This is a genomic window from Pectobacterium aroidearum (assembly GCF_041228105.1).
GTDB classification, from domain to species: domain Bacteria; phylum Pseudomonadota; class Gammaproteobacteria; order Enterobacterales; family Enterobacteriaceae; genus Pectobacterium; species Pectobacterium aroidearum.
This window is the reverse complement of the sequence record NZ_CP166097.1, coordinates 3,458,112-3,688,797: the sequence shown is the minus strand read 5'-3', so window position 1 is coordinate 3,688,797 and position 230,686 is coordinate 3,458,112. Positions and strand designations below refer to the sequence as shown.

At 51.1% G+C, this 230,686-nt stretch carries 196 protein-coding genes, 10 tRNA genes, 1 other RNA gene, 2 pseudogenes and 1 riboswitch (2 of these 210 only partly in view); of the genes and pseudogenes, 109 read left to right on the top strand and 100 right to left on the bottom strand.

Annotated features, from left to right (window positions below):
* Positions 1-84 carry the 5' portion of a fluoride efflux transporter CrcB gene (crcB, locus tag AB8809_RS16790; RefSeq protein WP_349855025.1) on the bottom strand. It extends 300 nt beyond the left edge of the window, so 84 of the gene's 384 nt are visible here — the first part of the coding sequence; the start codon lies at positions 82-84; its stop codon lies beyond the left edge, outside the window.
* Positions 85-184: 100 nt separating this feature from the next.
* Positions 185-288, bottom strand: a riboswitch (Fluoride riboswitch).
* A gap of 257 nt (positions 289-545) precedes the next feature.
* On the opposite strand from crcB, the gene tatA reads away from it, so the two are divergent.
* Positions 546-743 carry a Sec-independent protein translocase subunit TatA gene (tatA, locus tag AB8809_RS16785; RefSeq protein ID WP_349855023.1) on the top strand — a complete coding sequence of 66 codons (198 nt, stop codon included), beginning with the start codon at positions 546-548 and terminating at the stop codon, positions 741-743.
* A gap of 82 nt (positions 744-825) precedes the next feature.
* Here the strand turns inward: tatA and lipA are convergent, their stop codons facing one another.
* The 13 genes from lipA to leuS form a co-directional block, all read right to left on the bottom strand.
* Positions 826-1,791, bottom strand: a complete 966-nt coding sequence (gene lipA / locus AB8809_RS16780) for a lipoyl synthase (protein ID WP_180778351.1) — start codon at positions 1,789-1,791, stop codon at positions 826-828.
* Positions 1,792-2,018: 227 nt separating this feature from the next.
* Entirely contained in the window at positions 2,019-2,702 is a 684-nt protein-coding gene (gene lipB, locus AB8809_RS16775; protein ID WP_342411420.1) for a lipoyl(octanoyl) transferase LipB, read from the bottom strand.
* A 157-nt stretch (positions 2,703-2,859) separates the two neighbouring features.
* Entirely contained in the window at positions 2,860-3,123 is a 264-nt protein-coding gene (gene ybeD, locus AB8809_RS16770) for a DUF493 family protein YbeD (RefSeq protein WP_005976281.1), read from the bottom strand.
* 150 nt (positions 3,124-3,273) lie between these two features.
* A complete protein-coding gene (dacA, locus tag AB8809_RS16765) occupies positions 3,274-4,485 on the bottom strand; it encodes a D-alanyl-D-alanine carboxypeptidase DacA (RefSeq protein ID WP_014700744.1) in 1,212 nt (403 codons plus the stop codon).
* A gap of 166 nt (positions 4,486-4,651) precedes the next feature.
* Positions 4,652-5,779 (bottom strand): endolytic peptidoglycan transglycosylase RlpA, encoded by a 1,128-nt coding sequence (gene rlpA, locus AB8809_RS16760; RefSeq protein WP_349855020.1) that lies wholly within the window; start codon positions 5,777-5,779, stop codon positions 4,652-4,654.
* A 13-nt stretch (positions 5,780-5,792) separates the two neighbouring features.
* Positions 5,793-6,905, bottom strand: coding sequence for a peptidoglycan glycosyltransferase MrdB (gene mrdB, locus AB8809_RS16755; RefSeq protein WP_015839464.1), 1,113 nt, complete (start codon positions 6,903-6,905; stop codon positions 5,793-5,795).
* 9 nt (positions 6,906-6,914) lie between these two features.
* The gene (gene mrdA / locus AB8809_RS16750; RefSeq protein WP_015839465.1) at positions 6,915-8,819 is read right to left on the bottom strand and encodes a peptidoglycan DD-transpeptidase MrdA; all 1,905 of its coding nucleotides are present in this window, start codon (positions 8,817-8,819) and stop codon (positions 6,915-6,917) included.
* 33 nt (positions 8,820-8,852) lie between these two features.
* Complete coding sequence (gene rlmH / locus AB8809_RS16745) at positions 8,853-9,323, bottom strand: 23S rRNA (pseudouridine(1915)-N(3))-methyltransferase RlmH (protein WP_015730925.1); 471 nt, start codon at positions 9,321-9,323, stop codon at positions 8,853-8,855.
* 1 nt (position 9,324) lies between these two features.
* Positions 9,325-9,642, bottom strand: a complete 318-nt coding sequence (rsfS, locus tag AB8809_RS16740; RefSeq protein WP_010284049.1) for a ribosome silencing factor — start codon at positions 9,640-9,642, stop codon at positions 9,325-9,327.
* A gap of 194 nt (positions 9,643-9,836) precedes the next feature.
* Positions 9,837-10,526, bottom strand: a complete 690-nt coding sequence (nadD, locus tag AB8809_RS16735) for a nicotinate-nucleotide adenylyltransferase (protein WP_349855016.1) — start codon at positions 10,524-10,526, stop codon at positions 9,837-9,839.
* On the bottom strand, positions 10,493-11,518 hold the full coding sequence (gene holA, locus AB8809_RS16730) for a DNA polymerase III subunit delta (RefSeq protein WP_349855014.1): 1,026 nt from the start codon (positions 11,516-11,518) through the stop codon (positions 10,493-10,495). The genes nadD and holA overlap by 34 nt, the downstream gene beginning before the upstream one ends.
* Positions 11,515-12,069, bottom strand: a complete 555-nt coding sequence (gene lptE, locus AB8809_RS16725) for an LPS assembly lipoprotein LptE (protein ID WP_015839468.1) — start codon at positions 12,067-12,069, stop codon at positions 11,515-11,517. Before lptE ends, holA begins: the two co-directional genes overlap by 4 nt.
* A 14-nt stretch (positions 12,070-12,083) precedes the next feature.
* A complete protein-coding gene (gene leuS, locus AB8809_RS16720) occupies positions 12,084-14,666 on the bottom strand; it encodes a leucine--tRNA ligase (protein ID WP_349855012.1) in 2,583 nt (860 codons plus the stop codon).
* A 310-nt stretch (positions 14,667-14,976) separates the two neighbouring features.
* On the opposite strand from leuS, the gene AB8809_RS16715 reads away from it, so the two are divergent.
* Positions 14,977-15,459, top strand: a complete 483-nt coding sequence (locus AB8809_RS16715; RefSeq protein ID WP_015839470.1) for a zinc ribbon-containing protein — start codon at positions 14,977-14,979, stop codon at positions 15,457-15,459.
* A gap of 49 nt (positions 15,460-15,508) precedes the next feature.
* Here AB8809_RS16715 and AB8809_RS16710 read toward each other — a convergent pair whose 3' ends face one another.
* The 9 genes from AB8809_RS16710 to miaB all read right to left on the bottom strand — a co-directional run bounded on the left by AB8809_RS16710 (position 15,509) and on the right by miaB (position 25,118).
* Positions 15,509-16,234, bottom strand: coding sequence for an amino acid ABC transporter ATP-binding protein (locus AB8809_RS16710; RefSeq protein WP_005976306.1), 726 nt, complete (start codon positions 16,232-16,234; stop codon positions 15,509-15,511).
* The gene (gltK, locus tag AB8809_RS16705; protein WP_015839471.1) at positions 16,234-16,908 is read right to left on the bottom strand and encodes a glutamate/aspartate ABC transporter permease GltK; all 675 of its coding nucleotides are present in this window, start codon (positions 16,906-16,908) and stop codon (positions 16,234-16,236) included. The genes AB8809_RS16710 and gltK overlap by 1 nt, the downstream gene beginning before the upstream one ends.
* Before the next feature lie 3 nt (positions 16,909-16,911).
* Positions 16,912-17,652, bottom strand: coding sequence for an amino acid ABC transporter permease (locus tag AB8809_RS16700; protein ID WP_180778358.1), 741 nt, complete (start codon positions 17,650-17,652; stop codon positions 16,912-16,914).
* 219 nt (positions 17,653-17,871) lie between these two features.
* A complete protein-coding gene (locus tag AB8809_RS16695; RefSeq protein ID WP_015839473.1) occupies positions 17,872-18,768 on the bottom strand; it encodes an amino acid ABC transporter substrate-binding protein in 897 nt (298 codons plus the stop codon).
* Between the two features lie 434 nt (positions 18,769-19,202).
* A complete protein-coding gene (gene lnt / locus AB8809_RS16690) occupies positions 19,203-20,732 on the bottom strand; it encodes an apolipoprotein N-acyltransferase (protein WP_349855011.1) in 1,530 nt (509 codons plus the stop codon).
* A 7-nt stretch (positions 20,733-20,739) separates the two neighbouring features.
* A complete protein-coding gene (gene corC, locus AB8809_RS16685) occupies positions 20,740-21,618 on the bottom strand; it encodes a CNNM family magnesium/cobalt transport protein CorC (RefSeq protein WP_015839475.1) in 879 nt (292 codons plus the stop codon).
* A 251-nt stretch (positions 21,619-21,869) separates the two neighbouring features.
* Positions 21,870-22,349 (bottom strand): rRNA maturation RNase YbeY, encoded by a 480-nt coding sequence (gene ybeY, locus AB8809_RS16680; protein WP_349855010.1) that lies wholly within the window; start codon positions 22,347-22,349, stop codon positions 21,870-21,872.
* Positions 22,346-23,404 carry a PhoH family protein gene (locus tag AB8809_RS16675; RefSeq protein WP_014914633.1) on the bottom strand — a complete coding sequence of 353 codons (1,059 nt, stop codon included), beginning with the start codon at positions 23,402-23,404 and terminating at the stop codon, positions 22,346-22,348. Before AB8809_RS16675 ends, ybeY begins: the two co-directional genes overlap by 4 nt.
* Positions 23,405-23,693: 289 nt before the next feature.
* Positions 23,694-25,118, bottom strand: coding sequence for a tRNA (N6-isopentenyl adenosine(37)-C2)-methylthiotransferase MiaB (miaB, locus tag AB8809_RS16670; protein WP_349855009.1), 1,425 nt, complete (start codon positions 25,116-25,118; stop codon positions 23,694-23,696).
* Positions 25,119-25,344: 226 nt separating this feature from the next.
* Here miaB and ubiF point away from each other — a divergent pair, with 226 nt between their 5' ends.
* On the top strand, positions 25,345-26,511 hold the full coding sequence (gene ubiF, locus AB8809_RS16665) for a 3-demethoxyubiquinol 3-hydroxylase (protein ID WP_349855008.1): 1,167 nt from the start codon (positions 25,345-25,347) through the stop codon (positions 26,509-26,511).
* A gap of 22 nt (positions 26,512-26,533) precedes the next feature.
* On the opposite strand, the gene AB8809_RS16660 is transcribed toward ubiF, so the two are convergent.
* The 11 genes from AB8809_RS16660 to nagB all read right to left on the bottom strand — a co-directional run bounded on the left by AB8809_RS16660 (position 26,534) and on the right by nagB (position 33,303).
* On the bottom strand, positions 26,534-27,148 hold the full coding sequence (locus tag AB8809_RS16660; protein WP_349855007.1) for a hypothetical protein: 615 nt from the start codon (positions 27,146-27,148) through the stop codon (positions 26,534-26,536).
* Between the two features lie 132 nt (positions 27,149-27,280).
* Positions 27,281-27,355: transfer RNA gene (locus tag AB8809_RS16655), tRNA-Gln, on the bottom strand.
* Between the two features lie 6 nt (positions 27,356-27,361).
* Positions 27,362-27,438: transfer RNA gene (locus AB8809_RS16650), tRNA-Met, on the bottom strand.
* A 53-nt stretch (positions 27,439-27,491) separates the two neighbouring features.
* Positions 27,492-27,566, bottom strand: a tRNA-Gln gene (locus AB8809_RS16645).
* Positions 27,567-27,602: 36 nt separating this feature from the next.
* Positions 27,603-27,677 (bottom strand) — tRNA-Gln (locus AB8809_RS16640).
* Between the two features lie 54 nt (positions 27,678-27,731).
* Positions 27,732-27,816 (bottom strand) — tRNA-Leu (locus tag AB8809_RS16635).
* An 8-nt stretch (positions 27,817-27,824) separates the two neighbouring features.
* Positions 27,825-27,901 (bottom strand) — tRNA-Met (locus AB8809_RS16630).
* Positions 27,902-28,120: 219 nt separating this feature from the next.
* Positions 28,121-29,785 (bottom strand): asparagine synthase B, encoded by a 1,665-nt coding sequence (gene asnB / locus AB8809_RS16625; protein ID WP_180778362.1) that lies wholly within the window; start codon positions 29,783-29,785, stop codon positions 28,121-28,123.
* 203 nt (positions 29,786-29,988) lie between these two features.
* Entirely contained in the window at positions 29,989-31,212 is a 1,224-nt protein-coding gene (locus tag AB8809_RS16620) for an ROK family protein (RefSeq protein WP_180778363.1), read from the bottom strand.
* Positions 31,213-31,337: 125 nt separating this feature from the next.
* Positions 31,338-32,483, bottom strand: coding sequence for an N-acetylglucosamine-6-phosphate deacetylase (gene nagA, locus AB8809_RS16615; RefSeq protein WP_349855483.1), 1,146 nt, complete (start codon positions 32,481-32,483; stop codon positions 31,338-31,340).
* A gap of 19 nt (positions 32,484-32,502) precedes the next feature.
* Positions 32,503-33,303, bottom strand: coding sequence for a glucosamine-6-phosphate deaminase (gene nagB, locus AB8809_RS16610; protein WP_349855006.1), 801 nt, complete (start codon positions 33,301-33,303; stop codon positions 32,503-32,505).
* Positions 33,304-33,655: 352 nt separating this feature from the next.
* Here nagB and nagE point away from each other — a divergent pair, with 352 nt between their 5' ends.
* Together nagE and glnS are read left to right on the top strand one after the other, a co-directional pair.
* Positions 33,656-35,152: an N-acetylglucosamine-specific PTS transporter subunit IIBC gene (nagE, locus tag AB8809_RS16605; RefSeq protein ID WP_349855005.1), complete on the top strand. Its 1,497-nt coding sequence runs from the start codon at positions 33,656-33,658 to the stop codon at positions 35,150-35,152.
* Between the two features lie 175 nt (positions 35,153-35,327).
* Positions 35,328-36,986 carry a glutamine--tRNA ligase gene (gene glnS / locus AB8809_RS16600; protein WP_349855004.1) on the top strand — a complete coding sequence of 553 codons (1,659 nt, stop codon included), beginning with the start codon at positions 35,328-35,330 and terminating at the stop codon, positions 36,984-36,986.
* A gap of 64 nt (positions 36,987-37,050) precedes the next feature.
* On the opposite strand, the gene fur is transcribed toward glnS, so the two are convergent.
* Together fur and fldA are read right to left on the bottom strand one after the other, a co-directional pair.
* A complete protein-coding gene (fur, locus tag AB8809_RS16595) occupies positions 37,051-37,500 on the bottom strand; it encodes a ferric iron uptake transcriptional regulator (RefSeq protein ID WP_015839486.1) in 450 nt (149 codons plus the stop codon).
* A gap of 329 nt (positions 37,501-37,829) precedes the next feature.
* Positions 37,830-38,357: a flavodoxin FldA gene (gene fldA / locus AB8809_RS16590; RefSeq protein ID WP_010285453.1), complete on the bottom strand. Its 528-nt coding sequence runs from the start codon at positions 38,355-38,357 to the stop codon at positions 37,830-37,832.
* 877 nt (positions 38,358-39,234) lie between these two features.
* Here fldA and AB8809_RS16585 point away from each other — a divergent pair.
* Positions 39,235-40,902 (top strand): methyl-accepting chemotaxis protein, encoded by a 1,668-nt coding sequence (locus AB8809_RS16585; protein ID WP_349855003.1) that lies wholly within the window; start codon positions 39,235-39,237, stop codon positions 40,900-40,902.
* A 141-nt stretch (positions 40,903-41,043) separates the two neighbouring features.
* Here AB8809_RS16585 and ybfE read toward each other — a convergent pair whose 3' ends face one another.
* Both ybfE and ybfF read right to left on the bottom strand, forming a co-directional pair.
* Complete coding sequence (gene ybfE, locus AB8809_RS16580; protein ID WP_015839489.1) at positions 41,044-41,325, bottom strand: LexA regulated protein; 282 nt, start codon at positions 41,323-41,325, stop codon at positions 41,044-41,046.
* 306 nt (positions 41,326-41,631) lie between these two features.
* A complete protein-coding gene (gene ybfF / locus AB8809_RS16575) occupies positions 41,632-42,399 on the bottom strand; it encodes an esterase (RefSeq protein ID WP_043881730.1) in 768 nt (255 codons plus the stop codon).
* Positions 42,400-42,797: 398 nt separating this feature from the next.
* On the opposite strand from ybfF, the gene seqA reads away from it, so the two are divergent.
* The gene (seqA, locus tag AB8809_RS16570) at positions 42,798-43,334 is read left to right on the top strand and encodes a replication initiation negative regulator SeqA (protein ID WP_015839491.1); all 537 of its coding nucleotides are present in this window, start codon (positions 42,798-42,800) and stop codon (positions 43,332-43,334) included.
* 47 nt (positions 43,335-43,381) lie between these two features.
* On the top strand, positions 43,382-45,025 hold the full coding sequence (pgm, locus tag AB8809_RS16565; protein ID WP_349855002.1) for a phosphoglucomutase (alpha-D-glucose-1,6-bisphosphate-dependent): 1,644 nt from the start codon (positions 43,382-43,384) through the stop codon (positions 45,023-45,025).
* 63 nt (positions 45,026-45,088) lie between these two features.
* Here pgm and AB8809_RS16560 read toward each other — a convergent pair whose 3' ends face one another.
* The 7 genes from AB8809_RS16560 to kdpF form a co-directional block, all read right to left on the bottom strand.
* Entirely contained in the window at positions 45,089-45,517 is a 429-nt protein-coding gene (locus tag AB8809_RS16560) for an EamA family transporter (protein WP_015839493.1), read from the bottom strand.
* Between the two features lie 82 nt (positions 45,518-45,599).
* Complete coding sequence (gene kdpE / locus AB8809_RS16555; protein ID WP_181844523.1) at positions 45,600-46,280, bottom strand: two-component system response regulator KdpE; 681 nt, start codon at positions 46,278-46,280, stop codon at positions 45,600-45,602.
* A 5-nt stretch (positions 46,281-46,285) separates the two neighbouring features.
* A complete protein-coding gene (gene kdpD / locus AB8809_RS16550; protein ID WP_349855001.1) occupies positions 46,286-49,033 on the bottom strand; it encodes a two-component system sensor histidine kinase KdpD in 2,748 nt (915 codons plus the stop codon).
* Positions 49,034-49,258: 225 nt separating this feature from the next.
* The gene (gene kdpC, locus AB8809_RS16545) at positions 49,259-49,834 is read right to left on the bottom strand and encodes a potassium-transporting ATPase subunit KdpC (RefSeq protein WP_336710023.1); all 576 of its coding nucleotides are present in this window, start codon (positions 49,832-49,834) and stop codon (positions 49,259-49,261) included.
* A 19-nt stretch (positions 49,835-49,853) separates the two neighbouring features.
* A complete protein-coding gene (kdpB, locus tag AB8809_RS16540) occupies positions 49,854-51,998 on the bottom strand; it encodes a potassium-transporting ATPase subunit KdpB (protein ID WP_349854999.1) in 2,145 nt (714 codons plus the stop codon).
* A gap of 15 nt (positions 51,999-52,013) precedes the next feature.
* On the bottom strand, positions 52,014-53,702 hold the full coding sequence (kdpA, locus tag AB8809_RS16535; protein ID WP_349854998.1) for a potassium-transporting ATPase subunit KdpA: 1,689 nt from the start codon (positions 53,700-53,702) through the stop codon (positions 52,014-52,016).
* The gene (gene kdpF, locus AB8809_RS16530; RefSeq protein WP_039290783.1) at positions 53,702-53,791 is read right to left on the bottom strand and encodes a K(+)-transporting ATPase subunit F; all 90 of its coding nucleotides are present in this window, start codon (positions 53,789-53,791) and stop codon (positions 53,702-53,704) included. The genes kdpA and kdpF overlap by 1 nt, the downstream gene beginning before the upstream one ends.
* A gap of 422 nt (positions 53,792-54,213) precedes the next feature.
* Between kdpF and AB8809_RS16525 the strand changes: the two genes are divergently transcribed.
* Entirely contained in the window at positions 54,214-54,420 is a 207-nt protein-coding gene (locus AB8809_RS16525) for a YbfA family protein (protein WP_015839499.1), read from the top strand.
* 141 nt (positions 54,421-54,561) lie between these two features.
* Here AB8809_RS16525 and AB8809_RS16520 read toward each other — a convergent pair whose 3' ends face one another.
* The 3 genes from AB8809_RS16520 to AB8809_RS16510 all read right to left on the bottom strand — a co-directional run bounded on the left by AB8809_RS16520 (position 54,562) and on the right by AB8809_RS16510 (position 58,107).
* Positions 54,562-56,217, bottom strand: a complete 1,656-nt coding sequence (locus AB8809_RS16520) for an iron ABC transporter permease (protein WP_349854997.1) — start codon at positions 56,215-56,217, stop codon at positions 54,562-54,564.
* A 199-nt stretch (positions 56,218-56,416) separates the two neighbouring features.
* The gene (locus AB8809_RS16515) at positions 56,417-57,397 is read right to left on the bottom strand and encodes an ABC transporter substrate-binding protein (RefSeq protein ID WP_015839501.1); all 981 of its coding nucleotides are present in this window, start codon (positions 57,395-57,397) and stop codon (positions 56,417-56,419) included.
* A gap of 17 nt (positions 57,398-57,414) precedes the next feature.
* A complete protein-coding gene (locus AB8809_RS16510; protein ID WP_300998027.1) occupies positions 57,415-58,107 on the bottom strand; it encodes an ABC transporter ATP-binding protein in 693 nt (230 codons plus the stop codon).
* 409 nt (positions 58,108-58,516) lie between these two features.
* On the opposite strand from AB8809_RS16510, the gene AB8809_RS16505 reads away from it, so the two are divergent.
* The 8 genes from AB8809_RS16505 (at position 58,517) to nei (ending at position 65,725) form a co-directional block, all read left to right on the top strand.
* The gene (locus AB8809_RS16505) at positions 58,517-59,476 is read left to right on the top strand and encodes a 2-thiouracil desulfurase family protein (protein WP_015839503.1); all 960 of its coding nucleotides are present in this window, start codon (positions 58,517-58,519) and stop codon (positions 59,474-59,476) included.
* A 21-nt stretch (positions 59,477-59,497) separates the two neighbouring features.
* Positions 59,498-60,991, top strand: coding sequence for a deoxyribodipyrimidine photo-lyase (gene phrB / locus AB8809_RS16500; protein WP_349854996.1), 1,494 nt, complete (start codon positions 59,498-59,500; stop codon positions 60,989-60,991).
* Positions 60,984-61,727, top strand: a complete 744-nt coding sequence (locus AB8809_RS16495; RefSeq protein ID WP_015839505.1) for a type 2 GTP cyclohydrolase I — start codon at positions 60,984-60,986, stop codon at positions 61,725-61,727. The genes phrB and AB8809_RS16495 overlap by 8 nt, the downstream gene beginning before the upstream one ends.
* A 156-nt stretch (positions 61,728-61,883) precedes the next feature.
* A complete protein-coding gene (gene pxpB / locus AB8809_RS16490; protein ID WP_180778375.1) occupies positions 61,884-62,540 on the top strand; it encodes a 5-oxoprolinase subunit PxpB in 657 nt (218 codons plus the stop codon).
* Positions 62,534-63,478, top strand: coding sequence for a 5-oxoprolinase subunit PxpC (pxpC, locus tag AB8809_RS16485; protein WP_205946896.1), 945 nt, complete (start codon positions 62,534-62,536; stop codon positions 63,476-63,478). Before pxpB ends, pxpC begins: the two co-directional genes overlap by 7 nt.
* A complete protein-coding gene (pxpA, locus tag AB8809_RS16480) occupies positions 63,468-64,205 on the top strand; it encodes a 5-oxoprolinase subunit PxpA (RefSeq protein WP_015839508.1) in 738 nt (245 codons plus the stop codon). Before pxpC ends, pxpA begins: the two co-directional genes overlap by 11 nt.
* Positions 64,206-64,235: 30 nt before the next feature.
* The gene (gene pcp / locus AB8809_RS16475) at positions 64,236-64,883 is read left to right on the top strand and encodes a pyroglutamyl-peptidase I (RefSeq protein ID WP_015839509.1); all 648 of its coding nucleotides are present in this window, start codon (positions 64,236-64,238) and stop codon (positions 64,881-64,883) included.
* 50 nt (positions 64,884-64,933) lie between these two features.
* Positions 64,934-65,725, top strand: coding sequence for an endonuclease VIII (gene nei, locus AB8809_RS16470; protein WP_349854995.1), 792 nt, complete (start codon positions 64,934-64,936; stop codon positions 65,723-65,725).
* A 174-nt stretch (positions 65,726-65,899) separates the two neighbouring features.
* On the opposite strand, the gene AB8809_RS16465 is transcribed toward nei, so the two are convergent.
* Complete coding sequence (locus AB8809_RS16465; protein ID WP_181829396.1) at positions 65,900-67,186, bottom strand: citrate synthase; 1,287 nt, start codon at positions 67,184-67,186, stop codon at positions 65,900-65,902.
* A 653-nt stretch (positions 67,187-67,839) separates the two neighbouring features.
* On the opposite strand from AB8809_RS16465, the gene sdhC reads away from it, so the two are divergent.
* The 24 genes from sdhC to AB8809_RS16345 all read left to right on the top strand — a co-directional run bounded on the left by sdhC (position 67,840) and on the right by AB8809_RS16345 (position 90,214).
* Complete coding sequence (gene sdhC, locus AB8809_RS16460; protein ID WP_015839512.1) at positions 67,840-68,229, top strand: succinate dehydrogenase cytochrome b556 subunit; 390 nt, start codon at positions 67,840-67,842, stop codon at positions 68,227-68,229.
* The gene (sdhD, locus tag AB8809_RS16455; protein WP_015839513.1) at positions 68,223-68,570 is read left to right on the top strand and encodes a succinate dehydrogenase membrane anchor subunit; all 348 of its coding nucleotides are present in this window, start codon (positions 68,223-68,225) and stop codon (positions 68,568-68,570) included. Before sdhC ends, sdhD begins: the two co-directional genes overlap by 7 nt.
* Entirely contained in the window at positions 68,570-70,336 is a 1,767-nt protein-coding gene (sdhA, locus tag AB8809_RS16450) for a succinate dehydrogenase flavoprotein subunit (protein WP_015839514.1), read from the top strand. Before sdhD ends, sdhA begins: the two co-directional genes overlap by 1 nt.
* Positions 70,337-70,352: 16 nt before the next feature.
* Entirely contained in the window at positions 70,353-71,069 is a 717-nt protein-coding gene (locus AB8809_RS16445) for a succinate dehydrogenase iron-sulfur subunit (protein WP_015839515.1), read from the top strand.
* Between the two features lie 258 nt (positions 71,070-71,327).
* Positions 71,328-74,135: a 2-oxoglutarate dehydrogenase E1 component gene (sucA, locus tag AB8809_RS16440; protein ID WP_015839516.1), complete on the top strand. Its 2,808-nt coding sequence runs from the start codon at positions 71,328-71,330 to the stop codon at positions 74,133-74,135.
* A gap of 15 nt (positions 74,136-74,150) precedes the next feature.
* Positions 74,151-75,377 carry a 2-oxoglutarate dehydrogenase complex dihydrolipoyllysine-residue succinyltransferase gene (gene odhB, locus AB8809_RS16435; protein WP_181844510.1) on the top strand — a complete coding sequence of 409 codons (1,227 nt, stop codon included), beginning with the start codon at positions 74,151-74,153 and terminating at the stop codon, positions 75,375-75,377.
* 198 nt (positions 75,378-75,575) lie between these two features.
* Entirely contained in the window at positions 75,576-76,742 is a 1,167-nt protein-coding gene (gene sucC, locus AB8809_RS16430; RefSeq protein WP_015839518.1) for an ADP-forming succinate--CoA ligase subunit beta, read from the top strand.
* The gene (gene sucD, locus AB8809_RS16425; protein ID WP_014914674.1) at positions 76,742-77,614 is read left to right on the top strand and encodes a succinate--CoA ligase subunit alpha; all 873 of its coding nucleotides are present in this window, start codon (positions 76,742-76,744) and stop codon (positions 77,612-77,614) included. The genes sucC and sucD overlap by 1 nt, the downstream gene beginning before the upstream one ends.
* Positions 77,615-77,842: 228 nt before the next feature.
* Positions 77,843-79,012 carry a tetratricopeptide repeat protein gene (locus AB8809_RS16420; protein ID WP_369986530.1) on the top strand — a complete coding sequence of 390 codons (1,170 nt, stop codon included), beginning with the start codon at positions 77,843-77,845 and terminating at the stop codon, positions 79,010-79,012.
* Between the two features lie 724 nt (positions 79,013-79,736).
* Entirely contained in the window at positions 79,737-81,305 is a 1,569-nt protein-coding gene (cydA, locus tag AB8809_RS16415) for a cytochrome ubiquinol oxidase subunit I (RefSeq protein ID WP_015839520.1), read from the top strand.
* Between the two features lie 13 nt (positions 81,306-81,318).
* On the top strand, positions 81,319-82,458 hold the full coding sequence (gene cydB, locus AB8809_RS16410; RefSeq protein ID WP_015839521.1) for a cytochrome d ubiquinol oxidase subunit II: 1,140 nt from the start codon (positions 81,319-81,321) through the stop codon (positions 82,456-82,458).
* 16 nt (positions 82,459-82,474) lie between these two features.
* Positions 82,475-82,591: a cytochrome bd-I oxidase subunit CydX gene (gene cydX / locus AB8809_RS16405; protein ID WP_015839522.1), complete on the top strand. Its 117-nt coding sequence runs from the start codon at positions 82,475-82,477 to the stop codon at positions 82,589-82,591.
* Positions 82,588-82,881, top strand: a complete 294-nt coding sequence (gene ybgE, locus AB8809_RS16400; RefSeq protein ID WP_039302106.1) for a cyd operon protein YbgE — start codon at positions 82,588-82,590, stop codon at positions 82,879-82,881. The genes cydX and ybgE overlap by 4 nt, the downstream gene beginning before the upstream one ends.
* Before the next feature lie 133 nt (positions 82,882-83,014).
* Positions 83,015-83,419, top strand: coding sequence for a tol-pal system-associated acyl-CoA thioesterase (gene ybgC / locus AB8809_RS16395; protein ID WP_039348462.1), 405 nt, complete (start codon positions 83,015-83,017; stop codon positions 83,417-83,419).
* Positions 83,416-84,102, top strand: a complete 687-nt coding sequence (gene tolQ / locus AB8809_RS16390) for a Tol-Pal system protein TolQ (protein WP_015839525.1) — start codon at positions 83,416-83,418, stop codon at positions 84,100-84,102. The genes ybgC and tolQ overlap by 4 nt, the downstream gene beginning before the upstream one ends.
* Positions 84,103-84,114: 12 nt before the next feature.
* Positions 84,115-84,540 carry a colicin uptake protein TolR gene (gene tolR, locus AB8809_RS16385; protein ID WP_005973933.1) on the top strand — a complete coding sequence of 142 codons (426 nt, stop codon included), beginning with the start codon at positions 84,115-84,117 and terminating at the stop codon, positions 84,538-84,540.
* A gap of 64 nt (positions 84,541-84,604) precedes the next feature.
* Positions 84,605-85,792 carry a cell envelope integrity protein TolA gene (gene tolA, locus AB8809_RS16380; RefSeq protein WP_349854993.1) on the top strand — a complete coding sequence of 396 codons (1,188 nt, stop codon included), beginning with the start codon at positions 84,605-84,607 and terminating at the stop codon, positions 85,790-85,792.
* Positions 85,793-85,930: 138 nt separating this feature from the next.
* Positions 85,931-87,223, top strand: a complete 1,293-nt coding sequence (gene tolB, locus AB8809_RS16375; RefSeq protein WP_015839527.1) for a Tol-Pal system beta propeller repeat protein TolB — start codon at positions 85,931-85,933, stop codon at positions 87,221-87,223.
* A 40-nt stretch (positions 87,224-87,263) separates the two neighbouring features.
* Positions 87,264-87,773 (top strand): peptidoglycan-associated lipoprotein Pal, encoded by a 510-nt coding sequence (gene pal, locus AB8809_RS16370; RefSeq protein WP_010299226.1) that lies wholly within the window; start codon positions 87,264-87,266, stop codon positions 87,771-87,773.
* A 9-nt stretch (positions 87,774-87,782) separates the two neighbouring features.
* Positions 87,783-88,559: a cell division protein CpoB gene (cpoB, locus tag AB8809_RS16365; RefSeq protein WP_015839528.1), complete on the top strand. Its 777-nt coding sequence runs from the start codon at positions 87,783-87,785 to the stop codon at positions 88,557-88,559.
* Positions 88,560-88,734: 175 nt separating this feature from the next.
* Positions 88,735-88,810: transfer RNA gene (locus AB8809_RS16360), tRNA-Lys, on the top strand.
* A 37-nt stretch (positions 88,811-88,847) separates the two neighbouring features.
* Positions 88,848-88,923, top strand: a tRNA-Lys gene (locus tag AB8809_RS16355).
* 46 nt (positions 88,924-88,969) lie between these two features.
* Positions 88,970-89,097, top strand: a non-coding RNA gene (locus AB8809_RS16350) — RtT sRNA.
* Positions 89,098-89,497: 400 nt separating this feature from the next.
* A complete protein-coding gene (locus AB8809_RS16345) occupies positions 89,498-90,214 on the top strand; it encodes a DUF554 domain-containing protein (RefSeq protein WP_015839529.1) in 717 nt (238 codons plus the stop codon).
* A gap of 14 nt (positions 90,215-90,228) precedes the next feature.
* Here AB8809_RS16345 and AB8809_RS16340 read toward each other — a convergent pair whose 3' ends face one another.
* Positions 90,229-90,627 (bottom strand): YjaA family stress response protein, encoded by a 399-nt coding sequence (locus tag AB8809_RS16340; protein WP_349854991.1) that lies wholly within the window; start codon positions 90,625-90,627, stop codon positions 90,229-90,231.
* A 240-nt stretch (positions 90,628-90,867) separates the two neighbouring features.
* Between AB8809_RS16340 and nadA the strand changes: the two genes are divergently transcribed.
* The gene (gene nadA / locus AB8809_RS16335) at positions 90,868-91,929 is read left to right on the top strand and encodes a quinolinate synthase NadA (RefSeq protein ID WP_180778383.1); all 1,062 of its coding nucleotides are present in this window, start codon (positions 90,868-90,870) and stop codon (positions 91,927-91,929) included.
* Between the two features lie 58 nt (positions 91,930-91,987).
* Complete coding sequence (gene pnuC / locus AB8809_RS16330; protein WP_015839532.1) at positions 91,988-92,713, top strand: nicotinamide riboside transporter PnuC; 726 nt, start codon at positions 91,988-91,990, stop codon at positions 92,711-92,713.
* 7 nt (positions 92,714-92,720) lie between these two features.
* Here the strand turns inward: pnuC and zitB are convergent, their stop codons facing one another.
* Entirely contained in the window at positions 92,721-93,686 is a 966-nt protein-coding gene (gene zitB, locus AB8809_RS16325; protein WP_181844507.1) for a CDF family zinc transporter ZitB, read from the bottom strand.
* A gap of 295 nt (positions 93,687-93,981) precedes the next feature.
* On the opposite strand from zitB, the gene aroG reads away from it, so the two are divergent.
* Positions 93,982-95,037 carry a 3-deoxy-7-phosphoheptulonate synthase AroG gene (gene aroG, locus AB8809_RS16320; RefSeq protein ID WP_349854990.1) on the top strand — a complete coding sequence of 352 codons (1,056 nt, stop codon included), beginning with the start codon at positions 93,982-93,984 and terminating at the stop codon, positions 95,035-95,037.
* Between the two features lie 84 nt (positions 95,038-95,121).
* On the opposite strand, the gene gpmA is transcribed toward aroG, so the two are convergent.
* The 10 genes from gpmA to modE all read right to left on the bottom strand — a co-directional run bounded on the left by gpmA (position 95,122) and on the right by modE (position 107,696).
* Positions 95,122-95,874 carry a 2,3-diphosphoglycerate-dependent phosphoglycerate mutase gene (gpmA, locus tag AB8809_RS16315; protein WP_015839535.1) on the bottom strand — a complete coding sequence of 251 codons (753 nt, stop codon included), beginning with the start codon at positions 95,872-95,874 and terminating at the stop codon, positions 95,122-95,124.
* Positions 95,875-96,011: 137 nt separating this feature from the next.
* The gene (locus tag AB8809_RS16310; RefSeq protein WP_349854988.1) at positions 96,012-99,149 is read right to left on the bottom strand and encodes an efflux RND transporter permease subunit; all 3,138 of its coding nucleotides are present in this window, start codon (positions 99,147-99,149) and stop codon (positions 96,012-96,014) included.
* On the bottom strand, positions 99,146-100,639 hold the full coding sequence (locus AB8809_RS16305; protein WP_349854986.1) for an efflux RND transporter periplasmic adaptor subunit: 1,494 nt from the start codon (positions 100,637-100,639) through the stop codon (positions 99,146-99,148). Before AB8809_RS16305 ends, AB8809_RS16310 begins: the two co-directional genes overlap by 4 nt.
* Positions 100,636-101,895 (bottom strand): TolC family protein, encoded by a 1,260-nt coding sequence (locus tag AB8809_RS16300; RefSeq protein ID WP_182099392.1) that lies wholly within the window; start codon positions 101,893-101,895, stop codon positions 100,636-100,638. Before AB8809_RS16300 ends, AB8809_RS16305 begins: the two co-directional genes overlap by 4 nt.
* Before the next feature lie 12 nt (positions 101,896-101,907).
* Positions 101,908-102,258 carry a copper-binding protein gene (locus AB8809_RS16295; protein WP_349854985.1) on the bottom strand — a complete coding sequence of 117 codons (351 nt, stop codon included), beginning with the start codon at positions 102,256-102,258 and terminating at the stop codon, positions 101,908-101,910.
* Between the two features lie 74 nt (positions 102,259-102,332).
* Positions 102,333-102,785, bottom strand: a complete 453-nt coding sequence (locus tag AB8809_RS16290; RefSeq protein WP_336710071.1) for a hypothetical protein — start codon at positions 102,783-102,785, stop codon at positions 102,333-102,335.
* A 151-nt stretch (positions 102,786-102,936) separates the two neighbouring features.
* On the bottom strand, positions 102,937-103,983 hold the full coding sequence (gene galM / locus AB8809_RS16285; protein ID WP_349854984.1) for a galactose-1-epimerase: 1,047 nt from the start codon (positions 103,981-103,983) through the stop codon (positions 102,937-102,939).
* Positions 103,984-104,167: 184 nt separating this feature from the next.
* A complete protein-coding gene (gene galE, locus AB8809_RS16280; RefSeq protein ID WP_349854983.1) occupies positions 104,168-105,187 on the bottom strand; it encodes a UDP-glucose 4-epimerase GalE in 1,020 nt (339 codons plus the stop codon).
* Between the two features lie 198 nt (positions 105,188-105,385).
* Positions 105,386-106,861, bottom strand: a complete 1,476-nt coding sequence (gene modF, locus AB8809_RS16275) for a molybdate ABC transporter ATP-binding protein ModF (protein WP_349854982.1) — start codon at positions 106,859-106,861, stop codon at positions 105,386-105,388.
* A gap of 43 nt (positions 106,862-106,904) precedes the next feature.
* A complete protein-coding gene (gene modE, locus AB8809_RS16270) occupies positions 106,905-107,696 on the bottom strand; it encodes a molybdenum-dependent transcriptional regulator (RefSeq protein ID WP_182099397.1) in 792 nt (263 codons plus the stop codon).
* A 196-nt stretch (positions 107,697-107,892) separates the two neighbouring features.
* On the opposite strand from modE, the gene AB8809_RS16265 reads away from it, so the two are divergent.
* The 5 genes from AB8809_RS16265 to AB8809_RS16245 all read left to right on the top strand — a co-directional run bounded on the left by AB8809_RS16265 (position 107,893) and on the right by AB8809_RS16245 (position 111,810).
* A complete protein-coding gene (locus tag AB8809_RS16265) occupies positions 107,893-108,048 on the top strand; it encodes an AcrZ family multidrug efflux pump-associated protein (RefSeq protein WP_010285329.1) in 156 nt (51 codons plus the stop codon).
* A gap of 146 nt (positions 108,049-108,194) precedes the next feature.
* A complete protein-coding gene (gene modA / locus AB8809_RS16260; protein ID WP_015839545.1) occupies positions 108,195-108,965 on the top strand; it encodes a molybdate ABC transporter substrate-binding protein in 771 nt (256 codons plus the stop codon).
* A complete protein-coding gene (gene modB, locus AB8809_RS16255; RefSeq protein WP_015839546.1) occupies positions 108,965-109,654 on the top strand; it encodes a molybdate ABC transporter permease subunit in 690 nt (229 codons plus the stop codon). The genes modA and modB overlap by 1 nt, the downstream gene beginning before the upstream one ends.
* Entirely contained in the window at positions 109,654-110,712 is a 1,059-nt protein-coding gene (gene modC, locus AB8809_RS16250) for a molybdenum ABC transporter ATP-binding protein ModC (RefSeq protein WP_349855482.1), read from the top strand. Before modB ends, modC begins: the two co-directional genes overlap by 1 nt.
* Positions 110,713-110,946: 234 nt before the next feature.
* Positions 110,947-111,810, top strand: coding sequence for a sugar phosphate isomerase/epimerase (locus tag AB8809_RS16245; protein ID WP_349854979.1), 864 nt, complete (start codon positions 110,947-110,949; stop codon positions 111,808-111,810).
* Positions 111,811-111,886: 76 nt separating this feature from the next.
* Here AB8809_RS16245 and AB8809_RS16240 read toward each other — a convergent pair whose 3' ends face one another.
* The 4 genes from AB8809_RS16240 to AB8809_RS16225 all read right to left on the bottom strand — a co-directional run bounded on the left by AB8809_RS16240 (position 111,887) and on the right by AB8809_RS16225 (position 116,593).
* Positions 111,887-112,867 (bottom strand): LacI family DNA-binding transcriptional regulator, encoded by a 981-nt coding sequence (locus tag AB8809_RS16240; RefSeq protein ID WP_015839549.1) that lies wholly within the window; start codon positions 112,865-112,867, stop codon positions 111,887-111,889.
* A gap of 124 nt (positions 112,868-112,991) precedes the next feature.
* The gene (locus AB8809_RS16235) at positions 112,992-114,143 is read right to left on the bottom strand and encodes a Gfo/Idh/MocA family oxidoreductase (protein WP_349854977.1); all 1,152 of its coding nucleotides are present in this window, start codon (positions 114,141-114,143) and stop codon (positions 112,992-112,994) included.
* Positions 114,140-115,210: a sugar phosphate isomerase/epimerase gene (locus AB8809_RS16230; RefSeq protein ID WP_349854976.1), complete on the bottom strand. Its 1,071-nt coding sequence runs from the start codon at positions 115,208-115,210 to the stop codon at positions 114,140-114,142. Before AB8809_RS16230 ends, AB8809_RS16235 begins: the two co-directional genes overlap by 4 nt.
* 138 nt (positions 115,211-115,348) lie before the next feature.
* Positions 115,349-116,593 carry an MFS transporter gene (locus AB8809_RS16225; protein ID WP_369986529.1) on the bottom strand — a complete coding sequence of 415 codons (1,245 nt, stop codon included), beginning with the start codon at positions 116,591-116,593 and terminating at the stop codon, positions 115,349-115,351.
* 187 nt (positions 116,594-116,780) lie between these two features.
* Here AB8809_RS16225 and glk point away from each other — a divergent pair, with 187 nt between their 5' ends.
* A complete protein-coding gene (glk, locus tag AB8809_RS16220; RefSeq protein ID WP_349854975.1) occupies positions 116,781-117,746 on the top strand; it encodes a glucokinase in 966 nt (321 codons plus the stop codon).
* 71 nt (positions 117,747-117,817) lie between these two features.
* Here the strand turns inward: glk and AB8809_RS16215 are convergent, their stop codons facing one another.
* On the bottom strand, positions 117,818-118,639 hold the full coding sequence (locus AB8809_RS16215; RefSeq protein WP_349854973.1) for a pyridoxal phosphatase: 822 nt from the start codon (positions 118,637-118,639) through the stop codon (positions 117,818-117,820).
* A gap of 270 nt (positions 118,640-118,909) precedes the next feature.
* Between AB8809_RS16215 and AB8809_RS16210 the strand changes: the two genes are divergently transcribed.
* The 3 genes from AB8809_RS16210 to pgl all read left to right on the top strand — a co-directional run bounded on the left by AB8809_RS16210 (position 118,910) and on the right by pgl (position 122,348).
* Positions 118,910-118,997, top strand: a tRNA-Ser gene (locus AB8809_RS16210).
* A gap of 398 nt (positions 118,998-119,395) precedes the next feature.
* Complete coding sequence (locus tag AB8809_RS16205) at positions 119,396-121,102, top strand: hypothetical protein (RefSeq protein ID WP_349854971.1); 1,707 nt, start codon at positions 119,396-119,398, stop codon at positions 121,100-121,102.
* A 247-nt stretch (positions 121,103-121,349) separates the two neighbouring features.
* On the top strand, positions 121,350-122,348 hold the full coding sequence (gene pgl / locus AB8809_RS16200; protein WP_349854969.1) for a 6-phosphogluconolactonase: 999 nt from the start codon (positions 121,350-121,352) through the stop codon (positions 122,346-122,348).
* Positions 122,349-122,384: 36 nt separating this feature from the next.
* Here pgl and AB8809_RS16195 read toward each other — a convergent pair.
* The 7 genes and pseudogenes from AB8809_RS16195 to metG form a co-directional block, all read right to left on the bottom strand.
* A pseudogene (locus AB8809_RS16195) lies at positions 122,385-123,650 on the bottom strand (esterase-like activity of phytase family protein); the annotation flags it as partial.
* A gap of 242 nt (positions 123,651-123,892) precedes the next feature.
* Entirely contained in the window at positions 123,893-125,143 is a 1,251-nt protein-coding gene (locus AB8809_RS16190) for an LVIVD repeat-containing protein (protein ID WP_015839557.1), read from the bottom strand.
* Positions 125,144-125,158: 15 nt separating this feature from the next.
* Entirely contained in the window at positions 125,159-126,235 is a 1,077-nt protein-coding gene (locus tag AB8809_RS16185) for a sugar ABC transporter substrate-binding protein (RefSeq protein ID WP_349854965.1), read from the bottom strand.
* Positions 126,236-126,519: 284 nt separating this feature from the next.
* Positions 126,520-127,155 carry a formate dehydrogenase-N subunit gamma gene (gene fdnI, locus AB8809_RS16180; RefSeq protein WP_015839559.1) on the bottom strand — a complete coding sequence of 212 codons (636 nt, stop codon included), beginning with the start codon at positions 127,153-127,155 and terminating at the stop codon, positions 126,520-126,522.
* A complete protein-coding gene (gene fdxH, locus AB8809_RS16175; protein ID WP_180778402.1) occupies positions 127,148-128,056 on the bottom strand; it encodes a formate dehydrogenase subunit beta in 909 nt (302 codons plus the stop codon). Before fdxH ends, fdnI begins: the two co-directional genes overlap by 8 nt.
* Before the next feature lie 12 nt (positions 128,057-128,068).
* Complete coding sequence (gene fdnG / locus AB8809_RS16170) at positions 128,069-131,116, bottom strand: formate dehydrogenase-N subunit alpha (RefSeq protein ID WP_225181259.1); 3,048 nt, start codon at positions 131,114-131,116, stop codon at positions 128,069-128,071.
* Between the two features lie 280 nt (positions 131,117-131,396).
* Positions 131,397-133,427: a methionine--tRNA ligase gene (gene metG, locus AB8809_RS16165; RefSeq protein ID WP_349854962.1), complete on the bottom strand. Its 2,031-nt coding sequence runs from the start codon at positions 133,425-133,427 to the stop codon at positions 131,397-131,399.
* 222 nt (positions 133,428-133,649) lie between these two features.
* On the opposite strand from metG, the gene apbC reads away from it, so the two are divergent.
* The 5 genes from apbC (at position 133,650) to dcuC (ending at position 139,921) form a co-directional block, all read left to right on the top strand.
* Positions 133,650-134,759 (top strand): iron-sulfur cluster carrier protein ApbC, encoded by a 1,110-nt coding sequence (gene apbC / locus AB8809_RS16160; RefSeq protein ID WP_015839563.1) that lies wholly within the window; start codon positions 133,650-133,652, stop codon positions 134,757-134,759.
* Between the two features lie 175 nt (positions 134,760-134,934).
* A complete protein-coding gene (gene udk, locus AB8809_RS16155; protein WP_015839564.1) occupies positions 134,935-135,576 on the top strand; it encodes a uridine kinase in 642 nt (213 codons plus the stop codon).
* Between the two features lie 248 nt (positions 135,577-135,824).
* Complete coding sequence (gene dcd, locus AB8809_RS16150) at positions 135,825-136,406, top strand: dCTP deaminase (RefSeq protein WP_015839565.1); 582 nt, start codon at positions 135,825-135,827, stop codon at positions 136,404-136,406.
* A 63-nt stretch (positions 136,407-136,469) separates the two neighbouring features.
* The gene (asmA, locus tag AB8809_RS16145) at positions 136,470-138,305 is read left to right on the top strand and encodes an outer membrane assembly protein AsmA (protein ID WP_349854959.1); all 1,836 of its coding nucleotides are present in this window, start codon (positions 136,470-136,472) and stop codon (positions 138,303-138,305) included.
* 263 nt (positions 138,306-138,568) lie between these two features.
* Positions 138,569-139,921 carry an anaerobic C4-dicarboxylate transporter DcuC gene (gene dcuC / locus AB8809_RS16140; RefSeq protein ID WP_015839567.1) on the top strand — a complete coding sequence of 451 codons (1,353 nt, stop codon included), beginning with the start codon at positions 138,569-138,571 and terminating at the stop codon, positions 139,919-139,921.
* A gap of 76 nt (positions 139,922-139,997) precedes the next feature.
* Here the strand turns inward: dcuC and AB8809_RS16135 are convergent, their stop codons facing one another.
* Positions 139,998-141,584, bottom strand: a complete 1,587-nt coding sequence (locus AB8809_RS16135; protein WP_300997574.1) for a TerC family protein — start codon at positions 141,582-141,584, stop codon at positions 139,998-140,000.
* A gap of 744 nt (positions 141,585-142,328) precedes the next feature.
* Between AB8809_RS16135 and wecA the strand changes: the two genes are divergently transcribed.
* The 33 genes from wecA (at position 142,329) to AB8809_RS15970 (ending at position 178,931) form a co-directional block, all read left to right on the top strand.
* Positions 142,329-143,408: a UDP-N-acetylglucosamine--undecaprenyl-phosphate N-acetylglucosaminephosphotransferase gene (wecA, locus tag AB8809_RS16130; RefSeq protein ID WP_320703312.1), complete on the top strand. Its 1,080-nt coding sequence runs from the start codon at positions 142,329-142,331 to the stop codon at positions 143,406-143,408.
* Positions 143,409-143,533: 125 nt separating this feature from the next.
* Entirely contained in the window at positions 143,534-144,670 is a 1,137-nt protein-coding gene (locus tag AB8809_RS16125; protein ID WP_320703313.1) for a polysaccharide export protein, read from the top strand.
* Positions 144,671-144,678: 8 nt separating this feature from the next.
* Positions 144,679-145,113 (top strand): protein tyrosine phosphatase, encoded by a 435-nt coding sequence (locus AB8809_RS16120; RefSeq protein WP_320703314.1) that lies wholly within the window; start codon positions 144,679-144,681, stop codon positions 145,111-145,113.
* Positions 145,114-145,129: 16 nt separating this feature from the next.
* Positions 145,130-147,304 carry a tyrosine-protein kinase Wzc gene (gene wzc, locus AB8809_RS16115; protein ID WP_320703315.1) on the top strand — a complete coding sequence of 725 codons (2,175 nt, stop codon included), beginning with the start codon at positions 145,130-145,132 and terminating at the stop codon, positions 147,302-147,304.
* 139 nt (positions 147,305-147,443) lie between these two features.
* Positions 147,444-148,319, top strand: coding sequence for a glucose-1-phosphate thymidylyltransferase RfbA (gene rfbA, locus AB8809_RS16110; protein ID WP_320703316.1), 876 nt, complete (start codon positions 147,444-147,446; stop codon positions 148,317-148,319).
* Positions 148,320-148,323: 4 nt separating this feature from the next.
* Positions 148,324-148,716 carry an FdtA/QdtA family cupin domain-containing protein gene (locus AB8809_RS16105; protein WP_320703317.1) on the top strand — a complete coding sequence of 131 codons (393 nt, stop codon included), beginning with the start codon at positions 148,324-148,326 and terminating at the stop codon, positions 148,714-148,716.
* 2 nt (positions 148,717-148,718) lie between these two features.
* On the top strand, positions 148,719-149,912 hold the full coding sequence (locus AB8809_RS16100) for a formyltransferase family protein (RefSeq protein WP_349854953.1): 1,194 nt from the start codon (positions 148,719-148,721) through the stop codon (positions 149,910-149,912).
* Positions 149,909-151,021, top strand: coding sequence for a DegT/DnrJ/EryC1/StrS family aminotransferase (locus tag AB8809_RS16095; protein WP_320703319.1), 1,113 nt, complete (start codon positions 149,909-149,911; stop codon positions 151,019-151,021). Before AB8809_RS16100 ends, AB8809_RS16095 begins: the two co-directional genes overlap by 4 nt.
* On the top strand, positions 151,018-152,283 hold the full coding sequence (locus AB8809_RS16090; protein ID WP_349854951.1) for an O-antigen translocase: 1,266 nt from the start codon (positions 151,018-151,020) through the stop codon (positions 152,281-152,283). Before AB8809_RS16095 ends, AB8809_RS16090 begins: the two co-directional genes overlap by 4 nt.
* Positions 152,284-152,331: 48 nt before the next feature.
* Positions 152,332-153,192 (top strand): glycosyltransferase, encoded by an 861-nt coding sequence (locus AB8809_RS16085; RefSeq protein WP_349854949.1) that lies wholly within the window; start codon positions 152,332-152,334, stop codon positions 153,190-153,192.
* A 1-nt stretch (position 153,193) separates the two neighbouring features.
* Complete coding sequence (locus tag AB8809_RS16080; protein WP_320703322.1) at positions 153,194-154,399, top strand: hypothetical protein; 1,206 nt, start codon at positions 153,194-153,196, stop codon at positions 154,397-154,399.
* A gap of 64 nt (positions 154,400-154,463) precedes the next feature.
* Positions 154,464-154,955 carry a DapH/DapD/GlmU-related protein gene (locus AB8809_RS16075; RefSeq protein WP_349854947.1) on the top strand — a complete coding sequence of 164 codons (492 nt, stop codon included), beginning with the start codon at positions 154,464-154,466 and terminating at the stop codon, positions 154,953-154,955.
* Positions 154,952-156,139, top strand: a complete 1,188-nt coding sequence (locus AB8809_RS16070) for a glycosyltransferase (RefSeq protein WP_349854945.1) — start codon at positions 154,952-154,954, stop codon at positions 156,137-156,139. The genes AB8809_RS16075 and AB8809_RS16070 overlap by 4 nt, the downstream gene beginning before the upstream one ends.
* 23 nt (positions 156,140-156,162) lie before the next feature.
* Positions 156,163-157,191, top strand: a complete 1,029-nt coding sequence (locus tag AB8809_RS16065) for a glycosyltransferase (RefSeq protein ID WP_349854943.1) — start codon at positions 156,163-156,165, stop codon at positions 157,189-157,191.
* Complete coding sequence (locus tag AB8809_RS16060) at positions 157,191-158,471, top strand: glycosyltransferase (protein WP_015839586.1); 1,281 nt, start codon at positions 157,191-157,193, stop codon at positions 158,469-158,471. The genes AB8809_RS16065 and AB8809_RS16060 overlap by 1 nt, the downstream gene beginning before the upstream one ends.
* 19 nt (positions 158,472-158,490) lie before the next feature.
* Entirely contained in the window at positions 158,491-159,600 is a 1,110-nt protein-coding gene (gene gmd / locus AB8809_RS16055; RefSeq protein ID WP_015839587.1) for a GDP-mannose 4,6-dehydratase, read from the top strand.
* Between the two features lie 2 nt (positions 159,601-159,602).
* Positions 159,603-160,565, top strand: a complete 963-nt coding sequence (locus tag AB8809_RS16050; RefSeq protein WP_015839588.1) for a GDP-L-fucose synthase — start codon at positions 159,603-159,605, stop codon at positions 160,563-160,565.
* A gap of 1 nt (position 160,566) precedes the next feature.
* Positions 160,567-161,025 carry a GDP-mannose mannosyl hydrolase gene (locus AB8809_RS16045; RefSeq protein ID WP_320703328.1) on the top strand — a complete coding sequence of 153 codons (459 nt, stop codon included), beginning with the start codon at positions 160,567-160,569 and terminating at the stop codon, positions 161,023-161,025.
* 9 nt (positions 161,026-161,034) lie between these two features.
* On the top strand, positions 161,035-162,438 hold the full coding sequence (locus AB8809_RS16040; RefSeq protein WP_015839590.1) for a mannose-1-phosphate guanylyltransferase/mannose-6-phosphate isomerase: 1,404 nt from the start codon (positions 161,035-161,037) through the stop codon (positions 162,436-162,438).
* A 1-nt stretch (position 162,439) separates the two neighbouring features.
* Complete coding sequence (locus AB8809_RS16035) at positions 162,440-163,186, top strand: glycosyltransferase family 2 protein (RefSeq protein WP_015839591.1); 747 nt, start codon at positions 162,440-162,442, stop codon at positions 163,184-163,186.
* Between the two features lie 6 nt (positions 163,187-163,192).
* Positions 163,193-164,566: a phosphomannomutase CpsG gene (cpsG, locus tag AB8809_RS16030; protein WP_349854939.1), complete on the top strand. Its 1,374-nt coding sequence runs from the start codon at positions 163,193-163,195 to the stop codon at positions 164,564-164,566.
* Between the two features lie 302 nt (positions 164,567-164,868).
* Positions 164,869-165,765 (top strand): sugar phosphate nucleotidyltransferase, encoded by an 897-nt coding sequence (locus AB8809_RS16025; protein ID WP_015839594.1) that lies wholly within the window; start codon positions 164,869-164,871, stop codon positions 165,763-165,765.
* Between the two features lie 230 nt (positions 165,766-165,995).
* Positions 165,996-167,402, top strand: coding sequence for an NADP-dependent phosphogluconate dehydrogenase (gndA, locus tag AB8809_RS16020; RefSeq protein ID WP_010281382.1), 1,407 nt, complete (start codon positions 165,996-165,998; stop codon positions 167,400-167,402).
* Between the two features lie 428 nt (positions 167,403-167,830).
* On the top strand, positions 167,831-168,124 hold the full coding sequence (locus tag AB8809_RS16015; RefSeq protein ID WP_320703331.1) for a hypothetical protein: 294 nt from the start codon (positions 167,831-167,833) through the stop codon (positions 168,122-168,124).
* Positions 168,125-168,199: 75 nt separating this feature from the next.
* Positions 168,200-168,877, top strand: a complete 678-nt coding sequence (locus tag AB8809_RS16010) for a YjbF family lipoprotein (RefSeq protein ID WP_320703332.1) — start codon at positions 168,200-168,202, stop codon at positions 168,875-168,877.
* A gap of 9 nt (positions 168,878-168,886) precedes the next feature.
* Positions 168,887-169,669: a capsule biosynthesis GfcC D2 domain-containing protein gene (locus AB8809_RS16005; RefSeq protein ID WP_320703333.1), complete on the top strand. Its 783-nt coding sequence runs from the start codon at positions 168,887-168,889 to the stop codon at positions 169,667-169,669.
* The gene (locus AB8809_RS16000) at positions 169,666-171,807 is read left to right on the top strand and encodes a YjbH domain-containing protein (protein ID WP_349854936.1); all 2,142 of its coding nucleotides are present in this window, start codon (positions 169,666-169,668) and stop codon (positions 171,805-171,807) included. Before AB8809_RS16005 ends, AB8809_RS16000 begins: the two co-directional genes overlap by 4 nt.
* A gap of 389 nt (positions 171,808-172,196) precedes the next feature.
* Entirely contained in the window at positions 172,197-172,754 is a 558-nt protein-coding gene (locus tag AB8809_RS15995) for a chorismate mutase (RefSeq protein ID WP_015839599.1), read from the top strand.
* 19 nt (positions 172,755-172,773) lie between these two features.
* On the top strand, positions 172,774-174,396 hold the full coding sequence (locus AB8809_RS15990; protein ID WP_349854934.1) for a S53 family peptidase: 1,623 nt from the start codon (positions 172,774-172,776) through the stop codon (positions 174,394-174,396).
* 295 nt (positions 174,397-174,691) lie between these two features.
* On the top strand, positions 174,692-176,116 hold the full coding sequence (locus AB8809_RS15985; protein WP_349854931.1) for a glycoside hydrolase family 1 protein: 1,425 nt from the start codon (positions 174,692-174,694) through the stop codon (positions 176,114-176,116).
* Positions 176,117-176,210: 94 nt separating this feature from the next.
* Positions 176,211-177,047, top strand: coding sequence for a BglG family transcription antiterminator LicT (gene licT, locus AB8809_RS15980; protein WP_342412708.1), 837 nt, complete (start codon positions 176,211-176,213; stop codon positions 177,045-177,047).
* A 231-nt stretch (positions 177,048-177,278) separates the two neighbouring features.
* Complete coding sequence (gene adrA, locus AB8809_RS15975; RefSeq protein ID WP_181829432.1) at positions 177,279-178,340, top strand: diguanylate cyclase AdrA; 1,062 nt, start codon at positions 177,279-177,281, stop codon at positions 178,338-178,340.
* A gap of 138 nt (positions 178,341-178,478) precedes the next feature.
* On the top strand, positions 178,479-178,931 hold the full coding sequence (locus AB8809_RS15970) for a hypothetical protein (protein WP_015839604.1): 453 nt from the start codon (positions 178,479-178,481) through the stop codon (positions 178,929-178,931).
* Between the two features lie 115 nt (positions 178,932-179,046).
* On the opposite strand, the gene AB8809_RS15965 is transcribed toward AB8809_RS15970, so the two are convergent.
* The 3 genes from AB8809_RS15965 to AB8809_RS15955 all read right to left on the bottom strand — a co-directional run bounded on the left by AB8809_RS15965 (position 179,047) and on the right by AB8809_RS15955 (position 181,694).
* On the bottom strand, positions 179,047-180,150 hold the full coding sequence (locus AB8809_RS15965) for an ABC transporter substrate-binding protein (protein ID WP_180777284.1): 1,104 nt from the start codon (positions 180,148-180,150) through the stop codon (positions 179,047-179,049).
* A 326-nt stretch (positions 180,151-180,476) separates the two neighbouring features.
* A complete protein-coding gene (locus AB8809_RS15960) occupies positions 180,477-180,782 on the bottom strand; it encodes a putative quinol monooxygenase (RefSeq protein WP_349854928.1) in 306 nt (101 codons plus the stop codon).
* A gap of 54 nt (positions 180,783-180,836) precedes the next feature.
* On the bottom strand, positions 180,837-181,694 hold the full coding sequence (locus tag AB8809_RS15955; protein WP_015839607.1) for a MurR/RpiR family transcriptional regulator: 858 nt from the start codon (positions 181,692-181,694) through the stop codon (positions 180,837-180,839).
* Positions 181,695-182,021: 327 nt separating this feature from the next.
* Here AB8809_RS15955 and AB8809_RS15950 point away from each other — a divergent pair, with 327 nt between their 5' ends.
* From AB8809_RS15950 to iolB, 10 genes are all read left to right on the top strand, one after another.
* Complete coding sequence (locus AB8809_RS15950; RefSeq protein WP_180777277.1) at positions 182,022-183,533, top strand: CoA-acylating methylmalonate-semialdehyde dehydrogenase; 1,512 nt, start codon at positions 182,022-182,024, stop codon at positions 183,531-183,533.
* Between the two features lie 429 nt (positions 183,534-183,962).
* The gene (gene iolD / locus AB8809_RS15945) at positions 183,963-185,894 is read left to right on the top strand and encodes a 3D-(3,5/4)-trihydroxycyclohexane-1,2-dione acylhydrolase (decyclizing) (RefSeq protein WP_349854925.1); all 1,932 of its coding nucleotides are present in this window, start codon (positions 183,963-183,965) and stop codon (positions 185,892-185,894) included.
* A 757-nt stretch (positions 185,895-186,651) separates the two neighbouring features.
* Complete coding sequence (gene iolG, locus AB8809_RS15940; protein ID WP_015839610.1) at positions 186,652-187,638, top strand: inositol 2-dehydrogenase; 987 nt, start codon at positions 186,652-186,654, stop codon at positions 187,636-187,638.
* Positions 187,639-187,717: 79 nt separating this feature from the next.
* Positions 187,718-188,656 carry a substrate-binding domain-containing protein gene (locus AB8809_RS15935; RefSeq protein ID WP_015839611.1) on the top strand — a complete coding sequence of 313 codons (939 nt, stop codon included), beginning with the start codon at positions 187,718-187,720 and terminating at the stop codon, positions 188,654-188,656.
* A 66-nt stretch (positions 188,657-188,722) separates the two neighbouring features.
* Positions 188,723-190,270, top strand: coding sequence for a sugar ABC transporter ATP-binding protein (locus AB8809_RS15930; protein ID WP_181848284.1), 1,548 nt, complete (start codon positions 188,723-188,725; stop codon positions 190,268-190,270).
* 12 nt (positions 190,271-190,282) lie between these two features.
* Entirely contained in the window at positions 190,283-191,314 is a 1,032-nt protein-coding gene (locus tag AB8809_RS15925; RefSeq protein WP_015839613.1) for an ABC transporter permease, read from the top strand.
* 40 nt (positions 191,315-191,354) lie between these two features.
* Positions 191,355-192,488, top strand: coding sequence for a Gfo/Idh/MocA family protein (locus AB8809_RS15920; protein ID WP_300997587.1), 1,134 nt, complete (start codon positions 191,355-191,357; stop codon positions 192,486-192,488).
* Between the two features lie 46 nt (positions 192,489-192,534).
* Complete coding sequence (iolC, locus tag AB8809_RS15915) at positions 192,535-194,439, top strand: 5-dehydro-2-deoxygluconokinase (protein ID WP_349854921.1); 1,905 nt, start codon at positions 192,535-192,537, stop codon at positions 194,437-194,439.
* A 34-nt stretch (positions 194,440-194,473) separates the two neighbouring features.
* Positions 194,474-195,364, top strand: coding sequence for a myo-inosose-2 dehydratase (gene iolE, locus AB8809_RS15910; RefSeq protein ID WP_015839616.1), 891 nt, complete (start codon positions 194,474-194,476; stop codon positions 195,362-195,364).
* A gap of 87 nt (positions 195,365-195,451) precedes the next feature.
* A complete protein-coding gene (gene iolB / locus AB8809_RS15905; protein WP_349854919.1) occupies positions 195,452-196,288 on the top strand; it encodes a 5-deoxy-glucuronate isomerase in 837 nt (278 codons plus the stop codon).
* Positions 196,289-196,404: 116 nt separating this feature from the next.
* On the opposite strand, the gene AB8809_RS15900 is transcribed toward iolB, so the two are convergent.
* The 8 genes from AB8809_RS15900 to AB8809_RS15865 form a co-directional block, all read right to left on the bottom strand.
* Complete coding sequence (locus tag AB8809_RS15900) at positions 196,405-196,725, bottom strand: type II toxin-antitoxin system RelE/ParE family toxin (protein ID WP_349854917.1); 321 nt, start codon at positions 196,723-196,725, stop codon at positions 196,405-196,407.
* Entirely contained in the window at positions 196,725-197,003 is a 279-nt protein-coding gene (locus tag AB8809_RS15895) for a type II toxin-antitoxin system ParD family antitoxin (RefSeq protein WP_181829439.1), read from the bottom strand. The genes AB8809_RS15900 and AB8809_RS15895 overlap by 1 nt, the downstream gene beginning before the upstream one ends.
* A gap of 76 nt (positions 197,004-197,079) precedes the next feature.
* Complete coding sequence (locus AB8809_RS15890) at positions 197,080-197,769, bottom strand: ABC transporter ATP-binding protein (protein ID WP_205946851.1); 690 nt, start codon at positions 197,767-197,769, stop codon at positions 197,080-197,082.
* A gap of 21 nt (positions 197,770-197,790) precedes the next feature.
* The gene (locus AB8809_RS15885; RefSeq protein WP_349854915.1) at positions 197,791-199,488 is read right to left on the bottom strand and encodes an iron ABC transporter permease; all 1,698 of its coding nucleotides are present in this window, start codon (positions 199,486-199,488) and stop codon (positions 197,791-197,793) included.
* Entirely contained in the window at positions 199,472-200,521 is a 1,050-nt protein-coding gene (locus AB8809_RS15880) for a Fe(3+) ABC transporter substrate-binding protein (protein ID WP_256599710.1), read from the bottom strand. The genes AB8809_RS15885 and AB8809_RS15880 overlap by 17 nt, the downstream gene beginning before the upstream one ends.
* A 233-nt stretch (positions 200,522-200,754) precedes the next feature.
* Positions 200,755-201,594, bottom strand: coding sequence for a PRD domain-containing protein (locus AB8809_RS15875; protein WP_349854913.1), 840 nt, complete (start codon positions 201,592-201,594; stop codon positions 200,755-200,757).
* Between the two features lie 69 nt (positions 201,595-201,663).
* Positions 201,664-203,127, bottom strand: coding sequence for a family 1 glycosylhydrolase (locus AB8809_RS15870; RefSeq protein WP_349854911.1), 1,464 nt, complete (start codon positions 203,125-203,127; stop codon positions 201,664-201,666).
* Positions 203,127-204,998, bottom strand: coding sequence for a beta-glucoside-specific PTS transporter subunit IIABC (locus tag AB8809_RS15865; RefSeq protein ID WP_349854909.1), 1,872 nt, complete (start codon positions 204,996-204,998; stop codon positions 203,127-203,129). Before AB8809_RS15865 ends, AB8809_RS15870 begins: the two co-directional genes overlap by 1 nt.
* 439 nt (positions 204,999-205,437) lie before the next feature.
* Here AB8809_RS15865 and AB8809_RS15860 point away from each other — a divergent pair, with 439 nt between their 5' ends.
* A complete protein-coding gene (locus AB8809_RS15860; RefSeq protein WP_349854907.1) occupies positions 205,438-206,484 on the top strand; it encodes a sensor domain-containing diguanylate cyclase in 1,047 nt (348 codons plus the stop codon).
* Positions 206,485-206,513: 29 nt separating this feature from the next.
* Here AB8809_RS15860 and AB8809_RS15855 read toward each other — a convergent pair whose 3' ends face one another.
* The 4 genes from AB8809_RS15855 to AB8809_RS15840 form a co-directional block, all read right to left on the bottom strand.
* Positions 206,514-207,320, bottom strand: a complete 807-nt coding sequence (locus tag AB8809_RS15855) for a hypothetical protein (protein WP_349854905.1) — start codon at positions 207,318-207,320, stop codon at positions 206,514-206,516.
* A gap of 107 nt (positions 207,321-207,427) precedes the next feature.
* Positions 207,428-207,880 carry a hypothetical protein gene (locus AB8809_RS15850; RefSeq protein ID WP_181829447.1) on the bottom strand — a complete coding sequence of 151 codons (453 nt, stop codon included), beginning with the start codon at positions 207,878-207,880 and terminating at the stop codon, positions 207,428-207,430.
* Between the two features lie 587 nt (positions 207,881-208,467).
* Positions 208,468-208,806, bottom strand: a complete 339-nt coding sequence (locus tag AB8809_RS15845) for a DUF1869 domain-containing protein (RefSeq protein WP_015839627.1) — start codon at positions 208,804-208,806, stop codon at positions 208,468-208,470.
* Positions 208,807-208,816: 10 nt separating this feature from the next.
* The gene (locus AB8809_RS15840) at positions 208,817-209,149 is read right to left on the bottom strand and encodes a DUF1971 domain-containing protein (RefSeq protein ID WP_015839628.1); all 333 of its coding nucleotides are present in this window, start codon (positions 209,147-209,149) and stop codon (positions 208,817-208,819) included.
* Between the two features lie 380 nt (positions 209,150-209,529).
* On the opposite strand from AB8809_RS15840, the gene AB8809_RS15835 reads away from it, so the two are divergent.
* The gene (locus AB8809_RS15835; protein WP_015839629.1) at positions 209,530-210,120 is read left to right on the top strand and encodes a flavin reductase family protein; all 591 of its coding nucleotides are present in this window, start codon (positions 209,530-209,532) and stop codon (positions 210,118-210,120) included.
* Positions 210,121-210,122: 2 nt separating this feature from the next.
* On the opposite strand, the gene AB8809_RS15830 is transcribed toward AB8809_RS15835, so the two are convergent.
* Positions 210,123-211,067, bottom strand: coding sequence for a LysR family transcriptional regulator (locus tag AB8809_RS15830; protein ID WP_349854902.1), 945 nt, complete (start codon positions 211,065-211,067; stop codon positions 210,123-210,125).
* Between the two features lie 141 nt (positions 211,068-211,208).
* On the opposite strand from AB8809_RS15830, the gene AB8809_RS15825 reads away from it, so the two are divergent.
* The 3 genes and pseudogenes from AB8809_RS15825 to AB8809_RS15815 form a co-directional block, all read left to right on the top strand.
* The gene (locus AB8809_RS15825; protein ID WP_180777250.1) at positions 211,209-211,598 is read left to right on the top strand and encodes a RidA family protein; all 390 of its coding nucleotides are present in this window, start codon (positions 211,209-211,211) and stop codon (positions 211,596-211,598) included.
* Between the two features lie 150 nt (positions 211,599-211,748).
* The gene (locus tag AB8809_RS15820) at positions 211,749-212,708 is read left to right on the top strand and encodes a zinc-binding alcohol dehydrogenase family protein (RefSeq protein ID WP_349854900.1); all 960 of its coding nucleotides are present in this window, start codon (positions 211,749-211,751) and stop codon (positions 212,706-212,708) included.
* A gap of 286 nt (positions 212,709-212,994) precedes the next feature.
* Positions 212,995-213,255: pseudogene (locus AB8809_RS15815) on the top strand (transposase); the annotation flags it as partial.
* A gap of 192 nt (positions 213,256-213,447) precedes the next feature.
* On the opposite strand, the gene AB8809_RS15810 reads toward AB8809_RS15815, so the two are convergent.
* From AB8809_RS15810 to AB8809_RS15765, 10 genes are all read right to left on the bottom strand, one after another.
* A tRNA-Asn gene (locus tag AB8809_RS15810) sits at positions 213,448-213,523 on the bottom strand.
* Between the two features lie 142 nt (positions 213,524-213,665).
* Positions 213,666-214,928 (bottom strand): MFS transporter, encoded by a 1,263-nt coding sequence (locus AB8809_RS15805; protein WP_015839634.1) that lies wholly within the window; start codon positions 214,926-214,928, stop codon positions 213,666-213,668.
* A gap of 174 nt (positions 214,929-215,102) precedes the next feature.
* Complete coding sequence (locus tag AB8809_RS15800; protein WP_349854898.1) at positions 215,103-218,234, bottom strand: beta-galactosidase; 3,132 nt, start codon at positions 218,232-218,234, stop codon at positions 215,103-215,105.
* A gap of 312 nt (positions 218,235-218,546) precedes the next feature.
* Positions 218,547-219,623 carry a LacI family DNA-binding transcriptional regulator gene (locus tag AB8809_RS15795; RefSeq protein WP_349854896.1) on the bottom strand — a complete coding sequence of 359 codons (1,077 nt, stop codon included), beginning with the start codon at positions 219,621-219,623 and terminating at the stop codon, positions 218,547-218,549.
* A gap of 263 nt (positions 219,624-219,886) precedes the next feature.
* The gene (gene fbpC, locus AB8809_RS15790) at positions 219,887-220,945 is read right to left on the bottom strand and encodes a ferric ABC transporter ATP-binding protein (RefSeq protein ID WP_181829482.1); all 1,059 of its coding nucleotides are present in this window, start codon (positions 220,943-220,945) and stop codon (positions 219,887-219,889) included.
* A 5-nt stretch (positions 220,946-220,950) separates the two neighbouring features.
* Positions 220,951-223,029: an iron ABC transporter permease gene (locus AB8809_RS15785; protein WP_349854894.1), complete on the bottom strand. Its 2,079-nt coding sequence runs from the start codon at positions 223,027-223,029 to the stop codon at positions 220,951-220,953.
* Between the two features lie 176 nt (positions 223,030-223,205).
* Positions 223,206-224,240: an ABC transporter substrate-binding protein gene (locus tag AB8809_RS15780; RefSeq protein ID WP_180777217.1), complete on the bottom strand. Its 1,035-nt coding sequence runs from the start codon at positions 224,238-224,240 to the stop codon at positions 223,206-223,208.
* Between the two features lie 34 nt (positions 224,241-224,274).
* On the bottom strand, positions 224,275-225,615 hold the full coding sequence (gene uhpC / locus AB8809_RS15775; protein WP_015839640.1) for an MFS transporter family glucose-6-phosphate receptor UhpC: 1,341 nt from the start codon (positions 225,613-225,615) through the stop codon (positions 224,275-224,277).
* Positions 225,616-225,704: 89 nt separating this feature from the next.
* Positions 225,705-227,282, bottom strand: coding sequence for an MASE1 domain-containing protein (locus AB8809_RS15770; RefSeq protein ID WP_181829483.1), 1,578 nt, complete (start codon positions 227,280-227,282; stop codon positions 225,705-225,707).
* 3 nt (positions 227,283-227,285) lie between these two features.
* Complete coding sequence (locus AB8809_RS15765; RefSeq protein ID WP_043881903.1) at positions 227,286-227,915, bottom strand: response regulator transcription factor; 630 nt, start codon at positions 227,913-227,915, stop codon at positions 227,286-227,288.
* Between the two features lie 371 nt (positions 227,916-228,286).
* Between AB8809_RS15765 and nlpA the strand changes: the two genes are divergently transcribed.
* The 3 genes from nlpA to AB8809_RS15750 form a co-directional block, all read left to right on the top strand.
* Positions 228,287-229,102: a lipoprotein NlpA gene (gene nlpA, locus AB8809_RS15760; RefSeq protein WP_181829484.1), complete on the top strand. Its 816-nt coding sequence runs from the start codon at positions 228,287-228,289 to the stop codon at positions 229,100-229,102.
* A gap of 224 nt (positions 229,103-229,326) precedes the next feature.
* Positions 229,327-230,271 (top strand): pectate lyase, encoded by a 945-nt coding sequence (locus AB8809_RS15755; protein WP_015839644.1) that lies wholly within the window; start codon positions 229,327-229,329, stop codon positions 230,269-230,271.
* Positions 230,272-230,639: 368 nt separating this feature from the next.
* Positions 230,640-230,686: the start of an AraC family transcriptional regulator ligand-binding domain-containing protein gene (locus AB8809_RS15750; protein WP_181829485.1), read on the top strand. Its footprint extends 979 nt past the window's final position; 47 of the gene's 1,026 nt are visible here — the first part of the coding sequence; the start codon lies at positions 230,640-230,642; its stop codon lies off the right edge, out of view.

Sequence of the window (230,686 nt, the reverse complement as noted above, 5' to 3'; positions counted from 1 at the left end):
ATTATTAAACTTCACGCCGAGCTGCCAGCGCGCGACGCTACCCACTCCGCCGCCAATAAATACCGCGAGTAATGTACTAAACATAGAAACCTTTCCTGGCCTGTTTTGTTTGGATGCTTTTTACATCGCTTGTTTTTCACGATCTCGGAGAGTATTGGGCAGGACGCTACGCCCTCTCTGCGAGGTGGACGTAGACATCATTAGCCGAGTGGCGGTTGTACCCTGTCTTGCGGCGGTCAGCGTTTTGGCTGCACCAGGGTAGGGAGGAATGTCATCTCCGCGTAGTATGGAAGTTTACGCCTCTAGACGGTTTTTTTGTAGTGAGGCTGAGAGGGAAAGTTGTAAAGCAATCTGAATGCGTGCGAAAACGTTCGTATTGCGTCTTACTTTGTTACAGATGGTGATTGTGTCGTGCAGCGTAAGGTTTTACATAGAGGACATAGGATAAAAGAATTTTTCGACAACGATTGTTCGACAATCCTTGTTCGAAAGTACGTGTTCTCGCTCGCTGGCGTCTCCAGCATCTGTAAATCAGGTAGGTCTGTATGGAAGGTATTAGTATTGCCAAGCTGTTGGTGATTGGCGCATTAATCATTCTGCTGTTCGGTACGAATAAACTTCGTAGCTTAGGCGGTGATTTAGGCGCGGCGATTAAAGGTTTCAAGAAGGCGATGAATGACGATCAGACGGCAAAGACGGATGATACCGCAGCGCTGAATGATTCGTCGCGCAAAGAATCCTGAGCACGCCTCACACAGCAAAACGGACGGCGATTGCCGTCCGTTTTTTATTCCACACAAAAAATGTGTAAAAAACTATGAGCGCTTATTTTACTTCGATGCCTTTGGCTTGCAGGTCGGCATGGTAAGACGAGCGTACAAATGGGCCACATGCCGCGTGGGTGAAGCCCATCGCCATCGCTTCGGCTTTCATCTCGTCAAATTCATCTGGGCTGACGTAGCGCTGTACCGGCAGGTGATGGCGGCTCGGCTGTAAATATTGTCCCAGCGTCAGCATCGTCACGCCGTGGCGGCGCAGGTCTCGCATCACGTCCACGATTTCAGCATTGGTTTCCCCCAATCCAACCATCAGGCCAGATTTGGTCGGGATATCTGGGTGCGCGTTTTTGAAGTTTTCCAGCAGCTTCAGTGACCACTCATAGTTTGCGCCAGGGCGAACCTGACGATAAACACGCGGTACGTTTTCCAGGTTGTGGTTGAACACATCCGGTGGTGTGGCGGTCAGAATTTCTAACGCGCGATCCATACGGCCACGGAAGTCTGGCACCAGCGTTTCGATGCGGATATTCGGGTTTTTGCGGCGAATCGCGCTAATGCAGTCTGCAAAGTGCTGTGCGCCACCGTCACGCAGGTCATCACGGTCAACCGAGGTGATAACGACATAGCGCAGGCCCATGTCATGGATGGTCTGTGCCAGTTTCTCTGGCTCGTTGGCATCCGGCGTAAGCGGGCGGCCGTGGGCAACGTCACAGAATGGGCAGCGACGCGTACAAATGGCGCCCAGAATCATGAAGGTGGCGGTGCCGTGGTTGAAACACTCCGCCAGATTCGGACAGGACGCTTCTTCGCAAACTGAGTGCAGCCCGTTTTTGCGCATGGCCGCTTTGATTCCCTGAATACGGCTCGAATCCGCCGGAAGTTTAATCTTCATCCATTCAGGTTTGCGCAGAATCTCTTGGCGTTCGGTGACGACGGTACGTACCGGGATTAGCGCCATCTTATCGGCATCGCGGTATTTGACGCCGCGTTCGATCTGAATCGGTTTACTCATGTTTGCGTAAGTTCCAGTTCTGAATCGTTTCTTTAAATTTGCTATTCAAATTCAAAGGATTATGTTTTTGGTTAAACTTTTTTTTAAAAAACTATAAAAATTATATCATCTTGCCTAACCACAATCAGCCTTTGCGCGATCAAAATGAAGAAATTATGTGAATAAAATGTAATTTATCAAAAAACGATCGCCTAACTCGCTGATTTTTATTGACAGGATGAAACACGTCAACCAGAAAGCGGCTCACCCTGAACGTCCAGATTCCACAGAATAAACTCGGGCGCGGAATAGCCAACTAACTGCAAAAAGGTGTTCACCAGCACGGGAGCGGTGTCATCTAACGTGATGCCCGGCACCAGATCGCTGATTTGCGTCATCTCCATACCGGCATAACCACACGGGTTGATACGCAAGAAAGGGGAGAGATCCATAGCAATATTGAGCGCCAACCCGTGGAAAGAGCAGCCTTTGCGAATACGCAGTCCCAGCGAGCAAATTTTACGTTCACCCACATAAACACCGGGCGCATCAGGACGAGCATGGGCGTCAATATGGAAGTGCGCCAGTGTGCCAATCACGGTATTTTCAATGGCGGTGACGAGCTGACGAACGCCAAGCTTACGGCGCTTCAGGTCAATCAACACGTACATGACCTGCTGGCCGGGGCCGTGGTAGGTCACCTGACCGCCTCTGTCGCTCTGAATGACCGGGATGTCGCCGGGCATGAGGACATGTTCGGCTTTTCCCGCCTGACCTTGTGTGAATACGCGGGGATGCTGCACCAGCCAGATTTCATCTGGAGTTTTATCATCGCGTCGGTCGGTGAAATTATGCATCGCCAGAGAGACGGGTTCATACGGCTGTACGTCAAATTGGCGTACGATGATCTTATCCTGTAGCAAGTGTGTCATCTTCAGGTTAAGGAAAGGTGGGAGGATTATAACGGCGGGAGACTTCAGCGAACAGCACTATCACTATGCATTATAAAACCATGCATCGCAGAAACATGCCGTGCTCGCTAATTTTCCCGCCCGTTTTTATTACAACACTATCTTCACAGAATCGTCTTTACAGAACCATGCGCACGATATCGATGTTGCCCAGTTCTTCGTACAGCGTTTCTACCTGCTCAATATGTGTTGCAGTGATGGTGATGGAAACGGAGTGGTAATTCCCCTTGCTGCTGGGTTTGATCTGCGGCGTGTAGTCGCCTGGCGCATGACGTTGTACCACTTCAACGACCAGATCGACCAGCTCTGGTTTTGCCTCACCCATGACTTTGTAGGTAAAAACGCAGGGGAATTCAAGCAGTTCGTTTAATTTGGTTTTCATTTGCGCTCCAGAGAGGGTAATACGTCGGTATTATTCCAACGGTATTAGCACTGACATATGTACATCATACTAAAAAAATATAACTCCCGCGTCTGCGGGAGTTATGGATGCTATCTATATGGGGGCGTTTTCGCCCCACACAAGGGGGGCTTAACCGAACCAGTGATGGAACATCAATTTGATGTAGTCGATCATGCGGCCAAAGATCCCGCCTTCTTTCACTTCGTTCATCACGACCAGCGGGCGCTGATCGATGGTTTTGCCATCTAGCTGGAAGTTGATAGAACCCACAACCTGGTTTTTGGCTAACGGCGCATGCAATTCCGTGTTGTCCAGAACATAGCTGGCTTTCAGATCTTTCATACGGCCACGTGGAATGGTCAGGTAGGCATCTTTCTCAACACCCAGCGCAACGCGGTCGCTGTCGCCAAACCAGACGGGCTCGGAAGCGAACTCTTTGCCTGCTTTCAACGGTGCGACGGTTTCAAAGAAGCGGAAGCCCCAGGTCAGCAGTTTTTTACTTTCTGATTCGCGTCCTTTGGCATTACGTCCACCCAGTACGGCAGAAATCAGGCGCATCTGACCTTCTGTGGCTGAAGCGACCAAATTAAAGCCGGCTGATGACGTGTGGCCTGTTTTGATGCCGTCAACATTCAGGCTGGAATCCCACAGTAAACCGTTACGGTTAGGCTGGCGGATGTTGTTGAATGTGAACTCTTTCTCTTTGTAGGTTGCATACTCTTCTGGAACATCGCGAATCAGCGCCTGACCGATCAGGGCCATATCACGCGCCGAGCTGAACTGGCCGGGGGCGTCCAGACCGTGTACGGTTTCAAAATTGGTATTCTGCAGCCCCAGTGCTTTCACGTAACCGTTCATCAGGTTAACGAAGGCGTCCTGACTTCCCGCAACGTAGTCGGCCATCGCGACACAGGCATCGTTACCGGATTGCAGGATAATGCCGCGGTTTAATTGGGAGACGGGAACACGGTCGCCCGGCTTCAGGAACATCAGGGAAGAGCCCTGGAAGGTTGGGTTACCGGTTGCCCAGGCATCTTTACCGACGGTAACGATGTCGTTAGGGCTGATTTTTCCTGATTTAATCGCCTGACCAATCACGTAGCTGGTCATCATTTTCGTTAAGCTGGCCGGATCGCGGCGCGTGTCAGCGTTCATTTCCGCCAACACTTTTCCAGAGTTGTAATCAATCAGGATGTAGGATTCAGCATCGATTTGCGGAACGCCGGGGATCATCGTTTTAAGATTGATATCTTCGGCATAGGCAAAGGAAGAGGCGCTAATGACGAGCAGTGCGCCAAGCGCAGTACGCTTAGTAAAACGAGACGTGTTTACAGTATTCATGATTGGAACAACAACATCCGTGGGTATGAGTTAAAAAACGAGCCACACTATAGCAGATGGGGAATAGGCAGGCATCAGGCATTACGTTACGTGATTTTGCAAAAGGGCGGTATGTTCAATGTCATAGCCGCCGCTTTCGCATGGTAAGCCTGCCGATTATCCGTGACTAGAGGGTGCCGGGTGCGGCGGTAATAAACGACTGCTGCTGAGCTTCGACTGACAAACGTTGTTGAAGTTCAGCGGCTTGCTGACGATTCTGGAATGGCCCTAGCTGGATACGGTACAGTCCACCGCTCGCCGTGACTTTACCGGCTACGCGGAAGCGTTCGCTCAGGCTGCGCTGCCAGGTTTGCGCGCGTTGCTGATCGCTCAGCGCCCCGACCTGTACCACATAGCGACCCGTGGCGGAGGAGGATACCGCCGAGGGAGCGGCAACCGCTGCAGCTGACGCGGCTGGTGCGACGTTCAGTGGTGCGGCAGATGGGGACGATGTTGCCGTTGGCGCCACGTTGGACTCAACTACGCCAGCGCGCAGGGCAGAAGGGGCTCCCAGAAAACCACCGCTGTGCGATGGTGCGCTGCTCTGCGGTTGCGTGCTTTCTGTAGGGGCACTCAGGCTGCTATTGCTGATTGGGCGAACGGCGCTGTTGGGCGTTGGTGATGTGCTTTCCATCATTGGCGTCCCCAGCCCGCTGGCACCGAAGCTCGGGCGTTCTGGCAAAGCGAAACTTTGCTTGGCGACGGTGGTGCCCACGGTTCCAGGACCGGAGAGCGTGCCATCTGGCGCGACGTTGATGAAGTCCACTTTTACTTTGGTATTGTTTGAGATATTCAGCCGATCGCCTGCAGCCTTCGACAGATCGATAATTCTGCCCGGCGTATACGGCCCGCGGTCATTCACGCGCACAACCAGACGGCGACCGTTACTCAGGTTGGTGACGCGGACATAGCTTGGCAGTGGCAGCGTTGGATGGGCGGCGGTGATCGCGTTAGGATCAAACGTTTCGCCGATTGACGTGCGATTACCGCTGGCTTCTTCGCCGTACCAGGCGGCTAAGCCAGTCTCACTAAAGTTTTGTGGATCTTTGACAATTTTATAGCTCTTGCCTTTGATGCTGTAGTCCTGCAGCGTCCCCTGATTGTAGGGTTCGTAACGCGGTTCCGCACCGCCGATTTCCTCGACGGGGCCGCTATAAACCTGAGTTACTGGTGGAGCAGGCTGCCGCTGTTCCGTGGTGGTACAGGCAGCAAGCGCCAGAGTTGCTACGCCGATACAAAGCCAATCCTTACGCATTGCTCACCTCATGTTATAAATTTTTGGATAGCAGTTTGCGGTGAGTATGTATCGACATGACGATACCGAACCCCGCCATTAAGACGACCAGCGCCGAGCCGCCATAGCTGATTAGCGGCAGCGGCACGCCAACGACGGGAAGTATACCGCTGACCATCCCGATATTGACGAAAACATAGAAAAACAGAATCAGCATCAGCCCGCCGACCATCACTCGACCGAACGAGGTTTGCGCATTAGCAGCAATGACCAGACCGCGCATGATCATGAACAGATACATGGCGAGCAGAATCAAGACGCCGATTAAGCCGAGCTCTTCTGACAGTACGGCAAAGATAAAGTCGGTGTGGCGTTCTGGCAGAAACTCTAATTGAGACTGTGTGCCGTGCAGCCAACCTTTTCCAGACAGGCCACCAGAGCCTATCGCAATTTTCGACTGAATAATATGGTATCCGGCGCCAAGCGGGTCGCTTTCTGGATCGAGCAGCATCATGACCCTGGCGCGCTGATAATCATGCATCAGGAAAAACCAGAGTATAGGAATAAAAGCGGCGAGTAGCAGGACGGCGATACCAATCAAGCGCCAGCTCATGCCCGCGAGGAAAAGCACAAACAGCCCTGAGAGCGCGACCAGAATCGAGGTGCCTAAATCCGGCTGGGCGGCAACCAGCAGCGTAGGGACAAAAATCAGTACCAGTGCGATTGCCGTATTTTTTAGCGATGGCGGGCACATATCACGGTTGATAAAACGCGCGACCATTAGCGGTACGGCGATCTTGGCAATTTCCGACGGTTGGAAACGGATAAAGCCCAGATCCAGCCAGCGCTGCGCGCCTTTACTAATCTGTCCGAAAATATCCACGATGAGCAGCAAAATTACGCAGAATACGTAGAGGTAGGGAGCCCAGCCCTCATACACGCGGGGAGGGATTTGCGCCATCACGATCATCACCGTAAACCCCAGTACGATTTGAACGACTTTTCGTTCCATCATACCGACGTCTTGCCCGCTGGCGCTCCATAAGACAAATAGGCTATAGCCCAGCAGTGCCAGGATGCAGAGAAGAAACGGGAGGTCGATGTGGATTTTCGCCCAGAACGATCCCTTTTGTTGGCTATCGGTCATGACTGTCTGTTACTCACTCTCGCTACCCGGTGGCGCAGGGGGCGCACTGGGTAAATCAGTATTGTTATCACCCAGCAGGATATGATCAAGGATCTGGCGAGTGATGGTGCCAACGGTCGGGCCAGCCCCACCGTTTTCCAGAATGACCGATACCGCTACTTTAGGATTTTTGTACGGGGCAAAGGCAACCATTAATTTATGGTCACGCAAATGTTCTGCGATCTTGTGCGCATTATAGGTTTCGTTTTCTTTCAGGCCGAAGACCTGCGCCGTACCGGATTTTGCCGCAATCTTATAGGGTGCATCCTCGAAGCTTTTGTGCGCGGTGCCGTTAGGTCGATTCGCCACGCCATACATACCATCTTTTGCCACTTCCCAATAGCCAGAGTGGATATCGCCGATTTGCTGATTCTCGGCCTGTCGGTAAGGCACAATCGCCCCATTTTCTCGCGAGCTATACAGCAGATGTGGCGTTTTGACCTGCCCGTCATTGATCAGTGTAACCAACGCCTTATTCATCTGAATGGGCGTTGCCGTCCAGTAGCCCTGTCCGATCCCGACGGGAATGGTGTCGCCCTGATACCAGGGTTTTTTGAATCGTCCTAATTTCCACTCGCGCGTTGGCATATTGCCTTTGCTTTCTTCTGAAATATCGATACCGGTTTTCTCGCCGTAACCAAATTTGGTCATCCATTCGGACAGACGATCAATACCCATGTCATAAGCGACCTGATAGAAGAAGGTGTCCGCAGACTCTTCCAGCGATTTGGTGAGATTCAGGCGACCATGTCCCCATTTTTTCCAGTCGCGAAAGCGTTTTTCTGAACCAGGTAATTGCCACCAGCCGGGATCAAACAGGCTGGTGTTAGTCGTAATCACACCCGTAGTCAGAGCGGAAACCGCGATATAGGGTTTCACGGTGGAGGCGGGCGGGTATACCCCTTGCGTTGTGCGATTGATTAACGGGCGATTAGGATCGTTTTGTAGTTTGTTATAGTTTTTGGTGGAAATCCCGTCGACAAAGAGGTTGGGGTCGTAACTGGGTGTAGAAACCATCGCCAGAATACCGCCATCGCGCGGGTCAGTGACGATGACAGCGGCACGGCTACCTTCGAGTAATTTTTCGATGTAGATTTGCAGACTCAGGTCCAACGTCAGATAAATATCGCGTCCGGCCTGCGGTGGCTGCTCGTGGAGCTGACGGATTACGCGGCCGCGGTTGTTGACTTCAACTTCCTCATAGCCGGGTTTGCCGTGCAGTAAATCTTCGTAATGACGCTCGATGCCCAGCTTACCGATGTCATGCGTGGCGGCGTAATCGGCGATTTTTTCTTCTTTGGTCAGCCGTTCTACGTCTTTATCGTTGATTTTGGAGACATAGCCCGTGACGTGCGTCAGCGCAGAACCATAAGGATAATAGCGGCGCTGGTAGCCTTTAATTTCAACGCCGGGGAAGCGATATTGATTGACGGCAAAGCGGGCAACCTGAATCTCATTGAGCCCGGTTTTCACCGGAATAGAGGTAAAGCGACGTGAGCGCTTACGCTCTTTTTCAAAACTTTCCAGATCGTCATCGGTCAGATCGACGACGGGCCGCAGCGCTTCCAGCGTCTCTTTAAGGTTGTCGACTTTGTCGGGCACCAGCTCTAACTGGTAGATGGTGCGGTTTAACGCCAGCGGTGTGCCGTTACGGTCATAGATGATGCCACGGCTGGGTGCGATAGGAACCAGCTTAATGCGGTTCTCATTAGAACGTGTGCGGTAGTCATCAACACGCACAATCTGCAGATGATAAAGGTTAGCGACTAATACACCGGAAAGCAGCAAAATGCCCAGAAAGGCGACCAAAGCACGGCGCACAAACAGGGCAGACTCAGCCGTATAATCACGAAAGGGTTTACGTTCTACTTTCATCCAGCGTTATTTCACAGGTTTCATCGTATCGCCTTACTCCCGATGGTAAGGGTGATTAGTCGTAATGCTCCATGCACGATACAGGCTCTCTGCCACCAGTACACGGACGAGCGGGTGCGGTAGCGTTAATGGCGAGAGTGACCAGCTTTGTTCCGCTGCGGCTTTGCACTCTGGCGCAAGTCCTTCAGGGCCGCCAATCAGCAGGCTGACGTCGCGTCCGTCCTGTTTCCAACGCTCCAGCTGTTGCGCCAACTGTGGCGTCTCCCAGCGAGTCCCTGGAATATCGAGCGTAACAATGCGGTTGCCTTTACCCACCGCAGCCAGCATCTGTTCGCCTTCGCGCTCCAGGATGCGTTTGATGTCCGCATTTTTACCCCGTTTCCCCGCTGGAATTTCGAGTAATTCGAAAGGCATGTCTTTGGGAAAACGGCGCAGATAATCGGTGAAACCAGTCTGCACCCAGTCGGGCATTTTGGTGCCAACGGCGACCAGTTGCAGTTTCATACTAGCCCCACAGTTTTTCCAATTCGTACAACTGGCGGCTTTCTTCTTGCATGACATGAACCATCACATCACCCAAATCGACAACAACCCAGTCAGCGGCGCTTTCGCCTTCGACACCGAGTGGGATCAGTCCCGCGGCGCGTGAAGATTGCACGACGTGATCGGCAATAGAAGCGACGTGGCGCGTAGAGGTTCCCGTACAGATAACCATGTAATCGGTAATGCTGGATTTACCCTGCACATTGAGTGCAACGATATCCTGAGCTTTTAAGTCATCGACCTTATCAATAACGAAATCTTGGAGTGCTTGGCCTTGCAAAGGTTCCCCCTCAATGGCGTTCTGTCTTCAACTGACAGAGGCGCGTGGCGCTGAATTGTTTAGGAAAAACGTGAATCACCGAGTAATTGCCGAGAATTTCCGCTTTTCCCGGTGATTGAAACCAGCCGCGGAGTATATCACGCACTTTTACCGAGTGGTATAAAGCCCGTGGCTGATGGGCAGGAAAAGCGGTGTTATTGGTACAGGCCGTTTTCGTCGATATAACTGAGTACGGCGGGAGGTAATAAATCGTGGCAGTCCAGACCTTGCTGCCGACGTTGGCGAATTTCCGTGGCCGAGATGGTGACCAGCGGCGTGTCTGCCAAAAAGATCCGCCCTTGCGCTTGGCGGTGGAGATCGTCTGGCGTGTGTGTCAGATGGTCGTCCAGCCACTGTTGTAATTCGGGTGTTTCCAGCGTCGAGCGATAGCCGGGGCGTGCGCACACCAGTAAATGACAGACGCCGAGTAGATCCTGCCAGCGGTGCCAATGGTGTAGCGTCAGCAGCGAATCCTGCCCGATGATAAAACCCAACGGCGCATTACGGCCTTTTTCAGTCCTCAACGCTTCCAATGTTTCAATGGTGTAAGAGGGGGTTTGCCGTTGCAGTTCACGATCGTCCACGGTAAAGAGCGGATTGCCTTCAACGGCTAGCTCAGCCATATGAAAACGCTGTTGGGAACTGGCTTCAGGTTGCTGTCGATGCGGCGGAACATTATTGGGCATCAGAACCACCTGAGTCAGCCCCACGAGATTTGCCAGTGCCGTCACCGGCTGGAGATGACCGTAATGAATCGGGTCGAACGTGCCGCCAAAAAATGCAGTCAGCGATGGTGTAGCGGGGGACTGATTCAGATGAATGCCTCCGGTAATGCTTTGCCGCACAGCAGCATGGCAAGCGATTCAAGTTCAGACCAGACGGGCTGACCGTAGTCTTGCTTTAGCGTTATTTCCACCTGCGTCAGCAATCGCACAGCCTGCTGTAGCTGTTGCAGAGACAGCCGCTGTAATGCCTGAGTGAGCAGGTCACGCCGATTTTGCCACACCTTTTGCTGATCGAATAACGTACGCAGCGGCGTGTCTGACATACGCCGCTTCAGCGCCAACAGTTGTAGCAACTCACGCTGTAGCGTGCGTAGCAAAATGACCGGTTCACAATCTTCCTGCTGTAGCTGCTGCAAAATGTGCCAGGCGCGTTTGCCTTTGCCTGCCAGCAGCGCATCGAGCCAGTGGAACGGCGTGAAGTGGGCGGCATCATTGACTGCGCTTTCCACACGCGGCAGGGTCAGCTTACCATCGGGGTATAGCAGCGACAGCCGTTCTAGCGCCTGAGACAGCGCAAGAAGATTGCCTTCATAGCAATAGCAAATGAGCTGCGTAGCCTGTTCATCCAGCGTCAACTTCATGGATTTGGCGCGCTGTGAAACCCAACGGGGAAGCTGTGCCTGTTCTGGCGTCAGACAATTGATATAGACGCTGTCTTGCGCGAGTGCTTTGAACCAGGCGCTGTTTTCCTGCGCTTTAGTCAGCTTATGACCGCGCAGAATCAGCAAAATATCGGGATGCAATAGCCCGGAAAGCTTGACCAGATTTTCGCTCATCGCAGCATTTGGGCCATTTTCCGGCAAGATCAGTAAGAGCGATTGGCGTGAAGCAAACAGGCTGAGCGCCTGACAAGTGCTGAAAATCGCATCCCAGTCGGTATGTGGATCCAGAATGAAGCTGAAATGTTCGCTGAACTCGTGCTGTTGAGCGACCCGTTTGATGCTATCGAGGCTTTCCTGTAGCAGGAGCGGGTCTGACCCGAAGACCAAATAACAACCGCGCAGCCCCTCATGGAGCTGCGCGGTCAGTTGCTCGGGGTAAAGCCGAATCATGAACGCGTGGCGGCAGCAGTGGAATGGGTGGACTGCTGCCGATTTTTGACTTCCTGACTACCGTTGACGGTCAGCAATTTACGCACCAACTGCTGGGCAGCCTGCTCACGCATTTCCTGACGAACGATGTCCTGTTCGGCATCTTTCGCCAGTGCCGCCAGCGGGTTATCAAAGAACGTGCGGAACACGGTCACGCTGAGCGGATAAATATCTTCACCCGGCATCAGCACCTGCGCCTGCAATGTCAGCACCATCTGGTACTCCGCCGTTTTACCATCCTGAAAAATAGAGACAGTATCGCGCGTTTCGCTTGAGCCCAGTACCCGCAGAGACGGGATATCCTGGCGTGTCGCATCGTCAACGATTTTCACATCGCTGAGACGGAGCTGCTCGCGTACCGCACGCGTGAGCGGGCCATAGGGGTCACTGCTGTCAAGCACCAGCGTTTGTAACTGCGCAGGCACTTGTGTCGTACCGCGCAGGTGAAAACCGCAGCCAGCGGTGATTAACACCGCTAGCCCCAGCAACAGCGTGAATAGACGATGTCGCACAGTTCCTCCTTGCCTTAACCCACAACCAGGTTAAGCAGTTTGCCAGGGACATAAATCACTTTACGAACCGTGACGCCGTCCAGATATTTCGCGACCAGCGGTTCCTGAGCAGCGCGTTCGCGAACCTGTTCTTCGCTTGCGTCAGCGGCAACGGTAATTTTACCACGTACTTTACCGTTCACCTGCACAACAACCAGCTTGGAATCTTCAACCATTGCTTTCTCATCAGCAACCGGCCACGGCGCCGTATCGATGTCGCCTTCGCCTTGCAGAGCTTGCCACAGCGTGAAGCAGACATGTGGCGTGAACGGATAGAGCATACGCACAACGGCCAACAGCGTTTCCTGCGTCAGCGCGCGATCCTGATCGCTGTCCTGCGGCGCTTTAGCCAATTTGTTCATCAGTTCCATGATGGCGGCGATCGCGGTGTTGAAGGTCTGGCGACGGCCGATATCATCGGTCACTTTCGCGATCGTTTTGTGCAGGTCGCGGCGCAGTGATTTCTGATCTTCCGTCAGTGTAGCGACATCCAACGCCGTTGTTGCGCCTTTCTCGGTGTGCTCAAAGGCTTGTCTCCAGACGCGTTTCAGGAAGCGGTTCGCGCCTTCTACGCCAGATTCCTGCCATTCCAGCGTCATTTCTGCCGGAGAAGCAAACATCATGAACAGACGAACGGTATCTGCACCGTATTTCTCTACCATGACCTGCGGGTCGATGCCGTTGTTCTTCGACTTCGACATTTTGCTCATGCCGGCGTAGATCACGTCGCGACCTTCGTTATCGACGGCTTTGACGATGCGTCCTTTCTCATCACGCTCAACGTTAACGTCGATAGGAGAAACCCAGACGCGCTCGCCGTTGTTGCCCAGATAGTAGAAGGCATCGGCCAGCACCATGCCCTGACACAGCAGGCGTTTGGCAGGCTCGTCAGAGGTAACCAGACCCGCGTCGCGCATCAGTTTGTGGAAGAAGCGGAAATACATCAGGTGCATGATGGCGTGTTCGATACCGCCAACGTATTGGTCAACGGGCAGCCAGTAGTTGGCGGCAGCCGGATCCAACATTCCCTGATCGTACTGCGGGCAAGTATAGCGCGCGTAGTACCAGGAGGATTCCATAAAGGTGTCGAATGTGTCGGTTTCACGCAGCGCAGGCTGACCGTTAACGGTGGTCTTCGCCCATTCCGGGTTAGATTTCAGCGGGCTGGTGATGCCGTCCATCACGACATCTTCCGGCAGGATCACTGGCAGCTGATCTTCTGGCGTCGGGATAACGGTGCCGTCTTCCAGTGTCACCATTGGAATTGGCGCGCCCCAGTAGCGCTGACGAGATACACCCCAGTCGCGCAGGCGATAGTTGACTTTACGTTCGCCAATGCCTTTCTCTACCAGCTTATCGGCAATGGCGTTAAAGGCTGCGTCGAAATCCAGGCCGTCAAATTCACCGGAATTGAACAGGTTGCCTTTTTCCGTCATGGCTTCAGCAGACAGGTCGGGCTCGCTGCCATCGGCGTTCAGGATGACTGGCTTAATGGACAAGTCATATTTGGTGGCGAATTCCCAGTCGCGCTGGTCGTGACCCGGAACGGCCATCACAGCACCTGTACCGTATTCCATCAGGACGAAGTTGGCGACCCAGATAGCGACTTTCTCGCCGTTCAACGGGTGAATCGCATACAGGCCGGTGGCCATGCCTTTTTTCTCCATTGTCGCCATATCGGCTTCGGCAACTTTGGTATTACGGCATTCTGCAATGAAATCGGCCAGCGCCGGGTTCGCTGCGGCAGCTTGTGCGGCGAGAGGGTGACCTGCGGCAACGGCCACGTAGGTGACGCCCATGAACGTATCCGGGCGCGTGGTGTAAACGGTCAGTTTCTCGGCGCTGTCCGCCACGTCAAAGGTGATCTCCACACCTTCGGAGCGGCCAATCCAGTTACGCTGCATGGTTTTGACCTGCTCAGGCCAGCTTTCCAGCGTATCCAGATCGTTCAGCAATTGGTCTGCATAAGCGGTGATTTTGATAAACCACTGCGGAATCTCTTTGCGTTCAACTTTGGTGTCGCAGCGCCAGCAGCAGCCGTCGATAACCTGTTCGTTCGCCAGTACAGTTTGGTCGTTCGGGCACCAGTTAACGGCGGAGGTTTTTTTATAAACCAGACCTTTCTCGTACAGCTTGGTGAAGAACCACTGTTCCCAGCGGTAGTAGTCTGGTTTACAGGTCGCAACTTCGCGATCCCAGTCATAGCCAAAGCCCAGCAGTTTGAGCTGGTTTTTCATGTAGTCGATGTTGGCGTAGGTCCAGGGCGCTGGCGCGGTGTTGTTCTTGACTGCAGCGCCTTCGGCCGGCAGACCAAAAGCATCCCAACCAATCGGTTGTAGAACGTTTTTACCCAGCATGCGCTGATAGCGGGAGATCACGTCGCCAATGGTGTAGTTACGGACGTGGCCCATATGTAGTCGGCCAGAAGGGTAAGGCAGCATGGAAAGGCAATAGTATTTTTCCTTGCCGGGCTGTTCGGTGACTTTAAATGTCTGCTTCTCTTGCCAGTGAAGCTGGACGTCCGCTTCTATCTCTTCTGGGCGGTATTGCTCTTGCATGGCTGCCAGGGGTCCTGTTTAGTGAAGAATCGCTACGTGAGTAGCCTGTTCTGATTCATAACAAAAGATCCGCATAGCATAGCCGTAAGCGGCGCGTGCAACAACACCCAGCGCCCGACTGAGGAATATTTATGATTTGTGAGCGGCATACTGCGAGGAATTGCGCAAATTGGTGACAATTTCCTCAGGTGTGCGGAAAAAATAATCTAAAATAGAGAGAGATAGGCAACATATCGGTTCTTTACCTGGTGTGCCAGACGGCGAATAGTCGTGCTTTATCGCCCTTCAACCCGCTTATTCAGGAGGAAGCATGAATAAACTAGCCCGCTATTACCGCGAGTTAATGGCTTCAGTTACAGCCCGGCTGAACAACGGTGAACGCGATCTTGATAGTCTGGTGCAGAGCGCCCGCAAAACCTTGCAGGAAGGCTCGGAGCTGACGCAGAAAGAAATAGAGCAGGTGATTCAGGCTGTTCAGCGCGATTTGGAAGAGTTTGGCCGTAGCTATAGCGAAAGTCAGGATGAGTTCACTGACAGCGTTTTTATGCGAGTCATTAAGGAAAGCCTGTGGCAGGAACTTGCGGATATTACGGATAAAACGCAGTTGGAGTGGCGTGAGATTTTTAAAGATGTGAATCATCACGGGGTATATCACAGCGGTGAAGTGGTGGGACTAGGCAATCTGGTGTGTGAGAACTGCCATCACCATATAGCGTTCTATACGCCAGAAGTCTTACCGCTTTGTCCGAAATGCTCGCATGACCTGTTCCATCGTCAGCCATTTCAGCCGTAGGGCTGTCTAAAGAGACAAAGCGTGCCTTGCGGCACGCTTTGTTTGCGTATTAATGCAGGATTTTCGCCAGGAAGTCTTTCGCGCGCTCGGACTGTGGGTTATTGAAGAAATCATCCTTGCGGGTGTCTTCAACAATTTTTCCCTCATCCATAAAGATCACGCGGTGCGCCACCTTACGGGCAAAGCCCATTTCATGGGTGACGACCATCATGGTCATGCCTTCCTGCGCCAATTCAACCATGACGTCCAGCACTTCATTGATCATCTCTGGATCGAGTGCAGATGTCGGTTCATCAAATAACATCGCGATAGGATCCATACACAGCGCACGGGCGATAGCGACACGCTGTTGCTGACCACCGGAAAGCTGACCCGGATACTTGTTGGCGTGTGCAGCCAGACCAACGCGCTCCAACAGTTTCTGCGCCTTCGCTTTGGCGTCTTCACGCTTGCGTTTTAGCACTTTTACCTGCGCGAGCGTCAGGTTCTCAATAATCGACAGATGCGGGAACAGTTCAAAGTGCTGGAACACCATCCCGACTTTGGAACGTAGCTGGGCCAGATTGGTTTTTTTATCGTTAACGGCAGTCCCGTTGACGGTAATTTCACCTTTTTGGATCGGTTCCAGGCCATTTACGGTTTTAATCAGGGTTGATTTGCCGGAGCCAGAAGGCCCACAGACGACTACGACTTCACCTTTTTTTACTTCTGTGGAGCAGTCGGCTAGCACCTGAAATTGGCCGTACCATTTAGAAACATTTTTCAGGGAAATCATCAAACCGTCCTTTTTTTCAGGTAACTGACCAGCATTGAGGCTGAAATGCTGAAGATAAAATAAATGAACCCGGCAAACAGGATCATTTCAACTTGTGTTCCGTCACGCTCGCCGATGGTTGAGGCGGTACGGAAGAAATCAGCGAGGCTGAGCACGTAAACCAGTGAGGTATCCTGGAACAGGACAATCCCTTGCGTCAGCAACAATGGCACCATGGCGCGGAATGCCTGCGGCAGAATAACCAGCTTCATGGATTGCCAATGCGTCATGCCTAATGCCAGTGCCGCGGAGGATTGACCGCGCGATATGCTGAGGATACCCGCACGAATAATTTCAGAATAATAGGCTGCCTCGAACAGCGAGAAGGCTACCATAGCTGAAATCAGGCGAATATCGGTTTTCGGCGATAGCCCAAGCACATTTTGTAATAAGCTAGGAACCACCAGATAGAACCACAGCAGCACCATAACGAGTGGAACGGAGCGGAACAAGTTCACATACAGTTTGGCGAACCAACTGATGGGCTTGATCGGCGACAGGCGCATTACCGCCAGAATCGTGCCCCACACAATCCCGAATACCACCGCCGTCAGCGTAATCTTGAGTGTAACAACCATCCCCTGAATCAGGTACGGCATGCTTGGCCCAATTGAGCTCCAGTCAAATTCATACATGATTTATTTGCTCCCCATATTGCCCGGCAAACGGGTTTTTCGCTCAACGACCTGCATAATCAACATAATGATGGCATTGATGCCAACGTACGCCAGCGTGATGGCGGTAAAGGATTCATACGCGTGGGCGGAATAATCCAGCAGTTTCCCTGCCTGTGCCGCCATATCAACCAGACCAATCGTGGACGCGATGGCCGAGTTTTTGACCAGGTTCAGCATCTCTGACGTCAATGGCGGAACAATGACGCGGTACGCATTCGGCAGCAACACATAGCGGTAAGTTTGTGGCAGCGTCAGGCCCATTGCCAATCCGGCAGCTTTCTGCCCGCGCGGTAGAGATTGAATCCCCGCACGCACCTGCTCACAAACGCGCGCTGCGGTGAAGAGCCCCAGACAAATCATCGATGACAGGAAGAACTGAATATTCGGGTCTAGCTCGGCTTTAAACCACATGCCGATGCTGGCAGGAAGCAGTTCGGGCACCACCAGATACCAGGTAAAGAACTGGACAATCAGTGGGACGTTGCGAAATAGCTCGACGTAGCAGGTACCAATGCCCGCAACAAAGCGGTTCGGGACGGTACGCAAGATTCCAAATAAAGAACCAACGAGAAAGGCGATAATCCAGGCACAGATAGACAATGTGACGGTAACTTGCAGACCGGACAAAATCCACCCGAGGTAGGTTGTGTTGCCGAAAGGGGCGGCTTGTAGAAATATGCCCCAGTTCCAATCTATTGACATAACGAACTCCGGTAAAAAAAGGGTAGCGAAGCTACCCTGAAGATTGATGAGCGGCCATATTCCCGTTCTGTTTCAAACTACAGGCGTATTGTTTGTTTTCCTGTTTATCGAAATTTCTCGGGGCAACATGTGATGGGGAACGACCATCACATGCCTGTCTGTCCTGCCACGAATCAGCAATCAGAGGGCAGATGACTCTGCCCTTATTCTCATTATTAATTAGTTGAGCGCTTTGTCATTTGGCGCTTTGAACAAGGCCTTCATTTCGTCTGACAGTGCAAAGTTCAGGTTAAGATCTTTTGGCGGAATAGGTTGTTTAAACCAGCGATCGAACCATTTTTCAGCTTCACCGGAGGTCTGAACCTCAGCGATGGTGTCATCAACCAGTTTCTTGAATTGCGGGTCGTCTTTACGCAGCATACAGCCGTAGGCTTCTTCAGACTGCGCTTTGCCGACGATGTCCCATTGATCGGCGCTTTTCGCTTTCGCACGTTCGCCCGCCAGCAAAGCATCATCCATCATGAAGGCCACAGCACGGCCGCTTTCCAGCGTACGGAAGGAGTCGCCGTGGTCTTTCGCACTGATGATGCGCATTTTCATCTGTTTTTCTTCATTCAGCTTATTCAGCAGAACTTCAGAGGTGGTACCGGAAGTCACTACGACGGTTTTACCCGCCAGATCTGGGAAGTCTTTTACGCCGGAGTCTTTTTTGGTTAACAGACGCGTACCGACCACGAAAATGGTGTTAGAAAACGCGGCTTGTTTCTGGCGTTCCAGATTGTTGGTCGTTGAACCACACTCAAAATCGAATGTACCGTTCTGCAACAGAGGGATACGGTTCTGAGAGGTGATAGGGAGTAGCTTGACCTGCAGGTTAGGCGCATCCAGTTTTTTCTTAACCGCTTCGACAATTTTGTCAGAGTAGGCTTGAGAGTAGCCGACCACTTTTTGCGTGTTGTCATAGTAAGAAAAAGGCACGGACGATTCGCGGTGTCCAATGACGATCACGCCATTATCTTTGACCTTTTTCAATGTACCGGCCAGATCTTCAGCCTGAGCTACGCTGGCGGCGGTGCCAAGCAGAAGCAGTGATAATGCCAGTTTACGCATTTGCATGTTCTAACTCCTTTGCTGTCGTTGCTGCAATAGTTATAGCGCTGTCATGAATAACCGTATGGTTAATATGCTCGTCATTTTCAAGTTAACGTGTATCGCTGCATCACTCATACATAACGCTTTGCGACTTATCAGTGATACCGCTGCACCGTTAAAGCGCGAAGTTACTGTCTATACAGTTAAAAAGTAGCTGATTGTAAATAGATTGAAATGGAAATGTTTGTTTTTTGCGATATCCGCCGCACCAAATAGCAGCAATATCATAGTGCGGCACCAATTTGGTGCGTTACTTGCCCCAGCAGAGCGCTCTAAGCCGACGCAATATCCAAAAAAATACAGAAACAATCCTTTACAGGGTAATAACAGGCAAATACCGTGCCATAAATAAAAAAGGCATGCAAAAGCATGCCCTTAGGGAAGTGGAAAGAGGGAGGTTATCGGCGACGCAAACCGAAGAGAACGGTAACGATGCCGCCGAATAACGTGATGATCCAGAGCGGCCAGGAACCGAAACGTGCATAAGGTGTGATTCCGGTAGCGGGCACAACCTGCGTGCTCAGCACCGCACGCGTAAACTGCGGCAGACTGGCGCTGACATTGCCATCAGGTGTAATCACCGCGGTGACGCCGTTATTGGTACTCCGAACCAGAGGACGTCCTAATTCCAACGCGCGCATGCGTGCCATCTGGAAATGCTGCCACGGTCCAATTGAATGACCGAACCAAGCATCGTTCGAGATAGTCAGCAACATATCGGTGTCTGGCCGGAAGTTATCCCGCAACTGTTGGCCTAAGATAATCTCATAGCAAATGGCGGCATTAAGCTTGAAGCCATGAACCGAGAGCTGAGGCTGGACGTAGTCTCCTCGGCTGAACGATGACATAGGAAGATCGAAGAACGGCGCCAGCGGGCGTAACAGTGTTTCCAACGGGACAAACTCGCCAAAAGGCACCAGATGGTTTTTGTTGTAACGGTTCGTTGTAGGGTAGTGGTACGGATCTTTGTCGCCCAACACGATAACCGAGTTATAAAAATCGGTTTTGTTACCCTCACGCCGGATATCGACGATACCTGTAATCAGGCTGCTATTGCGGCTACGCAAGATATCGTCAACCTGTTTCAGGTAAGCGCCCTGACGACTTTCAATATCAGGAATCGCCGTTTCCGGCCAGATCACGATAGGTGCCTTGTCCATATAAGGCAGGCTGTTATCCAGATAGATCTTCAGCGTGTTCAATAGCTCATCTTGTTCCCATTTCATGGCCTGCGGGATATTGCCCTGTACCAGTGCGACATTGACGGCGCGTTCAGGTTGCAGGGTGTACCACTGCACGTTGCGCAGCGGCCATGATAAAACGAAAACAGCGATAGCAATGGCCGCCGGAACGACTTTGCGTTGAGTGATGGCATAAACGAGTAGCCCGCTGAGACTCATCAACAGGAAGGTGATGGTGTCGATGCCCAGAATGGGCGCAATACCTTTTAGCGGGCCGTCAATCTGGCTGTAGCCGAATTGTAGCCACGGAAAGCCCGTCAGTACCCAGCCGCGTAAAAATTCGGTTAATTGCCACAGCACGGGGGCGGCCAGTGCCAGACGCCACAGCGTTGTCTTCGGGCTGAGGCGTGAGAGCAGGGCAGCAAACAGCAGGGGATAGAGCGATAAATAGGCCGCGAGCAGAATGACCAGTGCAATGTTTACAGGACCCGGCATCCCACCAAATTGCGCGATACTGACGTAAACCCAGTTAATGCCGCTGCCAAATAGGCCGAATCCCCAGCAAAAGCCTATCCAGGCTGACTGGCGGCTAGTACGGTTTAGTGTCAGCGCCTGTAGGCCCATGAGCGAGATAATCGCCGCGGGCCAGAAGTCAAAGGGAGAAAATGCCAGCGTGCCACAGGCACCAAATAAGAGCGCCAGCGGGGCTCTGACCTGCTGGCGTTGTAGAAAAGAAGCGACAACCATTGCCAAATTATTCTTCCAATTTTGGTTGAGGGGCATCGTCAGGGATTCTGACATGAACCTGAATAATACGGCGACTGTCCGCCATCGCAACCTTAAACAGGTAACCTTCTATGTCGATGGTTTCGCCTCGGGCAGGAAGGTGCCCAAAGGACTGCATCACCAAGCCGCCAATCGTATCGACTTCGTCATCGCTGAACCGTGTCCCGAAAGCCTCATTGAAATCTTCAATATCGGTTAACGCACGAACGGTGTAAGTCTGGCGATTGAGCTGACGAATATCTCTGTCTTCTTCATCGTCGTATTCATCTTCAATTTCGCCGACAATCAGCTCAAGAATATCTTCAATCGTGACCAGGCCGGATACGCCGCCAAATTCATCGATGACAATCGCCATGTGATAACGCAGCGAGCGGAACTCATTCAGCATCCGATCAACGCGTTTACTTTCCGGCACAACAACAGCGGAACGCAGGACTTTATCCATACTGAAGGGTTCGGAATCGCTGCGCATAAACGGCAGCAAATCCTTAGCCATCAGGATGCCTTCAATGTGGTCTTTATCTTCGCTAATAACGGGGAAACGGGAGTGGGCGGATTCGATAATCACGTCCAGGCACTCTTCCAGCGTTTGATCGCGCTTGAGCGTAATCATCTGCGAGCGAGGGATCATGATGTCGCGTACACGCTGGTCGGCGATATCCATGACGCCTTCGAGCATATCTCGTGTTTCAGGATCGATCAGGTCATTCTGTTCGGAATCGCGAATCAGAGTGAGTAAACCGTTACGATCTTTTGGCTCGCCGTGAAAAAGCTGATTAAGAATAAGAGAAAAGAAGCCCTTTTTGGGACTGGGTGCATCGCTGTTTTGAGAATGGTCGTCGCTCATGCGTTTTAATTAACATCACTCTTGTTAAGGGATTATTGCCAGCAACTGGAAACGGCACAGTTGCTGATGTGTAGCAGATAAGTACCCGACATCTTCCCGATCTCGAGGAGACCCGTCATACTTCAAGCTGCACGTGTGTTGGCTGCGTTCACTCACCCGAATCACTTACCTGTGTAAGCTCATCGGGATTCCTTCCCTTGCCGCCTTCTTGCAACTCGAATTATTTAGGGTCATATAAAATGTATTTCTATTTATTCGGTGAGGCCATCTTTTTCTGCAAGGTAAGGATCGGCATAACCCATACTTTGCATAATCTCGGTTTCCAGCGCTTCCATTTCTTCGGCTTCGCTGTCTTCGATATGGTCATACCCTAGCAGATGCAGGCTACCATGGACAACCATGTGCGCCCAGTGCTCTTCTACAGTTTTTTCCTGCTCTGCGGCTTCTTGTTCGACAACCTGACGGCAGATGATTAAATCGCCAAGCAGAGGAAGTTCGACCTCAGGCGGAACCTCAAAAGGAAACGACAGCACGTTGGTCGGTTTGTCTTTCCCGCGGTAGGTGTTATTCAGGTCGCGACTTTCGGCCTCATCCACGATACGGATGGTGACTTCAGAGACTTCCTGAAACTGTGGCAGAACGCCTTCCAGCCAGCGCTGAAAGTCTTTCTCTTCCGGTAACCCCTGTGCTTGCTCGCTGGCGATTTGTAAATCGAGAATCACCTGACTCATTTTTGCTCCTGATCTGATGCCGCAGCCTGTGCTTCACGCTTACGCTGTTCTGCCAAGGCGTCTTTACGTTTCTGCTCGGCATTTTCCCACGCTTCATAGGCATTCACAATCCGCGCGACCACTGGGTGGCGCACCACGTCTTCGCTATGGAAAAAGTTAAAGCTAATTTCTTCCACATCAGCCAGCACTTCAATGGCGTGGCGTAAGCCGGATTTGAGATTCTTCGGCAGGTCGATCTGCGTGACGTCACCGGTGATGACGGCTTTTGAGTTGAACCCGATACGCGTCAGGAACATTTTCATCTGTTCGATGGTAGTGTTCTGGCTTTCATCCAGAATGATGAAAGCATCGTTCAGCGTTCGACCACGCATGTAAGCCAGCGGCGCGACTTCAATGACGTTGCGTTCGATGAGCTTCTCGACACGCTCAAAGCCCAGCATTTCAAACAGGGCATCATAAAGTGGTCGCAGGTAAGGATCGACTTTCTGGCTCAGATCGCCAGGCAGGAATCCCAGCTTCTCACCGGCTTCGACCGCTGGTCGCGTGAGCAGGATACGGCGAATATCCTGACGCTCCAATGCATCCACGGCGGCAGCGACGGCTAGGTAGGTTTTTCCCGTTCCTGCCGGGCCAACGCCAAACGTGATGTCATGATCGAGTATATTGGCGACATATTGTGCCTGATTTGGCGTGCGCGGTTTGATTACGCCGCGTTTGGTGCGGATATTGACCACTTTGCCATAGTCAGGAACGTGTTCCGCAGACTGCTCCAGCACGCGGGATTCTTTAATCGCAAGGTGAATTTGCTCAGGATCGATATCACCGATGACGCCACGTACCGGGGCTGTATCGACATACAGACGTTGCAGGATATCAGCGGCAGCTTGCGTCAGCAGGTTTTTGCCGACCAGTTTAAACTGGTTATCCCGGCGATTGATCTCGATGCCTAAACGACGCTCTAGCTGCTTAATATTGTCATCAAATGGACCGCAAAGGCTGAGCAGGCGTTGGTTATCTGCGGGTTCAAGGGCAATTTCTTTTGTCGTTACGTTCAAATTATTCCTCTTGAGCGTTGCTGTGCTGGCGCTATTCTGCCCGCACAAAATGAACAGTTGTCAGACGGCCTGATGTGTCCGCCATATGAATGAATTATTCATCGTGAATGCCCGATGGTGCAAGTCACAATAATGATATTGGGATGCCGCCTCGCAAAAGCAAATGTAAGCACCATGAAATTGAAACAGAGGATAAAGCGGGTTTGCCACAAAACCGTGCCGCCGAGAGAGCATAAAAAATGGGTGGCTTTGCCACCCATCATCACGCTGAGACATGAATGAACGTCGATTACGGCTGGTAGAACCCAACGCCGATTTCATTCTCTTTGCGGGTACGCGCAATCACGGAAGACGGTGATTCATGGACGCGCAGATCCATTTGATCTTCGGTGCGCACGACGATACCACGCAGGGAGTTGGTATAAACATCAACGATTTCCACATCGACGAATTTACCGATCATATCCGGCGTGCCTTCGAAGTTGACGACGCGGTTATTTTCCGTACGGCCAGACAGCTCCATCACGCTCTTACGCGAGGTACCTTCCACCAGAATACGCTGGACGGTACCCAACATGAGGCGGCTGAAGCGCATTGCCTGCTGCGTGATGCGCTCTTGCAGAAGGTACAAACGCTGCTTTTTCTCTTCTTCCGGCACGTCATCGATCATGTCAGCAGCCGGTGTTCCCGGGCGGGCGGAGTAGACAAAGCTGTAGCTCATATCGAAATTCACATCGGCAATCAGCTTCATCGTTTGTTCAAAGTCAGCCTGCGTTTCGCCAGGGAAGCCGACGATAAAGTCAGAACTGATCAGGATGCCCGGACGCGCGTTATGCAACTTACGGATAATCGCTTTGTATTCCAGTGCGGTATGGCGGCGTTTCATCATCGTCAGCACACGGTCAGAACCGCTTTGCACTGGCAAATGCAGGAAGCTGACCAGTTCCGGCGTGTCTTCATAGACGCTGATAATGTCGTCTGTGAATTCAATGGGATGGCTGGTGGTAAAACGGATACGGTCGATCCCGTCAATAGCGGCGACCAGACGCAGCAGTTCGGCAAAAGAACAAATTTCACCGTCATAAGTTTCGCCGCGATAGGCGTTAACGTTCTGTCCCAGTAGGTTGACCTCACGTACGCCTTGCGCTGCCAGTTGAGCGATTTCAAACAAGACATCATCACACGGGCGGCTGACTTCTTCCCCACGGGTATAAGGCACCACGCAGAATGTGCAATATTTATTGCAACCTTCCATGATGGAGACGAATGCCGTTGGCCCTTCGGCACGTGGTTCTGGCAGACGGTCAAATTTTTCTATTTCAGGGAAACTGATATCAACGATAGGGCTGCGTGTGCCCTGAACGTGGTTAATCATTTCCGGCAGACGGTGCAGGGTTTGTGGGCCAAAAATAACGTCAACATAGTGCGCACGTTCACGAATATGCGCGCCTTCCTGTGAGGCGACGCAGCCACCCACACCAATAATCAAATTCGGATTGAGATCTTTCAGCGCTTTCCAACGGCCAAGTTGATGGAAGACCTTTTCCTGCGCCTTTTCACGGATCGAACAGGTATTGAGCAGCAGGACATCGGCTTCTTCAGCGATTTCAGTCAGCTCATAGCCGTGCGTACTTCCCAGTAAATCAGCCATCTTTGATGAATCGTACTCATTCATCTGACAGCCCCAGGTTTTAATAAGCAGTTTTTTTGTCATCGACTTGCCATTACTCAGTGCGGATAAGAAAGATTCCCCTCATTTGGGGCGGGTATTGTAATCGTTCGCTGACGTTGTGACCAGTGCCGGAAACCTCGCTGATTTGATAACCCCTTACTTTCTATAAAAATGCGGCTTTTCTGAAAAATCACTCGCAGATCCAGTACACTACTTTCATGCATTTTTACTGGTGTGAAGAGACCAGAACCAGAGAGGATAGGCCAATATGCATTACGATGCGATTGTGGTTGGCGGTGGCATGGTTGGCGCGGCCGCGGCGCTTGGGTTGGCACAGCAAGGGTTTCAGGTTGCGGTAGTTGAGCAGGAAATGCCCGCGCCATTTGATGCTGCCTACCCGCCAGATTTACGGATCTCGGCGATTGGCTACGCGTCGGTTGCGTTGCTGAAAGAACTGGGCGCATGGCCACGAGTACAGCAAATGCGCAGCGCGCCATACCGCCGGCTGGAAACCTGGGAATGGGCGAATGCCAGAGTCGTTTTCGATGCTGCTGACATTCATCTGCCTGAGCTGGGCTTCATGGTTGAAAACCGCGTGCTGCAATTGGCGCTCTGGGAAAGCTTACAGGAAGAAGAACGTTGCCAATGTTACTGCCCGGCCACGCCGCAGAACCTGCAACGCACCAATGATGGCTGGTGCTTACAGCTTGCCGATGGGCAACAACTGACGGCTTCGCTGGTGATTGGCGCTGATGGCGCGAACTCTCAGGTTCGCCAGTGGGCGGGGATTGGCATCAGCGGCTGGCAGTATCGCCAGTCTTGTATGCTGATTGGTATTGAAACTTCGCAACCCCAGCAGGACGTCACCTGGCAGCAGTTCACGCCGAGCGGCCCGCGTGCGTTTTTGCCGCTATTTGACCAGTGGGGATCGCTGGTGTGGTACGACAGCCCGCAGCGTATTCGCCAGCTTCAGGCGATGCCGCTCGCTCAGTTGGATAAAGAAATTGCAGCCGCCTTTCCTGAGCGATTGGGCACGGTTAAAGCGCTCTCCGCCGGATCATTCCCGCTGGTCAGGCGCCATGCGCAAACCTATATCAAACCGGGCTTGGTGCTACTGGGCGATGCGGCGCATACCATCAACCCGCTGGCAGGGCAGGGGGTTAATCTGGGATATCGCGATGTCGAGGCGCTGTTGGACGTGCTGATTAATGCGCGTAATGCAGGAGAGGCGTGGGCCTCTGAGCGTGTGCTACGTCGCTATCAGTGTCGACGTATGCCGGATAACCTGATGATGCAAAGCGGGATGGATCTCTTCTATAACGCGTTCAGTAACGCGTTACCGCCGTTGAGTTTTGCGCGCAATATGGCGCTGATGGTTGCACAGCGCGCTGGCGTGTTAAAACAGCGCGCGTTGAAGTATGCCATTGGTGTCTGATAGATAATGAGGACGCCGACTACTACAGCGCTGGCTCAGCGGTGAAGATAATATCGGTGTCCTTATTAGTTGTTGCTGTAAAGCGAGCATTTCCTACCTGTCGAACGCCCTTACCTGAGGTCTGGCTATCCTGAAGCAGGCCGAACATCATCTCCGTCACTTCGGGGCTTTCGATATTATTCTCACCCAATAGTGCAGAAAAAGCGGCTGTGACGATTTGCAGATTCTGTCTTGTTACATCGGCGGATTCTGACGCGGCGTTGAGTATCACGAGGCCATTAAGCTGTTGGCCTTTACTCTCTACCGACCCAATTAGTCCGACGTGCTCGTTAAAAATGTGCTGAAAGTCATCGACGGACGTTCCCTTTTCCAGATTAATGGTCAACTTGAGAGGGATATTGAGTTTCGTCAGATTGGCATTCATTCGGTCAGCGAACGTTTGCGATGACATCTTGAAAGAAGAGACGTTTGCTGCATAAGTCGGAGTGATGAAGCAGAACAGCAACGCCATGCTGAGCAGCAGTGTGCTGAACTGCGCACGTATGACAGATCGCCGTGATTGGCTAACGTCATTCTGCTTTGGCGCCACAGCGCGGCTGAAATCATGAGTAACAGAGGATGTCGATAAAACCTTCATGCCCGCCCTTTGGGAAAATCGAATAGTGGATTGGGATATGTTAGCACTAGACTATGTTAATACCACGCATAAGAAAACGGGGCGACATCTTTCGATTGTCGCCCCGCATCTAGCTGTTTTACCAGCTTAATTTGGCTGGGGTACGAGGATTCGAACCTCGGAATGCCGGAATCAGAATCCGGTGCCTTACCGCTTGGCGATACCCCAATAATATGGTGGCTACGACGGGAATCGAACCTGTGACCCCAGCATTATGAGTGCTGTGCTCTAACCAGCTGAGCTACGTAGCCAAATGTACTGCTAATGTTACCTTACTTCAACAACATCTTCTACATCAAGTAGATGGCTGGGGTACCTGGATTCGAACCAGGGAATGCTGGTATCAAAAACCAGTGCCTTACCGCTTGGCGATACCCCAACAGGACAACGAATTTTTTCAGCATATGTTTTGAAATGGCTGGGGTACCTGGATTCGAACCAGGGAATGCCGGTATCAAAAACCGGTGCCTTACCGCTTGGCGATACCCCAATCACTACAAAACACTAACAAGCTTCGAAAAGCGATGTCAGACCGAGAAGATAATGGTGCGGGAGGCGAGACTTGAACTCGCACACCTTGCGGCGCCAGAACCTAAATCTGGTGCGTCTACCAATTTCGCCACTCCCGCAAAAAAGATGGTGGCTACGACGGGAATCGAACCTGTGACCCCAGCATTATGAGTGCTGTGCTCTAACCAGCTGAGCTACGTAGCCATCCTTTCCGCGTCACCTTCATCGGCGTTGCGGGGCGCATTATGCGTAGTTGGCCTAATTGCGTCAACTAGTTTTTTCCCGAAAAGTGCCATCAATGTACCGTTTGTTTGGGTTGTGAACAGTATGGTGAGAAAAACGCCAAAAAGCACGTATTCCCAGTCAATTAAGCGTACAAAAACGGGCCACGAAAGGCCCGTTGACTGAAAAAATTAAATCGAATTATTTGTAGGCTGACTGGTGTACGCCAACCGCACGGCCTGATGGATCATCCAGTTTCTTGAAAGATTCATCCCACTCAATCGCTTTGGCAGACGAACAGGCGACGGATGGGCCACCCGGTACGCATTCTGCTGCGCTGGGAACCGGGAACAGCTCTTCGAAGATTTCACGGTACAGATACGCTTCTTTGGAGCCCGGGGTGTTGTACGGGAAGCGGAAGCGTGCTGTCTCCAACTGCTGATCGGTAACCTGCTGAGCCGCTACTTCTTTCAGCGTATCAATCCAGCTGTAGCCTACGCCGTCAGAGAACTGCTCTTTCTGACGCCATGCAACGCTGTGCGGCAGGTAGGATTCAAAGCACTCGCGCAGGATGTGTTTTTCCATCTTGCCGTTGCCACACATTTTGTCGCGTGGGTTGATGCGCATGGCGACATCAAGGAAGTTTTTGTCCAGGAACGGCACGCGCGCTTCCACGCCCCAGGCAGACATCGCTTTGTTCGCGCGGGCGCAGTCGTACTGGTGCAGTGCCAGCAGTTTACGCACGGTTTCTTCATGCAGCTCTTTGGCGTTTGGCGCTTTGTGGAAATAGAGATAGCCGCCGAATACTTCGTCAGAACCTTCACCTGACAGCACCATCTTGATGCCCATCGCTTTGATTTTACGCGACATCAGGTACATTGGCGTTGAGGCGCGAATCGTGGTGACGTCATAGGTTTCGATGTGGTAAATCACATCACGAATGGCATCCAGCCCTTCCTGCACGGTGAAGTGAATTTCGTGGTGCACAGTCCCTAAGTGGTCAGCCACTTCTTGCGCGGCTTTCAAGTCTGGCGCACCTTCCAGGCCGACGGCGAAAGAGTGCAACTGAGGCCACCAGGCTTCGCTGCGCTCATCATCTTCTACGCGACGTGCGGCATATTTTTTGGTGATTGCGGAGATAACGGAAGAATCCAGACCGCCAGAGAGCAACACGCCGTAAGGTACGTCAGACATCAGGTGGCTTTTCACCGCTTCTTCCAGCGCATCGCGCAGTGCTTCTTTATCCGTTTCGTTGTCTTTTACGGCATCGTAATCAAACCAGTCGCGCTGGTAATACTCACGAATTTCGCCGTCTTTGCTCCACAGGTAGCTGCCTGCCGGGAATTCTTTGATGGTGCGGCAAACTGGTACCAGCGCTTTCATTTCAGAAGCGACATAGAGGTTGCCGTGTTCATCGTAGCCCATATACAGCGGGATGATGCCAAGGTGGTCACGGCCAATCAGGTAGGCGTCTTTTTCGCTGTCATACAGAGCAAAAGCGAACATGCCGCGCAGCTCATCCAGGAATGCCGGACCTTTCTCCTGATACAGCGCGAGAATCACTTCACAGTCGGAGCCAGTCTGAAACGCGTAACGGTCACCGTATTGCTGGCGCAATGCCTGATGGTTATAGATTTCACCGTTAACGGCCAGAATGTGGGTGCGCTCGGCGTTGTAAAGCGGCTGTGCGCCCGTGTTGACGTCAACGATAGACAAGCGTTCATGAGCCAGAATCGCTTTGTCGCTGGCATAAACGCCGGACCAGTCTGGCCCGCGGTGACGCATTAAACGAGATAGCTCCAGTGCTTTCTTACGCAGTTCAACAGGATCGCTTTTCAGATCAAGCACACCAAAAATAGAACACATACATGACTCCCAGTAATGACAGATTCGAACTCAGTGCCATTGATTTAGCATCAAAGTGCCATAGGAATTCAATATTATTTAATGAAAAAAGCCATCGATGTGGTGTTTCGTTAAATTATTCTGTTTTTTGGTGTCGATTCGTCAAATTCATAGAAGGGAAAAGCCGGATTTTTAGGGATTACATAATCCGGCCAGAACGAGGGTCAGGCATTTTCGAGTAATTGCTGTAGCAGCACGCCGTTTAGCATCGCACGTTTGACCAAGGCAAATGCGCTGATAGCGGAAAGATGGTTGAGGCTGGAGATCTCAATCGGCAGGTTATGACGAAATTCTTTCAGCACTTGCGTATTGATACAACGCTGGATCGCAGGAAGCAGCGTTTTTTCTGCTTCGGTAATTTCACCGGCAATCACAACTTTCTGAGGATTGAAGAGGTTGATTGCGATGGAAAGCGCTTTACCAAGGTTGATCCCAGCCTGTTCGATCACCTCACGGGCGAGGGCGTCGCCCCGATTTGCCGCTTTGCAAATGGCAGAAATCGTCGGGGTATCTGTAGAAAGCTTGCTGGGGTAACCCTGACGCAGCAGATGCTGTACCCGCTGTTCAATGGCGGCATTGGCAACGACGGTTTCCAGGCAGCCGAAATTGCCGCAGTGGCAGCGATCGCCAAGTGGATCGATCTGAATATGGCCGATCTCGCCGACGTTGCCGTTGCTGCCGAGAAAAATTTGCCCATTGACGAGAATACCTGCGCCAGTTCCTCGATGGACGCGTACCAGAATGGAATCCAGCGAGTCGTGAGTGGCGCCGAAATAGTGTTCTGCCAATGCCAGGCTGCGGATATCGTGACCGACAAAGCTGGTAACGTTGAACTGGCGTTGCAGATTTTCGACCAGTTGCCAGTTATCTACGCTGATGTGTGGCATATAGCGGACAATGCCTGCCACCGGATCAACCAGCCCCGGCAGCACAACGGAGATCGCAATGAGTTCGCGAATGCGGCGCTGATGGCTGGAGATAAAGCCGCCGATCGCCTGAAAAAGTGCGGCTTCCAGCGCCTCCTGCGTTTTCTCTTGCAGGTCGTAGTGCGTTTCTTCCAGCGCTTTGCCTTGCAAATCGTAAAGCGCAATGGTGGCGTCGTAACGACCGAGACGGACGGCGATAGAATGGAAAGGGCGATTTTCGGTGATAATCGAAATAGCACGCCTGCCACCTGTGGAGGCCTGCTGATCGACTTCTTTGATTAGCCCGCGTTCCAGAAGCTGGCGGGTGATTTTCGTGACGCTGGCAGGTGCAAGCTGGCTCTGTTCTGCTATCTGAATTCGTGAGATTGGGCCTTGCTGGTCAATCAGGCGGTAAACCACCGCACTGTTTAATTGCTTAACCAGATCGACATTCCCTATCTGCGCCTGTCCGCCTGTGGTCATGAAAAAGTTACTCGCTTCTTTAGGTATAAACGCAGATATCAATGCGTAGCCTGCGTCAACGTGGAGTAAACCGATTATCAGGTTTACTCCACGTATTTTCGCTTTACCCCAAGATGTTTTTCACTTTATCCCCAAACAGGATTACCGTTAACAAACGTCTTGAGAATCTGATAATCACGGTCAAAGGCGGTCAGGTTTGCCACTTTACCGCTTTCAATACTGCCTAACTGCTTATCGATGCCAATGGCGCGAGCGGGATAGAGCGTCGCCATTCGAATCGCTTCATCCAGCGCGATACCCGCATGTTCGACGCTATTACGTACAGCCTCAATCATGGTCAGTGCAGAGCCGCTCAGGGTACCGTGCTCATCGACACAAATGCCATCGCGGTAGTATATGGTTTTACCAGCAAAAATGAATTGGTCAATATCTGCGCCCGCTGGTGCCGTTGCGTCGGTAACCAGCACCAGTTTATCGCCCTTGATACGTTTACTGTTGCGAATATTGGCCCAGTCGACGTGCCTTCCATCCGCGATAATACCGCAATAGACTTCCGGGGCGTCGTAAATCGCGCCAACCAGTCCGGGTTCACGACCGGTCAGGTACGGCATGGCGTTGAACAGGTGGGTAGCGAAACGAATACCGGCAGCAAAACCCTGTTTTGCCTGTTCCCAGGTGGCATTAGAATGCCCCGCGGAGACGATAATACCTGCGGCCGTTAGCTGACGAATAACCGACGGATCGACTTCTTCCGGTGCCAGCGTAATTTTTGTAATGGCATCCGCGTTGGCACACAGAAAGTCGACCAATTCTTGCGTTGGTTTGCGGATAAACGCGGGGTCATGCGTGCCTTTCTTTATCACGTTCAGCCATGGGCCTTCGAGATGCAGCCCAAGCGCCTGATGCTTATTCTGCGCCAGCCAGTCTCTCATCACGTTGATGCTGTGTTTCATAAACGCATCACTGGAGGTAATCAGCGTGGGTAAGAAACTGGAGCAGCCTGAACGCTGGTTCGCCTGCTGCATGATCTCCAGCGTTTTGACGGAAATTGTGTCTAGCGAGTCGTTGAACTGCACGCCGCCGCATCCGTTCAACTGGAGATCGATAAACCCCGGAGCGAGAAACGCGCCGCCCAGGTCGTGTTGTTCAATGCCAGCAGGGAGCTCTGTAAGTGAGCAGACTCGCTCGATCAGCCCATCGGCAATCACGACGGCGTGATTATCCAGAATCTGATGGCCGGTAAAAATCCGGCTGTGGGTTAACGCGTACATCATCAACTCCCGCGATCGGTTAGAGGTTCTTCATACTTTCCGTTTCTAACTCACGGAAATATTTAACAGTTTTTACCTTCAGCTCCATCGTTGAAGGCTCGTCGCACACCATGATGGCCTTGGCATGAAGCTGTAGACAGCTGATAGTCCACATATGGTTGACGTTGCCTTCTACCGCAGCCTGAAGTGCCAGCGCCTTGTTGCGCCCGGTCACCAGAATCATTACTTCTTCGGCATCCAGCAACGTACCGACGCCCACGGTCAGCGCAAATTTAGGCACCAGACTGACGTCGCCGCCGAAGAAACGGGAATTGGCGATACGGGTTTCTTCCGTCAACGTTTTGATGCGGGTGCGGGAAGCCAGAGAGGAGGCGGGCTCATTGAAAGCAATATGTCCATCATTGCCCACGCCACCCATGAAAAGATGAATTTTTCCGTAGGACTTTATTTTCTCTTCATAGCGGCGACATTCTGCTGTGGTGTCTTCTGCGTTGCCGTTCAACAGGTTAATGTTTTCACGCGGAATATCAATGTGATTGAAGAAATTCTGATGCATGAAGGTATGATAGCTTTCTGGGTGATCGGTCGGCAGGCCGACATATTCATCCATATTGAAGGTAACAACGTGTTTGAAGCTCACCAGACCCGCCTGATGCATAGTGACCAGCGATTTGTAGGCCTCCAGCGGTGAGCTGCCTGTCGGTAGCCCAAGAATAAAAGGGCGCTCTGCACTGGGCTTGAAAGCGTTAATTTTTTCTACAATGTGGCGGGCGGCCCATTTTCCGACGTCGGCTGCGGTAGTTAAGGGAATGAGTCTCATCAGCGCTCTCCTGGTTTTCAAGTGGAATTTATTGCGTCAATCGCGCCAGTTGCGCGTTTTGTCTATGCATTAAAATTAGTCTACTCCGTTTTTTTTAATCTTGAAATAAGTTGGGGTTTTATTCAGGTATAAACTTTTAATATGCAGTTTTTTGGTGATTTTTATCACATAATCACGGGGTTTAATTTGTGTAGCGAATTATTTTTCTTACACTCCCCCTGAGAACTACCGCTGCCATGTTTTCTCGACAATGAAGTTTTTCGACAGCGACGTTCTTCGGCAGTGAAATTTATTGGCAGGTTTGTTTGCCCCACAACATTTCATTTACCTCGCAAAGGTAAGAGAGGGAAAAGTGAGTACTCTTAGCTATTTACAAAAAGTCGGTCGGGCATTGATGGTGCCTGTCGCGACGCTGCCTGCTGCCGCCATCCTGATGGGGATAGGTTACTGGATTGATCCGGTTGGCTGGGGAAGCGAGAACGCATTGGCGGCACTTCTCATCAAATCGGGCGAGGCGATTATCGGGCATATGGCAGTGCTGTTTGCGGTCGGTGTCGCTTACGGCATGTCGAAAGATAAAGATGGTGCGGCAGCATTGACCGGTTTTGTCGGCTATCTGGTGCTGACCACGCTGTGTTCACCGGCCGTTGTCGCCATGATCCAACGGATCCCGGTTGAACAGGTGCCTGCGGCGTTTGGCAAGATTGAAAACCAGTTCATCGGAATTCTGGTCGGTGTGATGTCCGCCGAACTGTATAACCGCTTTAGTCAGGTTGAACTGCCTAAGGCGCTGTCGTTCTTCAGCGGGCGCCGTTTGGTCCCGATTCTGGTTTCTTTCCTGATGATCCTGGTGGCGTTCATTTTAATGTACGTCTGGCCGGTGATTTACAATGCGCTGGTGTCGTTTGGCGAACACATCCAACAAATGGGCTCGGTAGGTGCCGGGGTTTATGCCTTCTTTAACCGCTTGCTGATTCCTGTTGGGCTGCACCACGCGCTGAACTCCGTGTTCTGGTTTGATGTGGCGGGTATCAACGATATTCCTAACTTCCTGGCTGGCCAGCAGTCTATTGATTCAGGCAAAGCCGTTGTGGGGATCACCGGACGTTATCAGGCGGGCTTCTTCCCGATTATGATGTTCGGCCTGCCGGGTGCGGCGCTGGCTATTTATCACTGTGCACGCCCTGAGAACAAAAGCAAAGTGGCCGGCATTATGCTGGCGGCGGCGTTTGCCTCCTTCTTTACTGGTATCACTGAGCCGCTGGAATTCTCATTCATGTTTGTGGCACCGGTGCTGTATTTCCTGCATGCGCTGCTGACTGGTTTTTCCGTCTTTATCGCGGCCAGCATGCATTGGATTGCCGGTTTTGGCTTCAGTGCCGGTCTGGTGGACATGGTGCTGTCATCGCGTAATCCGTTAGCCACCCAGTGGTACATGCTGCTTGTTCAGGGACTGGTATTCTTCGTTATTTACTATGTGGTGTTCCGCTTTACCATCACGCGCTTCAATCTGTTAACGCCGGGACGTGAGCTGGCCGTGAGCGGTAGCGAAGCTGATGGTTATGATGTGAGTACCGCGTCTGAGAGCGAGAAATCAGGCGATACTGCGGCGTTAGCACGGGGCTATTTGCAGGCGCTGGGCGGAAAAACCAACCTGATTGGTATTGATGCCTGTATCACGCGTTTGCGTTTGAACGTGGCGGATTCGTCTCTGGTGGATGATGCACAGGCGAAGCGTCTTGGTGCGGCGGGCGTGATTCGTCTGAATAAGCAAAGCGTACAGATTGTCGTGGGGACGCAGGCTGAATCGATAGCTACTGCACTGAAAGCGGAACGCGACAAGGCGTAATATGACAGCGTTATTTGTTTAACGTGGTCTTATGTTGATGAAATTGATAGGGCGAGATGGCAATCTCGTCCTTTTTTTTCGTTATGAATAATTAAATGAAACTAACGGTTGTTTCCCAGCGTAGCTTGTTGGATCATTGTCGGTTATACGTCGTTTTAGCATTGAGGAATGAAGAATGAGTGAGGCTGAAGCCCGCCCAACCAACTTTATCCGTCAGATTATCGATGAAGATCTGGCGTCCGGTAAGCATGACCATATTCAGACGCGTTTCCCGCCAGAGCCGAATGGCTATCTGCATATTGGGCATGCAAAATCTATTTGCCTGAATTTTGGTATTGCGCGTGACTATCAGGGGCAATGCAACCTGCGTTTTGACGACACCAATCCGGTAAAAGAAGATATCGAATACGTTGAGTCGATCAAACGTGACGTCGAGTGGCTGGGCTTTTCATGGAGCGGCGACGTTCGCTATTCTTCTGATTATTTCGATCAGCTGCACGCGTATGCGGTTGAGCTGATCGGTAAAGGATTGGCTTACGTTGATGAACTGACGCCTGAGCAGATCCGTGAATACCGCGGTACGCTGACGGCACCGGGTAAAAATAGCCCTTACCGCGATCGTACCGTGCAGGAAAACCTGGCGCTGTTTGAAAAAATGCGTAACGGTGGATTTGCGGAAGGTACTGCCTGCCTACGTGCAAAAATCGATATGGCATCGTCCTTTATCGTGATGCGCGATCCGGTGCTGTATCGTATTAAATTTGCCGATCACCACCAGACGGGCAACAAGTGGTGCATCTACCCGATGTATGATTTCACTCACTGCATTTCCGATGCGCTGGAAGGGATCACGCATTCGCTGTGTACACTGGAATTCCAGGATAACCGCCGCCTGTATGACTGGGTGTTGGATAACATCACTATTCCTTGCCATCCGCGTCAGTACGAATTCTCTCGCCTCAACCTCGAATACGCAATTATGTCCAAGCGTAAGCTGAATCAGTTGGTGGTGGAAAATGTCGTTGAAGGATGGGACGATCCGCGTATGCCGACCATTTCTGGTCTGCGTCGTCGCGGTTATAGTGCGTCTTCTATCCGTGAGTTCTGTGTGCGTATCGGCGTTACGAAGCAGGATAACAACGTGGAAATGGCCGCGCTTGAATCCTGTATCCGCGACGATCTGAATGAGAACGCTCCGCGTGCGATGGCGGTGTTGGACCCGGTAAAAGTCGTGATCGAGAATTTGCCCGCCGAGCATGAAGAGTTTGTTGCGATGCCAAACCACCCGAACAAACCTGAAATGGGTTCACGTCAGGTGGCATTCAGCCGTGAAGTCTATATCGACCGTGCTGACTTCCGTGAAGAAGCTAACAAACAGTACAAGCGTCTGGTGTTGGGTAAAGAGGTTCGCCTGCGTAATGCCTATGTGATCAAAGCCGATCGCATTGAGAAAGACGAGCAGGGCACCATCACCACGATCTACTGTAGCTATGATGCAGAAACGCTGAGCAAGGATCCGGCTGACGGCCGTAAAGTGAAAGGTGTGATCCACTGGGTTTCTGCGGCACACGCTGTACCTGCGGAATTCCGTTTGTACGATCGTCTGTTCAGTGTGGCAAACCCTGGCGCGGCAGAAGACTTCCTGTCGACGATTAACCCGGACTCACTGAAGATTACGCAAGGTTTTGTCGAAGCGAGCCTGGCGCAAGCAGAAGCAGAGAAAGCGTATCAGTTTGAGCGTGAAGGTTACTTCTGTGCCGATCGCGTTTACTCCAGTGCAGAGCATCTGGTGTTTAACCGTACGGTTGGACTGCGCGATACTTGGGTGGGCTAAGGCCGACTGGAAAGAAGACAAAAATAAAACCGCCTCGGCGGTTTTATTTTTTTATGCGGTCGATTTATCGTGTGGAATCGTGCAGGGTTTCATCCTCTCGGCAATCCCCTTCACTGCAATGCCCGTAGAGATACAAACTGTGGTTGGTCAGTTTAATGCCGTGTCTTTCTGCGATCTCGCGTTGGCGTGCTTCGATAGACTCATCGCGGAATTCAATGACTTTGCCACAGTCGAGGCAAATTAAGTGATCGTGATGATGCTGCTGTGTCAGTTCAAAGACGGATTTTCCACCTTCGAAGTTATGACGGGTTACGATACCCGCATCATCAAACTGGTTGAGTACGCGATAGACGGTAGCAAGACCAATCTCTTCGCCCATATCAATCAGTCTCTTATATAAATCTTCCGCACTGACGTGATGGCAGACAGGATCCTGTAACACTTCCAGTATTTTCAGTCTTGGAAGAGTGACTTTCAGGCCGGCCTTCTTTAATGCGGTATTGTTGTCAGTCATGCGGGTTTAGTCCTGTTGCTTACTTATCAATGGAGGCTGCCTAGCCTATGACATCGGTCGGCTCAAAAAATGTAATAGCGTCCCAATTATAGAACCGCACATACAAAATGAAAACAAGGGAATGTTAACAATATTGTCCCTATTCACACTACTGGTATAGAACGCAATACGTTGTTGATGAATGAGGAAATGGTGAAGCACGTATAAAACCGATGGGATTATTGTACAGGTTTACTGATAGAAGTTAAAAAAATGTATCAATTATTATGAAAGGTTTTACCTATCAATGCGGTTTTGGCTCTGATAGGGATTATCAGAGCCAACAGGACTTAGCCAACCAGCTCTTTCAGGTTCAGTTCATCGCTGATCTGTTTGACCCACGTTGTTACGCGTTCGCTGGTCAGTTCAGGCTGACGATCTTCATCGATAGCCAGACCGATGAAGTGATTGTCGTCTGCGAGCCCTTTAGAGGCTTCAAAGTAGTAGCCCTCTGTTGGCCAGTGGCCGACAATCGTCGCGCCGCGAGGCTCAATAATGTCACGGATGGTGCCCATGGCATCACAGAAGTATTCCGCATAGTCTTCCTGATCGCCGCAGCCAAACAGGGCAACCAGTTTTCCTGTGAAATCAACTTCTTCCAGCGACGGGAAGAAGTCATCCCAATCGCACTGAGCTTCACCGTAATACCAGGTTGGAATACCCAACAGCAGAATGTCGAAACCTTCGAGGTCTTCTTTGCTGCTTTTGGCGATGTCATGAACATCAGCAACGTTGGTGCCTAACTGCTGTTGGATCGTTTTGGCGATGTTTTCAGTATTGCCAGTATCACTGCCAAAGAATATTCCGATGAGTGCCATGAATTGAATAACCTCTTGATTCCTAATGGTATGGTGTAATGTTTCACCCACTTATCTGTTAATAATAACAGACACTCACATCAGGAGAAACTCGTATCGGTAAGGATGCGTAAATCAAGAGCGTATGAAATGCGGGGGGCAGTAAAGGAACGAAACGCAGTTCTGCTGATGCTAAATTCCCCATAATAAATAGGGATTATGCTATCGTCTGGGATTAAACGCGCATTTCCCTAATATCATCATGGATATTTTTTCATGACATTGTTTCATTTTTTATGAATGTGCTTTTTATTTTAATAACTAATTTCGATTGTAATTAAAAGCAGACTTTTGTTTGTAGGAAATAAAAGTTACTTCACGGTACGTTACGATTCATGAGAATTAAAATACGCACAAAGGATAATGTTTTTATCGAATTGAAAACCTGTAACATTTCGCGGGAATATTCCTAATAAATGGAAATAAGAACTATAACCATTTACAAGTGAAGAGATAAAAATGAGGAGGTGAGTTTTTTAGTCTTTTGATATTAAAGGATAAAATTAAATTCCAATTGTTGCCTGACAGCATGCCTATGCCAACGCACATCAGGCAGGGGCGACAGCGATTTTGATAGTAACTCTCTGATTAAAAGCCTTATATCTGTGAAAAGAGGTGAACTCATTCTCAATATAAAAAATTATATTAATAAATATAGCGAGAACGCTAAATATTCTCTGTGTTTAGCCGATGAGTTAGCGTGGTTTTTGAGTTTTCAACTCGGTGAAATGTGAACGCTAGGGAGAAGTGACCTGTTTCATGGTGTGAATTTTCTGATTCATATCGGTTGATTAGCGATAAAAATCTTTTTAACCATTTTCCTGATTTGGAGTGAGCTATGAGACTTATAAAAAATATTGCCATCAGAACCGCTATGCTATGGGTACTGGGCATTTTTTGTGTCCTTTGGGGTGGCTTATCGATATATACCATGTTCTCTTTTAAAGAGATGACGGCGACCTCGAAAACCAGCACCTTGCTGGTTCAGAACATGAATTTTATCAACCAGGGCAACGATCAATATTTCCGTATGGTAACCCGCCTGGCGCGTGCCGTTGACGCTCGCCGCAGTGGTGATAATGCCACCGCGGATAAAGAGCAGGCTTCCGCACTCGTCGCATTGGATAAACTGAAGTCTGATTTGGTGGCGTTTAATGCTATCGATCATGCAGGTCTGGACCCCGCGCTGGTACAGGCTGTCAGCCGTGACTGGAACAATCTGGTTACTCAGGGCGTGGAGCCGCTTTACCAAAAGGCCGTTGCCAACGCGCTGGATGATTACCAAAATCAGGCTAAGAACGTTGTGCCGCCATTGAGTCGCCAATTTGGCGCGTCCTTATCCGCATTCAGTAACGCCAGTGCAGAGAAATTCGGTGCAGCGGGTGTTCGTTTTGAACAAATCACCACGATTGGGCAGAACATTTTGCTGAGTGGGTTGGTTATCGGCCTGATCATGCTGTTCCTGACCGATCGTTATTTGGTAGTGTGTCTGGTTCGTCCGTTAAATGACCTGCGCTATCACTTCAGCGTGATAGCAGCTGGCAATTTGGGCAAGCCGATTCTGGACTTCGGTAATAACTGCGTAGGTCGTCTGTTCCCACTGTTGCGTGAAATGCAGGGGAGTCTGGCCAGCACGGTTAGCACGATCAGAAACAGTACGGATTCCATCTATCAGGGCGCTTCTGAAATTGCCGCGGGTAACAACGATCTGTCTTCACGTACTGAAGAGCAGGCTTCCGCACTGGAAGAAACTGCGGCAAGTATGGAGCAACTGACGGCGACGGTGAAACAGAACGCCGAAAACGCCAACCACGCCAGCCAACTGGCATTACAAGCCTCGACAACGGCGAAGAAGGGCGGCGAGATCGTTGAGAACGTGGTGAAAACCATGGCGGAAATCTCCGGCAGTTCAAGAAAAATCGCAGAAATCACCACCGTGATTAACGGCATCGCTTTCCAGACTAACATTCTGGCGTTGAACGCGGCGGTAGAAGCGGCGCGAGCGGGTGAGCAAGGGCGCGGGTTTGCCGTGGTTGCGGGAGAAGTACGCAGTCTGGCGCAGCGCAGTGCGCAGGCGGCTAAAGAGATTGAAGGGCTGATCTCTGAGTCTGTTCGCTGTGTTGATACTGGGTCTAATCTGGTTAGTGACGCTGGTGACACCATGCAGGATATCGTCCGTGCGGTGACCAACGTGACGGATATTATGGGTGAGATTGCATCGGCATCGGAAGAGCAGAGCAAAGGGATTGCGCAGGTTGGTCAGGCTGTGGCGGAAATGGACAGCGTAACGCAGCAAAACGCCGCGTTGGTTGAACAGGCCTCGTCTGCAGCCTTGTCGCTGGAAGAGCAGGCGGCGTTGCTGAACCAGACGGTGTCGCTGTTCCAACTGTCCGACACGCAGTCAGCATTGCAAGTGGCAGCAAAACCGGTGCAGAAAACGCAGGCGGTTGCGCCACGTGCCGCGAAAGCGTTGCCACCCAGCAACGACAATTGGGAAAAATTCTGATGCGGGTTTTCGTTAGAAAACCGTGTGTTAGTCAGAACAGAAAGTGTCGTTTAACCTGAGGTCGTGTGTTTAATCTTGGGTGAATGTTCAGGCGGCGTCAGAAATGGCGCCGCACTAGATGTGAATGTCGTATTACGTCAATCAGGATTGCTGATCTGCCAACTGCGCCAGCAGCATCTCTTCAATCAATTCACTGCGGCTAATATTCCGCTCTTCAGCAAGGCTGTTCAGGATATCAACGGCGTCGCTGTTAATCTTTAATTCAACACGGCGCAAGCCACGAACTTTATCGCGACGTAGCTGATTACGCTTGTTAATTCTTAGTTGTTCGTCACGCGAGAGCGGGTTGGTCTTGGGGCGGCCCGGACGACGCTCGTCTGCGAACAGATCCAGTGTGGTGCGATCCGTTTGTTCTTTTGCCATAAGTAATGATACTGCAAGGTATTCGGACCAAAATACACGGCGCTGTCCGTCTTGTTCTGCAGATAAAAGCGATGCCGATTCTCACTCTGCAACAGCTCATTCTGCAACAGAAAGTGCCAGAGTGCGGTTTTCTATCTGTGAAACATGTCGGGAAGTGATGCGTGCATTTTGATGAAGTGGTTACAATGCTTGTGGCTGAATCAGCCGTCCCTCTACTGCGAGCGCCATCATACCCTAGCCGCACTGGCGGCGACAACGGTTAACTGCCGCCGTTATCATGAATCCGCCAGTGTCAGTGCTGTCTGGTTAATTCGTGTCCAGAAAACGGTGGATAGCGCGCAAAACTGCTTCGGGCTTTTCTGAGTGAACCCAGTGACCCGCTCCGCTGACCACATGCGCACGCGCTGCCGGGAATTGACGCAGTAGCGAATCGCGGTAGCGATCGTCCAGATAGGGGGAATCGCCGCCGCGAATGAACAGGATAGGGCCTTGCCAGGTGGGAACATCCTGCCAGCCCACGATGTTTTCGTACTCATCCCACAACACTGGTACGTTAAAACGCCACTCTCCCTGTTGGAACGATTTCAGCAAAAACTGAATCACCCCTTCTTCCTTTATATGCTGACGCATTAATGTCGTGGCTTCCGAGCGCGATGTCAGGCCCGCTTCCGTCACGGCGCGTAGCGCAGCAAAAATGGTATCGTGGCGGCGCACCTGATAATCCACCGGTGCGATGTCGATCGCGACCAGTTTGTCCAGTCGTTCAGGAATGAGCGCGCTGAGCGCCATAGCGACTTTCCCGCCCATTGAATGGCCAATAACAATAGCGCGTTCGATGTTCAGTTCATCCAGCAGCGCCAGCACGTCCTGCGCCATCGCGGGATAGTTCATCTGCGGTGAGCGCGGCGACAAACCATGATTGCGTAAATCGATTTGCAGGATGTCATGCGTGTTTTGCAAATCCCGGCCCAATACGCCAAGGTTATCCAGCGTGCCAAACAGGCCATGAATCAGGACGACAGGGAGTTTATCTGTGGGTTGGTGCGCATTTTGCCAGCGATGATTCAATTTCATGGTGAAGTTCATTCAGAGAGACATGGGCTTAGGGTATCATGACTTTAGAATCAATGTTGTCGCTGAAGGAATCGATACATACCCTAAATAATTCGAGTTTCAGGCAGGCGGCAAGCGAGGGAATCCCGATGAGCTTACTTAAGTAAGTGATTCGGGTGAGTAAGCGCAGCCAACGTACATGCAACTTGAAGTATGACGGGGATAGCACTCGAAGGAATGTGAAAGGCATTGGGGCATCGTCTGACTTTTGATATTGTCCCATTATGCCGCTGTTCGATAATGTTTGAACGCCTGTATAATCCTTTTGATTTGAGTCATCTACCCATAGATGTCGGGTTACAGAAGGGAAGCATCTCTGTAATTTGCACAATTTTGGGTAAAAACAGCACTGGATAAAGATGAAAACTATTGAAGTCGACGAAGAGCTTTATCGTTATATTGCCAGCCACACACAGCATATCGGTGAAAGCGCATCGGATATTTTACGGCGTATGCTGAAATTTACCGCTGGGCAGCCTGTGGTCACGCCTGCCGTAGAGGCTGTCACAACGGCGACATCTCAGCCTGCTGCGGCACCGAGCCCGCGCGATCGGGTACGAACCCTGCGTGAGCTGCTGCTGTCGGATGAATACGCTGAACAGAATAAGGCCATCAATCGCTTTATGCTGGTTCTGTCCACGCTGTATACCTTATCGCCGCAGGAGTTTGCTGCCGCGACAGAATCTCTTCATGGCCGCACGCGGGTCTATTTCGCGGGCGACCAACAAACGTTGCTTCAGCATGGCACACACACAAAACCCAAACATATTCCGGGCACGCCATACTGGGTGATTACCAACACGAATACCGGTCGTAAACGTAGCATGGTTGAGCACATCATGCTGACGATGCAGTTCCCTGCGGAACTGACAGAGAAAGTGTGCGGAACCATCTGATTATTTATTAACCATTTATCTAACTACAGCGTTAGGGAGAAGCGCCAATGGCTAATCACCCAAGGGCCGGACAGCCTGCCCGGCAGAGCGATTTGATTAATGTGGCACAGTTAACGTCACAATATTATGTGCTGCAGCCGGAAGTCGGCAACACAGCGCACGCGGTGAAATTTGGTACGTCTGGCCATCGCGGCAGCGCGGGGCGCCATAGCTTTAATGAACCGCACATTCTGGCGATTGCGCAGGCGATTGCTGAAGAGCGTAAAAAGCAAGGCATCAGCGGCCCGTGCTATGTCGGTAAAGATACCCACGCGCTCTCCGAGCCGGCGTTTATTTCCGTGCTGGAAGTGTTGGCTGCCAATGGCGTTGATGTCATCGTGCAGTTGGATAATGGTTTTACCCCAACGCCAGCGGTGTCTAACGCCATTCTGGTTCACAATCGTCAGGGTGGTGCGCTGGCGGACGGCATTGTAATCACGCCGTCCCACAACCCGCCGGAAGATGGTGGCATTAAATATAATCCGCCAAACGGTGGCCCAGCAGATACCAATCTCACCAGCGTGATTGAGAAGCGTGCGAATGCTCTGCTGGCGGATGAACTGCGTGACGTGAAACGCATTACGCTGGATCAGGCGTGGAAAAGCGGACATGTCCACGAGCAGGATCTGGTTCAGCCGTATGTCGAAGGGCTGGCTAGCGTGGTGGACATGGCGGCGATTCAACGTGCCGGTCTGAAACTCGGTGTTGACCCGCTGGGTGGTTCCGGTATTGCCTACTGGCAGCGTATCGCAGAGCATTACAAGCTTGATCTGACGCTGGTGAATGATGCCGTCGATCAGACATTCCGCTTTATGTCGCTGGATCACGATGGCGTGATTCGTATGGACTGCTCGTCAGAATTCGCCATGGCTGGGCTACTGGCGCTGCGTGATAAATTCGATCTGGCGTTTGCTAACGATCCTGATTATGACCGCCACGGTATTGTCACGCCTTCCGGATTGATGAACCCGAACCACTATCTGGCGGTGGCGATCAACTATCTGTTCCAGCATCGTCCACAGTGGGGACAGTCTGTTGCTGTCGGCAAAACACTGGTATCCAGCGCGATGATCGATCGCGTAGTGGCCGATTTGGGTCGTAAGCTGGTGGAAGTGCCGGTTGGCTTCAAATGGTTTGTTGACGGTCTGTATGACGGCAGCTTTGGCTTCGGTGGTGAAGAGAGCGCGGGTGCATCTTTCCTGCGCTTTGATGGTACGCCGTGGTCGACGGACAAAGACGGGATCATCCTGTGTCTGCTGGCGGCAGAAATTACGGCCGTGACGGGTAAAAACCCGCAGCAGCATTATGATGAGCTGGCACAGCGCTTTGGCGCGCCAAGCTATAACCGTATTCAGGCTTCCGCGACGCATGCGCAAAAAGCCGTGTTATCCAAGCTGTCGCCTGAGCAGGTGTCGGCCAGCACGCTGGCGGGCGATCCGATTACTGCACGTCTGACTGCTGCGCCGGGTAACGGTGCATCGATTGGCGGCCTGAAAGTGATGACGGAAAATGGCTGGTTTGCCGCGCGTCCTTCCGGCACCGAAGAAGCCTACAAAATCTACTGTGAAAGTTTCCTCGGGGTGGAACACCGCGAGCGCATCGAGAAAGAAGCGGTAGATATTGTCAGTGCGGTACTCGCAACGGCGAAATAAGTGAAAAGGCGCTGTTTGCAGCGCCTTTTTTCATCTTGTACAACCAGAAAACGCAGAATGCCTTTATCCCAACGCGACAAGCAGCGCACCTGCTGAAATCAGCGCAACACCGACGCCCGCCATCAGCGAAATCTTTTCTCCCAGCAGGATGACTGCCAGCACGACAGCGAACACCACACTGAGCTTATCGATCGGAGCAACCTGTGCGACGTTACCGTTCTTCAATGCGACAAAGTAAAACAGCCACGACAGCGCACCCGCGACGCCGCTGAGCACAATGAACAACAGCGCTTTCTTATTGGCAATAATCTCGCCGACCAGCACCAGTTTGCCTTGTGCGACCACCACCCCTACCAGAAAAAGTGCCATGATGACGGCACGAATTGCGGTCGCCGTATTGGCGTCCAAGTTTTGCAGACCAATCTTGCCAAATATCGCGACCAGCGCGGCGCATACAGCAGACAGCAAAGCGTAAATTAACCAACTACTCATGACGATGTATTCCTGAAGAAATGACGGGCACGCATCGCGGGAGAGATTCTCCATGGGCGTCGCCTGATACAGAAGGATGATTTTACGGCATAAATCGATAACCGATAGCGGTTTCCGTCAAGAGATGGCGTGGTCTTGCCGGATCGCTTTCCAGCTTCTGGCGCAGGTGCCCCATATAAATACGCAGATAGTGGCTGTGCTCGACGGCATTCGGCCCCCAAACCTGCGCCAGTAGCTGACGTTGCGTCAGCACTTTTCCTGGGTTAGCGAGGAGTGTGGCCAGCAGGCGAAATTCGATAGGCGTCAGGTGCAATTCCTGCCCGTCGCGGTTCACCTGCCGATTGAGTAAATCCACGGTGATCGTCCCAAAGCTCACCAGCGGCGTTTCCTGCTGTGTATTGCTGTGGCGACGCAGCGCGACGCGCAATCGCGCCAGCAACTCGCCGATGCCAAACGGTTTGGTCAGATAATCATCGGCACCCGCATCCAGCGCGTCTATTTTATCCTGCTCGTCGGTACGGGCGGAAAGCACAATCACGGGCAGGCTGCTCCACTGACGTAAATCGCGGATGTAGTCGATACCGTCGCCGTCCGGCAGGCCTAAATCGAGAATAATCAGATCGGGTTTGCGCGTGGCCGCTTCCAGCAAGCCGCGCTGCATTGTTTCTGCGTCAAACACGCGACAGCCTTCGCCTTCCAGCGCCTGACGCACGAAACGACGGATCTCTTTTTCATCTTCAACGATCAGAATAGTGGCCTGCAATGGATTCAGTGCTCCTCAATATCTTCCGGTTCGAGGTCTGGTGGTGTCGACAGCGGAAGCGTGAAATGGAAAGACGCGCCGCCGCTTTTTGCATTCGTTGCCCAGATTCGGCCACCGTGAATTTCTACAATTGCCCGGCAGATTGCCAGCCCCAGCCCCACACCGGGAATGGATGACTCTTTATGACCGCGGGAGAATTTATCAAAAATCATACTTTCCTGACCGTGCTCAATCCCCGGGCCATTGTCCTGCACAATAATTTCCAGCACGCTTTCCTGATCATCGGGCTGCGACGCCGTGCTCTCTGCAATAACGCTTGCTGAAATGGCAATCGTGGCCTGCTCGCCAGCGTATTTTAGCGCATTCTCCAGCAGATTAATGAACACGCGTTCCACCAGTCCCGCATCACAATAAACCAGAACCATCTCATCAGGTAGATTAACCTGAATGGTGTTTTTCGCCAGCGCGCTTTCCAACTGCTGTAGGGCGCTGCCGATGAGCTCCTCCGGTGTTTGCCACTCTTTGCGCAGGTTAAAGCCATCCGACTGAATACGTGCCATATCGAGCAGATTATTCACCAGCCGCGTGGTGTTTAAAATATGCTGACGGATCTGGTTGGCCTGCTGAGCATAAGGCGACCCTTCGCTCGCCAGATTCAGCGTCAGAATCTCGGCCTGACCAAAAAGTACGGTCAGTGGCGTGCGGAGATCGTGTGAGAGCGCGGCGAGCAGCGAGTTACGCAACTGTTCGCGCTCGGCATCCAGCCGGGCATTTTCCGTACTTTGCATCAGGTGCAGACGCTCCAGCGCATTGGCGATCAGCACGGTAAAGGTTTCCAGCAGCCGCTGCTGTTCGGGGATCATCAGCTGGCGGGCATTATTGGGCTCGATTGCCAACACGCCGAAGATTTGCTGCGTGGTGGCGAGCGGTAGGATCTGATACGACACGCCGGGCAGGGTGGTTGTTCCCGCTCCGGCAGGCGCGCGATGATCGAAGCTCCAGCGGGCGATGGCGTGATCGACAATCAATTGCTGACTGTCTCGCGCAGGTTGTGCGAGTTCAGGCGAGGTATGATGCAGGCTATCGGCGAGCAGAACCGCGATCCTGGCCTGAAATGTCGTGCTGAGAAAATGCTGGCTGGCCTCGACAATATCGGCGCTGGACAGGCTGCGGTTCAACGCCTTGGACATCTCATACAGATGGCGGACGCGCTGCTCGCGATAACGGGCGACTCTGGCCTGATAACGCACGCCTGCGGTCAGATTACCGACCAGCAGGCCGACGCCAAGCATCACGGCGAAGGTGACCAGATATTGTGCATCCGACACGGCAAAGGTGCCACGCGGCAGAATGAAGAAGAGATCGAAACTGGCGACATTGATGATGGCGGCGAACACCGACGGCCAGCGACCAAAGAAGAGCGCGACAATGACCACAGCCAGCAGATAAATCATCACCAGATTGACCGGTTCCAGCATGGCAAACGGCGACCACGAGGCGAGTAGGGTGATCAAGGCGCACAGCAGCGTGGCGAGCCCGCAGCCAAACAGCTGCATACGCCATTTTTCTACCAGACCGCGCGCATCAGGCGCTTTTATCGGCGTGGCAGGTACATCATCCTGCACGGCCACCACGACCAGATCGAGATCTGGCCCCAGTCTGCCTAGCCGTTCGGCAAAGCGAGTGCGCCACCACCAGCCGAAGCGCTGCTCCACATGGCGGCCAATGACGATCTTGCCGAGGTTGTGCTCACGCGCATAGCGTAGGACGGCAAGTTCTTCGTCGGGCTCAGATAGCGTAACCGTTTCTGCCCCTAAATCCTGCGCCAGCTTGAGCGCCCGCAGGATGGCGCGCCGTTGCGGTTCAGGCAAGCGGTGAAGACGCGGGGTTTCGACGTAAACGGCGTGCCAGGCGCTGCCTAACCGCGCCGCCAGACGTGCCGCCGTTCGCACCAGCTTTTCATTACCGGTGCCGTGGCCGATACATAACAGAATGGCATCGCGCGTATGCCAGACCTGTTCGCGCCCTTGTCCGGCACGCATGGCGCGCATTTGATCGTCAACCCGATCTGCCATGCGTCGCAGCGCCAGTTCACGCAAGGCGATCAAATTGCCTTTACGGAAAAAGTTCTCGACGGCACGTTCGGCCTGTAGTGGCAGGTACACTTTGCCTTCGTTCAGGCGTTGCCGCAGATCGTCCGGTGGAAGATCCACCAAAATGACTTCGCTGGCCTGATCGAATATCGGGTCTGGCACGGTTTCCCGCACGCGAATCCCCGTGACACCACCGACTACATCATTCAGGCTTTCCAGATGCTGAACGTTCACCGTCGTGAAGACGTCGATACCGGCATCGAGCAGTTCCTGCACGTCCTGCCAGCGCTTGGGGTGGCGCGATCCACTTACGTTGCTGTGCGCCAGCTCGTCGATCAGAATCAGCGCCGGACAGCGTGCCAGCGCCGCATCCAGATCGAATTCGACCGTATGGCGACCGTGGTGGTGCAAATGCTTGAGCGGCAGCAGCGGTAAACCATCCAGCAACGCAGCCGTTTCGCTGCGGCCGTGGGTTTCTACTACGCCGACAAGAATATCCAACCCCTGAGCACGCAGCCGCTGGGCTTCCTGCAACATGGCATACGTTTTCCCGACGCCCGCGCAGGCGCCAAAAAAGATCTTCAGCTTGCCGCGTGGTGGCGCACCGACCTGAGCCAGTAGGCTATCGGGATCCGGGCGACGATCTTCACCGTCAATCATGTTCTATCCCTTATTAGCGCGGCCTGAACAATCGTCAGGCCGCAGATAGCGATTTGTGGAACGAAAACGGTGGTAATGGGATAGAAGAGTAAAGCGTTTGCGCCAGGGATGGCGCAAGCCGAGCGTACAGGGACGTATTCACAGCGTCTTTACGATCTACCCATTACCACCGCTCTACGGCCTCAGCGGGGTTCCGTATAATGATTAATAGTAACGCACAGCCGATTAGGGCAGGGGGTTTTCCTTATCCAACGCCAGATTCAGCAGCAGGACATTGACCGCCGGCTGCCCAATGAACGCGGGTTTACTCGTTTCGGTAAAGCGATCGATCAATTGCTGTACCTGCTGGAGCGACATCCCTCTGGCCTGTGCGATGTAGAGCGCCTGATAACGCGCAGCTTCTGGGGAAATCTGCGGGTCCAACCCGCTGCCGGATGCTGTTAACAATTCAGCAGGCACCGGCTGTTGATTGCCGACCAACTGATGCCAGCGCGCAGCGCGTTCGACGAACTGTTTGTCCAGCGCCGGATTGCTGGCGGCCAGATTGCTACCGCCGGATGCCAGCGCGTTATAAGGCGCATCTGACGTGGCGGAAGGACGCCCCTGAAAATAACCCGCCTGACTGAATGACTGCCCGATCAGGGATGAACCCACGGCGGCATTGTCACGGTAAATCAGCGATCCGTTTGCCTGAGTCGGAAACAGCCACTGTGCCAGCACCGTTGTCAACAGCGGGTAGGCCAGGCCGGTAAACAGCAGCAATAATAAGAATAAAAACAAAGAGGAACGTAAATAGCGCATCGCGTACACCCGTCAGTCCTTAAGCCAGATTCAGCCCAGTCAGCAACATATCAATAAGCTTGATACCGAGGAACGGCACCAGCAGCCCGCCAAGACCATAAATCCACAGATTGCGGCTTAACTGTGCCGCGGCGCTCATGGGGCGATAGCTAATCCCTTTGAGCGCCAGCGGGATCAGAAATACAATAATCAGCGCATTGAAGATCACCGCCGACAGCATGGCCGAGGTGGGGGAGTGCAACTGCATCACGTTTAGCGCATTGAGCTGCGGGTAGGTGGCAGCAAAGGCGGCTGGGATAATGGCGAAATATTTCGCCACGTCGTTGGCGATACTGAACGTCGTCAGCGAGCCACGCGTCATCAGCATCTGCTTGCCGATGTGTACGACCTCAATCAGCTTGGTTGGGTTGGAGTCCAAATCAACCATGTTGCCCGCTTCCTTTGCGGCCTGCGTGCCGGAGTTCATTGCCACCGCCACGTCTGCCTGCGCCAGCGCGGGGGCATCGTTAGTGCCATCGCCAGTCATCGCGACCAGTCGACCTTCGGCCTGATACTGGCGAATCAGCGCCAGCTTGGTTTCCGGTGTGGCTTCCGCCAGAAAATCATCGACGCCGGCTTCTGCGGCAATCGCCGCCGCCGTGAGCGGGTTGTCGCCGGTGATCATCACGGTTTTGATTCCCATACTGCGCAGCTCGGCAAAGCGCGCTTTGATGCCGCTTTTTACGATGTCTTTCAGTTCCACCACGCCAAGCACGCGCTTGCCTTCCGCAACGACCAGCGGTGTCCCTCCGCTGCGAGCAACGTTAGATACTGCTTCTTCTACCTGATGCGGGAAATCGCCGTTGTTCGCTTCAATGTAGCGGCGCAGGGCATCGACGGCACCTTTACGAATGGTGCGCTGGCCGAAATTGACGCCACTCATACGTGTCTGTGCCGTAAAGGGAACAAAGGTGGCGTCCAGCGATGTGAGGTCCTGATCTGCCAGATTAAAACGCTGCTTCGCCAGCACCACGATGCTGCGCCCTTCGGGCGTTTCATCGGCTAAGGAGGCGAGACGCGCGGCATCAGCCAGTGCCTGTTCCGTCACACCCGGCGCAGGCAGGAAAGCCGAAGCCTGACGGTTGCCCAGCGTAATGGTGCCGGTTTTATCCAGCAACAGAACGTCAATATCGCCCGCCGCTTCGACGGCACGCCCGCTGGTGGCAATCACGTTCGCTCCCAGCATTCGGCTCATCCCTGCCACGCCGATAGCCGACAGTAGGCCGCCGATGGTGGTGGGGATCAGGCAGACGAGCAGAGCGACAAGTACGGTCACGCCGACGACATCGCCGCTGTGATTCGCTTGTACGCCGAACCAGGAGAACGGGTAGAGTGTGGCAGTCACCAGCAGGAAGATGAGCGTGAGTTCGATCAGCAGAATGGTCAGCGCGATTTCGTTCGGGGTTTTCCGACGCTGCGCCCCTTCGACCATCGCAATCATCCGGTCAAGGAACGTTTCGCCGGGATTGACGCTGCACTGAATCACCAGCCAGTCGGACAGCACGCGCGTGCCGCCGGTGACGGAAGCGAAATCGCCGCCGGACTCGCGAATCACCGGCGCGGATTCCCCGGTGATGGCACTTTCATCGACGGATGCACCCCCCTCCAGCACTTCACCGTCGCATGGGATCGTTTCGCCCGCGCTCACCAGCACGATATCGCCTTTGCGCAGGCTATCGGCTGGCACGGATTCCGAACTGGCATCGTGATGCGGTGCGGAGAGTTTATTCGCCCAACTGGTTTTTTTGACGCCTTTCAGCGCGTTTGCCTGTGCTTTGCTGCGGCCTTCCGCCAGCGCCTCGGCCATGTTGGCGAACAGCACGGTAAACCACAGCCAGAGTGATACCAGCCCGGTAAACATGGCGTTCCCTTCCGTTTTACCGGCCAGAATAGCCAGCCAGACGAGGGTGGTCAGCATACTGCCGAGATACACCACGAACATGACCGGGTTGCGCCACTGCACGCGCGGGTCGAGTTTCTTCAGCGCATCTTTCAGCGCCGAGCGGATTAATGTTCTATCAAACAGCGTTTGCTGTTTACGTTTGCCAGCGTGGCGGGAAGTCTCGCCCTGCTGGGCAGAGGACGGTTCCTGTGTTGCCTGATGATTCATCGTGTGACGAGTCATAAAAAGTCTCCAGCCTTAGTGAGTCAGGCCGAACTGTAAATGTTCAGCGACTGGCCCTAACGCCAGTGCAGGGATAAACGTCAGTGCGCCAATCAGTAGAACGATGGCGATGAGCATGCCGATAAACAGCGGACTGCGGGTGGACAATGAGCCTTTGCTTTCCGGCTGGCGCTTTTTCACGACCAGCGAACCGGCGATAGCCAACACAGGCACCATGACGGCAAAGCGACCCAACAGCATGGTGACAGCGAGCAGCACGTTATAGAACGGCGTGTTGACGCTCAGACCGGCAAACGCGCTACCGTTGTTATTCGCGGCAGAGGAAACGGCATAGAGCACTTCGCTAAAACCGTGCGCGCCGGGGTTCAGAATGCCGCTGCGTCCGGCTTCCGTACTCAGCGCCAGCGCGGTACCGAGCAGCACTAACGCAGGGGGAATCAGAATCGCCAGCGCTGTCATCTTCATCTCATAGACTTCGATCTTTTTGCCCAGATATTCCGGCGAGCGACCAATCATCAGGCCAGCAATAAAGACGGTCAGAAGAACGAACAGCAGCATGCCATACAGACCAGAACCGACACCGCCGAACACCACTTCACCAATCTGCATCAGCCACATGGGAACCATGCCGCCAAGCGCCGTGAAAGAGTCGTGCATCGCGTTCACCGCACCTGTCGAGGTAGCTGTGGTGACAACGGCATACAGGCTGGAAGTCAGAACGCCAAAACGCGTCTCTTTGCCTTCCAGATTCGCCGCGCTGTCCGCGCCTAATGCCAGCAGATGCGGGTTACCGATGACCTCCATTTTCATCACCACGGCTGCCGCGACGATAAAAATTAGCCCCATAGCCCACAGCAGTGCATGGCCCTGACGGTTGTCGCTGACGGCTTTACCAAAAGCGAAGCATAGCGCGGTAGGAATCAACAGGATCGCCAGCATTTGTACGATGTTGCTCAGCGCGGTCGGGTTTTCAAACGGATGAGCCGAGTTGGCACCAAAGAAACCGCCGCCGTTGGTGCCGAGCAGTTTAATCGCTTCCTGTGAGGCAACGGGCCCCATCGGCAGCGTTTGGGCTGCACCGTCCAGCGTGGTCAAATGCTGATAAGGCAGCAGGTTTTGCAGCACGCCCTGGCTAACAAAAAACAGCGCCAGCAGCAGGGACAGCGGCAGCAGCACGTACAGCGTGATGCGAAACAGATCGAGCCACGCATTGCCCAGTGTGTCGACGCAGCGACGGGAAAACGCGCGGATTAACGCGAAAGCGACGGCGATGCCGCTGGCAGCGGACAGGAAGTTTTGTACCGTTAGGCCAACCATCTGGCTCAGGTAGCTCAGCGTGTTTTCGCCGCTGTAAGCCTGCCAGTTGGTGTTGGTGACAAAGCTGATTGCCGTGTTCAGCGCCAAATGCCACGACAGCCCCGGCATATTCTCTGGGTTAAGCGGCAGAACTCCCTGCGCCATGAGCAGGATAAACAGGACGACAATGCCGATCAGGTTAAGGGTCAGAATAGCCGCCGCATACTGCTGCCAGCGCATCTCTGTTGTATCTAAAGCGAAAAGGCGCGCCGTTCCTGCTTCAAACTTTTGCAGAAGCGTACCCGTTTCGCCCTCAATCAGACGGGCCTGTCCGCTGCCCAACGGCTGAGCGACGATCAGCACGGTAAGCAGCAGACCAAAGATCAGTAGAAAAGCGTCGGCGGCCATCAGAATTCCTCCGCCTTCAATAAGGCATAGACCAGATAGGCCAATAGCAGCAGCACGAGCAGGCCGCCTAAGACGATGCTAAGTGTCACAACACACCTCCAGAACAAAATAGACAGCGTCAGAGTAGGAAAACGCAGGAAAAGAAGGTGCAAATTTCCCGTCTGCGGGCGTAAAAAAAGTATAAAAATGGGCTGAAAAGTAGACGACGGAAGCAGGGAGCGTGTTACGGGATTAACCACATCGTCTGCGGTGAGGAAAGGGTATTAAAAGAAGGGAATAAATTGATCCAATCTAAAAACCATAAATTAACTAATGGTAAGTTTATTTTTAACGTTATTGTAACTTAATGACGTAATGGTGAAAAAATTGGCGATTATTTCATCTTTTACTGGTCAGATGAGTAGTAAACTTTCAGAAAAGGCGGTAAAATTTTAACCAATATCACAGTTCTTATTTTATCGTTATGAAGAGCGTCGCTGAATCAGGGCGCTTATCCCAGAGGAGGATCGTTATGTCGCTTTATACTACTTATCCCTTGCACCGTATTCTCCTGCGTCGCGCCGCCGTGGCTGCCATTGGCGTGCTGGCGTTACCGGTGATGCTGTTCCGCCGCGATCGGGCACGTTTTTACAGCTATTTACACCGTGTCTGGCTGAAAACCAGCGATAAACCCGTATGGATGGCGCAGTCCGAAGCGGCTGCTTGCGATTTCTATTAAGCCTATCGCAGCCAGGCCGCTATTGACCGCTCTGTGCGAGTCATGGTGACGCCAGTATTTGTATCCTGACGTCACCGGTTTAAAACAGCTTGGCATTCAACGGCAATCAATAAGCGTCATTTCCGCTAACGGATCTGGCGCTTATTTTGTTTTGAGCGAATGAAATCGTAGTGCCAGCAACATCACCGATAGACTGATCAATACCGCGACGCTTGCCATTGCCATACCATCCCCGACGGAGCCTTGCTCAAACTGACGCCAAACAAAAATGGACACCGTTTGCACGCCGGCAGGCGAGAGCAAGAGTGATGTCACCAGCTCGCGCGATGCGACAGCAAAGACCAACATCATGGCAGCCAGTAGGCTGGGGAATACCAGCGGGAAAACGATTAACCGCAATGCTGCCATGGCGTTAGCGCCGTGAACGCGCGCCGCGGATTCCAGATTACTGCCGATTTGCGCTAATGCCGCGCTGCTATAGCGGACGGGGTAAGGCAGCAGCAGACAACTGTATGACAGCAGCAAAATCACCCAGGTGTTATAGGGCGTGACCGGCCAGAAGCTCTGGTTCCAGGCGAGAATCAAGCCCACCCCGACAACAATCCCCGGCAGCGCGGCAGGAAGCATCGATAATCCATCCAGCACGGCGGCCCCCCGAATACGCTTGGCAACCACAAACCAGGCTGCGAGAAAGCCGACCGTTCCCGTCAGTAACGCACTGCCGACTGCCAGACCCAGACTGGTCGTTAAGGCTGGCAGCGCTTCGTTTTCGTCATCAACCAACATGGTGAAGTGCTGCCAGGTTAAATTTTGCCAGGAAATTGTGCTGGAGATGGTGGCAGAAAACGCCGTAATCAGCATGGAAGCCAGTGGAATCCCCACAGCCAGCAGGCCGACAACGCTAAACAGCACTAATACTGGCCAGCGCCATATACCTAATGGACGAGTGACGATGGCGGCGGGTTTGCCTGTGGTTGTTTCGACATTACTCCCGGCGACCATCGCCCGCTGTAGGGTAAATGCACAGAGCGCAATAGCAACCAGCAGCAAAGACAGCACCGCCGAACCGGAGAGGTCGATCGGCCAGTCCGCCAGTCGTTGCTCGATATTTGTCGTCAGCACCTGAATACCGGCCCGCGATCCGAGTGCGGCGGGAATGCCGTACTCTTCGATCGCCAGCGTAAAGGCAAGCAGCAGGCTGGCCGCTGTCGCAGGCAGTGACAATGGCAGCGTGACTCGCAGAAATGCCTGCCAGCCGTTGGCACCGTGAACGCGAGCGACATCCGCCAGGCGATTTCCGCTCGCCGCCATACTGCGTGAAACGGCGAAATAGACGACCGGGAAAATATTCAGCGTCATTACGCCAATCATGCCGGGTAATGAAAACAGCGCTTCTCCCAGTTGAATGGGCAATAGCTGCTCGGCGTAGCCTCGCGGCTGTAGCGCCAGCATCCACGACAGACCGGCGATATAAGGTGGGATCAGGAATGGGATGAGAAACAGTAAATCCCAAAATCTTGCCAACGGCAGCGCAAAGAGTCCGCGTAGCGCTCCGAGTGGAATAGCGATTACCGCACAGCACAGGGCAACACCTAACCCAAGCAGCAGCGTATTTTTCAATAGGGCGAATAGCCGCGCCTGTGCAAAAACATCTGCAAAGGCTGAGAACGGGTTCGCAAAGGAACCTGAACCCAAATTCGGGAAAATTGCCTGTAGCGCAACGAACAATACGGGAATGCCAACCAGAGTAAAAAGTACCGCCACCGTAAGCAGTGGCAGTAAAGTAAACTTGTTCATCTGATACTCCAGCCTTGCTGACGGTCGTCAGCAAGGCGTTATCTATACTCGTTATATTTCAAGCAGTATGAGCACTCACTGGGTTGCTCAATCCCTCCGTGGATTCATGCATTCTTTGCTCAAGAATATCGCGTGATGTAAAACGCGAACGTTGGTCCTACCGCTCGAACTATCCAGGGTATGTCATGATTGAACAGGCTTAGCGCTGACCAAATAAGGCGGCAAAGCGATCGAGAACGGCAGCACGAGAAGCTGAAGCGCTATCGCCTTCTGGCAGCAACGTCAGGTTCTTAAACAGAGGACGCTTGGCATCAACGTCCTGACGTGCAGGCATCAACCAGGCTTCGGCCACTGCTTTTTGGCCTTCAGGCGACAACATGTAGTTGATGAAGTCTTTTGCCTGCTGCTGGTTTTTGCTGCTTTTCAGAATCATCATCGGGCGAGGAGCGATGACGGTGCCGCTGGAAGGGAAAATGACTTTAATGGATTCGCCAGACTCCATGCTGCCGTAAGAAACGTAGTCTACGGCACCGAAAACGGCGGCTTTCGCCCCTTGCAGTACGGGCGTTAATGCCTGTGCGTTCGGGCCTGCGATAATCATGCCGTTGGCTTTTAAGCGATCGAACATGTCCCAGGCTTTATCTTTTTCCGCATTTTGCAAACCAATCAGCAGATCGAGCGAGGCACCAGACAGCGCGGGATCGGGCGTGGTGACTTTATCTTTAAATTCTGGCTTGGTGAGGTCGTTCCAGTCTTTGGGTTCCGGGGTGCCGCTCTTGCTGTTCCACACAATGCCCAGTGCGGAAATACCTTGTGCCACGTAGAAAGGGGTTTTGAACTGCGCAGGCACGGTCGCCGCATTCGGGCTATCAAATTCCAGCAGCCAGCCACGCTGCTGCAAGTCTGTCGCTGTATCCCAGGAAGCCGAAATCAAGACGTCTGCTCGTGGGTTGGCCTGCTCGGCTTCCAGTCTTGCCATAACTTTACCGGTTGTGGCCTGAAAAACATCGACTTTCACTCCGGTCTGCTTTTCATAACCCGCCGCCAGTTTCTTTGCCAGTGCTCCCGGTCCGGCGGTGTACAGCGTCAGGGCATGCGCGCTGCCTGTCACCGCTGCTAATGAGAGAGCTATACCCATAATGATGCCTCGTTGATTCATGGTAAACAGTGTGTTTTTCATTGCATTTTTCCCCAAAGTTAACGTGTGGTGATATCAGTAATGTGGCCTTGCGACATGTGAACAATACGGTGCGCCAGTATGTTGGCTTCGCCTCGGTCGTGGGTGACATACACGGCGGTGGTACCAAGATGGCGTAAGAGCGATGCCATCTCCTGACAAAGCGATTCACGTAGATCCCGGTCGAGATTGGATAGCGGTTCATCGAATAGCAGGATGTTCGGCTCCGCGATAATGGCGCGCGCCAGTGCGACTCGCTGTTGCTGGCCGCCGGATAAATCGGCCGGTTTGCGATCGCCAAAATCAGCCAGACCGACGCGCGCTAGCGTGACGTCAACGCGTTGGCGGCAGATATCGCGTGGAACCTTCCTCATCAGCAGTGGGAACCCGACATTTTGTGCAACGGTCATATGCGGCCAAAGCGCATAGTCCTGAAAGACCATGCCAAGATTGCGCTGCTCTGGTGGCAGGCATAGTTGATGGCCGGCAACCTGACGATCGCCAAAATGAATGGTGCCCGCGTCCGGCTGTAACAGACCGGCCAGCAATTTTAGCAACGTGCTTTTGCCGCAGCCGGAAGGTCCCAGCAAGGCCAGAATGGTGCCTTTCGGCACATTGAGGCTGATAGCATCGAGCACCGTTTTCCCAGCAAAAGCGTGGGTCAGTTTATCGATCGCAATCGCCGCAGGCGTAGTGAGTTCAGCCGTGGTCATCATCACCTCCGTGCAATAACGGGAGGCGATATCCATTTTGATATCGGTGGATCGGACGGGTGCTTTTGGGTTGCCTGGTTAAAGGGCATAACAAAGCGTCCCGCCAGTAAAGCAGGGGAAAAAACATGGGGTATCCTCTTTGGGACTCTATATCGGAATGGGGATTGTAGTGGGGGAATAAGGCTATTTGATGACAGACGAAAAGATGTTAGCAGCACGCATTTTTGATAGGCAGTTCGGCCGCAGAGAAAACTGTTTGAGTTTGATCGAGATAATCCATCAATCTCATGATTTATTACTTTATTCTTTGCTGTGACTGCACTGCATTGTGGTGAAATCCGCTATGCTGGTCAGAGGGTTTGCAGAATGCCATCACGGTAAACCATATTGACAAGCGTAAGGATAAATCATGACGTTAAAACTCATCCCTGTTGGTATCAGCGCCTGTCTGCTCGGTAATCCCGTACGGTTTGATGGCGGACACAAGCGTCTGGAATTTGCCGTTGAACAACTGGCGCCCTATTTTCGTTTTGAACCGGTCTGCCCGGAAATGGCGATTGGTTTACCGGTGCCACGCCCGGCACTCAGACTGGTGCGAGAAGGGGAAAGCCACATTACGCTGCGCGCCAGCAATGGTTCACCGCTGGATGTCACTCAGCAGATGGCGGTGTTTTCTGCTGATAAAGTCAGCCAGCTTCAGCACTTATGCGGTTATATCGTCTGCGCCAAATCGCCAAGCTGCGGCATGGAACGCGTAAAGATCTACGATGAAGCGCAAAAGAATGCGCGTAAAAGCGGAATTGGCCTGTTTACGCAGGAACTGATGCGGCAAATGCCCTGGCTACCCGTTGAGGAAGACGGACGCCTGCACGATCCCGGCTTGCGGGAGAATTTTATTGCACGCGTTTATGCATTACATGAACTGAATCAGCTATGGCAAGACGGGCTGAGTCGTGGCGCGCTCATTGCCTTTCATAGCCGCTATAAATTGCTGCTGCTGGCGCATTCTCAGCCGGAATACCGTGAGCTGGGGCCGTTTGTTGCGGGAATCGATAAGTGGGATTCACTGGAAGACTACGTTGTTGAATACCGGAAACGGCTCATGAAACTGCTGTCGACGCCTGCGACGCGGCGCAATCACACCAATGTGCTGATGCACGTGCAGGGCTATTTCCGGCGCCAGCTTAATTCCCAACAGCGGCAGGAACTGTCGCAGCTCATCGATCGCTATCGGCAAGGTTTTCAACCGCTATTGGCGCCGATCACGCTGCTGAAACATTACATGGCGGAATACCCCGATGCGTATCTGGCTCAGCAGCGTTACTTTGAGCCGTACCCGGAGGCATTACGCCTGCGTTACGGACACTAGTTTGACCGCCCGAGGAGTTTCATGACTACGCATGTCGCTACACATCATGCTGCTACACATTTAGTCTGGCTGCGCAACGACCTGCGCATTACCGATAATCTGGCGCTGTTCGCGGCCTGTCAGGATCCGAATGCCACCGTGCTGGCCGTCTTTATCGCGACGCCTGCACAATGGGAAAAGCACGATATGGCACCGCGGCAGGCGACCTTTCTGCTGGAAAATCTGACGTCGGTGCAGTACGCGCTGGCCGAGAAAGGGATCCCGCTGCACTACCATGAATGTGCTGACTTTGCGGCATCGGTTGACTGGCTGGTGCAATTTTGTGCGCAGCAGCAGGCCACCGACCTTTTCTACAATTATCAGTATGAAATTAACGAACGCCTGCGTGATAAGCAGGTAAAAGATCGGCTGGCGGATAGTGTGGTTTGCCACGGCTACCATGACAGTCTGTTGCTACCGCCGGGCAGTGTGCTGACGGGCAACGGCGAGATGTATAAAGTATTTACGCCATTTCGTCAGGCTTTTATCAAACGACTGTTAGAAGCGGAGACGACATGCGTGCTGGCACCGGACGCGCGCGGTGAACCTATCAATAATATGACGGCACTGGTGCCGTTCAGCTATCCGCAGCGCGAGGTGGATAGCGACGATTTCCCCTGTGGTGAACGTGCGGCGTTGCAGCAACTGCGCCGTTTTTGCCGCGAACAGGTACAGGATTACGACCAGCAGCGGGATGTCCCGGCGCTGCCCGGCACCAGCAAGCTTTCTCCCTATCTGGCTCTGGGGATCGTCTCGCCGCGCCAATGTTTTAATCGTCTGCGCGCCGAGTGTCCGGATATGCTGGAACGACGTGAAGGCGGGGCGTTTACCTGGTTTAACGAGCTGGTCTGGCGCGAATTTTATCGTCACCTGATCGTGTCTTGGCCGCAGTTGTGTAAACACCGTCCGTTTACCGCCTGGACGCAGTGGGTGAAATGGCGAGAATCACCAGAGGATTTAGCCGCCTGGCAGCAGGGTAAAACCGGCTACCCAATTGTGGATGCGGCGATGCGTCAACTGAATGAAACGGGCTGGATGCACAATCGCCTGCGTATGATCTGCGCCAGTTTTCTCGTCAAAGATTTGCTGATCGATTGGCGCGAAGGCGAACGCTACTTTATGTCGCAACTGCTGGATGGCGATCTGGCGGCGAATAACGGCGGCTGGCAGTGGGCAGCATCGACAGGTACCGATGCGGCACCTTATTTTCGCATTTTTAACCCGACAACGCAGGGCGAGCGCTTCGACCCTGAAGGTCGGTTTATTCGTCACTGGCTGCCTGAATTGGCTGCCGTGCCGGATAAAGATATTCATCAGCCCCATCGATGGGCTGACAAACATCATCATCAGCTGAACTATCCGCTGCCCATCGTCGACCACAAAACCGCACGTCAGAACACGCTGGCGGCGTTTGAGGCGGCAAAAAATATCGGTATGGCGGATAACGATCGAGAAGAGAACGATAAGTATGCGTAATGTGGAACTGGAAAGAATTATTAACGAGAAACTGAGCACGGAGACGTTTCAGGACTACGCGCCGAACGGTTTACAGGTTGAGGGGCGTGCAGAAGTAAAACGTATTGTAACGGGCGTAACGGCCTCACAGGCGTTGCTGGATGCCGCAGTAGAAAAGCAGGCCGATGCCATTCTGGTTCATCACGGCTATTTTTGGAAAAACGAACCGCAGATTGTTTGTGGCATGAAACGTAACCGGCTGAAAACGCTGCTGGTCAATGATATCAATCTGTACGGCTATCACCTGCCGCTGGATGCACATCCTGAACTGGGGAATAACGCCCAGCTGGCGGCGCTGCTGGAGATTCAGGTGCAGGGGATGATTGAGCCGCTGGTGCCGTATGGCGAGCTGGCGCAGCCCATGACGGCGGATGCTTTTTGCCGCCGTGTAGAAAAGCGGCTGGGGCGTACCGTGCTGCATTGTGGGGATAATGCACCGCAACAGATACAGCGCGTGGCCTGGTGTACCGGCGGTGGACAGGGCTTTATTGAGCAGGCGGCCCGATTTGGCGTCGATGCTTTTATTACCGGTGAAGTGTCTGAGCAAACCATCCACATTGCGCGCGAAATGGGGCTGCACTTCTTCGCTGCCGGGCACCATGCGACCGAGCGCGGCGGCATTCGGGCGTTGGGTGAGTGGCTGGCAGAACAGCACGGTTTTGATGTGACATTTATTGATATTCCTAACCCTGCGTGATGGGCTGAAAGTCTCTGTATCGCACATGAATGATGCCGCATTTTTTATGTTGGCATCGTTGTTGCTTAGCTGTTGGGAAGAAAACGCATAGGTAAGCAACGTTAATCATTTTGCCATGTTCACCATGATGGATAAAACGCGATTCAGGAGGAAAGATTGCAACGAGCACGATGTTATCTTCTGGGCGAGAGAGCGGTCGTTCTGGAACTGGAACCGCCTATGTCGCTGGAGAGCCAGCAGCGGATATGGGGGCTTGCCGAGCGCCTGAATCACCATGAAGAGGTGCTGGAAGCGATTCCGGGCATGAACAATCTGACGGTACTACTGGCGAACCCGCAGCAGGTAGCGCTGGATGCGCTTGAACGCTTGCAGCGTTGGTGGGAAGAGAGTGAGTCGCTGGTGTTTGACCCACGCGATATCGACATTCCCGTCGTTTATGGTGGAGAAGCGGGACCGGATCTGGCGGAAGTTGCCGCCCACAGTGGCCTGAGCGAGCATCAGGTTGTGGAAGCGCATGCGTCTGCACAATATGTGGTCTACTTTTTGGGCTTTCAGCCGGGTTTTGCCTACCTCGGTGGATTAAACGAGAAACTGCATATGCCGCGTCGCGCCGAACCGCGCCTGCGCGTCCCAGCAGGATCGGTGGGGATTGGCGGTGCGCAGACGGGGATTTATCCGCTGGCGACACCGGGCGGCTGGCAACTGATTGGTCGCACTTCGCTGAAATTGTTTAATCCACAGACGATGCCACCCACGCTGCTGCGCCCTGGTGATAACGTTCGGTTTCTGCCACAGAAGGAGGGCGTATGCTGAAAGTTATCCATGCCGGATTGCATACTTCGGTGCAGGACGGTGGCCGTGTCGGTTTTCGCCGTTTGGGTATCAGCCAGTCAGGTGCGCTCGATCTGCCTGCTCTGACGATGGCTAACCTGCTGGTGGGCAACGCAGAGAATGCGGCTGCGCTGGAAATTACGCTGGGCAAGTTTACCGCAACATTCACTACCGCCTGCTGGGTGGCGCTGACTGGGGCAGACTGCCATGCCGACCTTGATGGCAAACCGCTCTGGACAGGCTGGCGTTTCGCCGTGAAGCCGGGACAAACGTTAAAAATGCGCATGCCGCGTAACGGAATGCGCAGCTATCTGGCCCTGTCCGGTGGCATAGATGTGCCGGAAGCACTCGGTTCGCGCAGTACCGATTTGAAAGCGAGTTTTGGTGGTTTTGACGGACGTTTGCTGATGGACGGCGATGAGCTTCCGCTGGGTACGCCGACTCGTGAACTGACGCGGGAAGTCGGCATTAAGCAGCTGTTGTTCAGCAACCGCGTGCGGGCATTGCCGGGGCCGGAGTATCAGGAGTTCAGCGAAGAGATGCGGGAGCTGTTCTGGCGAACCTCCTGGCAGTTGAGCCCGCAAAGTAACCGCATGGGCTACCGTTTGCTCGGTGCTGAGCTACAGCGTTCTGCCTTGTCAGGCAACAAACCGCGCGAACTGCCATCGCATGGACTGCTACCGGGCGTCGTGCAGGTTCCACACAATGGTCACCCTATCGTACTGCTGGCGGATGCGCAGACAACCGGCGGTTACCCGCGTATTGCGACGGTGATCGAAGCGGATTTATTCCATCTGGCGCAAATCCGACTCGGTGAACCGATCCATTTTATTCACTGTACGCAGGCACAAGCGCAAAAAGCGGGCGAGGAACAGCGACGTTACCTCGAACAACTTGCATGGAGGCTACATGATTATTGATTTGAATGCCGATCTGGGCGAGGGCGGAGAGAACGACGAAGCGTTGTTGAAGCTAGTGACCTCGGCCAATATTGCTTGCGGATTTCATGCTGGCGATGCGCAAACCATGCGTCAGTCAGTGCGTTGGGGAATCGGTTATGGGGTTGCGCTTGGCGCTCACCCGAGCTTTCCCGATCGTGAAAATTTTGGCCGTAAGGCAATGAATGTGCCTGCGGAAATTGTCTTTGCACAAATGGTGTATCAGCTTGGCGCGCTCAGCGCGATTGTCGCTGCTGAAGGGGGCACGCTGTCACACGTAAAGCCCCACGGTATGCTTTACAATCAGGCCGCATGCGAACCGGCGCTGGCCGATGCGATAGCCAAGGCGGTGAAGGTCGTCAATCCCGCGCTGCGTCTGGTCGGGCTGGCGGGCAGTGAGTTAATCCGAGCCGGGCAACGGCTAGGGCTGGAGACGCGTCAGGAGGTGTTCGCCGATCGCTGTTATCTGCCTGACGGAACGCTGGTGCCTCGCACTCAGGCGGGAGCGCTGATTAACAGCGATGAGCTGGCGCTGGCGCAGACGCTGGAAATGATCCAGCGCCAGCGGGTCAGAGCAATCGACGGTTCCTGGGTTACTGTGCAGGCGGACACCGTGTGTATTCACGGCGATGGACAACACGCGTTGCTGTTTGCGCGCAAATTGCGTAGCTGCTTTAGCGAGCACCAGATAACGGTAGCTGCGGCATAATCATTATTTTTTGTAGGACGGGGATAATCGATGAAAACCGTTTTGATCACGGCGTTTGAACCTTTTGAGGGCGAAGCGATTAATCCCTCATGGGAAGCAGTAAAAGTGCTTCATCAGCGGGAAGTCGGCGGTGCACGCGTGGTCGCCTGCCGTTTATCGTGTGTTTTTGATTTGTCGCTGGAAGAACTTTACCGCGCCATAGCGGAATGGCAGCCGGAAGTGGTGATCGCGGTGGGGCAGGCGGGCGGTCGTACTGATATTTCTGTCGAACGTGTGGCGATTAATATTAATGATGCCCGCATTGCCGATAACCGAGGCAACCAGCCGATTGATACGCCCATCGTCGAAAAGGGACCCGCAGCCTATTTCTCGACATTACCGGTGAAAGCGCTGGTGCAGGCGTTACGTGTGGCGGGGATTCCTGCCTCGGTGTCGCAAACCGCGGGGACGTTTGTCTGCAACCATGTGATGTACGGGCTTTTACATCAGTTACATCAACAGGGTGATGTGGTGCGCGGCGGGTTCGTTCACATTCCCTATTCGCCGGAACAGGCTGCGCGACATCCCGGTGAGCCGAGCATGCCCACGCCGCTAGTGACGGCAGCGCTGGAAGTGATGATCAAGCAGTCGCTAGCGCAGCAGGTTGATGTGGCGGTGACGGGTGGTGCCCTGCATTAGTTCGGTTAATCGCGTAATACGCAAAGCGTCTGATTTTCAGGGAGTAAGGTATGCCGGAAGGGCCGGAAATTCGCCGGGCGGCCGATAAGCTCGTTGAGGCCGTTGTGGGAAAAACGCTGACGCGTGTCTGGTTTGCGTTTCCTGAGTTGAAACCGTACGAGGCAGAATTGGTCGGGCAGCAGGTCAGGCAGATTGCAACGCGCGGAAAAGCGCTGCTGACCTATTTTAGCAACGATCGTGTGCTGTATAGCCACAACCAGCTGTATGGCGTGTGGCGCGTGGTCAATGCCGGTGAATCGCCGGAAACGAAGCGGGATTTGCGCGTTCGGCTGGAGACACAGGATCGTGCCATTCTGCTTTATAGCGCATCAGATATTGAAATGCTGACGCCGGAGGCACTCACCACGCATCCTTTCCTGCAACGTATTGGTCCTGATGTCTTGGATCTTTCCCTGACACCTGAGCAGGTGTATGAGCGTTTGCTGCTACCACGTTTTCGTCGTCGCCAGTTTAGCGGACTGCTGTTGGATCAGGCTTTTCTGGCGGGGTTGGGAAATTACCTGCGCGTCGAAATTCTCTGGCAGGCACAGTTGGCGCCGCAACACACGGCAGCACAGCTGAATGAGGACCAGTTGCAGACGTTAAGTCAGGCGCTGCTGGATATTCCCCGATTGTCCTATAACACACGCGGCACCGTTGATGAAAACCACCATCATGGCGCAATTTTCTCGTTCAAGGTTTTCCATCGTGAAGGGGGAAGCTGTGAGCGCTGCGGCGGAATCATTGAAAGAACGATGCTGTCATCACGCCCATTCTATTGGTGCCCGCACTGCCAGAGATAAAGGGAGAAGCGCCGTTTTTAGATTAATTGAAAAGGATTTCGTGTGAGTAATAGAAATGACATTAGGGATGGTTCTCTCAGTACTGATTTCCGTATTCCAATCTAGATGAATCTCAGTATGAGGTAAAAAAACAAAGGCCGGAAAGTCCGGCCTTTTGTGTCGATACTGAATAGATTAATCGTGTTTCAGATTAGACGCGAAGTCACGTTTGTCGTAGCCGGTGTACAGCTGACGCGGACGGGCAATCTTGATGCCGTCGTCGTGCATTTCGTTCCAGTGCGCAATCCAGCCCACGGTACGCGCCATCGCGAAGATAACGGTAAACATGGAAGACGGAATACCCATCGCTTTCAGGATGATACCTGAATAGAAGTCCACGTTCGGGTACAGTTTCTTCTCAATGAAGTACGGGTCGTTCAGCGCGATATGCTCCAACTCCATCGCCACTTCCAGCAGGTCGTCTTTTCTGCCCAGCTCTTTCAACACTTCATGGCAGGTTTCACGCATGACTTTGGCGCGTGGATCGTGGTTCTTGTACACGCGGTGGCCGAAGCCCATCAGACGGAAAGAGTCGTTCTTGTCTTTTGCACGCTCGATAAACGCCGGGATGTGTTCCACGCTGCTGATCTCTTCCAGCATACGCAGACAGGCTTCGTTCGCGCCACCGTGCGCCGGTCCCCACAGCGAGGCGATCCCCGCGGCGATACAGGCAAACGGGTTCGCGCCAGAAGAGCCAGCGGTACGTACGGTAGAGGTTGAGGCGTTTTGTTCGTGATCGGCATGCAGGATAAGAATACGGTCCATGGCGCGTTCCAGCACCGGATTCACAACATATTCTTCACAAGGCGTAGAGAACATCATGTGCAGGAAGTTACCTGCGTAGGACAGGTTGTTTTTCGGATAAACAAACGGCTGACCCAGTGAATATTTGTAGCACATTGCCGCGACGGTCGGCATTTTGGACAGCAGGCGGTAGGCCGCGATTTCGCGGTGGCGCTCAATGTTAATATCCAGTGAATCGTGGTAGAACGCCGCCAGCGCGCCAGTCACGCCGCACAATACGGCCATTGGGTGTGAATCGCGGCGGAAACCGTGGAACAGACGGGTAATCTGCTCATGGATCATGGTATGGCGGGTCACGGTCGTCTTGAAGGTTTCATACTGTTCTGTCGTCGGGACTTCACCGAACAGCAGGATGTAACATACTTCAAGATAGTTGGATTTTTCAGCCAGTTGGTCAATCGGGAAACCGCGGTGCAGCAGGATGCCTTCGTCACCGTCGATATAGGTAATCTTTGATTCGCAAGATGCAGTAGAGGTAAAACCGGGGTCAAATGTGAAGTAACCTTTAGAACCGAGGGGACGAATATCAATCTCATCATGTCCTAGAGTGCCGGATAGGACATTTAGCTCAATTGGTTCTTTACCTTCTAGAGTAAGTGTTGCTTTTTTATCAGCCATTTACAGTCTCCTTAGCGCTTTAATTTTAAAAATTTTCACTGAAGAAATACCGTCATGCCTGTGCACCGGCAAAGAAAATGGCCGGTGAAACTCTGTCGTGACACAGTCGTCAAATAGGGTACAGAGTAAGGCGGATTGCCGCATTCAGGATGAAAAATTCGTTCTCCAGGTAATTAACAATATTCAGATAATGAGTTGCGCTCTGAATAGATTCTAGTCATTACCTATGACTTTTACGTGGACTCTCTCCCCACTGTTACATAAGTTACGCCAGTGTGGAAGTGTCGCCGTGTGCTTTAACACATCATAAGGAACTCAATCCCCTAGTTGTAATTGAAATGTTGAACTTTTGTCAAATCAGATAATTAATTTTATATAAATTGTGAAATTCGTGATCTAAATCACTGTTCGGGGCAAATGTCACCAAACAGTTTGTATGGGAATTGTAATAGGAATGTGAAGGACCTATACTGCCGCCAGGTCTCCGGAATCACCCTGCAGTAGGAGCACCCAGTATGAAAGGATCATGCGCTGTTTAGACACCGGAATGTCGATGTTTGAGCGCGTATCGTAAACCCACTCTTCAGGGCTGCAACTTTCATACTGTCTGACCTCACATCAGGCCCGGAGGAAGAAACAATAATAAAAGCTGTGTGGGCAAATCCGTGAAAAAACAAAGACCTGTCAATCTGGAATTGCAGACGATCCAGTTTCCCGTTACTGCGATAGCATCTATTCTTCACCGCGTCTCCGGCGTTATCACCTTTGTCGCTGTCGGTATTTTACTGTGGCTGTTAGGCACTTCTCTTTCTTCAGAGGAAGGATTCCTGCGTGCTGCGGAAATTATGGATAGCTTCATCGTCAAATTTATCGTTTGGGGTATCCTCGTTGCGTTGGCTTATCACATTGTTGGTGGTTTACGTCATCTCTTGATGGATTTTGGCTATATAGAAGAAGACCTTGCCGCAGGTAAGCGTTCTGCAAATATCTCCTTTATTATTACTGTCGTGCTTTCAATTCTGGCTGGAGTCCTCGTATGGTAAGCAATGCTTCTGCGTTAGGACGCAATGGCGTACACGATTGGTTACTGATTCGCGCTTCCGCCATCGTCATTGTTCTGTATGTAATTTATATTATTGGTTTTATTGCTACGGCTGGCGATATCACGTATGAAATCTGGCGTGGTTTCTTCTCGATGGCTCTCACCAAAGTATTCACACTGCTAACGTTATTTTCCATTCTGGTTCATGCCTGGATAGGGATGTGGCAAGTGCTGACCGACTACATTAAACCGCTGGCCTTACGCCTGACTTTACAGTTGGCGATTGTCGTAGCGCTGTTGGTGTACGTCATTTATGGAACTATTGTGGTGTGGGGTGCGTGATGAATTTGCCAGTCAGAGAATTTGATGCAGTTGTTGTTGGTGCCGGTGGCGCAGGTATGCGCGCCGCGCTGCAAATCTCCCAAATGGGCCTGTCCTGTGCCCTGTTATCGAAAGTCTTCCCAACCCGTTCCCATACCGTGTCTGCGCAGGGTGGTATTACCGTTGCGCTGGGTAACACCCATGAAGATAACTGGGAATGGCACATGTATGACACCGTAAAAGGGTCGGATTACATTGGCGATCAGGACGCAATTGAATATATGTGTAAAACCGGACCGGAAGCGATTCTGGAGCTGGAACACATGGGATTACCGTTCTCCCGTCTGGATGATGGCAGCATTTATCAGCGTCCGTTCGGTGGTCAATCCAAGAACTTTGGCGGCGAGCAGGCCGCACGTACGGCGGCTGCCGCTGACCGTACCGGTCACGCGCTGTTGCATACGCTGTATCAGCAGAACCTGAAAAATCATACGACTATTTTCTCCGAATGGTACGCCCTCGATCTGGTGAAGAACCAGGATGGCGCGGTAGTCGGCTGTACGGCGATCTGTATCGAAACCGGTGAAGTCGTTTATTTCAAAGCGAAAGCGACCGTACTGGCAACGGGCGGTGCGGGCCGTATCTATCAATCCACGACCAACGCACACATTAATACGGGTGACGGCGTAGGCATGGCATTGCGTGCCGGTGTTCCGTTGCAGGATATGGAAATGTGGCAGTTCCACCCAACCGGTATCGCGGGTGCGGGTGTGCTGGTGACCGAAGGCTGCCGTGGTGAAGGCGGCTACCTGCTGAACAAACACGGTGAACGTTTCATGGAGCGCTACGCGCCGAACGCGAAAGATCTGGCGGGCCGTGACGTTGTTGCGCGTTCCATCATGATCGAAATTCGTGAAGGCCGCGGCTGTGAAGGTCCGTGGGGACCTCATGCCAAGCTGAAGCTGGATCATCTGGGTAAAGACGTTCTGGAATCCCGTCTGCCGGGTATTTTGGAACTGTCCCGTACGTTTGCTCACGTCGATCCGGTTAAAGAGCCGATTCCGGTTATTCCAACTTGCCACTACATGATGGGCGGTATTCCGACCAAAGTGAGCGGTCAGGCGTTGACGGTGAATGAGAAAGGCGAAGACGTGGTGATTCCAGGGCTGTTCGCCGTGGGTGAAATTGCCTGCGTATCGGTGCATGGCGCCAACCGTCTGGGCGGTAACTCGCTGCTCGACCTAGTGGTATTCGGTCGTTCGGCAGGTATTCACCTGCAAGAGTCTCTGGAAGAGCAGGGCACTAGCCGTGATGCCAGCGATTCCGATATTGAAGCATCGCTTGATCGTCTGAACCGCTGGAACAATACCCGCTCAGGGGAAGATCCGGTTGAAATTCGTAAGGCGCTGCAATCCTGTATGCAGAATAACTTCTCGGTCTTCCGCGAAGGCGATGCGATGGCGAAAGGGTTGGAAGAGCTGAAAGTCATCCGCGAACGCCTGAAAAATGCGCGTCTGGATGACACCTCAAGCGAGTTCAACACCCAGCGTATCGAGTGCCTGGAGCTGGATAACCTGATGGAAACCGCCTATGCGACAGCTGTATCCGCCAACTTCCGTACCGAAAGCCGTGGCGCACATAGCCGCTTCGACTACCCAGAGCGTGACGATGAGAATTGGCTGTGCCATTCGTTGTATCTGCCGCAAACCGACAGCATGACGCGCCGCGAGGTGAACATGCAGCCTAAACTGCGTCCGGCGTTCCCGCCGAAAGTACGTACTTATTAATTGCGGAGATCAAACGATGAAACTCGAATTTTCTATTTATCGTTACAACCCGGATGTTGACGATGCTCCGCGGATGCAGGATTACCAGTTGGAAGCGGAAGAAGGCCGCGACATGATGCTGCTGGATGCGCTGATGCTGCTGAAAGAGCAGGATCCGACACTGTCATTCCGTCGTTCCTGCCGTGAAGGCGTCTGCGGATCCGATGGCGTTAACATGAACGGCAAAAACGGGCTGGCCTGTATTACGCCAGTTTCCGCGTTACGTCGCGGAAACAGCAAAATTGTTATCCGTCCTTTACCTGGATTACCGGTTGTACGTGATTTGGTAGTGGACATGGGACAGTTCTATGCCCAATATGAGAAAATAAAGCCTTACCTGTTGAATAATGGGAAAAATCCGCCGGCGCGTGAGCATCTGCAATCGCCCGATCAACGTGCCAAGCTGGATGGGTTGTATGAATGCATCATGTGCGCCTGCTGTTCAACGTCTTGCCCGTCGTTCTGGTGGAACCCGGACAAGTTTGTTGGGCCTGCGGGACTGTTGGCGGCTTACCGTTTCCTGATCGACAGTCGCGATACGGAAACCAAGCCACGGCTGGACGAGTTGGACGATGCGTTCAGCGTCTTCCGCTGCCACGGCATCATGAACTGTGTGAACGTGTGTCCGAAAGGGCTGAACCCGACCAAGGCTATCGGTCATATTAAATCGATGCTGTTGCACCGCAGCGCGTAACGCGTTATTGCATAAAGATTAAGTAGTAAAACATGTATCTCCCTCTGAAGTTGCTATTCTTCAGAGGGAGCGCAGGAAACCTTTAAAAACCGGCTTACGCGCCAGAACCGGTTTTTAAAGGTTCCTTAGGGGGGATGGATACCCTAAGCGCGTACCGATGTACGACAAGTGAACCGTTTGTAGGGTAAACGATATACGGGCACTAAATTACATGTTAACCACGGCGAAAACTGAAGCTTATTAGCTTAAGGGATCATAATGCAGAACGGCGCAATGAAGGCCTGGCTGGATTCCTCCTATTTGGCGGGTGCGAATCAGTCCTACATAGAGCAACTCTATGAAGATTTTTTAACCGATCCTGACTCGATCGAACATAGCTGGCGCTCGATCTTCCAGCAATTGCCTACGAGTGGGGTCAAACCGGATCAACTCCATTCCAAAACGCGTGAATATTTCCGCCGTCTGGCGAAAGACGCTTCGCGCTTTACCTCATCAGTCACCGATCCCGATATTGATGCTAAGCAGGTCAAGGTATTGCAGCTGATCAATGCGTTCCGCTTCCGTGGACATCAGCGTGCTAATCTGGACCCGATTTTCCTGCGCCCCCAAGAGCCAGTGGCAGAATTGGATCTGGATTACCATAACCTGACGCAGGATGACCTACAGGAATCCTTCAACGTGGGTTCTTTTGCCATCGGCAAAGACACCATGAAGCTGGAAGACCTGTATGAAGCACTGAAGCGCACCTATTGCGGTTCTATCGGTGCGGAATACATGCACATCACCAGTACGGAAGAGAAGCGCTGGATCCAGCAGCGTATCGAATCGGTAATGGGGCAACCGTCATTTACGATAGACGAGAAACGCCGTTTCCTGAAAGAGTTAACCGCAGCCGAAGGGCTGGAGCGTTATCTGGGTGCTAAATATCCCGGCGCCAAGCGTTTCTCTCTGGAAGGCGGTGATGCGCTGGTTCCGATGCTGAAAGAGCTGATTCGCCATGCGGGTGCAAACGATACGCGTGAAGTCGTGTTGGGGATGGCGCACCGTGGCCGCCTCAACGTGCTAATCAACGTATTGGGCAAAAAATCTCAGGATCTGTTCGACGAGTTCGCCGGTAAACATAAAGAACATCTGGGTACAGGTGACGTTAAATATCATCAGGGCTTCTCGTCTGAATTTGAAACTGCTGGTGGTCTGGTGCACTTGGCGCTGGCGTTCAACCCCTCGCATCTGGAGATCGTCAGCCCGGTTGTGACGGGATCGGTTCGTGCGCGTCTTGACCGTCTTAATAGCCAGAGTGGTCCGCGTGTTCTGCCAATAACCATTCACGGCGATGCGGCAGTCAGTGGTCAGGGTGTGGTGCAGGAACTGCTGAATATGTCGACGGTGCGTGGCTATGAAGTGGGTGGCACGCTGCGTATTGTTATCAATAACCGTATCGGCTTCACCACGTCTAACCCGCTGGATATTCGCTCCACCGAGTACTGTACCGATATCGGTAAAATGGTGCAGGCGCCTATTTTCCACGTTAACGCAGACGATCCCGAAGCGGTGGCGTTTGTGACGCGTCTGGCGCTGGATTTCCGTAATGCTTTCAAACGCGATGTGTTTATCGATTTGATTTGTTACCGCCGTCACGGTCATAACGAAGCTGACGAGCCAAGTGCAACGCAGCCGATGATGTACCAGAAGATCAAAAAACACCCTACGCCGCGTAAGGTGTATGCCGATCGTCTGGAGCAGGAAAAATCCATCACGCCGGAAGATGCCACCGAAATGGTCAACCTGTACCGCGATGCGCTGGATGCGGGTGAATGTGTGGTGGAAGAATGGCGTGAAATGGACATGCAGTCCTTTACCTGGACGCCGTATTTGAACCATGAGTGGGATGAGCCTTATCCGCACGCAACAGAAATGAAACGCTTGCAGGAACTGGCGAAGCGTATCAGTGAAGTGCCGGAAGGGATTGATGTTCATCCTCGCGTTGCCAAAGTCTATGCTGACCGTGCTGAAATGGCCGCAGGCAACAAGCCGTTTGACTGGGGTGGAGCGGAAACGCTGGCCTACGCGACGCTGGTCGATGAGGGTATTCCGATTCGCCTGTCCGGTGAGGATAGCGGCCGCGGTACGTTCTTCCATCGTCATGCTGTCGTGCATAACCAGAAAAACGGTTCCAGCTACACGCCGCTGGATCATGTGCATAACGGGCAGGGCGCGTTTAACGTCTGGGACTCCGTATTGTCCGAAGAAGCGATTCTGGCGTTTGAATACGGGTATGCGACCGCAGAACCGCGCACGCTGACCATCTGGGAAGCGCAGTTTGGTGACTTCGCCAACGGTGCGCAGGTGGTTATCGACCAGTTCATTAGCTCCGGCGAGCAGAAGTGGGGCCGGATGTGTGGTCTGGTGATGCTGCTGCCGCACGGTTACGAAGGTCAGGGCCCTGAGCACTCGTCTGCGAGACTGGAACGTTATCTGCAATTGTGCGCTGAGCAAAATATGCAGGTTTGTATTCCGTCAACGCCTGCACAGGTGTATCACATGCTTCGCCGCCAGGCGCTGCGTGGAATGCGCCGTCCGCTAGTGGTCATGTCGCCGAAATCCCTGTTACGCCATCCGCTGGCGATCTCTTCACTGGAAGAACTGGCGAACGGTTCCTTCCAGCCAGCGATTGGTGAAATAGAAGAATTAGATCCGGCCGCCGTGAAGCGTGTCGTGCTTTGTTCCGGCAAGGTCTACTATGATTTGCTGGAACAGCGCCGCAAGAACGAGCAAAAAGATGTCGCGATCGTCCGTATCGAGCAACTTTATCCGTTCCCGCATCAGGCAGTACAAGCGGCACTGGAATCTTTTGCCCATGTTCACGATTTCGTGTGGTGTCAGGAAGAGCCGCTGAATCAGGGAGCCTGGTATTGCAGTCAGCACCATTTCCGTGAAGTGATTCCGTTTGGGGCTTCTTTACGTTACGCAGGACGCCCGGCGTCTGCATCACCCGCCGTTGGCTATATGTCCGTACACCAGAAACAACAGCAAGATCTGGTCGATGACGCGCTGAACGTTGATTAAATAAAAGGATAGATAATGAGTAGCGTAGATATTCTTGTACCCGACCTGCCTGAATCCGTCGCTGACGCCACTGTTGCGACCTGGCATAAAAAACCAGGCGATAGCGTTCAGCGCGATGAAGTACTGGTTGAAATTGAAACTGACAAAGTTGTACTGGAAGTGCCTGCCTCTGAAGCTGGCATTCTGGATGCCGTGCTGGAAGAAGAAGGTGCTACGGTAACGTCTCGCCAGTTGCTGGGCCGCATCCGCCGTGGTGACAGCTCTGGTAAAGAAACCAGTGAGAAGTCACAGAGCAAAGAATCAACACCGGCCCAGCGTCATACCGCTGGGCTGGAAGAAGAGAATAGCGACGCGCTTAGCCCGGCGATCCGCCGTCTGATTGCTGAGCATGATCTCGATGCTTCTGCGATCAAAGGCAGCGGTGTAGGCGGTCGAATTACTCGTGAAGACGTCGATAAGCATTTGGCTTCTCAGAAGAAAGAATCTGGCAAAGCGGCTAAGTCTGAGGCTCCGGCGGCTTCTCCGGCACCGGCTTTGGGTGCGCGCAGCGAAAAACGCGTACCGATGACGCGCCTGCGTAAGCGTGTTGCAGAGCGCCTGCTGGAAGCGAAAAACAGCACGGCCATGTTGACGACGTTCAACGAAATCAACATGCAGCCCATTATGGATCTGCGCAAGCAATACGGCGAAGCGTTTGAGAAACGTCATGGTGTGCGTCTGGGCTTTATGTCCTTCTACATCAAAGCCGTGGTTGAAGCGCTGAAGCGTTACCCTGAAGTAAATGCCTCTATTGATGGCGAAGATGTGGTTTACCACAACTATTTCGATGTCAGCATTGCGGTTTCTACTCCGCGCGGTCTGGTTACGCCAGTACTGCGTGATGTGGATGCGCTGGGCATGGCCGACATTGAGAAACGTATCAAGGATCTGGCCGTGAAAGGTCGTGACGGCAAACTGACGGTTGAAGAACTGCTGGGCGGTAACTTCACGATTACCAACGGCGGCGTCTTTGGTTCTCTGATGTCTACCCCGATCATCAACCCACCGCAGAGTGCGATTCTGGGTATGCACGCCATTAAAGATCGCCCGATGGCGGTGGATGGTCAGGTTGTCATTCTGCCGATGATGTATCTGGCGCTGTCTTACGATCACCGTTTGATCGACGGTCGTGAGTCCGTTGGCTTCCTGGTGACGGTGAAAGAGATGCTGGAAGATCCAGCGCGTCTGCTGTTAGACGTTTAGTCTGACGGGTAGGCTCTCGGGCGGATAATCCTGACGATTTCCGCCCGAAATATACAGATTAAGTGCTATGTAGGCCGTTTTTTCTCAACGGCGTTATCCAAATATATCAGAGAGTTATTGGCGTTTTTCGCTACCGAAAGAGTCGGTGATGAAAAACCGCCTGCCGACTTATCTCCAAACCTAAATGGATAGAACATCATGAATTTACACGAGTATCAGGCAAAACAACTCTTTGCTCGATATGGTTTACCGGCACCGACCGGCTATGCCTGTACCACACCGCGTGAAGCGGAAGAAGCCGCGTCTAAAATTGGTGCGGGTCCGTGGGTCGTAAAATGTCAGGTTCACGCAGGCGGTCGCGGTAAAGCGGGCGGCGTTAAAGTCGTCAGTAACAAAGAAGATATCCGCGCCTTTGCTGAAAACTGGTTAGGCAAAAAACTCGTTACTTATCAAACTGACGCACAGGGTCAACCGGTTCATCAAATCCTGGTTGAAGCAGCAACAGATATCGACAAAGAGCTTTATCTGGGCGCAGTTGTTGACCGTGGCACGCGTCGCGTGGTGTTCATGGCATCCACCGAAGGTGGTGTAGAAATTGAAAAAGTGGCGGAAGAAACGCCAGAGCTGATTCATAAAGCGGCGATCGATCCGCTGGTAGGGCCACAGCCTTATCAGGGACGCGAGTTGGCCTTCAAACTGGGCCTGAGCGGCAAGCAAGTGGCACAGTTCACCAAAATCTTTATGGGTCTGGCGACGCTGTTCCTGGAGCGCGATCTGGCGCTGGTAGAAATTAACCCGCTGGTTATCACCAAGCAGGGCGATTTGGTGTGTCTGGATGGCAAACTCGGCGCGGACGGCAATGCGCTGTTCCGTCAGCCTGAGCTGCGCGAAATGCGTGACCCAAGCCAGGAAGATTCCCGTGAAGCGCACGCGGCACAGTGGGAACTGAACTATGTTGCGCTGGACGGCAATATTGGCTGTATGGTGAACGGTGCTGGCCTGGCGATGGGCACGATGGACATCGTGAAGCTGCACGGTGGTTCTCCTGCAAACTTCCTCGACGTTGGCGGCGGCGCGACGAAAGAACGTGTTACCGAAGCGTTCAAAATTATCCTGTCGGATGACAAGGTAAAAGCTGTCTTTGTTAACATCTTTGGCGGCATTGTACGTTGCGATTTGATCGCTGACGGCATCATCGGCGCGGTAGCCGAAGTGGGTGTTAACGTACCGGTTGTTGTGCGTTTGGAAGGAAACAATGCGGAGCTGGGTGCCAAGAAACTGGCGGATAGCGGCCTGAATATTATCGCCGCGACCAGCCTGACGGGTGCCGCTCAGCAGGTTGTTGCAGCTGTGGAGGGTAAATAATGTCCATTCTGATTAATAAAAATACCAAAGTTATCTGTCAGGGTTTTACCGGTAGTCAGGGGACATTCCACTCTGAGCAAGCACTTGCTTACGGTACACAAATGGTCGGTGGTGTGACGCCGGGTAAAGGCGGCACGGAGCATCTGGGCCTGCCCGTATTTAATACGGTGCGTGAGGCAGTTGAAGCGACGGGCGCAACTGCATCCGTTATCTACGTTCCGGCTCCGTTCTGTAAAGACTCCATTCTGGAAGCGATTGACGCAGGTATCGAACTGATTATCTGTATCACCGAAGGTATCCCGACGCTGGATATGCTGACGGTGAAAGTCAAACTCGACCAGAGCGGCGTGCGGATGATCGGTCCGAACTGCCCTGGTGTGATCACGCCGGGTGAATGCAAGATCGGTATTATGCCTGGCCATATCCACCTGCCAGGTAAAGTGGGTATCGTTTCTCGTTCAGGTACGCTGACGTATGAAGCCGTGAAGCAAACGACCGATGCCGGGCTGGGTCAGTCCAGTTGTGTCGGTATCGGCGGTGACCCGATCCCAGGCTCTAACTTCATCGATATTCTGAAGCTGTTTGAACAAGATCCGCAGACCGAAGCCATCGTTATGATCGGTGAAATCGGCGGTACGGCGGAAGAAGAAGCGGCGGCGTATATTAAAGAACACGTAACTAAGCCGGTTGTCGGCTACATTGCGGGTGTGACGGCGCCGAAAGGCAAGCGCATGGGCCACGCGGGTGCAATCATCGCGGGTGGTAAAGGTACGGCTGACGATAAATTCGCGGCGTTAGAAGCAGCGGGTGTTAAAACCGTTCGCAGCCTGGCGGATATCGGTGATGCAGTAAAAGCGATATTAGCGCGTTAATCGATTATTCGATTAAATACTCTAGCCACCTTCGGGTGGCTTTTTTTTATTCAAATTTAGCCATTGAGGTTAATCGACACAATTGAATTGCACATGACTTTTTCGTGGTTTTATTGGATAATTCGCGCGCCTGAAAAGGCTGATTAGTGATAAGCAGAAATGAAGAATATTTCATTGAGTTCATGTAAACAGGGAACGATTAATTAATTTGCCTTAAGGGGATGTTGTGTGAAAGGAAATATAAAAGCGCTGATGCTGGCATTATCTGTATTTACCTGCGCTGCCAGCGCGCAGTCTATTAATATTGAAGTGCTGAGTGCGACGGTTAAAGATAAAAAGATTGATGATGCGGCGGTGATTCTACAGAAGAACGGCGCGCAGTCAGTAACCGCTCGCTCTGATGCCGCTGGCCGCGTGGCGCTTAATGCACCGTTTGCGGTGGATCAGGACAGTCTGCTGATCATTAAAAAAGAAGGTTATTCCGATCTGGTAGTAAAGTGTCCGTGTGATGGAATGACTTATGCTATTAGTCCAGTAATGAAAAATCTGGATGGTATGAGAATTGTATTAACCTGGGGTGAAAGACCTTTCGATTTAGATTCTCATCTTATTTATCCGGATAATCATATTTATTTCCAACACAAGAAAGGACGCGATGCCAATCTTGATGTTGATGATACCGATAGCTTTGGGCCGGAAACCATCACCATTGATAAAAAGCGTTTAGGTGAAAGTTATATTTATGCTGTTCATGATTATACGAACGGTGATAAAACTAATTCACCAGCGCTTTCCGCAAGTAGTGCAAAAGTATTTGTCTATGTAGGGAGTTCATTAGTGCGGACGTATTCCGTACCACTGAATAAAGCAGGGAATATCTGGACGGTTTTCCGCCTTAACCCTAACGGTGATTTTGAAGATATCAATGCTGTTGGCGAGGCCGATTTCTCAAAAGCGAAGGATGGTAATGCGTTGCCAATGGTGCTTAACCCGGCGCAGACAGCCACTTCAGTTACCGGAAATACCGCACTGGCAAAAACGCTCAACCGTGATGGCGAGGCTGCTTATGGACGCGGTGAACTGGAACAGGCCACGACACTGTTCCTGGCCGCGATCGAGCAGGACAGCGCGTTTGGTCAGGCATACAGCAACCTGGGTTTGGCTTATCAAAAGCGGGGTAACATTGCCGAAGCTATTTGGGCTAACCGTAAAGCGATTGCGCTGGCAAACGGTAGCAATGCGGCAACCACGCGTGCCAGTTCGTACTACAACATTGCAAAAATCTACGAGAATGCGGGTCAGTTCAGCGATGCACTTCAGCATTATGAGCTTGCGAGAAGCCAGAAAAGTAACACGGTTTACGATAAGGCTATCGAGCGCATGAAAGCGAAGATGTAAATCACCGCAGTGTGCTCCGTCTCACCTTATCTGTTATCACCGCGGAGGCCTCTTGGTCTCCGTTTTTGCATCTGGCGTGACAAACCGACGGCATACTGGAGAAGGGCAGGGCAGTTCACTTCAGTTTGATAAGAAATATCGCGTTGTTGCCAGAAATAAAAAATAAAAATCTGACATAAAATAGAAGATAAGAAAAGCATGTGAATAATCGATAACGGGAAGTAAAAATTATATTGCTGAATTAATTTTAATTAAACCGAAAAGTCACAATGTATTAACAATAGGTGCAATAAAGAAATTAATGCAACGCATCAATCACGAGAAAAGCGTTAAATTGTTTTAGATCAAAAAACGCCTCTGGATATAATTTCTGAAATAGGCTTAAATTGCGCGAGGTCAATTATCGTCTTTCGAGCCTTTTAGTAGAAAAGTTGATTTGAAGCCAAAAACCTAGTCTGGGTCACGTAAAAACCTATTTATTGTAGGGGATTACAGGCGTAATATACGGCTACCTCCCTATGGGGTACGCTACTTGTAATACTTGTGATTTATCTTGAACTTGCTGTCGGGGTATGACTGCCCTGGTGAACGGTATTTATAGCGTTTGTTACAGCCTGTGTTAAAGCAATTCTTGTTGTGTTCTTTTTGGGTGTAATGGCCGGATGTTTGGCGGCTTGTCAGCGTTTGCAAGCTAATCCCTTCCTGCGAGGAGCAAGGAGTCAAAATGTTTGATGTAGTCGAACTGTCACGTTTACAGTTTGCCTTAACTGCAATGTACCATTTTCTATTCGTACCATTAACGCTGGGGATGGCGTTTTTGCTGGCGATTATGGAAACGGTATATGTGCTGTCCGGCAAACAAATCTATAAAGATATGACCAAATTCTGGGGCAAGTTATTCGCTATTAACTTCGCTCTGGGGGTCGCTACCGGATTGACCATGGAGTTTCAATTCGGGACCAACTGGTCATATTTCTCTCACTACGTCGGGGATATTTTCGGCGCGCCGTTGGCAATTGAAGGCCTGATGGCATTCTTCCTGGAATCGACCTTTGTTGGCTTGTTCTTCTTCGGCTGGGACCGTTTAGGAAAAGTACAGCATATGGCCGTTACCTGGCTGGTCGCGCTGGGCTCTAACTTCTCCGCACTGTGGATTCTGGTTGCCAATGGCTGGATGCAGAACCCCATCGCATCGGATTTCAATTTCGAAACCATGCGTATGGAAATGGTGAGCTTCGCCGATCTGGTACTGAACCCGGTTGCTCAGGTGAAATTCGTTCACACGGTGGCTGCAGGTTACTGTACGGGCGCGATGTTCATTCTGGGTATCAGTTCTTACTATCTGCTGAAAGGCCGCGACATTGCATTTGCCAAGCGTTCATTCGCTATCGCAGCAAGCTTCGGTCTGGCTTCTGTTCTGTCTGTTATCGTACTGGGTGATGAATCCGGTTATGAAATGGGCGACGTGCAGAAAACCAAACTGGCGGCGATTGAAGCCGAATGGGAAACCCAGCCGGCTCCGGCATCCTTTACGCTGATCGGTATCCCGAATCAGGATACGATGGAAAATAACTACGCCATCAAGATCCCTTATGCTCTGGGGTTAATTGCCACTCGCTCTACTGACAAAGAAGTGACGGGTCTGAAAGAGCTGATGGCGATGCATGAAGTGCGTATCCGCAATGGTATGAAGGCTTACCAATTGCTGGAAGAATTACGTGCGGGTAACACCGATCCGGCAGTCAAAGAAGCGTTCGATCAGTCTAAACAGGATCTGGGCTATGGCCTGCTGCTGAAGCGCTATACGCCGAAAGTCTCTGATGCGACAGAAACGCAGATTAAACAAGCCGTTAAAGATTCTATCCCACGCGTTGCGCCGCTGTACTTCTCTTTCCGTATCATGGTGGGCTGCGGCATTCTGATGCTGTTGATCATCGGCTTGTCTTTCTGGACCGTTCTGCGTGGCAAAATTGGTCAGAAACGCTGGCTGCACCGCGTTGCGCTGTATGGTATTCCGCTACCGTGGATCGCTATTGAAGCTGGCTGGTTTGTGGCTGAATACGGCCGTCAACCGTGGGCCATCGGTGAAATTCTGCCAACGGCAGTCGCAACGTCATCACTGACAGCGGGAGACATCCTGTTCTCAATGGCGCTGATCTGTGGTCTGTATACGCTCTTCCTGATTGCAGAAATGTATCTGATGTTCAAATACGCACGTCTGGGGCCGAGCAGCCTGAGAACAGGGCGCTACCATTTTGAACAACCTATAGCGGCTGCGCAGGAAGCACGGTAAACAGGAGTCCACTATGTTTGAATATGAAGTCTTACGTTTTATCTGGTGGCTGTTGATCGGTATTTTGCTGATTGGCTTCGCTATCACTGATGGTTTTGACATGGGCGTGGGCATTCTGGTGCGTCTGATGGGACGTGGCGATACCGAGCGTCGTGTCATGATTAACAGCATTGCGCCGCACTGGGACGGTAACCAGGTCTGGTTGATCACCGCAGGTGGCGCGCTGTTTGCTGCCTGGCCGATGGTTTACGCTGCTGCGTTCTCCGGTTTCTACATTGCCATGATTCTGGTGCTGGCCTCATTGTTCTTTCGTCCTGTCGGCTTCGATTATCGTTCAAAAATCGAAGACCCACGCTGGCGTGGCATGTGGGACTGGGGCATCTTCATCGGTAGCTTTGTTCCGCCAGTTGTTATTGGCGTTGCGTTTGGCAACCTGTTGCAGGGTGTGCCGTTCCACGTCGATGAATATCTGCGTCTGTACTACACCGGAAACTTCTTCCAACTGCTGAATCCGTTTGGTCTGTTGGCTGGTGTGGTGAGTCTGACGATGATTCTTGCTCAGGGTGCAACCTACCTGATGATGCGGACCACGGGCGATCTGCACGTGCGCTCCAAATCTGCCGCGCAGATTTCCGCGCTGGTAATGATGGTGGCATTTGCTCTGGCAGGCGTATGGGTTGTTTACGGTATTGATGGTTATGTCGTGACGTCTGCGATTAACACTGCCGCTGAATCTAATCCGCTGCGTAAAGAAGTTGTTCATCAGGCGGGTGCCTGGCTGATTAACTTCAATAATCATCCGATATTGTGGGCGATTCCTGCTCTGGGCGTAGTATTGCCGGTGCTGACTACTCTTATGGCGCGCGCAGAGAAAGGTGCATGGGCATTCCTGTTCTCTTCTTTGACGATCGCTTGTGTGATTCTGACTGCAGGGATTGCCATGTTCCCGTTCATCATGCCGTCAGTTACCGTGCCTAACGTCAGCTTGACGATATGGGACGCGACGTCGAGCCTGCTGACGCTGAAAGTGATGACCGTGGTTGCGATTATTTTCGTACCTATTGTGCTTTCTTATACCGCATGGTGTTACTACAAGATGTTCGGTCGCATTACCAAAGAGCAGATTGAGCAAAACACTCACTCTATGTACTAAGTAAGGAGCTTAATTTATGTGGTATTTTGCCTGGATACTCGGAACGCTTCTTGCTTGCTCACTGGGGATTATTACGGCCCTGGCGCTTGAGCAGAGTGAGGCAAGCAAAGCGGCTGAAGAAGATAAGCAATGAGTGATCTGGTCGATAAACTCTATCGCCTGATGGATAAGAGCCCGATAAGGGCTCTTTCCCTTATCATGGCGTTGCTGCTGGCGGGCTGTGTATTCTGGGATCCGACGCGCTTCGCGGCGCGCACCAGCGAACTCGCGGTTTGGCAGGGGCTACTGCTGATTTGGGCCGTTTGTGCTGGCGTTGTTCATGGCGTTGGTTTTCGTCCGCATCGCCTGCTCTGGCGCGCGTTTTTCGCACCACTTCCCGCCTTTGTGATCCTGTGCGCAGGATTGTACTATTTCTTCGGTTAAAATAGTCTCCTATTCCATTTAGTTATGGGTTGCTTGCAGCCCATAATTATTTTCTTTCCGCTGTCACAATCCATTCCAAACCTCATTTCTCTTGCGTATAGTAGCGAGGTTTAATGCATTACCGGGATGTAGAGTGAGTAATTCGTTGTTTCGCTGGCCAGTTCGAGTCTACTTTGAAGACACTGATGCAGGTGGCGTTGTCTACCATGCGCGCTATGTTGCCTTTTATGAAAGGGCAAGAACCGAGGCGTTGCGTGAGCGCAACTTTCACCAGCAAGCCTTGCTAAGTGAGCATGTCGCGTTTGCTGTTCGTCGGATGACGGTGGAGTATCTTGCTCCTGCTCGCCTTGACGACATGCTGGAAGTGCAAAGTGAGATTATCTCGCTGCGTGGCGCTTCTCTGACTTTCGCACAGCGTATTCTCAATGCTCATGGCACCCTGCTAAGCCATGCTGAAGTTTTGATCGCATGCATCGATCCACATCAAATGAAGCCAATTGCGCTTCCTAAGTCTATTGTCGCGGAGTTCAAGCAGTGACTGACATGAACGTTTTTGATTTGTTCCTGAAGGCAAGCCTTCTGGTCAAACTAATCATGCTGATTTTAATCTGTTTTTCTATCGCTTCCTGGGCGATCATTATTCAACGTACCCGCATTCTGAATGCGGCGACGCGTGAGGCTGAAGCGTTCGAAGACAAATTCTGGTCTGGCATCGAACTATCACGTCTCTATCAGGAAAGCCAAAGTCGTCGCGATAGCCTGACGGGCACTGAACAAATCTTCCATTCAGGTTTCAAAGAATTTGCACGGCTGCATCGTGCTAACAGTCATGCGCCGGAAGCCGTGGTGGAAGGGGCGTCCCGCGCAATGCGTATTTCGATGAACCGTGAATTGGAAACACTGGAAACGCACATTCCTTTCTTGGGTACCGTTGGTTCTATCAGTCCGTATATCGGCCTGTTCGGTACCGTTTGGGGGATTATGCATGCCTTCATCGCGCTGGGTGCTGTGAAGCAGGCAACCTTACAGATGGTTGCCCCTGGTATTGCCGAAGCCTTGATTGCCACAGCGATCGGCCTGTTTGCAGCGATTCCTGCGGTCATGGCGTATAACCGCCTGAGCCTGCGGGTGGGCAAACTGGAGCAGAACTACGACAACTTTACTGAAGAGTTCATCGCGATCCTGCACCGTCAGGCGTTCTCCAGCGACAACAGCAAGTAATCAGGGGGGATCATGGCACGAGTACGCAGAGGCCGTCGTGAGCTGAAATCCGAGATCAACATTGTTCCGCTACTGGACGTGCTGTTAGTGCTGTTGCTGATTTTTATGGCGACTGCGCCGATTATTACGCAGAGCGTCGAGGTGGATCTGCCTGATGCGACCGATTCAAAAACGGTCTCCAGCAACGACAATCCGCCCGTGATCGTAGAGGTTTCAGGTATAGGGCAATATAGTCTGGTTGTTGAGCAAAACCGTATGGAGCAACTCCCGGCAGAGCAGGTGGTTGCCGAAGCGCAATCGCGACTGGCAACCAACCCTAAGACGGTCTTTTTGATTGGTGGCGCGAAGGATGTTCCTTATGATGAGATCATTAAAGCGTTGAATTTGTTGCATCAAGCTGGCGTAAAATCCGTTGGTTTGATGACACAACCGATTTAAATGAGCACATCACGGTAATGATCGTTAAGCCTATTTCTGGCAACACTGTTTTTGGGAATCGCTTGTGTTAAAGGCAAACGAACAAAACGATAAGCTGAAACGCGCCGTTATTATCTCGGCTGTTTTGCACGTCATACTGATTGCTTTGCTGCTCTGGAGTTCGTCGACGCAAACGATGGATGCCAGCGGGGGCGGCGGAGGCTCGTCAATTGATGCTGTGATGGTCGATCCGAGCGCAGTGGTGGAGCAGTATAACCGCCAGCAGCAGCAACAGACTGATGCGAAACGTTCTGAACAGCAGCGTCAAAAGCAGGTTGAACGGCAGGCCGAAGAGCTTCAACAGAAGCAAGCCGCTGAGCAGCAGCGGCTGAAAGAGCTGGAAAAAGAGCGTCTGCAAGCGCAGGAAGAAGCGAAAAAGCAGGCTCAGGAACAGGCAGATCAGCGTAAGCAGGCTGAAGCGGCAGCTCAGCAGGCAAAAGAACAGCAGAAGCAAGCCGAAGCTGCCGCTGCAAAAGCGAAGGCTGAAGCCGAACAACAGGCAAAAGCTGCAGCAGACGCTAAAAAGAAAGCGGAAGACGAAGTGAAGAAACAAGCGGCTGCAGCCGCTGCTGCTAAGAAGCAGGCGGAAGAAGAGGCTAAAGAAAAAGCCGCTGAAGCTGCTAAGCAGAAGGCGGCAGAAACCGCGAAAGCAGAAGCAGCAAAGGCTGCCGCAGAGGCAGCAAAAGAAGCTGAACAGGCTAAACAAAAAGCAGCCGCCGAGGCCGCTAAGCAAAAAGCCGATGCTGAAGCAGCAAAAAAAGCAGAAGCAGCTGCTGCGGCTAAGAAAGCCGCAGATGAGAAAAAGAAAGCAGCAGCAGAAGCGGCTAAGCAGGAAAGTGCCGTTGATGATTTGCTGGGCGGTTTGGCTTCATCGAAAAATGCGCCGAAGTCTGGCGGCGGTGCGCCTGCGGGCGCAGGCAACAATAAGAAGAGCGGTGCATCAGGTGCGGCGCTGGATAGTTATGGCGGTCAGGTGCGTTCAGCCATTCAGAGCAAGTTTTATGACTGGCAGCTCTACAAAGGGCGCACCTGTACATTACGGATTAAACTGGCGCCAGATGGCTTGCTGATTGATGTCACTGCTGAAGGCGGCGATCCGGCGTTATGTCAGGCGGCTATTGCGGCTGCCAAACAGGCCAAAATACCGAAGCCACCGAGCACAGAGGTTTATGAGGCTTTCAAAAATGCGCCAATAGACTTTAAACCGCAGTAACCGGGCTGTTTACCCAATAGATTTAAGATTATTACGATGGTAAATAAACCAGGTTATGTTGTTTTGTTGACATTGGTTTGTTTTTGTTAAAATTCTGCTAATTTATCGTAGACTTCGCGTCTGGATAAGGGAGATGAGATGAAGCATGTACTGAAAGTTGCAGTAAGCTTTTTAATGCTGTGGGCAGCGGTGCTGCACGCGGAAGTACGTATAGAGATTACCCAAGGGGTAGACTCTGCGCGCCCTATTGGTGTAGTTCCGTTCAAATGGGCGGGGCCGGGTGCTGCGCCTGAAGACGTAGGCGGCATCGTGGGTGCTGATTTACGTAATAGCGGTAAATTTAATCCGATCGATGCAAACCGCATGCCGCAACAGCCTGCTACAGCATCTGAGGTTACTCCTGCTGCATGGACGGCGCTGGGCATTGATGCGGTTGTGGTTGGTCAGGTTCAACCGAGTGCCGATGGCAGCTATCTGGTTTCCTATCAGCTTGTCGATACCTCGGGTAACCCAGGTAACGTTCTGGCTCAGAACCAGTTCAAAGTCACCAAGCAATGGTTGCGTTATGCTGCGCACACGGCAAGTGATGAAGTGTTTGAGAAGCTGAGCGGCATCAAAGGTGCATTCCGTACCCGTATCGCTTACGTTGTTCAGACCAACGGCGGTCAGTTCCCTTATGAACTGCGCGTTGCAGACTATGACGGTTACAACCAGTTTGTTGTTCACCGTTCACCACAGCCGCTGATGTCTCCGGCTTGGTCTGCTGACGGTAGCAAACTCGCTTATGTAACGTTTGAAAGTGGCCGTTCTGCTCTGGTTATCCAGACGCTGGCAAATGGTGCAATCCGTCAGGTTGCTTCCTTCCCACGTCACAACGGTGCGCCTTCTTTCTCTCCTGATGGCAGCAAACTGGCATTCGCGCTTTCCAAGAGCGGTAGCCTGAACCTGTATGTAATGAATCTGGCATCTGGGCAAATCAGTCAGGTGACCGATGGCCGCAGCAATAACACGGAGCCAACTTGGTTCCCAGACAGCCAGACCTTGGCCTATACTTCAGACCAGGCTGGTCGTCCTCAGGTTTACAAAGTTAATGCTAACGGCGGTGCACCACAGCGTCTGACCTGGGAAGGTGCCCAGAATCAGGATGCTGATGTGAGCGCCGACGGGAAATTTTTGGTAACGGTTGGCTCTAATGGTGGAGCTCAGCATATTTCCAAACTGGATCTGGTAACGGGTGCCGTACAAGTATTAACGGACACGTTCCTGGACGAAACGCCAAGTATCGCACCGAATGGCACGATGGTGATCTACAGCTCTAAACAAGGACTGGGGTCAGTGCTACAGCTGGTTTCGACAGATGGACGTTTCAAAGCGCGTCTTCCGGCTACTGATGGACAGGTTAAATTCCCTGCCTGGTCGCCGTATCTATAAGTACAGATATGTACAATAAACTCGTCAAAGGACATAAGAAATGCAATTCAATAAAGTGCTGAAAGGCCTGATGTTGGCTCTGCCGGTACTGGCAGTGGCCGCTTGTAGCTCCAACAAGAATGCGGACAATGACCAATCTTCCATGGGTGCTGGCAACAACGGCATGATGGACGGCGGCAACATGTCTTCTTCTGAGCAAGCTCGTTTGCAGATGCAAGAATTACAGCGCAACAACATCGTTTACTTCGGTCTGGATAAGTACGATGTGAGCTCTGAATTCGCTCAGATGCTGGACGCACACGCTGCATTCCTGCGTAGCAACCCGTCTTACAAAGTGACTATCGAAGGTCACGCGGACGAACGCGGTACGCCAGAATACAACATCGCTCTGGGTGAGCGTCGTGCCAACGCGGTACAAATGTACCTGCAAGGTAAAGGCGTTTCTTCCGATCAGATCTCTATCGTTTCTTACGGTAAAGAGAAACCAGCTGTTCTCGGTCATGACGAAGCGGCATATGCCAAAAACCGTCGTGCCGTTCTGGTATATTAAGAGAATCGCATGAGCAGTAACTTCAGACGTCACCTGTTGGGTCTGTCGTTACTGGTTGGCGTAGCGGTCCCTTGGGCCGCTACTGCCCAAGCGCCAATCAGTAATGTCGGCTCAGGCTCGGTCGAAGACCGTGTCACTCAATTGGAGCGTATTTCTAACGCTCACAGTCAGCTTTTAACCCAACTTCAGCAGCAGCTCTCTGATAATCAGCGTGATATTGACAGCCTCCGTGGGCAGATTCAGGAAAGTCAGTATCAGTTGAATCAGGTTGTTGAACGGCAGAAGCAGATCTATCAGCAGATTGATGGATTAAGTTCGCAATCATCTTCTACACCGACGACAGATGGCACACCTGCCGCTGCTGCGGGTACTGACACCGGTGCGGCCAATACGGCGGCACCGGCCAGTACGGGTGATGCGAATACTGATTACAATGCTGCAGTCGCGCTCGTGCTGGAGAAAAAACAGTACGATCAGGCGATCAGCGCATTTCAGGCATTCGTCAAGAAGTACCCCGATTCAACGTATCAACCTAATGCTAACTATTGGCTTGGTCAGTTGAATTACAACAAGGGGAAAAAGGACGATGCGGCGTACTATTTCGCCAACGTTGTTAAAAATTATCCCAAGTCACCAAAAAGTTCCGAAGCCTTGCTGAAGGTTGGGGTGATCATGCAGGAAAAAGGTCAGGCAGATAAAGCCAAGGCCGTTTACCAGCAAGTTGTAAAAATGTACCCCAATACAGAAAGTGCAAAGCAGGCGCAAAAGCGTTTAGCCGGATCGTAATACCGTATTAATTGGCACAAAAATTGCGCAGCATGAGCGGTTTTTGTGCCTAAACGTCTTAAGAGTAAGCAATCAAACAGTTTTTTAAGAAAATAGGTTGCGCTGAAAATTTAAATCAGTAATATGTGCCGCCGTTGCCAAGGCAAACAGCAAAACGCTAAAGCAGCATGAAATTGGGTCGTTAGCTCAGTCGGTAGAGCAGTTGACTTTTAATCAATTGGTCGCAGGTTCGAATCCTGCACGACCCACCAATTTCAAGAGTGATATCAGTAAGCAGTTCCGCATTGCGGGTCGTTAGCTCAGTCGGTAGAGCAGTTGACTTTTAATCAATTGGTCGCAGGTTCGAATCCTGCACGACCCACCATTTCAGCAGTAGCATTCCTTTCTCGAATAAATTCATTTTAAGTCATATATCGCACGTGTCGTGTAGGTGAGAACCTGCGCTCAGGTTCGAGCCGAGCGAAGCGAGACAGCAACGCGTCAGCGTTGACCCCGAAGGGGCGAGTCCATAGGACGAGTAATCCTGCACGACCCACCATCTTCTAGTAGTACAATTCCAAATTAGACAACCTTCGCTTTTCTAATTACCGCATAATGAACACAGTGACTTTTTATTAATTGGTCGCACGTTCTAGCCGATCGAAGCGCGACAGCAATGCGCTAGCGTTGACCCGGAAGGCTGGGTGCATTCTGCATGACCCACCATCTAAGATGTAGCATTCCCTCCTCAAATAAATCCACTTTAAGCCATATAGCACGTGTCATATCGATACGATAAAACTCATTATCATTCCCTGCTCGTTCAGGCTTTGGAGTATATTAGGCATTTATCCCTCTCCATGGACTATATAGCCCGTCAGGAACTGTTTTCTCATCCTATCGAGCGGAATGGAGTCACTGCCACAGGGAAGCGGCTGTAGCCCTGTTTAGGAAGATATATGATTGGTCCGTTGATTAATGGTGCTGCTATCTTGATTGGTAGTGGCTTGGGCATTGTTTTACGTCGTTTTATCCCTCAGCGTTTGCAAGATGGCCTTCCGCCAGCGTTTGCGATGGTGTCGATTGCAATGGGGATCACGCTGGTTGTTAAAGTCCAGCAGTTGCCTGCGGTGGCGTTGGCTATCGTGATTGGCGTGGCGTTAGGCGAGCTGCTCCGCATGGAGTCTGGTGTGCAGTGGGCTGGAACGATGATTCAGAGAGGGCTAAACCGCGTTTTGCCTGCACAAGAGCACCGCTTACCACAGGATGTCTACACTCAGAACTTTACTGCATTAATCGTTCTATTTTGCGCCAGCGGTACCGGCGTGGTGGGCGCATTGACGGAAGGATTAACCGGTGATTATCAACTGCTGATCATCAAATCTGCTTTGGATATTTTTACCGCGCTGATTTTTTCCATCACGCTGGGTCTTGCTGTGATGTCGATTGCGATACCACAGGTTATTGTCCAGACGCTGCTGTTCTTCTCTGCCAAATTGATTATGCCCTTTATGACAGATATCACGATGGGTGACTTTTCTGCCTGTGGCGGCATTATCATGATTGCGGTAGGGCTGAGGATCGCGCAGATTAAATCCTTTGCGGTGGTTAACTTCCTGCCTGCTTTGGTTCTGGTTATACCTATCTCGCTCTACTGGCATCGCCTCTTCGCCTAAAGGGCGACGCCTGATTAGCGGCTGACGATTGAGGGCATGTCGCCGCTAAAAATTTGTGTGACTTCCTGGTCGGTAAGCGGCACATTTTTGCTACAGACATAAATATGCTTTCCTTGCGGGCTGATGCTCTTGGCTAGCTCTATGTAGCTGGCAAATTCGACCTGGCTGTGTCCGCCTTCATTCATTTCCATGGCATGAATGATGACATTGTGCGAGGAGAATAAATTAATCAGTCGGTTGGCTGCTACCTTGCGCGTGAGTCGATCCAATAGTTTCATCGCCGGAATCATCTGACCGAGCAGTAAGCGTGTGGTGGTAAAAGGCGTTTCTGACTTCTCTGTCACTTCTTGTTTTGTCTCCACGTTTCTAACGGTCAGGGTATCGCGATATATTCTGATATAGAGGCTGGCCATGCCATTTCTCTCCTTGTCTCTCTTCTACGTTTCTTTTCTACATCTTTTTTCTATAAGTAACACCATTCACGCATTACCTATCGATATTTTAAGCATATTAAACAAAATGGTGAGCTGCCTAGAAAAAACACCGCGACTTTAGGGCGTTTTTTCGGTATTTTGTTTAGGATAAAAAACTCCGAGGCTGATAGTGAATCAGTATCCGGTGTTACAACCCGAGTTGTCATCGTGGAAATCCATATGAGTATCCTTTTTGATAGCAATGAGACCATTTATCCGTTTCCGCCGAAACCGAAGCCATTATCGGCTGAGGCGAAACAGCACTATCGTAGCAGGATAAAAACACTGCTGCGGGAAAGAAACGCCGTCATGGTAGCGCACTACTATACCGATCCTGAAATTCAGGCGCTGGCAGAGGAAACCGGTGGCTGCGTGGCGGACTCGCTGGAAATGGCGCGATTCGGCAGCACCCATTCGGCATCGACACTGTTGGTGGCGGGGGTCCGCTTCATGGGGGAAACCGCTAAGATACTCAATCCAGAAAAAACGATTCTGATGCCCACGTTGGAAGCCGAATGCTCGCTCGATCTCGGTTGCCCCGTTGATGAATTCAGTCGTTTTTGCGATGCACATCCGGATCGCACGGTAGTGGTGTATGCCAATACGTCGGCGGCGGTAAAGGCGCGTGCCGATTGGGTGGTCACATCCAGTATCGCGGTGGAGTTGATCGAGCATCTGGATAGCCTGGGAGAAAAGATTATCTGGGCACCGGACCGTCATCTGGGAAGCTATGTACAAAAGCAGACAGGAGCGGATGTACTGTGCTGGCAAGGCGCGTGCATTGTGCATGACGAATTTAAAACGCAGGCGCTGAAGCGCATGAAGATCCTGTACCCGGATGCGGCAATTCTGGTCCATCCAGAGTCGCCGCAAAGCGTGGTAGAGATGGCTGATGCCGTTGGGTCGACCAGCCAACTGATTCAGGCGGCAAAAACGTTGCCGCAGCGCGAACTGATTGTGGCGACCGATCGCGGCATTTTCTACAAGATGCAACAGGCTTGCCCGGAGAAAACGTTGCTGGAAGCGCCGACAGCGGGTGAAGGGGCAACCTGCCGCAGTTGTGCACACTGTCCGTGGATGGCGATGAATGGGCTGGAAGCGATTGCTAACGGCCTGGAACAAGGGGGACGCGCTCATGAGATTCATGTTGATGCCGCTCTGCGAGAAGGCGCATTAATCCCGCTGAATCGCATGCTGGATTTTGCGGCTTCGCTAAAATTGCGTGTGAAAGGGAATGCCTGACGGCGAATCAGGGCATCTTGATAGACATTTCTTACAATAATTGAGACAGGGTGGTGAGATGGATTTTTTTAGTACCAGCAACATTTTAATTCACATTCCTTTGGGGGAAGGGGGATACGATCTTTCCTGGATTGAGGCGATCGGTACGCTGTTTGGCCTGCTGTGTATTTGGTTTGCGAGTCAGGAAAAAACCATCAACTATCTGTTCGGGTTGATTAACGTCACGCTGTTCGCCGTGATCTTTTTCCAGATTCAGCTCTATGCCAGCCTGTTGCTGCAAATCTTCTTTTTTGCCGCCAATATTTATGGCTGGTATGCCTGGACGCGCAAGACGGACTCGCAGGAAGTGGAACTGCGCATCCGCTGGTTGCCAATGCAGAAACTGATTGGCTGGTCGGTGGCGTGTGTTGTCGCGATTGGCTTGATGACGTTCTACATTGATGCGGTGTTTGCCGTGCTGACGCGTATTGCCGTTTCTGGTATGCAAGGGCTCGGGCTGTCAGTGCAGATGCCGACTCTCCAGCCGGATGCGTTCCCATTCTGGGATTCCACCATGATGGTGCTGTCGATCGTGGCGATGATACTGATGACGCGTAAATACGTCGAGAACTGGCTGCTGTGGGTCGTGATTGACGTCATCAGTGTGGTGATCTTTGCTTATCAGGGCGTCTACGCGATGGCGGTAGAATACGCGATCCTGACGCTGATCGCGCTGAACGGCTCCTGGCTATGGATTAAGAGCGCGCAGGAAAACCGCGTCAACGCGGCTTCACAGGGCGTTTAATCCAAACTTAATGCTTGTGGTGGTGGCCTTTCGCCTCATGCTTTTCATCATAATGAATAGCCGAATGACGGCTTTCCTGATGGTGGAAAGCGCAGTGGTCATCATCACAGCGTTGATATTCCATCTGTACCGTTGCGTGCTCAATCTGATAGTTCTGCAGTAAATATTCCTGAATACGTCTTAACAACGCATCATGATCGTGTGGCGGAACCACCTGCGCATGCAGCGTCATCATCGGCTTTTCGCCAACCTGCCATAAATGAACGTGGTGGATATTTCTGACTTCGGGAATATTCAGCGTCAGATCTTTCTGTAGAACCTCAACGCTAAGCTGGCTAGGTGTGCCTTCCAGCAATTCGTGAATGCTTTCTTTTAATAGCGCCCACGCACTACGCAGCACCAGACACGACACCAAAATAGAAAGAATCGGGTCGATAGGCGTCCAGTTGGTATAAAGGATGATCACGGCAGCGGCAATCGCGCCGACGGATCCGAGCAGGTCGCCCAGCACATGCAGGGCTGCCGCGCGGACGTTAATATTTTTCTCCTCGCTACCGTGGTGTAACAGCCAAAACGCCACGATGTTTGCCAGTAACCCGGCGATGGCGACAAGTAGCATAGGCACGCCCGCAACGGGCTGTGGCTCATAGAAGCGTTGGATAGCTTCCCAGCAGATGAACGCGGTAATCAGTATCAGCGTCAGCGCGTTCACAAAAGCGGCGAGGGTCGTGAGTCGCAAATAGCCGAAGGTATGGCGGGCATTGGGCTTACGCTGTGCAAAACGCACGGCGACAAGCGCGACGAACAGCGCGGCGGCGTCCGTCAGCATATGCCCCGCATCGGCGAGCAGGGCGAGGGAGCCGGACAACAGGCCGCCAATAACTTCTGCCACCATAAACGTGGCGGTAATGATAAACGCGGCCAGCAGGCGTTTACTGTTGCCTGATTCTGCGTGGCTGTGGTTATGTGCCATAGATCACCCTGAGTAGCGGTTTTATTCCACTTTACTGAAATCCGCAGAGAAAACCTATTCTGCGGTTCACTGACCTGTTGGTTGTGCTATTTTCTGGTGAAAATAGGACGGATGCGCCATCTGAGAGCATTTGATCGCGTAAATCCCGTTGATTTCAGCGCCCTGATAACACCAGCTTGACATATAATAATCAATCTTCAATATGAAACATCCCGTTTCTCAGGCTACCCGTACAGGCGGGATGGCGCGTATTGGATGGGGTTAACATACCGTTTCGGAACCGATGGATTTATTTATGAATTACCAAAATGATGATTTAAGAATTAAAGAGATTAATGAACTTTTGCCGCCGGTTGCTTTGCTAGAAAAGTTTCCAGCCACGGAGAAGGCAGCGGAAACGGTATCGTTCGCGCGTACTGCCATCCATAAAATTCTCAACGGCAATGACGATCGCCTGCTGGTGGTGATCGGTCCTTGCTCGATCCACGACACGAAAGCGGCAAAAGAGTACGCCGCGCGTTTGCTGACGCTGCGTGATGAACTGAGCGCCGATCTGGAAGTGGTTATGCGGGTTTATTTTGAAAAACCACGTACCACGATTGGCTGGAAAGGGCTCATCAACGATCCGCACATGGACAATAGCTTCCAGATCAACGATGGCCTGCGTATTGCGCGCCAGCTGCTGCTGGAAATTAACGATACCGGTTTGCCAGCGGCGGGTGAATTTCTGGACATGATCACCCCGCAATACCTGGCGGATTTGATGAGCTGGGGCGCTATCGGCGCACGTACGACAGAATCTCAGGTTCACCGTGAATTAGCATCTGGCCTGTCATGCCCTGTTGGCTTTAAAAACGGCACCGACGGCACCATCAAGGTCGCGATTGATGCGATTAACGCCGCCAGCGCGCCGCACTGCTTCCTGTCTGTGACCAAATGGGGCCATTCGGCTATCGTGAACACCAGCGGTAACAACGATTGCCATATCATTCTGCGCGGCGGTAAAACGCCGAACTACAGCGCTGAACACGTTAAAGACGTGAAGGTTGGCTTGGAAAAAGCGGGTCTGACACCGCAGGTCATGATCGATTTCAGCCATGCGAACAGCAGCAAGCAGTTCAAAAAGCAGATGGATGTCTGTACTGACGTCAGTGGGCAGATCGCTCAGGGCGACAAAGCGATTATGGGCGTGATGGTAGAAAGCCATCTGGTTGAAGGCAACCAAAGTCTGGAAAGCGGTGAACCGCTGGTTTATGGCCGCAGTGTGACTGACGCGTGTATTGGCTGGGAAGATACGGAATCTCTGCTGCGCCAGTTAGCGTCTGCGGTACGCGAACGCCGCAGCAAGTAATATAGAATGGCGTGCTAGCTGGCGCGTCATAGAACATAAATAAAAAACCCGGCACAGGCCGGGTTTTTCTCATTCAGAGGTAAATTACTTCGCTTTACCCTGATTTGCTACTGCAGCAGCTTTTGCAGCGATTTCGTCTGCGTTGCCCAGGTAGTAACGTTTGATTGGCTTGAAGTTCTCGTCGAACTCATAAACCAACGGCACGCCAGTTGGGATATTCAGTTCCAGAATTTCGTCTTCGCCCATGTTGTCCAGATATTTCACCAGTGCACGCAGTGAGTTACCGTGAGCCGCGATGATAACGCGCTCGCCGCTCTTGATACGTGGCAGGATGGTTTCATTCCAGTAAGGCACAACACGTTCGATGGTCAGCGCCAGGCTTTCAGTCAGCGGCAGCTCTTTGTCGCTCAGAGAAGCGTAACGCGGATCGTGGCCAGGGAAACGTTCGTCATCACGCGTCAACTCTGGAGGCGTAATTGCGAAACCACGACGCCATTGTTTAACCTGCTCGTCACCGTATTTCTCAGCGGTTTCGGCTTTGTTCAGACCCTGCAGCGCACCGTAGTGGCGTTCGTTCAGTTTCCAGGATTTTTCAACTGGCAACCAGGCTTGATCCAGCTCGTCCAGTACGTTCCACAGTGTGTGAATGGCACGTTTCAGCACGGAGGTATACGCGAAATCAAAGGCAAAACCTTCGTCTTTCAGCAGCTGACCTGCGGCTTTGGCTTCTGAACGGCCTTTGTCGGACAGATCGACATCGTACCAGCCCGTGAAGCGGTTTTCGTTGTTCCACTGGCTCTCACCGTGTCTTACCAGTACCAGCTTAGTTACAGCCATAGCTAAACTCCTTCCTATCCTAAGATTTCTGTGATAACTGATTTCATTATAGGGGCGGAGAACGGTTATCGGCAATCGATAGTCGATGGCAAGCGTGATTTATCCGCAGGTTATTTGCGTAAAATCACGCTCTGGCTTTACCGTTTCAGCAAACCGGATTCCCCCTTGTGCAATAGCAGATAAACCGCAGGGATCACCAGCATAGACAGCAGGGGGGCGCTCACCATCCCGCCGATCATCGGTGCAGCGATCCGCTGCATGATTTCAGACCCGCTGCCTCCACCCCACATAATGGGGAGTAACCCAGCCATAATCGTCGCTACGGTCATCATTTTTGGCCGTACGCGCAGAACCGCCCCTTCGTGGATGGCATCCATTAACTGCTGGCGCGACAGCGCCTGACCGGCCACACGGTGTTTCTCCACCGCATGATTGAGGTACAGCAGCATAATGACGCCAAACTCCGCCGAGACACCCGCCAGTGCAATAAAGCCCACGGCACCGGCTACAGAAAGATTATAGCCAAGGATATAGAGCAGCCAGACGCCGCCAATCAGCGCGAACGGCAGCGTTGCCATAATCAGCAAGGCATCTTTGATGCGGTTGAAGGTAACGTACAACAGCACAAAAATGATCAGCAACGTAAAAGGCACGACGACTTTCATTTTTTCCGTGGCGCGTTCCAGATACTCAAATTGACCGGACCAGCTCAGCGAAACCCCTTCCGGCAGCGTAATCTGCTGGGCAACGGCCTGTTGCATGTCTTCAACGGCGGATTTCAGGTCACGGCCGCGCAGATCGACATAAATCCAGTCCGACAGACGACTGTTCTCGCTTTTCAGCATCGGTGGCCCTTCGCTGACGCGAATATCAGCCAATTCTGCCAGCGTCACTCTGCTACCGTTTGCCGTCACGATGGGCAGGTCGCGCAATTTTTGTAGCGAATCACGTAATTCACGCGGGTAACGGATATTGATGGGATAACGCTGGCGGCCTTCAATGGTTTCGCCGATGTTCTGCCCGCCGATGAGCGTAGCGACGACCGACTGAAGCTCTTCGACGGATACGCCGTAGCGTGCGGCGCGTTGTCGGTCGATATCAATATCGATATAGCGCCCGCCCGCTAACCGTTCCGCCAGCGCAGAGGTCACGCCCGGAACCTGTTTGACCACCTGTTCGATTTGCTCGGCGGTGCGCTCGATGTCTGCCAGATTATTGCCGTTGACCTTGATGCCTACTGGGCTTTTGATACCAGTAGCTAGCATGTCCAGCCGGTTGCGAATCGGTGGCACCCACACGTTGGCGATACCCGGTAGGCTGACGGTGCGATCCAACTCGGCCACCAGTTTGTCCATGGTCATGCCCTCACGCCATTGGTCGCGTGGTTTCAGCCGAATCGTACTTTCCAGCATGGTGAGCGGGGCGGGGTCGGTTGCCGTTTCGGCACGACCGGCCTTACCAAAAACCGATTCAACTTCGGGCACGGTTTTAATCAGCCGATCCGTTTGTTGCAGCAGGCGACCCGCCTCACGCGCGGAGATGCCGGGTAGGGTAGAAGGCATATACAGCAGATCGCCTTCATCCAGCGGTGGCATAAATTCGCTTCCCAGGCGACTGAGTGGAAAGAGCGTCAGTAGCAACAGCAGGCCGGAAACCAGCAACGTGATCTTCGGGTAGCTCAGCACTTTTTGCAGCACTGGATGATAGAGCGCAATCAGCCAACGGTTGATCGGGTTTGCCTGTTCGTCCGGTATCTTACCGCGCACGAAATACCCCATTAATACCGGAACCAGCGTAATGCCTAATCCGGCGGCGACGGCCATGGCATAGGTTTTGGTAAAGGCCAGCGGTGAAAACATGCGGCCTTCCTGCGCTTCCAGTGAGAACACGGGCACAAACGACAGCGTAATGATCAGCAGGCTGCAAAACAGCGCAGGCCCCACTTCAACCGCTGCCCGTTCCGCTAACTGCCACCATTCGTTATTCTGTGGCTGTTTGCCGGGGTTTTCATGTCGCCACTGCTCAATGACTTTATGCATGTTTTCTATCATCACAATCGCGGCATCCACCATGGCGCCGATGGCAATCGCGATACCGCCCAGCGACATAATATTCGCGTTCACGCCCTGATAGCGCATGATGATAAACGCGCCCAAAATCCCCAGCGGTAGACTGATGATTGCCACCAGCGCCGAGCGGAAGTGGAACAGAAACAGTGCGCAGATGACGGCGACAACGACAAACTCTTCCAGCAGTTTGAAGCTGAGTGTGTCGATAGCATGCTCAATGAGCTGAGAGCGATCGTAAGTTGGGACGATCTCAACGCCGACTGGCAGGCTTTTTTGTATCTCCTGTAACCGAGCCTTGACGGCATGCAGCGTATTCAGCGCATTTTTGCCATAGCGCAGGACGATAATGCCGCCTGCCACTTCGCCTTCACCATTCAATTCGGCAATGCCGCGCCGCATCTCCGGCCCTTCTCTGAGCGTAGCGACATCCTGCAACAGCACGGGGATGCCGTTACGGGTGGTGATCATTACATGGTTAAAGTCTTGCGCGGTTTTCAGGTAGCCGGTGGTACGTACCATGTACTCCGCTTCGCCCAGTTCCAGCACCGAACCGCCATTTTCCTGATTAGCCGCTTGAACGGCACTGACGATCTGCTGGTGAGTGATGCCCTGCGTCCGCATACGTTCTGGATCGACGACGATCTGATATTGCTTGACCATGCCTCCCACGCTGGCGACTTCTGCCACATCAGGCACCGTTTTCAGTTCATATTTCAGCAGCCAGTCCTGAAAGCCGCGCATGTCGGCCAGACTATATTTACCGCTACGATCCACCAGCGCGTACTCGTAGATCCAGCCAACACCAGTGGCGTCCGGGCCAAGCGAGGTTTTGGCCTCAGCAGGCAGGCTGGATTGCACCTGACTGAGATACTCCAGCACGCGGGAACGTGCCCAGTAGGGATCGGTTCCGTCTTCAAACAGCACATAGACGTAAGCATCGCCAAACATGGAAAAGCCCCGTACTGTCTTGGCGCCCGGTACGGAAAGCATGGTGGTGGTCAACGGATAGGTCACCTGATTTTCCACCACCTGCGGTGCCTTACCCGGATAGCTGACGCGAATGATGACCTGTACGTCAGACAGATCGGGCAGGGCATCCAGCGGTGTTTTTTGCAGAGAGATCAGCCCCCACGCCGCCATGAACAACGCCGCCAGTAAAACCAGCAGGCGATTGTTGAGCGACCAGCGAATCACGTAGGCAATCATGGATGGCCTCCGTGTCCGGCATGCGGATCGTCAGCGGGTAAAAAATGCAGGACGTGTATCCCACTGTCGTCCATGTTGAACTGGAAACTGACGGTGCTGCCGATTCCCACTCCTTGAGGCAGCCCTGACGATGGCAGCGTGAAATCCATCGTCATCGGCGACCAGTCGAGCGCCGGAACGGCTTCATGTTCAATGGTGACCTGATTGCCATTTATCGCTTTGATCACACCCTGAGTTTGATAGCCGACGGGAGCAGCGGGTGCTGCCGATGTGTCAGTAGCAAATTGCGGTAGGGCGTTGCGCAGGCTGGCTTCAGAATCAATCAGGAACTGACCGGAGGTGACCACGCTGTCGCCAATCTTCAGGCCATCGATGATTTCTACCCAATCACCTAGCGACGCGCCCGCAGTGACGTTACGCGGAGTGAAATGGCCATTGCCATCGCTCAGCAAGACCCGATTTTGGCTACCGCTGACCAATAGTGCTTCCTGTGGGATCGCCAGACGCGGCTGTGCCTGAGCGTGAGAAAGCTGTACTGTGAGATACATGCCGGGTTTAAGCTGCTGCTGCGGGTTGTTGAGTACGACGCGCGCTTTTAGCGTGCGCGTGGTGCTATCCAGCACGGGCAACAGTTCGCTGATCTTGCCGTGGAAGGTTTTACCCGGCCAGGCACTGCTGGCGGCGCTAATATCGTTGCCGATAGTGAGCTGAGCCGCCTGAGCCTCGGGGTAATCGACATCGACCCAAACCGGATTCAGGCTGGCAAGTTCAAATAACGGCTGGGCAGGGCTTAACTGCATGCCTTGCCGCACCTCAAGCTTATTCACGTAGCCGTCTTCCGGCGCGGTAATGGCGATTCGATCCTGCGGCTTGCCGCTACGCTCGACCTGACGAATAACCGTTTCTGGCATGAACAGCAGTGCTAGCCGCTGGCGGGCTGACTGGGTCAGAACGTTGTCGCCCAACTGTCGTACCGCCAGATATTCACGCTGCGCCGCCGCCCAGGTCGGGTTCCACAACGTGGCGAGCGTCTCGCCTTTCTTCACCTGCTGCTGCAGTGCATTGACTGTGAGTTTTTCGACAATGCCGCCGCTGGGCGCGACCAGCGTGTGCAATCCACGCTCGTTGATCGCGACGGTGCCGTAACCCGTGCTGTGGTTGGCAAGTTCGCGCATTTCCACACGCGCGGTGCGAACGCCAAGATTTTGCTGCTGGCGGGCGCTGACGGTGATACCGCCGTCATCCTGTGCTTCATCGGCATAGCGGGGCACCAGCTCCATATCCATAAAGGGTGATTTTCCCGGCTTGTCGAAACGTTTATCCGGCACCATCGGGTCGTACCAATAGAGGACGGTACGTTCCGGCTTTGCGACAGAGGGAGCAAGTGGCGCGTGCTGTTTGCCTACCAGGTAGCCCACGCCACCCGCGCTGAGGATAGCCAGCGTTATCAGGCTAAACATCAGTGATTTTTTCGTTACGGTTTTGTTCATTGCGCAGGGCTTCCTTGTGGCGTCAGATAGCGGATGGCGGCCCAATATTGGGCCATCTCTCGAGCGGTATCCTGAACCGCGATCCGGCTTTCGAGCAGTGCCCGGCGGGCATCCAGCACGGCAGAGAGATTACTGCTGCCGGATTGATACTGAGCCTGAATCAGTTTGATACGCTGCTGTTGCAACGGAAGAATCTCGCCGTTCTGACGCTGCCAGCGTGACTGTGCGGCTTGATATTGAGCTATTAGCGTATCGAGTTGCGCCTGATGTTCTCGTTCGGTGAGCAAGACTTTGTCGCGCGCTTCCATGCTGCGAGAGACGTCCGCGGCGTAGTCCTTATCCTGACGTTTGGATTTGAACAGCGGTAGATCGACCGTCACCATCATGCCCGCCATGTCGTCGTAATTGTCTCCGCGTTTCGCGTAATAGACTTCAACATCGACATTGGGGATGGCGGCTACAGCTGACTGTGCCGAGCGAGCCTGAGCCAGCTCGGCTTCACGCTGTGCCTGCTGCATTTCCGGGTGCTGGTGAATGGCACTGCTGAGTACTGCTGGTGAAGCTGGCAGACGTTCAAAGCGGGGCAGTTCGCCATGCACATTGATATCCGTCATGCCGGTAAGCTGCACCAAACGCGCATGCGCGATACGCGTATCCCGCTCGGCGTCGGCCAGTTTGTCCTGCATGGCTGCCAGCGTCAGACGGGCATCCAGGACGCTACTGGCTTCGCTGCCCGCCGCCACGCTTGCTTTTTGTGAGGCGACCTGTCGCTGGCTTTCATTGACCAGCGCGGTGACTTCGGCCAACGCTTTTTGCGAGAGTGCCAGATCCAGCCATGCCTGCGCCGTTTCCCGTTGCAAACGAGCACGGATACTTTCGCTATTGCTTTGCAGCGCGTCGGCTTCGACCCGGATAGCCTGCGCCTTACTATCGCGCTTACGGCTGCTGACGTAGGTTTGCATGACGCCGATGCGCTGCATCGTCATTCCTTCCCGCGTGAGGCGGCTACCGTTGTTGCCACCTAATGGCAAATTTTCGACACCAAATTTTAACTTTGGATCGGGGAGCTGCGTGGCGGAGTCGGCCATGTTCTGTAGTGCGTTAATCTGGTGTTGATTGGCGGACAGATCGGCGGAGTAGCGTTCCGCCGCCTGTAATGCCTGTTCAAGACTCAGATCTGCCGCAAAGACAGCGGCAGGCAGCCACAGCAACATCGCCAGACACGCGCGCACGGCGTCGTGTTTGGATAAATTCATGATGTGCTCCGGTTAAGGCTGCTGTGGCGTAATCGCAGTCAGGGTGTAGCCGCTGTCGCTCTGGACAAAGCTGAACGTAACGGGCGTGTTGACGGGTAACGGCCTGATGTCTCCACTGGATGGCAGTGTGAATGCCATCGTCATGGCAGGCCATTTTAGGTCGGCAACTGGCGCGTGAGAGAGCGTAACGCTGTCGGCGTTCCACTGTTTAACAATCCCGGCACTCTGATAAACCGCTGTAGTGGCAGCAGAAGTGCTATGCATCATCGCATGATGCTGGTGGTCGTTTGCCCACGCGGGCAAGGTAACGGAAGAAGCAGCAAGAATCAGGCTGTTGAACAGAGCCAGGTAAGTGATACGCATAAAAATAATCCCAATAAAATAATTGATAAACAAAATGTTGCGCCTACTGGCGCAGGGGTTATCAATCGCTTGGGTTATTCTCTGAATCGACAGAAGCGGATCTCAGCCGGAGGTCCTGCCGCAGGAGGTGAGAGCCAGGCATCGCATGCTTGATTAAGGGTGACTGGATTATCCGCTAAAACCAGTTCACCACTGACCGGCAGCGCTAATAATGCCAGCGAGCCGTTATCCTGCTTAACGCTATCCGGTACGCAGTGTTTTTCGCACAGCGGCGTTTGCTGGTCGAGGGCGTAAGACACACCGGCCGTATGCTGAGCGTGAGACGATAATGGCTGAACGTCAACCTGTTGCAGATGTGCCTGATGCTGAATAGTGGGGGATGTCTGGCTGAGAGTTATATCGCATTGGTGGCCTGCGATAGCCAGTTGTGCATTCAGGAAAAGCCAGCACAGCGCCAATAGCCATCCCCATCTGCCTTTATGGCGCAGATGATGAATGAATAATGGAGACCGTGATGATGCGGACATGGCATTTCCTTTTTGGGTATTCCGGGAGTGTAAGCGTCTGAGTGGGAAGGGGGCAAGCGGGGAATGGCATAGTTTTGTAAAGTCGTTTTGTAAATTGGCAGATACCCATCTGCCAATGTTATCAATGAGTTAATGATATTTTGCTGTTCAGTTACTGTACGAGAAACTGGTACGTGGTATCCGAGCGGTAGACTTTCCCCGGTTTCAGCCAGCAGTCGGGCTGTGGCCACTCTGGATGATTCGGGCTGTCTGGCAGGAATTCGCTTTCCAGTGCGACGCCGGCATAGTTTTCATACTGACCACCGTCCCGCGAAGGCGTTCCGGCCAGGAAGTTGCCGCTGTAGAGCTGTAACGCAGGGGCGCTGGTGAAGACGCTCATCAGCACGCGGCCATCGGATGACCACAAATTGGCAGCCGGACTTTCGCTGGAACCGCATGTGCGATGCAGTAAGTAGGCATGATCGTAACCGCCGACGGCCATTTGATCGCTGTCGCGCAGGAAATCCTCTTCGAGCGTTTTTGGCTGGCGGAAATCCATTCCGGTAGCATTTACCGGTGTCAGGTCGGCGTTGGGAATCCCCGAACTATTGACCGGTAAATAATAGTCAGCAAACAGCTGCAATTGGTGTTTACGTACGTCAGTCAGATCGCCATCAAGGTTGAAATAGGCGTGGTTAGTCAGGCAGACGGGGCAGGCTTTCTCTACGGTCGCCTGATACGAAATTTCCAACGAGTTATGTTCTGTCAGCGCGTAAGTCACCTGTGCGTTGAGGTGCCCTGGATACCCCTGATCGCCATCCGGTGAGTGCAGTTGGTAAGTGACCTGCGTTGCATCCTGACTGACGATTCGCCAGCGGCGGGCATGAAAGCCTTCCGGGCCGCCATGCAGTTGATGCTCGTTCTGGTTCGGAACTAGATGAAAAGTTTCGGCCTCTCGACTGAATGTTGCTTTGGCTATGCGATTGGCATAGCGACCAATCGACGCGCCAAGATAAGCGCCTTGTTGCGGATACTGCTCGGGTGATGCACAGCCCAAGAGTACCTCTCGCACCTCACCCTCCGGTAGCGGGAGCTCACAGGAAAGCCAGGTTGCACCCCAGTCCATCAGGCACACGCGCATGCCTGCCTGATTCTGCAAGGTCGTTAATTGAAACGGCCGACCATCGGGCGCCAGCGTAGTAAGACTTTCATTCAACATGACTTGCTCCTGTAGAGGTTCAACCAGATAGAGAGCGTTGATCGGTGCGCGCAATACTGGGAATTAAGCAGAAATGAGTTTGCTGACAAAGTACGCCATTCTCGTTCCGTAAATGGGTTTGTCAGCGGCCTGAATCAGCTCTGCTTATCTTCCCCTAATGTGTCATCTGACGTAAAAAACGCCGTTACGCTTCTTCGTACCCGTTGGGGTGGTTGGATTGCCAGCGCCAGGTGTCTTGCGCCATTTCTTTCAATGAGCGTGTGACTCGCCAGTTAAGATCTTTCGCTGCACGTTCTGCATCCGCCCAATAAGCAGGCAGATCGCCCTGTCGACGTGGGGAAAAATGGTGAGCGACGGGTTTACCACAAGCCTGACTAAAGGCTTCAACGACCTGCAATACACTGTAGCCTACGCCAGCACCCAAGTTATAAATGTGTACGCCAGCACGATTTTGCAGCGTGTTCATGGCGGCGATATGACCGTCAGCCAGATCGACGACATGGATGTAATCACGTACGCCAGTACCGTCAACGGTAGGATAGTCATTACCGAAGATTGCCAGAGAGTCGCGACGCCCGACGGCAACCTGGGCGATGTAAGGCATCAAGTTATTGGGCACGCCCTGCGGATCTTCGCCCATCTCACCTGATGGATGTGCGCCAACCGGGTTGAAATAACGCAACAGCGTAATACTCCATTCCGGCTCTGCATGTTGTAAGTCTTGCAGGATTTGCTCGACCATCAGCTTGCTGCGGCCATAGGGGCTGGCAGGGTGCCCCGTCGGGAAACTTTCCTGATAGGGCGTGCACGGCTGATCGCCATAGACGGTAGCTGATGAGCTAAAAATCAGGTTTTTCACGCCTGCTTTCTTCATTGCCTCAACCAGCACAAGCGTACCGTAGACGTTATTATCATAATAGCTCAGCGGTTCACGTACCGATTCCCCCACAGCTTTTAAACCGGCAAAGTGAATGACGGAATCAATTGAATGCTTAGCGAAAATGTCGTCCAGCAGTGCGCTGTCGCGGATATCTCCCTGATAAAAAATAGGCGTTTTGTCGGTTAAACGTGTAATGGTTTTAACGACGCTGGCCTTGCTGTTGCACAAGTTATCAAGAATGACGGGAGTGTGCCCGGCAGCCAACAATTGTACGCAAGTATGACTTCCTATGTAACCGCTACCACCTGTGACGAGAACGTTCATAATGACCCCTATTATCGCAATGCTGCAAAATAACATGGCTAGACGCTGAAGAAGGTGATCTACAGCGAGAATCTGCCTTTGTTATCGATGGTTTTCCGACAAAAAAACGTAGTAAAGCGTAGGCTACAGTGTAAATGAGCCTGGCTTTCTTCCCTACATTTTATTTTGTGGTAGCGTTATCATCCCTGTTTTTAGGCGTTATTTACATAACTCATCAATTTGGTAGCGATAGATGTCGTTGTGCGGGACAAAAGTGAGCCGGTGCGTGATGCACTCTGGCGCGTCTTCCGCGTGGTGAGAGACAAAGAGGAGTTGTGTTTCGCCCTCGCCAATCAGAATATCCAGCCAGCGGCGCACGAGTTGGCGATTGAGCGGATCGAGCCCCTGTAGGGGTTCGTCAAGAATGAGCAGGGCGGGGTGTTTGACTAACGCGCGAGCAATCAGCGTCAGACGCTGCTGACCCCAGGAGAGCGACTGAAATGGCGTATCGGCGATCGCGCCATTAAGCCCAAGCAAGGTGAGCCACTGTTCGGTCAGGTGACGCTGGCGGTCAGAAACGGCCTGATAAATACCGATAGAGTCAAAGAAACCCGACAGGATAACGTTACGCACGCTGGTGCTGACGCGGTAATCCAGATGGAAACTGCTGCTGACGTAGCCGATGTGGCGTTTGATATCCCAGATGGTTTCTCCGCTGCCGCGTTTGCGGCCAAATAGCGTGAGATCGTTACTGTAGCCTTGTGGATGATCGCCGGTAATCAGACTTAGCAGCGTCGATTTTCCTGCACCATTAGGGCCGACAATCTGCCAATGTTGTCCAGGTAGCACTTCCCATGTCAGCTCATGCAGAATAGGGCGATCGTTATACTGCACCACGCCGTTACGCAACTGAATGCGTGCTTCGTCAGCGGGAAGTGTCATATACCGCTGCGGATCTTCGGGTTCTGGCAGTGAGCTCCCCGACAGTTTCTCACTAAACGCGAGCTGAGCCACCAGCGCTTCTGAGAGGATCGTTTCACGCTCGCCGAGGCGGGTCAGCGTACAGTCTGCCAGTACACCAACATGGTTGATAAAGTCAGGGATGTCGTCAAAGCGATTGAGAATAAGCACCAGCGTATAACCCGTGCCGGCTAGTTTCCGCAGCTCATCGGCAAGCTGCTGACGCGAGGCAACGTCCAGCCCATCAAAAGGTTCATCGAGAATCAGCAAGTCGGGCTGGGTCATCAGTGCCTGACACAGCATCGCCTTACGGGTTTCCCCCGTAGAGAGGTACTTGAAACGGCGCTCCAGCAAATGTGCAATACCAAACTGCTGCGCCAGCTGTTGGCAACGTGCGGGGTCGTTGAGGCTGCCCTGGATCACTTCTGCCGTTGTGCGACCGGTGTCATCTTCCCCCTCGCTCAGTAGATCGGTGTTATTGCGTTGCCATTCGTCGGAAACCAGTTTTTGTAATTGTTCAAACGACAGACGAACGGGGCGTTGGAATCCCGTTGTTCGTTCACCACGCAATAGCGGCAGTTCACCGGATAGCGCCCGCGCCAGCGCCGATTTACCACTTCCGTTGGCCCCGACGAAGGCCCAGCACTGGTTTTCGTCGAGCGTCAGTTCGTCCAGATGCAGCATGCGGGTATCGCTGAGACGAAATAGTCCCTGCGTGATTTTCAACAATGACATTTTCTATCCTTCGTCAGTCGGCGATAAGCAATGTTGGTAAATGTTAGCAAAGCGTGGCGATGATAACCCTGTCGGCCTTGAAACAGGCCTTCACGTCTGTTCCCAGTTGCAACTTTTGCTGCTCAAGTAAGGCATTCGGCACCATCGCACATAGGGTTTCTCCCCCTGTCAGCGTAATCAGAACTTCACTGTTTTCTACACCGTGCTGAATGGCTTTAATTCGCCCGGGCAAGACGTTATCAACGGTGGGCACCGTGGACGTGGCGGCGTACACATCGATCCACGGTGCTTTAATCAGCGCAAGCACCTCTTTTCCTTTCTGTAATTGCAGACGTTCGGCGCTTTGCTGCGTAATCAGTGCGCTGATCGTTGTTTTACCATCGGCAAGTAAAATATCCAGATGTTGTTGCACCTGTTCTTCACCGCGTGCGAGCACGGTTCCAAAAAACTGGTTGCGTGCGCTGGTTTGCAGTGAGAAACGCGCGATAGCTGCCAGCAGGCTATCCAACGGCAGCCCGTCTTCCTGCAAGACATCAAAGGCTTTTTGCTGAATCTGCGCGAGCAAATCGTACAGTTGGAGAAGGCGTTCGCCGTAGCGGGTGAGCTGCGCGCCGCCGCCGCCTTTACCGCCGGTCATACGCTCGACGATGGTCTGCTCGGCTAGTTGGTTCATCTCATTGATGGCATCCCATGCGCTTTTATAGCTAATCCCCGCCAGCTTGGCACCCTGGCTGATTGAGCCGGTATGACGAATTTGCTTGAGCAATTCAATACGCCGCGGGTCGGCGAATAAACGCTGTTGGAGTTTCAGGGTGAGAAGAATTTCAGCCTGCATAATGAGAGCACCGTCGGTGAGTTTAATTCTCTGTATTGTCGCTATTTTCTTCATCAGGGGCAAATCGCACAAATAGACGCACTATTTTCTATTACTGCGGTAGACTACGTGGCAATTACGACGATCTCGGTTTACAGTGAAATAGCACATTCGACGAGCTAAAGTAGCGGTAACCGTTGCAATAAGTGAGGTAAGCATGTTGGAGTTGTTGAAGAGCCTGCTGTTTGCAGTTGCCATGGTTCCTGTGATGATGGTGGTTATCATGGGCGCAATTTATTGCCTGGGCGAAGTGTTTAACGTGTTGTCCCGCATCGGTCATTCTGACGGTCAGCGCGCAAAGAATCAGCATTGATTCACGATCCTTTCTTATTTTGATGTCCGGCTTCTGGCCGGACATTTCTTTTCTACCCCTCAACATCTACCTCTTTAAAGCGCATGACACTGCTTTATGATTCGTTATATCATTATTTACACAACGATAATTGTCAGGAGACAAGAATGAAGCAGCAATGGTTAAAATGGTTTGCCGCACTGACCCTCAGTGCAGGAATGGCGCTGCCTGCGGCAGCAGAAGATAAAGTTACTGTGTTTGCCGCCGCATCATTGACGAATGCGTTGCAGGAAATCGCCACGCAATATCAGAAAGAGAAAAACGTTGCCGTCGTGGCGTCTTACGCATCCTCTTCAACACTGGCACGTCAGATTGAGCAAGGTGCGCCTGCCGATCTGTTCATTTCTGCTGACCAGCAGTGGATGGACTACGCGCAGGACAAAAACCTGATGGATACCGCCACGCGTCACACGCTGCTGGGCAATGAGCTGGTGGTTATTGCGCCGAAGGCGAGTGCGCAGAAAGATATCAACATTGACGATAAAACTGACTGGAAAAGCCTGCTGAAAGGCGGACGTCTGGCTGTTGGCGACCCGGATCATGTGCCTGCCGGCATCTATGCCAAAGAAGCGTTACAGAATCTGAAAGCCTGGGATGAACTCTCCCCGCTGATGGCGCGTGCGAACAACGTGCGTGCAGCAATGGCGCTGGTGGAACGTGAAGAAGCGCCTCTGGGCATCGTTTACGGTTCTGACGCGGTTGCCAGCGACAAAGTTAAGGTTGTTGGTACGTTCCCGGCAACGAGCCATAAGCCTGTTGAATATCCGATGGCGATAGTAAAAGAACATAAAAACCCAGCGGTTACCGGTTTTTATGACTACCTGAAAACGCCGGAAGCAGCAGCCGTATTTAAACGCTATGGCTTCGCGCCACGTTAATGATGCTGAGTGATTACGAATGGCAGGCGGTTGAGCTGAGCCTCAAGGTTTCCGTTGTGGCTGTAGCATGCAGCTTGCCGTTTGGGATACTGATGGCGTGGATTTTGGTGCGCTGTCGGTTCCCCGGCAAATCGCTGTTGGATAGCATTATCCATTTACCTCTGGTGTTACCACCCGTGGTTATTGGTTATCTGCTGCTGGTGGCGATGGGAAGACGCGGCGTAATCGGTTCCTGGCTCTATGACTGGTTCGGCTTCAGCTTTAGTTTTAGCTGGCGCGGAGCCGCATTAGCGTCGGCGATTGTCGCGTTCCCGCTGATGGTTCGAGCAATTCGGTTGTCACTGGATGCCGTCGATAAGCATCTGGAGCAGGCCGCTCGAACGCTGGGTGCTACACCCTGGCGCGTGTTTTTCACCATTACATTACCTCTCTCTTTTCCCGGCATTGTTGTGGGAACCGTATTGGCGTTTGCCCGTTCGCTTGGCGAATTCGGCGCGACAATTACGTTTGTTTCTAATATTCCCGGCGAAACCCGAACCATTCCACTGGCGATGTATACCCTGATCGAAACGCCCGGTGCGGAGGCTGATGCAGCAAGGCTGTGTATCATTGCCATTGTCTTGTCGCTGGCTGCGCTGTTGGCATCGGAATGGTTAACAAACTGGAGCCGCAAGCGGTTGGGGGGATAATGCTGCAACTCGATTTTCATCAACAGTTGGGTAGCCTCGAACTTCGCGTTCAGTCTGAACTGCCTGCGAACGGGATTACCGCGATTTTCGGCGTGTCTGGCGCAGGGAAAACCTCGCTCATCAATGCCGTTGTTGGCCTGACTCGTCCGGATAGCGGACGGATTGTGCTCAATAATCATGTCTTGGTGGATACGCAGCAGCGTATTTTTCTTCCACCGGAAAAGCGCCGAATCGGCTATGTATTTCAGGATTCTCGCCTGTTTCCACATTATCGCGTACGTGGCAATTTACGTTACGGTATGGCTGAGACTATGGAATCGCAGTTCGATGACATCGTCAATTTACTGGGTATCGAACCGTTGCTGAATCGCTATCCACGAACGTTGTCCGGTGGAGAAAAACAGCGCGTCGCGATTGGCCGGGCATTGCTCACCGCGCCGGAACTGCTGCTCATGGATGAACCGCTGGCATCGCTGGATTTGCCCAGAAAGCGTGAGCTGTTGCCGTATCTGGAGCGTCTGGCGAAAGAGGTCAATATTCCGATTCTGTATGTCAGCCACAGTCTGGAAGAGATTGTCCGATTAGCCGATCATGTCGTGGTGCTCGATAAAGGCAAAGTGAAAGCACAGGGCGTGCTGGAAGAGGTGTGGGCAAGTAGCGCACTACGCCCCTGGTTACCGAAAGAAGAGCAGAGCAGTATTCTGAGTGCGCGCGTGTTGGCTCAACATGAGCATTACGCGATGACGGCGCTGGCATTAGGCGACCAGCAGGTGTGGGTCGGTAAAGTCGAACTGCCGCAGGATGCTGCATTGCGTATTCGTGTGAATGCTGCTGATGTCTCTCTGGTACTACAGCCGCCGGAAAAAAGCAGTATCCGTAATGTGCTGTGTGCCAGCGTGGTGGAATACCTTGATGTAGACGGGCAGGTTGAAGTAAAACTCGCGGTCGGTCAGCAGACGCTGTGGTCCCGTATCACACCGTGGGCACGGGACGATCTCGCACTCCATCCTGGGCAAACGCTCTATGCGCAGGTTAAGAGTGTGTCCATTACGGCGTAAACACAGGCTGAGCGATGTGGCAGTGACACATCGCTTGGTTTGATGCGTTAACCTCGCTTTATTCTGTGACTAAGATAGCAAAATGAATATTGAGAGTGATTTTCAATTCGTTTTTCCTACCGTGTGAACAACGTTGTCAGATAGATTATCCCCGCGTTGTTATTTTTTCATCATAAAAGTAATCGATTACTTTTTGTTTTCACCTGTGCTACGGGATAAAAATAGGAGAAGGATATGCCTTGTATGACGTTATTGCGCCGTGCGTTCGCTATACCGCTGTTATTAATGGTTTCATCCGGTTTGGCGCTTGCCGAGCGTCCAGCAGAAAACCAGAAGATAGCGTTGCAGATGTATACGCTGCGTAGTGTGAATACGCTTGATGAGCAATTTTCCATGGCGCGCAACGCCGGGTTTAAGGCGGTTGAGCTTGTGGGAACGCACGGTATTAGCGCGTCAGAAATGAAAGGGTTACTGGGGAAATATCAGTTAAAAGCGATTGCTGCGCATGTCCAGTTTGGCGAACTGAAAAGCAATATGGCTGAGGTTGTCGCCTTTAACAAGGCCATCGGCAATCGCATGATTATCGTGCCGTGGCTCAATGTTGAAGATCGCCCGAATAGCGCAGAGGGATGGCAGCGCTTTGGTGCGGAAATGAACGATCTTGGGCGTGAATTGAAGAAGCAGGGCATGCAACTGGCTTATCACAACCATAATTTTGAGATGAAGAAGTATCGCGGCAAAACGGCGCTGGAAATTATGTTAGATGCTGCAGAGCCAGAAAATCTGATGCTGGAAATGGATGTTGCCTGGGTATCCCGCGGAGGGCAGGATCCGGTGCGTCTTCTGCGCCACTACAAAGGGCGTATCTACTCGATTCATGCGAAAGACAATACGTCTATCGGCATCCGCGATGACGAAATGAACTTTGCCCCACCGGGCGAGGGTATTTTGGCGTGGGAAGAGATTATTCCGGCAGCGGCTAAAGCAGGCACGCACTGGTTTGTTGCTGAACATGACTTGCCGAAGGATCCGCAGGCCATTATTTCCGCCGCTTACCAGTCTCTGTATGAAAAACTGAGCAAGGTGAAAAGTAAGTAAGGAGTAGCTATCAACCTGCGGTCAGCGTGCCGCAGGTGGTAAGAAATGGGATAGCGAAAAATGAATGTTGCGTGGGTTAGCTGGATGCCCGTTCGACAAACGTCCATTCCAGTAAGCGTTTTTCTGTTTTGCTGTCAGGCTGGTCAATCTGTTGCAATAAGAGCTTCACGGCTTCTCTGCCGATATGCGCGGACGGCTGCTGAATGGTACTGAGCTGGGGGGACGTGATGTAACCCAGCTCTGAGCCGTCGAAACCGATCACCGCAATATCCTGTGGGGCACTTAGCCCCGCCTCACAGATTGCCGACAGCGCGCCTGCTGCTAATGTATCGGACACCACAAAGACGGCATCCGGCCGATCCGGCGCGTTAAGCAGCGCCGCCATTGCCGCCTTTCCACCCTGATAGCTTAACGTGCTGGCATATTCGACTTTGTCATAATCAGATGCATTCTCCGCGAGTGCATCGCGATAACCTTTCTCTCGCTGCTGGGCGTAGAGGTAATTCATATCGTGGTTAATCATGGCGATACGGCGACGGCCTTTGCCAATAAAGTGATTAATCACAAAGCGGGAGGCCTCCGCGTTATCAATACCAACAGATGAAATGGCGGACGTATCGTCATGCTCGGCGCACTGTACCCAAGGTGCGGTGCCAATCATGTCCTGAAGCGCAGAAAGCGTTGAAATCGCGTCCATGGTGATCACGCCATCGACCATTTTACCGGACAGCAGTTGCAGGCTGGAGTGGGCGCGAACAATATCGGCACCTGAATTGCACAGAAGAATACGGTAGCCGTTTTCTTCCGCTTCTGACTCGATACCTTTTACGACATCGGCGCAGAAGGGGTTGGCAATGTTGGAAACCATGACCAATAGCATATGGCTGCGTGCGGTACGTAGCTGGCGGGCCAGTAAGTTCGGCTGATAATTGCTGCTTTTTATCGCATTGAGAACACGTTCCCGGTTTTGCGGTTTCACGGTATCAATGTTATTCAACACCCGAGAAACGGTGGCGACCGAGACACCCGCTATCCGTGCTATTTTTTGAATCGACATAATTCAGAAGGCACTCACGCTACTTATGCTTGGCTGAGCAGATTACCATAAATATCTCTGGCTGCATCCCGCAGGCGTTGCACCTGCGGGATGAATAACATAAGAGAATGAACGGCCTGATGCCTTAATTAGCGACCTTCACCCACGTTTGCTGCTGATGGCTTTGCACAATGGCGTCAATGATGAACATGATGTTCGCACCGTCGTAGAAGGTGGCGAAGTTGCACGGATCGACACTCGGGCGTTTGCCGTCACGCAGATAGGCGTAAAAATTTGCCATCATATTCTTGAACGCATCTGGCCAGCCTTCGATATGCCCGCCGGGGAAGTGGACGGCGGCGGCAGCTTCCGGGGTCAATAGCCCAGGGTCGTCCGACAATAGCTGATTTGGCTTATCGCGATGGCCGATCCACAGCTGCTGTGGGGTTTCCTGATCCCAGGCTAATGATCGCTCACTGCCATTTACTTCAAACGTCAGGCGGTTTTTCCGGCCAGCGCTAACCTGAGAAACGGTAAAGGAACCACGGCTGCCATCATCAAAACGCAGTAAAACCGTCGCGTAATCTTCGGTTTTGACCGGCTTGTCGTCGTATTCAAGTGGCGCATCGGACGATGAAAACGTGGCACTGCCGTTGCGATTGGATTTTCGGATTGGATGGACGATGGCGCAATCCGCGAAAACCTCGACAATTTTCCGGCCGGAAATGAATTGCACCGTGTCACACCAGTGTGAACCGATATCGGCCACCGCGCGGGAAATGCCGCCGTACTCCGGTTCAACGCGCCAGTTATAGTCGGTGTCACGCAGCATCCAGTCTTGCAGATAGCCGCCGTGTACCGCAAAGAGGCGGCCTATCTCCTGACGCTTAATCATGCTGGCAGCCTGTTGCACCATACCAAACTGGCGATAAACAAAGCTGACGCCGTGGACAACGCCTTTTTCTTCCGCCAGCGCCACCAGTTCACGCGCTTCTTCACTGGTCATACACAGCGGCTTTTCCGAAAAGACATGCTTGCCGGCCTGAATAATCTGCTTATTGATCGCGGCATGGAGATGGTTTGGCGTGCAGTTGTGGATCGCATCAATATCTGGATGATTTAACAACTCAGCGACGCTGCCGTAGGCATGAGGGATATTAAGCTGTCGGGCTTTCTGCTGAGCCATATCCAGCGAGTTTTCTGCCAGCGCCACCACCTCAACAAAACCAAGACGCCGAATCGCTTCTATATGCGCCGGGCCAATAAAACCGGAACCAATAATGCCAACGCGGATCATCCTGCGCTCTCCTCTTTTAATCCCAACATTTTTCTGACCAACGGACGATCGTCGCGGGTGACGGCGAAATCGTCAAAAGCGCGCTGAGCGACGGGAATAATATGGCGATTGATAAACGCCGCCCCTTCTTTCGCGCCGCAATTACTGTCTTTCAGGCAGCATTCCCACTCCAGCACGGCCCAGCCGTCGTAATCGTACTGAGCGAGTTTGCTGAAAATTGCGCCAAAATCGATCTGGCCATCTCCCGGTGAACGGAAACGCCCGGCGCGTTCCGCCCATGACTGATAGCCGCCATACACGCCGCTTTTGCTCGATGCGGTAAATTCCGCATCTTTCACATGGAACGCTTTGATTCGCGCATGGTAACGATCGATAAAACCGAGGTAGTCCATCTGCTGCAAATGCATATGGCTGGGATCGTAAAGAATGTTGGCGCGCGGATGGTGATTGACGACATCAAGGAAGCGTTCAAAGGTCACGCCATCGTGCAAATCTTCTCCGGGGTGAAGCTCGTAGCACACGTCCACACCGTACTCGTCAAAACAGTCGAGGATCGGCGTCCACAGACGGCCGAGTTCTTTAAAAGCCTCCTGGATCAGGGCGTCTTTACGCGGTGGCCAGGGGTAAAAATAAGGCCAGGCCAGCGCACCTGAAAACGTAGCGTGAGCGTTTAGCCCTAAGCGTGAAGAGGCTTTTGCTGCCTGCTTGATTGCCGCGATAGCCCACTGTTGGCGAGCTTGCGGATTGCGACGGTAGGCTGGGGGGGCGAAATCATCAAAGGCATCGTCATACGCGGGGTGGACGGCAACGAGCTGTCCTTCCAGATGGGTCGACAGTTCGCTGATGGCCAGCCCGTGCTGTGCCAGCAGGCCTTTCACCTCATCACAATAAGTTTGGCTATCGGCGGCCGTCGCCAGATCGAAAATATGTGGATGGTTACAGGGAATTTGCAGCGCTTTAAAGCCTAATCCGGCTGCCCATTGCGCCAGATTTTCCAGCGTGTTAAAGGGAGCCTGATCGCCAATATACTGGGCGAGAAAAATACCCGGTCCTTTTAACGTTTTCATTATTACCTCCTTTGGCAACGGGGTTGGGGTCATGAGTACCGTTGCACGATTGCGATAGCCGTAGCGGAAAATTCGTTGGGATGAGGTGCTCCAGGCGGCCTCATCCCGTTTTCTCCTTAAATAATCCGTATCAGACGGTTAGATCCGTTCCTCTTTATATTTGAACGAGAAGAGAAAAATGATGGCGATGGCGGCAGCGGCAACGGCGGGGATCCACCAGAAAGAAGTCCAGATCGCGGGCTCATTTAGTGCACCGTTGTCGAAGAGGCGGTTATAAATTGCGCCGGAAACCTGTGACCCGAGCAGCATGCCGATACCGTAGGTGAATAGAACCACCAGACTTTGTGCCTGACCTTTGATTTTTTCTCCGGCGATGCGGTCGGTGTAGATGAAGCCAATGACGAAGAAGAAGTCATAGCACACGCCGTGCAGCAGGATACCGAGATAGAGCAGCCAACGGGTTTCTTCGCTCACGCCGAGTGCGAAGAACGCATAGCGTACGAACCACGCCAACATGCCGATGAACAGCATGTATTTCACGCCCAGTCTTCTAAACAGCAGCGGAATGATCAGCATGAAGAAGATTTCGGACATTTGGCCGAACGACATGGCGGTGCTGACGTTGCTGATGCCGACATCGCTCAGGAAGGATGCGGTGTAAGCGTAGTAGGTGCCCAGCGGAATAGAGATCAGCATGGCGCAGATGGCAAAAACCAGGAAATGGCTTTTCTTCAGCAGCGCAAACGCATCGGCACAGAACAGATCGCGCAGCGCCAGCGGCAAGCCTTTAGCGGGGGCAGGGGTATGCGGCAGTGTCAGGCTGTAGGCTGCCAGAATGGCGGAACACGCGGCAGCGACGTAGAAAATAGTGACGCTTGCGGAGATGCCAGCCATCCCGATACAGACACCGGCGACGATCCAGCCGATCGTGCCGAAGACTCGTACGACAGGGAAGCTCTTCTCGCTGTTGTTCAGATTATGGAACGCAATGTTGTTGGTTAGTGCCAGCGTAGGCATAAAGCACAGCGTGTAGGCGAACAGGAGGATCAGCAACTGTGTGCCGTTCTCACTGGTCAGCGCGTTGGGTACAAAGAACAGAATGACGGCACCTGCCAGATGCAGCAGCGCCATGACTTTCTGCGAGGGGAAGAAGCGATCAACCACCATACCCAGCACAAACGGGGACAGGATCGAGGCGATCGGCGCGGCAGAGAAGGCGTCGCCAATCATGGCAGCCAGGTTATGTTGCGTCATAACCAGACCTAACGTAACCGACCATGAACCCCAGATGAAGAACTCTAAAAACATCATGAGCGACAGTCTGGGAACCACGAAAGCCGGTTGTAACGATTTGATAGCTGTGTTTTCAGATGAAGAAACCATGCGGTATCCCTCTTAAAAGTAATCGATTACAATTTGTGTTTTTTAAATGTAATCGATTACTTTTGGCTTAACCGCAGCTTTTAGCCATAAATGAGATCCTTATCACTAGAAAGTTATATAGCCATAGCGTAGCTGGCTGTTTTCGCGCAATGATCGGGTATCTGCTTTGCTTGAGGGGAAAAGAAGAATGACGCACTTTGTTTTAGTGGGCGATGTCGGCGGCACCAATACGCGTTTGGCGCTGTGTGACGCTATGACGGGCGAACTGTCGCAAATCGAAACTTATTCCGGGCTGGATTTCCCTTCTCTGGAAGGGGCGATCCGGGATTATCTCGACTCGCGACAGGTCACGGTGCAGGATGCCTGTATCGCGATTGCCTGCCCGATTACTGGTGACTGGGTGGCGATGACGAATCACACCTGGGCATTTTCCATCGCTGAAATGAAAGCGAGCTTGGGTTTACGCCACTTTGAGGTCATCAACGACTTTACCGCCGTTTCTATGGCGGTGCCGGTGTTGGGGAGTGAGAGTCTGCTCCAGTTCGGCGGCGGAGAGCCTGTGCCGGGTAAGCCTGTTGCCGTATATGGTGCAGGTACGGGGTTAGGCGTCGCTCATCTGGTGCATGCTGCCGGTCAATGGATTAGTTTGCCGGGTGAGGGTGGGCACGTGGATTTCGCGTCTAATAGCGACGAAGAAGACAACATTCTGGCAGTATTGCGCCAGTCGCTGGGGCATGTTTCCGCAGAGCGCTTACTCTCCGGGCAGGGGCTGGTGAATATTTATCGTGCCGTGGTGCTGTCCGATAATCGCACACCGGAGGCGCTGGAACCGAAAGATATTACCGAGCGTGCTGTTAATCATACGGACGTGGATTGTCGCCGCGCGCTGTCGTTATTCTGCGTCATTATGGGGCGCTTCGGTGGCAATCTGGCGTTAAATTTAGGCACATTTGGCGGTGTTTATATTGCGGGCGGTATCGTACCGCGCTTTCTTGAGTTTTTTAAAGCTTCCGGCTTTCGGGCGGCTTTTGAAGACAAAGGGCGGTTTAAAGGCTATATGCAGGATATTCCCGTGTACCTGATTACCCATGAACAGCCGGGATTAATGGGGGCGGGCGCTTACTTGAGACAGGTGCTGGGCAACGCGCTGTAAGTCAGCTTGATAGTCAAACGCCATCAGGCAAAGTGAGGTACGACTCACTCGCCTGATGGCGTCATCGTTGGTTATGCCAGAATGCGGGTGCGGATGACATCGGCGATGCTGGGTTCCTCATTACTGCCAATCACCAGATCGGCACGCGCTTTGATTTCGTCAGCGCTGTTGCCCATGGCGACCCCCAATCCTACGCCTTCCAGCATGCTGATATCGTTAAAGTTGTCGCCGAATGCCACGACGTCTTTCATGCTGATGCCCTGTTCGCCAAGCCATTGCTGGAGCAGTTTGCCTTTGCTATTGCCGGTTTGTGCGATATCAACCTGATCTTGCCACGACCACTCGCAGGCCAGTCCGAGTTGCTTTTCAACTTCTGCGGCAAAATGGTTCAGTGTGGGGACATCGGCGTGCGTGGTCGCGAATTTCCAGATAGCGTGCGATGCTTCCGTTTGACGCACCAGATTTTCCACCTGCGCAAAACGCGGGCGCTGTTGTTCCGGCAGGTTAGCCGCCCACGCTAGTGTGCGAACCACGTGTCCGGTAGGGCACTGATAATACATATCGTCATCGGCATACATCAGCCCATGAATATCAAATTCATCCAATAGCGTAATGACATTTTTCGCCTGTTCCACTGAGAGCGGATTGGTGTGCGATGCCTGACCCTGCTGGTAATCATAGACATAGGTGCCGTTACAGCAGATGGCGGGCGTATCCAACTGCAATCCCTGATAAAAAGGGTGAATGGCAGAGTGGTGACGCCCGGTGACAATCATCACTTTTATACCTTGCTGGCGAGCCAGCGCGAGTGCGCTCAGAGATTCGGGGAGGATTTTTTTCTGTTGATTCAGCAGGGTACCATCAAGATCAAGTGCAATTACTCGGTAGGTCATCGTTGTCTCGCAAATAAAAATGTGGATATCGAATGAGCCTTACGATAAAGGACGCGGCGAGAAATAGACAGACAACAACGAGATAAAAGTGTCTGGGATCCATTTGATGACGAAAGATGTCGTGCGGTGGGAAGTCAGGCCAAACGCGAAGTGTGGTAACACTATTGTCGATTTTCTATACTTTCAACGGCTTATCATCTATTTTTTAAGCAATTGACCAAAACGCGGCTTTACAATGTGCGACGTACTGTTTATAGTGCGCGTCATTGCGGAGGAGTGGCCGAGTGGTTGAAGGCACCGGTCTTGAAAACCGGCGACGCGAAAGTGTTCTAGAGTTCGAATCTCTACTCCTCCGCCACAAAATTCAACGGGTTAGCTTAGGCTAACCCGTTTTCGTTTCCGTCTGTTGGCTACCTTAACTACGAAAATTGTATCGCTATTCAGAAGGCGTTAGTGCTGGCTAGTTTTGTTCTTCTGTCTTAGGTCATTCCTCTATATTTCCGCTTTGTGCCCCTAGAATAACTACCTATTGTGGTCGCTCCTTTCATCAACAGATATGCCTTCGCTGTAATACCGCAAAAATGACATCTTAATTCCTGCCCCTGCTTAATAGCTGCCTTTCTGCGAACGTTGCCGCATACACAGGTTTTAAACTCGTTTTGTGTATGGAAAAACGTTGGATCGTTATTATCGGCCCGCTAATTAAATTCAACGGGCTATTAAATTTAATGGTCCTTATAAATCCAGGGGCTAATGATGTCAGGTCACGTTACAGCAAATGATTTACCACCGATTAAGGAATTGGATGAGTTCACGTCTCATATTCCTGAACTCCAAACAGATACATCTGTTTTAGCGGGCACCGGCGGCCCCGCAAATTATCAGGCAAGTGCGTTAGCGAACCGGACAAAATATTTAAAACGTGCTCTGGATTCGGTGAGTCAGGAATTAATTGAAATTGATCAATCGCTAGCCGCAGCACAGCAATCTGCTGATGAGGCAAAACAGGGCGCTGACGCATCGATGAAAATAGCCGCGAACGGCTCAGATATCGTTAACCCGGCTGCGTTTCGTTCAAGTATTGGTCTGAGCAATGCAATGCTGCGTGGGGATCTTGGCTGGGGGAACAAGGCTAAGAATATCGGGAGCAATGTTAATCTGTTCGACTATTTTACTCGCGACAGGCCCGCAGACGTTTACTGGGTTAACCAGACCGGAATCAACCGCCCACCTGATTTTGTTGACTGCGTTCTTCTATGGAATCCTATCGAGCATGATGATTTTTACGGTTGCTTGCTGGCTATCAGTTTTACTACTGGCGGTGCAAAGACGGCAACGATCGGTGTCGCTAATGGTGTGTGGGAAACGTCATGGAATATCGGCTGGGACACCCGAAACTTGTCTCCCGTTACAGCAAATACCAATCAGGTCATTCACGCATTAAAAACCTATATGTCTAATTGGGCGTCACTGATTTTGATGCCTGAAGCGCTGGGTCAACCCAGCTATTTACAAGGCAATAATTTCGACGGTTCAACGCGTTGGACTCTCGGCTATCAGGATATAAACACCGATCATCTGACATTACGCAACAACAAAGCAGGGGTTGCGATGACGATGCACGCAGATCGTAACATCTATGCCTCCTGCAATGACTTCGTGCTGACAGATGCTAAGGGGTTTGTGAAGAATAGCGGGGCTGGCGCCGTGCTTGGCAACATTACCGCCGTGCTCAACTACTATGCGTCAGAACAAAGCATGGGGTCTACCAAAGATGAGACTGGAAACGTATGGCGCACGCATATATCTGCGCGCCATCGTGGGGGTAATGGCAATCAGGAACCGACCGCCGATAGCCAAAATTTCGGTTTTGCTATTGTCGACGACAATATGACATCAGCGTATTACCAGATAAACGTCGTCAAACAGGTTGCTGGTGCCTGGCAACAAGCAGTGGGACTGTACCACACGGGGAACACAACCGCAGACGCCAATGGGTTTCTTAAGGTCGCTTCGCCGGTGGTGAAATTGTTCGGTACTGGAACGTCTGAGCTCAATACAGAGAGTGAAGGGGTAGTCACAACGCGCATTGATCAAGGTGTATACCGGATTTCGGGCTGTCTCGGCCTTAACGCCGATCTGGCTTGGGGAGGGCTTGAAGGGGGAATTGTTGGTCCGCGTTGTCGCAACGGGCTTGAGCGCCTTTGGGTTGATTATGATGTTGAGCAGGACGGCTCTATTGTTATCCACACGTATCACCGCACTCACCCGAATGCGATGCTGTTCGCACGCAATGAACGTGATGGCTACGCCGAAGGCGATCCGATTGATATCCCTGCTGACACATTCCTGAGTATCCGCGTACAGATGCCGGCACGCGAGACCGCGCATTACGTACCGCTTGTGACGCCTTCTGTCAGGCACAGTAATGTGTATTGCAACACCTTATCCCCGACAAAATAAGACTTAATGGCCGCTCAACGCGGCCTTTTCATTACTGTTGCATCATGTGTGTCCGTTAGCTCAACCAATCATTACTTAAATCAGCCATTGCTTAAATCAATAGTAGCCTTGCGATGTCTCTGTAGAATAGAGTGATTGGTCATTTATGGTATACCGTGCGTCAGGTTGAGCAAGTTTGTTATCCGTTCAATGAACCGCTTTTAAGCCTTCCTGAGCCGCCACATTCGCGTGAAATAAGGAGAATACGATGCAGCAAGTTGTTTATGTCGCCAGCCCGGAAAGCCAGCAGATCCACGTTTGGCAACTCGGTGCTCAGGGTAATCTGACATTATTGCAAACCGTTGATGTCCCAGGACAGGTTCAGCCGATGGTGATCGCACCGAACAAGCGCCACCTGTATGTTGGTGTTCGTCCTGATTTCAGGGTTCTGAGCTATCGTATTGATGAACAGGGTAAATTGACGGAGGCGGGTGTGGCGTCTTTACCGGGCAGCCCGACACACCTGTCTACCGATAACGACGGACGTTTCCTGTTCAGCGCGTCTTACAGCGGCGCTTGTGTTAGCGTTAGCCCGATTGGTGCGGATGGCATCGTCGGCGAGCCGATTCAGCAACTGGACGGACTGGAAGGGTGTCACTCTACCAATATTGATCCAACCAACCGCGTTGTGTGGGCACCGTGCCTGAAAGAAGACCGTATCCGTCTGTACGATCTGGGTGCGACGGGCAAATTGAGCGTACACCGTCAGGCCGAAATGACGACGGTCGCGGGGGCTGGTCCACGCCATATGGCTTTCCACCCCAATCAGCGTTTTGCCTATTGCGTGAATGAACTGGACAGCTCGGTAGACGTGTACCAGTTGGATGCAGCCAGTGGTGAGTTGGAGAAAGTACAAACGCTGGATGCCATGCCAGCGGGCTTCAGTGACACGCGCTGGGCGGCAGATATTCACATTACGCCGAATGGCCGCTTCCTGTACATCAGCGATCGTACTGCCAGCCTGTTGAGCGTTTTCCTGGTGTCTGAAGACGGCAGCACGCTAACGCTGACCGGTCATCAGCCGACTGAGACGCAGCCGCGCGGTTTCAATATCGACAACACCGGTGAGTTCCTGATTTCAGCAGGGCAGAAATCTCAGCACATTGAGGTGTATCACATCGATCAGAACACGGGCGATCTGCAACCGCTGGCGCGTTACGCCGTCGGTCAGGGGCCAATGTGGGTGTCGGTGCTGGCGCTGGATTAAGTTGGTATGCTCCCCTATGAAGGGGAGCATAATGGCTTACTGGGTAAGAAAATCCTTCACATCTAGCAAGATAAACTCATTATCATCTGCCTCGTTGGGCTGACGGCTGGATGAGAATGGGAAGTTATTGTCATTGCCAACAATGATATGGTGATCATCAACAACATCGACATTTTCGATCGTCATAAACGGGAAGGTGAATACACCTTCTGTCAGCGGCTTACGTGCCAGGTGTTTGGGATCTTGAATGTTCATGAGGTCGAGGTAATCTGATTTATCGACAGGTTTACCAACATTGTCATCAGAGAATCCCACTTTGTAGATTCGCTTAAAGCGAGCTGGTGCACTGAAACAGTCCGTCGTCGTGGCACCTGCCTGACAGGCTTTGTCCATTGTACCTTCGTTGCTGTCACGTTCGATGATTAACCCCTGTCGATCGTCAATCATGTTGAAATCACCGATCGCGTTCTGGTTATCTTCCAGCACGTATTGCCAGCTACGACCTGTCCAGATTTGTTTTTTAACATCAAACTCCAGAACGCGCAGGTAACGTTTACCCGCGATATTTTCATACTCTTGGCGTGCGCTGTCCCATAATGCACCTTCCAGCAGTGGGTACAGTTTTGAACCATCTTTTGAGACCGCCATGCCTTCAAAGCCTTTCGAGCGAGACACCTGAAAGCTCGGCTTGCCGTCTGGCGTGCCGGGAGAGGGCTGTGTTGCATTATCCGGCGATTTCACTATCTTGCCATCAACGTAGGTATCGAAAACCGCTTGTACTTTTCCTGTCAGGTCCGCTTTGATGAGATAAGGACCGAACTCCTCACCAACCCATAAGCTGCCATCTGCAAACTGAAAACTTTCCGGGTCGAAGTCGGCACCGGTAAGATAGCGCTTGTCTGTGCTTTCGTTGACGATATGGAACGGCACTCGTTTATCGGGGTCGTGCAGGAATACCGTTTCCAGCCGACTCGCGGTATTGTTCTTAAAATCCATTTGGTAGTGATTCAGGTACAAAAGTGAATCGGGAGAATTCGCTTTGGTGCCATAACCGTTGTCTGTCAGCACCCAATAGGTGCCATCAGGCATATGTTTGATGCCAGAATGGCCTTGCAGCGGTTGCCCTTCAACGGGAAGCGCAAGCCCCGTTAGTCGATCCGCAGATTTTGCTGGCACGCTGTTTAGTGCCGTGACGCGTGAACCCGTCGTGTATTTACCGCTGACTTTCATGTCTGCTGGGGCATCATTGGGCGCGGGGATAAAAGATTTTGCGGGCATAACTATGTGGCCTGCCAGTTCAGCCGTCGAGGCGGTAGTTGCCGATGTTTGCGTGGCGAATGAATGATTCAATCCCAGAAGTGTGAAAAGTGCCAGCGTTGGCCAACGGAGGGGGAAACGGTGATACGTTCTCATTACGATTCCTTTTGGGTCATGGTGAATAAGCCGTAAGGTTAGTCACTATAGAAATCGACAATGACAGCAGTATGAAAACAGGCGCGACATCCTGATGCCGCGCGCAGGGGAAGAAGATAATGAGAGGGCGCTTAGCCTCGGTATTCGATAATCGACAAACCCGCGTTGTAGTCCGTGCTATAGATGATGCCGTCGGCATCCACAAACACATCACAAGACTGAATAATCTGCGGCCTGCCGGGACGTTTATCGACCATGCTGGCTGGCGCAGCAGGCACCAGTGCACCGGTTTCTTTCGGCTGATATGGATTACTGATGTCGTAAGCCCGCACGCCCGCATTTTGATACGTGGCGAAGATCAATGACGAACTGATGAAGCTGCCGGGCCGGTTTTCATGCAGGTTATGTGGGCCAAAGTGTGCGCCTTTCTTCACATAGTCTGCCTCTTTCGGCTGCGGGAAGGTGGCGATGCTCACCGGATTACTCGGTTCGCGAATATCGAACACCCAAATCAATTTCTCGCCATCTTCCTGATTATCCAATACCGCTTCATCCAACACGATCAGCAGATCGCGATCCGGCAGCGGTAGCGCGGTATGGGTGCCGCCGCCAAACGGTGGGCTCCAGTTACGGTGGCTGATGAGCTGTGGATTAGTGCGATCGCTCACGTCCAGTAGCGTCAGCCCGCCATCGCGCCAGCTTCCATAAGCGGTATCGCCACTGATGATGGCGTGGTGAAGGGCGTAACGCTTACCTTCCGGCCAGCTTGCGCGTTCTCCACCAGCTGTATGCATGCCGGGTAGCCAGTAACGACCGGCAACTTCCGGGCGCTGTGGGTCAGCCAGATCGATAGTCAAAAAGATGTAGTCACTGTAGCCATCGAGCAGCGCGGAGACATAGGCCCAGCGTCCACCCACATACCAGATGCGGTGAATTCCGATACCGTCCAGCGGCAGGAAGCTGATTTCACGCGGTTTATCCGGCGTTGAAATATCAAAAATCCGTAATCCGGCGCTCCAGCTTTTGCCCTGCTGTTTGGTACTGACCGTATCGGCGACGGAGCGAGTGTAATAGACCTTTTCCTCGGCGAAGCTGGCATCTGCAAACAAATCGCGCGCGTTGACGACAAGCAGCAGGTCATCGTGCGTTTGCAGGTGGATATTCCAGGTACCGGGCGGGGCGGCAATAAACCCCGCTGGCCTTGGGTTTTTGGCATCGCGCACATCCACAATCGACACACCTTGTGAAACCATATGCCCGATGTAAGCGTAGCCGCGATGAACCATCACCTGCACACCATCGGGTCTGCCGCCCTGATCGCTGTGTCCAATCAGCCGCATATTGCGGCTGTAATCGGGGGTGGGCAGAGGAGTCGATGCCATAACGTTATCTCCGTATTATTTCGCCTGTTTGGCTTCCAGTGTAGCAAACCACGGTGCGATAAAATCATCCGTGTGGCCCCAGCCTGGGATGATTTTTGCCAATCCCGCGACGTTGACGGCACCCGCCTGGCTGGCTAGCAGCGCCTGCGGAATCGCCGCAGCGCGGAATTCGTAGGTGGCAGGCGTAGGCTCACCGGCTATCTTGTTGGCAACCAGACGCAGGTTAACTTTACCGATCAGTTTTGGATCGACGGCCACGCTGACTTTCCACGGGCTGCTCGCTTCGCGCATCAGCTGTAAATCCTGATTGGAGATGTCGATGCTGTACAGTTTGATTTCTGTCCGGCCGTTTTCTTTCAAAGCCTTATAAGCGCCCTGGCTGAAAGCATCCCACGATCCCCAGATCGCATCGATTTTGCCTTTCGGGTATTTCGCCAGCACTGCGCCGACTTTGTTGGCGGTATCGCCCTGTACGTCAGAGGACACGGCACCAATCGATTCCAGTTCCTTGATGCCGGGGTTAGCTTTCAGGATCTGTTGATAGGCGAGCTGGCGGCGTTCCATCGGCGGGAAGCCAGCAACCCACAGTTTGATAATATTGGCTTTGCCGTTGAAATCCTTCACCAGTTGGCCGAGTGATTCGTTAGTCAGTGAGGCATCGTCCTGCTGGGTGACGGTCACGCCCGGAATTTCGCCGTTCACGGCGGTATCAAACACGGAGACGGCAATACCGCTGTCGACGATGCGTTTAATCAAATCGGTAGAGTAGGGATCGCGACCCTGTGACAGGATGATGCCGTCATATTTCTGGCTAATAGCCTGATTCACGAAATCCTGAAAACGGGCGTCATCGCCGTTACTCAGGAAGGTACTGACCTTGAAGCCCAGCTTTTTACCTTCTTCGAGAACGCCGGAAACAAACTGTGTGGTGTTGTCGTCCGATCCCAGATTGCGGATAACGGCGATGCGAACCGGGCCGCTATGATTGGCAATAGCAGCCGGAACGGGAGCAATAGTGGCGCTCTGATTGGCCAGTGCCGGTAATGCGGTCAGTAAGCTCAGTGCAAGCAGGGCAGGCGTAAATTTCTTCATTATCAGCTCCGTGGCGTTTTATAAATGGATCTTGTGTTGACGATAGTGTGTTGTGTCGATGGCAGTATTGTTATGTTTTCTGCGTCACTACTTTATAGCTGTCTTTATGTCTGGATGTCTATTTAAAAATAATACTGCATCATAGCCATTGAGCGATAGTCGGGAAAGCGGGGAGCGTTATGACGTTTGGATGTAAGTTATAACGATTTGTGCTGACTACGGATAAAAGAAAAATGCCCGCGAGGCGGGCATTTGAGGAGGTGATTAAATGAAAAGAACGTGAATTATTTCTTCGCTTCTTTCTCTTCCATTTCACGTGCCCAGCGTGGGTGGTGTTTACGCGCCCAGCGTTTGGAAACTTTGCCTTCAATCATCCCTTTGATCGATCCTTTGACCCAGAACGCCATGTACATATGGATCAGGATGGCATGGATGAGGACGATAGCCGCAGCAGCGTGAATCAGAATAGCGTAGCGCACGATATCAATCGGAAACAGGTGGGCAAAATAGGGGCGCCACATGATAACCCCGGTGATCAGCAGTACCAGCGTCAGCCCCATGATGCTCCAGAACATCATCTTCTGACCTGGGTTATATTTACCCACCTCAGCCACTTCATGCTCATTGCCTTTTAATACCTCAACAATATTGAGGAACCACGGCAGATCGCGTTTCTTCGGGATGTTATGACTAACAAACCGGAAAAACATCGGGATCAGACAGATGACGATCAGCACGCCAAAAAACGGGTGCAAAATACGCCCCATTTGTGGCGTACCAAACGTCTGCGTCAGCCATTGCAGGGTTGGGAAGAACAAAGCAATACCAGAGAGCGCGACCAGGAAAAAGCTAATCACCACAATCCAGTGACAGATGCGATCGATAAACTTGGTGCGCAAAATCATTTGTGGCTTACTCATGTTTGTCTCCCCCTTCTTTGTCTTCTCCCTCATGTTCATGATCCATTTCCTCAGTGTTCGGACCGACACCGACGTAGTGGAACATTAACCCGGCGAACGTGGCGACAAACCCTAACGCGGACAGCGGTTTCAGAATGCCTTTCCACAGATTGACCGGCGTGGAAATCTGCGGGTTATCTGGCAGATTGTGATAGAGCGATGGTCTGTCTGCGTGGTGCAGAACATACATCACATGTGTACCGCCCACGCCCTGCGGATCGTAGAGGCCTGCGTTTTCATAACCACGGCTTTTCAGATCGGTGATGCGTTCTTCCGCCAGATGCTTCATTTCGTCTTTCGTACCGAAACGAATGGCGCCGGTCGGACAGGTTTTCACACAGGCCGGTTCTTGCCCAACGCTGACTCTGTCGACGCACAACGTACATTTATAGACGCGATTATCTTCTTTGTTCAGACGTGGAATATTGAACGGGCAACCGGCGATACAATAGCCGCAGCCGATACAATTCTCGGACTGAAAATCAACGATACCATTGGCATACTGAATGACGGCACCAGCGGAAGGACAGGCTTTCAGACAGCCCGGATCGCTACAGTGCATACAGCCATCTTTACGGATCAGCCATTCCAGACGGTCGTTCTCTTCCACTTCGGAAAATCGCATCAGCGTCCAGGATTTGGCGCTCAGATCCGCCGGGTTATCATAAACCCCGAGGTTATGGCCGACTTCATCACGAATGTCGTTCCACTCTGAACAGGCCACCTGACAAGCTTTACAGCCGATACAGGTGGTGACATCGATCAGTTTTGCCACTTCGCTTTTGTCATTACGCACATGCGGAGGCGGTGTAAAGCCGTTGGTGGCCGAACGTTTAATAATATCTTGTGATTGCATTGACATAGTTGGCTACCCTTACACCTTCTCTACATTAACCAAAAACGCTTTGTACTCAGGCGTTTGTGAATTAGCGTCACCGACGCTCGGGGTGAGTGTGTTAGCCAGGAACCCTTTACGGGTGGTTCCCTCAAAGCCCCAGTGGCAAGGGATACCAACGGTTTCCACGCTGTGTCCGGCAATTTCCAGCGTTTTGATTCGCTTGGTGACCACTGCTTTGGCTTTGATGTAGCCACGCTGGCAGGAAACTTTGATTTCATCGCCTGCTTTAATGCCTTTGCTTTTCGCCAGATTTTCACCGATCTCGACAAACTGTTCCGGCTGCACAATGGCGTTCAAACGTGCGTGTTTTGTCCAGTGACGGAACAATTCGGTAATCGAGTATGTCGTCGCCACGTAAGGGAAGTCCTTCGCGGTGCCCATGGTTTTCGCATCGCGTTCAAACAAACGCGCCGCCGGGCTGGACACCACCGATGGATGCAGTGGGTTAGTACCGATAGGCGATTCGATCGGTTCGTAGTGCTCAGGGAACGGCCCATCTACCAGTTTGTCTACGGAGAACAGACGTGCCAGACCTTCCGGCAGCATGATGAACGGCCCGGTGTCTTTGCCCGGCGGGACGGTCGCGGCGAAGTCAGGTACATCAATGCCTTGCCATCTCTGACCGGTCCATTCCAGCAATTTACGCTTGCTGTCCCACGGTTTCCCTTGCAGGTCGGCAGACGCGCGGTTGTAGAGAATGCGGCGGTTTTGCGGCCAACACCATGACCAGTTCGGCGTGCAGCCGAGACCCGCATCGGCGTTGTCGCGTTTATCCATCTGGTTGCCCGCTTCTGTCCAGCTACCGGCATAGATCCAGCAGAAGCTGGATGTGGAGCCGTCATCGCGCAGTTGCGAGAAATCAGCAACCTGTTGGCCTTTTTTCAGGATCAGCTTGCCGCTGTCGTCGTAGATGTCCGCCAGCGCCATGCCGTTGGCTTCGCGGGCGATCTCTTCCGGCGTTGGGTCTTCTGGGTCTTTATAGTTCCAGTTGATGTTCATCAACGGGTCGGGGTAGGCGCCGCCTTCTTCTTTATACAGCTCACGCAGGCGCATCAGCAGTTTACCGAGGATTTTACCGTCGTGATGGGCTTCACCTGGTGGCTCAGCCGCCGCCCAGTGCCATTGCAGCCAGCGGCCGGAGTTGGCGATCGACCCATTCTCTTCAGCAAAGCAGGAAGAGGGCAGACGGAAGACCTCAGTCTGAATGGATTTCGTATCTACGTCGTTGAATTCGCCATAATTCTGCCAGAATGTAGACGTTTCCGTGACCAGTGGATCGATGATGACCATGTACTTGAGCTTGGAGAGTGCTTCGGTCGCTTTATTCTTGTTGGAGAACGCGGCAACGGGGTTAAAGCCCTGAACGATGTAGCCGTTCATTTTGCCTTCCACCATCAGCTCGGTTTGCACCATGACATCGTAGCTACGATCCCACTTCGGCAACCAGTCATAACCCCAGTTATTCGCTGCCTGCGCGTTGTCACCGTAGAAGCTCTTCATCATGCTGATAAAGAATTTTGGCGTATTTTTCCAATAGTTAACTTGATCTGGCAGCAGCGCCGTTGGCGTGATTTGACCCAGATAAGTTTTCAGATCCGGCTGTTTTTCTGACGGCAACGGCATATAGCCCGGCAGATTTAACGACAGCAGGCCAAGGTCGGTATAGCCCTGAATGTTAGAGTGACCGCGCAGTGCGTTGATACCGCCACCTGCCATACCGATGTTGCCAAGTAACAGTTGGATCATGGCCGCTGAGCGAATGATCTGTGCACCGTTGGTGTGGTGCGTCCAGCCCAGTGCGTACATGAAGGTTGCGGTTTTATTCGGCACACAGGTTTCGGCGAGCGTGCGGCAGATCGTTTCATAATCTTTGGCTGAAGTACCGCATAGCGATGTCACCATTTCCGGCGTATAGCGGGAAACGTGTTTTTTCAGCAGATTCCAGACGCAGCGTGGGTGGGACAGTGTGGTATCCCGTTTGGCGAAGCCGGATTCATCGAGCTCATACTGCCAGCTGGATTTATCATATTGACGTTTTTGTTCGTCGTAGCCGCTGAACAAACCTTCGTCAAAACTGAAATCTTCTCGTACGATCAGGCTAGCGCTGGTGTAAGACACCACGTATTCATGATGAATTTTATCGTGTGTAATAAGGTAGTTAACAATACCTAGCAGAAAGGCGGCGTCTGACCCAGCGCGAATAGGCGCGTAGAGATCGGCAACGGCCGCGGAGCGGTTAAAACGCGGATCGACAACGATCAGTTTCGCATTATTGTGCGTTTTCGCTTCAACGGCCCATTTGAAACCGACCGGGTGTGCTTCTGCCGGGTTGCCGCCCATGACGATGATGACGTTGGCGTTTTTGATATCAACCCAGTTGTTGGTCATGGCGCCACGACCGAATGTCGGTGCCAGCGCGGCGACGGTTGGGCCGTGACACAGGCGAGCCTGACAGTCGATGGCGACCATGCCGAGAGAGCGGGCAAATTTCTGGTCGAGAATGCCGGTTTCGTTGCTGGCAGCAGAAGAGCACAACATACCAGTGGTCAGCCAGCGGTTGACCGTTTCGCCTTTGGCATTGGTTCGTTGGAAGTTGGCGTCGCGGTCAGCTTTCATCAGGCGCGCGATGCGTTCGATCGCGTCTTCCCAGCTGATTCGTTGCCATTTGTCTGAGCCTGGCGCACGGTATTCAGGATAGAGCAGGCGGTTTTCACTGTGAATGTAGTCGACCAGACCCGCACCTTTCGGGCAAAGGGAGCCACGGCTGACTGGATGGTCCGCATCACCTTCGATATGAAAAACGGAAGGTTTTGCGTTCTTGGCGCCATCGCCCAGGCTATACATGAGCACACCGCAGCCGACCGAACAGTATGTGCAGTTGTTACGCGTCTCTTTTGCGCGTAACAGTTTATATTGACGCACTGATGCCATTGCTTCCGTGGGTGTAAAGCCCAATACCGCGAGAGTGGTTCCAGCCATCCCCCCCGCGCAAACTTTAAAGAAACCTCGTCTATTCAGTTGCATTAGTTTCCCTGTGTAATTATGTGTCATTTTTGTTGCGAGCAATTTAACAACACATAAGATGTGGGCTTTGCGCAAAATCAAAATTTAAGTATTTAAACCCCCATTACACCTATAAAGAGGTATATTTTTTATTCGTTATATAGTGTAATACATAACGATTTTGTTATTTCATGGTTACAAACTATGCGGATCGGCGAGTCGGTCGGCAGGAAATACGCGGGGATTTGTGGCGAAATTGTTGCAAAAAAAAGCCGGATAAGAATCCGGCTTGATGTGATGATTATTTGACCTGCATGCCCGGTTGGGCGCCGCTGTCTGGGCTTAGCAGGAAAATATCTTTCCCGCCCGGACCCGCAGCCATCACCATCCCTTCTGATATGCCGAAGCGCATTTTACGCGGTGCCAGATTGGCGACCATGACGGTTAAACGGCCTTCCAGCTTAGCCGGATCGGGATAGGCTTCACGAATGCCGGAGAAGACCTGACGAGTTTCGCCGCCCAGATCCAACGTCAAACGTAATAGCTTGTCAGAACCGTCAACCAATTCAGCTTGCTTAATCAAGGCGATACGCATATCGACCTTGGCAAAATCGTCAAAGTTAATGGTGTCCTGCACTGGGTTGTCCGCCAGCGGACCAGACACGACTTTTGGCGTCGTGACCATGTCTTCTTTAGACGCGTCAACCATGGCGTTGACTTTATCCAGATCGATGCGGTTGAACAGCGCTTTGAATGGGCTTACCTGATGGTTCAACAGCGGGGTAGTGATGGCGTCCCAGCTCAGTTCCGTGTTCAAAAATGCTTCTGTCCGCTGTGCCAGCGATGGCAGTACCGGCTTCAGGTATGTCATTAACACGCGGAACAGGTTGATACCCATTGAGCAAATAGCCTGTAGATCGGCATCCCGACCTTCTGCTTTCGCCACAACCCACGGCGCTTGTTCATCAACATAGCGGTTGGCGATATCCGCCAGCGCCATGATTTCACGAATGGCACGGCCGGATTCACGGCTGCTATAGGCTTCCGCAATGCTGGCGGCAGCGTCGGTGAAGGTTTTGTACAGTTCGGCATCGGCCAGTGTGTCCGCCAGTTTGCCGTCAAAACGCTTGTTAATGAAACCGGCATTGCGCGATGCCAGATTGACGACCTTGTTAACGATGTCGGCATTCACGCGCTGCACGAAATCTTCCAGATTAAGATCGATGTCATCAATGCGAGAAGACAGTTTTGCCGCGTAGTAATAACGCAGGCAATCGGCATCCAGATGCTGCAGGTACGTTCCTGCTTTAATGAAGGTGCCGCGCGATTTAGACATCTTAGCGCCGTTGACCGTGACGTAGCCGTGCACGAACAGGTTCGTCGGTTTACGGAAACCGCTACCTTCCAACATCGCCGGCCAGAACAGGCTGTGGAAATAAACGATGTCTTTACCGATGAAGTGATACAAATCGGCGTCTGAATCTTTCTTCCAGAAATCATCAAAATTCAGGTCGCTACGTCTGTCACACAGATTTTTGAACGACCCCATGTAACCGATTGGCGCATCGAGCCAGACATAAAAATATTTGCCCGGCGCATCAGGAATTTCAAAACCGAAATATGGCGCGTCGCGGGTAATGTCCCACTGTTGCAGACCAGAATCGAACCACTCCTGCATCTTGTTGGCGACTTGCTCCTGCAATGCGCCAGAGCGTGTCCAGGCTTGCAACATCTCGCTGAACGCGGGCAAATCGAAGAAAAAGTGCTCGGTGTCACGCATCTCTGGCGTGGCACCAGATACCACTGACTTCGGTTCGATCAGCTCAGTCGGGCTGTAGGTCGCACCGCAGACTTCGCAGTTATCGCCGTATTGGTCGGCAGCCTTACATTTCGGGCAGGTGCCTTTAACGAAACGATCCGGCAGGAACATGCCTTTCTCTGGGTCATACAGCTGAGAAATCGTGCGGTTTTTAATAAAGCCGTTCTCTTTCAGACGACCATAAATCAGACCAGACAGCTCGCGGTTCTCTTCACTATGCGTGGAGTGGTAGTTGTCATAGCTGATATTGAAGCCAGCAAAGTCCTGCTGATGCTCCTGACTCATCGCCGCAATCATCTCTTCCGGCGCAATACCCATCTGCTGTGCTTTCAGCATGATTGGCGTGCCGTGGGCGTCGTCCGCACAGATAAAGTGAACCTGGTTGCCGCGCATTCGCTGGTAACGAACCCAAATATCAGCCTGAATATGTTCAAGCATATGACCGAGGTGAATCGAACCATTAGCGTAAGGCAGCGCGCACGTTACCAGGATTTTCTTTGCGACTTGAGTCATGAGGAACTTGCTTTCTTTTGTGAATAGAGGGAGATCGATGTTAACCGATAGCGCCTTGCTGCGTAAACCGCTGGCGTGAGTAAAACGGCAGGAAACCATATGGCAGATTTTAATTTGCGTAGTGTTTCCACGTTTTTAACGCCGAAGGGCGTCAGGCTTCCCTCGCTCTGGTATGCTATATACGGTCTCAACGGTCAAATATGAGAATTTCAAGGAGCCGGAATGAACGCGACAGTCCCCGAACAACGTCCTGAAGCACTGCGTGCGATGGTCACCGGGGTTTTATCTACTTTTCAGCACCCGACACTGAAAAATAACCTGACGACACTGAATGCGCTGCGTCATTGTGCGCTGCTGGATAACGTGTTGCATATCGAACTGACAATGCCGTTTGTCTGGCTGAGTGGATTAGCAGTATTAAAAGAAACGGTTAGCGATGAGTTATTACGTTTATCAGGTGCAAAGGCCGTCGAATGGCGCTTAACACATGATATCGCTACGCTGCGTCGGGTTAACGATCAGGCTGGTGTGAAGGGCGTTAAAAACATCATTGCCGTCAGTTCCGGGAAAGGCGGGGTCGGCAAATCGAGTACGGCGGTCAACATGGCGCTAGCGCTGGCGGCTGAAGGCGCAAATGTGGGCATTCTGGATGCCGATATCTATGGTCCTTCTATTCCGACTATGCTGGGTTCGGCCAGTGAACGCCCAACCTCGCCGGACGGCCAACATATGGCGCCGATTATTGCGCACGGCCTGGCAACTAACTCTATTGGTTATCTGGTAACGGACGATAACGCCATGGTGTGGCGTGGGCCGATGGCAAGCAAAGCGTTATTGCAATTGCTGCAGGATACGCTCTGGCCGGATCTGGATTATCTGGTATTAGATATGCCGCCGGGTACGGGCGATATCCAACTGACGCTGGCGCAGAATATTCCTGTCACCGGTGCCGTCGTTGTGACGACGCCGCAGGATATCGCTCTGATGGATGCCATGAAGGGCATCGCGATGTTTGAAAAAGTCAGCGTGCCAGTACTGGGCATCGTTGAGAATATGAGCGTACACATCTGTAGCAACTGCGGTCATCTGGAGCCGATCTTCGGTACGGGCGGCGCGCAGAAGCTGGCGGAGAAATACCACTGTTCCCTGTTAGGCCAGCTTCCGCTGCACATCTCCCTGCGTGAAGATCTTGACCGCGGTGAACCGACGGTCGTCAGCCAGCCGGACAGTGAATTCACTTCTCTGTACCGTGAACTGGCGGGGCAGGTTGCCGCTCAGCTCTACTGGCAGGGCTCTGTTATTCCCAGCGAAATTTCTTTCCGCGCGCTGTAGCCCGCTATAAGGCCGGGATCTGTCCCGGCTTGACCCTGCGCCAGTCCCCGCTTCTCTGGGGCGCAATACGCGGAAAGGGTGGCGTGACGGGGGCTAACTCCCTATAATTGCGGCGTAAAAGCGCCTATTGGCGCATTCCCCTCTCTTTATTTATGTTAATCAGGTCGTTAATACCATGACTGATCAGTCTCACCAGTGTGTCATCATCGGGATCTCGGGAGCGTCCGCTTCGGGTAAAAGTCTTATTTCCAGCACCTTGTATCGGGAATTACGCGATCAGGTCGGCGATCAGCATATCGGGGTGATATCTGAAGACAGTTATTATAAAGATCAAAGCCACCTGACGATGGAAGAGCGGGTTAAAACCAACTATGACCACCCGAGCTCAATGGATCACAGCCTGTTGCTGAAACATTTGCAGATGCTGAAAGCAGGTCAGGCGATTGAAGTTCCACAGTACAGCTATGTCGAACACACCCGCAAGCAGGAAACGGTGCATATTGAACTGAAAAAGGTCATTATCCTGGAAGGTATCCTGCTGTTGACGGATGCACGTCTGCGCGATGAGATGAATTTCTCTATTTTTGTCGATACGCCGCTGGATATTTGCCTGCTGCGTCGCATGCGCCGCGACGTGAATGAGCGCGGTCGTTCAATGGATTCCGTGATGGAACAGTATCAGAAGACCGTGCGCCCAATGTTCCTGCAATTCATTGAACCATCTAAGCAATACGCCGACATTATTGTGCCGCGCGGCGGGAAAAACCGTATTGCGATTGATATTTTGAAAGCCAAGATAAGCCAGTTCTTTGAATAATATGTCCGAATCATTCAGGCTGCATGACCGAACGTTAATGTTTTAAACAAGGCCAGCAGCGTGAAGTATGACGGAGATATGTCCTAAATAATTCGAGTTGCGTGAAGATGGCAACCGAGCGAATCCCCAGGAGCTTACTCAGGTAAGTGACTGGGGTGAGTAAGGGCAGCCAACGCACAAGCAGCTTGAAGTATGACGGAGATAGATGAGGTTTATCTGATAGATACCGGTGTCGAATGGAGAATAAGATGAGACTGTGTGACCGTGACATTGAAGCCTGGCTGGATGATGGCCGACTGGTGATTACGCCCCGTCCGCCTACTGAGAGAATCTCTGGCGCGACGGTTGATGTTCGCCTGGGAAATCAGTTTCGCGTCTTCCGCGGACACACTGCGCCTTTCATTGATTTAAGCGGCCCGAAGGATGAGGTCAGCGCGGCGCTCGATCGCGTCATGAGTGATGAAATCAATTTACCGGAAGGCGAAGCGTTCTTCCTGCACCCGGGAGAGCTAGCGCTGGCGGTGACGTTGGAATCAGTGACGCTGCCGGATGATTTGGTCGGCTGGCTGGATGGTCGTTCTTCACTGGCACGTCTGGGATTGATGGTTCACGTTACCGCGCACCGTATTGATCCAGGTTGGCAAGGAAGAATTGTGTTGGAGTTCTATAATTCAGGTAAGTTGCCGCTGGCATTACGTCCCGGCATGATGATTGGCGCTCTGAGTTTTGAACCACTTTCTGGGCCGGCGGCTCGTCCATACAACCGCCGTCAGGATGCCAAGTATAAAGATCAACAGGGTGCGGTAGCGAGCCGGATCGATAAAGACTGAGCGTCTGGCGACAGGCTTGTAAGGTAAAAAGCAGGTGGCCGTGCGTTTCACAATGAGGATGGCATGAGAAGATTTCTGACGACGCTGGCAATACTGCTTGTCGTGCTGGTAGCAGGAATGACGGCTCTGGTCGTACTGGTTAACCCGAATGACTTCCGCGCCTACATGGTGAAGCAGGTTGAGGAACGTAGCGGCTATCGTCTCCAGTTGGACGGCGATCTGCGCTGGCACGTTTGGCCGCAACTGAGCATATTATCCGGCGGAATGTCATTAAGCGCGCCGGGTTCCAGTGCGCCTATTGTTAGCGCGGAGAACATGCGCCTTGATGTGCAACTGTGGCCATTGCTGTCGCACAAGCTTGCGGTCAAGCAGGTGATGCTGAAAGGGGCGATTATTCGCCTGACGCCGGAAAGTGAAGCCAAACAGGCCAATAATGCCCCCATTGCCCCTGCGGGATCGCAAGCGCCATCTGAAGAGCGTCGCTGGCGGCTGGATATCGATAAGATAAAAGTCGCCGATAGCCTGTTGATTCTGCAACGCAGTAATAATGAGCAGATTAATGTTCGCGATATTAATCTTGCTATGGAGCAGAACAGCGACCGTCAGGTCAACATCGAATTATCAAGCCGTATCAATCGCGATCAGCGCGATATTGCTTTCTCCCTTGCCGCAGATGTCGATTTGCTGCATTTCCCTCAACAGGTCAATGCCAATATCACCAAACTGGATTTCCAGCTTCAGGGGGCAGAAATACCGCCAGGCGGTATCAGTGGAACGGGGAGCGTTCAGGCCAGTTATCAACAGCAGCCTGAAAAAATCACGTTTAGCCAGCTTTCACTTAATACCAATAATAGCCAGTTATCGGGAGCGGGTAGCGTGACGCTGGGTGATATCCCACATTACGATTTGGCTCTGTTGTCTGAGAAGCTGGATTTGGATTCCCTGCTGGGAATCGAGGTAGTAAAGGGAAACAGCACGTCCAAGGCACCAGTTAAATCATCCACTCCCGTCATTTCGAATGAAAGTGGATTAACCAAGCCAGAAAGCGCCTTACAAGCATTCACGGCGCGTCTGTCGTTGCAGGCCGCAACGATGATCTACCGTGGGCTTGATGTCCGCCAGTTTACGCTACGGGCAGAGAATCAGCCGGGGTCGCTGGATATTACGACATTGAGTGGTGAACTGGGCAGTGGGCATTTCTCATTACCCGGTAAAGTTGTGACGAAGCCATCAACCAACATCACGTTACGGCCAGAACTCAAGGACGTTGAGCTGTCCCAGCTGATGTCCGCATTTGCGCTGCCCGCCGAGACGGTCAGCGGAAAATTGTCGATGGCAGGGCAGTTCAGCGGAAACAGCTTTTCGCTACCTGCGTTGCTCCAACAGTGGCAGGGAACGGCGACGCTGCAGGCTAATAGCGTCCGCCTACAGGGTTTGAATATTCAGCAAATGGTGCAGATGGCTGTCGCGCGTAGTAATGGCAATGTGCGAGGGCAAGAGCGCTACGAACGTTACACTGAGCTGCAACAGTTGACGGGAAAAGCCCAACTGAATGCGGGTAAGTTACGTCTTACCGATCTCAATGGCCGTTCAGAGCTGCTGTCACTCAGCGGTGTTGGACAATTCGATTTGCCCGCTCAGACATGTGATGTCAATGTGAATGTCTCTATCACGCAAGGATGGCAGGGCGATGAGCAACTGGTCAGCGTGCTGAAAAATACGGCGATCCCATTACGCGTCTATGGCGAGTGGGATAAATTAAATTATCAGCTACAGGTAGACCAACTGCTGCGTAAACGCCTACAGGACGAGCTGAAGAAACGTCTGAATGACTGGGCCAGCCAAAATCAGCAAAGCCAAAAGGGCAAAGATCTGAAGCAACTTCTCGATCGCCTTTAATTTTCTAACACACCGTGCTTTAGTCGGTTTGCTGATTCCTGTCAGCAAACCGGCAGCTTCTCACCAATCTTTTCCTCTGGTTTGTCATCCTCCTCAAAACGGGCTTTGTGCTCGGTGTCTCTTTTTTAATGCTGCATATTAATATTTTTCTCTTTTTTTATTTTCTAAAGCAGTAAACTTCGCTCCCTATTTTTGGTGCGGCATGACTCCGCTGCCGGGGAATGTCTGTCAGATAACTTATTACTCAGGTATCGAAACCCATTATGCTCGAACTTTTGATTGGTGTTGCTGTAACGATTCTGGTTGGTCGTTACATTATAAAAGGGTACTCCGCGACTGGCGTGTTGCTGGTGGGGGGCCTATTACTATTGGCAATCAGTGCCATGCTGGGGAAAAATGTATTGCCAGCCAGCGCGAAAGCGACAGGTTGGAGTGCAACGGACATTGTTGAATACGTAAAAATTTTGCTGATGAGCCGCGGTGGCGATCTCGGCATGATGATTATGGTGCTGTGTGGTTTTGCCGCTTATATGACGCACATTGGTGCCAATGATGTGGTCGTTAAGCTGGTTTCCCGCCCGCTGAAAATGATTAACTCGCCTTATTTACTGATGATTGCCGCCTATTTTGTCGCCTGTCTGATGTCGCTGGCGGTGTCATCGGCAACCGGGCTGGGGGTGTTGTTAATGGCAACGCTGTTCCCCGTCATGGTGAATGTCGGCATTAGCCGTGGAGCCGCTGCCGCAATCTGTGCATCCCCTGTGGCGCTGATCCTGTCGCCGACCTCAGGCGATGTGGTGTTGGCAGCTCAGGCATCGCAGATGAAATTAGTGGATTTCGCCTTTAAGGCCACGCTACCTATTTCGATCATTGCGATCGTGTGCATGGCCGTCGCACATTTCTTCTGGCAGCGCCATCTGGACAACAAAGCGAATGTCAGCCATGAGATTCTGGACGTCAGCGAAATCAAGACAGATGCCCCGCGTTTTTACGCCATTCTGCCGTTTACGCCGATTATTGGAGTACTGGTCTTTGATGGTAAATGGGGACCGGAACTCCACATCATCACCGTGCTGGTGATTTGTATGGTGCTGGCCGCGGTGCTGGAATTTGTTCGCTCGTTCAATGCGCAAAAAGTATTTGATGGACTGGACGTCGCTTATCGCGGGATGGCCGATGCCTTCTCTAGCGTGGTCATACTGCTGGTCGCGGCTGGTGTTTTTGCTCAAGGGTTGGGCACTATTGGCTTTATCAGCGGCCTGATTGGCCTTGCGCAGTCGTTTGGCAGCGGTGGGTTGGTGATTATGCTGGTGCTGGTTGCCATCACGATGCTGGCAGCGATGACGACTGGTTCGGGCAATGCTCCGTTCTATGCGTTTGTTGAGCTGATTCCAAAACTAGCGTCGCAAATGGGTATCAATCCTGCCTATCTGGCTATTCCGATGCTTCAGGCTTCCAATTTGGGCCGTACCATTTCTCCGGTATCCGGCGTGGTGGTGGCTGTTGCCGGGATGGCAAAAATATCACCGTTTGAGGTGGTGAAGCGCACATCGGTTCCTGTTCTGGTTGGACTGATTGTGGTGGTGGTTGCCACAGAAATTATGGTTCCTGCCTGATAGATAAATAGAAAACAGCCCCTAATCGAATAGAAAGGGGCTGTTGATAAACGCGGTATTTTATTTTACACCGCTATCACACTTCAAAATCAGTCTGTGGTTCGTCGTTTGGGGTGATACGAACCTCCATGATCCGATGGCTTTCCACCGCCAGGATAGTGAACTGATAGCGATCGATTGATAATGTATCGCCCACCTGTGGAACCCGCTGTGCGTGCTCCATCAACAGCCCCGCCAACGTATAGTATTCGCGCTTTTCATCCAGCATCAGCGGAACATACATCGTCAGATCTTCCAGCGGAATATAGCCATTTGCGGTCCAACTGCCGTCGTCATTTTGCTGAATACCGTGGCGCGCATCGCGATCTTCTCCTTCGCGCGGTAGGTTACCCGCAATGGTTTCCATCACGTCACTTAATGTGACGATCCCTTCCATCGAACCAAATTCATCAACGACGAACGCAAAATGCGTTCTTCCTTCTCTAAACTGTTCTAAAGCTTGCAAAAGCGAAAGTTGCTCAGGGAAAACCAGCGGCTGACGAATAAGAATTCGCAGATTAAACGGCTCACGGTTCAACTGCTGTTGTAGTAAATCAGCAACATATACGATCCCCAACGGCTCATCAGAGGTTTTGCTGTCGGTTACCACGAGCCGCGAGTGCTGATTGGTCGTTAGCAGTTTAGCGAGTGCTTCCTGTGTTATATCCAGCTCAACCGGCTCGATATCATGCCGAGACGTCATAATGCTGCTGATGGTTCGCTGCGCCAGTCCCAATACCCGTTTGATCATCCGGCGTTCCTGAAGGTTGAACACCTCCTGACCCGCCCGGGTGTTGTCTGCAATCATCGACGAGGTTTGGTTGTCCAGCTCAGCCTCTTCGTGGTTGCCGCGCAAAATACGCAAAACCACTTCCGCGGTACGCTGACGTAGCGGAACCGAAGAGGAAAGAAAGCGTCGGCGGTTAAACATGGAAACCTGATTAAACATCTCAATCAGCACTGAGAAGCCTATCGCAGCATAGAGATAACCTTTAGGAATGTGATAGCCAAAGGCATCCGCGACCAGACTGAAACCAATCATCAGCAGGAAGCTGAGACACAGGATGACGATGGTCGGATGTTCAGCGACAAAACGGGTCAGTGGTTTGCTAGCCAGCAGCATCAGGAAGATGGCAATGGTCACAGCGGACATCATTACCAGCAGATGATCGGTCATGCCGACGGCGGTAATCACGGAATCCAGTGAGAATATCGCATCCAGTACCACGATCTGCGCCACTACCGGCCAGAAACGTGCGCCTTTACGCTGGGCTTGCTGCTCCTCATCTTTCCCTTCGAGGCGTTCGTTGAGCTCCATGGTGGCTTTAAAGAGCAGGAATAGCCCGCCAACCAGCATGATGACATCACGAGCGCTGAATGTGTGCCCAAGGAGCGTGAAGAGGGGGGTAGTCAACGATACCAGCCAGGAAATAGACGCCAGCAAACATAGGCGCATAATCAGGGCAAGCAATAGACCGACGACTCTGGCTTTATCGCGTTGTTCTTTTGGTAGTTTCTCAGCCAGAATGGCGATGAAGATAAGGTTATCAATGCCCAGAACCAGCTCCAGGACAACCAGCGTGGCCAACCCGGCCCATATTGTTGGATCAGCGATCCACTCCATATCTATTTTTTCACCTTTAAATGAAGATAACCTCGATAGCGTATCAGGGCGGGCACAGATGAACCAGAATTTGCAGGGATATTCTTTTTTTGGCGAGTCCGATACGAGCGTCGGCGGCCTGTCTACCCGCGCTTTCTCCCACTTTTACACGGCAGTTAGCCTATATGAATGTTGTGTGACAAGTTATTTAAAACAGCGTGAAAAAGCAGCAATAAGCAAGATTTTCAGAATTATGAGCGGGATAGCTCGCGTTAGTGTTTGATAGTGTTGGTAGACAACGCATAGAATACCTATGCCAATTTAACAGGATTTTTACGACAGGGAGGCTAAGGTTTTTGCTATGATTTTTATCCGCAGCTTACCATCTCCTGCCAAAAAGGTTTTTAGGCTGTGAGGTCTCGGGAAAGCGAAGTGCGTAGTCTTATTCTGAAAAGCTCGTCCAGGAACATCTTACCCTTGTACTCTTCGCTTCGTCGTCAATACTATTGGGGTGAAAATTGGCGTTGTAGACTTAGCTATATTTTTATAAATAAATCTATTGATGAGTAATATTTTGTTAGCCATGTCAGTTAGCTAGCAAATTTATGAAGTATTTACATACAAGCAGAGGGCTTACGGAGCCAGATATGTTGCCACAGGATGGTGTTCCGTACGTTGTTTGACAGCGCATTGGTTGCTATAAGCCAAGGGCGGTAGCGTGTCTGATGCAAAACATTCACATAACGGGTTGATGATGGTGCAAAAATGCAAGAATTCATGGCGGTTTTCCTGTGTGCGTTTATTGCGTTGTTTCTGGCAAGAAAAGTCGCAATAAAAGTCGGGCTGGTGGATAAACCTAATGAGCGCAAGAGACACCGTGGTCATATTCCACTTGTTGGCGGTGTTTCTATCTATATGGCCCTGTGGGTTATGTATATTTTTGATCCTGCATGGCTCCCCGACTTCTCTCTTTACATGGTTTGTGCAACGGCATTACTAGTGGTAGGTGTTTTGGACGATCGTTTTGATCTTCCCGTTCTTCCTCGCGTTGGCTTACAGGCACTTGTCGCAGGTTTGATGATGTACTCGGGTTTATACCTCATCAGCCTTGGCAATGTGCTGTTCGGTTATGAGTTGTTTTTGGGGATCTTTGGTTACACAGTTACCCTATTTGCGGTATGGGGCGCGATTAATGCTTTCAATATGGTTGATGGCATTGATGGCTTACTCGGTGCGCTTTCTTGCGTTACGTTTGGTGCGCTAGCGGTTGTTTTTTATATTGGTGGGCGTCACGAGTTAGCTCAATGGAGTCTATGTCTGCTCGCTGCGACGCTGCCTTACATCCTGTTGAATCTTGGTGTTCCATGGGGTCTGAAGTTCAAAGTGTTTATGGGGGATGCCGGAAGTACACTCATTGGTTTTACCGTTATCTGGCTGCTTGTTGTGGCAACGCAAGGCAAAGAGGCCATCATCCACCCAGTAACGGCATTGTGGATGATTGCGGTTCCTCTAATGGATATGGTGACGATCATGGTTCGCCGTATTCGCAGAGGCGATAGCCCCTTTAAACCGGATCGTGAGCATTTGCATCACATTTTGATGCGTGCTGGATTGAGCTCACGGCAATCTTTGCTGGCAATTGTTTTGGCCGCGTTGTTCCTTGCAGCAGTGGGCATTATTGGCGAGCTTGGCGGTGTGACTGAATCCATCATGCTGAGCGCGTTTCTGGTGATTTTTGTTGGCTATTTTTGGTCAATTACCCGAATATGGCGTCTACTGACGTGGTTCCGACGTAGTAGTCATAGACACGTTGCTGTTGCGGAGAAAATGGAGCAACGGCGCTGATGCAATGAATTAGCTGTTTTTTACGTCCCACTCTGCGGGTTTATTCGAATAAAAGTCCTCTATAATAACGAGTTATTTTGTAGGGATTTGCGCGACATTTAATCATAAGCGATGGCATAAACAGGATGATAAAGCACAAGTTAAAATTGATACCCGTAGTGGTGTCCATAGCCCTGCTTAGTGGCTGCACTCTAATTCCCGGTAGCCATTTATCCACTGGTGGTAAAGAAGTTATCGAGCAGCAAGACGCTGATTTTAATATTAATAAGTTGGTCAACGTTTACCCGATGACGCCTTATTTAATTGAAAAAATGCGGCCTAAGCCATTGATTGCGCAAAATAATCCTGCATTGGAGCGTGAGTTGCAAGGCTATGAATATCGCATTGGGGTTGGCGATGTCATCATGGTTACTGTGTGGGATCACCCTGAATTAACCACGCCAGCAGGGACATATCGTACTGCAGCGGATACGGGTAACTGGGTGCACTCTGATGGCACGATCTTCTATCCTTATATCGGAAAGGTAAAGGTCGCGGGTAAAACGGTTAGCGAAGTGCGTGACGAAGTTATGGGACGTTTAGCCACGTATATTGAGTCCCCTCAGGTTGATGTCAGTATTGCTGCTTTCCGTTCGCAGAAGGCATATGTCTCTGGCGAGGTCAGCAAGTCAGGTCAACAGCCGATTACCAATGTGCCACTGACTGTCCTTGATGCGATAAACAACGCAGGCGGGCTAACCGAAAATGCGGACTGGCGAAATATTGTCCTTACCCATGATGGTAAAGAACAGCGAATTTCTCTTCAGGCACTGATGCAAAATGGTGACCTTTCACAAAACCACCTCCTCTATCCTGGCGATATCCTCTATATTCCCCGTAATGATGACCTGAAAGTATTCGTCATGGGTGAAGTTAACAAGCAAAGCACCCTCAAAATGGATCGCAGCGGTATGACGCTGACCGAGGCATTGGGCAATGCAGAGGGCATGGACCAGACGCTTTCTGATGCCACAGGTGTATTTGTTATTCGTCCATTGAGAGGGACTCAAGGGCCAAAAATGGCGAATATCTACCAGCTTAATGCATCAGATGCTACAGCCATGGTGATGGGAACGGAGTTCCAGCTTCAGCCTTACGACATTGTATATGTGACGAGCGCGCCGATAGTTCGTTGGAATCGCCTGATATCTCAATTAGTTCCAACTATTTCCGCATTCAATCAATTGACGGAAGGTGGTTTACGTGTTCGTACCTGGCCATAGAGATAATTATGTTTGATTCAATATTGGTTGTCTGTGTAGGCAATATCTGCCGTTCCCCTACAGGGGAGCGGTTATTAAAGCGGGCTCTGCCTGAGAAAAAAATCGTTTCTGCCGGATTAGGGGCATTAGTTGGGAAGCCTGCTGACGCTATGGCAACGGAGGTCGCAAACCAACATGACCTTTCTCTCGAAGGGCATCAGGCGCAGCAATTAACATCGGCTTTGTGTCGCCAGTTTGATCTTATTCTCGTGATGGAAAAAGAACATATTGATGGCGTATGCCGCATCGCTCCTGAAGTGCGTGGTAAGACAATGTTATTTGGGCGCTGGTCGGAACAGCAGGAAATTGCTGATCCTTATCGTAAAAGTCGCGAAGCCTTTGAGTTTGTCTATTTGCAACTTGAGCAATCAGCCGAAAAATGGGCTCAAGCATTAAGCCGTTAACAAGTCAGGGAAACCCATGGCAGAGAAAATTTCAGTAAAAACAGCCGAAACGAATTCGGATGAGATTGATTTAGGTCGTTTGTTGGGAACACTGCTGGATAATCGCTGGTTAATTATTGGTGTAACGGCAGTTTTCACTATTATAGGCATTCTTTATGCCACGTTTGCGACACCGATTTATAAAGCAGATGCGCTCGTTCAGGTAGAGCAAAGCTCAGGTAATGCACTGCTGAAAGATATTTCTAGCACTTTGCCTGATTCAAAACCGGAGTCAGCCGCTGAAATCGAAATTATCAAATCACGGATGGTTGTTGGTAAAACAGTAGATGACTTGTCGCTAGATATTGTTGTTCAACAGAAATACTTTCCTATTTTTGGTAAAGGTTTTGCCCGCTTGATGGATGAAAAACCTGGCAGAATAGCTGTCTCTAGGTTGGAAGTGCCTAAATCGTGGCGAGATGAGGCCATTACACTACGTGTTATTGATGAACAGACGTATGAAATTGAAGCTGGCGATGCAGTAAAATTCGAAGGTAAAGTTGGCCAAATAGCAAAACACGATAATATTTCTTTATTGGTCAGTGATATTCAAGCAGAGGCCGGCACCGTTTTTCGTCTGCAAAAATTAAATTCGCTTACTGCAATCAATAATGTATTGAGTACTTTTATCGTCGCTGATAAAGGTAAAGATACGGGAGTATTATCTCTCAGTTTTGAAGGTGAGAATCCCGAATTAACCAATAAAATATTGAATAGTATTAGCAACAATTATTTACAGCAAAACGTCGAGAGAAAATCCGAAGAAGCAGGAAAGAGCCTTGAGTTTCTTAAACAGCAACTTCCGAATGTACGTTTAAATCTTGATGATGCTGATAATAAATTAAATGCCTATCGTCAGGAGAATGAATCCGTCGATTTATCGCTGGAAGCGAAAGCCGTTCTTGATACGATGGTTGCGGTTGAATCGCAGTTAAACGAATTAACATTCAAAGAAGCTGAGATATCAAAGCTTTATACTAAAGAACACCCCGCTTATCGTTCATTGCTGGAAAAACGAAAAACGTTGGAAGATGAGCGTGAGAAAATTAATAAACGTGTCGCTGCTATGCCAAAAACACAGCAGGAAATATTACGTTTAATGCGAGATGTTAATGTAGGGCAAGAAGTATACATGCAGTTGCTGAACAAACAGCAGGAGCTAAGCATCAATAAAGCTAGTACTGTAGGTAATGTCCGTATCATTGACCCATCTGCTATTCAGTTAAGCCCGGTAAAACCCAAAAAAGTTCTGGTTGTATTACTGGCGATGTTGTTGGGCGGGATGATATCAACAGCATTTGTTGTGCTCAGAGCAGTATTGCATAAAGGTATTGAAAGCCCAGAACAGCTCGAAGAAATGGGCATAAATGTCTATGCCAGCGTACCTTTGTCTGAATGGCAACAGAAAAAAGACAGAGTTCTATTAGCAAGATCCAATAAAAGTAATACACGGTCTACTGAATTACTCGCGATTGGTAACCCTACAGACCTTGCTATTGAGGCAATTAGAAGCCTCCGTACCAGTCTGCATTTTGCCATGATGGAAGCCAAAAATAATGTACTGATGATTTCTGGTGCTAGCCCGGCAATTGGTAAAACATTTATCAGTGCAAACCTTGGAGCTGTTATTTCTCAATCTGGTCAACGCGTTCTTATTGTTGACTGTGACATGCGTAAAGGGTATGCCCACGAACTGATGGGAACGCAGAGCGTTGATGGCTTGTCGGATATTTTATCTGGGCAGGTAGAAGTAGAGAAAAGTATTCGGAAAACAGCGGTGGAAAATATGGACTTCATTCCTCGCGGTCAAATTCCACCTAATCCATCTGAACTTTTAATGCATAGTCGATTCCCGCAATTTATTAAGTGGGCTGCGGAAAATTACGATATTGTATTATTGGATACGCCGCCAATACTCGCTGTAACTGATGCTGCGATTATTAGTCGACACGCAGGGACATCTCTTCTGGTTGCACGCTTTGAAGTGAATACGCTCAAAGAAATTGAGGTCAGTATCCGCCGTTTTGAACAGAATGGTGCGGAAATAAAAGGTGTCATTCTGAATGCTATTGTAAAACGTGCAGCAAGTTACTACGGCTATGGAAACTATCACTACTATACTTATGACTATAAATCAGAAAAAAATAATTAATTTTTTATGATTTAAAATTTACCCTTGTGATAACCGGATGTTCGCATCCGGTCTTCTTTAATACCTCGCTTATAAATTATCTGTCGTAATTTTTTCTATCAGATTTTATACCAAAATTGATTTTCTATTGGAGTTAACCGTGAAAGGTATAATCCTTGCTGGTGGTTCAGGAACACGCCTTTATCCTATTACATTAGGTGTATCTAAACAGCTATTGCCTATTTATGATAAGCCGATGATCTATTATCCGCTGTCTGTGCTTATGCTGGCTGGAATCCGGGATATTTTAATTATTACCACACCGGAAGATCTGAATGCGTTTCAACGACTATTAGGTACAGGTGAGGCTTTTGGCATTCGACTCTCTTATGCTGTCCAACCTAAGCCTGATGGGTTAGCACAGGCATTTATTATTGGTGAAGAATTCCTGGCCGGCGATAGCTGTAGTCTGGTATTAGGTGACAATATATTCTTCGGACAAGGGTTTAGCCCAGTCTTAAAACGTGTTGCAGCTAAGAAAACGGGTGCGACAGTATTTGGCTATCAAGTTATGGACCCAGAGCGATTTGGCGTCGTTGAATTTGATGAGAATAAGAATGTTCTTTCCATTGAGGAAAAACCTAAAAAAGCCAAATCGAATTGGGCTGTAACAGGTTTATATTTTTATGATAGCCAAGTGGTTGAATTAGCTAAACAGGTGAAACCTTCAGAAAGAGGTGAGCTTGAGATTACGACGCTTAATGAGATGTATCTGGAGCGTGGGCAATTGGAAGTGGAGTTTTTAGGACGTGGTTTTGCCTGGTTAGATACCGGTACGCATGATAGCTTGATCGAAGCTTCTACCTTTGTTGAAACGGTAGAGAAAAGGCAAGGAATGAAGATCGCGTGTTTGGAGGAAATTGCCTGGCGTAATGGATGGCTAACTAATTCACAGTTACTGGATTCAGCAAGCAGACTGATTAAAAACCAGTATGGCCAATATCTAGAGAGACTCGTCAAGGATTTTCGGGATTAATGTAATGCAGATAAGACTAATTCAATTACAAACGCATGGCGACGAGCGCGGTGCATTAGTTGCCCTCGAGCAAGATAAAAATATCCCGTTTGAAATAAAACGCGTTTATTATTTATTTAAAACGAAAGAAGGGGTACGCAGAGGATTCCATGCTCATAAAGCGTTGAAGCAAGTTGCGATAGCGGTCCGTGGTTCTTGTCGTTTTTTACTGGATGATGGTACAGAGAAGGTAGATATATTATTAGATAACCCTGCTCAGGGGCTTCTTATCGATTCATGCATTTGGCGAGAAATGTATGACTTTTCTGATGATTGCGTATTAATGGTGTTGGCAGATCAACCTTATGATGAATCTGATTACATCAGAAATTATGATGAATTTTTATCAGGGATCTGAAAATGAATGTCATTGTTGCGGGTAAAAACAATATTGCAGTTGATTTTGTTGAATGGCTGACAGAAAAGTACCCTGAAATAAAAGTATTTGGAGTAACTAACAGCACTGATAATGGATGTGATACCTTTCAACGGTCATACAAAAAATTTTGTGTTTCTCATGATATTCCGGTTTTATCGTTAGAAGATGCATATCTAGTCGAAGGGATATTTATCTCTCTAGAGTTTGACAAGATTATTGATACGAATAAATTCAAGAAAAGTAACTGTTTTAATATTCATTTTTCTAATCTACCTAAATATAAGGGAATGTATACATCGGCATGGCCTATTATCAACGGAGAAGAAAAGGCTGGTGTTACGTTCCATGAAATTGATAACGGGATCGATACGGGGGACATCATCTCTCAAAAAGAGTTTCTACTTGATGAGAATGAAACTGCGGGTTCTTTATATTTAAAATATATCCGCCATGGAACTCAATTGGTAAAAGATGTCTTCCCTAAATTGGTTGAAGGGAATTACGAAAGAAAGAAACAGAATTACATTAATTCAAGCTATTACTCGAAAAAAAGTATTGATTATAAAAATGTCAGTATAGAGCTAAATAGAACTGCATTCCAAATAAAGCAACAAACTAACGCTTTCACTTTTCGCTATTACCAACTCCCTAAGGTTTTAGGGTATGAAATTTTTGGTGCAAAAGTGTTAGACGATAAATCAATACTGAAAGCCGGTTCTGTTGTTGAGGATAGTAATAATTATATTGTTTTATCTTCGATTGATTATAATATCATGCTGTTCAAAGATAATTTTTCTAAAATATTAGAATTGAGCAAAGCTGCAAGTTTTGAGGATCTTGCTTTAAACGCGCCTTTTCGCAATACATTGTTTGAGAAAAATGAGAAAGGATGGAGCCCTATCATTGTTGCGGCCTATCATGGCAACATCGAACTTATAAAAAAATTGGTGGAAATTGGGGCTGATGTCAATGACACTAATTATAATGGTACGACTGTTGCAATGTATTTGAAGGACTATGTTATAAAAAGCAAGAATTACTCTCTGATGGAAGAGTTGGTAAAATTAGGAGCTGACTTGAACATCAGAGATTACCATGGGTTAAATATTTTTGATTATCTTGAATTATCTAAAGTAGATGAAGCTGAACAAAAAATTTTTAAGGAATTAAAATGATAAATTTTTTAGATTTAAAGAAAATCAATAATGAGTATAAAAAAGATTTATTAGCGGCTTTTGATCGGGTTGTTGATTCAGGGTGGTATATTCAAGGTTCCGAACTTGTTTCATTTGAAAAAGAATTTTCAAATTACTGTGGCGTAAAGCATGCCATCGGCGTGGCAAATGGGTTGGATGCACTTATTTTAACTTTTCGGGCATGGATAGAGCTTGGGAAGTTAAAGGAAGGGGATGAAGTTATTGTCCAGGCTAATACTTATATCGCTTCAGTTTTAGCAATAACTGAGAATAACCTGGTTCCAGTTCTGGTAGAACCCGATCCAGAGACCTATAATTTATCTTCTGAAAGAATAAGAGCAGCGATAACCGATAAGACAAAAGCAATTCTGCCAGTACATCTTTACGGAAAAGTAAGTCCGATGGATGAGATTTTACTCATCGCTAAAGAATATGATCTTTTGGTATTAGAAGATTGTGCTCAGGCTCACGGCGCTATTTTTAATGGTAGGAAAGTCGGTGGATGGGGTGATGCAGCCGGTTTTAGTTTTTATCCAGGTAAGAATCTAGGTGCACTGGGTGATGCTGGCGCGATAACAACAAACAGCGATGAGTTGGCTGCAACATTAATGGCTTTACGTAACTACGGGTCACATAAAAAATACGAAAATCTCTATCAAGGTGTTAATAGTAGGCTTGATGAGCTTCAGGCTGCTTTTCTTTCTGTGAAGTTAAAATCGTTAGATGAAAGTAATAGTAGAAGACAAGAAATTGCTAGTCTTTACTGTGCTGGAATAAAAAACGATCTCATTAAATTACCTGTATTTCCTGAAAAATCTGAAGAACATGTTTGGCATCTATTTGTTGTTGAATGTGAGCGTCGGAGCGAGTTGCAGGCTTATCTTACTGCTAATGGCGTGCAAACTTTAATTCATTACCCTACGCCGCCGCATCTTCAAGAGGCTTACAGCAATTTAGGTTTTTCTGAAGGTGACTTCCCAGTCACTGAGCGCATACATAAACAGGTACTCAGTTTGCCAATGGGGCCAACCCTGACGAATTCGGACGTACAGGAAGTTATTACAGTCATTAATGAGTTTCGAGGATGAAAAAACTACTTTCGGTGACTTTTTTCAGTGGGTTACTAACGCTGGCAAGAATGGGAAGTGGTTTTATTATTGCTAAAGTCGTCGCTATCTACACTGGTCCAGCCGGAATGGCTATGCTGGGCCAGATCCAAAGTATGATTGTGAGTTTAAATGGCATTGTTAACGCTCCAGTCGGCAGTGGGTTAGTACGTTACACGGCTGAGTATGAAAAGCAGGGGATTGGTGCGTGCTCACCTTGGTGGAAGGCCAGTGCCTGGTGGCTGGTGGTTATTCTATGTATTGTGATGCCGACTGGATTCCTGTTTGCCAGACCGCTCGCACAGTGGTTATTTCGTAATCCAGATTATGCTTGGATAATCTGGGCTGCATCAGCAATGTTACCATTGGCTGCCATAGGGACATTAGTCAACTCCGTGGTTAATGGATATCAGCAATATCGCCTTTATATCATCCTTGGTGCGATATCCACCGCAGTATCATGCATATTAATGATCACTCTGGTTATTACATTTGGAATAACCGGAGCGTTATTAGCTGCATCAATACAAACGGGATTAATTGGGATTGTGCTTTTATGTGGCGTTTTACGTCAACCGTGGGTGGCCTTACGCTTTTGGTGGGGAAGTCAGGGCGTTGATAAGGAACATAAAAAGAGGATAGGCGGCTATATTTTAATGGCCATTACTTCTTCTTTAACTGTTCCTATCGCGTTGATCGCAGTACGTAATATTTTGATATCTAATGTCGGTTGGGAAAGTGCGGGACAATGGCAAGCGGTATGGAAGATTTCAGAAGTTTATCTCGGTGTAATAACCATCGCACTGAGTACGTACTTTCTGCCTAAGCTGTCGACATTAAAGGATGTGAAAGATATAAAAAAAGAAATTAATCAAACTTTGCTCATCATTATTCCGATTGTTTCTTTGATGGCTATTTGTGTTTATTTCTTAAGAGATGTTGCTATATCTTTGCTATTCACTGAACAATTTAGAGATGCTAGAGATCTGTTTGCCATCCAATTAATTGGTGATGTCATAAAAATCATCAGTTGGCTTTATGCATACCCAATGATCTCTAGGGGGGCTACAAAGTGGTTTATTTTTACGGAAATATTTTTTAGTGGGCTGTTTGTCTTTTTGTCATACTTCTTAATTGCAGCTTATGGCACACAAGGCGCGAATTTGGCCTACTTGATTAACTACTTATTATACATGATCTTTGTTAGTCTTAATCTAAATAGAGTTTGTCGTCATCGCCTTTAAATATAGTATCTTGGCTATTATTGGTGCGTGAAGTTAAATAAGGTTATTATGTCAATAAATAATTTAGTTAGTGTTATTATTCCTGTATATAATCATGAAAGATATGTAGTGGATTCTATAACTAGCGTTTTAAATCAAAGTTATTCTCCTGTTGAGATAATTGTTTTAAACGATGGCTCTACCGATAATTCTCATGAGAAAATTTCTGAATTAAAAAAACACCATGATTTTATTTACATAAACAAAGCCAACGAAGGATTGTCTAAAACGCTAAAAAGAGGCCTTGAATTATGTAATGGCGACTATTTTGCTATTCTGGCTTCAGATGACATGTGGTTGGAAAAGAAACTGGAAGAACAAATAAAGTACATGAACGATCATGATTCATGTGTTGCATGTTGTGCCCAGGTGAATGTGATTGATGAATGCAACAATGTTACTCCGGGAGATACTAGAGAAAAGGTTGAGGTATTTGATTTTGAACGGATTATGATTGAGGGGTATAAAATACCTCCTGCAACAATATTAATCCGTCGAGACAAATTGACTGAGAATAATTTCAGGGAAGATTTAAAGGTTGAGGACCTGTTTTTATGGCTCAGTTTGACAGTAAATGGTGGAACATTGGATGTTTTGCCTCAAAATTTAGCTAACTATCGTATTCATAGCCACAATACGACGGGTAATCTTGCTCTTATAGCTGAGTACCATCATAAAACAATCGATCTTTTTAAGAATGAAAAAATATATAAACGTGCAAAGGTAGAATGGAGTAAGTTCTCCTTCAGGCAATTAACTAGAAAATATAAAAAATACTCATTAAACTTTATTTTTCCGGATGCCCGGTTTTTTCTAAGCAGTAGCTTTTTGATCGGTTTTATTAAACTGGTTTTTATCTGGAAAAAATAAAATGATTGACTTTCGTTCAGTAAATAACAAGCTGACAGGACCCTTTGGAAAAGGGTTCTATAAATTTATTTTTTTATTTTTTTATTTCTATTTTATAATTATTCCGTTTGTGTTGTCAGAGTTTGATATATACTCTGTTTTTGCTTTTATAATATCTCTTACCGGTGCATTATCTTTCTTTTTATCTTACTCTCATCATAGAAAATTTCTTTGGTTTGAAAGAGACCTTCTTTCTCGTAAAGAATTCATACTAAATGTATTTATAACGATTGCATTTTTGTTTATTTTTTCTAGCTTGCTTGGCAGTTTCGTTCTTAAGGATAACTTGGTCGGGGATGATATTGATTATACGAGCTCATTTGCAGATAATAATCCCTATTTAACTATACTGTATATATTAAAAACCACGTTTATTACACTTTTTCTATTTTTTTATATAAAAGGAAGTAGAGCGAGATATTGGCTATGCTTTTCATTATCTTTACTGAGTGTGCTTGATTCCCCTACTCGGATGTTAATTATCCAACAAATAATAATATGGGGTTTTTATGGTCACTACTTTAAGATGTTTACTGTTAAGTTTTATCATTATTTATTAATTGCTCTTTGTGCCCCTTTTGTGATGCTTGTTTTGCTTTTAAAGCGCGGAAGGGGAGAGAATAATGATGTGATGTTTATTATTGATCGGTTATTAGATTCTGATTTTTACGATATAAAAAATTTAATTGTAACTGCATTGGAGTCTTTTAACTCATTTGATATGTATATCAATATAATAAAAGACTCATTTATAAGAATTGAAAATGGAGTTTTACGAACACCTTTTATGTTCGTGCCGCGTAGTATATGGCCAGATAAACCTGAAAGTATATCCAGGGTGATTTCATTTAGTTATAACCCTTCTCAATACAATACAGGTGGTGGAACGGTCGCTACGCTATTTGGCGATATGTATATTAATGGTGGATTTATCGCTGTCATTCTTCTTTGTGGGTTTTTAGGGTTCTTTTCACGGTTAATATATAACACGACGTGTTATACGAAAGAATCTTATTATTCAGAATGTTTTAAAGTGGCCCTTTATTCTTTTTTTACATATTACACATTGCACTTTTATCGTGGCTTCTTTAGCGAAATGTTATGGCAGTTGTTGTTAGTAATAATGTTTCTTTTTTTCCTGCGTGTCCTTTTTTTCAAAAGGAATTAGCAAATTAGTCTTTGTTAAATATTCTTTTGATATGAATTTTTGAGTTAATATAAAAAGAGGCTGTATGTTTAGGTTCTTTGTTAGGATGCTGCATAGTATCCTCCCGACATCTCGCTTTTTCTCTTTAAGACGGTTCCTTCTCAAATTTGTTAATGTCCATGTCGGTGATAACGTATGTTATTGCGGTGGCGGTGGTATTTACGGCAATGGTGAAGTGTTCTTAGGGAACAATGTTTGGCTGAGCCCTAATGTCAGTATATATTCTAATGTTATGGCTATTGTGACAATAAAAGACAATTGTGATATTGGCCATGAAGTGAGTTTCATCACTGGCTCTCATGAAATTGGTGATAGTGAAAGAAGAGCGGGTAAAGGAACTGCTGCCTCAATTACTGTTGAAGAGGGATGTTGGATTGGTGCTCGGACAATTATATTGGGTGGCGTTACGATAGGCAAAGGTGCTGTTGTTGCCGCTGGCTCTGTGGTTACTGATAATGTCCCTTCAAATACTTTGGTTGCTGGTGTGCCTGCTAAGGTTAAACGTATTTTGCCATGAAGAAAATTATTATTATTTGTAATGCTATTGATGACGCGGTTAGAAGTGAACGAAACATAACGACAGATAGTCCTGCCGCATCCAGAAAGGTCTTTATGCTTGCTGATGCGTTAGCTAATACTAACGTACATGTTGATATTATTAGCATGGGCAGAGGAAAGGCAGATGGTCGTTTTAAATTTTATAACCTTAAAAAAGTAAAAAAAGGTAATGCGAATATTATCTATTTGCCTTTTACACATATTCGTTTTCTTTCCGAGTTACTCACCTTTTTTTATTTGGCTATTATTACTGCTTGCTCTATAGCTAAAGGCGGTTACTCAGATAAAGCTGTTATTTTCTATAATCGCTTGCCTGCATATATTTTAAGTCTCTTTACTTCAGTTATTTTCAGAAAAAAAAGAATCATAGATATTGAAGATGGAGAGATTGTCTCGAATGAAGGCAAATCACTCAAAAAGAAAATCAAATCAATAGTTCCTTGGCTCTATGATGTTTTTTGCAAAGATGGCGCAATGTTAGCGTGCTCTGCGCTGTCTTCGATGACAAAAATAGAACATACGACCTGTTATTACGGCACGGTTAGTCCTGTTTTAAGAGAAAATGCCGTATTTGATAGCAACAAGGTATCCATTTTATTATCCGGGTCTTTATCTGAGGACACTGGTGCTGAACGGTTATCCAATGCGATTCGTTTGATGCGTTCAGATAGTCACCGGTGGCATAATGTTCAGTTTGAGATTTCCGGGCAAGGTCCATCTTTGCAGAGTTTCAAAAATCTAATGAATGATGAGGGATTCCCTGCTGTCCGTGTGCATGGAAGACTGAGTAACGCTGATTACCATGAATTATTGATCAATTGTGATGTTGGACTTGCATTGAAACCGATCAGCGGCGCTCTTGCTAACACAACGTTTCCATCTAAAGTTGTAGAATATGCAAATTCCGGTTTATTAGTAATCTCAACGGATATCAGTGATGTCCGCCATGTGTTGGGTAATAATGGTGCCATTTTTTTGAGCACTGATTCAGAAGATGAAATCATAAACGCGTTTGATAAAGTCATACACGATATGGTGTGGTCGAGAAAAACTGCCGAGGAAGGAAAAAATAATGTCCTTAACTTACTGGCACCTGAATACGCAAGTAATAAGCTAATCGATTTTATTTTTCGTAATTCATGAAAACCCCTCAGCTAGGTATTCTTATGTATGACATTATATTTGTTACCCATCTCCCTGCTTTTTATAAAATAAATCTTTATAACGAAATTGCGAAAAATAAAAGGATTCTTGTTGTTTTTATTTCCAGTGGTTCTGAAATAAGAAATGACGATTTTATTAAGGGTGAAATGAATTTCGAATATAAATTCATCAATGAAGGTGGTTTTGAGTTAAGACAGAAATACGCTTCTTTGTTCCATCTGTTGAAATTATTACGTTCTGTTCAGTATAAAAAAATTGTCATAGGTGGATGGGATCTTATTGAGTTTTGGGGAGTGGCCTTTACTAGCCCACGAGCGAAAAACGCGGTTGTGATCGAGTCTACCCGCTATGAGAGCGTGGTTTCTGGATTAAAAGGAAAAATAAAAAGGTTGTTTCTGAGTCGAATCTCAACAGCTTTTTGTAGTGGTGCTCCTCATAGAGAACTTATTGAGTCACTGTATTTTCCGGGCGAGATTATAACTACCTACGGAGTGGGGTTGAATAATCACGCTACGGATAATCATGTTAGACAGGATAAACACACCTATCGTGGCCGATTTTTGTATGTTGGCCGATTAGCTGAAGAGAAAGGTTTGGATTTCCTTTTGGATTTTTTCCGTACTCATCCTGAGTTGTCACTGACTATTGTTGGCGATGGGCCACAGAGAGAAAGCCTGGAGAATAGGGCTAGCGAGAATGTTCTGTTCAAAGGGTATGTTAATAATTCTGAGCTAAATTCTATTTTTGTCGAGCATGATATTTTTATTTTCCCTTCAACTTCTGAACCATGGGGATTGGTTGTTGAGGAAGCACTTGCATACGGCTTACCTGTTATTTGTTCAGATAAAGTTGGATGTGGGCAAGATCTTGTCGAGGCATATAAAGCAGGAATAGTGTTCCACGTTAACGATGCGTCTTCGTTAAGTCATGCTGTATCAGAAATGAGTGAGCGGTATGATGAGTTTTGTTCCAATATATCCTTAATAAGTTTTGATGAAATTAATAGAAAACAAATAGAGTCATATTACTGATGGTTAAAGTGAAGCTGATCTCCTTTTCCTTGTCTAAGGGAGGTGCTGCAATTGCAGCGAAAAAATTTGGTTCTTTACTTTTAGATAATGGATATAGCGTTGATTTTATTAACCAGGATAACGCTGGAAGATGGTCTTTTTTGAAAAGAGTAATTTCCTTTATCCTAGTGAAGATGCAGGTTGATAATAATCCAATAAAACATTCGCTGAATCTTTTCTCCCATAAACCCGTTACTGATTCTTTTAATTGCATCAATGCTGTTCATCATTTCCACTGGATAAATAACGATACATTAAGCATTTTTGATTTTGATAAGATCCCACAAGGATCCATCTTTACATTGCATGATGAATGGCTGTATTGCGGTGTTGAGCATTATGCCCACGTTGATCTTGAGTGTAAGAATGGTCATGAAGAATTGGATCTTGATTTCATAAATGGATATAAATCTTCCAAGAAAGGGATCAAAGGAATAAATTGGTCTTTTTATATTTGGAAAATTAAAAATAGAAAATTGAGTAAAAGAAAAGATATCGTTTATACCGTTCCCTCTCTGTGGATGCTCGATAGAGCTAAAAAAAGTCAAATTTTGAAGGGCGCGGATATCAGATTATTACCTAACCCAATAGATGTCGATGTTTTTAAGCCATTGAGTACTCTGGCTCGTGATGAACTTCGAAAAAAAATGGGGTTTTCCGAAGATGATTTCTTGATTATTTTTGGTGCAATTGGTGGTAATAAGAATCCGATAAAAGGCGGAAAGCAGCTTGAAGAGTCTTTAAATCATTTAAAATCTTTGGTATCAGAAAACGATCTTCGACGCATTCGGCTGATAATTTTTGGTAGTGCAGAAAAATCATCGGAAGCATTTTCTGGTTTTTCCTGCTCTTGGGTTGGACATATTAAGGATCCTGCAGAGCTATCAGCGCTTTATTCGTGTGCTGATTGTGCTGTGATTCCCTCTCTTGTTGAGTCTTTCGGACAAGTTGCAGCTGAGGCTTTGGCTAGTGAAACGCCTGTGATTTGCTTTGAAACCTCTGGCCTGAAAGATATTGTTATAAATGAGCGTACGGGATTTACTGTTGAGCAATTTGATACATGTGCTTTTGCTTACGCGATAAAGAATATGTCCCTTCTTTCGCCAGAAAAAAGGAAGAGTATGGGACGTTTGGGTAGAGAGTTTGTTGTGGAAAATTTCTCTTACCGCGTTGTCAGTGAAAATTATTTTTCATTAATTAATGAAGTCAATAGCAAGAAACTAAATAACCTTGTGAAATAGTTTTTTATTAGGAATATACATGAAAAAGGCAATTATTAGTGGTATTACTGGTCAAGATGGTTCTTATTTGGCAGAGTTTCTTCTAGAAAAAGGTTATGAAGTTCATGGTATTGTGAGGAGAGCCTCTTCTTACAATACGGCACGTATTGATCATATTAGTGAGGAATATGGTCAGAATCTTCATTTGCACTATGGAGATTTGACGGATACCTCGAACCTGGTTCGCCTTGTCAAAGAAATTGAGCCCGACGAGTTCTATAATCTCGGTGCCCAATCTCATGTTGCAGTGTCTTTTGAATCACCTGAATATACCGCTGATGTTGATGCTATTGGCACATTGCGTATTCTTGAGGCGATTCGCATTAATGGATTAGAGAAAAAGACGCGTTTTTACCAGGCATCAACGTCTGAACTTTACGGCTTGGTACAAGAGATTCCACAACGAGAAACTACACCATTTTACCCTCGTTCACCTTATGCTGTAGCGAAGCTATATGCATACTGGATTACGGTAAACTACCGTGAATCTTATGGAATGTATGCCTGTAACGGTATTCTCTTCAACCATGAATCTCCTCGTCGTGGTGAAACATTTGTTACTCGTAAAATTACCCGAGCTATTGCCAATATCTCTCAGGGGCTAGAGTCTTGTTTGCATTTGGGAAATATGGACTCGTTGCGTGACTGGGGACATGCTAAAGATTACGTTCGTATGCAGTGGCTAATGTTGCAGCAAAATAATCCAGAGGATTTTGTCATCGCAACAGGCTACCAAATTACAGTACGTGAGTTCGTTCGTATGTCTGCATTAGAAGCAGGGATTGAGCTTGAGTTTAGCGGCAGCGGCGTTGATGAAATTGCGACAGTAAAAGCCATCACTGGGAATAATGCGCCTGCGGTTAAAGTAGGCGATGTTATCGTCAAAGTGGATCCACGTTACTTTAGACCTGCAGAAGTTGAGACTCTCTTGGGTGATCCGGCAAAAGCAAAAGAAAAATTAGGCTGGGTACCGGAAATCACAGTAAATGAAATGTGTGCCGAAATGGTTGCTTCAGATCTGGATAACGCGAAACAGCATGTCTTACTTAAGCAACACGGATTTGACGTATCTATTTCTGTGGAGAGATAAGAATGAAAAAACGCGTTTATGTTGCTGGCCATCGAGGTATGGTCGGCTCTGCAATTGTGCGGCAGCTCCAGACAAGAAATGATATCGAGATAGTTGTCCGCACACGTGATGAGTTGGATCTCACATCGCAGAATGCAGTAAGAGATTTCTTTGCCGAAGAAAATATTGATGAAGTTTATCTCGCTGCTGCGAAAGTAGGGGGGATTCATGCGAATAATACTTATCCGGCAGAATTTATTTATGAGAACTTAATGATTGAAAGCAATATCATAAATTATGCGCATCAATCAGGTGTGAATAAATTGCTTTTTTTAGGTTCTTCATGCATTTATCCTAAACTTGTTGAACAGCCGATGAAAGAGTCGGCTTTATTAACAGATGTTTTGGAGGCGACAAATGAGCCTTATGCGATTGCTAAAATAGCAGGGATAAAATTATGCGAGTCATATAATCGACAGTACGGTAGAGATTATCGTAGCGTAATGCCGACTAATCTTTATGGGGAAAATGATAACTTCCACCCCGAAAACTCGCATGTTATTCCGGCGTTAATGCGTCGTTTTCATGAAGCTAAAGTTTCAAACGCTCCTGAGGTTGTTGTATGGGGGAGTGGTAAGCCGATGCGAGAGTTTTTGTTTGTGGATGATATGGCATCAGCATCAATTCACGTGATGGAATTGGATAAGACTGTCTATGACTCTCATACTGATCCTATGCTGTCACATATCAATGTCGGGACTGGCGTTGATTGCACTATCGGTGAAATGGCTAACACAATGGCGAAAGTGGTTGGATACCAAGGTAACGTGGTATTCGACGCCAGCAAACCTGATGGTACACCAAGAAAATTAATGGATGTCTCCAGATTAAAACAATTAGGATGGCAATATAAAATAGAGTTAGAAGAAGGGTTGTTAAAAACATACAACTGGTTCTTAGCTAATCAAAGTTCTTTTAGGAAATAATATGTCGGAGTTCCTGGAAAGAAATCTGTTTAAGACTATTGTTGAAAAGACTCCTCTGGTCTCTATCGATTTTGTCATTGAGAATAAATCAGGTCATATATTGTTAGGAAAACGTCTAAACCTTCCTGCTAAGAATTACTGGTTTGTTCCCGGTGGCAGAATACGTAAAGATGAGACTATCTCTAGTGCTTTCACTCGGTTAGCACTAGATGAGCTAAATGTTCATGCAGCATTTAGCTCAGCCAATTTCATTGGGCCATATGAGCATTTTTATACGGATAATTTTTCCGGAGATGATTTTTCCACCCATTATGTTGTTTTGGCCTACAAGCTAAACCTTGATGTTGATTTATCTCAGCTTCCGAATAAGCAACATGATAATTATAACTGGTTCGAAATTGACCAATTGTTGTCAAGTCCAGATGTTCATGAAAATACTAAGAATTATTTCTTGAAATAAGGGTTGTTTATGATTTTACCAGTTATTATGGCCGGAGGTTCTGGTTCCCGCTTATGGCCTTTGTCACGAACATTATATCCAAAGCAATTTCTATCTTTAATCAGCAACTTAACAATGTTGCAAGATACTGTAATGAGATTGCGTGATATAGAACATCAGTCTCCTCTCTTTATTTGTAATGAGGCACACCGGTTTATTGTTGCGGAGCAATTGCGACAAAAAAACATAAAGCATAGTGGGATTATTTTAGAGCCCGTAGGACGTAATACGGCTCCGGCTATTGCTCTGGCTGCGCTGCAGGCCATCCAAAATGGTGACGATCCTATCCTGCTGGTTCTGGCCGCCGATCATGCTATACAGAATGAAGATGCGTTTACCGCAGCTGTTTCATCGGCGATTGCGCATGCATCGAAAGGTAAGTTAGTGACTTTCGGTATTGTGCCTGATCGCCCTGAAACCGGTTATGGATATATTCGCAGAGGCTCACCGGTTGAGAGCGCGTTTACCGTGTCTTCCTTTGTTGAGAAACCTGATGCAGCCAGTGCCCAGAACTACCTGGATACTGGTGAGTATTATTGGAATAGCGGTATGTTTATGTTTAAAGCATCTCGCTACTTGAAAGAGTTAGAGTGCCATAGCCCTGAAATATACCAGGCGTGTAGCAAATCGATTGAAGGCATTAATAAGGATTTAGACTTCATTCGGTTAGATAGTAAGGCTTTCCATATTTGCCCAGATGATTCCATTGATTACGCTGTTATGGAAAAAACGAGTGATGCCGTGGTTGTTCCGATGGATGCAAGCTGGAGCGATGTAGGATCATGGTCCGCCTTGTGGGATATTGCAGAAAAAGATAAGAATGGAAATGCGATTCGTGGAGATGTTTTAACTGAGAAGACCAATAGTAGTTATATCTATTCTCAGAATAAACTTGTTGCAACGGTTGGTATTGATAATCTTATTGTCGTTGAGACAAAAGATGCAGTTTTAGTGGCGAGTAAAGATAGCGTTCAAGATGTTAAGGCAATAGTAGAGAAATTGAAACGTTCTGATCGCTGCGAATATTTACAGCATCGGGAAGTGTTTCGCCCGTGGGGTTCTCATGATCAAATTGCGGAAGGTGAGCGTTATCATGTAAAACGGGTTGTCGTCAAACCGGGAGAAAGAACGGCAACGCAACTTCATTATCACCGGGCAGAACACTGGGTTGTTGTTTCAGGGACAGCGAAGGTTCATAAGGGAGATGAAGTGCATTTAGTATCAGAGAACGAGTCAATTTATATACCAATTGGTACATCACATGCGATCGAAAATCCCGGAAAAGTGATGTTGGAAATTATAGAAGTTCGCAGTGGTGCTTATTTAGGTGAGGATGATGTATTGCGTGTCGGCACTATCAGCGTAGGGTATTAAAATGAAAGTAAGTATTATCACTGCTACATACAATAGTGCTAAGACAATATCTGATACATTGAATTCATTAAATGCGCAGACCTATCCTGATATAGAGTATATTATTATTGATGGTGGTTCTAAGGATAATACATTATCTTTAATTAAAAGTAGTTGTAGTAGAGTGTCGGTGATTGTGAGTGAACCAGACAAGGGAATATATGACGCTCTCAATAAAGGTATATCGTCTGCTACGGGCGATATTATCGGTTTCCTGCATTCAGATGATTTTTTCGCTTATCCAGATGCCGTGATGGACATCGTTGAAGCTATGCGTGCATCAAACGCTGATGCTGTGTATGGTGATTTAAACTATATATCCAGCACCGACAGTAATGTTATTGTGCGTAAATGGGTAAGCGGTGAGTTTGATATAAAAAAAATGAAACTCGGATGGATGCCGCCACACCCCACTTTTTATATGAAACGTTCTTGCTATCAACACTTTGGCTCTTTTGATTTGTCATATAAAATATCGGCTGATTATGATTCCTTACTTCGCTATCTTTGGATTCATAAAATAGCGGTTAAATATATACCTAAAGTGATTATAAATATGAGGGTCGGTGGGGTAAGTAATCGCTCTTTATCCAACATGATTATGAAAACAAAAGAAGATGTTAAGGCGATGAAGAGTAATAAGTTACCTTGGCTAAGTGCTGTCGCAGGAAAGAATTTATCTAAAATACCCCAGTTTTTTAAGAAGTGATAAATCATGGAAAAGTTAACTTGTTTTAAGGCCTATGATATTCGTGGCCGTTTGGAAAGCGAATTAAATGATGATATTGCTTACCGAATTGGTCGTGCGTATGGCGAATTACTCAAACCTACGCGTGTTGTTGTCGGTGGTGATGTCCGTCTGACAAGTGAGAGCCTGAAATTATCTCTGGCCGATGGGCTGATGGACGCAGGTGTTCATGTGCTGGATATCGGGTTATCCGGTACTGAAGAGGTCTATTTCGCGACTTTCCATCTTGGAGTTGATGGTGGTATTGAAGTAACAGCAAGCCATAATCCAATTGATTATAATGGTATGAAACTGGTTCGCAGTGGTGCGAAACCCATCAGTGGTGATACGGGATTACGAGATATACAGCTATTGGCTGAAAAAAATAACTTCTCCCCCGTCCAGCAGGACGCCCGCGGCAGTTACACCAAGATCTCTGTACTTGAAAGTTACATTGAACATTTAATGGGCTACATTAAGCCTGAAAATTTCAAACCGTTGAAACTGGTTATTAATAGTGGCAACGGTGCTGCAGGTCATATTATTGATGCCCTAGAGGAACAGTTCAATAAACTCAATATGCCTGTAACCTTTATCAAGGTACACCACGAACCCGATGGTTCATTTCCGAATGGCATCCCCAACCCGCTGTTGCCTGAATGTAGAAAAGATACTTCTGATGCCGTTATCGCACATTCGGCAGATATGGGGATTGCGTTTGATGGTGATTTCGATCGCTGTTTTCTGTTTAACCATCTTGGCGAATTTATCGAAGGATACTATATCGTTGGTTTATTGGCCGAAGCTTTCCTTCAAAAGGAACCTGGTGCAAAAATCATCCATGATCCTCGGTTGAGCTGGAACACGATTGATATCGTCAATTCCCATCAGGGCAAACCGGTTATGTCAAAGACCGGCCATGCCTTTATTAAAGAACGGATGCGGCAAGAAGACGCGATCTATGGTGGGGAAATGAGTGCGCACCACTATTTCCGTTCTTTTGCGTATTGTGATTCAGGGATGATTCCGTGGTTGTTAGTTGCGGAATTACTCTGCGTAAAAGAGAAAAGCTTACGGGATCTGGTGAGTGAAAGAATGCAGGCATATCCGGCGTCTGGCGAAATTAACTCTACGCTGAATGAACCCGCTAAGGCGATAGATCGTGTTAAAGCCGCTTACTTACCTAACGCGGTGTCTATTGACGAAACTGATGGCATCAGCCTGGAGTTTGCGGATTGGCGCTTTAACCTTCGTTCTTCTAACACAGAGCCTGTTGTTCGCTTAAACGTTGAGTCTAAAGCTGACCATGCCCTGATGATTGAGAAAACTGAGGATATTCTACGGTTACTACGACAGAACTGATCTTTATAAGGTAACTGGCTCCTCATCTTAACAATAAGCTCAGCCTACCCACTCGGAGCGTTAGTTCAACATCATCTGGTCGCTTCTCTATTCCGGTATTGCTGGTTGAGTTTGCTATCGATGTGCGGGAAGCAGAAAAAGTCGCTGCCTGAGATCGCTTTGTGGCTGATTGGGTGTAATCTTAGTGTCATGCGTGGCGTTATGGCATTACCCTCGCTGGGTGAAAACGATCGGCCAGATCAAAACAGTTAGCCAGATCAAAACAGTTAGATAGAAACCATCAGATTGAAGAGAGTCAATCCATGACATCATTGAAAGCTATTATCCCTGTTGCAGGTTTAGGGATGAATTTGTTACCGGTGACCAAGGCAATTCCTAAGGAAATGTTGCCGCTGGTTGATCGTCCGGTGATAGAGAAGATCGTTAACGAATGCGTTAACGCGGGGATTAAAGAAATTGTTCTGGTGACGCATGCGTCGAAAAACGCTATCGAAAACCACTTTGATACCTCTTTTGAGCTTGAGTCTTTGCTGGAAGAACGTGCCAAGCGTCAACTGCTGGCCGAAGTTCAGTCTATCTGTCCGAAAGGCGTGACGATCATGAACGTTCGCCAGGGGGAAACGCTGGGGCTAGGGCATGCGGTATCCTGTGCTCGTCCAATCGTCGGGGACAGCCCGTTCGTGGTGGTGTTGCCAGATGTGGTGCTGGATGAAAGCACGGCAGATCAGACGAAGGAAAACCTGGCGCTGTTAATCTCCCGTTTTGAAGAAACAGGGCGCAGCCAGGTGTTGGTGAAACATCGTCCTTATGAGGTACTGCCAGAGTACTCCGTTGTCGATTGTGAGAAACCGCTGGTGAATCCGGGCGATGCGGCAGCAATTACGTCGATGATCGAAAAACCCGAGGCGCCCTCTGAAACCGGGTCTGACCTTTCTGCGGTAGGGCGTTATGTATTAACTGCTGATGCCTGGCCATTACTGGAAAAAGCGGTTCCTGGTGCATGGGGACGCATTCAGTTAACGGATGTGATTGCCGATATGATTGCGACCCAGCAGGTTGATGCTGTGCAGATGTCGGGAAAAAACTTTAACTGCGGCCGTAAATTGGGCTACGCACAGGCGTTTGTGTCTTATGGATTGCGCAATCCAGAGTTTGGTGCCGAATTTAAAGAAAGTATTAAGGCACTGCTGAAAAAGTAATATTGAGTGATAACACGCTGTAAAACCGCAGATTGCTGAATCGTTCTGCGGTTTTTTCTTTTTCTCGCCTTACGCGCTTGTCGAGCGAGCTTTCGCTATCAAACCAATCACTATCCACTCACGCAAAGCTGAGTTACCATGTTGGCCTGTTTTTAAATTGCCTGCGGGGTCGCAACGCGAATCGTTGTCGTCGTTGCAGGCAGGTTATCCTTCAGACAGGAGTTGCTTTAATGTCCAAACAGCAAATTGGCGTTGTCGGTATGGCGGTGATGGGGCGCAATCTGGCGCTGAACATTGAGAGCCGTGGCTATAGCGTTTCCATCTTTAACCGTTCTTCTGATAAAACCGATGAAGTTATCGCGGAAAATCCGGGTAAAAAACTGGTGCCTTCTTACACCGTTGAAGAGTTTGTCGAATCCCTGGAAAAACCCCGCCGTATTCTGCTGATGGTGAAGGCCGGTGAAGCAACCGATAAAACGATTGAGTCGCTGAAGCCTTACCTGGAAAAAGGCGATATTCTGATCGATGGCGGTAACACCTTCTATAAAGATACCATTCGTCGTAACCGCGAACTGTCCGCTGAAGGGTTTAACTTCATCGGTACAGGTGTATCCGGTGGAGAAGAGGGCGCGCTGAAAGGGCCTTCCATCATGCCGGGTGGCCAGAAAGAAGCCTATGAACTGGTTGCTCCGATTCTGGAACAGATTGCCGCACGTGCTGACGGTGAAGCCTGTGTGACCTATATTGGCGCTGATGGTGCTGGTCACTACGTCAAGATGGTGCATAACGGCATTGAATACGGCGATATGCAGCTTATCGCTGAAGCTTATGCGCTGCTTAAGCAGGCACTGAATCTGAACAACGACGAGCTTGCTACGACGTTCTCTGAGTGGAACAAAGGCGAGTTAAGTAGTTACCTGATTGAAATCACTGCCGATATCTTCAAGAAAAAAGATGAAGAAGGCAAATATCTGGTTGACGTGATCCTGGATGAAGCCGCTAACAAAGGCACGGGTAAATGGACCAGCCAAAGCTCTCTGGATCTGGGCGAACCGCTGTCCCTGATCACGGAATCCGTTTTTGCCCGCTACCTTTCTTCACTGAAAGATCAGCGTGTTGCTGCGTCTAAAGTGCTGACAGGCCCGACTGCTCAGCCATTCGGTGGTGATAAAGCTGAGTTTGTTGAGAAAGTGCGCCGTGCGCTGTATCTGGGTAAAATCGTTTCTTATGCTCAGGGCTTCTCACAGTTGAAAGCGGCATCAGACGAAAATAACTGGGATCTGAACTACGGCGAAATCGCCAAGATTTTCCGCGCTGGCTGCATCATTCGTGCACAGTTCCTGCAGAAAATCACCGATGCGTATGAGCAGAAAGCGGATATCGCTAACCTGCTGCTGGCACCTTACTTCAAGAAAGTCGCGGACGAATATCAGCAAGCGCTGCGTGACGTGGTGTCTTACGCTGTCCAGCAAGGCATCCCGACGCCAACGTTCTCTGCTGCGATCGCCTATTACGACAGCTACCGCTCCGCCGTACTGCCTGCTAACCTGATCCAGGCTCAGCGCGACTATTTCGGCGCGCATACCTACAAGCGTACGGATAAAGAAGGCGTATTCCATACCGAATGGTTGGAATAATCGTTTCTTATGCTTAGATAGTGTTACTTGTTAATAAAACGCCAGATTAGGAAATATCTGGCGTTTTTTATATTGCTGAATGAGTGTATTGATATCGTTAAGATATCTATGACTTTTTTTCTGGAATACTGTAAATTTCATTAAAGAAATCTGCTTTTTTACCGAGATCATTGCTGTTTATTACATCGGGATCTTGCTATTTTTAACAGTGTTGCAAAAATTGAGTTGTAGTTTTGCTTTCTGGTGTTACTTATCAGAGGTGGTTTGCTCGCCATTGAACTGTAACTCATTACTGGGAGGATCCCGGTAACGGTCAGTAAACGAGGTATAAGATATTTTGTCCTTGTGCTGGCTGGAATGAAGGACGGGGTATGGTCTTTTTGACGGTACCCCACCCTGAAGTACTTCATGTTAAAAAGGAAATCGTAATGAAGAAAACGTTAATCACGCTGGCCGCTGTTCTGGCCATGTCGTCAAACGCGTTTGCTGTTGATGGCGTCTCCAGCGCAACGGCTGCGGGTACCACGACCACCACGACCACCAACGCAAGTGTTGGTGTTGCTGCTGGTGCCGCTGGTGCTGGTGCTGCTGCTGGTTCCACTGCTCTGATTGCAGTTGGTGTTGCTGCTGCTGTCGCTGTTGGTGTAGCTGTTGCTGTTGCCAGCAATGACGACAACAGCCCGAGCACGGGAACAACGACAGTCACTGGTACTCGTAGTTAATTCCGTTTAAGTTCCAAGGCCACTTCGGTGGCCTTTCTTTTTCCGGGCTACGCTGTTCAACGAGAACTTCATCGCATGACAAGAATAAAACGAATAGCAGAAATGAAAGCGCTGATTGCCATCCCTCTTTTCTCAATTCTATTGACTGGTTGTTCCCAGAATATGAATGCAGTAGGGAAAACGTTCAAATTGGCTTTTGTTGGGCAAGATGACACTCATGTGACAGCTAAACAGGTTGCCAATACGCCCTATGCGTCTGCCTATCTGAAGGTGGGGAAAGCGCCTCAGGCGTTTGTCGTGCTCGCTTTTGCCGAACAAAATCAGTTGAAATGGATTGGGGCCGATAAAAACATGGTATCGACCCAACATGGCCGCCTGGTGAAAACGCAGGGCTTCGGCGAAGACATTACCTATGTGGACAACCTGCAACAAGATCCCCTGACATTAGGCCTGTTGAAGACATCGACGCCAATGACATGGCAAAGCCGGGTTGAATGGGCTCAGGTCTTCCGTGGCGGTTACGCTACCACGTCCGTTTTTCATGCCCGCGGCAAAGAAACCGTAAAAATTCTGGATACCTCGCGTGAGCTGCTGCGCTTCGATGAGCAGGTTACCGTTCCCACGCTGAACGAATCTTACACTAATAGCTACTGGCTTGATCCGGCCAACGGAAGTGTGGTCCAAAGCCAGCAGTATATGGGGCCGGATATGGCATTGGTAAAATTCACCGTATTAAAACCCTACGTACAATAAGGGGCTGCAATGTTAGCACTCAATCGTATCGCTACCTTGTTGCTGCTGGTTTCCGGCGTTGCGACGTCTGCGCAACTGACGGTGAAATCGCCTCAAGAGACGGTCGCTGTCGTTAAACTTGACGACGGTACGCGTCTTGAAAAATTTTACGAACAAGTTTCCTGGCCACAGAATATCAACTGGCAAACGGCGTTTATTTCTGATTTTGCGACAACGCAGAAGGTACGAGCACAGGGCGATGTCTTGCTGCAAAAGCTGGCTGAGCTGGAAACGCGTTGGCGTAACTCTGGCGATGGTGATTTGGCCATTTCCGCCTGGCTTCTGAGAAAGACGATTGACCCGATTAATGTTGCTGGTCGTATCCGCACGGAGCTGGATCCTGATCGCGTGCGTCTCTATATAGAAAATAATCGCCCTCTGGTCGGAGAATATGCTCTGTATGTTGCACCTCATGATGACAAGCTGTCGCTGATTGGTCTGGTCAATACCTCTGCTGATGTGGGTGAACTGGAGACATCGGGCAAAGTGGCGCTGCGTGCCGGATGGTCAGTCGAAAATTATCTCTCTGGACGGCGGCTGATTGCAGGAGCGGATAACAGTTACGGCTATCTGATTGGTGGGAACGGTCAGTGGCGTAAGGTGCCGCTGGCGTTGTGGAACCGTCAGCATATTGAACCCGCTGCGGGCGAAACGCTCTTTATCGGTTTTGATCCCGCTGTTTTACCACAGGATATGTCATCACTTAACGATCAGCTTGCTGACTACCTTGCTAACCGGACTCCACTCGAATGACCAAGAACAGAAACGTTAAATTAAGCTGTCTGTCGTTGGCGATTGGCGGCATCTTGAGTGCGCAGGCGATAGCGGCTGAAACAGAAAGCAGCCGTACTGCGACAAACCCGAATATGCGCTTTCAGCCTGCGGGGGTATCGCAGTCTGATTTTGGCGGTACGGGCCTGTTGCAGATGCCGACCGCACGTATGGCGGAAACAGGCGAATTCAGTCTTAACTACCGCGATAATGAGGAATATCGGCGTTATTCCGTGTCGCTCCAGCTCTTTGACTGGCTGGAAACCACGGTGCGTTATACCGACATCCGTACTCGCCCTTATAGTAGTGATCCCTCTTTCAGCGGTAGCCAAACCTATAAAGATAAGTCATTCGATGTTAAAGCCCGTTTATGGCAAGAAAGTTACTGGATGCCGGATGTTTCTGTAGGATTGCGTGACATTGCTGGTACCGGCCTGTTTGATAGCGAATATCTGGTGGCGAGTAAGCGTATGGGGCCATTTGATTTTACGCTGGGTATGGGGTGGGGCAACATGGCCCAGAGCGGCAATATTAAAAACCCTGCCTGTTCGTTGAAAGCGAGTTTCTGCCAGCGTAGTGAAGGCTTTTCAGGTACCGGGGGAGAATTTGAGGTCGGTAATTTCTTCCATGGACCGTCTGCACTGTTTGGTGGCGTTGAGTACCAGACCCCCTGGGATCCCCTGCGCTTAAAGCTGGAATATGACGGCAACGATTACAGTGCCGAAAGAACGTCATCCACTGGTGTGCCGCAGCAGCTTAAGCATGATTCTCCTTTCAACATCGGCGCTGTCTACCGCGTAGGCGATGTGTTGGATACTACGCTGTCGTGGCAGCGCGGCAATACCCTGATGTGGGGCTTTACCCTGCGTACCAACTTTAACAGCCTGAAGCCGAACTACTTAGATGATGCGCCCCCTGTTTATGCGCCGGTTCAGGATGGCAAAGGAACAAACTGGCAGCTCGTTTCGAAAGAGCTGAATGATAAGGCTGGCTTTAAGGATGCCGATATCTACGCTGACCAAAAACAGGTCACCATTGTTGCCGATCAAACCAAGTATCGTGATAGCGATCAGGCGACACAGCGTGCGGCGACGGTATTGGCGAATCATGTACCGGGTAGTATTGATGAATACCACATTGTTCAGCGTAGCCAGCGCTTACCGATTGCCAGCACGGAAGTGGATGCCAAAGCTTTCCATCAGGTTCAACAGGCTGCCTTTCCGCTTGGGCAACCGGAACCGGACACGCATCGCAAAGAGCCAGTATCCGACATTCGTGGTCAGCAGGTGCTGCTCGCACAGCCCGATCGCCTGACGTATTCATTAGATCCGACGCTAACGCAGTCCTTCGGTGGTCCTGAATCCTTCTACATGTATCAGGTTGCCCTGAAGGGTAACGTTGACTACCGACTCAGCGATCACTGGAGCGTAGGGGGAACGGCGACGTTGAACCTGTTGGATAACTTTGACAAGTTCAATTACAAAACGCCTCCGGCGGATGGCGCAGCGCTGCCACGTGTCAGAACCTGGGTGCGTGAATACGTCACCTCTTCGGATCTGCTGCTGACCAATCTGCAATTGACTCGTAGGGATAACCCAGCACAGGACTGGTATACCCAGGTCTACGGCGGTTATCTGGAAATGATGTACGCAGGGGTTGGTTCTGAAGTGCTGTATCGTCCGTTCGGTAAAAGCTGGGCGCTGGGGATGGATGTTAACTATGTCAAACAGCGCGACTGGAACGACATCATGAGAATGGCCGATTATGATGTGGTGACGGGCCATCTGACCGCTTACTGGGAACTGCCGTTTGTGGAAGGTGCGGTGGCGAAAGTGAGCGTGGGCCGCTATCTGGCAGGGGACAAAGGGGTCACTATCGATCTGTCCCGCCGCTTTGACAGCGGGATTGTTGCGGGTGCCTTTGCAACCAAAACCAACGTCAGCGCCGCTGAATATGGTGAAGGGAGCTTCAGCAAGGGCTTCTACGTCTCCATACCGTTTGATCTGCTGTTCACTGAACCTACCGTGAAACGTGGGGCAGTCGGTTGGGTACCGCTAACGCGTGACGGTGGTCAAATGCTACAGCGCCGTAGCTCGCTGTATGGCCTCACCGATCACTAATCGATCCCCGCACGTTTAGGGTATTAATCAAGCCCGTCATGGCCAGGTGCCACGACGGGCTTTTTTGTGCGCCTTTGCTTGACGAAATAATTCCATTTAGTAACCAATTTGAACTATTTCATTTGGTTATCGTTTGTATCTTAATCATGTCGAACCCGGAGGGAAGACTCTGGATTGTTATCCCCTATCTGATTGTAATTTAACACCTTAATTGCGGTTGTCTCGATGAAACGAGACATCTTTGAGAGGAAGTGTGTCCCGAAGGTAATGATTGAAATAGTTTCGTCATGGAAGATTCATATAGCGAAATCTATTATCTCCTGCCGCAATGGCGAAATAAAACATAGCCATAGATCTTCATGCTAGTGCTAACAGGAGAGTGTAATCCGATGAATGTGCCTATTTCCGCTGTTATCTCGTTAGTGATGAGTTCTGCCTGGTGTCTCCCTCTGCATGCGGCCGTGCAGGATAGTTCTCTTGGAATCTATCAACTGATTCAGGAGAGGATGGTGCTGATGAAGGATGTCGCGGGGTATAAAGCCCGTCAACACCTGCCGGTTGAGGATCTGAAGCAAGAGGAACGTATTTTGAGTAAGGCGCGGGAGCAATCCGCTGCCGTAGGCTTATCCCCCCAAAGTACGCAGCTGTTTTTTACTTCATTAATGAATGCCAGCAAAGCCATTCAGTATCGCTACATGGCGGACTGGCTTGCGACACCGGAGAACGACTGGACGCCGCTTTCGCTGAATGACACGGTCAGGCCTACGTTACTCACGATTGATGATCAGCTCCTGGTTAGCATTAAGCGTTACCTCGCGAATGGCGGGCATTTCACGCCTCAGCAAGAGGCTGCATTTCTTTCTTCTATTAATGTTGAGCATCTGTCACAGAACGACAAACGCCAGATTTACGCGGCATTGAGTCACATTGAACCAGACGGCAAATAGCTGAGTGGGAGAGAAGACGATGACTTACCAATTATTGAAAGGGAGTGAGCGCGGCAATATCGCTGACGCGGCATATCGCGAGCGCTGTGATGTGAATGAAAGAGTCAGAATCATGCTGGTGTTACGTTTTACTACGCCAGATGAAGAGTATTACGCCGAACTGCACGATAGCATCGATCCGCAATTTGGCGGTATCAATGCCAACAGACCGCTGTCGCGCGCCGACTATGCCAGAAAATTCAGCGCTGATGAGGCAGATATTGAGCATGTTCGCGCGTTTGCGCGGCATCATCGGCTCTCTATCGAACGCGAACATGCTGCCAGTCGAACTGTCTTCTTAACGGGGACGGTAGGGCAAATGGAGCAGGCGTTTCGCGTGAGCTTAGCCCGGTATGACCACAAACACGGGGCATTTCGTGGGAGAGCTGGGGGGATTTACCTGCCGGAATATCTACAGGGCGTGGTGATTGCCGTATTAGGCCTTGATGAACGTCTGGCGACGAACTGTTGCCTGCGTATCAATGATACGTTCTCCAATGCGGCAAAGCGCCCGTCGGGCTATACGCCGCTCGAACTCGCGGAACTCTATCACTTCCCAGAGCATGACGGCGCGGGGCAGTGCATTGGTATTATTGAACTGGGGGGCGGATACCGCCTGCCGCAGTTGGAGCACTATTTTAAACGCATGGGCGTCAATCCTCCTCAGGTCGTCGATGTCTGTGTGGGGGGCGGCAGGAATGCCCTTGCATCGTCAGAGGGCGACAAAGAGGTGAGCCCGATTGATATCGAAGTGCAGATGGATATCGAAATTGCGGGTTCGCTGGCACCAGGCGCCAAAATTGTGGTGTATTTTGCGCCGAATACCGATGCCGGGTTTTTGGAAGCGATCAACGCTGCGATTTATGATGAGAAAAATGCGCCGTCGGTGATTTCGATTAGCTGGGGTTCCAGCGAGTCACAATGGACGGCACAATCATTACAGGTGTACAACCAGGCCTTTCAGACAGCGGCTGCGCTAGGGATTACGGTGTGTGTTGCGTCTGGCGATCGCGGTTCAAAAGATGGTGAACCCCACGGCTTGCACGTCGATTTTCCTGCATCCAGTCCCTATGTTTTAGCCTGTGGCGGCACTCGCTTGCAAAAAGCGATGGAAGAAACCACCTGGCATAGCCGGGACGGTAGCGCAACAGGCGGTGGCGTTAGCCAGTATTTTGCGCTGCCCGGCTGGCAATTAGGGCTGTCTCTGGTAGACAAATACGGCGGTCATCATCCCTTGCAACACCGTGGCGTACCTGATGTCAGCGGCAATGCCGATCCTGAAACGGGCTATCTGGTTGAAGTTAACGGGCGAGAAGGCGTGGTTGGCGGAACCAGCGCCGTCGCACCGCTGTGGGCAGGACTGCTGGCGCGTATGCTGGCGCTGACCCATTCGGCATCGTTGTTTATCCCTCCCTTGCTGTACCGTAATCGTAATAGCTGCAAGGATATCGTACGGGGAAATAATGGGGCATTTGTGGCTTCTGAAGGCTGGGATGCCTGTACGGGGCTGGGGTCACCGGATGGCATGAAACTGCTGAGTCTGTTGAAGCGGCTTGTGAGGCTCAACGGTGCACGAGAACATGACGATGGGCATGAACAGTGAGTCCGCATTTCTGGGATAGCTGGCGCAGGGAGCAAATCCTACTCAGGTGAGGAAATTATCGGTGATATTCATCACAGATTACCCGACCTCGGTTTGAGTCTACGATGGTTAGCGGATATAACCCGATAAGAAGGACGTGATCGGGTCAAGGCCCGAGCGAAACCTGATACGACGCATGTGATCCAGACATGTTCGTATCAGGTTTTTTTTTGCCTGAATCCAGCCCGATCGCGCGCCACCCATAACATCAGTGATGTCTTACTGACATGATCTCGTTAAGGAAAGGAGAAAAACAGTGAAATACCGTCATCTTAAACGTTTCCCTGAGGGGTTTTTGTGGGGCGCGGCGACATCGGCTTATCAGGTTGAAGGGGCATGGAATGAGGATGGCAAGGGGCCGTCGGTGATTGATGCCAGAACGTCCTATCCTGAGGGCACCACGGACTTTAAAGTCGCCAGCGATCATTACCACCGCTACAAGGAAGATGTGGCGCTGTTTGCCGATATCGGCTTTAAAACCTACCGTTTTTCCATCGCCTGGAGCCGCATCATTCCCGATGGCAGCGGTGAGGTAAACCCGGCGGGCATTGCGTTTTATCACAATCTTATCGATGAGCTGCTGCATTACGGTATTGTGCCGATCGTTACGATGTACCATTTCGATCTGCCGCAGGCGTTGCAGGCCAAAGGCGGTTGGTACAGCCGGGAAACGGTGGATGCGTTTGAACGTTTTGCCAACGTACTGTTTGATGAATACGGTGAAAAAGTGCAGTACTGGCTGACCATCAACGAACAGAACATGATGATTTTGCACGGTTCCGCACTGGGTACGTTGGATCCCACGCTGGAAAATCCGAAGCAGAATCTCTACCAACAGAACCACAACATGCTGGTGGCACAGGCAAAAGCGATGAATGCGCTGCATGCAAAAGTGCCCGGCGCGAAAATTGGTCCGGCACCCAACATTGCGCTGATTTACCCGGCATCAGCGAAGCCTGAAGATGTGATGGCCGCGTTCAACTATAACGCGATCCGCAACTGGTTATATCTGGATATGGCGGTGCACGGCCGTTACAACACGGCGGCATGGCGCTATATGGAAGAGAAAGGCTATACGCCGGAGATTCTGCCCGGCGATATGGACATTCTGGCATCGGCCAAACCCGATTTCATCGCGTTTAACTACTACACCTCGCAAACGGTTGAAGCCAGCAAGGGCGACGGATCGGATGAAATTGCACGTGGCGGCGATCAGCACCTGAAATCAGGTGAAGAAGGCGTTCATCGTGGCGCAACCAATCCATTTTTGCAGAAAAATGCCTTTGGCTGGGAAATCGATCCCATCGGTTTCCGCAATACGCTACGTGAGCTGCACGATCGCTACCATTTATCGCTGATCATTACGGAGAATGGGCTGGGCGCGTTTGATACGCTGGATGAAAACGGTGAGGTTAACGATGATTATCGCATCGACTACCTGCAACGCCACATTGAGCAAATCCAGCTTGCGATCACTGACGGTGTGGATGTCTTCGGCTATACGCCATGGTCGGCGTTGGATCTCATTTCCACCCATCAGGGATGCTCGAAACGCTATGGCTTTATTTACGTGAACCGTGAAGAGTTCGATCTGAAAGATTTGCGGCGTATCCGTAAAAAAAGCGCATACTGGTATGCTAATGTCATTAAAAACAATGGGCTGGATAGCTCAGAAGCGTAAATGATAAAAGAAAATGCCTCGTCGATATCACGTTGAGGCGTTAAACGGTAGGGAAGGTCAGCGTGCCTTCCCATCAGACAGGACGGCTGATGCGATGATAATTAAAAAAATATTGAGCAATAACGCCGTGCTGGTGCTGGCAGATGACCGACGGGAAATTGTGGCGATAGGTAAAGGCGTCGGCTTTGGCAAAAAAGTGGGCGACCCTATCGATCAACAGCGTATTGAAAGCCAGTTCGTGAAGAAAAGCGACGGTATGGCGGATGTGCTGTCACAATTGCTGGCGGACATTCCACCGGACTGTCTGGCCGTAACGCAGCAAATTATTACGCTGGCGCAAAAAACGCTGCGGCTTAACGTACAGGACACGCTGTTTCTGGCACTCAGCGACCACATCAACTTTGCCATTCAACGCCATAAAAAAGGGCAGGCGATCAAGAATCTGATGCTATGGGATATTCGCCAGTTCTATCACAGTGAATTTGCCGTTGGGCTGGAGGCATTGGCGCTGATTCGCACCAGACTGGGTATCGATTTACCGGAGGATGAAGCGGGGTTTATTGCGCTGCATCTGGCAAATGCGACGAATAACAGCGATATGCAGAGCACGATGCAAAGTGCGGGCATCATTAAAGATATTTTGACCATTCTGAAATACGATCTCCATATCACGTTTGATGAGCATTCTCTCAATTATCAGCGCTTAGTTACGCATCTGAAGTTTTTTGCCCTGCGTCTGTTAAATCGGGAAACCGTGAGCCACGGCGATGATTCCATTTATCAGGGGATCACTGAAATGATGCCGCGAGCCTACGCCTGCGCGATGAAAGTGTATGACTATGTGGAAAAAAACTACGGCTGCCAACTCACCACCGATGAGATCATGTTTTTGACCATTCATATCAACCGTTTGCAACCCTCTCCCTCTTAATCATTAATTACACCGATCATTAATAACGGTAGCACCTGAGGCAATAATCGGTACGGAATGGCCGTCACGGGTAAGACCACCGCGAGTTAACATTTGTGTTACTCTGTTGGCCTTTACGGTATCGGTTCGTTATGTAACAAAATAAATTAAAAAACAGCGCACTATTGCTGACATGCTTTCAGTCATAATGTTTTTTCTCGCTATTCGTTAGTGAACCGCATGGGGGTCGTTATGTCAGCCTCACCGCCGACGTTTTTGACGGTAGATGTACGTCGCTCAGGGCTACGCTTTTCCCAGCGGGTCTATATTCCACGCATTGTCGGGACGATACTGTGTTCTCTCTTTATTGCCTCGGTGCTGATTACCAAGCCTATACCGGTGTTATTGTGGGGACTGCTCCTTCTTAACGCCTTTGCCTGGCCCCACATTGCCTACCTGTTATCCCTACGGTCGCGCGATCCTATGCGGTGCGAGAAACGTAATTTATTGTTTGATGTGGTGTTTGGTGGCATCTGGATAGGGTTTATGGGAGTGAATCTCCTGCCCAGCGCGGTGATTGCTGCGATGGTCGGGATGAACGGCACGGCCGGCGGTGGAATCAAGCTATTTGTTCAGGGCATCCTATTACAGTGCGTTGCCTGCGTATCGGTTCTTGTGCTGTTTGCGGTGCCGGTTTCACTCGATACGACACCGATACAGATTTATGCCTGTGTGCCAATGTTGCTGATCTACCCCATTTTTCTGGGTTATGTCACTTATAACACCGCGCTGAAGCTGGCGGAGCACAAACGTATGCTGATGGAAGTCAGTATCCATGACGGGATGACCAACCTCTATAACCGCCACCACTGGGAACGTTTGCTGAAACACGAGTTCGACCTTTGTCAGCGCTACAAGCGCACGGCGACGTTAGTCCTGTTTGATATCGACCATTTTAAAGCCTTTAACGATAACTTTGGGCACAACGTCGGCGATCAGGCGATACTGTTACTGGCGCGCGAGCTGACATCTGGTTTTCGTGAAACGGATGTGATTGGGCGGTTTGGCGGAGATGAATTCGCCGTTATTTTGCCGCAGACCAGCGCGGGAGAGGCGTTGGATGCCGTGAGTCGCATTCGGGAGAGTTTGTCGCTGAAGTTCCTTAACCAAACGCCGCAGTTAGCGGTGTTTGTCAGCGTCGGTATCGCAGAGATTTCGCCGGAAATGGGCCAATATATGGACTGGTTAAAGTCAGCGGATATGGCGCTCTATCGGGCAAAAAATAAAGGCCGTCGTCGAACTGAAGTTGCCTGAATACACCAGTCTACAGCCTGATACTTGAGGGCTGTGATACTATCGGGGCTCTGTTCCCTAATGGGGATTCAGGATCGTCAGTATCGATAGAAGGCGTATTTTTACAGGGCACCGAGTGCCACAAACAGGGACTGAATCATGACCATGCTACGAACTACATTGAGTGGATTGTTTATTCTGCTGATTTGCCTTTTCTCATTTGCCCGTGTGGCTGCGGCAGAAACGCCACGTCCACCTATTGCGACGCTGATCAAAGCGTATGAAGGCACTGAAGGGGCACAGGTCTGGACGCTACGCATTGGTGAGCCGGCTGACTCTACGGCGCTGGTACAAATTACCGGTATTGACCATGAGTGGAATACCAAAATCCAAAAAATGAACGTTGAAAAGCAAGCCAGTGGCACACGCTATTGGCTAGAGGTTGATCATAAAAAGTTCGTGGTGCTGATCATGAACCAGGGATATGGCGAACTCTACTTACCCGGTGAGGCGCAGCCTGTTCGCATCGGTTACAGTAAATCGCTGTCCGAACAGGGTAACCCAGAACACTTTTTGACGGATTATTTACAGCAGTCTTCCACCAGCCAATGAGTGTTGAATGCTGAACACCGAAAGTGACAAATAAGCCCTTATTGCTTTGTTGGCGATAAGGGCTTTTCTAAAACCTAGCCAGATGTGTTAGGTGCACATCCAGAGGGGGAGGTCTTTAGTGCGGTAATGCTTCTTTTGGATGCAGCCCCAGGTTACCCGGAGACGGTTCACCTTTCACTTCACCAAGATACAGACCGATCTGAGCACGGAACGATTCTACCGCCGCACGATCGCTCATGAAGTCAGCAAAAGCCTGCGGGCTGGTGTTCTTATATTCCCAGATAGGTTTATAGCCAGCGGGTGGTGCCACGTCAGTACGCACTGACCACATATACCAGACATTGCTCTGCGTTTCTTTATCCAGCAACCAGCTCAGATACAGCTTGGCGCTTTCCGGGTGTTTAGCCTGTTTGAAAATGGCTGCACGTTGGGCCCAGGAAACAAACGGATCGCTTTTAGGCAGAACGAAGCGCGAATTCGCGTTTTGATCGGGAGCCAGTGCACCGTCGGTTGAGAATGTTGCTGCTGACTTACCGCTTTCAACATCGTCTGCGGGAGCCTGTGTGCCACGAACGTAAACCGGGTTCTGTTCTTTGAATTTAGCGACATACTCCCAGCCGTATTTATCCACGACCTGCTTAAACCAGAACAGCACGGCGTCGTCATCGTTCGGATAGGTTAAGACAATGCTGCCTTTCAGATCGGGACGTAAATAGTCATTCGCTTCTGTTGGCCAGGCATTTTCGGCAATCAGTTTGGTATTGACCACGTTGCTGAACGCATCGACAAATACGCCGGTCCAACTGCCGTCTTTGTCTTTAAACGCGGGGTACACTTTGTCCCAGCCGATAGGTTTATAGTTCAGCAGCACGCCTTCTTTTTTCCAGCGTGGGTAATCCTGCAAGGTCTGAAGTTGTACGACATCCGGCACCAGCGTATTCGTTGCCAGCTGGTTATCAATACGAGCATCGTGGAATTTACTGTAATCCACAATGACGTTGAGTTTCATGCCCGGAAAGCGTTTCTCAAACGCCTGTTTGATGCCATCCTGCTGACCCGGTGTGTCACCGCCCGCGTAGACGGTCACAATACCGCCTTCCCGTAACGCGTTTTGATAAAGCTCGTTAATCGGGCGCTTATCGGCTTCTACTGCCGCATAGCTGGTCGCTGCCGTCGCCATCAGCGCCGTAAATGCGACCACCTGTTTTAGTTTAAACATCGATTCCTCCTGAATGAGAGCCGATATCTACCGATGCACTCTTTATCCTTTGCGGCTGTTGCCAGAATAAGAAGGCATAAGCAGAATCATTAGAATGATTATCAAATTATTTAATTTGTTTGATATTCATTTTCCTGCTGACTGAACCGTTAAATCGCCAGTTGCCAGAAGGTTTTTGTATGTTATCCGGTTGTGAATAATGTGAAATCAGAAAAAATTGAGATTTTAATTCAAAAAAAATGAATTAAAAATTGGCGTCAACGAAAGCAAAATAACGAGGAATTACGACGATATTTAGGCCGCCAGGCGACCTAAAATCGGATGGGTTAAAGCGAGGTGGTCGTGCCGTCAAAGGGATCCATCAGCAGGAAAGTGCACTCGGCGCGCTGGTGGCTATTGATCATCGGCACCAGCCGCTGGAAGTGCTCGGTCTGGCAGTGAATATCCAGTGCGGCTCTATCCGGCCAGGTTTCGATAAAGGTGAAATGCCCCGGATCTTTCTGATTGATAAAAAGCTCATAGGAGATGCACAGCGTTTCCTGTCGGGTTTTCTCTACTAATTCGCGGTACAGCGGCATAACGATTTCGATGCACTCAGGCTTAATAAAGTCCTGTGCGATGACTTTAAGCATAAAACGGCTCTCCCTACATGGTTGTCCTGTTGATTAAACGGTTCTGGCTACTGGCTAGCCGCGCTGCTGTTTTTCACTCTGTTCTGCGCCGTTTCCCTGTCGGTATGCCAGCGATACCATCAGCGATTGCACCAGACACAGCGTGGCGGACTGTGAACGGAACGCATCAACCTGCGCTTCCTTCACCACAAAGCAGACATCGCTGAGCGTCGCCAGCGGGCTGATCTGGCTGTCGGTAATGACGATTTGCCGCGCTCCGGCCTTCGCGGCCATCTCACTGACCATCACGGTTTCCTGTGAATAAGGCGAGAAGCTGATGGAAACCACCACATCGCGAGCACTGACACGGCTGAGCTGTTCACGAAACATGCCGCCCAGACCGTTGACCAGAATAGGACTGCTTTCCAGATGGCTAAGCGCATAGGTGAGGTAAGTGGCGACGCTGAACGAGCGCCGCAGCCCGACGATATAGATGGTATCCGCCTGTGCCAGCAGATCGACGGCTTTTTGCAGATCCTCTTGCGGAGTGCGTGCCGCGAGCTGCTGCATCGCCTGCGCGTTTGAGCGGGCAAACTCATGCAGAATATCCAGCGGCGTTTCTGGCACGGCATCAGCTTCCATCGCCCGAAACAGCCGCGCCCGGTCGGTATAGCTGGCCGTTTCTTCCACCAGGTTCATACGGAACAGCTGTTTCATTTCGTTGAAGCCGCTGAAATCAAAGGCGTTGGCGAAGCGAATCAGAGTTGAGGGGGGAACGTCAGCGCGTTCGGCGATCACCGCGACGGTATCGAAAGCGATGCTGTTGGTATTATCCAGCACATAATGCGCCACCTGCTGTAACCGCTTACTGAGCGAATCATAACGCTCGCGGATCTGTTCCTGTAATTCTCTCAGGCTGGTTGCCATGGGCATATCGGGTTATCTCCCAAAGACGTATAAGAACCTATCCCATTAGCGCGATTTCATGACTGGCGCCTGAAACGGAACAGAAAATTCATTTCTGGATGCGGCTGTTTTATCTGTACGACATTTCCGGCGGCACACCTTTTATCGATACGGCTATTTTCAGAGGCTGCTCACCTGTCTTTATGGACAGCTGCTTTCAAGTTTACCTAAAAATTCGCAGCGGATCACAATAATCAACATTTATTTTATTTTTACGTTAAATGGAATATTCATTTCATATACTGTAATCCGATATCAGCCGTTTGTCTCCTCAAAACCCACAAAGGTGTAAACATGGAAACCGTATCTAACTTCATTCAGGGGGCGATTGCCTCCAGCAACAGCCAACGCTACGCCGCGGTGTATAACCCCGCGACGGGCGAGCAGATTCGCCAGGTTGTGATGTCTGATAAGGCGGAAGTCGAGCAGGCAATTGCCAGTGCGGCGGCGGCATTCCCTGCGTGGTCAAAACACTCTCCGCTGCGTCGCGCGCGCGTGCTGTTTCGCTTCAAAGCGCTACTGGAAGAACGAATGGATACGCTGGCTCGGCTGATTTCACAGGAGCATGGCAAGGTGTATTCCGATGCCGTGGGAGAGGTGACGCGCGGTCTGGAAGTCGTTGAATTTGCCTGTGGTATTCCGCATCTGCAAAAAGGCGAACACTCGGCGAATGTCGGCACCGGTGTGGATAGCCATTCACTCATGCAGCCACTTGGCGTGTGTGTCGGGATTACGCCGTTCAACTTCCCGGCGATGGTGCCGATGTGGATGTTCCCGATTGCGCTGGCGACCGGCAATACCTTTGTGTTGAAACCCTCTGAAAAAGATCCGTCGCTCTCGCTGCTGCTGGCACAACTGCTGAAAGAAGCGGGCCTGCCGGACGGCGTGTTTAACGTCGTTCAGGGGGATAAAGAAGCGGTGGACGTCCTGCTGACCGACCCGCGTGTGCAGGCGGTGAGCTTTGTGGGATCGACGCCGGTGGCGGAATACATTTATCAGACGGCATCGGCGCACGGCAAACGCTGTCAGGCGCTGGGCGGGGCGAAAAACCACTGCATCCTGATGCCGGATGCCGACATGGACATGGCGGCCAGCGCGATTATGGGTGCGGCGTTTGGCGCCGCGGGCGAACGCTGCATGGCGCTGTCGGTGGTAGTCGCTGTTGGCGATGACACGGCGGAAGCGCTGAATCAGCGCCTGAACGCACAGATCAACGCGATGCGTGTCGGACCGGGGCTGGTGGACGGGCAGGAAAATGAGATGGGACCGGTGATCAGCGCGCCGCACCGGGCGAAGATTGCCGACTATATTCAAAGTGGCGTCGATCAGGGCGCGACGCTGCGTATCGATGGCCGCACGCTATCTGTTCAAGGGCATCAGCAAGGCTACTTTATTGGGCCGACGTTGTTCGATAACGTCACGCCAGAGATGAAGATCTATCAGGAAGAAATTTTTGGTCCGGTACTGTCCGTGGTGCGCGTGCCGGATTACCAGACGGCGGTAACGCTGATTAACAACCATGAATACGGTAACGGTACGGCTATTTTTACCCGTGATGGTGAAACGGCGCGTCAGTTCTGCGAAGAAGTGCAGGCCGGCATGGTAGGCGTGAACGTCCCGATTCCGGTACCGATGGCATTCCACAGCTTCGGCGGCTGGAAACGCTCCATTTTTGGGCCGCTGAATGTCCACGGCAACGACGGCGTACGCTTCTACACCCGAATGAAAACCGTCACCAGCCGCTGGCCCGCCAGCGTCCGTCTGGAACACCACGCCAGCAGCTTCATCATGCCCACGCTAGAGTGAGGATTTGACCTATAACGTGTGGTGAAAATAGTGCACCGGTTTTGCTCTGCTGGCGTCAAAAATTATGCTGAGGTAGGTGCACCGCCGAAGGAGCGACAGGGATGTCGCGAAAGCCAGTGCCGCGGATGACAAAAACGTCAATGACGTTTTTGAACAGCACTTGTGCTGGCCCGCAGGGCGAGCCCCGTTTATGGGGCGAGTAATCGCGTCACTGGCGGTTCGGATGACGGTGACACATACCGAAGGGCCCGCGTAGCGGCATAATTTATCGCCATAAGCCTGGGTTCTCAGGGCGGCGGCGATTGAGCGCCCTGAGTCGGGCGCGTGCTGCAACGTAGCATAAGAATGGCTAAATTTTCGCGCACGAAATGCTCGCTGAATATACATATTTCATTATAGAAATCAGATCCTTATTTAAGGAGTAGATCAATGGATACGTGTCGCATCACCATGGCGCAAGCGCTGGTCCGTTTTCTCAACCAGCAATACATCAGCGTAGACGGTGAAGAATCCCCTTTTGTGCAGGGCGTCATGACCATTTTTGGTCACGGTAATGTGTTGGGCATCGGTCAGGCGCTGGAGCAGGAGGCGAACCGCCTCACTGTGCATCAAGGGTGCAACGAACAGGGAATGGCGCACATCGCCGTTGGGTTCGCTAAACAGCACAAGCGGCGGAAAATTTATGCGGTGACCTCGTCGGTGGGGCCGGGGGCGGCAAATATGGTGACCGCCGCGGCGACCGCGACCGCCAACCGTATTCCGGTGCTGCTGTTGCCCGGCGATCTCTTCGCCTGCCGCCAGCCGGATCCGGTGTTGCAGCAGGTCGAGCAATATCACGATCTGTCGATCAGCACCAATGACTGCTTTAAACCGGTTTCTCGCTACTGGGATCGCATTAATCGCCCTGAGCAACTGATGAGTGCGCTGATTAACGCCATGCGCGTGCTGACCGATCCGGCCGATACCGGCGCGGTAACGCTGTGTTTACCGCAGGATGTGCAGGCGGAAGTCTGGGATTATCCGACATCGTTCTTCCGCAAGCGTGTCCATCACCTCGAACGTCGCCCGCCAGATGCGGCACGGCTGGAGGAAGCGGCAGCGCTGATTGCCAGAAAGCGCCGCCCGATGCTGATTTGCGGCGGTGGCGTTCGTTATTCCGGCGCACATGATGCGCTGGCTCAGTTTGCCGAGCAGTTTGCGATTCCGTTTGGTGAAACGCAGGCGGGCAAAGGTGTGATTGTTTCCTCACATCCGCTGAACTGCGGTGGTATCGGTGTGACCGGCGGGCTGGCGGCGAATCGGCTGGCGCAAGAAGCGGATCTGGTGATTGGCGTCGGGACGCGTTTAACCGATTTTACCACCGGTTCCAAGTCGCTGTTTCAGAACCCGAACGTAGAATTTTTACTGCTTAACGTTGCCGAATTTGATGCGCTAAAACTGGATGCGCTGCCCCTGATTGCCGACGCGCGCGTCGGGCTACAAGCGCTGGCCGAACGGCTGGCGACGGCGTCCTATCGTAGCGGCTGGCAGCAGGCTGTCGAACAGGCGCGTGCGGAATGGGAACGCGAGCTACAGCGGCTGTTTACCGTGCAGGATAAAGGTGAACTGGTGCCGGAAGTGGTGGATGGTCTGGAAGACAAGCTGGATGAATATCGCCAGACGTTGAATACCCACCTGACGCAAACGCGCGTACTGGGGATCCTGAATGATGAACTGGAGGATAACGCGGTTGTCGTTGGCGCGGCAGGGTCGTTACCGGGCGATCTACAGCGCGTGTGGCAGGTGAAAACGCCGGACAGCTATCATCTGGAATATGGTTACTCCTGCATGGGGTACGAGATTGCGGCGGCAATTGGCGCGCGGCTTGCGGTGCCGCAACAGCCCGTCTATGCGATGGTTGGTGACGGCTCCTACTTGATGCTCCACACCGAACTGCAAACGGCGGTACAGGAAGGCATTAAAATCACCGTGCTGCTGTTCGACAACGCGGGCTTCGGCTGTATCAACAACCTGCAAATGAGTCAGGGAATGGGGAGCTTCTGTACGGAAAACCGCTACCGCGATGCGGAATCGGGGCAGCTGCGCGGTGCACTTATTCCGGTCGATTTCGCCAAGAACGCGGAAAGCTACGGCTGTAAAGCGTGGCGAGTGCATGACGAAGCCTCGCTTAGACAGGCGCTGGTGGAATCACGCCAGCATACAGGACCGGTGCTGCTTGATATCAAAGTGCTGCCGAAGACCATGACGCACGGCTATGAATCCTGGTGGCGCACTGGCACGGCGCAGGTTGCGGATAATCCAGAGATTGAGACGGCAGCCAATAACGTGAAAGCTGCGCTCTCCCGCGCACGGCAATATTAGGTGATCTCCCCTTAGTGGCTATTTCTGAGTCACAAATAATGTCGGGATGTAAGTGGGATTTGGGTGTTATTCGGCGTAAAAATTATGCAGCGGTGGGCGTGAGCATCGAGTGAGCGGCATGGATGCCGCGAAAGCCAGTGCCGCGTAGGGAACGCGTCACTGGCGGCTCGAATCGTGCTCATGAACACCGATGGCATCGCGCAGCGACATAATTTAGCCGAAAGCCAGGGTTCACAGGGCGACGGCAACTGAGCCGCCCTGTGTCGGGCGCGTGCTACGAGGTGGCATGGAATGTCTTTATTGTAGCGCACGAAATGGTCTCTGAATCTGAATAAAATGTGATGAAGAGACAGTCTGTGCAGATGAAGTGTGCGATCTGTAGTGTTGCCTAATCCTCCCTTATATTCCTGAACCAATCTGAAATATTCATTTCATTTTCAAACCACGGTTTCATTTTTCCCTCCCTTTTACGCCAGCGCCTAACCGATCCCCTGATAGGCATGTATACCCCCACAAACGTTCTCAGATGATGTGTGATTGGGGTTGCAGAAAACAGCGAAGATGTCATGAAAATGTTAACTGACACGCAAAAACATAATTTTCAATTTATACAAAACTGAAATAAATGTTTTATTTTAGCTATCAGGATTTGTGGTAAAAAGCGGGTGATGGGGCTGGGGGAAGAATGCGACTAGCCGTTATCCCGTCACTTTTTCAGTCTGGCATTAAACGCCACTCAGGCAGCAAGGGAGCATCTATGTTTAACATCGCTTTACTGGGCGCAGGCCGTATCGGCCAGGTCCATGCAGTGAACATCGCGGCACACAAAGAAACCAATCTGTACGCGGTCGTCGATCCCAACCCAACCAATGCCGCGACGCTGGCCGAACGCTACCATACCAAAGTGCAAACCGTGGATGAAGTCATGAACGATCCGGCGGTGCACGCCGTCCTGATTGCCTCTGCGACCGACACGCACGCCGACTTGATTGAACTGGCTGCCAAACATGGCAAAGCCATTTTCTGCGAAAAACCCGTGCATCTGGATATTGCCCGCGTTCGCGATTGCCTGACCGTCGTCAAGCAGCAGAACGTGCCGCTGTTTGTCGGGTTTAACCGCCGCTATGACCCGCAATTCCGCCGCGTCAAAACGCTGGCTGGTGAGGGGCGCATCGGAAAACCAGAATCCCTGCTGATTATCTCCCGCGATCCGTCGCCGCCGCCTGCTGAATATGTTCGCGTTTCCGGTGGTATGTTCCGCGACATGACGATCCATGATTTCGATATGGCGCGCTTCATTATGGGCGAGGAGCCGGTGTCAGTCTTTGCACAAGGCAGCAATCTGGTCGATCCGGCCATTGGTGAGGCGGGTGACATTGATACCGCATTTATCGTGCTGAAATTTGCTTCTGGCGCGATGGCGACCATCGTCAACAGCCGCCGCTCCGGCTACGGCTACGATCAACGTCTCGAACTGCATGGTGCGAAAGGTGTGCTCAGCGCGGGCAATATCCGCGAAAACGTGGTCGAGCAGTGGACCGACGACGGCTGTCTGGCGGCGAAACCCGAATATTTCTTCCTGCAACGCTATCACGCGGCGTACGCGGCAGAGTGGCAGCACTTTGTCGATGTACTGAATGGCCGCACCCAGCCGGAGTGCTCCGGTCTGGATGGTGAGCGTGCGTTGAATCTGGCGGATAAAGCCTTCGAATCCCTGGCTCAAGGCAAGGAGGTCGCCGTGTAACCGTACGGCACTCCGCGTTTTACCTGCTTTCAACCCTACACCCCTACCTATAACAGAAGCAGATGAAGAGAAAAGAGATATGAAAAAGATCATCAGCGTTTCCGCAATCGCCATCGCACTGGGTCTGTCTGGTCTTGCTCAGGCCCAAAATGAACAAATCGTTTTCAGTACGCCGAATCTCGCTATGCCGTTTGAAGTTCATATGCAGCGCACCGCAGTTAAAGCCGCCAAAGAACTGGGCGTGAATTTGCAGGTACTGGATGGGCAGGGTAGCTCGCCGAAGCAGGCCGCCGATTTGGAAAATGCCATCACGCGTGGCGCACTCGGCTTCGTGGTGTCACCGAATGATGTTAACGCGGTTTCCAGCGCAGTGACCGAAATTCAGGATGCCAAGTTACCAGTCGTGACGCTGGATCGTTCGGTGAAAACGGAAAAAGCCGTGCCGCATTTTGGGGCGAATAACTACAAAGGTGGTCAGGCGATTGCCGACTATGTCAAAACCAAATTCCCGAATGGCGCAGAGATTATTCTGCTAACCGGCCAGCCGGGCTCTTCTTCTAATATCGAGCGGACGCAGGGGATTCGTGACAGCCTGAAAGCGGGCGGCAGCAAGTACCGCATTGTGGCCGATCAGACGGGGAACTGGATGCGTTCCGAAGGGATGCGCATCGTAGAAAGTGTCCTGCCGTCGTTACCTAAACGCCCACAGGTGATCCTCTCTGCGAATGACGACATGGCGCTGGGCGCGATTGAAGCGTTACAGGGGCAAGGTCTGAAACCTGGCGAGGTAATGGTAACCGGTTTTGATGCTGTGCCAGAAGCACTGGCTCGTGTACGTGACGGCTGGCTGGCTGTTACCGCCGATCAGCGTCCGGGCTACGCTGTGACCACCGCGTTGACGCAATTGACCAATAACATCCGCAGCAAAGCGCCGATCACCGGGGCAGACTACCAACCGACCATGATTACCAAAGATAACCTGAACGATGCCGAACGCATTGGCGAAGCGGGTAAATAAATCGTTCTCTACATAAAAGGTATTCAGCAGGCCGCGTTCGCGCGGCCTTGCGGGAGGAAGGTAAACATGACGGAACCCCTACTGAAGATTACCAATCTGGCAAAGAGCTTCTCCGGCGTGTGGGCGCTGAGCAACGCACAGCTGACCGTACAGCCGGGAGAGATTCATGCGTTATTGGGCGAAAACGGCGCGGGTAAATCGACGCTATTGAAGGCGCTGGCTGGGGCGCAACCGCAAACCAGCGGCGACATCTGGTTTGGCGGCGAAAAGCTGTTACCGCTTGAATCGCCGGTTGAGCGCCAAAAGCGGGGGATTATCACCATTTATCAGGAATTTAACCTGCTGCCCAATATGAGTGTGGCAGAGAACATGTTCCTGGGGCGTGAGCCGCAGCGCAGCGGCGTATTTGTGGATGCTCTGGCAGTCAATCGTGAGGCGAAAGCGGTACTGGATTATCTGAAATTGAACATTGCGCCGACGACGCAGGTGGCACGTTTGAGCGTGGCGCAGCAGCAGATGGTGGAAATCGCCAGAGCGCTGACATTGAACGCCAAGCTGATTGTGATGGATGAGCCGTCGGCGGCGTTGAGCGACAGTGAAGTCGACAGCCTGCACCGCGTGGTGCGCGAGCTTAAAGGACGCGGCGTGAGCGTGGTGTATGTCACGCACCGGCTGCACGAAGTCTTCCAATTGTGCGATCGGTTTACCGTGTTTCAGGACGGCCGCTACACCGGTTCCGGCGACGTCGCCAGCACGAATGTGCAGGAGATTATTCGACTGATGGTCGGTCGCGATGTGGTGTTTAATCGCCGTCCGCCTTCAGAAACGCATCATCAGGATAAGCCGGTACGTCTGGCGGTGAAGGGCTTAAGCCGGGAAAAACCACCGCTGGATGCGCACGGCATCGCGCTAAAAGACATCAATTTCCAGGTACATGCGGGCGAAGTGCTCGGGATCGCCGGACTGGTGGGCGCAGGCCGTACGGAAATTGCACGTTGTCTGTTTGGTGCCGACGCGTTCTCAACCGGTGAGTTTGTGCTGGATGGCACCCCTTACCATCCGTCTACGCCGCTGCATGCGCTGTCCCAAGGCATCGCACTGGTGCCGGAAGACCGTAAGAAAGAAGGCGCGGTATTGGGATTATCGATCAGGGAAAACATTTCACTCTCCAACCTCTCATCGCTCATGCGCTGGCGCTGGTTTGTGAACACCCGTAAGGAAGACGATCTGATTGAAGCTTACCGTCAGGCGCTGCACATCAAGATGGTGAACAGCGAGCAGGAGGTACGCAAACTGTCGGGTGGCAACCAGCAAAAGGTGATTCTTGCTCGCTGTATGGCGCTGAATCCCAAGGTATTGATTGTGGATGAGCCCACGCGCGGCATCGATGTCGGCACCAAGTCCGAAGTGCATCAGGTGCTGTTCGATATGGCGAAACGGGGCGTCGCCGTGATTGTGATTTCCTCCGACCTGCCGGAAATCATGGCGATTTCCGACCGCATCATCACGCTCAGCGAAGGGCGAATTAGCGGGGAAATTCATGGCGATGACGCCACAGAAGAAAAACTGATGACGATGATGGCCATTTGCCACGACGCATTACACGCAGCATAACGGAGGTGACGCATGTCCCAGCAGCCGCTTTCTAAGAGCATTACGCCGTCCAATCCGCGCGGACGTTTTGATCCGATTGCTTTTTTCGAACGCTTCGGCGTGTTTATTTTCATGATTTTGCTGCTGATCTTCTTTCAGTCGCAAAACAGTAACTTTTTGTCCGAACGCAACATCACCAACATCCTGACCGAAGTTTCCATCTACGGCATCATGGCGGTAGGGATGACGTTCGTCATTCTGACCGCCGGGATCGACCTGTCCGTCGGCTCAATTCTGGCAGTGTGTGCCATCACCGCCGCTTCGGTAATTAAAGGCGACAACTTCACCACCGTTGATCCTGATGCTTGGTTCGGCTTGAGCTGGCTGGTTGCGTTGGGCATCTGTCTGGCAATGGGTACCTTCATTGGTTTCCTGCATGGTTTAGGGGTAACCAAACTGCGTCTGCCGCCGTTTATCGTTACGCTGGGCGGGATGACGATCTGGCGCGGGTTAACGCTGGTGATGAACGACGGCGCGCCGATTGCTGGTTTTGACCCCGGCTATCGCTGGTGGGGGCGGGGCGAGATTCTCGGTATTTCGGTGCCGATCTGGATCTTCGCGCTGGTCGCCTTGCTGGGCTATCTGGCGCTGCATAAAACCCGTTGGGGCCGCTTCGTCTACGCCATTGGCGGCAACACCGAAGCTGCGCGTCTGGCTGGGGTGAATGTGCAGCGAGTGCTGGTCAGCGTTTACGTCGTGATTGGCTGTCTGGCTGGTCTGGCGGGCTTTATTCTCAGCGCCCGTCTCGGCAGCGCAGAAGCGGTCGCGGGGATCACCTTCGAGCTGCGCGTCATCGCCTCGGTGGTCATCGGCGGCACCTCGCTGATGGGCGGCTACGGCCGGATCAGCGGCACCATTATCGGCTCGATCATCATGGGGATCCTGATTAACGGACTGGTGTTGATGAACGTATCGGCCTACTACCAACAGATCATCACCGGGTTAATTATCGTGCTGGCCGTGGCGTTCGACACCTATGCCAAGAGCCGTCGCGGCGCTATCTGAGCCGCACCCGTACCGATTCTTTTTTTGCACCGAGGTGGATATGAAGGATGTACGCATTGGGTTAATCGGCACCGGCTATATCGGCCGTGCACATGCCATCGCTTACGCGCAGGCGCCGACGGTCTTCCCGCTGAAAGGCAACCTGGTGAAGGCGATGTTGGCAGAAGTGTCGCCGGAGCTGGCGGCCAAACGGGCGCAGGAGTTCGGTTTTCAGCGCTCAACGGGGGACTGGCGTGCGCTGGTGGCGGATCCAGACATTGACGTGGTGGATATCTGCGCGCCGAACTTTCTGCATAAGACGATGGCGATGGCGGCTATCCAGCACGGCAAGCACGTTTACTCGGAAAAGCCGCTGGCGCTGAACGCACGTGATGCCAGAGAAATGGTTGATGCCGCGCAGCGGGCGGGCGTGAAAACGCTGGTGGGTTTCAACTACATGAAGAACCCGACCTCACAGTTGGCCAAAGAGATTATCGCCAGCGGCGAGATTGGTGAGGTGGTGCATTTTTACGGCACGCATAACGAGGATTATCTGGCCGATCCGAACAAGCCGGCGGATTGGCACTGTTTCAAAGAAACCGCCGGGCTGGGGGCGCTGGGGGATCTGGCCGCGCATATCGTCAATATGGCGCAGTATCTGGTGGGGGATATCGCCAGCGTCTGCGGCGATCTGCAAACCGTGATTGCACAGCGCCCGACGGCACCGGGTAGCAGCGAATTAGTACAGGTCGAAAATGAAGATCAGGCGCATGCGATGGTGCGTTTTGCCAACGGTGCGCGCGGCGTGATTGAAACCTCGCGTATCGCCTGCGGCCGCAAAATGGGGCTGACCTACGTGGTGACCGGTACGAAAGGCACGCTGAGTTTCACACAGGAACGGATGGCGGAGCTGAAGCTCTATCGGCATGACGAACCAGAGAACCGGCAGGGATTCAAAACGCTGCTGACCGGACCGCAGCACCCTGACTATGCGGCCTTCTGCGCCAGTGCCGGACACGGTATTGGGTTTAACGATCAGAAAACGGTGGAGGTGCGCGATCTGATCGACGGTATTGCGGCTGACGTCCCGATGTGGCCGGATTTCGAAGAGGGCTGGAAAGTCTCGCGAGTTCTGGATGCGATCGTGCTGTCACACGAAACGGCGCGCTGGGTGAACGTGGACGACGTGGGCTAATACGCCAACTGATGTGATTTCTTCTTTTTTTACAGGATTGGCTGCTATGAGTAAGGAAAAGACGTTTGATGTGATTTGCATGGGGCGCGTTGCTGTCGATCTGTACGGGCAGCAAATCGGCGCGCGTCTGGAAGATATGGGCAGCTTTGCCAAGTATCTGGGCGGATCGTCCGGCAACGTGGCTTACGGCACGGCGCGACAGGGGCTGCGTTCTTCTATGCTGGCGCGGGTGGGCGATGAGCATATGGGGCGCTTCCTGCGTGAAGAGTTGAATCAGGTTGGCTGTGACACCAGCCATTTAATTACCGATAAGGAACGTCTGACGGCGCTGGTGCTGTTGGGCATCAAAGATCGCGATACCTTTCCGCTGATTTTCTACCGCGATAACTGTGCCGATATGGCGATTTCGCCAGAGGATTTCACCGAGGATTACATCGCATCGTCACGCTGTCTGGCGATTACCGGCACGCATCTCTCTCATCCTAATACGCGCGAAGCGGTGCTGACGGCGCTGCAATATGCGCGGCGTAACGGGGTGAAGACGGTGTTGGACATTGACTATCGTCCGGTGCTGTGGGGACTGACGTCGTTGGGCGACGGTGAAACCCGCTTTGTCGAAGCGCAGGCGGTTACGGAGCAGTTGCAGCAGGTGCTGTCGCTGTTCGACGTGATTGTCGGCACCGAGGAGGAGTTCCACATTGCGGGCGGCAGTACGAATACCTTGCAGGCGCTGCGTACGGTACGCCAGCACACGCAGGCTGAACTGGTGTGTAAGCGTGGAGCATTGGGCTGCTCAGTATTTAGTGACGCTATCCCTGACCATTTGGATAAAGGCATCACGATCAAAGGCGTGCGCGTGGATGTGCTGAACGTGCTGGGCGCGGGCGATGCGTTTATGTCTGGCCTGCTACGTGGCTATCTTAACGGCGAAGGCTGGGAGAAAGCCTGTGCGTACGCCAATGCCTGCGGCGCACTGGTGGTGTCGCGCCACGGCTGTGCGCCAGCTATGCCAAGCAAGATCGAACTGGATAACTATCTGGCGCGCGCGGCGAGCGTCCCACGCCCCGATCTTGACGAAGAACTTAACCATCTGCACCGCGTCACCACACGTCGTAAACAGTGGCATGAGCTGTGCGTGATTGCGTTCGATCACCGCAGCCAGTTGGAAGACATGGCGCTGAACTGCGGCACGGAAATTAACCGTATTCCGGCGCTGAAGAAGCTGATTCTGCGTGCCAGCTATGAGGCGGCACAACAGGCAGGGCTGGACGGCAAAGCGGGTCTGCTGTGCGACGGTACGTTCGGACAGGATGCGCTGAATGACATCACCGGAAAAGGTTGGTGGATCGGCCGGCCGATTGAGCTACCGGGATCGCGTCCGTTAATGATGGAGCGCGGCAATATCGGTTCACAGCTGGTGAGCTGGCCGCTAGAACACGTAGTGAAATGTCTGGTGTTCTTCCACCCGGAAGACGCTCACGCGCTGCGGCGCGAGCAGGAAATGAAGGTGATGGAGGTCTATCAGGCCTGCCGCCAATCCGGCCATGAACTGCTGCTTGAAGTCATTCTGCCAGCGGGGATGCCGCACAGCGATGCGCTTTACCTGCGGGCCATTCAACGCTTCTACAACCTCGGCGTGCGCCCCGACTGGTGGAAACTGCCACCGCTGTCCTCCGAAGGCTGGGAACAGCTTACGCCGCTGCTGGCGCAGCGCGATCCCTACTGTCGGGGCGTGGTGATTCTGGGGCTGGATGCGCCGTTGGAAACGCTGCAACAGGGTTTCAGCGCCGCCGTCGGTTTCCCGATTGTGAAAGGTTTTGCCGTCGGTCGCACCCTGTTTGCCCAGCCTGCACAGAAGTGGCTGCGTAACGAGATCGACGACGCCGAATTGATTGAGCAAGTTAAGCATAACTACCTGCAACTGATCGCCGTCTGGCGGCAGCGCGGTTAACCCATTTTTATATGATCGAATAAAGGGACATAACATGACCGTTCAACTTGGTATTAATCCACTCACCTGGACAAATGACGACCTGCCTTCTCTGGGCGCGGACACGCCGCTGGAAACCTGCCTGAGTGAAGGGCGGCAGGCAGGCTTCGCCGGTTTTGAATTAGGTAATAAATTCCCACGTCAGGCCAGCGTGCTGGGACCGATCCTGCAAGCGCACGATTTGCGTTTAGTCTCCGGCTGGTATTCCGGTGAACTGCTCACTCGTTCAGTAGAAGAAGAGATTGAAGCGGTGCAGGGGCATCTGGCGTTATTGCGCGATCTCGGTGCGACGGTGCTGGTGTTTGCCGAAGTCACGGGCGCGATTCACGGCGATCAACAAAAACCGGTCCATCTGCGTCCGCGTTTCCCGGAGGAGCGCTGGCCGGAATACGGTAAAAAGCTGACCGAATTTGCGCGCTACACGCAAAGTCAGGGCGTGCAGATTGCCTATCATCACCATATGGGAACGGTGATTGAAAGTGCGCAGGACGTGGATAATCTGATGGAACATACCGGACCAGAGGTGGGGCTGTTGCTGGATACTGGCCACCTGACGTTTGCCGGTGCCGATCCGGTGGCAGTGGCGAAGCGCTGGATTAGCCGCATCAATCATGTCCACTGCAAAGATATTCGCCCAGATGTGCTGAAAGATGTGAAAAACCGCAAGACCAGCTTCTTAGACGCGGTGCTGAGCGGTGTCTTTACTGTACCGGGCGACGGTTGCGTGGATTATCCGGCGGTGTTCAGCATTCTGAAAGCCAATCATTACAGCGGGTGGCTGGTGGTCGAAGCGGAACAAGATCCGGCCGTTGCGCATCCGCTGACGTATGCGACGCTGGGCTACAATAACTTGCAGCGTTTCGCCCAACAGGCGGAATTGATCTGACTTGTGGAGATATACCCCGCGTATTCACGCTGCCGGCCAACCAACATGCAGGCAGCGTGAAGTTGGGGTAGATATGGAGGCAAAAAAATGTCCCGACTCTTATCACGCCATCGTGCCCCTGACGAACATGGCCGTACGCAGCACATCACGCCGGAAACGGCAGGCTGGCGCTATGTGGGATTCGATGTGTATCAACTGGTACCGGAACAGGTGCTATCGCTGCCTGCCAGCGACAACGAGCGCTGTCTGGTGCTGGTGAGCGGCAAAGCGACGGTTGTCACCCCGAGTGAGCGCTTCGAGCAGATTGGCGACAGAATGAGCCCGTTTGAGCGTAGAAAACCCTATGCAGTTTATGTCACGACGGGAGAGACGGTGATGGTAACGGCGCACACCGCGCTGGAACTGGCGGTTTGTGCCGCACCGGGGCTTGGCACGCACCCAACCCGACTGATTGCACCGCAGGATATCGACGCCGAACAGCGCGGTGTCGGCAATAATCAGCGCTATGTACATAACATTTTGCCCGAAGACAAAGCAGCAGACAGCCTGTTGGTGGTCGAAGTGTACACCGATGAAGGTTGCACCAGTTCTTACCCTAGCCACAAGCACGATGTCGATAATCCGCCGCAGGAAACCTATCTGGAAGAAACGTACTATCATCGTTTGAACCCAGGGCAGGGGTTCTGTCTGCAACGCGTCTATACCGATGACCGTTCATTAGATGAATGCATGGCGGTATACGATAAAGACGTGGTGCAGGTGCCACGTGGCTACCACCCGGTCGCCACCATCGCAGGCTATGACAGCTATTACCTAAATGTGATGGCTGGTCCTACGCGTCAGTGGCGCTTTACCTGGGAAGCGGACCACCAGTGGATCAACAGCCCCGAGTATGCGGCTAAACACGGACAGGGCAAAGCGTAGCGATACTGATAAACGAGCTTAAGAATGGGGAGTGGCTTATGGATAACCAGTAGGCTGCTGCCCTATCATCTGGGGGAGATGAATGCTTGGGAGAATAGTTGGCTAACTAGACATTTTTAATCCGCTTCATCTGCCCGCAAGTCGCTTTCATAATCCTGACCGCCATGCCAAATACCCAGAACCGTTACTGTGCTTTTTTCTTCATCCACCATAAAAGCAATAAGTGTTTTTTTACGATGATTGGTAACACGCAGCCCAGGTAAAATATCGCTGCGTTGGTTTCCTCTTTCGGGGAATAACTCAAGCGATTCACAGTAACTGACAATACTTTCGGTATAGCTGAGTGCGGTTTTAGGGGAGGCGACTTTCGCTATATAGCGGTACAGTGCTGCCAGTTGTTCTCCCGCTTCCGGTGCGAATACTACCCTGTAATCCATTACTCTTCTCCGGTCATCTTCCTGAACTCGGCTTTTAATCTGTTCCTAATTTCACTACTGCTGAGGCTTTCTGTTTCACCGCGTTGCAGTGCGTTCCAGGCGGGAACGACTTGTTCCTGCAGCCAATTCTCTACTGCATTATCGCGTGCAATCAACGCTCGAAGTCCTTCTCGAATAACCTCACTTTCTGACGCATATTCACCGCTGGCAACTCGGGCTTTCACCTGAGCAGCCATTTCATTCGGTAGCGTTATACTCATTTGTTGTGTTGTTCTCATTGCCTACCCCTTGAACTTACCGATAGGATTTAATCATACTCATTATTTCCCATGTTGTCAGGGGCGAACCACTGAATCAAGCCTCTCGGTTCTCCGAAATATTATCGAGTTTACCTTCTTTCAAATAGCCAATATGGCTGGCCATCAGCTCGGCTTCCTGTTCGCTGTGTGTGACGAGAAGCGCGGTTTGTCCGGCATCACGCAGAATGTCACGCACTTCCTGCCCCAGTCTTTTGCGGCTGTCGGGGTCGAGGCTGGATAGCGGCTCGTCGAGCAGCAGCACGGCAGGCTGCGGGGCCAATGCCCGTGCGAGCGCGATTCGCTGCTGTTGTCCGCCGGACATCTCATGCGGGTAGCGCTGCGCCAGAGAGGCAAGATCGACCAGTTCAAGCATGGCGCGGACGCGTGAGTGTTGTAGATCTTTCGGCTGTTTTCTCAGGCCAAAGGCAATATTCTGCGCGGCGGTCAGATGGGGAAACAGCGCATAGTCCTGAAACACCATCCCGACGTTGCGCTGTTCCGGTGGCAGATGTACGTCTGGGCCGGCCACACAGCGTCCGCCGACGTGAATCGTTCCCTGAGTCAGATGCTCAAAACCTGCGATCGCGCGTAAAGCGGTAGTTTTACCGCACCCTGATGCCCCCAGCAGGCAGGCCAGTTCACCGGCGGCAACCTGCATGGAAAAACCGTTCAGCACGTGATGAAAATTATGCTTGTGCCCGTAGGCGACGTGGACATTGTTCAGAACGAGTGTAGCCTCAGACACCTTGACTCTTCCTCATGATTTTCATTCTTTCTCAACCGATGTTTTTAGCTGACTGCGGGCCAACAGCACGACGGGGAGCGTGCCCGCCATCACAATCAGCAATGCGGCAATGGCGCCTTCTTCATAGGTTCCTCTGGCCGCTTCGGCATAGAGGACGGTTGCCAGCGTCTCGAAATTGACCGGGCGCAGCAGCAGCGTGGCGGGAAGTTCTTTCATCGAGTCGGCAAACACTAACAGCGCACTGGTCACCAGCGCCGGGCGCAGCAGGGGAAGGTGTACGCGGAAAAACGTGACGAATTCACTTTCGCCCAGCAAACGCGATGCCTGTTCCATGACGGGAGGAATGCGCGTCAGTCCGGCATCAAGCGCGCCAATTCCAATCGCCATAAAGCGAATGGCGCAGCAGATCACCAGCAGAATTCCGGCAGAAAGCAGGGGTAATCCCTTGTAGCCTAGCAAGTCGGCGAGGAAATTATCCGTCGCCATACCGGGCGTCAGCAGGCCAATCGCCAACACGGTACCGGGCACGGCATAGCCCAGCGAGGCGATTCTCAGTATCGTGCGGCGGCGTTCCGGTGAGCGGTCGGTGATAGCCGAATGGCGGGCGTACCACGCAATAATCAGGCTCACGACGGTGACGACCACCGTGACGCCAACGGCCAGCAGCAGCGAGTTCTGTAATGACCGTATCAGACCAGCGGAGATCGTTACGCTATCGCCCAGTCGTTTCGCGCTTTCCCAGGCCAGAAAGAGGGCAGGGGCGATGAAGCCGAGCAGAATAGGTAACGCCGTCGCGCAGGTTGCCAGCCAGGCGCGAACCCCTTTCAACGGCGCGGGCATGATGCCGCGCATCTGTCGGCTGGTGCCATAGCGCTGGTTTTTCCGGCCGTAATATTCCAACGTTAGCAGCAGGATGACTACCGTCAGCATGGTGCAGGCGATTTGTGCTGCCGCAGGTAAATCCGAACGAGTAACCCAGGTGGTGTAAACCGTGACGGTCAGCGTATTTACGCCCAGAAACTCGGAAGCGCCAATGTCATTCAGCGTTTCCAGCAAGGCCAGACTGGTGCCAACGGCCAGCGCGGGGCGCGCCATCGGCAGTGCAACGTGCAGAAAAGTGCCCGTTGCACTCAACCCCAGCGTGCGTGCGGCTTCCAGCAGGTGTGCGGGCTGGCTGATAAACATCGCCCGCATGGTCAGATAAACGTACGGATAGAGCACCAGACCGAGTAGCAGAATCGCACCCGTCATGGATCGCAGATCCGGCAAGCGGAACTGACGCGGACTGTCGTAGCCCAGCAGGCTGCGGATCGCTTCCTGAATCGGCCCAATCGGATGCAACAGATCGAGCCAGGCAAAAGCGACAATGTAGGTTGGCATCGCCAGCGGTAACAGCAGTGCCCAGCTAAATAGCTGTCGGCCGGGAAAATCAAACGCGGTCACCAGCCAGGCGCAGCCTGCGCCAATCACCATGACCAGCACGCCGACGCCGAGAAGGAGGATCACTGTATTGAGCGCGGCATCGGGCAGTACGTAGCGCATTAGGTGATCCCAATGGCCGACTCCCGCGCCTGCGGCTAACCAAAGCAGGGAAACCAGCGGAGCCAGTACACCGAGTGCAATGATAACGGCAGCGATGCGAAGCGGAGAAAAAAAGAGGCGCGGCCGCCCGAAGGCGCCGCGCAGGGTTGACGAACCGGTCTTATTGATCGAATCCAACTTTATCTACCAACTGACTGGCCTGTTTACGGAATTTAACGATGTCGGTCAGCGGGATGCTATCGATATCCACTTCGCCGATCGTGCTGCCAATGGTGGAATCCAGCGTGACGCCTTTGCGAACCGGATACTCATAGTTTGCCTGTGCGTAGAGTTGCTGAGCCGGTGCAGAAACCAGATATTCCATCAATTTCACTGCCTGATCTTTATGCGGTGCATGGCGTGCAACGGCTGCGCCAGTGATATTGACGTGCGTGCCGCCGTTTTCGAATTTAGGCTGAACCACTTTGATGGCATCGCCCCATTTACGGGCGTCGGTGCCTTCTTTGGCATTCTTCATGTGGCCAACATAGTAAGAGTTCGCCAGACCTACATCGCAGATGCCGCCGAGGATATCGCGCGCGACGTCGCGGTCACCACCGGTGGCTTTACGCGCCAGATTGTCTTTCACACCGCGCAGCCAGGTTTCAGTCTTGGCTTCGCCGTGGTGCGCAATCATTGCGGCTACCAGCGCGGTATTGTAAGGGTGTTGACCTGCACGGATACACACTTTGCCTTTCCATTTTGGATCGGCCAGATTTTCGTACGTAATGCCGGTCAGCGGCAGTGATTTTTCTGCATAGAGCACGCGGGAACGCATCGACAGACCAAACCACTGGTTGTCTTTGTCGCGTAGCGCAGCCGGAATGACCTCGGTTAATGTGCTGGACTGAATCGGCTGTGTGACACCGGCTTCGACCAGATCGATCAGGTTACCGGCATCAACGGTCATCAGCAGGTCAGCTGGTGAGTTTTGGCCTTCGGCTTTCACACGCTCCAGCATACCGTCTTTGATGAACACGGTATTGACTTTAACCGACGTCTCTTTAGTGAACGCATCCAGCAGCGGCTGAATCAGGCCGGGCTCACGTGTGGTATAGAGGGTCAGAGAGTCATCTGCTGCGGCAGCAGGCAGGGCGTAGGCAACCATCAGCGATGAAGCCAGCGTCAGCAGGCGCGCTTTTTTGCGCAGAACGGACAGCGTTTTTGACATGTTATTATCTTCTCCAGAGTGAATGTGATGCGTAAATTAATAAAATAAGGAGATATTTTCGGTAGGTGACAAAAACTATATATGATAATCACTCTTGTTTGCAATCTCATTAGTGCTTGCGCGTTGTTATCGTGATGGGGGTCAACATAAGCACCTATCGAGGCGGCCTGTGGCCTTATTGATCTGTATGTTGGCAAAAGCAGCTAGGGGGGATGACCATGATGAGATGGGTGCTACGGCGTCTGGCTTTCGGCCAGCCTGCTGATATGAATGGTGAGCCAGGTGAGCTCTTCTTTCGGTAAGGCCATTTGATATTTTTCCTGCACGTAATCCCTGATGGCCCAGGAAATCGCCATCGCTTCAGGGTAGTGTTTTAGCAGCTCCTGATAGAAATCGTCCGTGCGCCCCGGTGCGATTTTGCGGGCAATCACCCGTTCGGAAAAATAGCGCAGATGGGTGATAAAGCGAAGGTAATCGACGGCGTTGACGTCGATATTCTTATTGAGTTTGTAGCGAACAATTTCCGCCAGACGATTCACTAACTGGACCTGCTGATGGGCATCGGCAATTTCGGCGCTGCCAGCGGCATTAATGAGGTGAAACGCGATGTTGACGGCTTCGTCATCAGGCAGCGTGACGTTAAAGCGCGCCGACACGCGGTCTTTTGCCTGCACGCCGATGGTGTACTCTTTTTGGTAATAGCGTTTGACTTCCCAACTGAGCTTATTGACGAAGTGGTTGCCCGTTTTGCTGCGTTCAACCGCGAAATAGAGATGTTCCGCCAGCGTAAAGAACAGCACCGAATTAAGCTTTTCGGCGTACTGACTTTGCGCCAGCGTGACAATCTCATGCGTGATGTCAAAAAAAGCCGCAGGAATCGTGTCGGTCAATGAAAGGAAATGCCGTGATTTCAGGTTTTCCAGTGGAATGAAAACCTGCTCAACATGCGTCACATCAATCAACGAACCGGGTCTGGCACCAAATCCGATGCCTTTGCCCAACAGGATCATCTCCTGCTGTTCATGATCGACTAACAGCATGCTGTTGTTTAACGCTTTTTTCACTTTAATCACGCTGGTTTCCTAATCACGGTGACTTCCCGATCGCGACAGATCGCTGCAACGACACATACGGCCTGCCTGTTAGGTGAGGTCGGCGCCATTTGTCGCAATCACCTTCTGATACCAGTAGAACGAATCCTTTCTCAGACGCGCCAGTGAGCCGTTGCCTTCGTCATCCTGATCGACATAGATAAACCCATAGCGTTTTGACATCTGTGAGGTGCCCGCGCTGATGATGTCAATCGCTCCCCAACTGGTGAACCCCAGCAGTTCAACGCCTTCACCAATCGCTTCACGCATTTGCTCGAAATGTGAACGGAAGTAGTCAACGCGGTAAGGATCGTGGATTTTACCGTTCTCGACAACGTCTTTTGCGCCCAGGCCATTTTCGACAATAAACAGCGGCTTCTGGTAGCGATCGTAAAGTTCCAGCAGGGAGATTTTTAGCCCGATAGGGTCGATCTGCCATCCCCAGTCTGAGGCTGGCAGATACGGGTTTTTCACGCCCAGAACGGTATTTCCTGGGATTCTTTCGGCGTCCGGCTGCGTAGATTCGGTGAGCGACATGTAATAGCTGAACGACACAAAATCCACGGTGTGCTGCTTGAGAATAGCCAGATCGTCAGGCTGCATGGTGATATGGATACCGCGTCGTTCAAGGTCACGCTTAATGAGCGGTGGATACTCGCCGAATACCTGCACATCGGCATAGAAATAGTTTTCGAGGTTTTTTTTCAGTGCAGCTTCGACGTCTTCTGGACGACAGGAGTGAGGATAGGTCGTCAGCTTGGTCAGCATGCAACCCACCTGGCTGCCGGGGATTTTTTTATGGCAGTCGCGGGTGACGATGGCCGATGCCACAAACTGGTGGTGCAGCCCCTGATAAATATCCTGTTTGGCTTGTCCCGGAGCGCTTTTCTCTTCACGAATACCCGCTGTGGTAAACGGGTGGCGATGGATACTGTCGATCTCGTTAAAGGTCAGCCAGTAGCGAACGAGATCCTTATAACGATCGAAGCAGACATTGCTGAAGCGCACGAAGGCATCCAGCACGTTACGGTGCACCCAGCCATTGTATTTCTCACTCAGCGCCAGCGGCATTTCATAATGTGAAAGCGTCACCAGCGGTTCGATGTCGTGCTTGCGCATCTCGCGGAACAGATCGTCGTAAAACTGCAAGCCGGCTTCATTCGGTTCGCTGTCTTCTCCGGTTGGAAAGATGCGCGACCAGGCAATAGAAACGCGCAGCACCTTAAAGCCCATTTCGGCAAACAGCGCCAGATCGCCTTGGTAGCGGTGGTAGAAATCGATGCCGCGCCGTTTGGGATAGAAAGCATCATTTTTGCCGTTGAACGCATCGGCAACGTTGTCGTCCGTTAGCGCCATGTGGGCATGGTAATTTTTCAGATCGAGATTCGGTTTCCAGGTAATGGCGTCCGCGACCGACGGCCCCTTGCCGTCTTCATTCCATGCGCCTTCGGCCTGATTGGCGGCAATTGCGCCGCCCCATAAAAAGTGTTCCGGGAATGCGATATTTTTATCCATTACACAGACTCCTTTAAGGTCATGATGATGGTGTGGGGAGAGAGGACGGCATCAGTAGCTTCTGGTATCACGCGGAAGCGCTCGCTGTTGGTGATAACCATCATGACAACGGGATCGTAACCCGCGGCGATGAGGCTATCGAGGTCAAATTCAACGAGGACATCGCCGGTATTAACCTGTTGGCCAGCCGTGACTTTTGGCTGAAAGCCCTGACCGTTGAGTTTGATGGTATCGATGCCGATATGGAAAATCAGTTCGGCACCGCTGTCGGTGAGCATACTGACGGCATGGCCCGTTTCAAATACGTTCTCAATCGTGCCGCTCGCCGGGGCGTAGAGCACGCCTTTTTCGGGGATGATGGCAACGCCATCCCCCATGATACGTTTGGAGAAAATTTCATCGTTTACGCTTTCCAGCGGGATCACTTTTCCTTCAATCGGGCTGGCGAACTGGCACTCAGCGATAGTGCGAAGGGCTTCTTCTTCCTCTACCGCAGCGACGGGTTTTTCTTCCCGCCAGAGGAACAGCGCGGAGAGAAAGGCGATGGCAAAAGAGAGCGCCGCCCCGGCGATGGCATAGACGATATTCCAGCTATTTTCCGGCGAGACAAACATGGAGATGCTAGCCAGACCGGGACCAACCAGCGCAAAGGCTTCAATCGCCATCCAGCCGATAAACGCGCCGCCGACCAGGCTACCTGCCAGCACGCTGTAGAGTGCTTTTTTATTCAGCAGCGTGATCCCGTATAGCGCGGGTTCAGTAATGCCGAACAGGGCGGAAATACCCGCTGAAAGCGCCGTCGATTTTAACGTTTTGTCTTTGCTTTTGAGGGCTATCGCCATACAGGCACCGGATTCGGCAATGTTGTGTGCAAGCGATGCGGGTAGGTAAAGCATTTCCTTACCAAATTGACTCATGGAGGAAACGGCATAAGGCAACATTGGTTTATGCATCCCCGATGCCACCATGAATGGTAGCGCGGCAGCGAGCAACGCCGTCGCCACAAAGCCCAATTTGCTGTACAGCCAGAGGATCGCCGTCGCCAGACCTGCGCCGAGTTCATAACCGAGCGGGCCAAGAACCAGCAATGTGACGGGAACGGTGACCAGCAGCGAGAGCATGGGTGACAGGAAAATACGCAGAGCGCTCGGCGAGTAACGGTTGAAGATCTTTTCGGTTTGCGCATAGAAAATAACGCACAGAATCGCCGGGAAAACCTGCGAGGCGTAAGCGACATTTTTCAGATCGAGAGAGAGAAATTCCGCGCCTTCCGCCAGCTGTTTAGACATGGCAGGCAACACCATGACAGAGACGGCGGAAACGGCGACCAGCACATTGACTTTCAGCTTCATCGCGGTCGTGATTCCCACCAGAATCGGCAGAAAATAGAGCGGTGCGGAGCCGATGTTATCCAGCACTTTGTAGGTTGAGCTGTCTTTGGTGAGCCAGCCGAGCAGATCCAGCAGCAGCAACAGCGATTTGAGCACGCCGCCGCCAGCAATCGCAGGAACCAGAGGCTGAAAAACGCTGATGATAAAGTCGATAACAAAAGCCGTGCGGTTGGTTTTTGCCGGCACGGTGCGGTCCGTTTTCTTACGGCCTGCGGCGAGGTTCTGCACCGCGTCATACACCTGCATGACTTCGCTGCCGATGATCACCTGACACTGGACGTTGACCCGAACGCCCAGCACGCCCGGCACTTTTTCCAGTTCGCGCTGGTTCACCTGACTATTGTCATAAAGGCTCAGCCGTAGCCGCGTAGAGCAGTGTTCAATGTGCTCAATGTTATCAATCCCGCCGACGAATGTGATGATTTTTTCCGCGGTGGTGGCATAGACTGTCGCGTTATTATCTGCTGCTGTTTGGCTCATACGACGCTTCCCCTGATCCAGAAACGAAAAAAGACCTGAAGCTCCTCCCACGGTGTTGAGTGGGATAGCTTCAGGTCTTGCCTAGAAAACTAGTTACACGCCTGTGCTGCTGTTGTAAGTCCTTGTATGCAGGAAAGTCAAACAGATCGTGCAGCCTTGATGGGTAAGTGTGATGACAATAGCAGAACCGAAGGGGGAGCATGACGGGGGTGATGTATTTCGGGCATGTTGAATAAAATATGGCGTTTTTTAACCGATGATAAACCACGGGACGAGGTAAACTCGCAAAGCGCAAGTGGGCGGACGAGAGGCGAAAAGCAAGTATGATTTCTATAGTATGGCGAAATCATCAGTTTGCATGGATGATAGATTGATGTACGCCCTGTGTTATGTATCTTTTTGTTTTTATGTATAAATAAACTCGATGGAATCGATTTTTATGACTGATAATTTGCTTTCTCACCTCTCGAACGCATTACGTTCAGAGGATACCTTCGAGGGGCTCGTTCGCCAGTTATTAGTCATGCTGGAACTGGTCACCGATCTGGAATCGACTTACCTGACGCAGGTTGACACCGAAGCGGGTTTCCAAAATATCCTGTTTGCTCACAACACGAAAACGCTCAATATTCCTGAAGGTGCTTCGGTGCCGTGGCATGACACGCTGTGCAAACGGGCGTTGGATGAAGGGCAAAGTTACACGCCTAATGTGGCTGAATGCTGGGGAGATTCGGAGACGGCGAAAGCGTTGGGCATCATCACCTATGCCAGTACACCGGTACGCATGGAAGATGGGCAGTTGTATGGCACACTCTGTGCCGCAAGCTCCGATCATAAGCCGCTGACGACTAAGGGTGAACAAATCCTGAGTTTATTCGCGCAGCTTATTGCTCAGCAAGTGCAGAAAGAGTGGCTGGTGCAGCAGTTAACAGCCGCAAATGTCGCGTTACATGAATATTCTTATACCGATTCACTAACCGGATTGCTTAACCGCCGAGGCGTATTTTATTCTCTGGAAGCACTGTTTTCTCAGGCCAAGAATGACCATCAGCATGCGCTTATTGTGTTCATTGATCTCGACGGCTTTAAGAAAATTAACGACCAGTTCAGTCATGAAGCGGGTGATATCTTCTTACAAGAAGTGGGTCAGCGTTTGCTTATGTGGGGCAACCCAGGCGATGTTGTCGGGCGTCTCGGTGGTGATGAGTTTGTTTTTGCCCGTATGATAAACGTTGCGCCGGGAGAGAACGAGCGTGTGATTGCTTGCTTCAGAGATGACATTACGCCCTTGTTACAGGGGAATTATTCTCTCGGTACGGTCAGTATTGACTATTTGGGGGCCAGCATCGGGATCGCCACGGCAGACCCTTCCGTCGAGGAGCCTGATGGCGTGATCCGCCGGGCTGATGCTGCAATGTACGCCAATAAAGTCACGCGCAAAAAAGATGAAGCCCGCGCTTTTGACGTCATCACAGCACAATCGTGAATGCCTGTGCAGAGGTCATCATCTGCTTATCAGGCATCTTTGGTTGCATCCAGAGTGAGTTTGCCATCTTCTAAGTGAAGTTTGGTGGGGGAAAGGAGTTCAAACAGGCGGTTGAACGGATCGGCGTCTTTGCCTGATTCCCCCGTCATAAAGTTGAAGTCCATTTCTATCAGGTACTTCAGACGTGGTACATAGCCTTCCGGTGCCTGCGCTTGTTCGATTAATGGCAGGCTCTCATGGTGCTCTAACACCATCTTGAAAAATTCGGTTTGCTTAAACTCGCCGCGATTCCACTCCAGTTTGCTTTGTGCCATGGCCATCGTGCGCCACACTTGCTCCTGGTCATAAGCTTCGCTCCAGGCCGCACGCCGCTCATTCACCGTAAAGGTTCCGCTGTCGTCATAGGTAATCAGCGCCAGCTGTTCACGAGACAGACCTTTGAAGGGGTTACTTCCTTGACCATTGGTATACGCTGTAGCTTGTTTCGCTCTGGCTAATCGCTCGGGGTCATCGCTATTGGGGACTTCCGCATCGTGCGCTTTCTTACCGCTGACATAGCTCATGCCGACCAGTTCATCATCCACGTTTCTGGCTCTGGTCGCCAATGTACTGCGGTCGCTTTTAGCATCTCTGGCTTCGGCCCTGACGGCGGCGTCGCTGAGCTGTTTTGCCAGCGTTGTAATGCCGCTATTCTTTTTATTTGAATAACCATCAGACGCCGTAGACGCGGACTGCGTGCCTTCGGATACGTTTTCCTGCTTTTTTATCGAGCGACTGTCATTGGTGGACTGCGTATCTGCCACAGTACTTTTTGAAAGGCCATTGAAGTTAATCATTCGTTCTTCTCACTCGTTGTGATTCAGGGATAAGTAACGACTCATGCTACTTATCCCTATTCATAAAAAATGCTTGAGTGGTTGCTCAGCTATTTTTAGTACGGGTGTTATCGCATGGTAATTTCTACATCTGAGTCGTGAGTATTGACGTTGGCATACGTCACTCTTAGGTTGCAGCGTGCGCCGTTGCTAGGCGTGGTGCTTTTAGTCCATTGGGGGATTTTATTTCCCAACACATACTTCACAGTATACGTCATATCAAACTGGCAAACTTTGGCCCCAACTTTGTAACGAACATGCATTGAACCAACGTCACTGATTGGATTGGAGATCGTATATTGATCTGAATCCCCAGACTTAACGCTTTCTTTTGGCTTCGGTGAAGCATTCGCCTGTGAGAAAATTTCCGCTGTTGTCGTCGGAGAAAAAACAGCGGCAGGGGCGGAGGATGCGCCAAGATTCTTAAAGGTGACATTGAATTTCGGGCCCGCATTAGCAGCTGCTGATGCAAAAAGGGCTGTCATTAACAGTGAGGACAACAGGATATTGCTTGATTTCATTTGAAAAAACTCCATGTATTTTCATCTGCGACCACAGTCTTTTTATTCTTTCTAACCGACTACGCGGAATACAACGCTGTGTGCTGTAGCCATAAACGCAGGCAGACCGCGTGATTTGATAATAAATCGGCATTATATAAAAAATGTTTAAGTATTTATGGTTATGTTAATAACACCTTATAGGTTTTTGAATTATATTTTCTTTCTTCGCTTATTTTGCTCACAATAACTATTATCGTGGTAATTATTATCGTGAATATCTCTATTTGCGGGATGGGGGGTATGCGTCTGGCCACCAGTTTCGCTTACTGAATGAGATAATCAGTTAATACTAACGTGACTGTACTTTTCAGGGTAGTGAGCGACACAGATAAAAAGAGTAATCATGTTGATGGTTGCAGTCGATAAGCCTGCGCTGCGGCGTGAATGACTGTTTTTAGTAATTGGAGAGTAGGGGGCAGGGGCGCTTGTTAAGTCAAAAGACATTCAGCGCCTGTTTTTTAATGAATACGGGTACTAAAGGTAACGCTTAAATTATTCGAACTGTGAAATAATCAGCAGCTTGAATAGTGTGGAGATCTATTGTTTTACCAGCCGCAAACGTTAGTCTCTTCATCTGCATCGTAACCACGTACGATATTAACCAGTTCTTTTACCGCTTCAGCCGAAATTGTCTTATCTTTTAATTCTTCGACCGTAGGGAGATCTTTATCAACGGACACGCCGTTATTGTTGTTCGTAACCGTCAGCAGAAAACCTTTTTTATTTTCGCTGGTTGACGACAGTTCGTTGAATAATTCCATAACTGCGCCTGCGGCGAAATCAGGCACATAAAAAGCCATCGGTTTGAGATAAACTTTCTCTGCCTTTTCCTTATTGTCACGGTTCAATAGTGTTAATGAATATCCTTTATTTTCACTTGTCATTATGTTTACCTCAACCTTCTATCAGAATTTTTGGATCGACATAAAAATCGACGTTGAATAGCGTATCATCAGATAACGCTTCGATTCTGTGCCATTTTTCTGGCGGAAATACGCCAAATTGTCCGGCTTCAATAGTCAGCGTTTCGACGGGGTCAGGACTGGTCTCATCGGCGTAACCATAATAACGAATTGTCCCTTGCATCACGCACAAGCGTGGGTAAACGCCTTGTCGTGTCCCTGCATCCAAATGACGCTGCCAGATAGACGCCGGTGCCGTTTCCTTTGTCCAAAAAGGCGTGGTACGAGTATGAACATAATTCGCGGGTATAACGATTCGTTCCATGTTTAAACCTCATGTTTTACCCAGCCATATGACGTGGCGGGAAGGAAAAATCATATAGTGCATATCATATACCTCTTTTAATGTTTGTGAATTACTTTCTGCTCATTAATTTTTTACACTGCCGAAGCAGTTTGCGGAAAGGCCGTATTATCAGGGAGAAACGTTTCTCCCTTTGATTATTTACCTCACCTGATTATAGGAGATAAAAACTAACATCAAGGAATAGTTACATTAAGTTATTTTTTTGATGTTCCCCTTATTAGGGATATTAAATGTAAAAAACACCCTAGCTGGTACTCAATTAGGGTTATTGTTAAAAATAAATCAAAAGAGTAAAAATGAAAAATATAACGCCACTCGATGATGAGGTTTTAACTCAAATGAAAAAGAACGTAAAACTCAGTTCATTTTATTATGGTTTTCCGGTTTTCCTTGTTACGACAACGGATAATAGCAACGGAAATATCAATGTTGCTTCTGTATCGTCGTCAATTTCTCTCGGCGATAAAATTATTATCGGTGTCACCAAAGGAAGTAAGACCTGTAGTAATTTATTATCCGGGTCTGATGTTGTGATTAATATTCCTGATTATAAACTTTGGGAGAAAGTTGAAGAACTCGGTAAGTTGACCGGGAGCGATACGCTATCTGAGGGGCAGATTAAATGGGGCGTTCAGGTATGCCACGATAAATTCTCCAAAGTCGGCCTTCACACTGAGTCTTCTCGCGATATTACGCCGCCTCGGGTGATTGAATGTCCTATTCAGGCGGAATGTAAAACCGTCAGCACGACGGACAAAGGCCGTTTTATTCTCGTTGAGCTGGATATTGTCAATGTCTGGGTGGATAGCGAGCTATTAGGAGCGAATGATGTTGTCGATTCGTCAAAATGGAAGCCTTTGATCTACAACTTCCGCGAATATGACACCACGGGTGATGCATTAGGCTTTAACTTTAAATACGGCCATTAATATTACGGAGACAACGCAGCTGTATTGTTTTCAGGAGGCAGCGTTGTCTCATGCTGCTGCATCAATTCAACGATCCAATCAATAAAAACTCGCAGCTTGGCGTTGACATGGCGGTTCGGCGGAAATGCCAGGTGCAGGGGCATTGGATTAATACGCCACTGTTCAAATAGCGGAATCAAGGCGCCACAAGCTTGATGTGCTGCCGCCATATAGACTGGCAGCGCAATTACGCCTAACCCAGCTAGCCCAGCTTCGAGGTAAGCATTGCCATCATCCACGGCAAGCACATAGCTGCTCTTGATTTCAATATGTTCACTCTCACCGTGCAGTACCAGAGAATCAATCTTGCCGGTGCGTGAGGACAAGAATCCCACGATGCGATGGTCAGTGTTTTCCAGCTCTCGCGGATGCGCAGGGGCGCCAAGGCGTTCCACATAACTGGGGGCGACGTAGACGCCGATTTGCAAATCGCCGACATGACGTGCGATCAGGGACTGATCGTTGATTTCGCCACCGCGCAGGACGCAATCCACGTTGTCGCCGATCAGGTCCACCACCCGGTCACTCACGCCCATGTCGAACTGGATATCAGGGTAGCGTGCGTGGAAAGCCGGTAGTGCTGGCACGAGCACAAGGCGGGCCAGCGGACTGGGCACATCCACCCGTAGCCGCCCCCTGGGCGTAATCGCCGCACTGGACAGGCTGTTTTCAGCATCCTCCATGTCCGCTAGCAGGCGGATGACGCGTTCATAGTAGACCGCACCATCGGGAGTCACACCGAGCTTGCGGGTAGTTCGATGGAGCAACTTGACGCGCAGGCGCGCTTCCAGCTGCTGAATAAGTTGCGTCACCGTGGTTTTGCTCATATGCAGCGTTTGGGCAGCTTTTGTGAAGCTACCTGCCTCCACCACGCGAGCAAAGGCGCGCATCGCATCGAAACGATCCATTCCTTCTCCTCTCTTTTCACCGATTGTTTGGATTTTACAAACAATGATGGACAAAGTCGCTTGTTTATCCGCCCGATCTAGCACCTGTAAAGTGTCTTTATATTCACCGGGCAGATTTCGCCCCATTGCAAAGGTACAAACATGACAGCACGCGAAGCAGTTTTTCCCTTCGGTCGGCAGGCGCTCTATGAGCGCAATCGCTATTCACCAGCCATCAAATCTAACGGGTTCTTGTTCGTTTCGGGGCAGGTTGGTAGCCGCGAGGATGGTTCGCCTGAACAGGATCTAAAAGCGCAGGTCAGGCTGGCATTCGATAACCTTAATGCCGTTCTCACAGCTGCGGGCTGCACGTTCGGTGACGTAGTTGACGTTACCCTCTTTGTCGTCGATCCCGAGTCAAACCTCGACGCTATCTGGAGTATCCTGCCAGAATATTGGGGGGAAGCGCCTTACCCTACGTTGACCGGGATCGGCGTGACGTGGCTTTACGGATTCAAATTTGAGATTAAGGTGATTGCTAGGCTGCCCTAAGCATTACAGGTCTTTCCGCCAGTCGAAAATTCAACAGGGCAGCCCGCGCTGCCTGTAGAGGCCACAGAGAGATTTCTGACATGCTATAGGCCGGAGCGGGGGGAGTTTGTCAGACTGGTCTGGATTTACTGATGAGACAGAGGAAAATTTATGAAAGCAGCGGTTTATGACGTGGAAGGCGCTCCCAGCGTCCTGAAATATGTCGATATCCCAGATCCGGTCACAGGGCCTGACGACATCCTGATTTCTGTCGAGGCTATCTCGATTGAAGGTGGAGATCTGATCAACCGCCGTTCAACTCCGCCACCTCTTCCTTCATGGGTCGTCGGCTACGCGGCCGCGGGCACTGTTGTTGCAGTTGGATCGAACGTTCGTAGCCGTACGATTGGGGACAGAGTCGCTGCTTTTAACATGCAGGGATCACATGCAGAACGCTGGGCTGTGCCCGCAGAACGAACCTGGCTTATACCAGATGGGGTGGATACGGCAGAAGCGGCGGTGTTACCGATTTCTTTTGGAACCGCATATCATTGCCTCTTCACTCGAGGCATGCTCCGGCGCGGAGAAACGGTTCTTATTCAGGCTGCCGCTGGTGGCGTGGGGCTCGCGGCCGTTCAGCTTGCTTCACAAGCAGGCGCGACGGTCATCGCCGTGGCAAGTGGAACGCAGCGAAGAAGCCGGTTGCTTGAACTTGGTGCCGATCATGTCGTGGATCGTGCAGAGAATAACGTCGTGGACAGTGTTCGGCAGTACACCCATGGCACCGGTGTTGACCTCGTCATCGATCCGGTAGGGACGACGTTGCCCGCTTCGCTTTCTGCGCTCGCTCCGGAAGGACGTCTCGTCTTCGTCGGTAATGCGGGCGGTGGCAGCCTGACTGTCGACTTGTGGCCGCCAATGCAGTCTAACCAGACACTCATGGGGGTATTCATGGGACCCCTTTTTGAAAGGCCCGGAGTTCGGGCAAGTGTGGACGACATGTTGCAGGCTGTAGCAGCAGGGCGCATCAGGGTTGTCATTGACCGCATCTTCCCCCTGGCCAACGCTGCCGCGGCCCACGAATTCGCCGAGACAGCGAAACCGCTTGGCCGCATCGTGATGAAGCCATGAGGCGCGTTTGACCAGTATGGGTGCGCTGGGCTAATTACTTGGTTCTGGTGTCAAGGCTAAGTTCAGATGCCAGGGGTAGGGCAAAGCTGAAATGTCCGCTCTGAGCCAGGAGCGGTCATAATTTTCCATACCAACTACATTGTAACAGGTGAGACTCCGTATCCCATTGCATAGAGTTTCGCCCGTCACCGCTCTCCCAACTCCGATTTGTTTCTCTGATAACTATACAGTTTCTTTCTCCCACGCATTCAAGACACTCAGCACGGAACGCTCATTCTATCCCCTAGTAGAACGGCATTTAATCCAGCCGGGTAAGCCAACATAGAATGGATTGATTGAGAGTTTTAACGGTCGCTTTCGCGATGAATGCCTGAATGAGCACTGGTTCAGCGATATTGCCCACGTCAGGGAAATCATTAATGCCTGGCTGCAGGACTATAACGAGTGTCGGCCACATTCAGCACTGAATTATCAGACACCGTCAGAGTTTGCGGCACGGTGGCGAAATGGGAAATTAGGCTGTAACAGAACAGATATTACTCACTGACAATGGTATCTAATACTGGGGTGGGGTCACACCATTATCGAACCAGAAAGACCCTAAATCTGACCACCACATTCTCCCAATGCAGAAGGAAAACGAAATATGTATCGGGAAGATTTTTCACGTGAAGGTATTGAATATAATGCTAAAAGCAAAAATCCCACTTAAGTTGCCTTAAGCGGGATTTTCTAAATTTGGCTCCTCTGACTGGACTCGAACCAGTGACATACGGATTAACAGTCCGCCGTTCTACCGACTGAACTACAGAGGAATCGTGTGAACGGGGCGCATGATAACGGCGTGTGCCGCGCATGTCAAAGGCGTAAACCACAAAATTGCACTGTTCGGTGAGAGAATGTGCAATCTGCCGATATTTTTGGCAAATACCGGCATTTTATCGTGTCCTGCCATCGCTAGAGTGTATTCACTGGCGCTTTTTGTTTGTCGGAAAAAGCATATAACGGTCCTTTTCCCGACAGCGTGAATAGGGATACCGCCGTGAAGGAGAGGGCGATGCCGCCTAAAATCAGGTAAGTGCCATGAAAACCGATACTGTCATACATATTGCCAGCAAAGATGGACATGAAAATGATGGATATTTGTTTAAAGAAACAGAAGCACACCAGATAAATCGTCGCGGAAAAACGAACTTCAAAGACTGTGGTGATGTATTTGAAACAGCCGACAATCAGGAACGGCACTTCAAACATGTGCAGCGTTTTCAGCACAATCACTTCCAGTACGGAACTGGCAAAAGCGGAGCCAATGATACGTACGGACATAATCGTCCCGGCGATGAGCAGGGCGTTTTTACCGCCGATACGGTTCACAATTAGCGGTGCAAAAAACATGATGGTGGCATTAAGCAATTCACCCAGCGTAGTGACGTAGCCAAATACTCTTGTGCCTTCCTGTCGGGTTTCGAAAAACGACGTGAAGAAGTTGGCAAACTGCTGATCGAACACATCATAGGTGCATGACACACCGACGACATAGAGGGTCAGGAACCAGATCTTACGTTCTTTTAACAGCTCGGCTGCCATTTTCAGGCTAAAGGGTTTCTGGTTAGAGCCAACTTGATCGGCAACGAACGCGCTGGAAGAGACTTCCGGTTTTGCCAACAGTAGCAGGATAGCGAGGATGACGGCACACGCGGAACCAAGCCAGAAAACAAACTGATTATTGATGGTAAACATAATCCCGACGATAGACGCACAGAGCGCCCAGCCGAGGCAGCCGAACAGGCGTGCACGGCCAAATTCAAACTGGCTGCGGCGGCTAACTTTCTCGATGTAGGCTTCAATGGCTGGTGCGCCACCGTTGTTGATGAATCCCAGGTAAATTCCGCCGACGATAGAACCTAAAACGATGTTGTATTTTAGTAATGGGCCAAAAACATAAATAAAGAATGGAGCAAAAAACACCAGCATAATGGTAATAATCCACAGCAGGTGTTTTCTCAATCCTAACTTATCGGATAACAGGCCAAATATAGGTTGAAATAGCAAAGCAAAAAAGGAGATGCAGGCGAAGATAATTCCCGTGTCGCTTTTACTTATTTGGTTGATATCGTGAAGCCAAATAGGGAAGAACGGGAAATAAGCCCCCATGATGAAGAAGTAGAAAAAGAAAAACAGGCCGAATATCCAGAAATTCTTATTATGTAGGTAGTACATGGCGCTTTCTCCGATATGCATTATACCCGTCATAACTCAAGCCACCTGTATGCAGCTCGAGTTATTTAGGGTATATAACCGCGGCGCTTATTTTGGCGGCGGCGGGATACAACCAGGATAGAAAGAGATAGATATCCGCTCTCTTTCGTTGCTTTTTAATACTGCTTTTTCATATCAATACGGTTGGTGATGTTGAAGCGCGACGCGGTAGTGATAATGTGTCGCCGTGAGTAAATCATCGCGATGAACGCTGGGACTCCAGGAATCATCGCCGCCAATGCCCATATGGAAGCCATCCAGATTGAGCCAAACGCCTTCTTCCTTTTCTAATAAATGGTGGTGAGTACAGGTCATTAACTGTGTTAACCCATAACGACTTAACCCGAAGTGGAAATTTCCGGTGATTGTCCATTTGCCGTACGTTAGCGTGCGAGTGTTGCAGCGCAGTCCGTTTTCTGACGGGAAAATGTAGGGCGTATGAAGGTCATCCAGCGGCAGCCTCCAGTGTCCATGCTGTGCAGCCAGCTGTCGGTCTGGGTAATTCTCATGTGGACCAAGCCCGACCCAACTGACCTGAGGTGCAACGTCGGCTAACTTGCAGTTCAAGCCCACTCTGGCTAGTGATGGGAGTACCGTCGCGACATCGACGTCGACATCAACAGTCATCACGCCGTGTACATCAATCTGCCAGCGCTTTTTACTCCGTAGCAAGATTTGTCCGGCATGGCGGAATACATGCTCGGTAGTAACCTGCACGGCATCGTCGAGTTGGTTAGCCTGAATCGCTATACACTGTGTCTGCAATTGATAAAGACCGGCTGATTTCCAGCGTTCGGCCCAGGCGCGCGGATCGATGCGATCAACCTCGCTGATACCGATGTCGTTATCCAGCGGTGCCCGAACAAACTGATCTTGCAAAGGGGTTAACAGCGCTGGCGTGTCGGCTGTCCACCACTGTTCCAGCCAGCCATTTTGGCAGTTAAAGCGCCAGCGTTGTTCGCCCTGAATGATATCGAAGTGCGTATCAGAAGATCGCAGTACGGGGCGTTGCTTCTGCCCGGAACTGGCCGTATCGGGAAGATGAAGTGGCGCAGGGAGTTGCCATTGATCCCAGGCGCAACGGTGGTTTGCCTCTGACCAGGCGGTGGCTTTAGGCTGTACGACTTCAACATTGAGCCAAAGCTCCCCTGTGTGTTCGACGGCGGGAAGCGCCTCCAGTAGCGTGAGAGTCTGGGTGGACTGCGGCGCGAGCGTCAGCGGCAGCGAACCTTCCGCGAGCGTTTTATCGTCCAGCGTGATGCGCCAGTTCAACTGCTCATTGTCCGTATGGCGAAACAGGTATTCGCTGGTGACGTGAAGCTCACACGGTGACCCCGCCTGCCAGTCGAACTGAATATGCTGCTGTGCCCGCTGTGCTTCATACAGGCTGGGATGCGGGGTGCGATCGGGAAACAGCAAGCCGTCCAGACAGAACTGACGATCGTTAGGTGTGTCGCCAAAGTCTCCACCGTATGCCCAGTAGGCATTGCCTTGCTCGTCGTGGCGGGTCAGTGCCTGATCGACCCAGTCCCAGATGAATCCGCCCTGTAACCGAGGGTATTGACGGAATGCCTGCCAGTAGCGAGCAAATCCCCCCAGACTGTTGCCCATCGCGTGTGCGTACTCGCAGAGGATAAGTGGCCGATGTTCGTCCGGCATGCTGATCCATTTGGTGATCGACCATTTGGGCACGCTGGGGAAGGGCTGATCTTCATCGACGCGGGCGTACATGGGGCACACAATGTCGGTCGCACGACTGTTCGCGCCGCCGCCTTCGTAATGCACGGGACGCGTCGGATCGTGGCGCTTGATCCATTGATAGAGTGCGTCATGATTTGCGCCGTAACCGGACTCGTTCCCCAATGACCAGATAATAATGCAGGGATGATTGCGGTCGCGTTGTACCATCCTCGACACGCGTTCGCTGTAGGCAGGTAGCCAGACGGGATCGTCTGACAGACGATTCATCGGCTGCATGCCATGCGTCTCAATGTTCGCTTCATCCACAACATACAGGCCGTAGCGATCGCACAGCCGATACCACAGCGGATGGTTGGGGTAATGTGAGCAACGCACGGCGTTAAAATTATGCTGTTTCATCAGCATAATATCGCGCCGCATCGTGTCTTCATCCATGACCTGACCGTGCTGCGGGTGATGCTCATGGCGGTTAACGCCACGAATCAGTAGCGGTTGACCGTTCAGCAGCAGCAGACCGTTGCGGATTTCAACTTTTCTGAAACCGACATCATAGGCTTCTGCTTCTACGAGCTCGCCTTCCGCTGTTTCCAATGAAATAACCGTGCGGTACAGGTGCGGCAGTTCGGCGCTCCACAGATCGGGCTGTGGCACGTCAATACGGAGAAAAGCCTTATCGTGGTAAGCACCGCGTTCATCGACAATATTACTGCCGAACGCCTGTCGTGTGTCGCCGATGAGTTTATTACCACGCCAAAGCTGTGCACGGATGCGATGGCTTTTGGATTCCGCTTCGGTGAGCGTTGCCCTCACTTGAATCTCCAGTGTGCCGTGGCGGAAATCGGCGCTGAGCGGCGTAGTCAGTTGGATATCGTTGAGGTGAACCGTGGGTTTATGCAGAAGCGTGACATCGCGGAAAATACCGCTCATACGCCACATATCCTGATCTTCCAGATAGCTGCCGTCAGACCAGCGTAACACCATGACGGCCAGCCGATTCTCTCCGGTCGTCAGATAGCGCCCGATATCAAACTCCGCAGGCAGGCGACTATCCTGCGAATATCCTACCCAGTGACCGTTACACCAGAGGTAAAACGCGGAGTTAACACCATCAAAGATAATCCGGGTTTGCCCGTTGCTGATCCAGTCATGATTGATCTTAAAAGTGAGCGAATAACAACCGGTGGGATTGTCTTTCGGCACATAAGGTGGGTTGACGGGGATCGGGTATTTTACGTTGGTATAAATCGGAGTGTCATAGCCCTGTAATTGCCAATTAGAAGGCACTGGGATGGTATCGGCATCGGGCAGATCCTGCTGCAACCAGCTTTCCGGCACCGCTTCCGGGCGAGTGAAATAGCTAAACGACCATTCGCCATTCAGGCGGCGCAGCCGCTGAGAAGGTTCACCCTGCTGTGCGGCAGCTACGCTACGCCAGCTGTTAAACGGCGGATGTGCAGGAAGCCTCTGGTAGTGAGTACAGGTTGGGTTTTCCCAATCGCGTCGGGAAAGGATTTCTTGCAACGTGGCGCGATGGCGTACGGGATGCGGCAAAACGGTATCGCTCATGATGGCTTGGCTCCTGAACGTTTTGAGGCTGTCATTGTGATGGGAGTTTAAATTGTTATCCGCTCACAATTTGTGTTGCTCATAACATATCGACTCGTCAGGGCGAGTAAAGTGGCGCGTGACAATAAAGTGGAAGCGATCACAAAGATCGTTTGTAAAAAGAATGAGAGAACATCGAATCTGGAAAGCGCTACGCAACAATTCAATAAGGGGTGACAAATAACTTATTGTTTACCATGTTATTTGTTAGGTTTTTGGCACTGGGGGTGAAAAAGGTACTGTGGTGTAAAGGGTTACAAATAGTGTAAAGGGTTACAGCCTCTGGAGCTGGCGTGTAATGTCTAGCAGATTTTTGGTGAGCTCTTGCAGGGAAGCATGCGTCGATGAATGTACGGCGGTGCTATGGCGTACGATCAGTTCGGTGGGTAACAACAGTGACGTACTCTGGGTAGGGTCGCGCAGCGTAGTGAGCAAGCGGGTGACGCCTTCTTTACCTAAGAGCCTGAAATCCTGGCGAATGGTTGTCAGTGGCGGAGTGTAATACGCGCTGTCCTGAGTATCGTCAAAACCGATCACCGACATCTGTTCCGGCACGCGAAGGCCATATTCATGCAGCGCACGTAGAACGCCAAGCGCCATTTGATCGTTCGCTACAACAATGGCGGATACGCGCAAAGATTGCCCCAGCAGTGCCAGCGTCTGGTGGTAACCGGAAGCGGCGCTCCAGTCGCCATACAGTACCGAAGCGGGAGAAAGTTGCTGTTTTTCCAGCTCGGCTAGCCAGCCTTCATAACGCAGTCGGGCGGAAATCGAGGTCATTGGCCCCGTCAGCAGGGCGATATGCTGGTGCCCCAGTTGCACGAGATGTGTGATAGCCAAACGTGCGCCGTGATCGGGATCGAACATGACGTTGAGTATGTCGGTATGCGGATCGGCATCCATAAACAGGACGGGCGTATCGGCACAGGTCTGGCTAATGTGTGCGACATCATCCGACGAGAGTGGGACATTCACGATAACACCGCTGACTCGCTGAGAAAGCAGGTCGTTAACGGCGTTATTGCAGGTGTTGACATCCGGGCTGCTCAGCATGGACATCACGATGTTAATACCTAACTGGCTGGCGGTACTTTTGATTGCCGCAGCAATTTGGGAAGGGGCGTGCAGCGAAAGATCGGTGGTGACGAGTCCCAGCGTAGTGATGGTTTTCCCTGCCAACTGCTGTGCGACGCGGTTAGGTGTGTAGTTAAGTGCCGCCATCGCTTCTTCTACTTTAGTGCGAGTGCGAGATGACACATGAGGTGCCTGATTCAGCACGCGGGAAACTGTCTGATAGGAAACCCCGGCATACTCGGCGACATCATTTAGTGTTATGGGTTTCTGTTTCATAGCGGCTATTCCGTGCGTGAAAGAGCATCATCATAACAAATCGCATGGGTAATCCGTAACAGGCGTATGTATCTTGGCGCAATCGAAGCAGGCCGAAGAGAAACTGACGTTTGTAGGCGTTTTTAGATGGTTGTAAAAAGTAAAACCGGGAGCTGACACTAGCGTTCAGACTGATAACAAACCTATTTGCAGAATGAAAATGACGATCTTTGTCCCCAAACCGGGAGCAGGTGCTCCCGGTTTGGCGGAGGGTTACCCGTAGCTTACTGCTCGGACAGTACAAACATGCCGTAAGGGTGAATTTGCAGATAGTAACTGTCGCCCGGATTCGGCTGAAGCTGGGTCGCGTTAACCTGCAACAGCATCGACTGTCCGTGCCAGTCTACCTGCACTTCGTACTGCGGCCCCATATAGGCGACCTGTGTGATCGTGCAGCGCTGGCTTTCTTCGCCCTGATGGCTGAGTGTAATGGCTTCCGGGCGAATACCGACGGTCGATTCGCTTAATCCGGCGGCAAAACCTTGCGGACGCGGAATGAGGTAGCCATAGATGTTCACGCTGTCTGCCGTAAAGGTCGCAGGGAAGATATTGGCATCTCCCATAAAGCTGGCCATGAAGCGGGAAGCCGGCTGGCGGTAGAGCTCCTGCGGCGCGCCCAACTGCATGATTTTGCCTTTGTTCATGACCAGAACCATGTCCGACACCGCAAAGGCTTCACTCTGATCGTGCGTCACATACAGCGAGGTGATATTGAACTGCTGCTGAAGCTCGCGGATTTTCTCGCGCATACTGCGGCGCAGGTTAGCGTCGAGGTTACTCAGCGGCTCATCGAACAGCAGGACTTTCGGTTTGAGGATCAGCGCTCGCGCCAGCGCGACACGCTGCTGCTGTCCGCCGGAAATCTGGTCGACGTAGCGATCTTCAAACCCTTCCAGATCCACCAGCGCCAGCGCTTCTTTTACTCGCTGATTGATTTCCGCCTTTGGACGACCAAGCATTTTCAGGCCATAACCAATGTTTTCTCCCAGCGACATGTGTGGGAAGAGGGCGTAAGACTGGAACACCATGCAGATATCACGCTGTTGAATGGAGCGTTCGGTGACGTCTTCGCCGTCGATGAAAATCTGGCCTTCCGTCGGTTTTTCCAAACCAGCGACTGCACGGAGTACCGTGGTTTTACCGCAGCCAGATGGCCCCAGCAGCGTGACCATTTTTCCCTGTGGGATCGCCAGATTCAAATCATCAATGACGGTGTTGTTGCCGAAACGTTTAGTGACGTGCTTCAGTTCAACAAAGTTTTTTTCAGTATTCAAGGTAATCACTCCGCTTAGTCACTATTCTTGGCTTTTGAGCGGGAAACCCGCGCTTCACCGACCAGATAATCGAACAGGAAAATAATGGCCAGCATGACCACAATCAGGATGGAACCGTAAGCAATCGCCATACCGTATTCGCCGTCTTCCACGCGGTTAAGAATGTAAGACGTGGCGACGCGGGTATCTGGCGTAACCAGGAAGATAATAGCGCTGACGGTGGTAATAGCGCGCACGAAGCTGTAAATCAGCGCGGACAAAATGGCCGGACGCAACAGCGGGAGCAGAATATAGAACACCGTACGCATCGAACCCGCTCGCAGACTGAGCGACGCCTCATCCAGCGATTTATCCAACTGCCCCAGTCCGGCGATACCGGCACGGATACCAACCGGTACGTTACGCATCACCATCGACATGATGACGATCACCGCCGTTCCCGTTAGGTAAACCGGCGCACTGTTAAAGGCCAGAATATAAGACACACCGGCAACGGTGCCCGGCACCGCAAAGCACAGCATGGTGGTGAACTCGATGGCTTTCTTACCGTAGAACTGCTGGCGTACCACGATGTAGGCGATAAGCAGTCCAAATAGTGCCGTAATCGGTGCCGCGATGCCCGCGAACAGCAGCGTATCCAGCAGGGAAGGCCAGGCGCCGTCGCTAAAGCCTTGTCCGAACAACTTGCTGAAGTTTGCCAACGTCAGGGTGTAATCCACGCCCCAGTTAACCGTAAAGCTGCCGTAGAAAATGCTGCCGTACAGCAGGACGTTAAAGGCAATCCAGACATAGAGCAGGATGCTGACGATCCACACCAGCGAAACGGGCAGCGGTTGCACATCGCCACGGTAGGATTTACCGGAAATCGTGACGTAGGAACGTTTGCCGATCCACAGATATTGCACGCAGAACACCGCCAGTGAGAACAGCAGCAGGACAACGCCGAGCGTACTGGCTGACTGATAATCCAGCTGTGCGCCAGTGATGTAGAAGTAAATCTGGGTGGCGAGTACGTCGAAGTTGCCGCCCAGCACCAGCGGGTTACTGAAATCGGCCAGCGACTGGACGATTACGATCAGGAACGAGTTAGCCAACGCGGGTTTCAACAGGGGCAGGAAAACCCGTTGAAAGGTTTGATAGCGGTTGGCACGCAGCGTGTATGACGCCTCTTCCAGCGACGGATGAATCGTCTTCATCGCGCCTTCCAGAATCATGAACGACATCGGCGTAAAGGCGAGCACCTGTGCCAGCCAGATACCGGTAAACCCATACAGCCAGTTGGTGTTCGTCAGGCCGAACCAGGCTACCATCAGCTCGGTGACATAACCGGAGCGACCCATCATCAGCGTTACGCCTAACCCGACGACAAACGGCGGGGTAACGATAGGTAGAATGGAGAAAATGCGGCCGATAATCGCGGAGCGACGGGCGATGCGCGAAGTGTAAATGGCCAGCACCATACCGAAGAAGGTACAGCCGATACCAACGGCAACCGACAGCAGGAATGAGTTCCAGATCACGCGTAAAATGTGCGTCTGACCCAGAATCTGCATAAACGCGAGCGGCGCGAATTCACCGCTGTCGTTGGTGAACATGGGAATAAAGATGGCAATGCTGGGGTAAAGGATAAACACGCCAATCAGCGCGATGATGCTGATGAGCGAGCCGATGACGAAGCGATCGCCACCCAGCCAGTCAAGCCTAGAGAGCGCCAGCGTAATAATCGCACTCAGTGCGACAAACAGTGCGATCGTGCCATAGCCCATTCCGCGCCCTTCGAGCGTGGCACTGATGACCACGAAAAGCGCGCAGAACAAGGCATACGCCGCATCAAAACGGTGGCGACCGCGTTGTTCCCGGCCGGGCGTAAACAGCGGACGCACCAGCAGTCCCAACGGGAGCAAGAACCAAAGCAGGCTGATATTCAGGTTCGACCAGCTGTAAGCGGCCAGCAGTTCATCGTGTGAGGCATCCAGCAGGCCGTAATCCAGGCTCCACGCTGGCAGCAGCAAGAATGTTGCCGCAATCAGCGCCAGCCACAGGAATATAGGATCCCGCTTAGGCGTCGGTGAAAGAGTGAGTGTGTGTGACATAAGGTTCCCTGGTGCTTTATAGCGTTGTTTTATAAGATGAATCGTCACAGGTATTGGTTGGTGAATAATATTGAGTAATGGTTAATCAGCGATGCTGAGAACACGGCGTTAAGCGAAATGCGAGCAAGCTGCTGCCGTGTTCCCGTTATTTTTCAATCAAAGTCAATAATTGGAGCTTATTGGCCCATTTTGACTTCGTTAACCCACTTGGAAATCAGGTCCTTACGCACGTCTGCCGCACCGTATTTGTCCATGTCGTAGTTGATCAGTTTCAGATCCTGCAATTTCAGCGACAGCGGGGACGCTTCGGCGGTGGTGTTAGTCAGAATCTGGTAGGACTGGCCTTTCTTCCAGGAGAGTTCCTGTGCTTCTTTCGACAGCGCCCAGTCAACGAACAGTTTGGCGTTATCCATATTGCGCGCGCCTTTCAGGATGCTGACGCCGCCAATTTCATAGCCAGTGCCTTCACACGGAGAGATCAGCGTCAGCGGGGCGCCTTTTTCTTTTTCCAGTGAGTAGTCGTGCAGGAAGCCGATGCCGATAGCGGTTTCGCCACGCGCGGCGTTACGTGCCGGGGCAATACCGGATTTGGTGTATTGCGACACGTTAGCATTCAGTTTTTTCAGGTAATCAAAGGCCTGATCCTGACCCCAAAGCTGGGAGAAGGTCGCCAGTGCGGTATAGGCCGTACCGGAGCTTTGTGGGTCGGCAATCTGGATTTCGCCTTTGTAGACCGGGTTGGTCAGATCTTTCCAGCACTGTGGAACCGGCAGATTTTTCTCTTTCAGGCGATCGGTATTGACGCCAAAACCGAGGATGCCGACGTAAACAGCAGACGAGTAGTTGCCTTTACGTTTAGCGGGATCGCGGAATTGCGGCATGATCTGATCGAGGTTTTTAGACTGATAGGGTTCCAGCAGATCCATTTCGCCAGCCTGAGATTGCGGATCCAGCGTGCCGCCGTACCAGACGTCAGCCTGCGGGTTTTTCTTCTCTGCATCGACTTTCGCCAGCGTGCTGCCGGAACCGTTGCGGATAAAGGAGGTTTTAACGTTGTGTTTTTCACCGAAGGCCTTGGCTTCTTCCTCGCAGAAGGCGTTGGTGGCGCTACAGTAAATGACCAGACGCCCTTCGGCACGTGCGGTGGTGGTGGTAACGGCAGCAACGGTCAGTCCAGCGGCGATGAGGGTAGTTAAGGTACTCAGTTTCATGATGTTTTCCTTAGATAGTTATCTATTGTTATCGCTATTTTGATGTCATCAAACGTTCCCGGCGGCTGACACCTGCCATCAGCAGCGGCATCAATAACAGTCCGATGCAGGCTGAAGCCAACGCCAGCAGAGTAAAAAATCCCGACCATCCGTAGTGTTGCAGCACCTGTGCCAGCGGCCAGCCTGCCAACGCCGCCCCCAGATAGGCGAACAACGCCAGAAAACCTGTCACCGTGCCTGCGGCATCCTTATGGCTGTATTCCGTCGCAGCCAGACCGATCAACATCTGTGGTCCAAAAACAAAAAAACCGATACTGAAGAAACAGGCCGCGAGCAGCGAATAGTGATGAATTGGTGCCAGCCACAGCGCGGTCATGGTTAAAAACAGCCCGAGGGCAAACAGCAAAATCATCGGTGCGCGCTGACCACGAAACAGCAGGTCCGACCCCCAACCGGCAAACAGCGCCCCCAGCAATCCACCCAGTTCAAACAGCGACAGCGTGGCGTTCGCGCTGAGGAGGTTGAAGCCGTGGCTCTCCGACAGCCAGATGTTTCCCCAATCATTCAGTGCGATACGAATCAGGTACACCAGAATGTAGGAGAACCCGAGCAGCCAGATGGTGCGGTTACGCAGAATCGCATCACGCAAAATCTGACGCATCGGCATCGGCGGACTCTGCTGCTCCTGACGAATCTCCAGCGCATCGCGCCGCCACTGGCCGACACTGGGCAAACCTTGTTGCTGGGGTTTGTCGCACAGCTGCCAGCACAGCCACAGACCAATCACAATGCCGATGATGCCCGGCACCAGCAGCGCTGCCTGCCATCCCCATTCGGAGGCCAGATAGCCTGCGAGCAGGGGAACCGCTGCGCCGCCAATATTGATCGACGTATTCCAGCATCCCCACCAGAGACCGCGCTCATTGCGCGAATACCAACTGCTCAGCAGTCTGGCGCAAGGGGGCCAACCCCATCCCTGAAAGAACCCGTTCAGCGCCCAGACAATCAGTAATCCGGTGAGCGACTGGCAGTACATGAACAGAATGTTCAGCACCCCGGTAATCATCAGCCCGACACCCATAAACCAGCGCACCTGACTGCGATCGCACACGATGCCGGAAATAAACTTGGAGGCGCCGTAACAGAGATAAAACAGCGTCCCCAGCAGACCGATATCGCCTTTGCTTAACCCTAATTCCAACTGCATCACCGGCATGACAAAGTTGATGCTTTTGCGCGTCAGGTAGAACGTGGCGTACCCGATGACCATGGAAATCAGCAACCGCGGCCGCCAGTAGCGATAGCGCTGGCTGATTTGTGTGGGTGAAAGCTGTCCCGTTGAGTCCTGTCCCGTAGAAAACATGGGTGCCTGCATGGGGTTCTCCGTCGCGTTGAGAGAAGAGTAGGGGGATGCGAATCAAAAAGGATGAGACAAGGTTTTAGGTGACTAGGAATAATTCCTAGCTAATCGTCTTTTTGTTTAAATTTTGTGGGCAGGTTAACAATTATGTGCGTGCCACGCGGCGCGGTGGATTCACCGTGGGTTGCGGCCTTCACCAGCCAATTGCCACCCAGCGCCTGAACGCGCTCCTCGATACCCCGCAGGCCGAAACCGCCACTTGTGGGATTGGCCCTGTCTTTTTGTGCAATGCCCACGCCGTTATCAATGACGTCGAGCGTGATCATGTCATCCTGCTGCGAAAGCCGAACCATAATCTGCGTAGCGCTGGCGTGTTTGTTGATGTTATTCAGCAGTTCCTGCACCAGCCGGTAAAGAGTGAAAACCACCACGTCATCATGCGGGGGCGTGGGGAGCTGATAATCCAACTGAAACTGAATGCCGCGCGCTGCGAAGGCGAATTCATCCGCCAGATGATGCAACGCTTTATCCAACACCATCTCATCCAGCACCGGTGGGCGTAGTTGGCGTAGAAGCTGGCGCGTGGTGTGGTGAATGCGTCGCGACAGCTCGCTGATTTGTCCGGCCGCGTGCTGGGCGGCATCGGCAGGTGCACTGTGTTTTACCAGCATGGCCTGAATCTGAATCGCGGTGATGTTTTGGCCGATGTCATCATGCAGCTCGCGCGCGATGTCTTTGCGTACGGCCTCTTCGGTATGAATGATGCGCTCCATGAGCCGCCGTCGGGTTTTCAACTCCTGCTCCAACTGCTGGCGATAGCGCTGTAGCCGCTGTGCCAGCTGTTGCTGGCGGCTGATAGCGATCCCCAGCCCAATACCAAGCAGCGCCTGTGTGGAGAGAAAAAGCTCCAGCTCGCGCAGATCGTCGAACGCGCCGCTCACCTGACGCGTGACGGCAATCATCAGGCTGCCGAGTACGGCGGAGAGTACGCCGCCTTGCCAGCCGAATTTATACGCCATCACCACGTTGGGCAGAAAAACGAAGATCAGCAGCAGACGTTCCATCTCGGGTGTGAACGCCATTTGCAGACAAACGCCGATAGAAAAAAACAGCGAACACCAAATCAGCAGCGAGGTACGCAGCGGCGGATCGGGGATCTCCTGTGCCAGCAGCGTCTGCAAATGCTGCTGCTTGATGTATTCGTACAGCAGATAGATGAACGGAATCAGCAGGACGCCACCGGTAAACGTGGCCAGCAACGTCTGCGTCAGCTGCGAATGCAACCAGGGGCCAATGGCGATGCCGTGCAGAATCGTGTTGAGCGTCAGCGCCGCCAGCAATAGCAGCAGGCGTTGCCAATAAAGTGTATGGCGATGCCAAATTTTGTGCGTGATGATGGCCGGAATCAGGCTGAGGAACGGGGAAAGCAGTAGCAGTGAACGCGTCATGAGCTGCTCGCTGATAAGCCAGCTCTGGATAGCGATTTCGGAAAGCAGTAAGGTCGGCCAGTATTTGCGCGGCAGCAAAATCATCAACGCCAGCCGTAACCCTTGCGGTAACAACAGCGCTGCCTGCTGGCCGTTGTTGCTTAAATAGAAACTGATGGTCCACAGCGCCAGCCAGGTCAGGCTGTAGAAAAAGGCCAAAAACAGCGTCATACCGATGACGTGCAGACGGCGCATGGCCTATTTCCCTGCCAGCAGTTGGTGCTGGAGTGCAAAGTGCACCAGCTCTACCGTAGATTCACACTGCAATTTACTGAGAATGTTGGCGCGGTGTACGTGGACGGTTTTATGGCTGAGTTCGAGCTGTTCAGCAATGCTTTTCACACTAATCCCGTTAATCAGCAGGCTGAATATTTCCCGCTCGCGTGGGGTCAGCGCCAGCAGTTCCTTCGGTGGCTGCTGCTGATGGCGAATGGCGTGCAAGGCATCGGCACACAGGTAAATGCCGCCGCTGCTGACCACGCGAACCGCCTGCACAAGCTCTTCCGGGCCACAGCGCTTCGTGAGATAGCCGCCAGCCCCAGCGTCCAACGCGCTTTGTACAAAGGCGGTAGTGTCGTAAATGCTCAAAATAATGGCGCGAAACTGAGGGCGCTGTTGACGCAGGCGGGTTAATAACGACAGGCCGCTTTCATCCGGCATGGCAATATCAATCACCGCAACATCAATGGGCTGTTTGAGGAGATGGGGCCACGCCTGCGCCGCAGAGGCATATTGCCCAACCACCTGAATGTCATTTTCTAATGCCAGAAGCTGTGCAAAGCCAGACCGTACAACGATGTGATCGTCAACCAAAGCCACATTAATCATGGTTTCGCCGTGTGAATCAGAAGTCATCAAAGTGTCATAATGCGGGGGAATCAAGGGGCGAGCAATAGTAGATAATTAAAATGGAATCGGCTTAACAAATATACCCGTCATACTTCAAGCTGCTTGTACGTTGGCTGCTCTTACTCACCCCAGTCACTTACCTGAGTAAGCTCCTGGGGATTCGCGCGGTTGCCGCCTTCACGCCACTTGAATTATTTAGGGTATATACAGTTCTATTTATTGTTCGAATGGTGAAAAGCATATTGATAGAACGCGGAGTTATTTGACTCGCTTAATCGAGGGACATACTGTTTTTTTCTTTAAATCAATATATTGAGAAATCAATGTATTTACGATATCAGGGAATCAGAATGATGAAGAAATGGCGTATAGCGCTGGTGGCGGGAATGGTCACGGCGGCGATGGCGTTGACCGCATGCGATAACGCAAGCAATTCTGCCAACCACATTAAAGTCGGTGTGATTAACGGCGCAGAACAGGATGTCGCCGATGTGGCGAAGAAAGTGGCAAAAGAAAAATATGGCCTTGATGTTGAACTGGTCGGGTTTAGCGGTTCGCTATTGCCTAACGAAGCGACGGATAAAGGCGATCTGGACGCAAACGTCTTTCAACATCGCCCCTTTCTGGAACAGCAAAATCGCGAACACGGTTATAAACTGGTGGCGGTAGGGAATACCTTTGTTTTCCCGATGGCGGGTTATTCGAAAAAGATAAAAAATATCAACGATCTGAAAGATGGCGACACTATCGCGATTCCTTTCGATCCCACTAATTTGGGTCGGGCACTGTTATTGCTGGAAAAAACCGGATTAATTACCCTGAAGCCTGATACGGGTTTATTGCCTACGGTACTGGATATCACCACCAACCCGCACAACCTGCGTATTATGGAAGTAGAAGGTGCGCAACTGCCACGTTTATTAGACGACCCGAAAGTGACGGTGGCGATCATTAGCACCACCTATATTCAGCAAACGGGCTTAACGCCAACGAAAGACGGTATTTTTATTGAGGATAAAGAATCTCCGTATGTGAATATCATTGTTACCCGTGAGGATAATAAGGAGGCGGAGAACGTGAAGAAATTTATTCAAGCCTACCAGTCCGATGAGGTTGAACAGGCTGCTAACCGTATTTTTAATGGTGGTGCAGTAAAAGGATGGTAGCGATAATAATTTGATGACTATGATGCAGTCACCTTTATTAATAAGGTGGCTGCGAATTAATTAAATAAGAAACTATTCGCAAGGTTCTTTTTTTATTAAACTCGATTAATAAGCATAATAAATTCTCTTATATACACTCTGTAATTGTCGAAGGCGTGTTATTTATTTTGTTAATTAACACCTCAAATGACATTACTATTCACTAATTGTAAAAAGGAAATTTTATGGCTTATCCAACAACGAATCTTACTGGGATTATTGGTTTTGCAAAAGCAGCAAATGTTACCGGAGGAACAGGCGGTAAAGTTGTTACGGTAAATTCTCTGGCCGATTTTAAATCAGCCGTCAGCGGTTCCACAAAAACGATTGTGGTCCTAGGCGCATCGCTGAAAACATCTGCGTTGACCAAAGTCGTATTTGGCAGCAATAAAACCATTGTCGGTTCTTTCGGTGGTGCCAACGTATTGACCAATATTCACCTGCGCGCAGATGCCAGTTCATCTAACGTTATTTTCCAGAATCTGGTTTTTAAACATGATGTTTCCATCAAGGATAATGACGATATCCAGCTGTATCTAAATTACGGTAAAGGATATTGGGTGGATCACTGTTCATGGCCTGGACATACGTGGAGTGATAACGACGGTAGCCTCGATAAGCTGATTTATGTCGGTGAGAAAGCGGATTACGTCACGATCAGTAACTGCTTATTCTCAAACCATAAATATGGCTGCATCTTTGGTCATCCGGCAGATGACAATAACAGCGCCTATAATGGCTATCCGCGTTTGACCATCTGCCATAACTATTACGAAAATATTCAGGTTCGTGCGCCTGGCCTGATGCGTTATGGTTATTTCCACGTATTCAACAACTACGTCAATAAATTCAACCTGGCCTTTACGGTTGCGCAGAATGCCAATGTTATTTCTGAACGCAACGTATTTGGCACCGGTGCGGAAAATAAAGGGATGGTTGACGATAAAGGCAATGGTTCAACCTTTACGGATAATGGCAGCTCACCAGCCGCCGTGGCAAGTAAATCACCTGCCGCTAAATGGACGGCGTCATCTAACTATTCATACAGTTTGATGACCACGTCAGCGGCGAAATCCTGGGTGGTTTCTAATTCCGGCGCGCAAAACAGTGCGCTGAAATTCCCATCATAATTAGCAGGAGGTAACGTTAGATAGTCGTCTGTCATGCATATTTTTCGTGAGCTTGATTTTTAAATGCTTTACATTTTAAATTGATGCATGTTAGATCCATGCCACTCGACATGTTTTTTTATGTTGGGTGGCATTTTTTTTAAATTTTCAGAATGATTATTACAGTAGAATAATGATTTTACGGAGATTGAGCAGACAGAGTTTCTGTCATCAATAACTAAAAGTGTAAAAAAATTATTCCGTGCCATCAACATCGGATAAGGTTGTCCGATAATAAGTACGTGGAGAGCCCCATTAGCGGAAGTTGGTAAGGAAAAGCTCTAGATTTTGTGTGGGTATTTGCTTTTTTCAGAAGTCATGGAGGAGTGATGAAAAACAAAGAGTTTATCTATTCAACTATGCCTACGTTTTTATT

What these genes read in the sequence shown, in the direction of transcription:
- iolC (WP_349854921.1), top strand. Translation starts at nt 192,535, where the DNA reads ATGAGTAAGGAAAAGACGTTTGATGTGATTTGCATGGGGCGCGTTGCT.
- AB8809_RS16345 (WP_015839529.1), top strand. Translation starts at nt 89,498, where the DNA reads ATGATTGGTCCGTTGATTAATGGTGCTGCTATCTTGATTGGTAGTGGC.
- pal (WP_010299226.1), top strand. Translation starts at nt 87,264, where the DNA reads ATGCAATTCAATAAAGTGCTGAAAGGCCTGATGTTGGCTCTGCCGGTA.
- kdpA (WP_349854998.1), bottom strand. Translation starts at nt 53,702, where the DNA reads ATGGCCGCCGACGCTTTTCTACTGATCTTTGGTCTGCTGCTTACCGTG.
- pxpC (WP_205946896.1), top strand. Translation starts at nt 62,534, where the DNA reads ATGCTGAAAGTTATCCATGCCGGATTGCATACTTCGGTGCAGGACGGT.
- tolR (WP_005973933.1), top strand. Translation starts at nt 84,115, where the DNA reads ATGGCACGAGTACGCAGAGGCCGTCGTGAGCTGAAATCCGAGATCAAC.
- uhpC (WP_015839640.1), bottom strand. Translation starts at nt 225,615, where the DNA reads ATGCAGGCACCCATGTTTTCTACGGGACAGGACTCAACGGGACAGCTT.
- AB8809_RS16100 (WP_349854953.1), top strand. Translation starts at nt 148,719, where the DNA reads ATGAATGTCATTGTTGCGGGTAAAAACAATATTGCAGTTGATTTTGTT.
- AB8809_RS16230 (WP_349854976.1), bottom strand. Translation starts at nt 115,210, where the DNA reads ATGAAAACGTTAAAAGGACCGGGTATTTTTCTCGCCCAGTATATTGGC.
- nei (WP_349854995.1), top strand. Translation starts at nt 64,934, where the DNA reads ATGCCGGAAGGGCCGGAAATTCGCCGGGCGGCCGATAAGCTCGTTGAG.
- modF (WP_349854982.1), bottom strand. Translation starts at nt 106,861, where the DNA reads ATGTCATTGTTGAAAATCACGCAGGGACTATTTCGTCTCAGCGATACC.
- AB8809_RS16695 (WP_015839473.1), bottom strand. Translation starts at nt 18,768, where the DNA reads ATGCAAATGCGTAAACTGGCATTATCACTGCTTCTGCTTGGCACCGCC.
- apbC (WP_015839563.1), top strand. Translation starts at nt 133,650, where the DNA reads ATGAACGCGACAGTCCCCGAACAACGTCCTGAAGCACTGCGTGCGATG.
- AB8809_RS16070 (WP_349854945.1), top strand. Translation starts at nt 154,952, where the DNA reads ATGAAGAAAATTATTATTATTTGTAATGCTATTGATGACGCGGTTAGA.
- cpsG (WP_349854939.1), top strand. Translation starts at nt 163,193, where the DNA reads ATGGAAAAGTTAACTTGTTTTAAGGCCTATGATATTCGTGGCCGTTTG.
- iolB (WP_349854919.1), top strand. Translation starts at nt 195,452, where the DNA reads ATGTCCCGACTCTTATCACGCCATCGTGCCCCTGACGAACATGGCCGT.
- AB8809_RS15835 (WP_015839629.1), top strand. Translation starts at nt 209,530, where the DNA reads ATGAAAAAGAACGTAAAACTCAGTTCATTTTATTATGGTTTTCCGGTT.
- glnS (WP_349855004.1), top strand. Translation starts at nt 35,328, where the DNA reads ATGAGTGAGGCTGAAGCCCGCCCAACCAACTTTATCCGTCAGATTATC.
- AB8809_RS15895 (WP_181829439.1), bottom strand. Translation starts at nt 197,003, where the DNA reads ATGAGAACAACACAACAAATGAGTATAACGCTACCGAATGAAATGGCT.
- AB8809_RS15990 (WP_349854934.1), top strand. Translation starts at nt 172,774, where the DNA reads ATGACTTACCAATTATTGAAAGGGAGTGAGCGCGGCAATATCGCTGAC.
- cpoB (WP_015839528.1), top strand. Translation starts at nt 87,783, where the DNA reads ATGAGCAGTAACTTCAGACGTCACCTGTTGGGTCTGTCGTTACTGGTT.
- nagB (WP_349855006.1), bottom strand. Translation starts at nt 33,303, where the DNA reads ATGAGACTCATTCCCTTAACTACCGCAGCCGACGTCGGAAAATGGGCC.
- modC (WP_349855482.1), top strand. Translation starts at nt 109,654, where the DNA reads ATGCTGCAACTCGATTTTCATCAACAGTTGGGTAGCCTCGAACTTCGC.
- lnt (WP_349855011.1), bottom strand. Translation starts at nt 20,732, where the DNA reads ATGGTTGTCGCTTCTTTTCTACAACGCCAGCAGGTCAGAGCCCCGCTG.
- kdpD (WP_349855001.1), bottom strand. Translation starts at nt 49,033, where the DNA reads ATGATTGACGGTGAAGATCGTCGCCCGGATCCCGATAGCCTACTGGCT.
- kdpB (WP_349854999.1), bottom strand. Translation starts at nt 51,998, where the DNA reads ATGACTCGTCACACGATGAATCATCAGGCAACACAGGAACCGTCCTCT.
- AB8809_RS16090 (WP_349854951.1), top strand. Translation starts at nt 151,018, where the DNA reads ATGAAAAAACTACTTTCGGTGACTTTTTTCAGTGGGTTACTAACGCTG.
- gmd (WP_015839587.1), top strand. Translation starts at nt 158,491, where the DNA reads ATGAAAAAGGCAATTATTAGTGGTATTACTGGTCAAGATGGTTCTTAT.
- ybeD (WP_005976281.1), bottom strand. Translation starts at nt 3,123, where the DNA reads ATGAAAACCAAATTAAACGAACTGCTTGAATTCCCCTGCGTTTTTACC.
- AB8809_RS15865 (WP_349854909.1), bottom strand. Translation starts at nt 204,998, where the DNA reads ATGAGCCAAACAGCAGCAGATAATAACGCGACAGTCTATGCCACCACC.
- AB8809_RS15955 (WP_015839607.1), bottom strand. Translation starts at nt 181,694, where the DNA reads ATGCCCATGGCAACCAGCCTGAGAGAATTACAGGAACAGATCCGCGAG.
- modA (WP_015839545.1), top strand. Translation starts at nt 108,195, where the DNA reads ATGAAGCAGCAATGGTTAAAATGGTTTGCCGCACTGACCCTCAGTGCA.
- AB8809_RS15950 (WP_180777277.1), top strand. Translation starts at nt 182,022, where the DNA reads ATGGAAACCGTATCTAACTTCATTCAGGGGGCGATTGCCTCCAGCAAC.
- pxpA (WP_015839508.1), top strand. Translation starts at nt 63,468, where the DNA reads ATGATTATTGATTTGAATGCCGATCTGGGCGAGGGCGGAGAGAACGAC.
- sdhA (WP_015839514.1), top strand. Translation starts at nt 68,570, where the DNA reads ATGAATTTGCCAGTCAGAGAATTTGATGCAGTTGTTGTTGGTGCCGGT.
- rlpA (WP_349855020.1), bottom strand. Translation starts at nt 5,779, where the DNA reads ATGCGTAAGGATTGGCTTTGTATCGGCGTAGCAACTCTGGCGCTTGCT.
- gltK (WP_015839471.1), bottom strand. Translation starts at nt 16,908, where the DNA reads ATGTATGAATTTGACTGGAGCTCAATTGGGCCAAGCATGCCGTACCTG.
- AB8809_RS16310 (WP_349854988.1), bottom strand. Translation starts at nt 99,149, where the DNA reads ATGATTGCCTACGTGATTCGCTGGTCGCTCAACAATCGCCTGCTGGTT.
- AB8809_RS16305 (WP_349854986.1), bottom strand. Translation starts at nt 100,639, where the DNA reads ATGAACAAAACCGTAACGAAAAAATCACTGATGTTTAGCCTGATAACG.
- AB8809_RS16060 (WP_015839586.1), top strand. Translation starts at nt 157,191, where the DNA reads ATGGTTAAAGTGAAGCTGATCTCCTTTTCCTTGTCTAAGGGAGGTGCT.
- metG (WP_349854962.1), bottom strand. Translation starts at nt 133,427, where the DNA reads ATGACTCAAGTCGCAAAGAAAATCCTGGTAACGTGCGCGCTGCCTTAC.
- fdxH (WP_180778402.1), bottom strand. Translation starts at nt 128,056, where the DNA reads ATGTCAATGCAATCACAAGATATTATTAAACGTTCGGCCACCAACGGC.
- AB8809_RS16045 (WP_320703328.1), top strand. Translation starts at nt 160,567, where the DNA reads ATGTCGGAGTTCCTGGAAAGAAATCTGTTTAAGACTATTGTTGAAAAG.
- miaB (WP_349855009.1), bottom strand. Translation starts at nt 25,118, where the DNA reads ATGACAAAAAAACTGCTTATTAAAACCTGGGGCTGTCAGATGAATGAG.
- AB8809_RS16495 (WP_015839505.1), top strand. Translation starts at nt 60,984, where the DNA reads ATGCGTAATGTGGAACTGGAAAGAATTATTAACGAGAAACTGAGCACG.
- AB8809_RS15795 (WP_349854896.1), bottom strand. Translation starts at nt 219,623, where the DNA reads ATGAAACAGAAACCCATAACACTAAATGATGTCGCCGAGTATGCCGGG.
- AB8809_RS15805 (WP_015839634.1), bottom strand. Translation starts at nt 214,928, where the DNA reads ATGTACTACCTACATAATAAGAATTTCTGGATATTCGGCCTGTTTTTC.
- AB8809_RS16235 (WP_349854977.1), bottom strand. Translation starts at nt 114,143, where the DNA reads ATGATCCGCGTTGGCATTATTGGTTCCGGTTTTATTGGCCCGGCGCAT.
- sucA (WP_015839516.1), top strand. Translation starts at nt 71,328, where the DNA reads ATGCAGAACGGCGCAATGAAGGCCTGGCTGGATTCCTCCTATTTGGCG.
- AB8809_RS16715 (WP_015839470.1), top strand. Translation starts at nt 14,977, where the DNA reads ATGAATAAACTAGCCCGCTATTACCGCGAGTTAATGGCTTCAGTTACA.
- AB8809_RS16205 (WP_349854971.1), top strand. Translation starts at nt 119,396, where the DNA reads ATGTCAGGTCACGTTACAGCAAATGATTTACCACCGATTAAGGAATTG.
- AB8809_RS16520 (WP_349854997.1), bottom strand. Translation starts at nt 56,217, where the DNA reads ATGAACAAGTTTACTTTACTGCCACTGCTTACGGTGGCGGTACTTTTT.
- phrB (WP_349854996.1), top strand. Translation starts at nt 59,498, where the DNA reads ATGACTACGCATGTCGCTACACATCATGCTGCTACACATTTAGTCTGG.
- AB8809_RS16135 (WP_300997574.1), bottom strand. Translation starts at nt 141,584, where the DNA reads ATGGAGTGGATCGCTGATCCAACAATATGGGCCGGGTTGGCCACGCTG.
- rlmH (WP_015730925.1), bottom strand. Translation starts at nt 9,323, where the DNA reads ATGAAACTGCAACTGGTCGCCGTTGGCACCAAAATGCCCGACTGGGTG.
- AB8809_RS16125 (WP_320703313.1), top strand. Translation starts at nt 143,534, where the DNA reads ATGATAAAGCACAAGTTAAAATTGATACCCGTAGTGGTGTCCATAGCC.
- AB8809_RS16075 (WP_349854947.1), top strand. Translation starts at nt 154,464, where the DNA reads ATGTTTAGGTTCTTTGTTAGGATGCTGCATAGTATCCTCCCGACATCT.
- fdnG (WP_225181259.1), bottom strand. Translation starts at nt 131,116, where the DNA reads ATGCAACTGAATAGACGAGGTTTCTTTAAAGTTTGCGCGGGGGGGATG.
- AB8809_RS16560 (WP_015839493.1), bottom strand. Translation starts at nt 45,517, where the DNA reads ATGAGTAGTTGGTTAATTTACGCTTTGCTGTCTGCTGTATGCGCCGCG.
- dacA (WP_014700744.1), bottom strand. Translation starts at nt 4,485, where the DNA reads ATGAATACTGTAAACACGTCTCGTTTTACTAAGCGTACTGCGCTTGGC.
- seqA (WP_015839491.1), top strand. Translation starts at nt 42,798, where the DNA reads ATGAAAACTATTGAAGTCGACGAAGAGCTTTATCGTTATATTGCCAGC.
- AB8809_RS15920 (WP_300997587.1), top strand. Translation starts at nt 191,355, where the DNA reads ATGAAGGATGTACGCATTGGGTTAATCGGCACCGGCTATATCGGCCGT.
- nagA (WP_349855483.1), bottom strand. Translation starts at nt 32,483, where the DNA reads ATGTACGCGTTAACCCACAGCCGGATTTTTACCGGCCATCAGATTCTG.
- AB8809_RS15765 (WP_043881903.1), bottom strand. Translation starts at nt 227,915, where the DNA reads ATGATTAATGTGGCTTTGGTTGACGATCACATCGTTGTACGGTCTGGC.
- modE (WP_182099397.1), bottom strand. Translation starts at nt 107,696, where the DNA reads ATGCAGGCTGAAATTCTTCTCACCCTGAAACTCCAACAGCGTTTATTC.
- licT (WP_342412708.1), top strand. Translation starts at nt 176,211, where the DNA reads ATGATAATTAAAAAAATATTGAGCAATAACGCCGTGCTGGTGCTGGCA.
- AB8809_RS15930 (WP_181848284.1), top strand. Translation starts at nt 188,723, where the DNA reads ATGACGGAACCCCTACTGAAGATTACCAATCTGGCAAAGAGCTTCTCC.
- AB8809_RS16445 (WP_015839515.1), top strand. Translation starts at nt 70,353, where the DNA reads ATGAAACTCGAATTTTCTATTTATCGTTACAACCCGGATGTTGACGAT.
- fur (WP_015839486.1), bottom strand. Translation starts at nt 37,500, where the DNA reads ATGACTGACAACAATACCGCATTAAAGAAGGCCGGCCTGAAAGTCACT.
- modB (WP_015839546.1), top strand. Translation starts at nt 108,965, where the DNA reads ATGATGCTGAGTGATTACGAATGGCAGGCGGTTGAGCTGAGCCTCAAG.
- mrdB (WP_015839464.1), bottom strand. Translation starts at nt 6,905, where the DNA reads ATGACCGATAGCCAACAAAAGGGATCGTTCTGGGCGAAAATCCACATC.
- sdhD (WP_015839513.1), top strand. Translation starts at nt 68,223, where the DNA reads ATGGTAAGCAATGCTTCTGCGTTAGGACGCAATGGCGTACACGATTGG.
- ybgE (WP_039302106.1), top strand. Translation starts at nt 82,588, where the DNA reads ATGAGTGATCTGGTCGATAAACTCTATCGCCTGATGGATAAGAGCCCG.
- ybfE (WP_015839489.1), bottom strand. Translation starts at nt 41,325, where the DNA reads ATGGCAAAAGAACAAACGGATCGCACCACACTGGATCTGTTCGCAGAC.
- holA (WP_349855014.1), bottom strand. Translation starts at nt 11,518, where the DNA reads ATGATTCGGCTTTACCCCGAGCAACTGACCGCGCAGCTCCATGAGGGG.
- aroG (WP_349854990.1), top strand. Translation starts at nt 93,982, where the DNA reads ATGAATTACCAAAATGATGATTTAAGAATTAAAGAGATTAATGAACTT.
- fdnI (WP_015839559.1), bottom strand. Translation starts at nt 127,155, where the DNA reads ATGAGTAAGCCACAAATGATTTTGCGCACCAAGTTTATCGATCGCATC.
- lipB (WP_342411420.1), bottom strand. Translation starts at nt 2,702, where the DNA reads ATGACACACTTGCTACAGGATAAGATCATCGTACGCCAATTTGACGTA.
- AB8809_RS16050 (WP_015839588.1), top strand. Translation starts at nt 159,603, where the DNA reads ATGAAAAAACGCGTTTATGTTGCTGGCCATCGAGGTATGGTCGGCTCT.
- nlpA (WP_181829484.1), top strand. Translation starts at nt 228,287, where the DNA reads ATGATGAAGAAATGGCGTATAGCGCTGGTGGCGGGAATGGTCACGGCG.
- tatA (WP_349855023.1), top strand. Translation starts at nt 546, where the DNA reads ATGGAAGGTATTAGTATTGCCAAGCTGTTGGTGATTGGCGCATTAATC.
- pnuC (WP_015839532.1), top strand. Translation starts at nt 91,988, where the DNA reads ATGGATTTTTTTAGTACCAGCAACATTTTAATTCACATTCCTTTGGGG.
- nadA (WP_180778383.1), top strand. Translation starts at nt 90,868, where the DNA reads ATGAGTATCCTTTTTGATAGCAATGAGACCATTTATCCGTTTCCGCCG.
- AB8809_RS15860 (WP_349854907.1), top strand. Translation starts at nt 205,438, where the DNA reads ATGACTGATAATTTGCTTTCTCACCTCTCGAACGCATTACGTTCAGAG.
- sucC (WP_015839518.1), top strand. Translation starts at nt 75,576, where the DNA reads ATGAATTTACACGAGTATCAGGCAAAACAACTCTTTGCTCGATATGGT.
- iolE (WP_015839616.1), top strand. Translation starts at nt 194,474, where the DNA reads ATGACCGTTCAACTTGGTATTAATCCACTCACCTGGACAAATGACGAC.
- AB8809_RS16025 (WP_015839594.1), top strand. Translation starts at nt 164,869, where the DNA reads ATGACATCATTGAAAGCTATTATCCCTGTTGCAGGTTTAGGGATGAAT.
- AB8809_RS16300 (WP_182099392.1), bottom strand. Translation starts at nt 101,895, where the DNA reads ATGAATTTATCCAAACACGACGCCGTGCGCGCGTGTCTGGCGATGTTG.
- AB8809_RS16225 (WP_369986529.1), bottom strand. Translation starts at nt 116,593, where the DNA reads ATGGTTTCTTCATCTGAAAACACAGCTATCAAATCGTTACAACCGGCT.
- asnB (WP_180778362.1), bottom strand. Translation starts at nt 29,785, where the DNA reads ATGTGTTCTATTTTTGGTGTGCTTGATCTGAAAAGCGATCCTGTTGAA.
- cydB (WP_015839521.1), top strand. Translation starts at nt 81,319, where the DNA reads ATGTTTGAATATGAAGTCTTACGTTTTATCTGGTGGCTGTTGATCGGT.
- galE (WP_349854983.1), bottom strand. Translation starts at nt 105,187, where the DNA reads ATGAACGTTCTCGTCACAGGTGGTAGCGGTTACATAGGAAGTCATACT.
- AB8809_RS16085 (WP_349854949.1), top strand. Translation starts at nt 152,332, where the DNA reads ATGTCAATAAATAATTTAGTTAGTGTTATTATTCCTGTATATAATCAT.
- AB8809_RS16095 (WP_320703319.1), top strand. Translation starts at nt 149,909, where the DNA reads ATGATAAATTTTTTAGATTTAAAGAAAATCAATAATGAGTATAAAAAA.
- AB8809_RS16000 (WP_349854936.1), top strand. Translation starts at nt 169,666, where the DNA reads ATGACCAAGAACAGAAACGTTAAATTAAGCTGTCTGTCGTTGGCGATT.
- AB8809_RS16245 (WP_349854979.1), top strand. Translation starts at nt 110,947, where the DNA reads ATGCCTTGTATGACGTTATTGCGCCGTGCGTTCGCTATACCGCTGTTA.
- dcuC (WP_015839567.1), top strand. Translation starts at nt 138,569, where the DNA reads ATGCTCGAACTTTTGATTGGTGTTGCTGTAACGATTCTGGTTGGTCGT.
- AB8809_RS15925 (WP_015839613.1), top strand. Translation starts at nt 190,283, where the DNA reads ATGTCCCAGCAGCCGCTTTCTAAGAGCATTACGCCGTCCAATCCGCGC.
- AB8809_RS15960 (WP_349854928.1), bottom strand. Translation starts at nt 180,782, where the DNA reads ATGCTTAAAGTCATCGCACAGGACTTTATTAAGCCTGAGTGCATCGAA.
- AB8809_RS16120 (WP_320703314.1), top strand. Translation starts at nt 144,679, where the DNA reads ATGTTTGATTCAATATTGGTTGTCTGTGTAGGCAATATCTGCCGTTCC.
- AB8809_RS16190 (WP_015839557.1), bottom strand. Translation starts at nt 125,143, where the DNA reads ATGGCATCGACTCCTCTGCCCACCCCCGATTACAGCCGCAATATGCGG.
- AB8809_RS15880 (WP_256599710.1), bottom strand. Translation starts at nt 200,521, where the DNA reads ATGTCAAAAACGCTGTCCGTTCTGCGCAAAAAAGCGCGCCTGCTGACG.
- zitB (WP_181844507.1), bottom strand. Translation starts at nt 93,686, where the DNA reads ATGGCACATAACCACAGCCACGCAGAATCAGGCAACAGTAAACGCCTG.
- asmA (WP_349854959.1), top strand. Translation starts at nt 136,470, where the DNA reads ATGAGAAGATTTCTGACGACGCTGGCAATACTGCTTGTCGTGCTGGTA.
- AB8809_RS16525 (WP_015839499.1), top strand. Translation starts at nt 54,214, where the DNA reads ATGTCGCTTTATACTACTTATCCCTTGCACCGTATTCTCCTGCGTCGC.
- AB8809_RS16265 (WP_010285329.1), top strand. Translation starts at nt 107,893, where the DNA reads ATGTTGGAGTTGTTGAAGAGCCTGCTGTTTGCAGTTGCCATGGTTCCT.
- AB8809_RS16505 (WP_015839503.1), top strand. Translation starts at nt 58,517, where the DNA reads ATGACGTTAAAACTCATCCCTGTTGGTATCAGCGCCTGTCTGCTCGGT.
- AB8809_RS15870 (WP_349854911.1), bottom strand. Translation starts at nt 203,127, where the DNA reads ATGGATAAAAATATCGCATTCCCGGAACACTTTTTATGGGGCGGCGCA.
- AB8809_RS16215 (WP_349854973.1), bottom strand. Translation starts at nt 118,639, where the DNA reads ATGACCTACCGAGTAATTGCACTTGATCTTGATGGTACCCTGCTGAAT.
- ybfF (WP_043881730.1), bottom strand. Translation starts at nt 42,399, where the DNA reads ATGAAATTGAATCATCGCTGGCAAAATGCGCACCAACCCACAGATAAA.
- AB8809_RS15770 (WP_181829483.1), bottom strand. Translation starts at nt 227,282, where the DNA reads ATGCGCCGTCTGCACGTCATCGGTATGACGCTGTTTTTGGCCTTTTTC.
- AB8809_RS16185 (WP_349854965.1), bottom strand. Translation starts at nt 126,235, where the DNA reads ATGAAGAAATTTACGCCTGCCCTGCTTGCACTGAGCTTACTGACCGCA.
- mrdA (WP_015839465.1), bottom strand. Translation starts at nt 8,819, where the DNA reads ATGAAAGTAGAACGTAAACCCTTTCGTGATTATACGGCTGAGTCTGCC.
- AB8809_RS15970 (WP_015839604.1), top strand. Translation starts at nt 178,479, where the DNA reads ATGACCATGCTACGAACTACATTGAGTGGATTGTTTATTCTGCTGATT.
- gpmA (WP_015839535.1), bottom strand. Translation starts at nt 95,874, where the DNA reads ATGGCTGTAACTAAGCTGGTACTGGTAAGACACGGTGAGAGCCAGTGG.
- cydA (WP_015839520.1), top strand. Translation starts at nt 79,737, where the DNA reads ATGTTTGATGTAGTCGAACTGTCACGTTTACAGTTTGCCTTAACTGCA.
- AB8809_RS16105 (WP_320703317.1), top strand. Translation starts at nt 148,324, where the DNA reads ATGCAGATAAGACTAATTCAATTACAAACGCATGGCGACGAGCGCGGT.
- AB8809_RS15855 (WP_349854905.1), bottom strand. Translation starts at nt 207,320, where the DNA reads ATGATTAACTTCAATGGCCTTTCAAAAAGTACTGTGGCAGATACGCAG.
- AB8809_RS16465 (WP_181829396.1), bottom strand. Translation starts at nt 67,186, where the DNA reads ATGGCTGATAAAAAAGCAACACTTACTCTAGAAGGTAAAGAACCAATT.
- AB8809_RS16660 (WP_349855007.1), bottom strand. Translation starts at nt 27,148, where the DNA reads ATGAAGGTTTTATCGACATCCTCTGTTACTCATGATTTCAGCCGCGCT.
- AB8809_RS15780 (WP_180777217.1), bottom strand. Translation starts at nt 224,240, where the DNA reads ATGAAACTGAGTACCTTAACTACCCTCATCGCCGCTGGACTGACCGTT.
- glk (WP_349854975.1), top strand. Translation starts at nt 116,781, where the DNA reads ATGACGCACTTTGTTTTAGTGGGCGATGTCGGCGGCACCAATACGCGT.
- AB8809_RS16515 (WP_015839501.1), bottom strand. Translation starts at nt 57,397, where the DNA reads ATGAAAAACACACTGTTTACCATGAATCAACGAGGCATCATTATGGGT.
- sucD (WP_014914674.1), top strand. Translation starts at nt 76,742, where the DNA reads ATGTCCATTCTGATTAATAAAAATACCAAAGTTATCTGTCAGGGTTTT.
- AB8809_RS16340 (WP_349854991.1), bottom strand. Translation starts at nt 90,627, where the DNA reads ATGGCCAGCCTCTATATCAGAATATATCGCGATACCCTGACCGTTAGA.
- ybeY (WP_349855010.1), bottom strand. Translation starts at nt 22,349, where the DNA reads ATGAGTCAGGTGATTCTCGATTTACAAATCGCCAGCGAGCAAGCACAG.
- wecA (WP_320703312.1), top strand. Translation starts at nt 142,329, where the DNA reads ATGCAAGAATTCATGGCGGTTTTCCTGTGTGCGTTTATTGCGTTGTTT.
- AB8809_RS15830 (WP_349854902.1), bottom strand. Translation starts at nt 211,067, where the DNA reads ATGGATCGTTTCGATGCGATGCGCGCCTTTGCTCGCGTGGTGGAGGCA.
- tolB (WP_015839527.1), top strand. Translation starts at nt 85,931, where the DNA reads ATGAAGCATGTACTGAAAGTTGCAGTAAGCTTTTTAATGCTGTGGGCA.
- iolD (WP_349854925.1), top strand. Translation starts at nt 183,963, where the DNA reads ATGGATACGTGTCGCATCACCATGGCGCAAGCGCTGGTCCGTTTTCTC.
- cydX (WP_015839522.1), top strand. Translation starts at nt 82,475, where the DNA reads ATGTGGTATTTTGCCTGGATACTCGGAACGCTTCTTGCTTGCTCACTG.
- AB8809_RS16290 (WP_336710071.1), bottom strand. Translation starts at nt 102,785, where the DNA reads ATGTCCGCATCATCACGGTCTCCATTATTCATTCATCATCTGCGCCAT.
- galM (WP_349854984.1), bottom strand. Translation starts at nt 103,983, where the DNA reads ATGTTGAATGAAAGTCTTACTACGCTGGCGCCCGATGGTCGGCCGTTT.
- AB8809_RS16620 (WP_180778363.1), bottom strand. Translation starts at nt 31,212, where the DNA reads ATGACCACAGGCGGACAGGCGCAGATAGGGAATGTCGATCTGGTTAAG.
- AB8809_RS16510 (WP_300998027.1), bottom strand. Translation starts at nt 58,107, where the DNA reads ATGACCACGGCTGAACTCACTACGCCTGCGGCGATTGCGATCGATAAA.
- AB8809_RS16005 (WP_320703333.1), top strand. Translation starts at nt 168,887, where the DNA reads ATGTTAGCACTCAATCGTATCGCTACCTTGTTGCTGCTGGTTTCCGGC.
- corC (WP_015839475.1), bottom strand. Translation starts at nt 21,618, where the DNA reads ATGAGCGACGACCATTCTCAAAACAGCGATGCACCCAGTCCCAAAAAG.
- AB8809_RS15755 (WP_015839644.1), top strand. Translation starts at nt 229,327, where the DNA reads ATGGCTTATCCAACAACGAATCTTACTGGGATTATTGGTTTTGCAAAA.
- AB8809_RS16710 (WP_005976306.1), bottom strand. Translation starts at nt 16,234, where the DNA reads ATGATTTCCCTGAAAAATGTTTCTAAATGGTACGGCCAATTTCAGGTG.
- pcp (WP_015839509.1), top strand. Translation starts at nt 64,236, where the DNA reads ATGAAAACCGTTTTGATCACGGCGTTTGAACCTTTTGAGGGCGAAGCG.
- dcd (WP_015839565.1), top strand. Translation starts at nt 135,825, where the DNA reads ATGAGACTGTGTGACCGTGACATTGAAGCCTGGCTGGATGATGGCCGA.
- AB8809_RS15995 (WP_015839599.1), top strand. Translation starts at nt 172,197, where the DNA reads ATGAATGTGCCTATTTCCGCTGTTATCTCGTTAGTGATGAGTTCTGCC.
- AB8809_RS15820 (WP_349854900.1), top strand. Translation starts at nt 211,749, where the DNA reads ATGAAAGCAGCGGTTTATGACGTGGAAGGCGCTCCCAGCGTCCTGAAA.
- AB8809_RS15850 (WP_181829447.1), bottom strand. Translation starts at nt 207,880, where the DNA reads ATGAAATCAAGCAATATCCTGTTGTCCTCACTGTTAATGACAGCCCTT.
- leuS (WP_349855012.1), bottom strand. Translation starts at nt 14,666, where the DNA reads ATGCAAGAGCAATACCGCCCAGAAGAGATAGAAGCGGACGTCCAGCTT.
- gndA (WP_010281382.1), top strand. Translation starts at nt 165,996, where the DNA reads ATGTCCAAACAGCAAATTGGCGTTGTCGGTATGGCGGTGATGGGGCGC.
- ubiF (WP_349855008.1), top strand. Translation starts at nt 25,345, where the DNA reads ATGCATTACGATGCGATTGTGGTTGGCGGTGGCATGGTTGGCGCGGCC.
- AB8809_RS15800 (WP_349854898.1), bottom strand. Translation starts at nt 218,234, where the DNA reads ATGAGCGATACCGTTTTGCCGCATCCCGTACGCCATCGCGCCACGTTG.
- AB8809_RS15825 (WP_180777250.1), top strand. Translation starts at nt 211,209, where the DNA reads ATGACAGCACGCGAAGCAGTTTTTCCCTTCGGTCGGCAGGCGCTCTAT.
- wzc (WP_320703315.1), top strand. Translation starts at nt 145,130, where the DNA reads ATGGCAGAGAAAATTTCAGTAAAAACAGCCGAAACGAATTCGGATGAG.
- AB8809_RS16065 (WP_349854943.1), top strand. Translation starts at nt 156,163, where the DNA reads ATGTATGACATTATATTTGTTACCCATCTCCCTGCTTTTTATAAAATA.
- AB8809_RS16035 (WP_015839591.1), top strand. Translation starts at nt 162,440, where the DNA reads ATGAAAGTAAGTATTATCACTGCTACATACAATAGTGCTAAGACAATA.
- AB8809_RS15900 (WP_349854917.1), bottom strand. Translation starts at nt 196,725, where the DNA reads ATGGATTACAGGGTAGTATTCGCACCGGAAGCGGGAGAACAACTGGCA.
- udk (WP_015839564.1), top strand. Translation starts at nt 134,935, where the DNA reads ATGACTGATCAGTCTCACCAGTGTGTCATCATCGGGATCTCGGGAGCG.
- AB8809_RS15935 (WP_015839611.1), top strand. Translation starts at nt 187,718, where the DNA reads ATGAAAAAGATCATCAGCGTTTCCGCAATCGCCATCGCACTGGGTCTG.
- AB8809_RS16240 (WP_015839549.1), bottom strand. Translation starts at nt 112,867, where the DNA reads ATGTCGATTCAAAAAATAGCACGGATAGCGGGTGTCTCGGTCGCCACC.
- AB8809_RS16040 (WP_015839590.1), top strand. Translation starts at nt 161,035, where the DNA reads ATGATTTTACCAGTTATTATGGCCGGAGGTTCTGGTTCCCGCTTATGG.
- AB8809_RS16010 (WP_320703332.1), top strand. Translation starts at nt 168,200, where the DNA reads ATGACAAGAATAAAACGAATAGCAGAAATGAAAGCGCTGATTGCCATC.
- odhB (WP_181844510.1), top strand. Translation starts at nt 74,151, where the DNA reads ATGAGTAGCGTAGATATTCTTGTACCCGACCTGCCTGAATCCGTCGCT.
- AB8809_RS16015 (WP_320703331.1), top strand. Translation starts at nt 167,831, where the DNA reads ATGAAGAAAACGTTAATCACGCTGGCCGCTGTTCTGGCCATGTCGTCA.
- adrA (WP_181829432.1), top strand. Translation starts at nt 177,279, where the DNA reads ATGTCAGCCTCACCGCCGACGTTTTTGACGGTAGATGTACGTCGCTCA.
- iolG (WP_015839610.1), top strand. Translation starts at nt 186,652, where the DNA reads ATGTTTAACATCGCTTTACTGGGCGCAGGCCGTATCGGCCAGGTCCAT.
- AB8809_RS15965 (WP_180777284.1), bottom strand. Translation starts at nt 180,150, where the DNA reads ATGTTTAAACTAAAACAGGTGGTCGCATTTACGGCGCTGATGGCGACG.
- pgl (WP_349854969.1), top strand. Translation starts at nt 121,350, where the DNA reads ATGCAGCAAGTTGTTTATGTCGCCAGCCCGGAAAGCCAGCAGATCCAC.
- pgm (WP_349855002.1), top strand. Translation starts at nt 43,382, where the DNA reads ATGGCTAATCACCCAAGGGCCGGACAGCCTGCCCGGCAGAGCGATTTG.
- AB8809_RS15785 (WP_349854894.1), bottom strand. Translation starts at nt 223,029, where the DNA reads ATGTCACACACACTCACTCTTTCACCGACGCCTAAGCGGGATCCTATA.
- AB8809_RS15845 (WP_015839627.1), bottom strand. Translation starts at nt 208,806, where the DNA reads ATGACAAGTGAAAATAAAGGATATTCATTAACACTATTGAACCGTGAC.
- AB8809_RS16295 (WP_349854985.1), bottom strand. Translation starts at nt 102,258, where the DNA reads ATGCGTATCACTTACCTGGCTCTGTTCAACAGCCTGATTCTTGCTGCT.
- AB8809_RS16080 (WP_320703322.1), top strand. Translation starts at nt 153,194, where the DNA reads ATGATTGACTTTCGTTCAGTAAATAACAAGCTGACAGGACCCTTTGGA.
- AB8809_RS15840 (WP_015839628.1), bottom strand. Translation starts at nt 209,149, where the DNA reads ATGGAACGAATCGTTATACCCGCGAATTATGTTCATACTCGTACCACG.
- kdpC (WP_336710023.1), bottom strand. Translation starts at nt 49,834, where the DNA reads ATGCGCTATTTACGTTCCTCTTTGTTTTTATTCTTATTATTGCTGCTG.
- fldA (WP_010285453.1), bottom strand. Translation starts at nt 38,357, where the DNA reads ATGGCACTCATCGGAATATTCTTTGGCAGTGATACTGGCAATACTGAA.
- AB8809_RS16700 (WP_180778358.1), bottom strand. Translation starts at nt 17,652, where the DNA reads ATGTCAATAGATTGGAACTGGGGCATATTTCTACAAGCCGCCCCTTTC.
- AB8809_RS16585 (WP_349855003.1), top strand. Translation starts at nt 39,235, where the DNA reads ATGAGACTTATAAAAAATATTGCCATCAGAACCGCTATGCTATGGGTA.
- lipA (WP_180778351.1), bottom strand. Translation starts at nt 1,791, where the DNA reads ATGAGTAAACCGATTCAGATCGAACGCGGCGTCAAATACCGCGATGCC.